This is a genomic window from Sporosarcina jiandibaonis (assembly GCF_013184495.1).
Classification (GTDB): Bacteria; Bacillota; Bacilli; order Bacillales_A; family Planococcaceae; genus Sporosarcina; species Sporosarcina jiandibaonis.
This window is the reverse complement of record NZ_JAAOIY010000003.1, coordinates 1-230,686: the sequence shown is the minus strand read 5'-3', so window position 1 is coordinate 230,686 and position 230,686 is coordinate 1. Positions and strand designations below refer to the sequence as shown.

Genomic DNA, 230,686 nt, shown 5'->3' with positions numbered 1-230,686 from the left:
TAAAGGAACAATCTCCCCTGTTACCGCATTAACACCTTCTGCGGCATCGAGTAAGCCGCAAAGAATATATTTTTCCGTAACGGTATCGTATACATAAGTCGGTGTGAGCGAAATATATGACACTAACTTTTCAAACGCATCTTCATGAGATACGACTGCTTTTTCAGCAGGTTCGAATGTGTCGAAGATCTCGAACACTTCCCCGTTATCTACGTAATTTAGTAAGGTCATCGTTTCTGGATTGATTAAAACGACGAGTTGCCGATTGAATACTGACGTAGCAGTTTCATCCATGCTGCAAGTTGCTTTTATAAAATGTTCAAGTCGTTGAAGCGTATCAATTTTCCACATGCCCGATTCCTCTGGAAACTCTGAACGAAAGACATCGCGAACGACATCTTTAGATTTTTCGATTTGATCCGTTGTCACCACTAGTTTTTCTTCAATGCCTTTACCTTCAAAAGCCTCGTCAGCAGTAGCTTCCGAAACTAAATCGACATGCCCGCGCACTAATTCTCCAGTGAACGGTTCTGTCCATTCGATCACTTCATCCACTTTCACTTCTTCTCGTTCATGATCTAAGAATGGAATAACACGAGATCCGTCTAAAGTTACATAGACCTCTTCCATTGCATAAACAGGGACGAATTTCTTTTCGGCTTCTACTGGAAAATTGACTAATTGCAGTTGTTTTCTTACAATCGGTTCAATTTCCTCGAGGGTTAATGTGAATTCCGCCAACTCAAGATCTTCAGTAGTTGGAATTGGATCAAATAAATTATAAGTTGTCAGTTTCCCATCGTTATCAAACTCAACATCAATCATTCCAACTGGCGTTATTTCAACGTCACGGATGTTCGGAATGAAATGAAAGCCGTTTTCAAGAACTTCTGTCATCACGAAATCGTTGCCATATGTTAATCCTGTTTCTGACTCAATCCAATTCCCGACTTCTTCCTCGGTTTTATTCGGAAAATGAGATTTTGTTGCGAAAGATTTATCTTCTACAAAAATAACACTTTCAACAAATTCTTTTTGGATATTATAGTCAACAATCGCTGTTCCTGCGGGATTTAGATCTTCCTCTATCTCCCCTGAAATCTCATTCGGGAAAAATTCCATATTAAATTTATAAAACGCTTCCCCTAAACTATTTCGTTCTTTATGAATTGAATACGTTTCTAGTTTGTAGGCATCGAGTCCGAACTTCCCTCTAATATCGTCAACAATCTTCATTAAACGCTTGTCCATGTAGTCACCTTTTTCATATATAGTAGAAAAAAGCTGAGTGCATAGAGCAATCAGCTTTTTATATTATTTATAATATACTTTATCTACATTGTATTTCGCAAATTGCGTGTTGATAATATACGTTTCTAAAATATCGCGTTCCATCGGCTCTTCCACAAACATAATCTCTATTTTATTTACTTCATCGCGGTGGTTCTTAAGCGGCGAGACATTATCATCAAAATGCTTACGTACTCGTTGACGAAGTTTACGTGCTTTGCCCACGAATAGTAATTCATCTTTATTATTATAAAATAAAATGAGACCGCCTTTATCACGCGGAATTTCGTGGAGATCAATAAATCCATATACAGGCTTTATCTTCGGTGCATCGCTATTCTCATCTTGTTTTCGTTGAACGATTGTAATATCAGGATTTGGTACTTTGATTGTAATCAATTCACTTTCACGTCCTCTTCTATACTAGAGCTAAATATTACCACAAAACACTATAAAAAGCGAAGGACAGCAATCATTTCGATTAGCTGTCAAAAAAAAGAAAGTTGAAGTAGAAACAGATTGAAAATGAAGATGCGTACTGTCTGACACGCTTTTTTAGACAGTATACCTTTTGACTTTTTTGTAACGATTAATATTTCTCAAGATTAAGTAACAAGGAAGAGACTTTCCTAGTACTATAGAGGTAAGCGTTAATATTATAAAAGGGGGGGAATTTATTTTGAAAAGATTTTATATATTTATTTTTTCTCTCTTGTTATTCCTTTCGATCCCGAGTGTTTCATCCGCTGAAGAGTTATCATTAGACGGTTTAGAAGAATATAAATTTGGTTACTTTAAAAGTAGCATCGAAGTAGAATCATCTGCATATGATCAGAATCATCTAGATCGTAGCGCTTCTGGCAATGTACCATTAGGAATTTCACCTAATAGTACTAGCTGGAAAAGAGTCACCTGGCACCAGGATGCATATAGTAGAGTCGATGTACATTTATTTAGATTTACGTATCAAGTTTACTGGGAATGGAATGGTAGTCGGATAACAAGTGTAACTAGAACTTCTACTCCTTCTGTATATGCTCCCGGATGGAAATATGAAAAACTAACTACTAATACTGGTTATTACTATAATAACAATCAAAATTATTATACTTTAAGACAAGGTCACTTCCGTTTTGGCGCGGGTCCTTGGGATATCCAACATATGTATCCTTGGATTGAATATGATCTCAAAAGAGGAGGAAGTTTTTCATATGCTAGAGGGTTTTAATTCGGATAATGTGAAAGATTATAATTCGAGTATTATATTTTCTTTGGCTTCTTTGGGGATAGCATTAGTAGCTTCAATTTTTGTTATTATTTTTGCACCTTCAGGGATACTTCTTGGCATTATTGGAGTTTTATCCTCAATAGGTTCCTTACAGTCTGCTAAAAACACTAAAAATGAACACTCAAAGAGAATTTCTATTACTGCTCTATGTATTTCCATAGTTATAATTGCATCAAGTACACTATATCTAATTCTTTTTACTGCTGTTATCCCTAGTGTTTGATTATTTCATTTCTTTTCTTGAAGTGAAAACTTGAAAAACAATTCTGCGAATTTATTTTCAAGGGTCTAGGCGTTACGGTTATCGGAGGTTTGACAAGTTCAACATTACTCAAAATGATATTCGTACCGATTGTTTTATAAGTTTTTACGTAAGTTCCGAAAAAAGAAAGTTGAAGCAGTAACAGATTAAAATGAAGATGCGTGTCACGATGATTACTTCGTGACACGCTTTTTTGTTCATTATTGTGAAATCGCTTGAGCTAAAGTACCGACTTGCAAGCAAATATCCCGAAACAATCAGGATATTATTATTATGTTATCACTCGCGACACTTCATACTCCACCCTCTACTTAAATGGACGAATCATAAAACACTTTCTATAATAAATCTTCAAAAACATTTGACAATCTAATTTATGTCGTGTAAATTAATAATCAATACTTAAAAGCGTTGAAGAGAAAAGTAAAATGTTCGATTTTTTAACAGAAAGCTTCGGTAGCTGAAAAGAAGCAAAAAATCTTTCATTTGAACAATGGCCTCTGAGCTCTGAGTTGAACATGCAGCGAACTGCATAAGTAGATGTCAGCGGGAGTTGGTTCCCGTTACCAAAACCACAGTCTAGAATTCATCAATATAGAATTCTGTACTTGTTGAGGTTGCTTACGTGAATAAGCAACGAATAAAGGTGGTAACACGAGAGATGATCTCGTCCTTTTCAATCGCAGGATTGATTTGGGCGGGATTTTTTAATTCCCTTTTTACTCCCCAAGAATGTTCAGCACTTATAAAAGTAAATAACAACAAGGAGTGGTTTAAAATGACAAAAGGTTTATTAGTTTTTCAATCAGACTTTGGTAAGAGCGATGGTGCTGTAAGCGCAATGCACGGGGTGGCAAACACAGTTCAACCTGGCATCCCAATCTTTGAAATTACGCATCAAATTCCCCAGTACAATTTATGGGAAGCATCTTACCGCCTGCTACAGACGATTAGCTATTGGCCGGAAGGAACTGTATTTGTATCGATTGTCGATCCGGGGGTTGGTTCAGATCGTCGTGCAGTTGTCGCTAAAACTGAGAATGGACAATATATTATAACGCCAGATAATGGCACGTTAACACATGTTAAACAATTCATCGGAATAACCGAAGTTAGAGAAATTGATGAGTCCGTAAACCGTCTTCCGAATTCCGGTGAATCTCATACATTCCATGGCCGAGATATTTTCGCTTACACGGGTGCTCGACTTGCATCAGGCGTAATCAGCTTCGAGAATGTCGGATATTCGTTCAATCCGACCGAGATTATTTCATTACCGCTTAAAAATTCATCGATTGAGGATGAAGTCATTACAGGAAACGTCGATATTATCGACAGACCGTTCGGTAATCTTTGGACGAATATTAGCCGTGAACAATTCAGAGAAATTGCTGAGCAATATGGAGATTCTTTTGAAGTGACCATATCGACCGACGGACGCACAATTTACAACAACATCATGACATACGGCCGTTCGTTTGCGGATTTGCATATCGGTGAACCGCTAGTCTATGTAAACTCACTCGACAATATCGGGATCGCCATCAACCAAGGTTCCTTTGCAGATGCTTACCGCATCGGAACGGGAACTAATTGGGAGGTAATCATTCGTAAAGCCCCGCGTATTGTTTATGAATAAAATGAAACTTCAATCGGTGGGGACGGTCTTCTCCCCCAAAAGCTTCCCCAAAGAAGAATACAGTTCAAATTCTTCCCCGCCGATTGTTAGTTCGATATTGCACTAATCCAATACTTCCACCCATAATGAATCCTGATTATTAGGTAATTTGAAGATATATTGTCCATTAATGAATTGAGGTGTAGAGGAAGTATTTGTAGTGCGGATAAACCCTGCTTCAAGAAAATTCCCACCAGAACTTAAACTCGAAGTAGTGGTTGGGTTTCCTACACCAAAGGCTTCTAAAACACCCCATTTCTTTCCTTTCTTTTCAATATACGCTGCATAATATTCGAGTTCGTTTTCATTCAAAGCAGTTGCTCTGAAAATAGAAATCTTTTGTTCGTTATTTATATCTACCAATTGAATGTCCTTCATATTTTGGACAAAAACTGTTTCTAATTTTTCTATCGCTTCATCTGGTGTATCACCTATAAAAGCTTTTTCATCATTGCAGGAAACTAAAAATAAACTACTTAAGATGATTAATAGATACTTCCTCATATCATTCCTCCTGTCCCGTACTATAGTTTATTCTACAAATTTTCATGAAGACCTTTTTACACTATCATTTTAATTAATGGACTCGTTGCGTTCCATTTTTAATAAGCTCAACTGACAGGTTTATTCAAAATAAAAAAGCTTTCGCAGGTTCAAACCCGGCGAAAGCTTTTTAAATTTCTATATTTGATGTATCCTTGAAAAATCCTTCTAATTTCTGTTTAGCTTTATTTTTAATATCATCATCAATATGCGAAACAACTTTATAAACGGCTGTTGCAATCACAGTCGCGTCGTCTGCTAGACCTACTGCAGGTATGAAGTCCGGAATGAGGTCTACTGGAAAGATGAGATAGCTTAGCGCCCCGACAATAATCATTTTCGATGATTTCGGAACTGCTGGATCTTTGGCCATGTAATACAGAAGCAAGCAATAATAAACTGTCTTTTCCCCCGCTTGTTTTCCAAATTTCTTTAATTTACTCCAGAATCGATTATCAGAATAATGGTTGTCCATATTTTGAATGACTTTCTCGGAATCCATTGTTTTCAATAGTTCCTCGTAATCTTTTTTCTTCGACATTTCGAAACCTCCTATCGATAAACCCTTTAGTCAATAGTACACCGAAATGTGTGGCATGTCATTCGACACCATTTATTCAACAATGGTGTGTTTTATTCATTAAGCAAGAAAAATCTCTTGACTGTATAAGCAACCACTTATATAGTTATCAATGTAATAAACATAAACTAATTATATATATAAGGAGTTGCTTATGAATCATTCCGAACTCGAAAATTATTTGAAAGCAATTGGCGAAGGAACTCGTTTGAAGATTTTAAAGTTTATCATCGACGGTCCACTCTGTATTTGCGATCTAATCGAAACACTCGACATGTCGCAACCCGCTATTAGTCAGCATATGCGCAGACTCAAAGAGGAAAATATCGTATTGGATGAAAAACGAGGCAGATGGACGTATTGGTCACTTAATGCGAAACACCCGCAATATCCGATATTATTGCATCTTCTCAGTCTTCTCCCGACGTTAGAATTACTCAAACACCCCTGCACCAATGAAACGGAGGAGCGCTAATGTCAGTTATGTTTGCTGCACTTATCTTTATTATTACACTAATCTTTGTGATTTGGCAGCCTCGAGGATTGTCGATTGGATGGTCTGCGATTGCCGGTGCTTGTATCGCACTCCTCGCAGGTGTCGTTAGCTTGAATGATGTATGGGACGTTACCGGAATTGTTTGGAACGCTACTTTGACTTTCGTTGCACTCATCATTATTTCGCTTATCCTTGATGAAATAGGATTTTTCGAATGGGCTGCACTCCATATGGCGCGTTTCGCAAAAGGTAGCGGGTTAAGGATGTTTTTCTTGGTTACGCTGTTAGGTGCAGTTGTATCTGCTTTATTCGCGAATGACGGTGCCGCGTTAATTCTGACACCCATCGTGCTTGCGATGGTCCGGGCACTTGATTTCAAAGATAAAATGGTACTGCCTTTCATAATGGCTTCGGGTTTTATCGCGGATACAACTTCGTTACCATTTGTCATCAGCAACCTTGTGAATATCGTATCTGCAGATTTCTTTGGAATCGGTTTTACTCAATATGCAGTTCGAATGATTGTACCGAACTTATTCAGCCTCGCTGCGAGTATGCTCGTCTTGTATTTATATTTCGGCAAATCAATACCAAAACATTTTGATGAAAAACTGTTAAAAAATCCAGCAGATGCATTGAAAGATGTGAAATTATTTAGGATTTCATGGTTCGTTCTCGGAATTTTACTTATTGGTTATTTCCTAAGTGAAACGATAGCCGTACCTGTATCATTCATCGCTGGAGCAGTTGCAATCATCTTTCTTTTCATTGCACGAAAAAGTCATGCTGTTCAAACTGTCACAATATTGAAAGGTGCACCTTGGGCGATTGTTTTCTTTTCCATCGGTATGTATGTTGTCGTCTACGGACTTCGAAACGCAGGGCTGACATCCATTCTTACGAGTTTAATCGAATGGACAGCGAGCCACGGCTTATACGCCGCAACAATCGGGATGGGCTTCATCGCCGCATTCTTGTCGTCATTTATGAACAATATGCCGACAGTTATGATCGATGCGCTTGCGATAAGTGACGCGAATGTACCTGAACAAGTTCGAGAACTGCTTATTTACGCTAATGTCATCGGTTCGGATCTTGGTCCAAAAATGACGCCGATCGGTTCCCTTGCCACACTTCTATGGCTCCATGTATTGAACACAAAAGGTGTCAAAATATCATGGGGGTACTATTTCAAAGTTGGGATTGTCTTAACGATTCCAACATTATTCATCACACTTACAGGCCTATATTTATGGCTGCAAATTTTAAACTAAGAGAGGAAGCAAAATCATGAACAAAAAAACACTTTATTTCTTATGCACTGGAAATTCATGTCGCAGTCAAATCGCGGAAGGGTTCGGCAAACAAATTTTAGGCGAATCATTCGATGTGTATTCAGCCGGAATCGAAGCACATGGGCTTAATCCGAAAGCTGTTAAAGCAATGAACGAGGTAGGCGTCGACATAAGTGGACAAACTTCGGATTTGATTGATCAAGAAATTCTTAATAAAGCGGATTATGTGATTACACTTTGCGGCGACGCAGACGACAACTGCCCTGTAACCCCAGCGCATATCACCCGCTGGCATTGGGGCTTCGACGATCCCGCTCGTGCAGTCGGCACTGAAGAGGAAAAATGGGCAGTGTTCCAAAGAGTGCGTGATGAGATAGAAAAGCGTATTCAAGAGTTTGCAACTACAGGAAAATAAGAAATGGAAGAATCCTACTACAATATAGGATTCTTCCATTTTTTTATTTCATTGATAAAAACTCATCCATCTGCCTCAAATCAACATTCCCGCCAGATAAAACAGCAACAATATGTTTCCCTTCAACATCCAATTTCTCCGAAAGAATCGCTGCGATTGTTACCGCGCTAGATGGTTCAATGACCTGTTTTGTTCGTTCTACAATAAAATGAAGAGCATCTCTTATCTCACCCTCTGAAACAAGTACGAGATCATCTAGATATTCTTTTAGTATTGGAAACGTCAAATCTCCCGGCTGCGATGTCCGAAGTCCGTCTGCAATGGTTGACGTCGCCGGAATCGCCGTAATCTCACCCGTTTGTAAAGATAAAAACGTATCGTTAGCAGTGTCCGGTTCCACTCCGATGACTTTTATCATCGGATTTAGTTGTTTCACCGCAGTTAAAATGCCGCTTATCAATCCCCCGCCGCCAACTGGCACGACGATAATTTCAGCATTTGGAACTTGTTCTAGTATTTCAATCCCCAACGTTCCCTGTCCCGCAATTATATACGGATCATCATACGGCGGAATAAAGACACCGTCATTTTGTTCCGCTATTTCCATCGCTTTTGGAATCCGTTCAGCTGAAGTTGTTCCGCATTTCACGATTTTCCCATTGTACGCTTCAATCGCTGCGATTTTCACAGGATTTGCATCTTCGGGAACGACGATGGTCGCTGGAACACCTAATTTATTTGCCATATATGCAACTGCCTGCCCGTGATTTCCAGACGACGCCGCGGTTATATATTTCGCCCCCTCTTTCACGGCTTGCTGAACCTTATTAGCGGCCCCCCGTATTTTAAATGAACCGGTTTTTTGCAAATGCTCCGCTTTCAAGAAGACGCGATTTCCACATAGATCATCTAATTGTGCCGAAGTCAGGATTGGCGTGTAATGCACAAAGTCTTTATTTCCAAGCTGGGCTTTCTTAACTTCTTCTAATGTAACCATCAAAAAGGTCCCCCGTTCCCTCTCAAGTTCTGATTTACCTGGTTCAACATATAATCCTTTATAACTCACGACCGAAAGGATGTTTTTATTGAAATTTCCTGTTCGAATTATCACTAAAAAAATTCCTCATAATTCACCTAAAGTGAACGTCTATTTTCCCGCAGTCACTAATTTAAAAAACACCGATGTCCAAGCAAAAATTAACCATTCAATCATGACTTTATTGAATGAAATCCTCATTGAGCAAAGCTACTATAAACCTGAACTCGTCGAAATGGCAGCCTATTATGAAATCAAAAACAATCAGCGCGGCATTCTCAGTTTAAATTTGATTGTTTATTCCTTTACTGGCGGCGCGCATGGCATGACAATTATTAAATCGCTGACATTCGACACAGCCACAGGAAAACAATATACGTTAAAAGAGTTGTTTAAAGATGGCAGCAATTATGTAGAACAGTTATCTGCGATTATTAAAGTAGATATCAAGAAATGGAAAATTCAATTGCTCGATGAATTCAAAACCATTCGTCCTGACCAAGATTTCTATATTGCCGATACATCCCTTGTCATCTATTTCCAACTCTATGAAATCACACCTTATTACTGGGGTTTTCCATATTTCCCGATTCCTATTTTAGATGTTGCGGATATTAGAAAACCCAATAGTCCGTTAGATACAATGATGGCATTCACCTGATTTTTAATGGAAATGCAAGAATTTCACTGTAAAATTAGTCCTCTTATGCGAATATATATTATGCTTTGTATGTCGGATATCACTAGGTATGTAAAGGATATCCGTTTTCATTTACACAAATAATTATTTTCCCACTAAATGGCTATCGATTTCAGCAAGAAATTCTCCGATTTTCCGATCATTAATAACAACATCCGCCAATTCGTCGAAATGGGTCGGTTCCATATTGACGATTAATAGTTTTGCGCCGTTCTCTTTTGCAATTAACGGAAATTGATTTGCTGGTGTAACTGTCAACGAAGATCCCAGTACAATAAAGAGGTCCGCTTTTTCACTTTCTTGGACCGCTCGCATAAATGTTTCTTCCGGAAGCCCTTCGCCAAATAACACAATAGAAGGTCGTAATTTACCTCCGCATTCACAATAGAAGCTTTCAGACTCATACATCTCATTTCCGTACTCTTTTTTACACGTCTCGCAATGCACTTTTTGCAGTGTCCCGTGAAGTTCCATGACGTTTTTAGATCCTGCTTCCGAATGAAAACCATCCACATTTTGCGTTATGATACTTTTGATTAACCCATCTTTTTCCCATTTCGCTAAAATGTCATGTCCATTATGCGGCTTGCAATCTTTCACGCCGAGTACGCGTTTACGATAGAATTGGAAGAATTTTTCCACGTCGCGATTCAAAGCTTCCGTACTTGCAATAAGTGCCGGATCTTCCTTTTCCCAAAGTCCTGTGTTGGCGGAACGAAAATCTGGCAGCCCGCTTTCGGTGGACATGCCTGCACCCGTATACACTACAATATATTTTGATTTCTCTAGTAAATCGACTAACAATCGAATCCCCCTATCCTTTATTTGACTTTAATTATAAGTGATTCATCATTATTTTTCGGCGAATTAACGGAAGATGAAACTGGATAAGCATCCATTTTCTCCTCATCGAACGGCACAAGTAAATTGCCCAGGAAATCTAAATCTTCTAAATTCGGAGATAACCACGTTGCTTCATCCTCAGGCCTGAGAATGACTGGCATCCTATTATGGACCGGCTTCACAAGCTCATTAGGCTGTGTCGTAATGACTGTGCATGTATGAATCGTTTTGCCTTCCGGTGATTTCCATGATTCCCATAAGCCTGCCAAAGCAAATATTCCATTTGACTTTAATTTAAAGCGCATCGGAACTTTTCCATTTTCTGTATTTTTCCATTCGTAAAAAGAGTCCGCTGGGATAATGCATCTTTTCTTTTTAAATGCGTTTTTATAACTCGGTCTCTCTGAAACAGTTTCTGCTCTAGCGTTGATCATTTTATAGCCAATCTTTTCGTCTTTCGCCCATGGCGGTATTAACCCCCAGCGTAAATGGCCCAGCCTGTTTTTCTCGCCGTCATTAACGATGGCGACCACTTGTTGCGAAGGCGCGATGTTATAACTTGGCACATAATCGCCTTCCTCGAACGCCGACTCGATATAAAACCGTTCGACAATATCATAATACGGGGCGAATAAAGTAAATCGACCGCACATAAAATTCACCTCTCACTTTCCGCATGTTTACATTAGTTTATCATTGTTGTACCGTAGAGTCACAAGAACTGCTACCCGAAAGGACGTTGCCATTAGATGAAACGCATACTTGCAATAAGCGATATCCACGGAGAAATAGAGTTATTTGAACGATTATTATCCGATGTAAACTATGATTCATCTCATGATCAACTAATTCTTTTAGGCGATTATGTAGACCGGGGACCAAATTCGAAAAAAGTCTTGGATAAAGTGATCGAATTGGAATCAGAAGGAGCATTTGTTCTTAAAGGGAATCATGAAGATATGATGATCAAAGCACTGACAACCGATGAAGAGCGTCCTTGGAAAAACTGGGTCAATCGAAATGGCGGACGCACAACATTAGAAAGCTACGGATTTACTCCTAGTGAGTTTCTAGTTCCAGATGAAAAAGAATTTATTAAACCAAAGCTTCGCTGTGTAACGCTTGCTAGGCATCTCGATTTCATTCAAAATCTTGAACATTACATTGAGCTGGAAGAATACATATTTGTTCATGCTGGAGTCCGTCCAAACCTAGCGCTCGAAGAAACAGATCCTTATACATTGATGTGGATTCGTGAAGAATTTTACAGCACATATTCTGGCCAAAAGACAATCGTTTTTGGGCATACACCGACAAAGCATTTACATGGCAAGCACTCAATCTTTTTTGGAAATAATCGAATCATCGGAATCGATGGCGGCGCGGTTTTCGGCGGTCAGTTAAATTGTCTGGAATTGCCAAACCTTGACGTCTACTGCGTGAAATCTCATAAATGAATGCTATACTGAAATTTAGAGGTGATTTTATGAAAAACAAAAAATATGAAGCTATCGTACCTGGTCGAATTTTCATCGGAGGTATTGATGCAATCGATGAACTTCTTGAGAACGAAAAGATTGACGTAATCTACGATTTGCGCGCAGAGGTGAAAGGTCCGCTTTCCAGCGAAGTCAGCGTCCACCAGCCTATAGTAGACGAGGCAGACAATCAAGATGAGTCGATTAAAGCTGCTGTAACAGAAGTAATGAATGCATATAATTCCGGTAAAAATGTATATTTCCATTGCAACACAGGCCGTGGAAGAGCTGGAACAATTGCCGCAGCAACCTTAATTGAACTTGGATTAGCTGATTCTGTCGATGAAGCTGAACAAAAAGCAAAAGAAATCCGGCCGCAAATAAATGTTCGTCCACAGTTCAAAGATGCTTTAAAAAGAATTTATAAGGATTGAAAAAATGCCGAGTCCAACAGGAGCTCGGCATTTCATTATTTTATTCTTTTATTCAAATCTCTTTCAATTGCTCTTTTCTTCGCTTCCCTTTCAATGCGAGTAAAACGTCTAATATCGGAGGAACGAACCGGAATGGGTTCTCGCTTTAAAAGTTTCGACATTGAGAAAACCAAGAGCACTAATAATAAAGTAAATGGCAGAGCAGACACGAGCGAAGCTGATTGCAACGCCTCCAAACCGCCAGCATACAAAAGGACAACAGCAATTGCAGACATTAGAATGCCCCAAACCATCTTGACCATTAACGGTGGAAATAAACTTCCCTTCGTCGTCATGCTTGCCAATATATAAGTAGCAGAATCTGCCGATGTTACAAGAAAAGTAAAAATTAATAAGATGGATAGTGCAGATATAAAACCGGTAAACGGGACATGTTCAAAGGTTGAAAATATAGCCGATGTGACGTCCGCATCAACTGCTTCAGCTATATTAGTTCCTTTATTTAAATCGCTGTTTAAAGCAGTTCCACCTAATGTCGCGATCCACATGCAAGCAAACACGGGCGGAATTACCATTACGCCTGCTATGAATTCCCGTATCGTCCTGCCTTTCGATACGCGAGCAACAAATGCGCCGACAAATGGAGACCAAGCAATCGTCCATGCCCAATAGAAAATTGTCCAATCCCGTACCCAAGTGCCGCCCTGATAAGGCTCTAATCTCAAGCTGTATTGAATGAAGTTCGTAATATAATCCCCAATCGCCAAAGTAAATGTATCTAAAATGAAAACTTTAGGTCCTACCGCGAAAATAAAAACTAATAAGGCGATCGCCATTCCTAAGTTGAAATTCCCTAAATAGCGAATCCCTTTATTTAACCCTGTAGTCGCGGAAGCCATATAAGCGATGAAAACCAATACCGCAATAATCAATTGGACACCGAATGTATTGCCAATATTAAATACAGATTGCAATCCGCCGCTCATCTGTAAAATTCCCAGACCGAGTGAAGTTGCAATCCCCATTACAGTCGCAATAACTGAAAATGAATCGATTGTTGTCTTCACTGCCTTGTTAGACCCCATTAGCGGCTCTAAAGCTGTAGAAATAAGTCCGTCTTTTTTCTTCCGAAATTGTAAAAAACCGATTACGAGTCCGACAATTGCAAAGATCGCCCACTGCGAGATTCCCCAGTGAAAAAACGAATATCCCATTGCGATTCGTGCAGCCTCTTCCGATTGAGGCGCTACGTCGTCCATTGGCGAAGTAAAATAATGGCTCATCGGTTCCGCGACACCCCAGAAAACAAGTCCCACGCCGAAGCCTGCTGAGAATAACATGCCGATCCATGTGAAAAATGGGTAATCTGGTCTTTCATTGTCTCCTCCGATTCGAATAGCTCCATATTTGCTGATTGCCAGCCCGATAAGAAATACAATCACGATGAAAACCGCTAGTAAATAAAACCAACCAAAATTAATCGTTGTAAATCCGTACAATCTTTCAGCTACGTTTCCGAACTTTCTTGGAATAGCTGCTCCTAGAATAACTAAAACTAAAATCACTACTGCTGATATAGAGAAAACTGGATTCTTCCAAAACCTCTTATCCAAAGCAAACCGACTCCTATTTTTATTCGTTCATATTTGACTACCCGAGAACTTTTGCACTTAAACCTTAAATCGGAAATCCTTTTCCTCTATCTTTACTAGTCTTCCTAAAATAGCCGCTCTTTTTCATAGATATTTATTCAGCAGAAACAAAAAACAGGCATCCATTTTTATCTGGATAGCCTGTCGATTATGAGGTTATATTTTTTGGAGCCTTCCATAGCATTGAACCGATTGTTGTTAATGCTAGGACGATTAACCCCAAAATAAATGGATAAATAATATTAAAATCAAACAATATCCCCGCAAGTATTGGCCCTAACACATTCCCGATACTCATATAGGCATTGTTCATGCCCATTGCAAAGCCTTGTTCGTTTCCAGCTAACTTGGATATAAGTGTCGTCAATACAGGACGCAACATTGATGTGGCTAGAAAGATTATCAACGTAACGGCAAAAAACATCACGTATGTCGTGGCAATAATCGATAATAAAAAGCCGACTGCAACTATGCCAAGAAAAATAGTCAAAACTGCCGGCTCGCCAAATCGGCGCACGACTCGGTCGACCGCAAACAATTGGATGATCGTACTGACAATACCGGTCGACGTCACGAGAATGGCAATGTCTTTTGGCGACGCGCCGAATTCATTGTCAACAAACAATCCGAGCACAGATTCATATGCCATCAATCCGAAACTCATAACGAGCGTTATCAAAAGAGGCACAATGAATGGTTTACTAAACGATTGGATAATCTCTTTCACCATCGGATCAGAATTCATGGCATTCAATTCAACTTCTTCATCTCTGCTTTCTTTTAACATGACCGCGGAGAAAACGACAGCGGCCAACCCTACAATTGCTGAGACCAATAAAGGCATTTTCAGACCGAAATCCGCTAAAAATCCGCCAATTCCAGGCCCGATTACAATTCCTAGAGACATCGCCGCTGAAATCATACTATTTCCTTTTGCACGCTGATCCATCGTCGTAATATCGGCTACATAGGCAAATATCGCGGGAATTAACAGTGCAGCCCCGATTCCGCCAATTACTCTTGATAAATACAATACTGTAATTGAATCTGAAAAATAAAATACGAACATCGAAATGGCTAATCCGCTAAGACCCGCAATTATCATCACTCTTCGACCGTACTGATCTGCCCATCTTCCGGCAATAGGCGACATGATTAACTGCGCACCTGCAAATATCGCTATCATTAGGCCAGCTGCTTTCCCCCCTTCACCAATCGAAAGGAGATAAGCAGGTAAAATTGGAATAATAATACCAAAACTTCCTACAGCGATAAACATATTTATCATTAATATTAATAACTTTTTCCGTTGATCTTGAGACAACTTATTCAACCTACTTTCACAAAAATGACAACACTTCATTATAATGAAAGATTATCAAATAAGCAATCATTATTTAGCTTCAATAATTTTCTGATCACGCGGCAATGCTAAACCGACAAGTCCGATAATCGGAAGGAAAGAAATAACAATCATCGTGTTATAGATTCCGATTTGGTCCATCAATATTCCAATCACAACCGACCCGATTGCCCCCATTCCGAAAGCGAGCCCTACAGTTAAACCAGCCATCGTTCCGATTTTACTCGGCACAAGTTCCTGCGCATAGACCACCGTAACCGAAAAGCTCAGCATAATGAAAAATCCAATGATGCTGAGTAATACGATGACGGCCCATAATGGAACGTAAGGCAACAAAATACAAAATGGGATTGGCAATGCCAAAGATAATACAATAACGTTTTTTCGGCCAATCTTATCTGCCATCGGACCGCCAAAAAATGTTCCCGCCGCTCCGAGCGCTAAAAATAGGAAGATGCATAACTGCCCTTGAGAAATGGATAGCCCGTAAGATTTTAGTAAATGGAATATGTAAAAGTTTGTAATGCTGATTACATAAAATGATCGCGCAAAAATAATCACTAATAATAAACTAAGTGCGATACATACCTGCTTTTTAGATAAGTTCGCCATCGTAGATAAAATAACGCGTTTTCGATTGTTCAACTTTTCCTGAACTAGTTGTTCTTTATACCAGGCAGAAATTTTCATCAATATAAAGATCGCAAGCCCAGCAACCAATATAAATATCGCCGCACCCTTTTGACCGAGCGGAACCAATATGAAAGCGCTGATTAGAGGCGCAAGGGCCTGTCCCGAATTACCGCCAACTTGATAGATGGATTGCGATAGTCCCCTTTTCGAGCCCGCCGCCATGAATGATACACGAGACCCTTCAGGATGAAAAACAGCAGATCCAAATCCGAGTAATATCACGAAAACAAGAATCATCCAATATTCCGGAGCAAAAGCAAGTCCGGCTATTCCAACAAGTGAAAAGGTCATCCCGATTGGAAGTGCATATGGTCTAGGTTTTCGATCACTTATGTAGCCAACCACTGGTTGCAAAACGGATGCAACCATATTCAACGCAAATGCGATTAGCCCAAGCTGTGTAAATGACAAGCCCATGCTTTCTTCAAGAATCGGGAACATTGCTGGAATAACCGCTTGCAATGAATCATTTAATAAATGAACACCGCCGATTGCGAACATAACTGCATAAACTGGATTACCGACAATCGATTTAGTTTTTGTGGACATGATTAATTTCACAAATGAACACCGCCGATTGCGAACATAACTGCATAAACTGGATTACCGACAATCGATTTAGTTTTTGTGGACATGATTAATTTCACTTCTTTCATTATTTTCCAATCATTTCATCATCTAAGTATAACCTATAATTCAGTACTCTTGGATTTTTTTCTATAAATCGCTATACTTAATAGAGATAGATAGCATTATTAATAGAAAGAGGTCAATTTATTGAACATATTTGAAGCAATCAAGACACGGAGAAGTGTCCCAAAAATGGAAGATAAAACTGTGCCAACAGAACTGGTTGAACAAATCATTGAGGCAGGTACCTATGCGCCTAACCATTTCCGCACAGAACCTTGGCGCTTTTTCGTATTATCTGGTGAAGGCCGTGCAAAATTAGGAGATGTCCTGGGGGAAATCACAAAATCAGAACTAGAAGAATTAGAGTCGGAAGCAAGTCAGAAAAAAATAGAACGCAGCCAAAATAATCCGTTCCGTTCACCCGTCATTATTGCAGTAGGCATTGAACCGAGCGACCGAAATAATGTCATTTTAAAAGAAGAATATGCAGCCGTGAATGCTTGCGTGCAAAATATGTTATTAACAGCTCATGCTCTCGGTCTTGGTGCAGTTTGGCGCACGGGCGCAATTTGCTACAATCCAAAAGTAGCTGAATTCTTTGGTCTATCCGAGCAAGGAGAAATTATTGCATTCATTTACTTAGGTTATCCCGATGTAGAACCGGCTCCGAGAAAGCGTACAGATGCAAAAGAACTTACAACTTGGATAAATTAACAAAAAGGGATGCTGCAGCATCCCTTTTCAAATTAAGTCTTATTCATTTCCAAACAGCGCTATATTTTTTACGATATTTCGGGTCTTCTTCCAATTCAATCAACTCGAGAGCCGTTCGTTTTATATTTTCGTCTTTTAATTCATCATACAAATCTTTCAAACCTTGGATCATATCGAAACGTCTTAATGTGTAATGCTTTTCACCTGCACCATTTTGAAAGCGGTCAATGAAATGATTCAAAACGAGATTCTTTTGCTCTTCACCTGCTAAGCCAACCCGCCAAATAGCCTGCAAACTATGTCGAGCTGTCACGAACCTCGGATCTTTCGTCACTTCCCAAAGTGTTGGAAAAACAGTAAGTATTCTTTTTTCAGGATCGCTTATTGCCAAACCAGCAAGAAACTGGGCAGCACGTGATCTACGATGATTATCGGCATCCGTTAGCCAATCCACTAATTCATCCCAAACTTCATAAGCCCATTCTACTTTTTTCTGAGTAGCGGCTAAGATAGCAGTAATAGCTTCATATTGTAGTTCTTTGTCTGACCCTTCTAGGTTTTCGAAATTTGATTTCATAATCTTGTCCAACAGATCAACCTCTTTCTCACAAATGAACCTCATTTTATACTTAACTATACAGGGAGCCTTTCCGTATATCTACTACAACTGATTTCAAAAAATAAACAGAACTATTGTAAGCCCTGTTTAAATCTCTTCCTCCATTAAAAACGGTTGAATCTTCCGTACCGATGATCCATATGTCTGAAATCGCCCATATGATGCCTTCCCTGAAAATGAACCGGACGGCCAAAATGATGTCCCATATGATACCCCGGATAGTGGCCCATATGGTGCCCCATATTATGGTAGTGATGATGATGGTGATGTTCATGTCGATACTCCCGCCGATGTTCACGACGAAACTCCCCTGGATTTCTCATTGTATATACCCCCTTTACAAATATAGTATGTGAGAGTAATAATTAACCTTAGACTTTGTCCTATTTCTTCGGAAGTATATCAATCGAAACTAAAGAAAAAAAGCTCCCATTATTATTTCGGGAACTTTCTTTTCAGTAGTCATTTCGGTCTTTCAATATCGAATATTTCCCCAATCTTCGCATAGCTGCTTCCAGCTAATCGACTTACCGCGCCAAGTCCTCTTGGATCAATTTTTCCGTCCTGGTAGATGTCTTTACTAATGTGAAATTGAACGATTTTACCAATGATAAGATCACATCCGTCAAATTCAACTACATGTTCCAATATGCATTCCATGCGGATTTTAGCTTCTTCAACACCGGGCACCGCAATGATTGTACTTTGTATCTGAGTCAGTCCAGCAGTACTGACTTCACTTTCATTCGACGGAAGATTCGCTGCAGTCTCATTGATTTTCTCAACATTATCCTGATTGACAATATGAACAACGAATTCTTTTTTGTTAAGGATATTGCGGGCCGTATCCTTTTTCTCGTTCCCTATATGTTGGACAGTGATTGATACCATAGGCGGATTGGAAGATACAATATTAAAATAACTGAATGGAGCGCCGTTCAACGTTCCATCTTCAGCCAGTGATGTCACAAATGCAATCGGCCTTGGAATAATACTGCCAATCATTAGTTTGTAATTATCTCTTTCCTTATTCTTCGATGGATCAATTGAAATCAATGAATTCACTCCTCAATTACTTTATCTCTCTAACTTCTACAGGGATTAAAATACTTTCGAGTTCTTCTCTTTCATCTTCAAATTGCGCTGGAAGCATTATTTTTTCACCCATTGTTTCCCATGATTCATCATGTGCAAATCCAGGTGGATCCGTAGCAATTTCAAATAAGGTGCCTCCGTGTTCTCTGAAGTAAATTGCTTTAAAGTAATTTCGATCTCTTACTGGTGTCACTTCAAAGCCATTTTCCTCGACAAAACTTCTCCACTCCAACTGTTCCGCATCATCCTTAGTACGCCAAGCGATATGGTGCACAACGCCAGGTCCTTGATGGCCTTTACCAAATGAAGTTGCCTTTATATCAATGATATTCCCTAATTCACTCGCTGATTTAAAACGAATATATTCGCCTTCTTTGCCAACTAACTCAAGTCCTAACACATTATCCAATACGTCGGCTGTTTCGGTTGATTTTGCGGAATATAGAGTTGCCCCTCCAAGGCCTTTAATAGCAAAGTCTTCAGTAACGCCTCCAAATTCCCATTTGTTAGAAGCACCTTCTTCGCGTTCCACAATTTCTAATAGAAGGCCATGTGGATCTTGGAATTGTAAGTATTGTTCACCAAAACGTTCAGTTTCAGTGTACGAAACTTTAAAGCTTTCAAGTCTATTTTTCCAAAATTGCATGGCACCTACCGGAACTACGTATGAAGATACACCAACTTCACCATCGCCCACTATACCGTTCTCAGCTCCAGGCAAAGCAAAAAATGTAATTAGTGTTCCCGGGTTCCCTTGCTCATTTCCAAAATATAAATGATACCTAACTTTATCTCCAAAGTTCACCGTTTTCTTTACCAAACGCAACCCTAATACACTTGCATAAAAATCGACGTTTTCCTGCGGGTGGCCTACAATTGCTGTGATATGGTGGATACCCATTGTTTTTTGTCATCTTCGTTCACTCCTTATATGTTATATTATCTCGAATTCAAGGTAAATTGTCAAAGTGAATGATTGATTTCACTACTGAATCTGCGCTATTTTTTTATACATCAGTTTATGCGGTCCTATCGGATTGATAGTAAACACATCACCGAATGCGCTCAAACCCATTTTTTCATAATAACTACTTGCGGAAATCCTAGCATTGCACCACCAAAGATCAGCATGTCGATCTCTGAGGATTGTTTCCGCAAATTGTATCAACGCGCTGCCTGCTCGTAGATTTCTAAACTCAGGTAATGTAGCCATTCCCCTTAGGCGATATTGGACTTTTCCATCAAAACTTTTGCTTTGTTCTTCATAATAAGAAGCGACGCTTATTAATTTCCCGTTTAGGAAAGCACCAAGATGAAATGCATTTTCATTATAGTCATCATCGTATTTGCATTCGTCTATTATTTGATTGGGACGTAAAACGATATGTCTAATTTGATAAGTGTCTTCGGGATTAATTTGTTTTATGACTAACAAATAGACCAGCTCCTTTCATAGATATTAATTTCAATAGTTTCCTGTAAAATTCCTGCTTTATATAATTAAACACGGAATCCATTTATTTTCATAATGGATTCCGTGTTAAAAATGCTTATTCGACTTCTTTCAAGATTTTTTCGATTGATTGAATTCGGTTATTTATTTCCTTTAATTCAACGGCTAATCGTTGCTGTTGTTGTAGAAATTCCTGTTGGAGTTGAATTGAATCTACTACCTTTTGAAATAGCACTTCATTCGTTGGTCCAGATTGTTTTTTCGAAAACTTCACGATCAGAACAATAACGAGAGTGAAAACTGCAAGCCAAAATAATATTGGCAACATGACAAGCAAACTAACAGTATTCATTGTCATTTCCCTTCTTTCTTTTGAATCGTTAATGTTTTGACAGCTCTCGTTATCATCTCTTGATTTATATGAAAATCAAATGAAACGAGCTGATAATACTTCATTGCTTTTCCATCCTCTGAAAGCTCCATTTCGCTTTTCACAATACCTGCCTGTTCAAGTTTTTTCAAGTGCATATACAACAATGGTCGACTCATTTCAGTATCCCTTGCTAACTGACTCACGTATTGCCTGCCCATACATAAGACTGAAATAATTTTAAGTCTATGTGGATTGGACAATGCTTCAAACAATACCTTGCAAGTGTTCCATGCAATTATAAAGTTCACAGTAATTCGTTTCATCTTGAAGCTTTACAACCGTGACGGATGTGTTCCCCAAACTATCGTTTAGCTCCTCATCCGCTACAAGCTCTCTCACTAATCTACGAATGAAACTGCCATGACTAACAACTAACACCCTTTCATTCGGATGTTTCGCTTTTACATCTTCAATGAATGCCATACCTCTTGCGATGAGATCCTCATGCGCTTCCATGCCCAAATCTAATTCATGCCATGACTCTCCCCATCTTTCAATCCGTTCTGCTTCTGTCGTACCTTCGATTTGACCGCCGCTAATTTCACGTAAACGATCATCCACGAAAAATTCGATACCCGGTTTTCTTTCCGCGATGATTTCAGCAGTCTTTTTTGCGCGTATTAGATGACTAGAATATATGACATCCCACTGTTCATCTTTTAATCTATTCGCAACGTGCTCTGCCATCTGAATACCTTCTTCGTCTAGCGGAATATCCGAACTTCCCTGCGCTCTCCCCTCTTTATTCCAAGCTGTCACACCATGTCGAACAAATCCAATTGTCGTCATAAAACACACATCCTTTTAATAATACGTTGCATTTATTATACAGAGTTAGAACCTGCGTTGCACACATGTGCTGTCTTCGGACTCCTTCAATATTGCAAAAAGAAACCTCCTACTCACGGGGAATTTCTTGGCGAGTGGGAGGTTTTATCTTTTCGTTCAATCTTTAATCTTAAAAGCGATTTCAATCGACCATTTATCGAGGTCTGGCTCTATAGCTGGGTCAGTTAAATAGTATTCAAACCGACCGCCCCATATTTCTTCATTATCCTCTACCTTTTTATCCCACGTAATTCCACGATTTTCCGACCACTCTTCAAGCAGGTTGACTGTCTCATGGATACGGTCTGGATGTCCTTTATGGTCAATAATAACGTATTTTCCTTCTGGAATAGTACCCGCAATGACTCTTTCGTTACCAAAAGTTGCATTTACAACCGGGATTCCAACTTCTAATTTGAATTTCTTATTCGTACCACCGACTGTCCAATAACGAAAAAACGGTGCACCATTGGGTTGTAGACCTTTTTTCTTTAACCATTCGAAGAGTTCTTTAATTAGAGCATTGACTTTACCCCACTCTTTTAAAGTGGCTTCAATTGGAATAGCGATATAAGAACGCTCAGCACATGCTTCTATTCTTGGTTCAATCATACCTTTAGATTCATCAGTTGGATTGTCCTGTAGAGGTATCTGTTGTGAAATTTTTTCGTCGATTTTATTCATGACAATTCTACCTCCTTAAGAAAGTTTATTTCCATCAGTTACTATTCCCATAAAAGTCGATATAATAACTAAAAAGGTTGTTTCTTTATTCCAATATATTTATTTGACAACAAAACTCCTAACTTCTTCTCTATAAAACTTTATGTAACACGGTTTTAAAATGAAGGAACTGGAGACGACTAGTTATTCCAGTTCCCGTTTTTCACGAAATTATTTTACAGGACTAATTTCCGTTTCAACTTTTTCAGTACCCGCAACAACAACAGCAGCTGATGCATCCCCGACAATGTTTACAGTTGTGCGCATCATATCCAAGACTCGATCAATACCTGCAATCAAGGCAATTCCCTCAAGCGGCATATTGACGGATGTCAAAACCATCGCCAACATGATCATCCCTGCTCCAGGAACTCCCGCAGTACCGATTGATGCTAATACAGTCGTCAAAATAACTGTGAGGAGCTGTAAAAATGTGAGATCCAAACTATAGAATTGCGCTATGAATATTACTGCCACTCCTTGGTAGATGGCTGTCCCGTCCATATTAATCGTTGCGCCGAGCGGCAAGACGAAACTCGATATTTTGCTTGGAACGCCAAGATTTTCGTTCGTGTTTTTAATGGTCACAGGTAATGTACCTGCACTACTCGCAGTACTAAATGCAACGAGCGCAGCTGGTGAAATTCCCTTGAAAAATTTGAGCGGACTCATTTTCCCCCATGTTTTAACAGCCGCAGAATAGACAATTACTGCGTGGAGTATACATGCGAGATAGACGGCAATAATCACCTTAAGTAAAGGCAATAATACAGAAACGCCGTACTGTCCGATAATCGGTGCAAGCAAACCAAGAATCCCGATCGGAGCAACTTTCATGACGATACCGGTTATTTTATACATAACCTCCGAAAACCCTTCAAAAAACCGATAGACGGGTTGCGCCTTTTCACCGACAAATGTAATGGCTAATCCGATAAACAATGCGAAGAAAATAATTTGTAAAATGTTACCTTCAGCTAAAGCGGCGAAAGGATTTGTAGGAATGATATTTAAAATTGTCGCAATGGCTCCTTCTGTCTCTTGCGCTGCTGCTTCCGGAACTACAAGCCCTTCTGTAGAAATATCCAAACCTTTCCCTGGTGAAATCATAAAAGCAACAGCCAACCCAATGATAATTGCGATTGCTGTCGTTACTAAATAATAAACAATAGTTTTTAGTCCAATCCGGCCTAATTGTTTGGGATTTGATGAACTCGCTACCCCTACAACGAGCGTCGATAAAATAAGCGGTGCAATGATAAATTTAATTAATCTTAAAAATAAATCCCCTAGCGGTTTCAAGAAGTCTATGGAACTGCCAAAAACGCTTCCCAAAATGATGGCTAGTACAAATGCAATGAAGATTTGCGTCACTAGATTAAATTTGATTTTCACTTTAATTCCCCTTTCATTGTTTTCTATTTCCCCCATTTCTACTATACTAACATATTCAGATAATTCTACATACATGAATAATATTTTGCTAATAAAAAAAACGCACGTTTTTTCCAATTAAAAAAACGCACCCGCTAATGATTCGCGGAATGCGTTAATTAAAATGAATATCATTGTACCCATTTTCCGACAAACGGGTAATCGTACCTCTCATTTTTAAGCGCTTTGACAATGCCGATAATTGGCACGACGATCCACATGATACTAAATCCGATTAAAAAAGGAAGACCGATTAGAAATACTGACATGATAACCGATATGGCAATTAATACTCCCATGACAAGCTGAAAAAGAATTGCCTGAATGGATAACTTTTTGATATCGTTTTCATCGCTAATTAAGAACATTAAAATCGGCACCAAAAAAGGCGCGAAAAAAGCACTTGCATGGATCAACACTTTCATTCCTGTATTTTCCATATGAAAACCTCCATTTTTTCCTGGTATTTACTATACGATTGAACAAATAGAAAGTTTCATTTAATATTATTTACCAATGCTCGGCAGCGGCTTTTATTGTCTGAAGTGATACTTGACCTTTTTGCAGCGGCGGCGGACATGCTTTGTTGTAATCGTTAATTTTCTCGTTTATTTTTATAATAAGTTCGTTCAGCTCGGAATCAGAACGTATAGCAATAACATCAATCATAGAAAGAATGGCATCCCGTATTTCATGACGAAGTTTTAGCCAATGAGGTTTATAACCAGCGTCTTGCGCGATGCGTTGAAAATGCTGGAATGTATCTCCGGAAAAGTATTCTTTCGAGAGCGGTTTTCCAGCGCCTTTAAGATTGTCCATTCCGCCGTCAGCTGTATGCTTTTTTAATATATCGCCGATTAAATCGTTGTATTGCGGAGGATTAAGCTTTTCATTTTTCATGGCAACAAACCTCGCTTAATTATCATATTTTCATTATGTCATTAGGGTTAGGCGTGAAATCTAACTTCATTTTTTCGAGTTCTAATTTCATTTTTTCTGTTTCGATTACAAAGTTTTGTTGTTTCAACTGTTCAAGTTCGATTTGTTCACGCGTTAATTCAAGCGTTATTTTCGCGATTTTTCTTTTGTGTTCCGTAACGATTGCTGTTATGGGAACGCACATGACGACTGCGACTATACCAAATACCAATAGCAACTCCATCACCCCTGTTTGATTTTTCCGTTAGTTTCATTGTACCTTATTTAGATTTGGTGTCACGACATTTTTTCTTTTAGTATGACTTTTATTTGGACATACTCACACAATACGTTAATTCATAAAGGAGTTTATATAATGACTATTTCACTACTTAAAGCCATCCAAGATTATTCAATTCCTTTCGAAAAAAATGATGATTTGTCCGCTATTCTTGAATCAGTCGGAGATGCGAACATCGTGCTATTAGGAGAAGCCAGTCACGGGACTTCTGAATTCTATTCGGTACGTGCGGAAATATCGAAGAGGCTCATCGAGGAAAAAGGATTTTCAATCATAGCGGTCGAGGGCGATTGTCCGCCGTCTCGCCATGTGAATAAGTTTATAAAAGGTTATGAGGATGGGAAAATGACAACTAAAGAAGCCTTAAAAGCATTTCATCGATGGCCCGCATGGATGTGGGCAAATGAAGAAGTTGCCCGTTTGGTGGACTGGCTAAAAACGCATAACGAACAATTAGAAACAAGTAAAAAAGTCGGTTTCTATGGTATCGATTTATACAGTCTTTTTGAATCCATCGAAGAAGTCGTTACATATTTAACCCACGCAGATCCAACTGGAGAGGATTTAAGACTCGCGAAAAACGTTGCCGATTGCTTTGAAGGCTTCAATCATTCTACAGAGCATTATGCAATGGCTACAGCGCATTTCCCGGAAAGTTGCACAGCTCAGGTTGAAGCGCTGTTTTCTTCAATTCAGGCAAATGAACAACTCTATCCGATTGAATTTGAACAACGTCTTAACTTGAAATTAAATGCTTTAGTTGCTAAAAATGCTGAAGAGTATTATCGCACCTCGTTTAAAAGCGATACAAGGTCTTGGAATGTTCGCGATGAACATATGGTCGAAGCGATAAATGAAATCCGAAAGTTTCACGGCAAGGATGCCAAAGTAATTGTCTGGGAACATAATACACATATTGGAGATGCTCGGGCAACGACAATGAAGGATCATGGAATGCTCAATGTCGGTCAATTAATTCGCGAGCAAAATCCTGAAGGAGATGTTTACGCAATTGGTTTCGGCACCCACCGCGGAACTGTGATTGCCGCGAAACAATGGGCAGATCCTTTTAAAGTTATGGCTGTTCCCCCTGCTCAAAAAGATTCATGGGAATATGCGCTACATGAGGCTGGTGCATTCAATAAACTCCTCATATTTAACGAAAAAAACCGCGATACGTTTGCTAGATGGTTTGGACACCGCGCAATTGGTGTTGTTTATCATCCAGAGTATGAAGCACAAGGAAATTATGTACCTTCGATAATTAGCGAGCGATATGATGCCTTTGTTTTTATTGACGAAACAAAGGCATTGACGCCGCTTCAATTTGAATAAATACACGGGCCACTAGTAATCGTCAATCGTGTCAACATTAAAAACAAATCTTTTATCTTTACAAGGAATCTGCTTCCCCATATTTCGAGGGATTCCACTTAAAACTTCCCGTGCGCCGGTATCGCCTTCTAAATCCAGCAAGGAAGGAAACATCGAAGCTGAAAAAAGGACGGGTGGCACAAGTAACTCGTCCTTGGTCGTTGCGACATAATTGCATGCAGGATTCGATTTCATGCAATCGATAATCTCATCCAACATTAATACTGTAATAAAAGGCTGATCTGCAAGGATGACCATTGCAGCATCCGCCTTTTCAGTTGCGGCTTTTTCGATACCGCATCGAAGTGATTCAGCCTGTCCCATATGAGCATTCGGACATTTTACGATGACCGCTTTCGGGTTTGTTAACATGTCGGGCGCAATCCAACTCGCGTCATCTTCGTGTCGAATAATAATGAATACTTTAGACAGGGTCGAATTCAAAGCAGTATCCAAAGCCAAACTGCCCAATGACATCTTGCCGACAGGAAGCGCTAATTTATTGGTACCCATGCGCTGACTTTTTCCCGCGGCCATATAAATTCCAACTACTTTCACTCTCTACTCCCCCGTTCTTCTAATGAAATCATATCAGCTATCCTCTATTTATAGTCTTGCTATATTGATCATATTTTATCCAAAAAAGAAAAAGCCGAAAGAAAAAACGGCTTTTTCGATTATTTATTTCCAAAGGAAGCAGGCATTACCACTCCAACGACTTCTCCCGTTGCACAAAGTGTATCATCCGCAAAAACTTCTACGGATACCTTCCATTTTTTCGGGTGGATTTCTTCTATTGTTCCAACCGCTTTCAATAAAGCGCCTTGCAGAGTAGGTTTTAGATAATTGACATTCAACGAAGCTGTCACAAATCTGGGTGGTTCTTCCCCGCTTCCCGGTTCATGTCCATTTTTCCGGTGTAACGCAAGCGCCGCCGATCCAGTACCATGGCAGTCCACAAATGAAGCGATTAAACCGCCATATACAAATCCCGGAATTGCGATGTGTTTTGAAGACGGTTCGTAATATGTAACCGTTTGTTCCCCATCCCAACCGGTTCTGAAACGATAACCGTCTTCATTTAATCGCCCGCAGCCAAAGCACCAAGCAAAATCATCCGGATAGTCATCTTGAATCGCATGACTTACTTTTCTTATTACTGTCATTAAAATCACCCTTTCAAAATTCTCCCACAATTATAATTATACCATTCTGTTAATTTTATTAAAGATTGACGAGTACAATTTTATTGTAGTCCCTATGCGTATACTATAGAAACGAGTTTGCAGGAGGAGTTAATGATGAAAATGAGAGCAATTCTACTAATCGCGCTGATGATTGGTGGAACGTATGCGATGTTGCAGTCTTACAAGGATTATGAGGAAAAAGAATTTATTGAAATTCTAACCCCGATGGATGCACATTTCAGCTCACTTATTTTTACTAAGCCAGCGATTGCGGGCTCTGATTCCCAATCATGGATCGTGGATGAACCTAGTGAAATTGAGAGTTTATTATACTTCCTTCAAAATTATCATGTAAGAAAGCTAACTCCCGAAGAAATCAATCCATTTGATGAAGTTGAACAATTTACTATCAGTTTACAAGATGAAAATGGAAATACATTAAGCATTATCGTAAACGAGGACTTAATTATCCAAAACTCATTACTCTATTATGAAATCGTTGATGGGCCGTTAAACGTTGAATGGCTTGTTCAGTTTTTTATTAGTAATCAAATTTGAATGTAGGATTTTGTGATCGGGCAGATATTCCGATGGATTGGGAGGACATATTTGAGTAATTTTGGCGATTGCGGGGACATAACAACGGATTGCGCGCACATCTTTGATTCCGAAGAAATCGAGCGAACAATTTGCTGGATTTAGCGGACATAATCAAGCTTTTTTGATGATTGCGAGGACATAATTAAGGATTCGGCGGACATCTTTTTCAAATAAAAAAAGAATACCAATGGGGCATTCTTCTAATTAATTCTATAGCATTATCCAATATCTTTTCACGATATTTCCATGCGATTCAAGAAAATCATTGTCCCTAACACCACCATTTTTAATAATCGCTTTTTCCGAACCTATATTATCTTCATTGCATGTAACTAGCGCTTTCTGGATGCCCAATCCTCGCATTTGATCTAACGCCAACTCAAGGATTTTTGTAGCGTAACCGTTTCTCCGCTCGGATGGTCGAATTCCTGCCCCGATATGCCCTTCCGTGTTGAACATTCTTTCCGTTAATGAATGCCTGATTGTGACCGCACCTAAAATGCGGTCCTTTTCTTTTAGAAGAAAGTAGACGGATTCCGGGACTTCTCTTGCTCCATTACCTAACTCTATTTCATGAAGAGCCTTCACCAGTTCTTCAAATCGATCAGGATTCATGTTTCTGAATATCCCGGGATTCATCTTCTCCCCCGCCTCTTTCCATTCCAAATCATAATCCATATATTGCTCTTTCATATCAACTGTCGGTTTAACCAGTTGTAGATTCATAGTGAATGCCTCCGTTTTTGCTGCTTTTCATATATACTTATATTATCGTGTTTCATAAGGGAGTTAATAATTATGGAGTTTAAAAGTATCGATGAACAAGTTATTCAAAAATATCAAGAAGATGAGCAGTTGATGATTCAATTATTTGTGCAATGGTGCGTTAATCACGAGCTCGATCCGAATGAGTTGTACGCGCGCGCTTATCCCGAACAGCAGGAAAATGATTCTTTACAGAAGGTTTTGAAGGAAATGGACGATTCTGACCAGCTTGAAATTGACAATGAAACCATGATGGATGTCTTGCAACTTTTCGGAAATTACGACTTGGCCTTCGTACTTTCGGAGGAAATTGAACGTCTCTCTAAAAAGTAAATATACCATTACTATCTGAAAGTTGCCAAAGTGTAGATTCGTTTTTACATTTCGGCTTTTGTGCTATATACTAGTAATTAGTTCGTTTACCGTAATAAATTACAAAGTTCACTGAGTTGGACTACCCGGGGAGAGATGAGAATGGTTAAAAGTTTACCACTGCGTTCGGAAGTTAAGGTAGAAGAAACGTGGAATTTAGAAGATCTTTTCAAAACTGAAGAAGATTACAATGCTGCAGTCGTTGAGCTTGAAAGCGAAGTCGATGCCTATGCTGAGAAGTTTAACGGGAAAATTACAGATGCCGCATCAGTCATTGAAGCGCTAAAAGGGTATTTGACTATATGCGAAAAAATCGTTCCTGTCGGCACATATACAAGCCTTGCTACTAGCACTGACCAGACGAATGACGAAGCACAAATGCGTTCAAGTAAATTCAGTTCAACATCTGCAAAAATTAATAGTAAACTTTCGTTTGTAAACAGTGAACTCTTGGATTTGACTGTAGAAACACTAGAAGAAGCGATGAAACTTTCACCTGATTTCAAAAACTACTTGGAGAAATTGATCAAGAAAAAAGAATATCAATTACATCCTGAAGTTGAAAAAACATTGGCTGCTTTTTCTTCAACATTCAACGCGCCATATGGTTTATACAACACGACGAAAATGGTTGATATGTCGTTTGATGATTTCGTTGTAGACGGAAAAAGTTTTCCTTTAAGCTATGTTTCATTTGAAGGCGACTGGGAGTCTGAACCAGATACCGCTAAACGCCGCGCTGCTTTTGATGCGTTTTCCAAAAAATTAAGAGACTATCAACATACAACTGCAAAAACATATGATATGCAATTACAAACTGAAAAAACGACTGCTGACGTTCGTGGCTATGAATCGGTTTTCGATTATTTATTATTCAACCAAGAAGTCGATAAGTCGCTATATGACCGCCAAATTGATTTGATCACGAAAGAACTTGCTCCGCATATGCGCAAGTATGCGAAACTGCTTCAAAAAGTTCACGGGTTGGATAAAATGACGTTCGCAGATTTAAAAATTTCGCTTGACCCGTCATATGAACCGAAAATCACTGTTGAAGAATCTAAAAAGTATATTGACGATGCGCTTGCGATTATGGGTGACGACTATATTAATATGGTCAATCGTTCATACGAAGAACGTTGGATTGACTTTGCTCAAAATAAAGGAAAATCAACCGGTGCCTTCTGTTCAAGTCCTCACGGATACCACCCGTACATCCTGATTTCTTGGACAGGCAGCATGGAAGATGTATTCGTTCTAGCTCATGAACTCGGGCATGCGGGTCACTTCTACAATGCAAACCGTGAACGGAATGTGTTTAATGCACGCCCGTCTATGTATTTCATCGAAGCCCCATCAACGATGAACGAGATGCTCATGGCGAATCATTTACTGAAAAACTCGGATGATCCGAAATTCAAACGTTGGGTGATTTCATCGATTGTGTCACGGACGTACTACCATAACTTTGTCACGCACTTATTGGAAGCTGCTTACCAACGCAAAGTATACGACCGCATTGATGCAGGCGGAAGCGTAAACGCGACTGTGCTCAATGAATTGAAACGCGGCGTTCTGGAAGATTTCTGGGGTGAAGACGTTGATATCAACGAAGGTGCAGAACTGACATGGATGCGCCAACCTCACTATTACATGGGCTTATATCCATACACTTACAGTGCGGGACTTACAATCTCCACTCAAGTATCTAAACGTATTTTAGATGAAGGTCAACCAGCAGTCGATGAGTGGTTAGAAGTGTTGAAAGCCGGCGGAACTAAATCCCCAGTTGAACTTTCTAAGATGGCCGGTGTCGACATCACAACAGAAAAACCGTTACACGACACAATTGCTTATATCGGCGAATTAATCAATCAACTTGTTGAATTAACGGAAGAGATTGAGTCTGTAAAGAATTAATCATACGAAAAAGCTGACGATAGTTTTATTTCGTCAGCTTTTTTCATTCGGGAATAAACCGCGTCAAGCTTCAATTCTCGATATGCACAAATGGCAATTACTATTTTGCTAACTTAATAATAAGCATTACTTCCCCATTCCCGCCAACATAACTAATTGAAAAATAGATATTGCCAATGGAACAACTGACAGGATCATTAACCACCTCTTTTTAGTTACAAATCCTATAGCCAATATTAGAAGGCCAATTATTAGCACCGCAGTGATACCTATCGTCGTCATATTTTCTCCCCCTCCGAATTCAGCTCAAACCCCAGCTGAACCGAATCCACTATTTTCACATAGCCAATTTCTTTATATATTTTATTCGATGTCGGATTCATCATATCTGTGTAGAGAACACAAAAATCGTAATCTTTTAGAAGTTCCTTAGAAATTGTAGCTACCAATGTCCGCGCATATCCTTTTCTTCGTTTATCTTTTGGCGTATAGACTAATGAAACAGTGACACCGTGGTTTGTCGGACGTGATTTTTTCATCATGGATACAATTTCACCATCATCTTCCCAGAGAAACACTTCTTGATTATCTACCATTCTTGCTACACTTTTATGAATATCATTACTTGATGGAATTGGAACACCGGCTTCTACTGCGAATAAATAATACCATTCTTCTATCAGTCGGCAGTCTTCCCTCTCCGCGAAACGCCAAGCTCCTGGGCTTTTCACCAAAGTTTCGTCAACTTGATCAAGTCGATATAATCCTTGGTCCATCAATAGTTTAGTAGTCATTCCCGTTTCAGCTTCCCATTTTTTTGCAAAGCGATACGCCCATGGCTTTAAACTAATTATTGAGGGGAGTTCAATCTTGAAATCCAACAAATTCTTTATTAATAATTCCATACTTTCATCCAAACGATTTTCATCAACGTAAATTTGATTTAACGGATGCGGCGGTGTCATTTGAAATATGGCGAGCACTCTTGCTTCCTCTTCAATTGTAGCCATTAATGGATTTTCATACAGTCGTGATTTTATGCCTTGCAGAACACCTAAAAACAGACTGTTCACATCTTCTTTCTGAACTAAAATCGGCTCAACTTTCAGTGAGAATTCATTAACATCCTTATAAATCTTGAAGTCCATCGCAATTATCCCCCCTTCTTGATTAACATTAAGATTACAGAAAGTTGCGTCATATGTCCATGGGGAATTTCTACTTTTGAAATGAAAAGGTAGTGCTTCACATGATGTGCAACACTACCATTTCCTTGTTTAATCCAACAAACGATTATTATCATCAACAGCCATTACTTTGGGCGGTTGACCTTTAAATCTTGGGTTCGTGTTTCCTGCTCCGGAACACATTTGGCAGTGGTATTGCCAGCCTTCGTCATCCGAAAGCAATCCGGTTCCGTCGCATGCAACACATAAGTTTTTACCGTCCATTATCATCATCCCTCCATCACTTTGTTGCTAATAGGATGCACAATCCTTGATTGAATAATGCCAAACAAGTTTAACTAGTCGGTTGCTTCTGGTCTTTTACCCAATTGATCATGCCGCCGACTAGAATTATTTCAACTTGTCGCTCTGTTAGTGCGTGTCTCACTTTTATGAAGTCATTTGAAGCTTGAACCTTAATTTCAAATTCATTTCCTTCTTTAATTTTACTTCGCAAGTTCGAAAATTCGAGAATGTCCCCTTCATGCAATTTATGATAATCTTCCGCGTTTACAAATGTAATTGGAAGAATTCCGAAGTTAACGAGGTTTTGCCAGTGGATTCGCGCGAAATCTTTTACGAGTGCAGCTCGAAGTCCCAGATATCTTGGTGCGAGCGCGGCGTGTTCACGGCTTGATCCTTGCCCGTAGTTAACGCCGGCGACAATTGCATGGCCACCGTGTGCTACACTTTCCATTCCTCTTTTATAGTAGGTTTTATCAATTATCTCAAACGTAAATTTACTTATTTCAGGTAAATTACTTCTAAATGGCAGGACGCGCGATCCACCTGCGAGAATTTCATCCGTTGAGATATTGTCTCCCATCTTCAATAAAATAGGAATTTGCAAGTTGTCAGGCATTGCATCCATTTCAGGAATCGATGCGATGTTGGGACCTTTATGAATGACAACTTTTCTGGCTTCTTCTTTAGATAAAGGCGCATCCAACAAATTCATATCAATTGTCGGATTTTTAATGGCTCGTATTTTCGGTGCTTTTGGTCCGAGCGTTCGAGGATCCGTAATCTCCCCCGCCAATGCCGAAGCTGCAGCTGTTTCTGTCCCGCATAGATATACACTATCCTCTATTGTCCCGGAACGCCCCGGAAAATTTCGTGGGGTCGTCCGTAAACTATTTCTTCCCGTAGCGGGTGCTTGCCCCATTCCGATGCATCCGTTACATCCCGCCTGATGGAGACGTCCTCCTGCTTGGATGAAGCTAGCGATATGCCCTTCATTCAATAAATCCGTTAGCATTTGCCTTGATGTTGGGTTAATATCCAATGAAACGCCAACCGCCACTTGTTTTCCTTTTACAATTTCAGCTGCTATGGCGAAATCTCGGTAACCAGGATTCGCGGATGATCCAATATACGATTGGTAAATAGGGGTTCCCGCTAGTTCCGAAACAGGAACGACATTCCCAGGACTTGATGGTTTCGCAACTAACGGAACAATCTCGGACAAGTTAATTTCTTCATCAATATCATAAGTGGCACCTTTATCCGCTTTCAATTCGACCCAATCGTCTTCACGGTTTTGTTCTTTCAAGAAGCGCTTGATTTCATCATCTGATGGAAATACTGTCGTTGTCGCACCTAATTCGGCGCCCATATTCGCAATCACATGACGGTCCATTGCACTTAACGTGTCAACTCCGGGTCCATAATATTCAATGACTTTTCCGACGCCGCCTTTCACGTCATGTCGGCGAAGGAGTTCTAAGATGACATCTTTTGCACTTACCCATTCTGCTAATTCACCCGTTAGTTTTATGCCCCAAACTTTAGGCATACGTAAATAAAATGGTTCTCCGGCTATTGCCAATGCAACGTCGAGACCGCCTGCACCCATTGCAAGCATTCCCATACAACCATTTGCACAAGTGTGACTATCAGAGCCGAGCAATGTTTTTCCCGGTTTCGCCAAACGCTGCATATGAACGGGATGACTCACTCCATTGCCCGGTTTACTAAAATATAAGCCGAATCTTCTTGAAGCGCTTTGCAAAAATAAATGATCATCTGCATTTTTACTATCTGTTTGAACAAGATTATGATCGACGTATTGTGCCGATGCTTCGGTTTTAGCTATATCCAAACCCATCGCCTCAAGTTCCAACATAACCATCGTTCCTGTGGCGTCTTGAGTTAATGTTTGGTCGATTTTTAATGCGATTTCAGCACCTGGCATCATTTCGCCTGTGACGAGATGATTTTTGATTAATTTTTGGGTAATATTTAATTTCAACTAAATTCCTCCTGAACAAATAATCGAATGACTGAAATATACATGTGTAGTGCTAATATCATATTCATAATCGTCATCAATTAGTCGTTCAAGTAAAATAACTAGGCGAATTAAAAAGAACAAAGAATCTTTTTCATGAGTAGAAAAAGTTCTTTGCCCTCATATCATGCAAGTTTCACATTTCCCTGCCGTCTTCATGGCTGATTTGCCATTCGATTCCAAACTTGTCCTTTAGACTGCCGTAGCTCTTGCTCCAGAATGTTTCCTGAAGTTCCATACGGACAGTACCCCCTTCTGACAGTTTGCTAAATGCAGATTTGATCTCATCCATGTCTTCACTTACTAACGCAAGGCTAATGTTATTTCCCGCGACAAACGGCTGTCCTGGAAAAACATCTGAAAACATGACATTGCTTCCACTAATGTTAAGTCGCGTGTGCATCACCAAGTCTTTCGCTTCTTCAGGGAGCTGGTAATCCGGGTGTTGCGGCGCTTCTCCAAAAGTCATAATTTCTGGTTTTTCTGTTCCAAATACTTCTGCATAAAATTCAGCAGCTTCACGACAATTTCCATTAAAATTCAAATAAACATCTACAGCCATGTCATCACTCCTTTGAAATAATGAATTACGTTCCTTATTATACCAGTTATCTGAAAATAATCATAATTTCACCGTGCTTGGAAACCCTAAATTTATATAAGGAGATGAAAGCCTGTGTCCGACTTTTGCCCGGTAGCTTGGCCGGAAGAACCCACCCCCGAAGACTTTGTGGATTGTTGTGAATGCGGTCTTTATAAACACGGAACACGCATGGTTTGGGGCGAAGGCAATCCAAACGGACAGATTATGATCATCCTCGATAATCCCGGAGCACGTGAGGACCGTGAAGGAAATTCTTTTGTATGCGGGACGAGGCAAACTTTACAGGAAGCGATAAACCAGGTCGGTCTGAGAAAACAGGATGTGTATGCAACTTACATCGTTAAGAGAAAACCAACGCGCGCGTACGATAAAGAGCAAACGCGAAAAATCTGCATGCAACATTTGAATGAACAGCTTAAGGAGAAAAATCCGAAATTAATTATTTGCTTAGGGAACGTAGCCGTTCAATCTTTCTTTGGAAACAATGAAATTGACGTGAAAAGTCTGCGCGGAGCATGGCACGATGTCAAGGGGTATGAAACCACAGTTGCCTATCATCCCCTTGCTGTCAGGCGGCGTCCCAATTTAAAACAGTTATTCCTTCAAGACTGGGAACTGGTTGCAGAACGATATCGACAAATAATTCGTTAAAAGTTTCAGGAATCGGGAATGGTATTGTAGATAACCCTCAAAAGGAGCTGGACCAAACATGGAAATGCCTAAAGATAAAGGTATAGACAATACGTTCAATCTATTGACGACTGGATATCCTTACATACTCGAAAGATGCAAGGCACTCAATACAGAAGTATTTGAAACAAGGTTGATGGGAAAGAAAATGATTTGCATGACCGGGAAAGAGGCAGTAAACCTATTTTACGACTCAGATTTATTCCAACGCGAAGGAGCAGTTCCAAAACGAATTCAAAAGACACTTTTTGGCCAAAACGGCGTACAAACTATGGACGGCGAGAAGCATATAGTACGAAAAATGATGTTCATTTCGCTTATGACGGAATCCGCATTGAAACGACTCGGCGAGATTACGACCGAACAATGGAGATTGAGAGCTGATCAGTGGAAGAGTCATGAAGAAATAATTCTTTTCGATGAAGCCGAAGAAATCTTATGTCGTGTTGCTTGTTTATGGGCTGGAGTTCCATTGAAAGAGACTGAAGTATCAAGTCGCGCCTATGATTTCGGAGCGATGATTGACGCAATTGGCGGGGTTGGACCGCGTTATCAAGAAGGAAAAAATGCAAGACAACGGACCGAGAGTTGGATAAAATCAATCATCGAGAGTTTCCGTAACGGGACATTGGCGGCGGATGAGAAGACCGCAATCCACACAATTGCAACACACCGCGATGAAGAAGGAAATCATCTTAATACGCAGATAGCGGCTGTTGAACTTATTAATATACTTCGACCGATTGTTGCTGTGGCGAGATTCGTCGCATTCGGAGCACTTGCATTCCATGATTTCCCTGTTTATAAAGACAAACTGAAAAATGGCGACAGAAAATACTTGGAAATGTTCGTCCAAGAAGTTCGCCGGTTTTACCCTTTCGCGCCTTTTCTTGGCGCAATGGTTCGTAAAGATTTTCAGTGGAAAGGTTTCCAGTTCAAAAAAGGAACCTCCGTTTTAATCGACTTGTACGGGGTTAATCACGACCCAGAACTTTGGGACGCTCCATATGAATTTCAACCAGAACGATTTACAGACCGAAAAAAAGATTTATATGATTTTGTTCCTCAAGGCGGCGGTGATCCAAATACGGGCCACCGTTGTCCTGGAGAAGAAGCGACTGTCGTCATTATGAAATCATCGCTTTCCTTTCTGGTGAATGAATTGCAATACGATGTACCTGATTGGCAAGACTTATCCGTAAATCACGTGCGACTCCCAACTTTACCAAAAAGCAGATTTGTGTTTCGTAAACTTTAGTATATAAGGCAAGAGCAGATACTAAGAGTTTATTGCCAAACGATGCAGAGAATTAGCTTGAGGAATTTATTTCAATGATGAAGAAGTAACCACCTCATCATTGAAATAAATCCCAACAGAAGTAAAACCACCTACAATTAAAGACCTACTCCCCATTAAACCAATAACTGTCTGGTAATCACCGAGTGAATAAATAGAACCTTTATAATATTTACAATATATAAGCGGATTGATAGAGTGACTCATAAGCGAATGATAACATATTTGGTTAGTTAACTTTACTAACATGTAAGAAATTATCATCATTGTACAATTTCATTTGCTAACAAAATAATGAAAGGGGTTACAATAATGAGAAAACTTTTCAAAATAATGGCGTCTCTCTTGTTGTTGCTGTCGATGACTCCCCTCCTTGGGAAGGCAGATAACCAGCCGGTTCCAGATGTGGATTTATGGAACGCAGTAAAGCCGCTCAGTACAACCGTCACATTTCTAAATACCGGTGCACATCCGGATGATGAGCGAAGTGACCTGCTCGCCTATTTATCAAGAGGGCTTGGCGTCAAGTCAGCGAGTGTCATTGCCAATCGCGGTGAAGGCGGCCAGAATGAAATCGGCACAGAGCTCGGCGACGGTCTTGGAATCATCAGAACCAATGAAATGATAGAGGCAGCCAAAATCACTGGCGTGAAGGCCTATCATTTAAGTGAAACAACATCGGACCCGATCTACGATTTCGGTTTTTCCAAGTCGCCTGAAGAGACCCTAGAAAAATGGGGAGAAGAAGTAACCTATGAACGGTTAATTAGATTTATTCGAACGTATCAACCGGATATTGTCATGCCTTCCTTCCGTGACGTCGATAGCCAGCATGGGCATCATCGCGCAATTACAATTTTAAGCGACCAGGCATTTGAAGATGCGGCGGATCCATCCGTTTTCCCAGAACAGCTGGATGAAGGATTATCCGTCTGGCAAATCAAAAAGCTCTATTTGCCCGCTGAATCGGGAGCCACTGCCACAATATCGCTTGAAATCGGCGACTATGATCCAATCTACCAAATGACATATCCACAGCTCGGCGAAGCATCAAGATACTTGCATAAGAGTCAAGGAATGGGTAGAGACCTCCCTGTTGAACCTAGACAAGCCCATTTAGAACTAATCCATGATTCGGTACAAGCCGAGAGCAACGATCTCTTTGCCGGAATTCCGTATAACTTGAATGATTGGGCACAAGTTGTACCGCATAATAACTTAAGCATTCATTTGCAAAATCTACAAAAGGAACTAGATGATATTATTGAGCTTTATCCTGAACGCGACTTGATTTTATCAAAATCGCAAAAGGCTTTAAAAGATATTCAGAAGCTTATCGCAGAAACTCAAAAGACTAAAATAGAAGCTTCTCTGAAAAATGATTTGCTCCATAAATTAGAATTAAAAGAAGAACAATTACAACAAGTAAGTTTTGTTTCCTCAAGCTTGAAAGTTGAAACTGCGATTGCTTCAGATGTATTGACGCAAGGAGAAAATACAACGGTCAGTATGACGATCACCAACGAAGGTGACGAGATGATCAAACATATCGAACCATCCCTCTTGGCACCGGAAAACTGGCAGATTAATACACAAGAAGAAATACAACACTTAAAACCGAACGAATCAAAAACAGTCAATTTTAACATTACAGTCCCAGAAGATGAATTATATTTTCATCCATATGACGAGTCGATTATTCAATCCAAAATCACGTTTAAAGAAAATGGCGCTAAAGCCGAAACTGTCCTGGAACTTGAAAACACAGTAGCCGTCCTTCCGGAAATCAGCATTTCATCGAATCCAGTCAACTTGATGATTAATACGGCTGATGTACAAGAAGAAGTTCCAGTAACGGTTAGCGTCAAAAATTACTTCCATGGTGAAAATAATGCATCCGTCTCTTTAGCTCTTCCTGAGGGATGGACAAGCGAACCAGAACAGATTGAAGTCGGCTTTTCAGAACGTTTTGAAGAAAAAACAGTCGATTTCACAATTTTCCCCGCCAATGAGATAGAAGAAGGTGATTTTTCAATCGACGTCCTTGCAACATCCAAGGGCAAAACATTCGATAACACCGTACAGGAAATCAAGTACAATCATATCAACGATTCCTATTTCCTTTATTCATCCGCTATTAATGGAGTCGCATTCGAACTATTGAAACCGGATAATCTGAAGGTTGGTTATATCGAAAGTGGATTTGACACAATAGCCGATGATTTCAAGAATGCAGGATTTGACATTACAAAGCTCACGGAGGTAGATCTTGCTTCAGGAGATTTATCTGTATACGATACGATTGTCACAGGAATCAGAGCGAATCTGTCACGCGCAGATCTCGTCCAGAACAATGACCGTTTGCATGAATACGTCGAGAACGGCGGACACTTGGTTGTTCAATACCATAAACCAGGAGACAATTGGGATACACAGACATCTGCTCCATATCACTTAGAAATTGGCAATCCGTCGATTCGTTGGCGCGTAACTGACGAAACTGCCGAAGTCACCATGACACAGCCGGAACATATGCTGTTTAATTATCCGAATAACATTACAAGCAATGATTGGGATAATTGGGTGCAAGAACGCGGTCTCTACTTCCCGATGAATTGGGACGACCGTTATGAAACATTTGTGAGCATGGCCGATCCAGATGAAGATCCATTCACAGGGGGGATATTAATGGCTGAGTATGGTGAAGGTACTTACTTGTACACAAACCTCGTCTTCTATCGCCAAATCGATAATCAAGTCCCTGGCGGCTACCGAATTTTCACGAATTTGATCAGTTATGGCATCGAAGATAATTAATCATCATTAAAAATAGCCTTCAAGGTGTGAAAACCTTAGAGGCTATTTTTATGTAAATATCATTTCATTCCCGTCAAAGTGATTCCTGATATGATATGACGCTGTAAAAGGATGAATACCAAGATTAACGGAATTACCGCTATGGTAGAACCTGTCATGATCAAATGCCACTGCGACTCTGCTTCCCCCGACGAGAAGAAGGATAGACCGACAGGCAGCGTTCGGAGTGCTTCAGATTCGATAACGATCAACGGCCAGAGGAATGCGTTCCAGTTTCCGAGGAATGTGAAAATACTTAAAGCAGCCAGTGCCGGCCAAACCTGTGGAATGGCGATCTTGAAAAATATCATGAATTCATTCATGCCGTCAACACGTGCCGCGTTCAATAAATCATCAGGAATCTGCTCCATGAATTGCCTCATCAGAAATACGCCGAATCCAGTCATGAGTCCCGGAAACAAGATTCCCCAGTACGTGTCCGTCCATCCAAAATCTGAACTCATCATATACCACGGAATAATAAGCATTTCCGTCGGAACCATCAGCGTACTTAATATGAGAATGAACAGTACACCGCGACCGACAAAGGAGAACTTGGCAATGATATAGCCGACGAGCGTATCAAAAAATGCAACACTTATCGTCGTTACGACCGCAATGATTAAACTGTTCAAAAACCACTTAGCGAATAAACTCTCTTCCATAACTTTAATGTAGTTACTGAAGGTTATGTTTTCCGGTATAATATCCAGGCTAAAGATGTCGATTGGTGATTTTAAAGAGGTTGAAACCATCCACACAAATGGAAATAGCATAATAATGGAACCCAGTATCAAGGCGAGATACGTTAAAACCTTTCCAATTTTCATTCTCTCCCATCCTCCTCTCTAGTAATCGAACTTCTTGGTCAGAACCTTCATTTGAAATAAGGTAAGGGCTAAAATGAATAGAAATAACATCACGGTCGCTGCCGAAGCAAGTCCCATATCAAACTTCCGGAATGCCAACTGATAGATATAAACCACGACCGTCATTGTCGAGTTCAACGGTCCGCCAGTGCCGTCCGAACTCATATTGATGACTTGTGTAAACGATACTTGAATGAAGTTGATGCTTCCGATTACTGCCGAGAATACAATAGTCGGATTCAACAGCGGCACCGTCACATGCCAGAACTTTTGCCAAGGACTTGCACCGTCAATCTCGGCAGCCTCATAAAGCATCTTGGGGATATTTTCTAGTCCAGCTAGAAACAGAACCATTTGGAAACCTAAAGCCTGCCAAATCATCGCGCCGATTATTATGTATATTGCCTGATCCGGCGAGTTCAAAAATGGCTGCGGCGACAGACCGATTTTTATTAATAAGTCATTGATTATCCCATTTTTCATCAAGATCCACTGAAACACCCAACTGATTGCGACAATACTAGTAACATAGGGGATGAAATAAATCACCCTGAAAAAACCGACAAAACGATTTATTTTATGGAGCAGGAGCGCAACGACAATTCCGAAAAACAATTGTCCAGAAACACCTAACACAATATAGATCAATGTGTTCAGGGCGGACTTGATAAAGACTTTGTCTTGTATAAGCACTTTGTAATTTTCTAGCCCAATAAATGGTTTTACACCTGTCGCCAGCAAATTCCAATCCCTAAAACCCACGTTAAATGTGAATAACGTAGGAAGTATGCGAATGCCAAGAAAAAATAATATCGGGAGCAATAGACAAGTATAGACAAAAAGGTATTTTTGATACTTTACATTTCCTCTGAACTTCCCTATCAAAGATGTCTTCTGTATTTTCTTGCTCGATGCAGAATGATTCTTCACTTCGCACCTCCTAATAGTTGATAGAACCAAAGGTTACGAATAACCTTTGGTTCCATTTTTCTATTTATTGCTCCAATAATTTTCATGAAGTTTCTTTGTCTCTTCTACTAATTCATTATATGCTTCTTCTACGTCCATCCCTTGCAGCAATACTTTGTCTGCTGCATCGATTACAAGCTGGCGTTCCTCAGTTTCATCTACAAAGAAATGTGCATTTGCAAATGGCAACGAGTTGATGAATGCTCCATAAACCTCATCGTTGACATATTTATCCTGCATCGCAACCTCTTCTTTTGCAGGTAGTTCACCAGTTGCATCAATCCATTTTTCCATAACTTCCTTGCTTGTCAGGAATTTAAGGAATTTAGTTGCCGCATCCAGTTTCTCTCCTTCAACTTTTGCAGTGATTCCATTTGTCCAGAATGATGCGTTTGTGGATTGCTTTTTATTTCCAGGAAGCGGAGCAACAGCATAATTCAAGTCTGGCGCATCACTTTTTATCGTGCCGATACGGAAAGAACCATCAACATTCATCGCTGCTTTTTCGGTCAGGAAAGCTGTTACATCGTCTGTATAGAATCCTACTTCAGAAGTACCTAAATCTGTCGGGAAGCTCAACCAGTATTTAAATGCTTCCAGACCCGCTGAATCATCTCCCCAAACAACTGATTTCTTATCTTCGCTCAATACTTCTCCACCAGCTTGGCGAGTCAAACCGTCACGCAACCACTGATGTCCTTGTTGTGAAGGTTCCCATGCCATACCTGATTGCTCAAGTCTTCCTTTGCCATCAGCTTTCGTCAATTTCTCTGCGTACTCCTGCAACTCATCCCAATCTTTAGGCGGAGAATCAGGATCTAGTCCGGCCTCTTCGAAAAGATCTTTGTTATAAAACAATGCGAGCGTTCTTACCGCAGTTGGAATTGTCCAATATTCGCCATCGAGTTTAGTCGCCTCAACTAATGGGAAAAATTCACTCTCAATTTCATCATGCGGGAATGCATCTTGAGGCAATGGCTGTAAATAGCCAGAATCAACATACTTCGGAACCCATCCGTAGAATAAGTTGATCACGTCCGGACCTTTCCCTGCCGGTACTTGTGCAGCTACCTTTTCATTGTATTGATCATAAGGAAAATTTGTCTGCTTTACCTTGATACCAGGGTTATTCGCTTCGAATTCCTCAATCAGCTCATCCATCAATTTAACCTTTGCATCAAAAGCGTACTGCCAATACTCCAATACGATTTCTTCGCCGGACCCTTTCTCATCATCAGTTGGAACTTTGTCAGTTGATTCTTTGTCGCTTGAACAGGCAACCAGCAATACGGATAATAATCCAAAAGCCACTAAACCGAGCCACCATTTTTTTAACATGTAAATCCCCCTCTTTTTAATTATTTTAAAGGACTAATGTCACTTTAATAACTAGTTCAAACCTTCAAGATTGAATCATGCTCATGTAAAACCAAATATCCCGCCCCTAAAACCGAAACATTATCCAGTTTAGTAATCGTGACCATTGTTTCAATCGGCAAATGCTTATCGATTGTAGATATGATTTCAGGTAGAAAATGATGCATGGACTTCGATATGCCACCGCCTAAAATTACGCATTCCGGGTTGACGATTGATATTATATTGATTAAAGCAAAAGCAAGATGAGATAATGCATCATCAATGATATTCTGAGCTTTTTTATCGCCGGCAATCGCCAGCTCGAAAATCCTTTTAGCTGGCCAATCATCCGATTCATTTTCACTCGCTCTCAAATGTTTCAACATTCTTTTTGTAATAGATGGACCGCCGACATGACTGTCCAGAAAACCGTATCCTGAAAAGGCGCTGTCATAGGCTTTTTCCGCTGCATGCTTGTCTGTCACCATATAACCGATTTCGCCGGCGGCAAACGAGGAACCGCGATACAACTGTCCATTAATGATCATTCCGCAACCTATCCCTGTACCAAGTGTAATCTGCAAGATATTGCTCTTATCACGTCCCGCGCCTTTCCATTGCTCACCTAGCGCTGCAACATTCACATCGTTGTCGACGTAAACTGGAAATGGCAAAAATTTATGCATCTTCTCCAGGAAAGGGTACTGTTTCCATCCCAGACTCGGGGCATCGACAACGATTCCCTCGCGAACGTCTGTTATACCCGGGATGCCGATTCCCGCCCCCATAATCTGATTGTTTTCCAAGCCGCTTTTTGTTATTAGCGATGTGATGTTGTCGGCAAGCACCTGAACGAGATTCTTTGATATTTGCTCCTGTGTAGAAAATACAGACTTCTCTAAGATGTCACCAGCTAGATTCATAACCGCTATCTCTACCGAAGTTCCACCGATATCTACACCGACTATATATTTTGCATTATTATTAAAATAAATCTGGAAAGATCTTCTCCCGCCTGATGAACTTGAACTCGAACTTTCTTTTTCACTGAACCATCCTTCACTGATCAATTCATCGACTAGCTTTGAGATAGTTGGCTTGCTAATCGATAATTCCTTTGCAATTTCAGTTCTTGAACGCCCTGGATTCTTTTGGATATAATGAAGAACCTTTTTCTTATTGATCAATTTCATGTACTGTGGATTTGCTTGGATACGACTGATAGCGATCGCAACTCCTCCCCCTTCTTTTGAGAATGGTAATTAGGAAGTTTTAATGATTATCGGCTTCCAGCCACAGGATTTGAAATTAGAACTGCCGGAATGTAAGCAATGCGAACAATATTCGGTTAGTAAGCTTACCTAACTAATTAAATTGTATACTACTATGAAAATTCTGACATGTCAATGCTTGCTTTTCAATCAAATAACTTAGGTCAAACTGATTGTAGAAGTTCATTATGTTCGAGGTTATAGAAAAGGGCTTGCCTCGAATATATTTCATATCGAGACAAGCCCTGTACTTAACGCGCGACTTTTTTATTCTTTCTGTTCCTCACTATTTTTAAGACAATCGGATAAATGATCGGTCCATATTTTATAATTCTTCGAATAAGCTTACTCATATTATTCTCCTCCATTTTTTATTGTATCTAACTTAGTACTTTCTTATAGTTCCTTTTTTCTCAAGATCTCAAACAATATTCGAGGCAAACCTATTATGGTCATTAGTTCAATAATTTTACATTAAATAAAAAAGCACACCTCATTGAGATGCACTTTTTCATATGTAAATTACCAAAGCACCGGTTTTTGCACCATGAGCCACAGCATGACTAGCATCAGGCCGATGTAAATCCATGATGTTTGATTTAATCGATTAAGGATAATGTTTTTATCTTCGCCCGGTTTGTGAAAACGTCGCAGGACGAATGTGAATCCTCTGGAGAGAAATAAACCTGACAGAAGCATGACTGCAACTGTCGTGACTACCCAAGACGTATACCATGGCCATGGCCCGAAAATTAATAACAGGACACCAGACACTACGAGCGCATGTCCTGCATGCATGACAATTCGGATCACGACATTGACGATGGATAGATACGCATTTTCTACATCCATGTCAACGCCGCGCAGACGCTTGATTGTCGGCATTAAAATAAACAACGGACCAATGGAAAGTACTGCACTAACAACATGTATGAAAATAATTAGAGCGTAAAAGTCTAGTTTCATACGTAATCATTTCTTAACGGGGCTAAATTCATGAACCCAGACGCTCATCTTTGGTAACCAAGGCATTTTCGGATGTAGCGCTAAGATGGATCCCTTATAATCTTCCATATTCGCATACCCTTCTGTTTTGGCATGTTCGTCTGTCATTTCACCTAGAGTCTGTGAATACAGTGCATCAACATTAAATTCTTTCCCCTTCAATACCATGATTTCACCAGGGTAAGCATAAACGCCGTTACGTCGCGTCGCTGTTTTTTCGCCGTTCAATACTTTCTCAACATCCGCTTCAATCGTCACGAGGCGTTCAATCGAGCACGATTTTTCTGGCAAGTTGTCATTCTTTTGATTTGTCATGTTTGGACCCCTTTTCAATAACTTATTCTCATTTACTAGTATAACTATCTTTCCAATATATCGCGAGAAATAGTATGTTTGACTTCGGCTCCTTTCGTCTATAGCAAAATAAGGACGGGATAATAAAAGGAGGCAGGTCATAAGTAATCTTAAAGCTCTCATTTTGATTTCATCATTAAAGAGTTCAGAAGAAAAATCAAATACAGAGGCACTTTCCGAAAAAGTTCAACTGATTTATAAGAGCGAAAACGTCGAATCCGAAATTATTAGACTGGCGGATTACAATATAGCTTACGGCATTGCTCCAGATATGGGCGATGGTGATGAATGGCCGTCCATTTTTGAAAAAGTGAAAGCCGCCGATATCCTGATTATCGGTACACCGCTTTGGCTCGGTGAAAAAAGCAGCATTGCAACACTTGCCATAGAACGCTTATATGGAAGTAGTTCAGAAACAAATGACAAAAGACAAACCATTTATTATAACAAAGTTGGCGGCGTAATCGTGACAGGAAATGAAGACGGAGCGAAACACGCATCCGCATCCATTTTATACGGCCTATCGCATATAGGATTTGTCGTCCCCCCGAACGTCGATACCTATTGGGTTGGAGAAGCTGGTCCTGGACCTTCCTATATAGACGCAGGTCAAAATAACGACTTCACTAAAAAGCATGTTGAAATGCTTGCTTATAACACGATTCATATGGCTCGAATCTTGAAAGAGAACCCTATTCCGGCTGAAGGAAATTTATTGGAAGAATAAAAAACAATCGGGTACTTGCTTACTTACTTGTATAGTAAAATCAACGGAGTCATTGAAATCTATCAGTTGTCCCTATTATTTTTTGGCAGACACTTTTATTGGAATGCTAACATTCAGACACTACCATTTACATTCCTCCATATAACTGATAAAGTTTTCTATTGAAGCAACTTTTGACATAGCTGAAATAGCAGGCTTTATACATAAGGAGGAAACTATATGAGCGTTTCTGTTGAGAAAGAAAAAGAGCAGTGGCGTTCAACAACCAGTTTAATAATTCTTGTCCTAGGAATTATTTTTCTTGCCACTAATCTGCGTGCACCAATCACTGCTGTCGGGCCTGTTGTTGCATCGATTCGAGACACTCTAGGGATTTCGAATGCAGCAATCGGGACATTAACCACAATCCCCTTACTAGCATTTGCGATATTATCACCTTTTGCGCCGCGACTAGCTAGAAGATTCGGTATGGAAATGGTTTTGTTTGTCGTACTGGTCGTCCTTTCAATTGGTCTCGTTTTAAGACCGTTTGGCGGTTTTCCAACACTTTATCTAGGCACTATTCTAATGGGTGCTGGAATCGCAATTGCTAATGTGCTTATGCCGGCTTTCATCAAAATGAAATTTGCAAATAATATCGGAATGATGACGGGCGTTTATTCAATCTCTATGAATTTAACAGGGGCTCTTGCAGCTGGTTTGAGTATCCCGATTGCCGCGGCAAGCAGTTTCGGATGGAAAGCATCAATTGGCGTATGGGCAATATTAGCGATGATCGCCCTTCTTGTCTGGATTCCTCAAATCAGACATCGTCAAATTGAAGAATTGCCGGGCAAAAATGGCGTTAAAGGCAAATCGCTTTGGCGTTCAACACTAGCCTGGAAAATCACTATATTTATGGGATTGCAGTCTTTATTGTTTTATGTCCTTGTCGCTTGGTTACCCGTTATCTTGCAAAGTCGAGGAATGGAATCGACCCAAGCGGGATGGATGTTGTCTGCAATTCAATTCTCGCAATTGCCTTTCACCTTCATCGTACCCATCATTGCGGGGCGAATGAAAAACCAAGTTCCGCTTGTCTGGATCACATTCGTATTAATGACAGCCGGACTTTCAGGAATCATGTTCGGAGGCACTTTACTAGTTTTACCTTCAGTAATCTTAATCGGCGTGGCAGCAGCATTCGCTTTTGGTCTGGCAATGATGTTTTTCTCACTCCGTACGCGAAACTCTTTTGAAGCAGCTGATTTATCAGCGATGGCACAATCATTCGGTTATTTACTTGCAGCGTCCGGTCCGCCGCTTTTCGGTCTTCTGTTTGACCTGACAAACGGTTGGACATTCCCGCTATTATTATTAATCGCGGCAACCTTCGTTATTTTATTAGTCGGTCTCGGTGCGGCAAAAGATGAATATGTTTCGGAAAAATGAATTTTAAAAAACTCAACTCGTTTAATCGAGTTGAGTTTTTTGTTCAATAATATTTGATTAAACCTCGAGCTGATTCAATAAATTAGCCATTTCAATCGCGGCAGTTCCCGCATCCCAACCTTTATTTCCAGCTTTCGTTCCTGCACGTTCAATGGCTTGTTCAATAGTGTCTGTTGTTAAAACACCGAAAATAACAGGGATGCCTTCTTGCATATTAATGGCCGAAACCCCTTTGGCTACTTCGTTGCAAACATAGTCAAAATGCGGCGTAGCTCCGCGAATAACTGTTCCTAGTGTAATAATTGCATCATATTTTCCTGAAGCAGCCATTTTCTTCGCGACGAGCGGAATTTCGTATGCGCCCGGCACCCATGCAGTGGCAATGTCACTTTCATTTACACCATGGCGACGTAGCGCATCTTCCGCTCCGCTTAAAAGTTTACCCGTTATAAAATCATTAAACCTTGCAACGACGATTCCAATCTTTAACCCAGTACCAACTAAATGTCCTTCATAAATAGTTCCCACTATTACTTCCCCCTTAATTATGCAATACATGCCCTAGTTTATTTTTCTTTGTTTCCATATAACGCTTGTTTTCTTCTTTTACAGGCATTTCGATTTGCAGACGCTCTGTAATTTCAAGTCCATGACCCTCGAGGCCAGAAATTTTCCTTGGATTATTCGTCAATAAATGAATAGACGTCAAGCCGAGTTCTCTCAAGATTTGTGCGCCGATTCCATAATCGCGCAGATCATCGAGAAATCCTAATTTCTCATTTGCCTCAACGGTGTCGTAGCCTTCTTCTTGTAACTTATAGGCTTTCATTTTATTGATCAGGCCGATCCCTCGCCCTTCTTGACGCATATATAGAAGGACACCTTTTCCGGTTTGCTCAATTTGCGCAAGTGCCGCTTGAAGCTGCGGACCGCAATCGCAACGGCATGAACCAAAAACGTCGCCTGTCAGACACTCAGAATGCACGCGAACAAGCACGTTTGAGGCGCCTTCAATATCCCCTTTTACAAGTGCGACATGCTCGCGTCCTGTTAATGTCTCGACAAAAGTAACAGCTGTAAAAACGCCATGTTCAGTCGGCATCTGAACATCTACGACACGTTCGACCAGCATTTCATTTTTACGACGGTAAGCGATCAAATCTTTAATCGTTAAAATGACTAAATCGAAGCGTTCTGCGATTTCTTTTAACTGCAAACCTCTAGCCATCGTGCCGTCTGCATTCATAATTTCGCAAATGACGCCAACCGGTTCAGAACCAGATAGCTTAGCTAAATCAACCGCAGCTTCCGTATGTCCGGCGCGTCTCAAGACACCGCCCGCTTTAGAAACCAACGGGAAAATATGTCCCGGTCTAATAAAATCAGTCGGTTTCGCATCACTGCCAAGCATTTTTAAAATTGTATCAGATCGTTCAAACGCGGAAATTCCCGTATGTACAGAAGAATGGTCAATGCTAACCGTGAATGCAGTTCCATAAGCATCACTATTGTTCTCGGTCATTGGATTCAAATCGAGCTGTGTCGCTTTTCCTTCTTCAATCGGCACGCAAATTAGTCCACGGCCTTCAGTTGCCATGAAGTTAATCATTTCAGGCGTCGCAAATTCGCCAAGTGCAACGAAATCCCCTTCATTTTCACGATCTTCATCATCTATAACGATTATCGCTTTTCCTAGCTTAAGTTCTTCAATCGCTTTTTCTACAGTTGCGTACAATTTGCTCCACTCCTTAATCTAAAAATCCAGTCGCAATTAGAGTATCCATCGTTACACTGCCACTCGGCTTCTCTTCTTTTTTCGTCAATAATCTTTCAATATACTTCGCCAACATATCACATTCGACATTCACTTTATCCCCAATGCGCTTTTGACCAATCACGGAATCTTCTTGCGTCACGGGAATCAAGGATATGATAAACCCTGAATCTGTGACGCCAAAAACAGTGAGAGAAGTTCCGTCGACTGTAACTGAACCTTTCGGGATAAAATAATTCAATAACTCAGGTTCAATCTCAATTTCAATATACATCGCATTCGCAACGTTTCGAACGGAAATAATTTCACCCGTGCCATCGACATGACCGCTGACAAAGTGACCCCCAAAGCGTCCATTTGCAGCCATTGCGCGTTCTAAATTGACCGCGCTTCCCGCACGAAGTTCTTGTAGTGTCGTAGCTTTTACCGTCTCCGGCATAACATCTGCGGTGAAATGATCACTCGAAAAGTTCGATACCGTCAAGCAAACGCCGTTCACGGAAATACTATCGCCTTTGTTCACGTCACTAAGCACTTTCTTGCAGGTAATTGCAAGTTGAAGTGAAGTCGCTCCTGGCGTAACTCGGGATACAGTTCCAATTTCTTCAACAATTCCAGTGAACATATTTGGTTATACCTCCTTCGTAAAGCAAGCGTGCAGCATCTTGACTAATTTGAGACGCTCTGGGCAATCTGCTTTCTGGTTTATTCATGAATAAAGAAGCACCGTTTCCGATGAGTTTTGGCGCCATATATAAAATAGAGTTCATCGGCCAGACCTTCTTGAATGAAACTAGAATGAACGCGGCAGCCGCCCTCGATAAATAAAGTCATGATGCCTTTATTCGCAAGACGCTTTAATACTTCTTCCCAAAAAAATCTTCTTCAGAAATCAACTCGATTAAGACGAGTGAATATGCTGAAAAATCCCGTTTCTGATTGAGCAGAATCGAGCGGAAAATAATTGTTTCCACAGCGCTGTCAGTAATAACATGTGCTGTTTTTGGTGTCCGGAGACATTGATCTAAAATAACTTGTATTGGATTCTTTCCACCATGGGGCAAACGGGTGGTGAGGAAAGGATTATCATGGAGCACGGTATGTACGCCGACTAAAATCGCATTATGGGTATGGCGAAGATGATGGACATCAGTTCTTGCTGATGTAGTCCATTTGCTGTCCCTAGTTTGCATTGAAAGTTTACCATCCAGGGTGGCGGCTACTTTCAAAGTGACGTATGGTTTCCCGTATTTGATAAATCAAATAATGCTTGGTTTAACTGCTCCGCCTCTTCTTGCAATATGCCAGTAATGCCACTTATATCGGCAACCTTAAGAAGCTTACACTCTGGCCGACTTACACAAACATGCCAAGAAAAATCGATTCAGCAAAGTTTGTACTGTTGTAGCTCGGGCAAATTCTAGAGCAATATTCACAAAATGGTCTAGAACCATGATTGAAAAGGACAAAGCCTCAAGCATAGCATGTAAAAAATCCAAACAACTTCTCCCATCCAGACTATAACTGTCGGTGCCGGACTTTCACCAGCTCCACCGCCTCCATTAACGAAGGACGGGTCACGGACTAATGAGCACTGCTCAATCACCGTCGGTAAGGAATTTCACCTTGCCCCGAAGAGTTTGTATTTATATGCTACATCAACGTTAACATAGGTGAATAATTAAATCAAAAAAACTCAGCCCGATTTCTCGGAACTGAGTCTAAATATTCACTGAATTACTCTTTTAAATCTTCAATAGAATCGATATTCATATATGCCGGGACAACTAAACCAATTTTCACGCCTGCCATGCTCGTACCAATGTCATCATACTTGCCTTCAAACTTTTCCGCGTATGTTTGGTGTGTGACTGGCAACCAACCCGCAAGAAATACATCTGCGCTTCCATCGGCAACTGCTGTCCACATTGGTCCTGCTTCAACTTGCGATGTTGTTACTTTGTATCCCATATCTTCCAATACTAGCGAAACCACATTTGTGCTAGCAATCGTACTATCCCATGCAACATACACAAACTTGATCTCAATACCGTCTACTTTTTCAACGCCATCTGTCCAAACTGCGACTTTATCTTCATTTTTATCAATCCAGTTTTGCGCCGCAACTTTCGGTTCTTCACCGTCAATAATTTCAACCATTACTTCAGCCATATCTTCTTCAGTCCACTTAAAATTAGACAGGATTTCATAAGCTTCTGGTGAGTCTTCTTTGAGTCCCAAACGTCCAATTGTGTGAATTTCTTCCGCTCCGCCGAATGAACCTTCTGGGTCTTCAAGATATTTTAGATCAAATTTCGCGAATTTCCAGTGCGGGGACCATCCCGTAACAATAATCGGTTCTTCTTTATCATAAGCTCTTTGTAATGCTGCGGTCATAGCTGCGCCAGAACCTGATACAACTTCCCATTTGTCTAAGTTATAATCAGCAATCGCGCGGTCTGTTGCTTCCATAATGCCGGCACCTGGGTCGATTCCAGTAATCTTATATTCAACCGATTCTCCTACTGAATCAGTAGCTCCACCATCTTTTTTATCGTCGCCACAAGCGACTAATCCAACCGCAAGCAATGCAACTGCTCCAAGTCCTAAAACTTTCCTCTTGATCGTCATGAATTTGTTCCCCCTTGTTTTTTAGAACCGGCATGTTGAGTGATTCTGTCTAAAATAATCGCAACAATTACGATGGCGACACCTACTTCAACACCTACTCCGGTCTTTAACTGCGTTACTGCTCGGTAGACTTTCTCACCAAGTCCTGGTGCCCCTACCATTGAGGCGATAACAACCATTGAAAGCGAAAGCATGATACTTTGGTTTATACCTGCCATAATAGTGGGTTTGGCGAGCGGTATTTGAATTTTGCTCAACCTTTGCCACGATGTTGAACCAAATGCCTCTGTCGCTTCAATCAAATCTTTAGGCACTTGTTCAATTCCCAACATTGTTAAACGAATTGTCGGCGGCATTGCAAAGATAACAGATGCCACCACACCGGGCACGACCCCTATATTGAAAAAGAAGATTGCTGGAATCAAGTAGACGAATGCCGGCATTGTCTGCATCAAGTCCAGAATTGGGATGATAATATTACGTACTGTTGCTTTTTGCGAACCCCATATTCCAATGGGAATTCCAATCACAATTGCAAATACTACAGATGTAAGAACGAGCGATAACATCTGAAGCATGTCGTACCAGAATCCTAAATAATCGATAAACAAAAATCCGATTAACGTGAAAATCCCTATTTTCCTCGTAGAAATCAGCCATGCAATAATTGCAAATATTATAGCTAGAAGAATGGAAGGCACGAATGCGAGCGCATCTACAAACCCTTCGACCATTGTTTTCAAAACAAGTGCTACGCCGTCAAAAACCGATCCAAAATTATCAATCAACCAATCTACGCCATTGTCAATCCACTTTGAGAACGGAATTCTTGGTAATAGTTTATCCATTTCCATTCACCTCTGTATTCTTCTCATCAACCATATCCACGACACGATTTTCATTAATAAACTGGCCATTCCCAGACAATGCACCGATAAAGGCGCCGCGGATAATAATGCCGAGAAGTCGTTCTTTCTCGTCAATGACAGCAACTGGAATCGTCGCCTTAGAAACAATATCAAACAACTCCGTTAAAACACGGTCTTCAGGAATCATTGGAAGGTCGGTGATGAGTACTTCATCGAGCGATTGATTATTTTCTGTCGCATTTAAAGCCTCTTGCGCTGTGACCGCGCCGAGTAATTTCCCTTTTTTATCGACAACATAGATGGAAGAAATGCGGAGACGTTTCATAAGTCGCAGTGCAACCCGGGGTCCTCGGTCTACTTGAACAGTATCTGCTTGTTTCATAATATGGCCTGCTGTCAATACTTTCGATAGATCGACATCTTCAACAAATCGTTCTACATATTCATCTGATGGATTCATCAAAATTTCTTCAGGTGTTCCGATTTGGACGATTTCTCCGTCTTTCATCAAGGCGATCCGATCGCCAATTCGAAGCGCTTCATCTAAATCATGCGTTATGAATACGATGGTCTTTCCCATATTGTTATGAAGTTGCAATAATTCATCTTGCATGTCTTTTCGAATGAGCGGATCCAAAGCGCTAAATGCCTCATCCATTAGTAAAATATCTGGATTATTCGCAAGTGCCCGTGCAAGACCAACCCGCTGCTGCATGCCGCCACTTAACTGGGACGGATATTGTTCTTCATATCCTACAAGTCCTACTAGCCTTAACGCTTCTTTCGCTTTACTTTGTCTCTCCTCTTTCGAAAACCCTTGAATTTCCAATCCGTACTCCGTATTCGAAAGAATTGTTTTATGCGGAAATAGAGCAAAGTTTTGAAAGACCATCCCTATTTTCTTTCGTCGAACACCCCGAAGTTGTTCTTTATTCATCGCTACAATATCGTCGCCATCAATTAATATATGACCGGTTGTCGGATCGATTAGTCTGTTAAGAAGCCTGACTAAAGTCGATTTTCCACTACCTGATAACCCCATAATGACAAAAATTTCTCCATCATAGACATCGAATGACGCGTTTTTAACACCGACTGTCGCGCCAGCAACTTTTAATATTTCTTCTTTCGTCATTCCTTCGTTTAATAACTGAACTGCTTTCCTACTATTTCTGCCGAAAATTTTCGTAGCATCTTTCACTTCGATTTTTTTCTTGGCAATTTGTTCTGCCATGATTACACTCCCCACAAGATATTTCAATTCTATAATTTTTACTAGTATATGTAACAAGCGAAGTTAGATGACCGCGTATGGGAACGCGGCGTTCGAAAAGATCCATATGAAGTGAAAGATGATTGGTATCAAGAACAGTAGATGGCGAAGTTCAGTGTCACTTCATTCAACTGCTATTAGAAGATCACATAATGAAGTTGAACAACTTATTCATGACGAGACCATTAGTCCCGAAGTGTTGCAAAAAGCTAAAATCGATAGATTATTATGATTGGCTCGACCGTCTTATCGATGCTTTTGAAGAACATGACATTTTTGATCTTGTACCTAAAAAATCGAATTGAAAAATGGCTAACTAAATATGTTTAAAAAACGGCATCTAATTTACAAGGATGCCGTTTTTCTATTGAAACTTTATTGCGGTATAATCGTAAATGAAGGTAATTAATTGATTCGTAGGGGTGATTCGATGTATTCGCAAATTCATGCACCTGAAGGTAGACTTTCAAAAGACTCGGTAAAAGTTTGGATTATAAGCAAAGCGATTAGTTATGCAATTTGGATAGCAATTTTTTCGGTTCTATTGTACTTGGATTATCGATTCTTTTGGTATGAATGGATTGGTTGGGTGTTAATTGGCATCACTTCTTTAATAGCGCTATCTGGGATTTGGTCTATTTTAATTGAACCTTTTTTACTGTATAAAAACTGGCGGTATGATGCCACGGAAGAATTTTTACAATTAAAGTCCGGAGCTTTCAATGAAGAACATCAACTCGTCCCCATGACAAAAATACAATCGGTCGCGACAAACCAAGGGCCAATCCTTAGAAAGTACGGGCTATACTCGCTGACTATTGAAACAATGGGATCTACACACAGGATCCCCTCGCTTCCAAAAGAAGTCGCCATCGAGTTAAGAAACCTCATTGCCCATTACGCTAAAATAAAGGAAGTTGACGAATGAACGACTTCAAACACTATCATCCATTCATCATTTTTATGAACTTATGGACATTGGTTAAGAACTCTTTTACCATCTTTATTTTTTTCATCGTTTCATTCGCATTGTCATCACCACTTTACTCATACGGAAGAATCGCTTTTCTCCTATTCTTCACGCTAGCCGTAATAAAAATTATTCTTGATTGGTTTGTAGATAAATATGAAATTGTTAATGAGTCATTTCAAATTCGCCATGGGCTTTTCATTAAAAATGAACGCATTGTTCCGTTTACAAAGGTTCAAAATGTACAACGTCAAACTTCGTTCATCCATAGGTTGTTCGGATTGACTTCGTTGACGCTCGAAACTGGCATAGCCGGTTCCGACGGCGCTGTTGTATTCGAGGTTATTGCGGTTAAAGAAGCGGATCGGATAGAGGAACTTGTAAAAAAGGGTGAGTCCGAAATCGAAACTTCCCCTGAAATCAGGGTTGAAGAATATCCTGAAGTGGAATCAAAAATGGACCGGATTATTCATTTTACTCCTACAAAAAAAGATGTATTAAAAGCTTCGTTTACATCCTTTAGTTTTCTATTATTGATACCAATTGTCGGTTCCATCTTTTCCAAAATCGAGAAATTTGAATGGGTGGAGAATAAGGCAAAAGGAATTTTCTCGAGAATTTTCGAGTCTAGTTTCACGATTGTTATTATCATTATTCTATTTATTATTGTTTCTATCATCATCGGAATTGCTAGAACGTATATAAAATACGGGAAGTATGAAATTGCATCTGATGATGAGCGAATTTACATTACGAAAGGTGTCCTTCATGAATCAGCTTTTACAATCACGAAGAATAATGTACAGGCAATTGAAATCAGGCAATCTGCCATCAAACGGCTGCTTGGCCTTGCGGAAATTAAAGTGATAAGTGCTGGTGGTGTGGGCGAAGGCGTGCTTGAAGCAAATTCACTCTATCCATTCCTGCCCATCAATCGGGCATATGAAATGATTCATGAAATTCTGCCGTCTTATGAAGTTATACAAACGATGGAGCGACTGCCGAGGAAATCATTTTGGGTTCGCATGCTAAAACCTAGTTGGTTCTGGATTATTTCTACGTTAGCGCTATTATATTTCAAACCGCCTATTTGGGATATTGAACAAGCATGGTGGATTATTTCAGTCGTCTTATTATTAATTATCATTGTTTCAAGGTTACTCAATTACTTTAATACTCGTTATACTTTGAATGAAGAGTTCATCCAATTCAAAACTGGAAGCTTCGAAACAACTGTATTCATTTCAAAACGTACTAAAATAATTGAAATAAGTGTCACACGAAGTAAAATTCAACAACTCCTGGGACTTGCCTCAATCTTAACTGTCAACCACGCCAAACCGTTTCATTATTCAAGTGTCGATGACGTGCCGCTGGAAATGGCAAGAAACTTTTACGCATGGTATGTGGGTCGAATTGATCAAATAAAAACAGAATAAAAGCATGCGTACACTTCACTTTAGAAGTGCATGCATGCTTTTTATTAATCGCCAATTTTAATAATAGCTTGTAATTCTACCTCAACATTACCTTGAATAGCTCGGCTAATCATGCAAGATTTCTCTGCTTTTTCCGCAAGTCTAAGCGCGAGTGATTCATCTTTTTCTGTTGCCTTCGCTTTTAGCACGATATGGGGTTTATGAATGATCTTTTTATATGTAATGACGCCATTCGTCACATCGACAACGCCAACAGATTCCATTGTCAATGCTTCTTTTTCAAGATTGCTTCGCTCCATCATCGCAGCCAATGTGATGATATAACAGGTTGCCGCCGCGCCTAAGAGCATTTCATCTGGATTCGTTCCGATTCCGGGTCCGTTCATTTCTGGTGGAATCGAGACTTCTGTTTTCAAATTCCCCGCGTCAATCGTTCCAACATCATTCCGCAAACCCGGCCAATCTGCTTTCAGGTGGAAATAGTGCTCTGCCATTTTATTATCTCCTTCGCAATATCTGTTGAGATAATTGTATCAAATTATTTTGTATATACGTTAAAAGACTACTTACAGTGAAAGTAAGTAGCCTGTCTCTTATGCTAAAGCCTGCTCCAAATCCTCAAGCAAATCCTCTACATCCTCAATTCCCACAGAAATACGGACCAGGCCGTCTGTAATTCCTAGTTCCAGCCTGCGGTCACGCGGAATGGATGCATGTGTCATTCTTGCAGGGATTGAAATTAAGCTTTCAACGGCACCTAAACTTTCAGCAAGTGTGAAGTAGCGTAATTTTGCTAGTAGCTCATCCGCTTTGTCTTCACTTCCAACATCAAATGATATCATTCCGCCGAAACCCGTCGCTTGTTTTTTCATTAATTCATAACCTGGATGATCTTCAAATCCCGGATAATATACTTTTCCAATTGCATCATGGGCGACTAAAAACTTTGCAATCTTTAATGCATTTTCATTATGTTCTTCCATGCGAAGCCCGAGCGTTTTTATTCCGCGAATTAGTAACCATGAATCCTGCGGACCAAGGACAGCTCCTACTGAGTTTTGAATAAAGTGCAATTCCTCAGCCAGTTCATCGGTTGCAACAACGACAAGTCCCGCGACGACATCGCTATGTCCGCCGATATATTTCGTTGCGCTATGCAGCACGATATCTGCCCCTTGCGCAATGGGTTGTTGGAAATAAGGCGTCATAAATGTATTGTCGACAATCGTCAACAATCCTTTTTCTTTACCAAGTTTAGCAATCCCTTCAATATCCGTCACTTTTAGCAATGGATTCGTTGGCGATTCTAAAAATATCGCTTTTGTATTAGGCTCAATCGCCGCTTCGACTTCAGTAATATCACTTGAATCAACAAATGTCGAGGAGATGCCGAACCGGTTTAACACTTTCGTCATGACACGGTAAGTCCCGCCGTATACATCGTCCGTTAAGACAATATGGTCACCTTTACTAAACAGCATCATGACGGAACTAATTGCCGCCATTCCAGATCCAAAAGCAAACCCGGCTTTACCGCCTTCTAAGTCACTTATTAAAACTTCCAGCGCATGACGCGTTGGATTGCCTGTACGCGAATACTCGTAACCGTTAAATACACCAACCGATTGTTGTTTATACGTGCTCACCTGATAAATCGGAGTTGAAACGGCACCTGTCGCTTCATCCCCTACAATTCCACCGTGAATTAATCTCGTTTTTGCTCTCAATTTTTTCGCTCCCTTTGAACAATTCATAGATATGTTGACTTAAATAACGTTCGCTTGAGTCTGGAAATATAGTGACGATGTGGCTGCCTTCTTTCGCGGATTCTGCTTCAAGTAATGCCCCGTGAAATGCAGCCCCGGAAGAACTACCAACGAGTAATCCTTCATACTTTGCCAGTTTCCGTAATTGAGTAAATGCTTCTTCATCGCTTACTGTATGAATCTCTTCAAAAAAGGTACTATCCATATACTCAGGGATAAATTCCATTCCAATTCCCTCGGTGACATGAGGACCTGCTTTCCCGCCATTTAAAATCGATCCCTCTGGTTCAACCACAACTGTTTTCACAAGCGGATTTTTTCCTTTGAGATACTGGGCGGTTCCCATGAATGTCCCGCCTGTTCCTGCCCCCGCAACAAAGATATCAATTTGTCCATCTAAATCATTCCATAATTCAGGTCCAAGTGTTTTCACATAAGTCGCAGGGTTTGCGGGATTGGAAAACTGGGATGGAGAAAAAGCGCCAGGTATTTTTAAAACAAGTTCACGGGCTTTTTCAATCGCGCCTGTCATCCCTAAATCCGTTTTTGTATTGATTATTTCGGCGCCAAGTGCTCGCATTAATGTTTGTTTTTCCACACTAAACTTCTCCGGCACTACAAATTTCACATGGTATCCTTTACCGATTGCGGCGAGAGCTAGACCAATTCCCGTATTCCCCGCAGTCGGTTCGATAATCGTTCCACCGGGTTGGAGGGCACCCGATTGCTCGGCATCTTCAATAAGAGAAATCCCTAACCGATCTTTTACACTGCCGCCTGGATTCAGATATTCGAGCTTCGCAAAAATACGGCAATTATTCGGGATAGGAAGCTTATTGATTTCAACAACTGGTGTATTTCCTATTAGTTCATGCACACTGCCATATACATTCATTACTTTTCCTCTTTGTACACTTGGTGCCATTCATCTTTCTTCGCAAGCATATTTTTCGCCAGTTCCTTAGCGCCTTCCAAGCTGTGATTTGCAGCCCAACCGCATTGAACTACGTTGCACGCAGGCACTTCCGTTGCCGACAGAACATCTTGTAATGTTTTCTCTAAAATCGATAATATTTCATCGTAATTGTCATGATTGATTACCGTTAAATAAAAACCCGTTTGGCACCCCATCGGACTAAGATCTACAACTTGATCTGTGTGATTTCGAATGTTCTCCGCCATGATATGTTCTATGGAATGGAGTGCATCCATTTTCATGAACTCAATATTCGGTTGTGTAAACCTGAAATCGTATTTATATATTTCATCGCCCAATGCCCCTGTTTTTGTTCCAGCCAAACGCACGTACGGCGCAGCTACTTTCGTATGATCCAAATTGAAACTTTCAACATTCAATTTTTCCATGTTGTTTCTCCCCTTAGTGTTTATTTTTTCATCTTCTTTGTCGCGTTTAAAATCCAAACATAATCATTCATTTGCTTGCAGGCAACATCAAACCCAGCCTTAATAAATAAATCCATCAACACGGGCACCGTTGTGTAATATTCACGCTCTAAATCATCTGCTACATTATGAAAACCGCGCGAACGTTCCTTGACAATTTGTGCTTGTTTCGCTTCTTCAGTTATAAACATCGTATCTGCAAAGATGACTTTTCCACTTTCATCCAACAACTCGGAATACTTCTTAAGCGCAACTCCTTTTTCCACATCCGTTAAATGATGGAAAACATAGGTGCTAACGATTGTATCGATTGATAAGCCATCCACTTCAAAATCCAATAAATCGCCATCTATGATTTTCAGCGTTGGAAATCTGTCGCTAGTAAGTTGGCGCATGGCATCGTTTGGTTCGATGCCGATAACAGTCAATCCTTTATCTACTAATTTAGCAGTCAAGTTTCCTGTCCCAGTTCCAAACTCAAGAACTGTTCCGAATGATTTATTTGCAACATCAGCCAGTATTTCGTCATAGCCTTCAAACACATCGCGGTACTCTGGGTCTTCCCCCGCTACTGAAGCATCGTACGAATCAATCCATTCATCAAAGATATCAATGAATTCACGTCCCATATCAAAACTCCTTTTATAAACATACTATTCATACTGATTTAGTAGGTATTGGGCTTGCACTACTATTTATATCATATTTAAAAATAAATGCAAATATGATTTCGTTATTTTTGGGTGAAAATAACAGATATAAGAACAAAAAAGAACTCTCCCGATAACAATATCGAAAGAGTTCCTACTATTCCTTAACAAGTATTTCGTGTTCAACATGTTCGTGCAAATCTTCATCATCTTCAACATGAATTTTAACGTGATAAGTGCTAGCATCATTAAATTTATAATCTGCTGCGTATTCGCCTGCTTTAATTTCTTTAGCATCTACCCAATCATGTTTTTCAGATAGATCGCTCCAAATTTCATATCGGACCTTTAAGTTTTCTAAGGGTTCATTTTCTAACTGGATCTGAACAATAAGCTCTTCATCGCTATTCGCAGCTGCTTCTACCGGCGTCATGAATTCCATTGAAAATCCTTCAGTATGGTAATGATGATCGTCTTCCGCTTGTTCATCATAATGGCCGCCGTCTCCTACAACAACTTCTTTTAACGGCATCGTATGAAGTCCGTTTGCAGTTACATGCACTTGCACGTGGAATAATCCATCATGATCAAATGACTTTTCAGCTGTATACATACCGCCTTTTTCATTAACAGAATCAATCATTTCACTATCCGCTTTCTTTCCTTCTTCCCAAACCTCGAATACAACTTCGTCAGCATCTTCAATTTGCTCATCACCTTGCGTAACAAAAGCTTTCATTTCAACTGGTTCGTCGACATCTGCGGTTTCGGAAACAGTAAGTTCTACCTCTAGCATTTCAGGCACTTTTACTTCTGTCGGAATTTCTTCTTCCTTCCCCTTGCCGCAAGCGGCCAACGCTCCAAGCACAACTATAAGTATTAATAATCCAATTTTTCTTTTCAATTTGAGTCCCCCCGTGCTGTATAATTACGCATTACAGTTAACTACAGTATAATAATAAACAGTGACTTAGAACTCTATGTGAAGTTCGTTTCCATTTCACAAGAACTTCATATTTTTATCTGAGAATAGAAGTAATGGTAATTATCGAAAATGAGGTGTTTAGTATGAACGATTATACAATAATGATTGTAGATGATGAAAGTCAAATGAGAGAACTTGTTCGCACATTTTTAGAAGCCGAACAATACCAAGTTGTTGAGGCTACAGACGGAGTTCATGCTTTGGACCAAATAGATAAAACTTCACCCGACTTATTAATCGTCGATGTGATGATGCCCTATATGGATGGTTTCCAATTTGCAGAAGAAGTAAAACGCAATTCATCTATTCCGATCATATTCTTATCAGCCAAAGGCGATGAATGGGACAGAGTAAAAGGTCTCAAGCTTGGCGGCGACGATTATATCGTCAAACCTTTCCTTCCGGCAGAGCTACTAGCCCGAGTTGAATCCGTTCTAAGACGGACGTACCAAAATTCCAATTCAAAACATTTACTGAAAGTCGGACCTTTTGTTATCGACTCTGCCGCGCATACTGCAACAGTCGACGGCAAAGCCCTTTCATTGACGTTGAAAGAATTTGGGTTATTACACCTATTTTTAACGAATAGAGGACGCGTATACACCAGAGAACAACTTCTGGAACTTATTTGGGATGAAAATCATAAGAGCACAGACCGTACCGTAGATACGCATATCAAAACTTTGCGCTTGAAACTGGGTGATTATGCAAATGTGATTGAAACTGTATGGGGTGTCGGATATAAACTAGAGGTGTGATTAGTGAAAAACTCCAGATGGACATTCAGTAAAAAAATACTCGTTCTTTTACTGGCCAGTGTCGGATTTACAATACTTTTTTCTTTTTTCTTCATTCATTATTTATATTCGAATTTGTACTTGGCTAGTATTGAAAAATCTATCCTATACCAGGGGCAAAGAACAGCATCCCATTACCATTATGGGGAGTTGAGCGATGAAATTATCGAAAAGATCCAATGGTATAATATCGTCTCTGAATACGAAATAATTGTCGTCGATAAAATAGATGATCTTTCTTCTTATTTTCCATATAAAATCAATTATGAAACGCTCATTGATCAACGAGATTTAGCGTCATTGGAAAATGGCAAATATGTTCTGAAAGAAGGATTCGTCGAAGAATTTGACCGTGAAATCATAGGCGCTATTTTCCCCATTAAAGGCGAGGACAGTCTCATCGGCTTTATTTATATTTATGTTCCGCTAGCGGCGATTCAAGACGTGTTTCACGATAGTATTCCAATTCTATTAGTAACCGGCACACTATTTTTCTTTATTCTTTTTTTAATTGTCAATCGGTTCTGGAACTCGATATTTAATCCATTAAAAAAACTTCAACAACAAGCCATTGAAGTATCAGAAGGACAATATTCGAAGTATCTCGAATTCACTTCGAATGATGAAGTCGGCCAATTAACTAAAGCATTTAATAAAATGAGCTATTCACTCGGACAACAAGAGAAGCGCAAAAAAGAATTCACCTCAAATATTGTTCACGAGTTGCGCACCCCGCTCACCTATATTACCGGCTACACACAAGCATTAAAACATAAAATTTATACATCGCCCGAAGAAGCCGAGAGCTATTTAATGACGATAGAAAGAGAAGCGGAACGATTGAATAAACTCATCAATGATTTGAATGAATTAAATCATTTACAAGAAGATTTCTATTCAATTGAATCGCAGCCAATCGCGATCGCTCAATTATTAACCGACACACTGGAACTATTTATGATTCATATTTCACGAAAAAAGATAAAGCTCGAGTTAACGATTCGAGAAGATTTAATCATCATGGGCGACCCACAGCGAATCCAACAAGTTTTCTATAATGTGTTGGACAATGCGGTCAAATATTCAACAGAAAACAATACGATCAAAATCAACTTGGCGGATGACGATAATTTTGTTCATTTTTCGGTGATAAATCAAGGAACACCCATTACAGAAGAAGATATTCATCGGATAGGAGAACGTTTTTTCCGAACCGATAAAGCGAGAAACCGCGCAACCGGCGGCACTGGATTAGGCCTATCCATCGTGAAAGAAATAATTCGATTGCATAACGGTACATTTAAAATAGAGAGCAGCTCTTCCGAGGGGACAAACGTTTTAATTCAATTGCCAAAGTGGAAAGAAGAGGATTTCAATGAGAAAACTTAAATTAATCATTCAAGTGCTTTGTTGTTCCCTTCTTCTTCTCGCATGTACACCTAAACATCATGAAGAACGCAAAATCGAACCATTTACATTTACCAATCAAGAAGGACAAGCTTTTGGAATGAATGATTTAACTGATACTGTCTGGATTGCTGATTTCATATTCACAAATTGCACGACAATTTGCGAACCGATGACCGCTGAAATGGCTTCATTGCAGAAGATTTTCAAAGAAAAAAACCTTAATGTCGAGTTCGTGTCATTTACGGTAGACCCGGCCAATGATACACCCGAAAAATTAAAATCATTTATTTCAGACTTTAATGCCGACTTATCGAACTGGAATTTGTTGACAGGGTATACTCAAGCCGAAATAGAAGTTTTCGCAAGAGATCAATTTCAAACCATCGTTCAAAAACCAGCTTCCTCAACTCAAGTCATTCACAGTTCAAATTTCTACTTGATTGATCAAGACGGCCATTTCGTGAAGGAATATAATTTCGTGGATGGCTCTTATGTGAATGAAATGGTAAAGGATATTAAAGAATTAATGAAATGATATCCTATGGCATCTCTCTATGAAGTAGTTCCTGCGATTTTATGAATAGTGCAGTGGCGAGTAATTTTGCTTGCACTTATAAGAGTTTTGCTTGCACTCTAGAGTGTCTTGCTTGCACATAAACGCCATTTGCTTGCAAGTCGGGACCTTCTACCTGTACGAATGACGGTAAATAGCGTGAAATGTGTCCGCTCAATCGTTGGCGCCAGTGAATAACTATCCCTATACAATGAAATTAGTTGATTGGAGTGGAGGGCGGCCGCCCTGAACGGAAATCAACGAACTATAAAAAAAACGAGTACATGAATGGATTGTTCATGTACTCGATAAAATTATTCGCGTATTTGTCCGTTCCCTTGTATAACAAACTTACTTGAAGTAAGCGCTTGAAGTCCCATCGGCCCTCTTGCATGTAGCTTTTGCGTACTAATCCCGATTTCTGCGCCGTAACCAAATTCAAATCCGTCCGTGAAACGTGTCGAGGCATTGTGATACACGGCAGCCGCATCCACCTTTGTTAAAAAGAGCGTAGCTTGATTCTTATTGGTTGTTATAATTGCTTCAGAGTGACCCGTTCCGTACTTATTAATATGATCAATCGCTTCATTAACAGTTCCAACTATTTTCACACCAACTGCAAGCCCAAGATATTCCGTATACCAATCCTCTTCCACAACTTTTTCCGCAAATGAGAATAGATCGGACACCGTTTTATCCCCAAAAATCTTCACATGATTTTCATTGAGCGCATCAAGTAGTTTTTCACCATGTTCAGCAAACCATTTTTCATGAATTAAAATCGTCTCAATTGCATTACACACGGAAGGACGCTGAACTTTCGCATTCAGCCCAATCTTGATTGCCATCTCTACATCGGCTGTTTCGTCTATATACAAATGACAATTCCCGGCACCCGTTTCCAAAACCGGAACAGTCGATTGTTTCACAACGGTCTCTATCAACTTTTTGCCGCCTCGTGGAATTAACACATCTAAATACTCATTCAATTGAAAGAGCTCTTTCGCCGTTTCATGACTTGTATCTTCGATTAACTGAACCGCCTCCACCGGAATGACACTTTTTTCAAGAGCTTTGTGTATCGAAAGAATCAGCGCTTGATTCGAAAATTTTGCTGAAGAACTCCCTCTCAAAATCACTGCATTTCCAGTCTTCAAAGCTAAAGTAGCTGCATCAACAGTCACATTTGGACGCGCCTCATAAATCATTCCAATAACGCCAATCGGGACACGTTTCTTATTAATGAGCAATCCATTGTCTTTTGTTATAGATTCTATGACTTCCCCGACAGGGTCTTGTAATTGCACCAATAACTTAATCCCATCGGCCATTGCTTTGACACGCTCATTTGAAAGCATTATACGATCTAGCACTTCATCTGTAAGACCTATTTCTTTCCCCAGGTCTAAATCCTTTTTATTTTCGGCTAACAAGTAATCCGTATCGAATATCAATTGATTAGCTATTAGATTGAGCGCTTCATTTTTTCTTTCTGTAGAAATTCCGATTAATTCCGAACTAACCTCTTTTGCTTTCTTACCTTTCAATTGAACTTCACTTAAGATTGCTACCTCACCCATCCTAAATTCCTCCCTTTTATATACTGACCCACTTTTCACGATGGATTACTTCGACTGGCATAGAACTTGCACGTTTTGTTTGTTCTTTACTTTTCTTTCCCATCATTTTGAGTAAATCATTCGATGAATAGGTTACCTCGCCTTTGCCAATTAACCCATTCACCCCAAAAACTTCAACGATATCTCCCGGGTGGAAATTTCCTTTCACTTGAAAAATGCCAGCCGGAAGTAAATTTTTACTTTTGTAAAGAATCGCCTCTTCAGCACCTTTATCGACAAAGAGTTTCCCCGTCGCCTCCGAGTGCATCGCAATCCATTGCTGACTTATATTGATTGAATTACGAATCTCGTTTGCAATATAAGTTCCGTCTCCTGCACCTTTAATTATTTCCAATAACTTATTTTTTCCATATCCTTTGCCGATAAAAACAGGAACCCCGACTGAAAGGGCAGTTTTCGCTGCCAATAATTTCGATTGCATGCCGCCTGTTCCAACTTTTGAACCTGAATCTTTTGCAAAGGATAGCATTTCATCGGTAATTTCATTGAGAGTTTCAATTTTTTCAGCATTTACATCTACATGAGGGTTTCCAGTATAGAGACCATTGACATCAGTTAAAATGATTAATTGGTCCGCTCGCATGAACCCGCTGACTAATGCCGATAACATATCATTATCGCCAAAAGTCAATTCCCTGACGGAAACTGTATCGTTTTCATTAATTATCGGCAAAATACGGCGCTCTAGTAATTCCGTAAGTGTTGCATATGCATTTTTAAAACGGTCGCGGCTTGTGAAATCATCGCGTGTCAGAAGTATCTGCGCGGGTACAATTGAAAACTTTGTAAATTTATCGATATACGACTGTATCAATAAACTTTGCCCGACAGCCGCCGCCGCCTGTCTTCCCTTCAACGTAACCGGTCTCGTGCTATACCCCAATCTTCCAAAACCAGCCGCTACTGCTCCCGATGATACCAAGAGCACTTCGTGTCCTGCTTTACGGAGTTCTGCGAGTGCATTTACATGATCGGTAAATTTTTCTTGATCAATCTCACCTCGATCATTCGTTAAAGAACTGCTTCCGATTTTTACAACAATGCGCTTTTTCCTCATTTGTCATTTCCCCTATTTAGTTTCTCAAGTCAATGTATGCATATTTATACGAATTGATGAATAAATAACATCTTACTACATTTCCACACAAAAAGAAAGGGAATTATCAAAATAATTTTCCCCCAGGAAATTATAAAAATAATTTTCTGCGAGGAAATCATAAAAATAATTTTCACCAACAAAAAAACTGCCTATCCCTCAAAATGAGTTATAGGCAGTTGGTTATTATTTAGTATCTACAAATTCGATTTTCGTTCCATCTTTAAACGTGATATCCACTTCGAATTTAGTGTAATCATTTTTCAAGTTGAAAACGTCTAGTACTTCTGTAATCGCATCTTCTTTGCTCGTCTGTTGGTCAATTGTCAGTTTCTTCACCAATGGATAGAGCTCATTAAAAGCATCGGTTCCTTCTTTCCTTACCCCGTTGATTGAATCCTCAATTTCTGCTTCAATCGTGCCATCCTTGTTTCTTTCAAGTTCTACGTCATATTCATCTTGTGTTCCATATTCAATATCAAGATTGAATTCCAAGTAATCAAGTTCATCCATTTTGGCAAGGCCTTCAGAATTTTCTGCATTTGTTTGTTTATTTGTGTTTGCTCCAGTATTTTTGTCTGTACCATTTGTTCCCGCATTTCCATCCGTTCCTGCATTCCCAGCAGTTCCATTTGTAACATCATTGTTGTTGTCTTCAACATTTTGTTTATCTTGTGTTTGATTATTGTTTTTATTAGCAGCTCCACAAGCGACAACAACTAATGAAAGTGCCAACACTGCGATTAAAAGAAATATTTTTTTCATTTTATCGACCTCCTCTTTGTCATTTCTTCCCCGATTGACCTCTTTTTACACATTGAATCAAAAAAATAGCAAATATCCATCGTCACAATGGAATTTGCTACTTTACTGTTTTTATTTTGACATCACTTCGGCAACTTTTTTTACGACATGCGAACTGCCACCCTGATCTTCTACTCCTTCAATCATCATAGCAAAAATGTATGACATGTCCTCTGTAGGATAAGCGACAAAGAAACCATTTTCTTTACCCGATTCGTTCTGTGAAGATTTTAGTTCCGCCGTACCTGTCTTACCTGAGATCTTAATTGAAGGAATATCCGCATCTTTGGCAGAACCTTTTACGACGATTTCTCGTAAATCCTTCCGTAGGATTGACGCATTTTCAGGAGAAATCAACCCTTCTTTCCACACTTCACTTTTTGGTTCATCTTCAAATAAAATCGGTTTAAACATCTTCCCGTCAGTGATAATCGGTGCGTAACTGGTAGCTAAATGAACGATATTCATTAACATTTGACCTTGTCCAAATGATGTATCTGCAAGTTGACCCTCTGATGCAATCTTTCCATCATTTGAGATTTGTGACTTCCGAAGTGGATAACTAAAAGGAATCACTTCACCAAAACCAAATTTTGTAAACCCTTCAACGAATTGATCCTTTCCCATGGACAATGCTTCCATCGCAAAATAGATATTATCTGAGTAGACAAGCGCCTTTTGCAAATCGACTGGATTTGGAGGACTGTATAATCTCGATACTTTGAAATTTCCCCATGAACTATCCTTTTGCCATTTGTTATCGTTTATTGTATGTCCCTTCTCTGGTTTAAGCGTACCGGCTGCCAAACCAATCGCTGCTGTGACAGGTTTTATTGCGGATCCGGGTGCATAAGTTGCCGCAAATCTATTTAAGAGCGGCTGATTGGGATCCTCGGTTAATTCGTTATAGCGTGATGCACTGACACCAATTGCAAATTCATTTGGATCGAATGCGGGCGAACTTGCTAAAACCAGGGTTTCTCCCGTTTCCGGATTGATGACCGCAGCTGTTCCCGGTTCATGGTTCATTGCTTCAAATGTTGTCTTCTGCAGTTCCGCATCAATTGTTAAAGTGATTTTTTTCCCGTCTACTGCAGTTTTTTCAGCAATGATAATTTTTTCAGCATTATGGTCTGTTTTTTCAATATAAATTCGAACGCCGTCTTCACCTCGAAGCTGTTCTTCGAGAAGTTGTTCTAACCCGCGCTTACCAACCACATCAGACTCCGCGTATCCTTCATCCTTAAGCTCTTCTAATTCATCTGCATTTATACGACCAATATAGCCTATCAAATGGGATAATGCGCCCGCGTATGGATATTCTCTTAGATCTGTTTTCTTAGATTCTACACCGGCGATTTGTTTTGCTTCATCGTAAATTGCTTCTTGGGTGAATGCTAATTTTTTTATTGGAACGAAATGATTCGGTAGAACCCAGCTTTGGTTCAGTTGTTTATCGATGAATTCTGAAGTTGTTCCGAGGATATTGGCCAGTTTTTCCGCGTTCTCATCTATGTCAAATTGTTCAGGAACGATACCTACTTCAATACCTGATCCATTAATTGCAATGGCATTATCATTTCGATCAAAGATTTCGCCACGATTTGATGGAATTATCGAAACACCGACCTTGTCCTGTTTCATTAAATCCGGGAGAGTGAATGATGGATCCCATTGGATATACCAGTTGTCTTTTTCATCACGCACTTCATTCACAAGCGCAACATCCTTCTCAAACTCTATAGGACCTGCGATTGTTTCCATTTTAATACGAACCGGATACGTATAACTTTCTTCCTTGTTATATACTTCTTCTTCGGCTTCAGGTTTGTCAAATTCAACGATGACGTCTTTGATGCCCAAATCTTTATAAAGTAATTCGGTTCGATCTACAAACTGTTCTTTACCAAAGGCTTCTTTCGAGCGTTCCTCAATAAATTCATCATACATTTTTGTGAATTCAGCCTTACTCCATAAATCGACATACTCCCCTAATCGATCAAGCGGCGTTATTTCTTTTTCTTCTTTTTTCGTGCAAGCGGAAATTAGCAAAATCAAAAATAGTAAAATAATAACATGTTTCTTCATCCAACATACCTCCTTTTACCCTTCTACTTATATGATAACAAAGTAATAGATTTAGGCATAACTAAATTGTTCGCAAAAGTTAGATTAATTATCATAAAAAAACGATACATCAAGTTTTTACATAATACTTGATGTACCGGTTGATGAATTAAATAGCTTTCGCTTTTTTAATTTGTTTACTTCTTAATTGCCCGCAAGCCGCATCAATATCGGTTCCTTGCTCGTGACGGACTCCGCAATTAATACCCGCATTCTTTAATGTTTCGTAGAATGCCTTAATCGCTTCCGGCGTGCTCCGACTATACTGGCCATGCTCGTCGACAGGATTATAGGGAATCAAGTTCACATAGGACAAATGACGTTTATTGGCAAGCAACCTTGCAAGTTGCTTCGCCTCTTCAACATGATCATTGACATCACTCAATAGAATATATTCAAATGTGATTCGACGATTTGTCGTTTCCAAGTAATAATCGATCGATGACATTAATTTATCGATCGGGAATGCTCGATTAATTTTCATGATGCTTGTACGAAGCTCATCATTCGGCGCATGCAATGAAACAGCCAAATTCACTTGTAAATTCTCATCTGCAAAGTCTCTAATTTTATGTGCTAGTCCGCTTGTGGAAACGGTAATATGACGAGCGCCGATTCCAAGACCTTTTTGCGCATTGACGACACGCAAGAAATCCATCAAGTTCGTATAATTGTCGAATGGTTCGCCAATCCCCATAACAACGATATGACTGACACGCTCATTTAAACCTTTATCGTCTAAATGTTGTTGGACTTTCATAATTTGCTCGACAATTTCACCGCCAACTAAATCGCGGCTCTTTTTAAGCAGCCCGCTCGCGCAAAAACTGCAACCAATGTTACAGCCAACTTGAGTCGTTACACAAACTGAATAACCATACGGAAATTTCATCAAAACCGTTTCGATCAAGTTGCCATCTTGCATTTTAAATAAAAACTTTATCGTTCCATCCGCAGACTCCTGTTTGACAGTCTGTTCCAATGTTTGAATGACAAACTCTTCTTCTAATTGCTCGATGCAATCTTTATTTATATTTTTCATATCAGTAAAATTCGTCACACGTTTTTTATAAAGCCAGTCCCATATTTGTTCAGCACGAAATCTTTTTTGACCGCGTTCAATTAACCATTCAGATAACTGCTCTGGTGTTAAACCATAAATTGATTTCTTCATTTCGCTTCCTCATTTCAAAAATTACAATCCATTCATTATACTACTTTATTCCTTGAAATGGAACAAGTTTATTTTGCTAAGTGGATTTTAGAGAGGAGGAATTTGAAGTAGAAGCGGAGATTCAAACAACCGGGAAATAAGTTTGAAAGCCAGATAGCACTTCACTTTGTTTCATGAAATTATCCTCCGATCTTTTATCTTTGACGAAGAAAAAGCTAACCCGATACGGATTAGCTTCCTATCTTATACTGTTATGGCGCTCGATTCCAATTCGTCTTTAGCTTCATCAGGTCTTCTTGATTGAATAAACCAAATTGCTGCAAGTAAAACGAATCCAATTGCACTAGTCATTAATTCAGGGACGATTAACATTAGTCCCCCTCCAAATAAAGCAACTCGTTCCCATATTCTTGAACTTCTAGCAAAGTAACCAATAACCGCACTACTCACACCTATCATGCCTAAAATTGCAGTTGTTACTGCCAGTAATAATTTAAGCGGAGTCGCATCGACAAGCACAAGTATTGGATTGTAGATAAATATATACGGAATAATGAACGCTGCTATGGCTAGTTTTACAGCAGTAACCCCAGTTTTAAATGGATTTCCTTTCGCTATTCCAGCTCCCGCATATGCCGCTAAACAAACAGGAGGCGTGATATCTGCAACGATACCAAAATAGAAAACAAACATATGCGCGGCTAGCGGCGTGACCGCAAAATCATTAATAAGCACAGGTGCAGCAATCGTTGCTGTCACTACATAATTTGCTGTCGTTGGCAGACCCATGCCAAGCACGATACAAGCAACCATCGTGAAGAACAGTGCAAATAGAAGATGTCCTTGTGATAATGCGATTACCCCTGCCGCGAATTTGGAGCCTAGCCCAGTAATGCTGACTACTCCCGCTATAACTCCGGCAGTTGCAACGGCAGCAATAACCGGAAGCGCAACTCTGGCTCCTTGCTCTAATACATTTACAATTTCGCGTATATTCATTCGAGATTCTTTACGTACATAAGCTACGAGAAATGCTGATAGTATCCCGTATAAAGCTGCACGCTGCGGCGTATACCCGATCATGATCGTCCCGATGATCACGAATAACGGAATAAGCATATAGCCGTTTTTAACCATCAAGTCCTTAAATATAGGCAATTTATCTTTTGGCATTCCGTAAATTTTTAATCTTTTCGCTTCAAAATGAGTCCCGATAAATATACCTGTGAAATAAAGGATAGCTGGGACGAGTGCAGCCAACATAATCGTTGCGTATGAAACACCCAAATACTCCATCATGATAAAAGCTGCAGCACCCATCATGGGCGGCATGATTTGTCCGCCAGTTGATGCAGAAGCTTCTGTAGCACCCGCAAATTCCGGCGTGAAACCAGCTTTTTTCATCATTGGAATTGTAAATGATCCAGATGCAACTGTATTACCTACTGAACTACCAGAGACAGTTCCTTGTAATGCACTTGCTACAACCGCCGCCTTCGCTGTTCCACCAGTATAACGGCCGGTCAACGCGAAAGCGATATCATTAAAGAACTTGCCAATCGGGGTGTGAACTAAAATAACCCCGAAAAATAAAAAGAGATAGATGAACTTTGCCGAAATTTGAATCGGTGTTCCAAAAACACCACTCTCTTGGAACCAAAGATTCGGTCCGAGTCGTTCAATTGCAAATCCAGGATGCGATAAAATTTGTGTCGGTATCCATTTACCGAAAACTGCGTACAACATGGCCACACTCGCCACAATAACAATCGGCAAACCGACAGTCCTTCTCGTCGCTTCAAGAACGAGAAGGATGCCGAGGATTGAAATAATGACATCGGGCATGCTGTAACCCGATATGCGACTTTGTAAAATCGAATCGAAAAAAATTATTTTATGGTATGCCACATACATTGCAGAAAAAGCAAGGACTACATCGTACCAAGGAACGGTTTTTTGCGTTTTCATCCAGGCTCTTTTGGCTGGGTATAGGAGAAATATAATTCCTAATGCCGTGCCAAGATGAATTGCCCCTTGTTTCTGCGTGGGAAGTGTTCCCGAATAACCCGTATACAAATGAAAGATTGTCAACGCGACGCCGAGAAATGTTACGACCCACGCCCATTTTCCAATTTGAGTACGAAATTGATTTTCCTTATCATACTTTTCAAGGATTGCTTGTGCATCGACTTGCTGAACATTTTTCATGTCGCGTATCCCCTCTCTATCGCTATAATTATTTTAGATCGTCAAGGCTTTCAATTTTAGTTTTTTCTCTTGTAATGATTTGAATGACCTCTGGATAAATATGCCCGATGAATGCTGCATTCTTTACTTCATTATCTTTGAAGTCCGCCTCGCCTTTTAATGCTTGGCCCGCTGGTACATGAACCGCCATTCCTAAATCCATATTACCATCACGAATGCTTGCCAAGTTTTCCACTGAAGCGCCTGTTTCTGTATTCGTCACGTTAATGCCGTCGATATGTTTATTCCAAATGGTAGCCATTTCTCCACCAAGCGGGTAATACGTCCCCCCCTGACTTCCTGTTCCGAGGATAAATTCAGTTTTTCGGTCGCTTTCATTTGCCGTTAGCTCTGCTACTTCGTTATCAACAGTCAGCCCTTGTTCTTCATAGTATTTTTTTGCTCCAGGATGGATTAATAACCCTTCAGCACCGCGAAGCGCATTTTCAAGTGTCATTTGTTTAGCTTGATCATGCGTGTTTTCACTTGCATTTTCAACCATGATTTTCGCCAATTGATATCCGAGCTCTTCGTCAATCGTATCTGTGTTGCCCATTAAAACTGCGTACGCGGTTACAGTTTCAACATCTTCTGTCAAGAAATCATACGTATCTTTCGGAATCGTCAAGCGTCTGTACCCTGAATTCTCCTCGATGTACTTAATTGCTTCATCAGAAAGACTTAGCATTTTTACATCTTTGGAAGAAGCTTGTAGACTTTCGATACTGCCTGCCGGCAATCCCAGAATCCCGATCGAAACATCGATATTTCCATCTTGAACGCCGTCCGCTGCGTCGCCAAAGCCTTCTTGGAACTTATTATAGTCCCCGTCTTCGATACCATAGGCTTTTAATATGAGTTTCGATACGTTATTCGTTTCACTCGCTGGCGGTCCGATCGCAATATTTTTCTTGCCTCCAGATCCACCATTACAGGCAGAAAGAACAACAAGTAAACCAATGACTAGAAATAATAAGGCACGCATTTTCGTCTTGTTCAACTGAATTCCCCCTCGTAGTATATTTCCTACAACCCCAGTAAGCTTGTACTCTTGGAGATAATGCTGATCGACTGTAAGTGCCTACCGAAAGATAGTAGCTTATTATAGATTATACTATTAAACTTTTTAAATACAACGATTTTTCCGTATAATCAGATTAGGTTTTATTATAAAAAGGGATATTCTTCTTAAATCTCGGGATTCTTCTACTTGATATGCTGTTGACTAATTCTTTATTCTATTAAAATATGAATTAGTAATTCATTTCATACTCGGTTATTCGTTTTATAGTTGTTTAAAGTCAGTGAAATGTTGGTATATAAAAAGTAAGAAATAAAATTGGAGGGAATATATACTATGAAATCTATCGTAGAAAATGCAGTTCAAGCAAAAGCAGAAGTTGAGAAATTGGAAATGCAAGGCTATTCACGTGATGACATTTATATCTTTGCACATTATAAGCAAAGAGAAGAAGATATTTCAGAGGCATTGGATACCGAAGAAGTTGGCATGAAGGAACAAGGTTTCCTCAATAGCATGAAAAACTTAGTATCCTCTCGCGGAGATGAATTACGCAGTCAAATGGAAGCCGCTGGATTGACCGCTGAAGAAGCAGACGATGCCGAAAAAGAATTGGATCACGGAAAACTGGTTATTATCGCAAAAAGAGACTAATTAAAAACTAGCATTCGCCCCACTCATAATCGAGTGGGGTTTTTGTTATTTCAACCATTTTTGTTCAAATGTACACGGTAATTCGGTATCATAGATTAGAAGGTAGGTGCGCTTGGTGGAAAATAACTTTGGTAAAGTAGGAATCGTTGCGGGTTTAACAACTTTTGTCCTATTAGTTGTCGGGGTTCGAAATGTTTTAGGTCATGACGTCGAAATTTTAAACTTTATTGCTTTTTCGGTTTTCAGCCTAATCATCGGAATTGCTTTCTCCGCTTTGTTATTTTATAAATTAAGGATTGCTTTTTATATATTTTGCGCTGTTTTTGTCATCGCTTTTTTCGAGTTGTTTCGAAGCTATATACAAGACATTAATGGTCAAGGTGATTTAATCGGCATTTTGTCCTTATTTATTATCACATCGTTTGGGCTCGGCTTAGCACTGATTGTCCAATTCGCTGTACGGTTATTAACTAAAAAGTAAACGAGAAATCGCCTACCCTATTCCGCTTTCGGAATTAGATAGGCGATGGTTATTATATATGGTCACCAGTTATTTTACTCTTTCCCCATATAGAAGAGCATTAACTCCAAAACAGAAAATCCCTATTACCCCCAATGCATTTGTTGTCATTAATACTATTCTATTTTTTACGATGTTTTATATTTTGGAACTATCCGTCCCGCTATTCGTATAGTATTTATCATTAGTAAATCGAGGTGTAGTCTGTGCCAACTAAATTATCGAACTCATTTTTTGCACTTGGGTGTCTTTCGCCAATTATCGGGGTTTCATTGTTTATTTATCTCCTATTTAATCAATCGGTTCTATCAGCCTTCATATATCTCGGTCTTTTTGCAATCATCACGGTTATTTTATGGGTAATTGTGGCGCTTATGGAGGTCAATAGAAAAGCGAAGCAAAAGCATCAACTTTCGACGTTGTTGCCCGAAGCCGGAAATTATCATGAAACCCAATCCTATGTTTCTTATGATTTATTATCAAAGATCGTGGTAGATGATATAAATAAACGCATCTATTTTTGGGTTCCCGAAAATAATGAAGTACAGACAATTAAAGACGTTTCAATCGGGATGTCTTATCAGATGTTTGACTATCCGTATTCCGCTCTTTTGGCGATTCAGATTATAGAAGACAGCTCATCAATTTCAACAGTGTCAAGGCAATCACAGTCAGCTAGAATATTATTGAATGAACTTGAACCAATAAACGACGATCCTCCCAAAAAAACTTCAAACAGTGAACGCATTCAGTCTATGGAACTTAAACTAATTATGAAAGACCTAGTAAGACCTATACAGATTGTTCGTTTTTATACCGATTCAAATTCAAGTTTGAATAAAAACACACCTGAATATCGAAGAGCCCAAAATGATATTGAACAATGGTTTACGATTTTGCATTTTATCATTAAAGAAACCGATAAAAAAGAAGGCTATAATCATGCTCTTGAAGACGAGTTCAAACAACCTCAAATCCTGAACGAAAGCAAACTTGATAGAGACGAGATACCAGTTCAAGTTCAATATTCAGTTCGAGACGAAAACAAAGCCTTTGTTAAAGCGCAACTTCTATCTGTATTAAATCAGGTCATCTACAAAAAAATAGTCGAAAACTCTACTCGTAAGAAAATTGACGATTCCCCGCAACCAAACGAAAAATCACCTTCCTATTTCGATAAACTACTCGAGAAGAATAGAAAACAACTTCACGGCGAGTATATTGACGAATGAACAAACACCTCTTCAAATTGTATAAATCAATTTGAAGAGGTGTTTTTATTTTGCGATAAAGAGTATTCAATCTTTATTAACGATAAACTCCTTAACCTTTTTAAATGAACGATTTGAAAGCGAGTAGATAGTATGAGTGTCTTCGGAGTTCATAATATATCCATCATCTTCTGTAATCCAAAGAAAGTAAGATTCTTCACCAAGATTGAATTTATATGGAGGATTTATGATATCGACAATACCTGGTTCTTCGATCGAATCTCTCACTGCTTCACCGAATATAGCTATTTCATTTGTTTCTTTTAGTTCTATCTGTTCCATTTTTGCTTCTGAGTTAACTTTTACTATAGGCTCTCCTCTGTTATCTTTAATAGTTGTAATGACTTCTTGGGCGATCGTACGATTCTCATCATAAAGTTCTACAATGATAGCTTGATTCTTTTTAATAGATTTTTTTAATTCATCTAGTGTAAATTCTTTTTTTATTTCCCAAGAACTACCCGTTAGAATAGCATTTTCTACATGCAATGTTTTATAAGTTTCAGGAATTTCGAGTTTTTCCGTTTCAATCAAATCACTAATATAAGGATTTTGAATGACAAATCTAACTTTGTATTCTTGATCTGGTTCCATTCCGGAATCGTGAATTTGTATGAGGAAATGCAATAAACCATCATTAGGATTTTGTGTTGTACCGATTTCAATTGAAGAATTTTCAATTACAGGATTCCCCATTTTCTTGTCACTACAGGCTGACAAACTGGACAAAACCAAAATGAATAATGCTATTAAAACATATTTATGTCTCAATTCCTTCTCCCCTTCCAACTGCTGTTTATTTTTCTTCCAATACATATTCAACAATGACCATCCCGCGTATACTGCTGCTATGTTCTTTTACATGGCCCGTTTCGGTTAACTTCATGCTATTGCCATCGTTGAAAATAAATTCATAGTTGGAGAAACCATCGCCAGGTAGACGATCGTAATAAACAGCTTTTTCTATTTCATCCCAATTATAGATGTGCTTTTCTGTAGCAAAAAGGGTTCTATATGAGATGGAATCATTTGATAAGGCCGTAAAGGTTGCTGACGCAAAATAGAAGGAAAAACCGCTGGCCAGTATTAAAATAATGCTAAAAATAATTGAAGTCTTGTTAATATCTAAAAAGAAAAGAATTGCCGGAGATAACACTAATAGTAGAAAAGCAATGACGTAGAGGACATATCCTTCTCCTGGTACGATGACATCCCAATTATCAGGCGAGTAATACAAGCTATCTGCAACAATCGACGGTGTGATTAAGAGGAGAATCGGAGAAATAAGCAGGACAACGATTGCAATTGCCATAAATACATGCCTTGTCTCATAAACCTTGCCCAATTTTATCACTCCATCCCTTATATTCTCTCTATACCATATATTCTAATAGTTCTACCGATATGTAAATAGACAAAAAATAACCACTTACAAGATATTAACCCAGTAAGTGGTTTCGTTAAGATTATGCGCGCCTTTTTAGTAGTTCGTCTTTTATATCAGACAAACTCACATCAGCAATCTCCATTAGTACGAGGGAATGATAAAGTAGGTCAGCGAGTTCACTCGTTAATTCAGCTTTATCTTCATTTTTTGCACCGATAATTACCTCGCTCGATTCTTCGCCGACTTTTTTGAGCACTTTATCGATTCCTTCTCGGAAAAGATAGGATGTGTATGATCCTTCGACCGGATTCACACGGCGATTTTTGATTTCAGAGATGATTTCGTGCACGATTTCGCGATTTGAGGTTTCACTTTCGAAACCCGTTTTATAAAAGCAAGACGTCTCGCCTGTGTGGCAAGCAGGTCCCATCGGTTCGACTTGGACGAGTACCGCATCGCTATCGCAATCAAATGAGAGTTGCTTCACAATTTGACGGTTTCCAGATGTTGCCCCTTTATGCCATAATTCTTGGCGGGATCGACTGAAGAACCAAGTTTCTTTTGTTTCAATTGTTTTTGTTAACGCATCTTCATTCATATACGCTAACATTAAGACCTTTCCAGATTGGCTATCTTGTACGATAGCTGGAACGAGTCCTTTTTCATCGAATGAAACAGATTCAATTTCTATTGTCATTGTCCATCAGTCCTTACTCGTTAGTTTTCAAATAATCTTTTAAAGTACGGATGTTGATTTCATTGTAGTGAAAAACGGAGGCTGCAAGTGCTGCATCGGCTTTCCCTTCTGTTAAGACTTTATCGAAGTCTTCCATCTTCCCTGCCCCGCCGCTCGCCACAATGGGAATACTGACTGCATCGGCTATCGTGCGATTCAGCTCAAGGTCATAACCTTCCTTCTCGCCGTCTCCATCGATACTGTTGACAACTAGTTCACCCGCGCCGAGCTGTTCTCCTTGAATCGCCCACTCTATGGCATCTAAGCCCGTATCTACTCTTCCGCCTTTACTAAATACATGCCATTTAGAAGGACCGACTCTTTTAACATCCATCGATAAAATAACTCTTTCAGAACCAAATTTGTTTGCAGCTTCTTTTATAAATTGAGGGTTTTCTAGTGCGGAACTATTGATTGATACTTTGTCCGTTCCTAAATCTAATAAGTTTTGTATGTCTTCGAGCGTTCGAATGCCCCCGCCGACGATGAAAGGAATCGGAACTTCTTTCGCGATTGTAGCAATCGTTTCTAAAAATAATGGGCGATTATCCGTGGACGCTGTAATATCATAAAACACAAGTTCATCTGCACCGTCTGCTACATATTTTCTAGCCAAATCAATTGGTTCAGCGACTTCTTTAATGTTTTCAAACTTCCGGCCTTTGACGACTTTGCCTTTATCAACATCTAAACATGGAATAATTCGTTTACTGGTCATTCTCGTTTCCTCCCAGAAGTTCGTCTATCGTAACAGTGCCTTCATAAAGTGCTTTGCCCATTATGGCTCCGTAAAGATCCATCTCTTTTAACAGTTCGAAATCATTTTTAGTGGTAACGCCGCCTGAAGCAATAATATCGATTGATGATGCAGCATTTATTTCTTTTAGTTCTCGAAAGTTCGGTCCTTGCATCATGCCGTCCTTTAATATATCTGTGTAAACGACTGTTTTCACGCCGATTTCAGCTAAATCTTTTATTAAGTCGGTGGCTAATGTATCACTTGTCTCGGTCCAACCATCTGTAGCGACTAATCCGTTACGGGCATCGATTGAAACAGCGATTTGATCACCGTATTTTTTAACTGCCTCTTCCAAAAATGGACGATTTGTGATGGCAGCCGTCCCAATAATAATTCGACTGACACCATTTTCAATGTGCTCATCAATAATATCCATTGATCGGATTCCGCCGCCGACTTGGATTGGAATTGAAACAGCTTTTGCAATAGCTTGGATTGCGAGTCGATTTGTAGAATCACCAGTTTTCGCACCATCAAGATCAACAATATGTATGTATTCCGCCCCTTGCTTCTCCCATAGCAGCGCCATTTCAGTCGGTGAATCACCGTATATAATTTCTTGATCATAATCACCTTGTATTAATCGAACACACTTAGCATTTCGAATATCAATTGCTGGAAAAAGAATCACGTACAATCGCCTTCTTTCGGATTAATAGTATAAAATTGTATAGCGCTGATTTCCGTTCCAGACGAACGCTTTCCGCGGGCGAGGCCGAGCCAATCGAACAACGAAGAGTTCGATTTGTATAATTTTGCGGTCTTTGCAAAATTTTACAGCCTTTATATCTATGCTCCCAAACGCTTCGCTTTTCGTTCGCAAAAGCCGTTCTTCGTCACGGCTTTCGCTACGCTTAGTCCAGGGTCTCGACTGTCTCGCTTTTCCCGCTGGAGTCGTCGCCTTCCACTCCAATCAATAAATAGCGTTTATCATAATTTAAGTGAATTTCTTACCTAGATATAATACAAATTTCTTTTGAGATTCATAGCAATCCTTTTGTCGATGGAATCCCTTTAACATCCGGGTTAATCTTACTAGCTGCACTTAACGCGCGGCCGAAAGCTTTGAAAATCGATTCAATTATATGGTGAGTGTTTTTTCCATACTGTAGGTTAATATGTAACGTCACTTTTGCATGGCTGACGAACGCTTGAAAAAACTCTTCCACTAATTCCGTATCAAACTGCCCTACCTTATCTTTCAACCCTTCAACATGGTAAACGAAAAATGGACGCCCGCTAATATCAATCGACACGGTTGACAAGGCTTCATCCATCGGAATCGTCACATTCGCATACCTGTCAATTCCTTCTTTTGTTCCAATGCTTTCATTAAATGCTTGCCCCAATACGATTCCGATATCTTCGACGGTATGATGTTGGTCAACCTCAATATCGCCATCACACGCAACCTTCAAGTCGAATAAACCGTGCTTCGTAAACAAAGTCAGCATATGATCAAAAAAACCGACACCTGTTTGTATATCCGTTACCCCACTCCCATCAATTGAAAAATCCATTGAAATCGATGTTTCAGCTGTTGCTCTTGAAATTGATGCACTACGCATTTTATTTTTCCGCCTTTCGAATCGCAATTGAATTTGCATGGGCCGATAACCCTTCTGCATTTGCCAAAGTTATAATATCATCTGTTACAGACTGTAAAGCTTGCTCGGAATAATGAATGATGCTTGATCGTTTAATGAAGTCATACACGCCGAGTGGCGATGAAAAAGTTGATGTTCCACTAGTCGGCAATGTATGATTTGGACCTGCTATGTAATCACCTAACGCTTCTGGTGAGTGGTTCCCTAAGAAAATTGCGCCTGCATTTTCAATGAATTGCATTTGTTCCATCGGATTTACAATCATTAGTTGTAAATGTTCTGGCGCAAGTTTATTGACCAATTCAAATGCTTTATTTAATGTATCAACGAGTACAATCCGTCCATTATCAGCAATCGACTTTTCAATAATCGATTTTCGTTCTAATAAAGCCGTTTGTTTTTCTACTTCTAACTTTAATTCCTCAGCAAATGATTGACTTGTCGTAATGCAAACGGCTGTCGCTTGTTCATCATGCTCCGCTTGCGACAATAAATCTGCAGCCACGTAGCGAGGAACTGCGGTTTCATCCGCAACGACACAAATTTCACTCGGACCGGCGATCATATCAATCGCGACATCTCCGAACACCCACTTTTTCGCACGTGCAACGTAAGCATTTCCAGGGCCAACAATCTTCGCAACTTTTTGCACCGTCTCCGTCCCATATGCCAATGCCGCGATAGCTTGTGCACCACCAACTTTATAAATCGTTTCAATCCCGACTTCAGCAGCAGCAACAAGAACATGCGGATTGATTTTCCCGTCTCTCCCTGCTGGCGTCGTGATAACAATCTTTTTTACCCCAGCTATTTTTGCAGGAATCGCATTCATCAAGACGGTTGAAGGATAGGAAGCTTTACCACCGGGCACATAGATTCCTGCACTCGCGAGAGGCGTAATTTTTTGACCAAGTAAAATACCGCTTTCTTTCGTTGTAAACCAAGACTTTTCTGTTTGTTCCTCATGAAAAGCTTTTATATTTTCATGGGCCTTCTTGATTGCAAGAATAAAATCCTCACTGACAAGCGTTCTGGCTTCAATCATTTCTTGTTCTGAAACGAGTAAAGTCTCCAGCTCCACTTTGTCAAATTGGGCCGTGTAATCCTTGAGTGCTTCGTCGCCTTTTTCTTGAACCTGTTCAATGATTTTCAAAACAACTCGATCTAATTCTTCATTATTCAGGCTTGTTGTACTGCTATTTTTCAATTCTGCTTTATATTGTTCGCCAGTAAGTATCTTCAAAGATCATCACTCCAATACTGCTTTCAACTTCGAAATAAACTGTTCAATTTGGTACGTTTTTGTAGCGAAACTTGCTTTATTGACAATTAGTCTTGCACTGATATCGACGATTTTATCCAATACGACAAGACCGTTCTCTTTCAATGTCGTTCCGGTTTCAACAATATCGACAATCACTTCGGATAAACCGATTAGCGGGGCCAATTCGATGGAACCATTGAGTTTTATCGTTTCAACTCGAATCCCTTTTCTATCGAAAAATGCTTTCGTAATTAGTGGATACTTTGTTGCGACAGTTATAGGAGCTCCGTTTCGGATTTTTCGGGTTGGAAATCCTGCAACAACAACTTGGCATTTTCCGAAGTTAAGATCCACAAGTTCATAGACATCAGGTTGTTCTTCCATGATGGTGTCTTTTCCAATAATCCCGACATCCGCCGCACCTTTTTCAACGTATGTTGTTAAATCTGCTGTTTTCACAAAGATTAACTTAACTGTTTTTGTTTCATCGTAAATGACGAGCTTCCGGCTCTTATTGTTATAATCAGGAAAGTTCAATCCTGCTTGTTCGAGTAGTTTCATTGCCTGTTTTGACGTACGTCCAGTCGCAATGGCTAATGTTAGATAATCCACTTACATTGCTCCTTTCGCGCCGTTCAATAACTTGAGTAATTCATTTAAAGATTGGAATGAGGTTTGTTCATCCCGATATTTGAATATATTTTCTTTAGATGTGATCAGTAATTGATAAATGCTATTTTGTACATTGGATGATGCTTTTTCTACCGGATAAGATAAAACTGTATAGTTTCGCTCACGCAATTCATTGGCAATTAGAATGGATTCTTTTAAGTTTTCTTCATCGTAAAGTAACTTAATATCAATCGGTGTTCGTGGTGACACTGTATCGGTTGTTAACGCATTGAGGAGCGACTCTACTTCACAAGCGAAACCGATTGCCGGTAAATCCGCTCCGAATTCATTGCCCAAATGATTGTAGCGGCCGCCCATTAAGACAGGCTTACCAAATTTCTCGACAAACCCTTGAAATATAACGTCCGAATAATACCCCATATGATTGATAAGCCCTAAATCCAATACGATATTATTCTCTAATCCGTATAATTTAAGAATTTCATATACTTCTAACAGATAGTCTAGCGTTTCGTCCATTTTTTCCGTTTGGACTATTTTCCGTGCGCGCTCACTTACTTCCACTGGATTCCCGTATAACATCGGAATCGTAACAATCGCTTCGATAATGTCTTCAGTTATGTTGAATTGACGAAGGAAAGGTCCCAGTTCAACAATATTTTTAGCTTGAATTAAACCCTTTAACTGCTCCACATCAGCAGCATCTAAATCTATCATTCGAATAAATTCATGGAAGAAACTAGCATGGCCTATTTCGAGTTTAATATCACTGAACCCTAAGTCTTTCAATGTATGGCAAGCGAGTGCAATTACTTCCGCATCAGCTTCTGCAGAGGTTTCACAAAAATACTCCACACCTGCTTGAGTACCTTCAATACTGCCCTCTTCTAGTAATGATTGTCTGAAAACATCTTGTACGTAATAATAGCGTAAATCATTCGGTAATTCGGGATAGTTATCTGCTAATTGTTTTGTAATCGGAACCGTTATATCCGGTCTTAATACCGATACATCACCTGTTCGATCAATTATTTTTATCATTTCTCTTTTATTGATGGAGCTTTTTACTTGTGAGTAAAGATCGTATTGTTCAAACATCGGTGTTTTAATTCGTTCATAACCATATGTTTTAAATCTTTTATTGATTGTTTTAATGGTACGTTCATACTTTTGATAGTCTTTGACATTTTGGTCATTCATTCTATAATCATTATACAATCGTAATTTTCACACCTTTCCACCAATCACTTTACCACTTTACTAGAGTGAAGTTGTTTATTACTATAATATATGAAATACTGATTGTCAACACAAGGAGGAATTTTAATGTTTGATTACCATATGCATAGCCATTTTTCTGCGGACTGCACTACTTCAATGGAAGATATGGTCGTTGGTTCCATTGAAAAAGGATTGAAGGAAATTTGTTTTACTGAACATATCGATTATGAATATCCGGATGAAACTATTATTTTCGATCTCGATTTACGCGAATACAGCGAGACGATTGCGAGTTTGCAAACGAAATATGATGGACAAATTCGTTTGAAAAAAGGAATTGAAATTGGTGTACAGCCCCACTTACTACATAAATATGAGGCTTTAATGGACAATGAGTTATTTGATTTTGTCATTTGTTCGATGCATACGACCGAAAAGAAGAGTTTGCATTATGGGGAAATTTTCGAAGGACGGACAATTGAAGAAGCCTACAAAGTCTATTATGATGAACTTTTTGACTGTGTGAAAAACTTTAAAGGATTTAATGTATTAGGACACGTCGATCTAGTCAAACGCTATTCTAAAGAACAGCCGTCAGCGCATTTCCATGATGAATTGTCGGCTATCTTCAATGAAATTATTCCTGCGGGGAAAGGAATCGAAATTAATACATCGGGGGTACGCTACGGATTGCCTCATACGATGCCGAGCGAAGACGTGTTAAAACTTTATAAACAAAGCGGCGGAGAAATCATCACACTAGGTTCGGATGCACACCGCATAGGGGAAATCGCTTTTGATTTCAAAGAATCATTGGAGTTGCTGCAGTCAGTTGGATTCGATTACATTGCAACATTTGATCAGCAACAACCTACGTTTCATGCGATTGATGGGTTACTATAAAAAAAGCCGAATTCCTCCTTACTTCTAGCGAGGAATTTGGCTTTTGTATTTTTACAAACGCGCCCGATTGCGGGGTAACTGCTGCAACTGTAATAACTCACCTCTTTTTATTTGTCTTTTCCGCAGTTTTATATCCTGCTATAAACATTAACACTGTCAAGATCGCTGTTATAAGTAAATAAATTGGATATCGCCCCTTTCGCTTTTCTTGACCGTGAACACGTACCAAAATTCATGCAACAAAACGGCCCATTTGCGGAAGACTGTTCTTATTATGTTCAGTTAAGTGAATCCATTATAGAAACAGTTTATATAAAACATACCCAACTATTAATACAACAATCAGTATCCCCATGCCTTTCCAACCCAGCCCGCCTGCTAAGTCAGTTAGATTCACGCTACTTCCCCTATTTAACCCATCGTTTAATGAACCTGTTGGATTATTTTTCAATTCACTTTGTCTCAATCGTTCTCTTTTTTCTTCGGGCGTTTCTTTGTTACTTGCCAAACTATGCACCCCCTCTGAATGCGCTTCCTTAATAAAGATCATTCCCGCCATTTAATCTTTTTACTTCTTTCTCCAAATAATCAAGATGTCTATGAATTCTATATATAATTGGCAGATACGCAATTATGACAAACATTACCCATCCCATTAAAATTCCCCCCTTAACGCATAATAGATTATCTAATTAAACCTGATACTCAACTTTTATACCACTTTAATTTTCCAGAGTTATGCACTACATTTTTCATTAATCTTACCATAATAATCTTTATTCCCCTACCTTTATTTTTAATTTTCAATAAATTGAAAATGTAGCATTGCTAATTTGTACTTTTATTAAATGAAATTTATAGTTGATTGTAGTGTAGGGCGGCGACCCCCACGAAAATAGCAAGACAGCCAAGACCCCGCAGGAGCGAAGCGACGAAGCGATAGGGAAAGATTGAACTATATCTTTCCGCCCTTGGCGCTCGCCCGCAGGAAAGCGTCCGCCCGAAACGAAAATCAGTGGTATATAGAGAAAAACCAAGTACTTGAACAATGAATCCATTCAAGTACCCGGTAATATGTTTTAATCATTCAACTTTTTCTATGACTACCAGCGTAGTGCTTAAACTTAAACCACTACATACGGAAAAACCTTAATTTAAAACAGCTTCTTGAATAACTTGTTTACGAACTTGTTTTGCTGGATGTTCTTCTGAGAGTTGGTCTCTTCCAAATAAATTATTCCGGAACGTTCCATCCTCATACTCGCGGCGGACTAACCCACGCTCTTGTAGAACTGGAACAACTAGCTCTACAAAATCTTCAAATGAACCAGGCGTAATTGAATAGACAATATTAAATCCATCGATATCCGCATAGTCCATCCATTCTTCGAGCGTATCAGCAATCTGCTCTGGATCACCGATGATTAATTCTCCGAGTCCGCCAAGGGCAACTTTTTCAGCTATCTCATGGACTGTCATGCCCGCAAAACCTTGTAAAATTGAACGCATTGCATCATTTTCAATGTACTCGACTTTTTGGTTTGGATCTAGTTCATCTAAATTGATACCCGTCCAGCCGCCTACCAAGGCTAGCGCCGCTTCATGACTAATATACTGCTTATAATCTTCAAGTTTTGCTATGGCTTCTTCAAATGTCGGCGCCACAATTGGCGTAACGGTTGTAATCACCTTTACATCATCGGCTCGTCTACCCGAATCCACTATGTCTTTACGGAACTTCAAAACAATGTCTTTCGTTTTCTCGAGTGAAGGTGAGGATACAAACACTAATTCCGCATGATCGGCCGCAAACTTTCGACCTCGCGAAGACGCTCCTGCTTGGAAAATAACAGGCGTTCGCTGCGGAGAAGGCTCGCATATATGATTGCCCGGCACTTGATAGTATTTGCCATCATGATTTATATCATGGACTTTAGAAGGGTCAGTATAAATCCCTTTTTCTTTATCTACGACGACCGCATCGTCTTCCCAGCTTGCTTCCCATAATTTATAAACAACTTCCATATATTCGTCCGCTTTCTCGTAACGTTCGTCATGAGATGTTTGTTGATCGAGCCCGATATTTTTTGCAGCACTATTTAAATAAGAAGTTACGATATTCCATCCGATTCTTCCTTTCGTTAAATGGTCTAGTGTAGACATTTTTCGTGCAAACGTGTATGGATGGTCATAGGTTGTAGAGGCAGTTAATCCAAAGCCAAGATGTTTTGTGACTGATGCCATAACTGGAATCACAAAAGCCGGGTCGTTTACTGGCACTTGCATGCCATTAATGATTGCTGGATCCCTGGAATCTTTGTAGACATCGTATACGCCTAATACATCCGCCAGAAACACGCCATCGAAGCGGCCTTTTTCTAATACTTTTGCAAGATGCGTCCAGTATTCAATATCTTTGTATCCCGGTGTATTATCTTCCGGATGCCTCCATAATGCGTGTGATTGGAATCCTGCCGTGCTCATTTCAAATGCATTTAAATACATTCTTTTTTTCGTCATCGTCGCTTCCTCCTCATATTTATCTAAAGTTTCCGACTAATTGAGTTGCGCGGTGCTTTTCTGCAATCGCATTTAGCAATTCCTCTAATTGGCTTTGTAATCTGAATTCGCAATCGGTTTCTTTTATCGGATTTCCGCTACTTTCTTTATCGATTGAAGAATCTTCGAAAAAAACACCTTGCGTTGAAACACCTTTCAAATTATGAATGATAGGTTTCAATGAAAATTCAACCGCCAGCAAATGTGCGATACTTCCACCGACCATGAATGGCAAAACAGGTTTATCCCGGAATGCATTTTCCGGCAACAAATCGAGGAGCGCTTTAAGTACGCCTGTGTATGATGCCTTATATACCGGAGAACCGATAATAATTCCGTCCGCATTTTCAACTCGTTCAATAACACCTCGGATCGCCGGGCTGTTGAAGCGCGCATAGACCAAATCTTCCGGCGGCAAATCAGGAACGGCAATATAATCAACTGTAATACCTTTCTCTTGTAATATCGATTCTACATAGCGAAGAACGAGATCTGTACGCGATGGCGCCAATGGACTTCCCGAAATAATAACAATTCTACTCATCATTCAGCCTACTCTCTTTTTTTTTGTGATTCTTCATAAAATGAATATAAAAAACCCCCTTTTCGATAGAAAAGAGGGTTGAATAAATAATATTCCATTGCTCTTATCTTCCAAGGAGTCACCCTTGCTGGAATTAGCACCTTCCTGCTATGCAGAGGTTGCTGAAGCTTCAACGGGCCAGTCCCTTAGCTTCTCTTGATAAGTTTATGAAGTTGTTAGAACAATCATAATACAGTCACATTGTCATTGTCAAGGTTTTTAACATATTAAACCAATCGGAATTAATTGTTTTATTGTTTTCAATGCTAATTTGCATGAATAAGCCGAAAGAGCGTGTCCTCTTCCGGCTACTAGTTTTTATCCAAGCTTGCTATATTGATCTTCAATGGACGTAAATAAAACTGACCCCGGTTTCAAGCCTGTATATTTTTCAATTGCAAAACTTAGTCCTTCTTCTCGAATCGTTTTTTGAATCTCGACAGCATCAGGATCCTCCGCGAAATCATAACGAAATGCAGCTGCAATCGCAGATACTAAATTCTCAGGAACTTCACTAAACAAATCATAATACTGCTGCGCGGGGCTGATGAATCGATCATTCGATTGCAATTTACGTACCGGTGAACGCCCAACTCTCGTCGTCACATCAGTAATAAATGGATTAGAAAAACGGCCAATGATTTTTTGAATATAGTCGTTATGATCTTCTTCATCGAATTTATTTTTCTCTACAAGAAGTCTGCCCGTTTCTTGCAATACCTTCTCTGTAGTTGCTTTTACAGTCTCATCAGCTAATGCTTCGTGAATGATGTCTATATTTGCTTGATAGCCCAAATACGCTGCAGTCGCATGACCAGTATTCACTGTGAAAAGCTTTCTCTCAATGAACGGCTCTAAATCTTGAACAAAAGTAATTCCTTTAACAGGTGGATTCTCGCCGATAATATCGGCATCTTCCACAACCCACTCATAAAAAGGTTCTACTTTAACAAGTAACTTGTCTTCGTTTACCTCGTTTGGGACGATACGATCTACCGCTGCATTGGGAAAGCTAAAACGCTTGTCAAAGAGCGTTTTTTCTTCTTCACTTAACTGTTCATAAACTTTTTCTTTAAGAAACGCACTACCGCCAATCATGTTCTCACAAGCGATGATTGTTAATGGCGTTTCAGTATGCGTCAGACGTTGTTGAAGACCCTTAGCCAGCAGACCTGCGATATGAGGCAAGATATTCGGTCCAACCGCCGCAGTCACCAGGTCAGCCTTCTTGATAGCTTCAATCACTAGATCAGGATCCACCGCGCTATTAATGGCCCGAACATTTTTCACAATCGATTCATCCTGCGTAACATTTGCAAGTTGAACAATGTATTCCTGCTTTTCGTTTATCAAGTCGACAATTTCACTGTTCACATCGATAAAGCAAGTCTCATATCCTGATTGATACAATAAGCTACCGATAAAACCTCTTCCGATATTTCCCGCGCCGAAATGCACTGCTTGCATATTAGTTAACTCCTTCAAAGAATGAAAGAACTTCCTCTGCAGTTGAAGCACTTACGATTTTCTCAACGTTTTCTTCTTCTGAAACAACGATTGCAATGTTAGATAAAATCTCTAAGTGCTCATCGCCTTTTCCAGCAATTCCAATGATTAATTTAACGATATTCCCATCGCCAAAGTCGACACCTTCTGGGACTTGGATAATCGCAAGCCCAGAGTTCTTCACTTCTGTTTTTGCATCGTCAGTACCATGCGGAATCGCAACAGAATTCCCCATAAATGTAGAAGCCATTTCTTCGCGCTCAAGCATTTTCTCGATATATGCTGGCTCAACGTATCCTCTATCAACAAGAATCTGACCCGTAAAACGAATCGCCTCTTCTTTGTTTGTTAGCACCTTATTTAAAACGATATTTTCTGCTGATAAAATTGATAATGACATGACAAACACTCCTAGTTTTTAATTTTTTCATCTACAAATTGTTCAAACTTCGACCCTAAATAAGCATGAATCAGGGTCTCATCCTCAGATTCGAACAATTTGATACTATATTCACTTTCAATAATCAAAGTACTAATTAAACTTAGCACTTCTAATCCGGGTTCGTGATACGGATCCGGCGACAACAACAGTAATATCTGACTCACTTCAATGTCGTTTCCGTCCATCGCCTTCATTACAATAGGTTCCCGAAGCGTATGCACTGTAAACGAAGGTTTTAGCACTTGTTCATGTTTCGTATGAAATAATGCCAACTTCGTTTCTGGAATCCCTACCCCGCCCAATGCTTCCCTTGCAAACAATGCATCCGTTATCACTTCCGCATTTTTAATGATTTTTTCATTTTCCAAGCGCTCACACAAATTTCGTATACAAGTTTCTATCGGAACGACTTCTTTTTCTATCGAATGTTTAAATCCCGATAACAAATCCGCTGCGGCTTCTGTATAGAAATGAATCCGTTCCAATCGTGCTAAGACAGTATCTACGCTGGAATCATTTTCTTTTGACTCAGGTGATGCTGTTTTAATGAGCATTTTCCTCTTTACATATAATTCGATTTGATTTACTTCTTCCACCGTTAAAAATGGACTGACCATAATATATTCATATGGGAAGTCCTGTAAGTGAATGGTCGAAATCACTAAATCTCGATCCGTAATTTGAAGTTCATTGAGTTCGAAAACAGAGACGTTCCTGATTTCTTCGATCTCGCGAATCTCACGCCGGAGCTGAGTTGCCAACATTTTTGAAGTGCCGATGCCGCTAGAACAAACAACATACGCCTTCAAATTGTCTTTCCCTGTCAAACCAAGAATGGCAGAACCAAAATGCATCACTAAGAAACCTATTTCTTCATCAGGAATCTTTAAATTCGTAAATACCTTTTCGCATGCTTCCGAAACAATTTGAAATAAATCCTTATAATCTTTACGTATGCTTTGTAGCAAAGGATTGGAAATCCCCATATTTTGTTCAATCCGATATAAAGCAGGTCTCAAATGAGTAACAAGCCCTTCCAAAAGCGGGGCATTGTTCGTCAACTGATAACCTGTAATTTCTTCCACGTTTTGTATTAAACGCTTCGCTTGCATCACGACTGGGAAACTTGGAACTTCGAGTAAATTCTCTTCATTTTGACGAAGCTTAGCCCCTTGTAGATGCATCGTAATATACCCAATTTCAGCATCCGGAATTTCAATGTTGAAACGTGAAGTTAACTGGCTAATTATTTTCCGTGCAGTCTCGTATTCCGGTTCCTGTTTCAGCTGTTTTAAAAAATCTGCATTCATTTCAATTTTTTCGCCTTGCTTAATGCGCTCAATTGCCAACGCTAAATGAACAATCAGCCCGACATATGCGTTATCCGTAATTGATATGAGGGTATCATTTTTTAATTCTCGCATGACATCCTCAATAACATGCAACTTTTCTCGATTAACGAGATGCAACAGACGCTCGGAAATGGCATTCTCTTGAACAGCAAATTTCTTTTGAAGGCTGTCTTCTATCAAAGATAAAAATTCATCCTCTTTTAATGACTTGGCAATCACATAACTAATTGCCCTTCTCTTCGCTTTTTCAGGACCGCTCAACTCAACGCCATATCCTCTTTTTCTCAGGATTGATAGTTGAAAGTGTTCTAATTGTTCCTCTAATTTTATTAAATCAGCGCTTATCGTCGCAGCTGTGACGCGTAATTCATTGGCTAAAGTAAATAATTTTACGGGACCTGCTGCTTCATATAATGTGCATAGAATCAATGTTTGCCTTTCGTCTGCCATATAATCCTGTAAAGTGAGCGTCATCAGCTTTCTTTTCAAATTTTCTTTACTTTCCTCAGATCCTGTAATTTGAATACCGACGCCAGCTTTTCTAATAAGTCCGAGATCATATTCATTCAAAAGCTTTTCAATGCCTTTTAAATCACGATGAATTGTTCGGGGACTGACATCAATTTCCTCCGCCAAATCTTTAATTGTTAATTCTTCGCGTTTGTCGAGCAATATTTCCACGATCAGTTTTTCCCTGGCAGAAATAAACATTAAAAACACTCCATTATCACGCTAGATTTTAATTAATAAAACTCAGCTTACATTTCATAAGCTGAGTTTTATGGACATAATTTATTCCTGCAGCTTTTCAAGAAGTTCATCATATTTCGGGCTGTTCAAAAAGTTTTCTACCGAAATATGGTATGCAGTTGGTACTTTTTCCTGCGCACGTTCTGTTAAGTCTTTATGGGTAATAACAACTTTTGCATCCGCGGGTAAATTGTTTATCGCCATGTTTGAAACCGCGATGTCGAGGTCAGCTTTCTTCACTTTGTTTCTCAAAATGCCTGCACCCATTGCACTGGAACCCATTCCTGCGTCACAGGCAAAGATAATGCTTTTGACGTCAGAAAATGAAATTTCCTTTGTTGGTTCTTCCACAACTGGTTGTTGCATCAGATCTGCTGCGCGACTTTCTTTTCCTTTTAATGCAGATGTCTTTTCTGTCGCTTTCGCTAACTCATCATCATCTTCATCTGACTGCTTGGCACTCTTTAAAATTAGTGCAGCTATGATGAATGACACGGCTGCTGCGACAAGAACTCCCGTAATGACACCGAAATAGCCGCCTCTCGGGGTAAGTGCAAGAATCGCAAATATACTACCTGGTGATGCCGCTGCCACTAATCCCGCTCCCAATAACTGGAACGTAAATACGCCAGCTGCTCCCCCGAAAATTACTGCGATCAAGAGTAGCGGTCTCATCAAAATGTACGGGAAATAAATTTCATGAATTCCCCCAAGGAAATGAATAACACCTGCACCGGATGCAGTTTGTTTAGCCATACCTCTACCAAAAACCATATAAGCGAGTAAAATCCCAAGCCCAGGACCTGGGTTCGCTTCTAATAGAAAGAGTATTGATTTTCCAACCTGTGCGGATTGTTCAATCCCGATCGGACTTAACACACCATGGTTGATAGCGTTATTTAAGAACAATACTTTTCCTGGCTCAATAAATACACTCGCAATCGGTAATAAGTTCGCATCAACGATTACTTGAACGCCTGCTGCAAGCGATTTATTTAACGCCTCGACTAATGGACCAATTCCTTTGTAAGCGACAAGCGTCAAGGCTCCCCCAATAATTCCCGCTGAGAAGTTATTGACGAGCATTTCGAAACCTGACTTCACTTTTCCTTCAATCAATTGATCGAATTTCTTAATGGCCCATCCACCTAAAGGTCCGACAATCATCGCACCGAGGAACATTGGAATGTCTGCACCAACAATGACACCCATCGTTAATGTCGCACCGACGACTCCCCCGCGAATATCATAAACAATACGTCCACCTGTAAAACCAATTAGAATCGGTAGTAAGTAGTGCAGTATTGGTTTTACCAGTTCTGCAAAACTTGCATTCGGAATCCAACCAGTAGGTATGAATAATGCCGTGATTAGTCCCCAAGCGATAAACGCGCCTATGTTCGGCATAATCATGCCGCTAAGGAAACTTCCGAAACGTTGAATTCTTACTTTAATATCTCCATTTTGTTGCGGTTCTTTTGTCATTTTTACGTATACTCCTTCCTTAAGTTTTATGAATTAGATACAACACGAATTGTTTTATTCGACCCTTTTCAATAGTAAAGCGTTTTCACCCAATTAGCTATTGAATGAAAACGCCATTTTGTCACATCTATTGTTGCCATCATTTATATAGTAGTCTTTACTGGCAGAACAATAAATGTGATAACTATTAAACTCCACTTATATCATGCTTTACTATTTAATAATTTTTCGATTCAACGTTCTTTCCACCAACGTCCACGCCTCTTCACAAGTCGGGCTTATCAAAAAAGGTTCAAATCCGTAATTCAAGTACATATTTATCGCCTGATAACTGGTAGTTTGCGATGTCAGATATGCTTTCGAATGATGACGAGCCAAAATATTCATCGCCTCGCTCAGTAATGGTTTTGAAAGTTTTCGTCCTTGATATTCCGGCACCACGCCTACCCAGTGAATTCTGCCTAAGCCTTCACCAAAGTCTTCTAAGTTACCATGCCAGGCGGTTGTTGTTGCGATGGCTTCACCGTGCTCATCTTCTATGAAAAGACAACGTCCCGTCATTTCATCTATATATGGACCGAATTCTTTTTCGAAGCGTGCAAGCGCAGTATTCTCATCTTCAAACTCATCTACGCTAGTTTCAATCCTCGCCCAATTCTCTTCATCCCCTTTTTCAAACAACCTGATTCGAAATCCAGCAGGAAGCGAATATTGAGGAATATCCTTCATATCTTTTCTAACCATAGCAAGTCTAATTCTTTTCATATAAAAGCAACTCCCCGTCGTCAGTAACTTTTCCACAAAATATATACACATCGTAACATATCCTCTTACGCCCAAAAAAGCAATCACGCGAGGATTCTAAAATCATGGTTATATTAAGGTTTTCCTTGATAAATATTTTTGCTTGCACTTATATGCAGTTTGCTTGCACTCCGATGAGATTTCATTGCACTTGTAAGTGTTTTACTTGCAAACTTACTACATTTGCTTGCACTCAAAAAAATTTGCATGCAGGTCGGGTCCTTCTACCTAGATGAAAGCCGAAGCACAGCCGGTGAAAGTAAAGTAAAATTAATCTATACAATGAAAAAAACTTGCCGAAATAACTATCGGCAAGCATAACTCAATCAATTATGATTTTTCAACCGCTACTTGTCTCTGAACCGTACTATGCACCTCAGTGCCTAGACCCCACAACTTAATGAAACCAACTGCCGCTGATTGATCGAACTCATCAGCTGATGTGTAAGTCGCAAGTTTTTCATCGTAAAGCGAATTGGGCGATTTTCTTCCTTCAACAACCGCCTGCCCTTTGAAAAGTTTCACACGTGCAGTACCATTCACATATTGCTGCGTGTCTTTTATAAACGCTTCAAGTGCATTTCGAAGTGGCGAAAACCATAAACCGTTATACACTAACTGAGTTAATTTCTGCGAAACAATCGGTTTAAAATGCGCAACATCTTTAACAAGTGTGATATCTTCGATTTCTTTATGCGCTTTTAATAGCGTAATCGCTCCTGGACACTCATAAATCTCACGTGATTTTATGCCGACAAGACGGTTTTCAACATGATCGATTCTGCCGATTCCATGCTTTCCAGCAAGATCATTTAAATGAAGAATCAAATCACTTAATGAGTACTCGACACCATCTACACTAACCGGTGTACCATTTTTGAATTCAATCTCAATAATATCCGGTGTATCAGGAGCATCTTCGACAGCAACCGTGAGTTCATACGCATCTTCCGGAGCAGTTGCCCATGGATCTTCTAAAATACCGCATTCGTTAGCGCGACCCCATAAATTTTTATCGACAGAATAAGGACTATCAAGATCGATTGGAATCGGGATGTTTTTTTCTTTTGCATACTCAATTTCTTCTTCACGCGACCAACCCCACTCACGAACTGGAGCAATTACCTCAAGCGACGGATTTAATGCTTTAATGGAAACCTCGAAACGAACTTGGTCATTCCCTTTACCGGTGCAGCCGTGCGCCACTGCCGTTGCATTTTCATGTTCCGCGATTTCAACAAGTTTTTTTGAAATGAGCGGACGAGACAATGCGGAAACAAGCGGGTATTTATCTTCATAATACGCTTGAGCTTGCAGCGCAAGAAGTGCATAATCTTGTGCAAACTCTTCTTTAGCGTCAACAATATAACTGCTCACAGCACCGACTCGAATCGCTTTTTCTTTAATTTCCGTCAAGTCTTTCCCTTCCCCGACATCCAAACAAACAGCGACGACATCATATCCTTCTTCCGTCAACCACGCAACAGCTACAGATGTATCTAAACCGCCAGAATAGGCAAGAACTACTTTTTTATTAGTCATAATGAATTTCCCCTTTCAATGACTGTTGTATATTTATTCATAAGTTAGTATCTTTATAATAACATAGTTTATTCGATTTTCAATGATTTTGTGCAATAAATTTTAAGTTTTTTATTGATAAAATAAAAAACACTAGACATTCGCGCCAACATTAAAAGTTGACACATTGTCTAGTGTTCAAAAAATATATTCAGTTATCGAATTCCATGGGCTATCATTGCATCTGCAACTTTTAAAAACCCTGCGATATTGGCACCGACGATTAAATTGCCCGGATGACCATATTCCTTAGATGCACTTAAGCAGCTTTGGAAGATTTCATGCATCACTTGTTTGAGTTTTTCATCGACTTCGTCAAATGTCCAATTGAGACGCATGCTGTTTTGTGACATTTCCATTGCCGATACGGCTACACCGCCGGCATTCGCGGCTTTTGCCGGTGCAAATAAGATGCCATTTTCCACGAATAAATCAATCGCTTCTTTTGTGCATGGCATATTAGCGCCTTCCGCAATCGCCTTAACATTATTATTGACAAGTTTATGAGCTGCGGCCTCGTCGATTTCATTTTGCGTTGCACAAGGCAAAGCAATATCACAATTAATAGACCAGATTCCCGTACATTCATCAAAGTATTTGGCACTGGAATGGAATTTTTTATATTCTTTAATCCGCTTATTTCCCTCTTCTTTTAACAGTTTCACCGTTTCGACGTTTATACCGTTCTCGTCATAGATATAGCCGCTGGAATCGCTGCATGCAACAACTTTCGCTCCAAGTTCAATCGCTTTTTCCATTGCGTAAATTGAGACATTTCCGGATCCGGATACGATGACTCGGCTTCCCTTAAAACTTAAATCATTCACTCTCAACATTTCTTCAGCAAAGTAAATCGTACCGTAGCCAGTCGCTTCTTTTCTACCCAAGCTACCGCCGTAATTCGGGTCTTTCCCCGTAAATACGCCAGCCTTATGGCCTCCATGCAAACGGTTATACTGTCCGGACATATACTCGACTTCTCGTCGACCGACGCCGATATCTCCAGCTGGCACATCTAGATCAGGACCAATATACTTGCTCAACTCGGTCATGAAACTTTGAACAAAACGCATAATTTCACGTTCAGATTTGTTCTTCGGATCAAAATCAGATCCCCCTTTACCAGCTCCGATCGGTTGGCCAGTAAGGGAGTTTTTAAATATTTGTTCGAATGCTAAGAATTTCATGATACTTGTATTGACGGATGGGTGAAATCTGATTCCACCTTTATAAGGCCCTAGGTCACTATTAAATTGAACACGATAACCGCGATTGACATGGACCTTGCCTTGGTCGTCTTCCCAAGCAACTCGAAATGTGATAATTCGATCTGGCTCTGTAATCCTTTCTAAAATTCCATCACGAATATAATGCGGATTTTTTGAAAAGACAGGACGTAATGAATCAAATATTTCTCGGGTTGCTTGTAAAAATTCTACTTCCCCCGGATTTCGCTTTTTTATCAAAGAATAAACTTCATGGACGTAATCATTTGCAAGTTTTTTTGGATCTTCATAAGTTTCATTTAAATTCGACAAAACATCATCAGTCCTTCCTTAAATTCAAACTACGCAATAAGACCGCTTTCGTAGGCTTTAATAAAATTCAGCGGTTGCTAGTTAATAAATGCATACAGCCCCCTGCTACTGCTGAAATGACGGGCTTTCGCTGAAAAATGTTAAATTACACGAATTTAGTATATTTCTTTATAATACAAGTAAAGTCAGATAGATTCAACATGAATAGTTGAAAAAATAAATCAATATTGTGTACATTCCCAAATAAAACTCTTTATTTTATATATAATAAGGAGTATCATTGCAGTATTCAGATAACGTGAGCTATCGGGATAAAGCTTTCAAATCTAGCAAAAGGAAGAAGGAGATTACAATGAAACCAATGAAAATGATACGAACAATCGTGAGTGCAAATTTCTTGTTGTTATTTGTCTTTGCTTTTCTTCCCGTTCTTATGATAAAACCGGATATTGAAGTTATGCAAACCGTCTTAGAATTTATTAATAAAGACTAAATTCATTTGAAAAAGGCCTCTCCGTGTGAAAGGCCTTTTCTTTATTTTTCCAGTATCGGAAAAAGTTCTTCCAAGTTCTTGATTTCATATGTCGGCTTGATTTCCTTGTGTGGTTCATTGTTATCTCGGTTAATCCAAACAGATGGAATTCCGACGTAGGATGCGCCTAAAATATCGGTCATCAAGTTATCGCCGATCATCAATGCTTCGCTTGGATTCAGATCGCAAAGTTTCAGTGCGTGATCAAAGATTGTTCGATTCGGCTTACCTACGCCAAATCCACCGGAAATAATGATATGTTCGAAATACGGCGCAATTTCTGGTGTTATTTCAAGTTTTGTATTTTGTAAACTTGGAGATCCATTTGTGATTAACACTAGCTGATACTCTTTTTTCAACTCATCAAGAACTCGAAATGTTTCCTCATAAACGAAAGGACTCTTCTTGCGTTCTTCAACAAACAGTTCAGCGAGCTCACTACCTAATTCAGCATCTTCAATCCCCAAACGACTTAGACCTCGCGTCCATGCATCACGTCGATATGCAGGAACGATTTCTTTCATCTTCTGAAAGTTATCCGTTTCATCATCAAACGTCCCCCACAGACCTTCAAATGGGTTTATTCCAATCATTTTTGTGAATTCATATGTTTCATACGTTTCGTAAAGCCCTCTCGCTTCTTCTCGAACGGCTTCTTCTAGTTTTCCTGGATCTACATCATAGCTTTCGGTTGCCGCCTCGCAAGTCTTTTGAAAAGCTGTCGCAACACTTTTCTTATCCCATAATAATGTATCGTCCAAATCAAAAAATAATGCTTTAATCATTGTTATCCCCAATCCATAAAGAATCGCTCCTAGTTAGACTAGGAGCGTTGTTTCAAGTTATTTTCTATTGAAAAAATCTGTAACTGCACCGATTGATGCACAAGAAACATTATGGGCGTATTTCCCTAAAATGCCACGTGTGTGCAATGGCGGTGCAACCCAATCTTTTCTGCGTTGTTCGAATTCTTTCTCTGAAACATCAACTTTGATTTCTTGCTTTACAGCGTCAATCGTAATTATATCATCATTTTGGATGAAAGCAATTGGCCCGCCGTCTTGTGCTTCCGGAGAGATATGTCCGACGACTAATCCATGCGTCCCGCCGGAAAATCTTCCGTCTGTTAAGAGCGCAACTTTTTCGCCCAATCCTTTACCGACTAGGATTCCAGAGATTGATAGCATCTCCGGCATTCCTGGTCCGCCTTTCGGACCGACATGTCGAATAACTAAGACGTCGCCTTCTTTAACTTCGTTTTCCATTACCGCGTTCGTTGCCTCTTCTTCCGTATCAAACACACGGGCAGGTCCCGTATGCTTTTTAACAGAAACGCCTGACATTTTTGCGACTGCTCCATTTGGCGATAGATTCCCTTTTAGTATAACTAACGGGCCTTCTTTGCTGAGCGCTTTATCGAAAGGCATGATAATCTTCTGGCCTTCGGCTAAATCAGGTGCCTCTTGAAGGTTTTCAGCTACAGTTTTACCCGTTACCGTCAGACAATCTCCATGCAGATAACCAGCTTCTAGAAGCATTTTCATAACGGCTTGTACCCCGCCAATTCGGTGTAAATCTTCCATTACATACTTCCCGCTCGGTCTTAAATCCGCGAGATGCGGCGTTTTCTTCTGGATGCGGTCAAAATCATCGATGGTAAGATCAACATCGATTGCATGTGCCATCGCAAGTAAGTGGAGGACAGCGTTTGTTGATCCGCCAAGCACCATAACAACCGTAATCGCATTTTCGAAAGCTTCTTTTGTCATGATATCTTTTGGATAAATTCCTTTTTCCATTAAATTATAGAGTGCATGACCAGCTTCTTCACAATCTGCTAGTTTATCCCCCGAAACGGCTGGGTTCGATGCACTTCCCGGTAAACTCATGCCGAGTGCTTCGATGGCCGATGACATCGTGTTCGCAGTATACATACCGCCGCAAGAACCTGCGCCAGGGCATGCATGACATTCGATTTTCCTTAGTTCGTCTTCATCGATTTGTCCGCTATTTAATTGACCGACACCTTCAAATACTGAAACCAGGTCGATACTTTCTCCGTGGAGTTTTCCTGCGGCAATCGTTCCTCCATAAACAAATATAGCCGGAACTTCTGAGTTTGCAATCGCAATCATACAACCAGGCATGTTTTTATCGCAGCCTCCGATTGCAACAAGTCCATCTAAGTTTTCCCCGCCAACAACAGTTTCAATAGAATCGGCAATTACATCCCGGCTTGGCAAAGAATAGCGCATTCCTTCTGTACCCATTGAAATTCCATCCGCGATTGTAATTGTATTAAAGATCATCGGGACTGCTCCGGCTTCTCTTGCGCCTTTTTTGGCAGCTATCGCCAACTTATCAATATGTATGTTACATGGGGTTACTTCACTCCAGGTACTTGCAATCCCGACCATCGGCTTTTCAAAGTCTTCATCCGTGACACCAACAGCACGTAACATCGCACGGTTTGGCGCTCTTTTTGTACCTTCACTAAAAACTTTACTATGAATTCTCATATCTTTTTTCACTCTATTTCCACCTCTTTCATTGTTTTATTATACGACATCTTTTTTATAGTTCAATGTTTTCCCACTAATTAATATAAAAATAATAATCCCCCGCTACTAGAATGCGAGGGATTACTCTATTGTTAATAATCATCTTTTTCGAATCGTGAAATTATCTTTTAACAGGAGCCAATTTTGCGGGAAAGCTAAACCAAGCTTCCAATACATAATGCCTCGAAGGTTATACTGCTTGATTAAATCAAACTTGGCTTGGATGCTTCGCGCGTCTTCAAACCACACTTCATGATAGACGCCAGCATCATCATAGTAATTGAAATTTGGTGCTTGTGCTACATAATCATATTGAATCGCCACATTTTCTCGTAGCGCAATTGCTATGGCCTGTTGAGGACTTACTGCTCTCGCCGGCGCGCCGCCTTGTGTCGGGAATGGTGCTGACCAGTCATATCCATATAGGTTTTGTCCTATCATAACTTTATTGCTCGGGATAATGCTCGTTGCATATTCTACAACCCTTCGAACCGGAATAATTGGGCTAACTGCTTGTGGTTCACTGTACGTATATCCCCATTCGTACGTCATAAGTGCAACAAAGTCCATTAAAGCGCCATGTGCCGCATAATCATGTGCACCGTATATGCCTGTTAGCACATTACTCGCTTTCGGAGCAACTGCTGATGATACTGTCAAACCAGCCATATGCAACCGATTTCTGGCCCGACTGAGAAAATTATTATAGAGTTGCCTGTCAGCTGGAAAGAGTAGTTCAAAATCAAAGTGAATATCTTTGTACCCGACATCATTTGCAATTTGAATGATATTTCCAAATAACTGATTCTGTGCAGCTAAATCCGTAAAAATAGCGCGTGCAAGTGTAGGTTCAAATCGATAATTTTCCAAGTTGCTAATAACCATTGCATTTGCCACGCCATTAGAACTTGCGATTTGTGGTATATTATCTATTGTTGGCGCTTGTAACGAACCATTTCGCAATACTTGATAACTAAACATCGCAAGATAAGTTAAATAGGTTCCACCCGTTTTATCACGCACTTCAGTAATCATCGCTTCCGTAACCGGCGTGCGTGGTTCTACATAAAGCATCGTATCGATTAACGGTTTCGTTTTTTGAGGAATTTGAAGCCTTTGTCCAATTTGCAATGTCGTGTTAGTTGCTAAACTGTTGGCATTCGCAAGCGCAGCAACTGTGGTGCCATATCGGTTTGCAATTCTAAATAGTGATTCGCCTGGTTGTACAATATGAAAACTCCCCTCAACGGGAATGACTAATGCCTGCCCTACTACAAGTCTAGATGGATCCGGTATTTCATTTGCTGTTGCAATTTCTTCAACCGAAATGCCATACGTCCTGCCAATCGCATATAAACTTTCCCCTCGTTGAACAACGTGAATTTGCATTCGCTCATCTACCTTTCTTTCAAAAAATACCCTCTCCCTAAAAGTTTATTGATGTGACAAGCTCAATATGCATACAATTAATAAGCCATTGAACTTTGCGGCATCTAACATAACGATAAGCAGAAAAAACGTAATTTTCTTCTGAAATCATATGCCGTTTAAAGTTCATTCGCATACACTAATGATGACAAGGCAATCGCCTATGGGATGAAGAAAAATATAGTCGAAGGAAGGGAAACGCTTGAAGGTCAAAAAAGTTTTCCGAACGCTTTTCTGCGCAAACTTACTCTTATTATTCGTCTTCACATTTCTACCAGTCCTAATTATAAACCCTAACTGGGACCAACTTGAATCTATTCTAAACTACATGAATAAAGACTAATGGAGTGCGTGACCGAACGACGCTGAAATGACTAATATCCTGGTGCAAACGACTAATCGCTTCATTCAATCGACTAAGAACGCCAATCAAACGACTGAATCTCAAAACAAACGACCAATGGCTCCATTATGAAATCAAAAACGCCGAAGCTCATTTGCATAGAGCTTCGGCATTTTACTATATATCCGATTTTTACGCATCCAGTTCATTCACTAACGTCTTTACTTCAAAATCGAGTTCACAATATGAATCGGCGAGTTTTCAAAAAAAGAAAAATAATTCATTGGATGACTTTTTGGAAATAATTCTTTTCGAATTTCACGATTTGATTTTCCGTGTTCATGCATTGATATTACTTCTTGTTGTATTTTCTCTAAGTAGGCTAATTTCTCCTCTATTACTTTTCTTCCGTTCGGGATAATTCCTGCATGAGAACAAATATAAACTTCAAAGTCATATGTTAATATCAGACGCAACGAACTTAGAATTTCTGGGATCGATTCGAATGCAAATAGGCTTCTTGGCCTCGATTGCACATACAAATCACCGCCAAATAGCCACTTTTTTTCTCGATTATATAAAGCGATATGATCATGAGAATGACCAGGAGAGTGGATAACATCCCAAGTATAATTTGGAGTCTTGAACGTTTTTCCTAATGGTCGAGCTTTAAAAGGTTCTCGCTCACCCCAAAATACTTTACGATAAAAAGGGAGCTTCATTCGGTTATTACAATAATCCACTCCGGTTGGATGAATATAGATCGGGACTCGTTTAGTATCTTGGATCCATCTTGCCGTTCCCGTGTGATCTTCATGGTGGTGCGTTAAAATGACTTCATTTATTTTCCATTCATTTAATAACGGTGTTAATTTTTCGTTCATTTTAGCGGGTCCTGTATCTATTAAAAGACCATCGATAAAATACACTGACACTAATAACTGTCGTCCTGCAAATTCATTTAAAAATTCTGCTTGCACTAGATTCTCGTATGAAATAACCTTCATAATAATTTCTCCCCCTTTTTATGTATATAACCATTTTTGTTTTTTCGAAATAATTTATGAATATCTTTTAATTCTACATCCATACTATAACTGATGCAAAACAACTTTTATTAATAGGAGGAATTTTAGTTGAATCAAAATCAAACCGGCGGCGAAACTCATCAAAACATGCACACAGGTAATGTACCTCAGCAAATGAATCATGGTGGCCATGAGGTATTAGATCTTCACGAAGTTCTTTCAGGCTCAGTTGCAGCTTTAAACCAGATGATATTACTTCGCCCACAAGTAAAGGATCCGGAATTACTCGATATTTTGGATCGTCAATACCGCTTCGCCTTAGATGAATACAACATTACTGTAGAAGCTTTTAAGACAGGTAAAGATCCATCACATCCAACCGGAAGTTATAAAATGACACAGGGCAATGATTTTGTATACGGCATGAAAGCATCTCAACCGAAAAAACCAATCCAATCGGAATCAGAATTATCCGATGAAATCATTTCTGGTTTCATGCTTGATGCCGCAAAAACGGCGGCTTCAGCTAAGACGATGGCTGCTCTTGAAGCCACTAATCCAGTTGTGCGTCGTGTGCTTGCGGATTCAGTTCCGAACTGTATCGAGATGGCTTACGAACTTTCCATTTATCAAAATAAGCACCACTATTATCAAGTGCCTCAACTTGCACAACAAGATATGCAGCAATTACTGAATTCATTTGCAACCGTCGGTCAACCGGCCATGCCGAATCAGCAGAATTTACAGTAAAGTTGAATAAAATACCAACTGCCACTTTTATTTCGTAAGTGGCAGTTTTTATGCGCGGATTTTGAGTTTTATGCGCGCAAGGATGCTTATATGCGCGGATTTAGAATTTAATGCGCGCGTGGACTGCTTATATGAGCGCTTATAGAGATTTATGCGCGGAAATAAGATTTTCTATGCTCAGCCGATTTTTTTGCGCGCCTAGCAGTTTTTATGCGCGGATTTTGAGTTTTATGTGCGCGTGGACGGTTATATGCGCGCCAACTGAGATTTACGCGCGAACAAATTTCTATTTACCGATAAAATTTTACGCTGACATCGCTGCATTAAATAATGTATGGGAGGAGATTGTTGAAATTTTTTCATATTTTTATTGTAGTACTTTATGATTTACACCCATCCTTCATTGCAGAAACACCGCAAACACTGTATCATTTCACTATAAGCAACTTAATTGGAAGGAACTGGTGATATTGATGCGGGTTGCAATAGTGGATTTTGATGGTACTTTGTATGCAAAAGAGACATTTCAAATTTTGATGGACCATTTGAAAGAACATCCGGTTTACCATACTAGATACAAGCGTTTTTTTCTTTCGATACTACCACCTTACATTGGCCATAAAATGAAAATTTATCCCAAACATAAAATGCGCGAGCGTTCAATGCAAATTTATTTGGATGCATTGAAAGACTTATCCGTCGAGGAACTGGATACATATTTCCGCGAAATAGCCGCGAAAATGCAAGAAGACTTTAATCCGGACGTTGTCTCCAAAGTTAAACAACATGCTTCAGATGATGTCTATGTCATGCTCGTTTCCGGAGCTTATACACCACTTTTACATATCGCATTGGATGGATTGCCATTCGATAAAATAATCGGCACGAATATCCCTGTTAAAAATTCAGTTATCGACTTAAAAACGCCAATTCTCCACGTCCAAGGAACTGAAAAAAATGCACAAATTGAAACAGCCTTGGCGAATAAAGAAATAGATTGGGCAAATAGTTTCGCTTATGGCGACAGCTATTCAGATTTATCGGTGCTCGATTTAGTCGGGAATCCGATAGCTGTTCAACCCGAAGAACAATTAAAAGCCGTTGCTAAAAAAAGAAAATGGAAAATAATTTAATAGAACCCGTTGCTATGAAAAGTAGCATGAACTGCCCCGTAAAGATCTGAGCCCGGTAGAGTACCGAGTTCAGATCTTAGAAGCAGCATAGAATATTTGTCTAACTTTATTGGGTCAGTTCAAGCAACGGGTTCTTTCGCTTATGCAAGCTGTGGATTATTCTTTTTTAACATCCCGGCAAGTAGCGCGGTTACAATTGTACCGATGATTATCGCTATCGCATATAGAAATATGCTTCCAATGCCGCCCTCGACAAGCCCCATGACAAATACGCCGCCATGCGGTGCACGTAAAGCGATATCAAAGAACATCGAAAGTCCGCCCGTAACCGCTGCTCCAACAACAGACGCTGGAATCACGCGCGCCGGATCCGCTGCTGCGAAAGGAATTACCCCTTCCGTTATGAAGCATGCACCGAGAACATACGCGGTCTTCCCAGCTTCTCTTTCCTGCTTCGTAAAACGCTTTTTAATCAATGTCGTGGCTAGAGCGATTCCAAGCGGCGGGACCATTCCAGCTGCCATGACTGCCGCAATGAACGTGAAGTTTTGAGCGTCCAGCATCGCAATTCCAAATGTATACGCTGCTTTATTTATCGGGCCGCCCAGATCAATCGCCATCATGGCACCCAATACAATCCCGACCAGCACAACATTCGAGCCGCCAAGTCCTTCCAAAAACGAAGTGAGTCCCGTATAGATCTTAGTTAACGGTGGATTAATCACCATCATGGCTAATCCCGTAAATGCAATACTGAATACCGGGAAAAACAATACGGGCTTTAACCCTTCAAGCCCATCAGGTAATTTTGAAAATATCTTCTTTACTAGCAATGTTAAATAACCCGCGAGAAATCCAGCAATTAATCCGCCTAGAAATCCGGATCCGCCAGCAGCTCCTTCTACTCCGGTAACTGTAATGGCAATCAATCCGCCAACCATACCCGGAGCAAAACCAGGACGATCCGCAATACTTGAGGCAATGAATCCAGCTAACACTGGAACCATCAAAAAGAACGCCTTGCCGCCTCCAATTTCGCTTAGCATTGCCGCGAATGCGTTGTATTCCGGACTGTCCGGATTACCCGACTCAATCCCCCAGAAAAATGATAATGCGATCAATATACCGCCACCAACAACGAATGGAAGCATATTAGAAACACCGTTCATCAAATGCTTGTAAAATCCGCCTCTAGATTCCGCTTTCTCATCGTCACCTTTGCCGTCATGCTTAAAAATCGGCGCATCGATACTTACAGCGCGATTTAAAATATCCTCAGTTTCATAGATTGCTTTTCCGACAGGAATTTGAATAACAGGCTTTCCATTGAAACGAGCCATCTCAACTTTCGTGTCAGCAGCTACAATAATCGAATCAGCCTCCGCTATTTCTGCATCCGTCAATCGATTTTTCACGCCACTCGAACCATTCGTTTCAACTTTAATCGAAATGCCCATTTTTTTCGCAGTTTCAGAGAGTTTCTCAGCAGCCATAAACGTGTGCGCAATTCCTGTTGGGCAAGCTGTAACCGCAAGTATTTTCCCTGCTGTTTTCGGGGCATCTTCAACTACTTCTTCAGGTCCGTCCACCTCTACCTCTTTTTTATTAACAATGGTTAGCAGTTCTTCTTTTGACGTGGCGGCAAGTATCTTTTCTCTGAATTTATCATCCATCAAAAATGTCGCCAATCTGGAAAGCGCCTCCAAGTGATCATTGTTTGCCCCATCACTCGCCGCGATCATGAAGAAAATATGCGCAGGTTGTCCATCTAATGATTCAAATTCAACCCCTTTGATTGATCGACCGAAGGCAATTGCCGGTTTCTTCACGGCAGCAGACTTCGCATGCGGAATTGCAATTCCATCGCCGATTCCCGTCGAGCTTTGTTCTTCACGCGCTATAATATCCTTCATAAAGGATTCCCTATCATTTAAAGTTCCTGCTTGGTCTAGTTGAGTAACCAATTCCTGTAATATATCCGGCTTCGACTTTGATTGTATATCTAGAATAATCGTTTCTTTTGTCAGTAAATCCGTGATTCTCATCATTTCTCATTCCCTTCTGTTAATGATTGAATCGTCAATTGTTCATGCAGTCGATCAACATCGTTTTTCACGCATAAGTCGGATGAAAATGCAGTCGCGCTTCCACTGGCCACGCCGTAGCGAAATGCCTCAGAAGCATCTTCATTTTTCGTGAATGAAGCTAAAAATCCAGCAACTAGCGAATCTCCAGCGCCGACCGTATTAACGACTTGACCTTTTGGCGCTTCCGCAAACAACGTTAAATCCTCGGTCACTAGCAAAGCACCTTCGCCGCCCATCGAAACAACAACATGCTGAATCCCTTTTCCAACAAGATTCTTTGCGAAGTGAAGAGCTTCTTCTTTAGTCGTTATTTCGGTATGAAACAACTCACCAAGTTCTTCAATATTCGGTTTGATAAGAAAAGGTTTCGTATGTATTAAATCTTTCAACGCAGAACCTGACGTATCCAAAACAAACTTGACATTATTTTTCTCGCAAATAGCCGCAAGTTCCTTGAAAAACGAAATCGGAATGGAACGAGTTAAACTTCCCGCCAATACGAACCAATCACCGGATGTCATCGCTTTAACTTTTTCGAGCAATTCATTTTGTTGAAGATAATTAATACGAGGTCCTGGACCGTTTAACTCGGATTCTTCCGCCGCTTTAACTTTCACGTTGATGCGTGTAATTTCATCAGTTTGAATAAAATCGGTCAGTATTCCTTCCTTGTTAAGAAAGTCAGTGATGTATTGTCCCGTGAAACCACCAATATAGCCAAGCGCAACACTACTTGTCCCTAATCTTCCAAGCACACGCGATACATTTATTCCTTTGCCGCCGGGATAATAAAACACCTCAGACGAGCGGTTCAATTCACCCAATCGCAGTTCAGGCAAGTAGGTTGTATAGTCCAGACTAGGCGTAATTGTGCATGTATAAATCATGTTAAATCACCTTCACTGTTGTCATTTTCTTCAATTTCTCAATCGTATGGTTTTCTAGGTTTCCTGTCAGTAAAGCTGCATTCTCTAGATCATCAATTTTTGCAAAGCTTACTTTTCCATATTTTGATTGATCTGCAAGGATATACGTTTTTTCAGCAAGCTTGCTCGCAAGTTGTTTAACCGCGGCTTCTTCAGGATCTGGTGTCGTATAGCCAAACTCTTCATGGAAACCATTCGCACCTAAAAAACACTTATCAAAACGATAATTTTCCAGCGATTGAATCGTTTGCGGTCCGACAAGCGCACTCGTCTTCCCTTTGACGAACCCACCAGTTAAATATGTAGTGATCCCATGCTTTACTAAAGCCTCAACGTGAGTAAAGCCATTCGTCACAACTACAACTTCCTTATGAACTAAAAATGGAATAATTTGAAGTGTCGTCGTCCCCGCATCGAGATAAATGCAATCTTCATCTTCAATCAATGATGAAGCATACTTTGCAATATCAATTTTCTCTTGAAGGTTTCTGGTTGATTTATCTAGAATGCTATGTTCATGTATTTTTCTTTCATTTACAGTAGCACCACCGTGAATCCTTGTTAGTTTATGTTGATTTTCAAGCTCCGTCAAATCACGCCTAATGGTAGACTCTGAAGCGTTTGTAACATCAATGACATCTTGTATTTTAATCGTTTTCTTTTCTGCCAATAAATTTAAAATCACTTCTTGTCGTTCAGTCGTCAACAAGTTATCTCCACCTCGATTTCACCTATTAATTTTATAGTAATTCAGAAACAATTCAAAGTCAATCAAATTCATTCAAAATCAGTCATATGATTGAATAATAAAAGGATCAGCGTTTACATGACACGCCAATCCTTTGGTTAATCGTTATATCAGATTGCCCCCGCAAAAAGAGATGTAGAAGGGAGAAAACAAAACCGATCAAATTAATGACTTTTTAGCCGAACAGTCATGTAAAACCTTATCAACAAACTCTTGATCAAACACCTTGCCAAGATGCTCTAAGACTGTCAAATAGATAACTCCGTTTCCCTCGAGTTTTGGAGAAAAGCCGAGCGGAACAGTTCGTTTGATTAGTTGAGCGTACAACTCCGGCTCAGAAAGATCCCTTCCGAAATAATTAGTCGCCCAAACCTTAATGAGGGCGAGTGCTCCGGATACATGAGGGGCAGCCATGGATGTTCCGCTTAATGTAGCATATTTTCCATTTAAATATGTCGATAAAATTTCTTCCCCTGGCGCCACTAAATCAATTTCATTATGAGAACTTGAAAAATCGCTAGAAAGTCGCTCAAAATTAATGGCTCCTACACAAATAACCTCATTATAGCAGCCTGGATATGCGAATTCATCTGTACTATCATTGCCATCCCCCTCATTCCCAGCAGCGCAAACGACCAAGATATTATGTGAAATTGCTAGTTTTACTGCTTCATAAAGTTCATGATTGTCATCAGGTCCTCCAAGCGACATTGAAATAATATCTGCTTTTTGTTCAATTGCATAATGAATACCAGCGATAATCCAATCATATTGGCCTGAACCTTGTTCGTTAAGAACTTTCACAATCAACAAATTCGCTTCAGGAGCGACCCCGACTACTCCAACATCTTTTTCACTTGCCGCAAGCGTTCCGCATATATGGGTGCCATGGCCATTATAGTCATTATATATTTCAGGATTACCTCCGTCATCATCTGTGAAATTTCTCCCGCCTATAATTCGGTCTTGTAGATTTGGGTGGTCTATATCGCACCCTGTATCCAGAACTGCAATAGTCACACCTTCCCCTTTCGTTTCCGGCCAAATTTTCGGAGCCTGAATCAATTCGATTCCTTTCGGCATTTCATTTACTTCATTTACCTCTTGATCAATCCGGAATGGAATAACACGAACAAATTTCTCCATCTTTCTCCTCCTCATAATTTAATAGGTAAATCTATAGTCCACCAAAAATGGTGCTAGTGGTTAATTGAGTAAAAATGAAATGATTTAAACCGTAATTTTACGAAAATCGAATTAAAAGAAGATATCTATTTTGGAGTGGCAAAGGATTAATAGGTGTTTGGCATTGATAGTAAGTTAGCAGAATATAGGCTTGACTGATCGTATAAACTGCGTGGCAATGAAGTCAACGATTAACAACCAGCTATGCAGGTTTCATTGGTGACATACTTGAGGTTATTTCTTTTTTTACCCATTTAGATAACATTCAAACCATATAATGCAGAAATGAATCTTTTTACTCAGTTTCGGATGCAGCATGAACTCCCCCTTCATAATTATTCATGATTTTTATTTAGAAAAAAAGATATTCTCTAGTTAATGAGAATATCTTTATAGTAAGTTAGGCAATATTATAAAATGTTTTCGCTTTTTCTAAGAAATGCAGGTCCTCATCAAGTAAATCTTCTTCGTGGTAAATCGCTTCAACCGGACAAGCCGCTACACAAGCCCCGCAATCTATACAAACATCTGGGTCGATGAAAAACTGATCTTCGCCCTCTTCGATACAATCAACCGGACATACCATAACGCAATCCGCTGCTTTTTCCGTAATACAAGCAGATGTTATCACATAGGCCATCATATACGCCCCCTTTATTATTTTTCAGCTTCTCTATAGCTTCTACCATTAAGTTTAATATACTTTGAGGAAAATAAAAACCCCAATGTGTGCGATATGAACGAACTAAAACAATGTTGTTGACATTTACAAAGTAATATGATATACTTAATCAGTTGAGAAGTTGGGTAACAAATGAGTTTTGATGTTCTGGCATTCTACGTAATGTTTTTGATATACTTATTCACACTGGCGCGACTATAGGGTCGCAAGGACGTAAAAGTAGGCAGGGTTTACGTTGCTTAGGTAGAAGACGCCTAGTGGAGCAAATTACCGCGGTTAAGAAAGTGCATACTTTCTATGGAAATTATTCTCTCAAACACTTGAGATGAAAAATCAATTCAAAAATTTAATGTTACCTATAAAAACAAAGGGATATTCTCGAAATGAGAATATCCCTTTTCCAATTTAATCTTTGTTTCTCTTCGTTTCTTCCCTTATATAAAGTAAAAGTATTATGGCACCTACTGCGTTCAATGTAATATTTATCGTAAAGAATATTTTCCACATTACTGGAGTTAATGTAAGGATTTTGGAGATAACATAGAAAATCATTCCGATAACGATTAAGAAAAAACCAGTATTTCTTTTTTTCACAGCAAATTACACCTCGATCTTCATTTCCACTCATAAGGCGTTTCTTGGTATACATAATAATTCAACCAATTCGAAAAGAGCAAATGCGTGTGAGATCGCCACGTATTTAACGGTTTCCTCGTCGGATCATCATTCGGAAAGTAATTTTCCGGAACATGGATTTTGATGCCTTTCGCTACATCTCTTTCATATTCTTCAGCAAGCGTACCCGCATCGTATTCCAAATGTCCGGTGATCATAATATGTTTTTCATCATTCGACATGATTATAAAAGCACCCGCATCATCAGACTCAGCAAGTAATGTCAAATTCGGGTTCTTCCTAATTTCTTCCGAAGAAACAGTCGTATAACGTGAATGCGGCGCATTGAATTCATCATTAAACCCTTGAACAAGTTTCACTGTCGCATCTGATAAACTATGAGTGAACACCCCTGAACATTTCTCGGGCAATTCATATTTATCAATTCCATAATGATGATAAAGCGCGGCCTGTGCCCCCCAACAAATATGTAAAACCGACGTCACATTGTCTTTCGACCAGTCCATAATGTCTGTTAATTCATTCCAATAATTAACATCCTCAAATTGTAAATGTTCAATCGGCGCACCTGTAATGATGAGTCCATCAAAACGGCGAGTCTTGACATCTTCAAATGTTTCATAAAAATTATCTAGATGCGATTTGCTAATGTTTTTAGAGTTATGGGTTGCCGTATATAAAAAAGTCACATTAACTTGAAGCGGCGTGTTTCCCAATAATCGCAGCAATTGCAACTCCGTGCGTTCTTTCTCAGGCATCAAATTCAAAATCGCAATACTAAGCGGACGAATATCCTGAGTCCTTGCACGATCCTCATCCATGACAAATATCTTTTCTTCCTTTAATAATTGTCGCGCTGGCAATCCTTTAGGTATATTTATTGGCAAAAACATTCTCCCCTTTTACCTTTTCATTATATGTATTTATCATTTCTCAATAGTATACACTATTTTCGATTAATTCGAGCATTTTGATTGCACGCACAAGTGGTTTGCTTGCACTCCGATGGTTTTCCCTTGCACTCGTAAGTGTTTTGCTTGCACTTAAATAAATTTGCTTGCAAGTCAGGACCTTCTACCCATACAAAATCCAGATGCTCATACAACTAAATCTCTCAGAACAGAGAAACTAGTTGATTGAAGTGTAGGTCGGCGACTCCCGCGGAATCAGTTCGGAATCCGCCCGCAATGGAAATCAACGGCCCCCAAAAAAGAGCACTTGAATAATAAAGCATTCAAGTACTCAGCAAAGTTATCCGTTTTCAATTCACCCTTCAATATCCCGTCTATTATATCCAACAAAACCGATCACAGCCGCAAACATCGCAATAACAACTAAAATCGATACTTTCATATAGTCCATATCCTCGACTGGTATGTTTGGAATTTGACCAAACGGCGATAGATTGCCAAGCCAATCTGGTAACTGAAGTAACCCGCCTAAATAGACAACAATGAACGAATAGATTAAGTATAACCACGTCAGGCCAATAAATTTCGGAACAGCTCCGATAAACAATGCTGCCAAACCAATTATCATCCACATTGCCGGAAGATGAACCATCGCCGCACCATAAAGTGTTCCAAACTCTAGACCCTCTTCCATGACAGCATTTCCCGCAGACCACAATCCGATTGCAGCTAGCGATAGCATTACAAAACTAGTCACAATCGACACGACAAGTGAACTTGCTATCAAACGCGTCCGAGAAACCGCACGCCCTAGCATATGTTCCGTTCGATTCTTTTTTTCCTCGCCTATAAGTTTATTCATTGCCATCAAAGCCGGAATAGTACTCAACATTGCCATAATCGACATTATCATCGGTATGAATTGATCCGTTAACGAAAATCCTTCGATAGGCGCAATGAGCTCTGCCAACATCTCATTATCCCCAAAAAAGGTCTCTAGTTCCCCGAATACAGAACCATAAGACGCGCCGAGAATGAACATGCCAATTCCCCAAGCGATTAAACTCGTACGCTGAAGCCTGACCATAAGGCCAAGTGGGCTTTGCAAAAACTTCGAAGCATGTCTTCTTCCAGATTTCGCCGGTAAAAATCCAGACCCCAAATCTCTTATCGCGTTTAAGTAGAATGCTAATAGAACCAAGAGCAATGCCGTAATAATCGTTAACACCAATGGCCACCAATAATTACTCACAAACACTTCGGTGTTTAAAACCCAGCCCAACGGCGATAACCAAGAAAGCATCTCATTTCCGACATCGCCTACAGCACGAACAAGGTAAGAAACGCCTAATACCGTAAAAGCGAATCCAATCGTGCCACGTACGTTTTCCGTGAGTTGTGCAAAAACAGCTGTTACTGCAGTAAAAAATATTCCCGTTGCCCCTAAAGCGGCTCCGTATAATAGCGATCCTTCTAAATCCATGCTTTCAATGCCCATCCCATACAATCCAAAACCAATTAGGAGAGCAATTAGGACATTCACGCCGTTCATAACTAAAACGGTTGAAGCCAAATTCGACAAACGCCCCGTCGGCAATGAACGAATCATTTCAATCTGACCATCTTCCTCATCCGCCCGAGTATGACGCGCTACCAATAATATACTCATAAGCCCAAATGCAATGGCGGTAAATAGAAACATTTCATGGGCAAACATAGCCCCGATCGTATAGTTATCAATTCCATAGGCTGGACCAACCATTGCTGTCATCGCTGGATTTAGCATCGTTTCAGCGATTGCTTGTCTTTCCTCTTCTGACCCGTACAAATCAACAAATGTCTGTGCGACTAATAAAGTAATAGCTACTAATCCAAACAACCAAATCCAAATACGCAAACGATCTCTTCGTAATATGAAACGCGAAAGAATGCCTGTTTTCGTAAAGAGTTGATTTGACATTAGACAGCACCTCCGACTCCTACCGAAACTCCTTCATAATGGCGCATAAATAAATCTTCTAACGTCGGTGGAGCACTTTCCAATCCAATAATCCCATATTGACTTACATATTTCATCACTTCATCCAACTCTTCACTATCAACATGGATGGAATACGATTGCCCATCCACTTCTACATCATGCACTCCTACCACTTCATGCAACGATGTCATTGGCAATTTCGTTTGAACATGTAAATGCGCTCTCGTTAAGTGCCTTAAATCAATTAATGAACCTGTTTCAATAATTTTCCCCTCACGAATAATTGCAACTTTATCGCACAGCTTTTCAACTTCAGATAAGATATGACTAGAAAGCAACACGCTTTTTCCTGCATTTTTCGCTTCCAGTATACATTCTTGAAAAACGCGTTCCATTAACGGATCAAGCCCTGATGTCGGTTCATCTAAAATATATAAATCCGCATCTGACGATAACGCCGCAATTAAAGCGACTTTTTGCCGGTTCCCTTTTGAATACGTTCTACATTTTTTCGTAGGATCCAAGTCAAATCGCTTTATTAACTCCTCACGTCTACTTTTATTATTTGTCCCTCGCAGTTTTATAAATAGATCAATAACTTCCCCGCCCGTTAAGTTCGGCCATAGGTTTACATCCCCCGGTACGTACGCAATTCTTTTATGAATTTCAACTGCATCTGCCCATGCATCTTTTCCGAAAATCTTCGCTCTACCTTCTGTAGCCTTTAAAATTCCCAGCAATATACGAATTGTTGTGGACTTTCCAGCACCATTCGGACCGATGAAACCACAAATTTCTCCTTTTTCGACTTTTAGATTAACGTTATCCAAGGCAGTAAAACTCCCAAACTTCTTCGTTAAGTTGTTAATTTCTAAAATCGTCATTTCTGATCCTCCAGTTGTCCAAGCAGTATTTTATTTGTAAAAAACGGTTTTCAACACATCAACATACTCGTAAAATTCTTCGAAATATATTTCATAATCAATTTCAGAAATTACTTGATCACAAAAACGTCGTTTTAAACTTTCTTCATATCCATGAATTGACCACTGAACTACTTCCAATGCCTTTACAGAATCAATATCGTCCCTAAATAGGGAGAAATCTATATCTTCATAAAGAACGGCAGTCCATTTTTCTTGTATAGCTTGAAATTTTTTATTCAATTCAGATTCAAGTTGGTCTGGATTCTTCAAAAAAAGCGCAGAGATGAAATTAATCGCTTCTGGATATTTTACAAGAAATCCCCATTTAACTTTAGATATGACTTTCAATCTTTCAAATAAATCCGTATGAGAATAATCAACTCGTTCAAGATATTCTTTTTCCAAAATATCGATGCAATAATCGACTAAATAAGAATATAGTTTTTTCTTGGATGTAAAATAATAGAACAGCATTCCTTTCCCAATACCCGCATCTTTTACAATTTGGTTGGTCGAAGCTTGTTCGTATCCTTTTTCCGCAAACTCCTTAAGTGCTGCATTAAGAATGTTTTTTTGTTTTTCAACTTCTACATTTTCAAATTTCGTTGTCACTTTAATACCCCCGCTACAACTCTAGTAGACCAATCCGGTCGACTTCATAATAACACGTGTCGACCAATTTGGTCAATTGTTTTTTGATAATTATGAAACTAAAATTATGTATCAAAAAAGAATGTCAGAATCACAAATATCATTTGTGACTGACACTCTTTCTAATCAACCTTTTTCTCGCTATCTTTCAATTTGTACCGAAGCGGCGGCAATGCTGTGCTCGAAACTAATTCGTGAACGTACGTAGATGTGGCGGTATATCCCTCTTCGATTTTATCAGCGAGAAAATGAGTGCGTTCATAAAGTATGGAACGAAAATTATCGACTTTCCTCATTAGTTTCTCCGTCAATGCTTCCTGATTTTCCAAACGATTGATCACTTCTTGTTGAAAACTTTCCTGATTAGCAATTTGCTGAACCATATCTCGCTGCAATTCCATTTGTTGCTCCATTTTTACAGCTAATTCGGCATTGCGTTTACTCTGCGTTTCCAATAAATTCGTGACATCATATCCAATATCGATTTGTTCAAACTGTCTATCGGCTAATTCCCGAACATCATAACTTATTCTCTTCACCCTAGTCGCTTGTAATCGATTTTGTTTCTTTAATGACTTCTCCAATGTCTGCAGTGAATTTTGTAATTCAGCATTTGCCCGATTTTGTTTTTCGATTAATTCGGACAGATAGTCTTGTTTAAAAACGGCCTGGTTAGGTTCCGTGAGTTTGTCATGATTTTTATAAATGGCAGGGTGCTTCTTGTTATTTATAAATAAGCCCATCGCTTTTTACCTCCAATCGCGTGTAGTCTTATCTTATGCAAGATTATAAAAAAAGGATAAACGATAATCAGAGAGGAAATATTAAACATTGATTGATGGTGTAAAATGGTGTATACTAACGTAACAAGCTGCATTGTTCGTATGACTATTAAGTTTTAACCTTTATACTGAAACAGGGAGTTTTACATCGAAATTGGAATGATATGCCTCGTTCATCATTAATGAGGACGAACAGGAAAATTTCTGCGAACACCCACTTTGAGGAGTGGTGGTTTAAAACTTTCTATATAAATACGGCAGAGGCGGCTTACCTACATAAGTTACATTCAGTCAGTTTCCAGTGGAAGCTGGCTTTTTTATTTAGTCGGATTGGAGTGGAATTTACTTTGAAACGGTTAGTGGTAACAGGTTATAAACAACATGAACTCGGGATATTCGATGATAAGCACCCGGGAATTGATTATATAAAAAAAGCGATTAAAAGCCGATTTCTTGATTTATTGGACGAAGGGCTAGAATGGGTGATCGTGAGCGGTCAACTTGGAGTCGAGGCTTGGGCGGTTGAGGTCGTCCTCGAATTAAAAGATTTTTACCCGGACTTGAAATATGCAGTCATTACGCCTTTTCTTGAACAAGAGAAGAACTGGAACGATGCAAATAAAATGAAATACAATGAAATCATTGCAAACGCGGATTACCACGTAAGCCTTACATCTACGCCATACGAAGCGCCTTGGCAGTTTGTCGAGAAAAACAAGTTTTTCCTTCGAAATTCTGATGGCATGCTTATTCTTTATGATTCTGAAAATGAGGGATCTCCGAAGTTCATAAAAGAAGCTGCCGATCGCTTCGCGGAATCAACAGATTACCAAGTGCTTACAATTACACCGGACGACTTAAATGCAATTGCCGAAGAAGAACAGATGAAAAATTGGTATTGAAAAGCTGCTATCCAAAATCCAGGATAGCAGCTTTTATATTTAATATATATCACGATTCCAAAAACGTTGTTTGGCAATTGCTTGAATAAAATTCTTTTCAAATTCCTCATTATCCGAAGCAAAAACAATTCCCGGTCCTCCTTTTGCATCGGATGCTTCAAAGTATTCGTTCCCTCCCGTCGCGATTCCAATAGGCTTGTAATGTTTAAATGCTTCATTGATATAGTACTCAATATCGCTTTGAAACTTCGCATCGTTTTCAGCTTTTCCACCAACGACGTAAAGCGCGTCGTATAAGACAGGATCCGTCGTCAGGAATGTTTGCGTTACTTTCCCTTTTACATTGTCCTTGCTTCGGACAATCCCCAACTTTTCTCCAATCAAATCGACATGCACGCCCGAGTTCAACAAAGCTGTAACGACCGTTCTCACTTCAGCCGCATCAAAGCCATTTCCGATTAACACACCGACCCTTAACGTATACGGATAAAATTTCGTGTTTGCTTGACTGAGCGCGGGTGATGTTTCACTAACTTTTGATTGTTCTCCTTTTGGAAGATTCACGCCAACATGATCTGCAATTGTGGCGGCCAGTTCCTTATCGACATGAACGAACATATCGACAACTTGTTGCTTGACGCTCTTACTTTTCACTTTCCCGACTTCAAATATAAACGCATTCATAATATGCTGTTTCTCTGGAGGAGACATGCTATTCCAAAATAATCGTGCTTGGGAAAAGTGATCCTTAAACGAATCGCTTCGCGCCTGAATGACTCTCCCTTCAACTTTTTCTTGATAATGGACGAAACCGCCTTCCTCCGCAGTTGAAGTTGCAGGTGTATTGTTTGCAAGCGAATTTTTATGATACGCTACCTTCCCCACATTAATCGTCATTCGATGATAGCCATCACGCTGATTATTGTGGACAGGCGAAACAGGACGGTTGATCGGGATTTCTGTAAAATTCGGGCCGCCTAGACGAATCAATTGGGTATCAATATAAGAAAATAATCTTCCTTGGAGAAGCGGATCGTTCGTAAAATCGATTCCCGGAACTATATTCCCCGGATGAAATGCGACTTGCTCCGTTTCCGCAAAGAAATTATCAACGTTTTTATTCAATTGTAACTTGCCGATTATTTTTACAGGCACAATCTCTTCCGGCCAAATTTTCGTGGCATCTAGAATGTCGAAATCAAACATGAACTCATCCGACTCTTCAATAATTTGAACACCTAACAAGAACTCCGGATAGTTCCCATTTTCGATGGATTCCCATAAATCGATCCGGTGAAAATCCGGGTTTTTGCCTGCTATTTTCTGCGCTTCATCCCATACAAGCGAATGGATGCCCAATACCGGTTTCCAATGGAACTTCACAAAATGCGCTTTTCCTTCGTCATTGACAAATCTGAATGTATGGACACCGAAGCCTTCCATCATCCGAAAGCTTCTTGGTATGGCACGATCAGACATTAACCACATAATCATGGCAGCGGATTCTTGGTTGTTGGCAACGAAATCCCAAAATGTATCATGTGCTGAAGAAGCTTGCGGTATTTCATTATCGGGTTCGGGTTTTATTGCGTGGACCACATCCGGAAATTTCATAGCATCTTGTATGAAAAATATCGGAATGTTATTTCCGACGAGGTCGTATATTCCTTCTTCCGTATAAAACTTAGTGGCAAATCCGCGTACATCTCTTACCGTATCTGCAGATCCACGACTGCCGACAACTGTCGAAAATCTAGTGAAGGTAGGGGTTTTGGTTCCAGGTACTTGAAGAAATTTCGCTTTCGTATATTCTTTCATCGATTCATACAGTTCAAATTCCCCGTGAGCGGCAAATCCTCTTGCATGTACAACTCTTTCTGGAATTCTCTCATGATCAAAATGGGTCATCTTTTCTCGGAAATGAAAATCCTCTATAAGTGTCGGACCACGAACGCCGGCCTTTAACGAGTTTTCATCTTCTGATACTTTCAGCCCCTGATTGGTCGTCATTCGTTTTCCTTTGTCCACCACCCGAAATTGCTCCAATTGCCTGTCTTTCTTATTTTCAATATCGGTTTTCTTGTGATCTGTCACAAAATCCCCTTTCATATTCACAATCTCTTCTACTATATGTATGCCTCGCAGAAACTTCTCATTATGTTCTTTCAAACACAAAACAATGTTTAATTTCACTAGAAAGAAATTATTACAAATATTACATTTACTAGTGACAAACACTTAAATGTATATATTCTAGTAGCCATGGTTACTACTATTCGTAGAGAAATAACATCTCTCCATCGCCAAGAGGTGCTTTTGGGAAATGAAAATGTGCACATGTGAACTATCGATTAGTTGATATGTCACTATTTTTAAAACGAGGAGGAAGTTTATTAGTATGAAAAAATACATTATAGTGTTTGCGATTATTTCAGCCTTGGCTATAAGCTTTGTCAGTGAACAAGTATCTGCACTGCCCCTGCCAATATCCGAGTTTGATTCTGATTTGGTGTTTCAACCCGACCCTGAACCTTCATCAATCATATATAAAGTGCAACCTGGAGATACATTATGGGCGATAGCAGAGAAAAAAGATGTGAGCGTGAAAGATTTAATTGTTTGGAACGAGCTAAATAGCAGTCTAATCCATCCGGATCAGAAGATTATGATTAAGACAGAAGAAGTTAAAGAGGTTAAGGCGAAAGAGAGTAAGGCGAAAAAAGAGGTTAAAAAGTATATTGTTAAAAAAGGAGATACACTCTCTAAGATTGCTAAAGATCATGATATTTCATTGAATGATTTAATTGCATGGAATCAGATTACGAGTTACTTAATCTATCCAAATGATCAATTAACAGTCAGCGGAGAAAAAAGTTCAATCGCAGTGGCGAATATTGAATTGCATCCGACCAGGATAAAATCCCAACCACCACCGCCAACCGCAAAGGCAGAGACAAAAGCACCGACAGCAACAGTTGCAAAAGCGCCACCAACGAGTACGAGTGGGCGAGAGATGACAATGACTGCAACGGCGTATACTGCATATTGCGAAGGATGCTCGGGAATCACCTATACCGGAATCGACTTGCGATCCAATCCGAACCAAAAAGTAATCGCAGTAGACCCGAGAGTGATTCCACTTGGATCACGCGTCTGGGTTGAAGGATACGGCGAAGCCATCGCAGGCGATATTGGCGGCGCCATCAAAGGAAACATCATCGACGTTTTCATACAACACAAGGCAGATGCGCTCAACTGGGGACGGCGAACAGTTAAGATCAAAATTTTAGACTAAACGACAAAAGCAACTATCTTCTATAGGGATAGTTGCTTTTTTTATGTTTATACAGTACCGCAAAACCGTTACGGGAATAACCGTATGCGTTACAGGAGCAAACCCATGCGATACGGGAATAAAATCGGGCGCGAAAACGTTACGGGAAAAAACTATCGCGTTACGATAATAACCGTGTGCGTTACGGGAGCAAACCCGTGCGATACGGGAATAAAATCGGGCGCGAAAACGTTACGGGAATAAACTATCGCGTTACGGGAATAACCGCATGCGTTACGGGAGCAAACCCATGCGATACGGGAATAAAATCGGGCGCGAAAACGTTACGGGATAAACTATCGCGTTACGGGAATAACCGCGTGCGTTACGGGAATAACCGCGTGCGTTACGGGAGCAAACCTATGTGATACGGGAATAAAATCGGGCGCGAAAACGTTACGAGCACAACCGGCTGCGTAACGAGAGCACCCCACGCGATACGAGAATAAATTGCGACGCAACAACATTCCCGTTAACAGCGTTACTCACATCTCAATTATAATCGGCAAAATCATTGGCCTTCTCTTGGTCCGGGCATATAAAAACTTGTCGACCTCTTTTTTGATACTTTGCCTGATAATATTTTGTCGATTTCCATTTGCTTTTTCTAATGTAGCCACTGTTTTAATGACTAAATCGTTTATTTCACTCATCAGTTCTTCGGCGTCACGGCTATAAACGAAACCACGGGAGATCGTGTCGGGATCAGCGATGAGTTGGCCATCCGATTTACCTACTTTCAAGACAATCACAAGCATGCCCTCTTCAGAAAGAAGTTTTCGGTCACGCAATACCATGTTACCCACATCGCCGATGCCCAGACCGTCGACAAAAATATGCCCCGCTTGTATACTTCGCGTTTGACGGGCCACTTTATCAGTGAGATCAACAACATCTCCATTATTAATAACGAAGATGTTTTCGCTTTCCACGCCAACTGATTCGGCTAATAATTTGTGATGGTGGAGCATTCTGTACTCCCCATGAACCGGGATGAAATATTTCGGTTTCATTAATGTCAACATCAGTTTTAACTCTTCTTGACAAGCATGACCTGAAACGTGCATACCCGTTTCACTGCCCGAACCATAAATCACATTTGCCCCGAGGAGATATAGATTATCAATAATGCGAGAAACACTTTTTTCGTTTCCTGGTATGGGGGAAGATGCAAAAATTACTGTATCATCATGCAAAACTTCTACTTGTCGGAAATTGGAACTCGATAGCCGTGACAATGCCGCCATTGGTTCCCCCTGACTTCCTGTACAAAGAATCGCGACGCGTTCGGGATCCATGCGATTTATTTCATGTTTCTCTATGAGCATGCCTTCTGGGACCGTTAAATAACCAAGCTCTGAAGCAACTTTCACCACGTTCACCATACTGCGGCCGAGCAATGCCAGCTTTCGGTTCGTCTTTTCCGCCGCGTCGACGATTTGTTGCACCCGACTCACATTCGACGCAAAAGTCGAAATGAATATTTTTCTTCGCGCCTTTTGAAAAGCATCTACAATATGCTCGCCAATCAACTGTTCAGAAGGATTAAAACCTGGACGCTCAGCATTCGTGCTTTCTGACAATAATAGCAAAACACCTTTACGACCGATTTCAGCCATTTTATGAATATCGGCATTATCATCATTTACAGGTGTAAAATCGAATTTGAAATCGCCTGTATGCACAATAGCTCCCTGAGGCGTTTGAAACACGATGCCCAAACAATCAGGTATGCTATGGTGTGTTTTAAAAAATTCTACCTGCATCGTTCCAAAATCCAATTTTGAATCGCCAGTTACCATCTGCAACTCAGTATTTCTTAACAACCCATGTTCTTTTAATCTAAGTTCGATTAACCCTAACGTTAAACGAGAAGCATAAATCGGCATATTGATTTGTTTCAAAAGATACGGAATTCCTCCGATATGATCCTCATGGCCGTGCGTAACAATGATTGCACGAATTTTTTCTTGGTTTTCTTTCAAATAGGAAATATCTTGGATGATCAAATCGATTCCCATCAAACTTTCATCAGGAAACTTAGAGCCGCAGTCAATCACAAGTATGTCGTCTTCATATTGGATGACATACATATTTTTCCCGATTTCATTAATACCGCCTAAAGCGAATATTGACAACGTATTTTCATTCGTCTTCAAGAATAAAATCCTCCTACCTTACATGAATACATAAAGTATGCCCTTGAAGAAGTGAATTATGATAATAAAAAAGCCTGCCAAAGATAAATGGCAAGCTTCGCTTTGAATGATTAGATTGTCACATAACGCCTGATTGGTTTTGGAACAGGAACATTCTTTTCTTTCAATTGAATTCGATTGTTAAAAAAGTCTATGGCAACTTGATTGAACTCTTCATGTTTTTCGATGTTGCAAACATGGCCGCACTTATCAATAACATGTACAGTAGCCGCTTTGTCTTTTACTGTGTCTTCTTTCACTGGCCCTATGAACATATAATCTTGGCTTCCCATGATATAAATCTTAGGAATTACATTCTTTTCAGTATCAACTAGCGGATAAATATCCGGAACAGTTGCCGCAAACTTGTACCATCGGATAAACTCTTTACGTCTAAGCTTTTTTGCTTCTCGAATGAACAAATTTCTCGAAAGTTGATGATGTTTTTTCGGCATGAGAATCCATGCAAATAGCTTATAGAGCCACATATACGGCACAAGACCTTTAATCATATCGCCCGTTTTCAAGAGCATTTTCGCAAACTTCGTAAATCGGATAATCGCGCCGCCCAAAACCATGCTTTTTATCCGTTCAGGAGCGTGGATGTGCAAACTGTGCAAAACGACTGAACCTAAACTTATTCCCGCAAAATGAGCCTTGTTAATCAATAAAAAATCCAAAACATCAACAACATCTTCAGCAAGTCCCTCAGATGTATACTTAAGCAACTCCGGTTTATAATCAACAGAACCGCCATGTCCTTTTAAGTCTATAAATAGTAGATTAAATTGCTTTTTAAAATCCTTCACTTGTTTGTACCAAATATTTGAATTGCCGCCGAGTCCGTGGAGAAATACAACCCACTCATGCGACGGGCTTAAAATATGAGTTTTATAATGTAGCAATTAAGCACTGCTCCGTTCTATAAAATACGTTTGTAGTAATCTTCTTGGATGATACATTAGAGAACGGAATCTTGCTTTCCGTTTGCCTATGAAAATCGTTAATTCTCCAACTAACACACAAATTATTATATATACAATAATATTATAGCATGGACCGAAAATAATTCCACACTAATAATGGTATACTATTAATTATAATGTCAAGTGAAAGAAGGGGTTTTATTGAAGAAAATCAAATTAGGTACTAGCGAGCTGAATGTCTCTGCTATTTCTCTCGGTTGCATGCGACTGGGAAAACTATCGAAAAACGAAGCGGCAAATGTCATACATAATGCATTGGAAGTTGGCATTGACTTCTTTGATCATGCTGATATATATGCTGGCGGTAAATCGGAAGAGATTTTTGCGGATGCTGTTGATATGAATCCTGCAATTCGTGAAAAAATGTTCATACAGACAAAGGCCGGGATTCGTAAAGGTTTTTATGATTTCTCCAAAGAACATATTTTGACGGCTGTAGATGGAAGTCTTAAGCGACTAAAAACCGATTACATCGACGTTCTTTTACTGCATCGTCCAGACGCTCTTTTTGAACCTGAAGAAGTCGCAGAAGCTTTTACCCAATTAAAAGAGAGTGGAAAAGTACGCCATTTTGGCGTTAGCAATCAAAACCCGTACCAAATCGAACTATTAAAAAAGTATGTCGAACAAGATTTAATTGCCAATCAATTACAATTAAGCATTATGCATACCTGCATGATTGACGCGGGTTTGCAAGTCAATACCTTGCATGAAACTGCGGTAAACCGTGATGGAAGCATACTAGATTACAGTCGCTTGAACGACATGACCATTCAAGCTTGGTCTCCATTCCAAAGCGGTCTATCTAAAGGAGTTTTTATAGATAATGAACAATTCCCAGAGCTGAATGCAAAACTTCAAGAAATTAGCGAGAAATATGAAGTTACCAAGTCAGCAATCGCTACCTCGTGGATTTTGCGTCATCCGGCTAAAATTCAACCTGTTGTGGGGACGATGAATCCAGAAAGGCTAACAAATATCGCGAAAGCGTCTGAAATTGTTTTGACGCGTGAAGAATGGTATGAAATTTACCGGTCGGCGGGAAATGAACTGCCTTAACTAAAATAGGAACTCAACTTGTCCCCCCTAGTTGAGTTCTATTTTTTTAAAACTTATCCATCCTGTGATATTCGGCGATTTGAGTCACGCGAACACCCTTCGTATTCAATTCGTGATAAATCCCTCTACTGTCAGTGAATGAAATGTATTGATCACGTTCACTTTGAATGAGTTTCTCCGCTGTTTCTCGGGATTCCGTGTGAATAAATCTTCTTATATAATGCTCCTCGTCAAAAAAATACGTCACTTTGAATTCCATCATAGCATTTTTCTCCTCTATAAAAGTATATTTCACTGTAGTATAGCCCTAAACGCAAACATCCACCAACCAGAAAAACAGGTTGGTGGACGTGTACTTATTTTCACTTATCTTTCGGTTCGTCACTGCCGCGGTATCGGTTATATGGTAATAGGTTCCAACTTCGATATTCGATATCTTCCGAGCGAAGAACTTTTGGCATATCGGCAAGAATCTTTTTCGCAACTTCTAACTCGCGTTCCGCTTCTTCCTTATCTTGGTACATAAATTCGTCAGAAGCGACAACAGGCGCTTGGACGATTTTTTCTTCCAAGTCTTGGATGACCATCTGCTGTTGAGACCGTACAGCGTCCCGAGCATCCGCCACCCATTCCGGTTGAAGATTCCGGTTTGTATCTCCTACATTAGTAAACTCTTCGAAAACTTCGCGGTAAATACGATCAGCGTTAGAGCGTACATCTAAATTCACATTTTCTAAATCGAGATTCGTCAGTTCCTCCACGGTTAACGGAGTAGCACGCTTTCGCCCACCGAGTCTGACTCTATCCAAATAGAATGGGAACATACTTTTAATCGTTTTTCCTACAGGTGAAATGGAGACATCGTTCTCGTCAAGCCCTTTCGGTTGTACCCCTTGTATCGCAATACGAGCTGATTCAGGACGGACAATTTCTTTCGGCGGCATGATTCCGTGACGAAGCATCTCGCGAATCCCCGTTCCAGAAATATTGATGCGGTATTGTTCGTCATGCGGACAAGACTGTCCCGTTGCCGGACTATCACAGCGCGTACAATAAAAAACCTCATGGAAAAGTCGAACGTCGATACCCAACTCTTTCGGATCAAACTCGTTAAAAATAGTATGACTCGCATACTTATCATAATATTCACCAATCCCCGCATGATCCCGACCAATTAATGCATGCGTACAACCATAATTCTTCATGATCAATGCATGTAAAACTGTCTCGCGCGGACCTGCGAAAATATAAGTCACTCTAAGTGGTGCTAGTATCGAGCGTCCTTTTGGATAATACGTATCTAACACACTTCGATACGACAACATTCGGAATTCATGCCGCGTATACTCACGTTTCGCCATCTCAACCAATGGTTGCAATAATAATCCATCGATTTCCTCAAGCGCATTTTTGTGAATATATTCGTGGCCCCTATGTAACGGATTGGCGCCGGTAATAAATCCAGCAGCGGAACGGAATTTCTTCTCTTCGTAAAACTCATGCCAAGTATCCTTTGGTTCCAAACGAAGTTTTTCGAATGGTCCCCAGTCCACACGGCGCAATAATTTAATCGGCCCCCCTAATGCCGTATCACCCATTCGCCTAAAAATCGCGTCGACTCCCGGATGATCTCGATCTGTCGTGCCAAAAAGATGAGAAGCGCGATATTCTTTATCATAATCAAAAATATCTTCTATCGTCATAATTGCAACTGGCTCATGGCTTTCATCACAAAGCGCTACTTCATCGCCAATCGATAGTGTCTTCACCACTTCTTTGTTCCGATTGCCGATTGGAGCAAAACTTAAAGGCACAGGCCATACCAATCCATTTGACAAGCGGCCCACAGTAAGAACAGATTTATAGTCCACTTCATTCATGAAACCTTCATTTGGCGATAGTACGCCTGTCGCAATCATTTCAAGCGTAATAACTGCCTCTAAATCAACCATAATCGTCGGTAAAGTTTTAGCACGGATAACTGCTTCTTCAAGCTCGCTTCCAGTCAGGACCCTGTCAACCAATTCCCCGCCATGCGGTTGCTGCGGATAGTCCTCAAACCTATTTTTTACTGTCAAAGTTGTCATGCTCTCACTCATTGTTTCCATTCCTCCCCATTCATATTGCCCAAGTCTATTAAATTAAGAAATGGCAATTTGTAAATTCCTTATAAACTTCCCTTATCGCATCAACTAAATTACCCCTTTCATTTAGAAATAAATGCGTAGAAGTTTATAATCTTATTCTGAATCTTACCACATGTTTGTTTATAAAAAAAGCAAAATCTTATGTTAATTATAATATTCGTGTAATTATATGCGGAAGTATATGGGTTAATATGTTATATTTTAATCAATGAAAGGTTGTCACATTTATATTATGATGTCGCTTTGCCGAAAAGATACGAAAGTGAACTATCAAAAAAGGAGTGGGTACATTGATCAGTAAAGTTGGTCAAATCATGTTATATGTCAATAACCAAGAGGAAGCTGTAAGGTTTTGGACAGAAGTTGTTGGTTTTAATGTGAAATCCGAAGAAGATAATGGACAAGGTATGAAATGGTATGAAATTGCCCCGTCAAAAGAGGCAGAAACAACATTAGTCCTTCACAATAAGGAGTTAATTGCGAAGATGCAACCTGAATTAAACCTTGGAACACCGTCTTTAATGTTCTTCACGGAAAATCTTGAGGAATTCCATGCCCACTTAACAAATCAAAACATCACAGTCGGAGAAATTGTGAGCTTGCCTTCGGGTCGAGTATTTAATTTCGCCGATTATGAGGAAAATTATTTTGCTGTTATGGAGAAAGACGAATAAATTAAAAATCCCCCTTCTAACCAAAATGTTGTTAGAAGGGGGTCTCTATATAATTATCGCCTAAATACGATTATTCTTCATATTCTTTTTTAAAATCAATCGTGCTTCTTACAGTATCAATAGGTCTCACCAAATTCTCGATTTGCTCTCTTTTCGGCTCCAAGAATGGCGGTAGTGAAAGGATTTCACCGAGGGTTTCGTATGGCTCGTCCCCCATAAAACCAGGACCATCTGTTGCAAATTCAAATAAGATTTGCGGCGCAACGCGTGCATAGAGCGACCCGAAAAAGAAACGATCTACAAAACCAGAAGTTTGGAAACCGAAGCTTTCAAGTCTGTTTGTCCATTCATCTAGCACAGCACGGTCTTCTACACGGAATGCCGCATGGTGAACAGTGCCGTAACCTTGTCGAGCAATCGGCAACACCGTATTATGTTCGACAATTATTCGAGCGCCATTTCCACCCTTTCCGCCTTCGAATAAATGATAAGAACCTTCTTGTGCAATTTCCTTAAAGACCATCACTTTTTCCAATACTTCTTTGAAATAATCAAATTCAGCAATGCGGACAAAAATAGGTCCTAAACCAGTAATCGCAAACTCGAGAGGGATCGGTCCTTTTTGCCAAGGCGTTCCTGATTCTACACCTTCGTTAAACTCATCCGAAATCAATTGATAATGCTGATCATCAAAATCAACAAAGGATAATGTCTTTTTGCCAAACTGTTCTTTAATACCCGTGTGCTTTACTTCCAAACGATTAAAACGTTTCTCCCAATAATCAAGCGCGGCATCTGTCGGAACTCGGAATGATGTTTTTGAAATTTCATTTGTTCCGTGAACACCTTTCGGGATATTCGGGAAATCAAAAAACGTCATATCTGTACCGGCACTGCCTTTATCATCCGCAAAAAACAAATGATATGTTTGAATGTCATCCTGGTTGACGGTTTTCTTCACTAAACGTATGCCTAGTACATACGTGAAAAATTCATAGTTTTTTTCTGCACTGCTTGTAATTGCGGTTACATGGTGAATTCCTTTTAAATGGTTCATTATGTTCGTCCTCCTAGTACTAAGTTAAATACTTTGTGCTCTATATCCAATCCTCTTTAACAATTCGATTGTCTTGTTAATTTCATCTGCCTCTAACTGCTCAAAAACTCTCTCCATCATGAGTTCATGCTTAGGAAAGATTCGATTCATTAATTCCTTCCCGCTATCGGTTAGTGCTGCATAAGTTACGCGTCGATCCTTTGGACAGGCTTTACGCATCACATAGTTCTTATTCACGAGCTTATCCACGACATAGGTGATACTGCCGCTTGTAAGAAGAACCTTTTTTCCAATCATTTGTGTTGGTTGATCACCTTTGTGATACAACAACTCTAAAACAGAGAATTCAGTTGGGTTTAATCCATAATTAGCAACATCTTTACGGATGACTTCTTGAATTGCTTGGGAGGTACGAAGTATGACAGTAACAGCTTTTAATTCATCTGTAGCAACCTTCAATGGTATCACTCCTAAACTAGTTTGAATTCAAGTATCTTTAATTCGAGGTAAATATAACACGAAATGGATTGCTTTGTCAACAGAAGCGTTTAGGGTTCTGAAAAATGCCGGAATAAAAAAAGACAAGAGTCCACCATACTCAACTTTGGTGGACTTCTTGTTCTGTGCTAATGATTATTTTTGAATTTCTAACCCTTGAAGCTTCAAATATTGATTTTCCTTAACTGTAATATAGGTGTCGGCCTGGACGTTGTCATTAGTAATGATGCTGCCTAACTGATGGCTACTATCTGCACTGACTTCTAGGTACCCCATGCCAAGATCGCTTGTCAATATAACCTTATATTCACCCGCTGAAATATCCTTTCCGACTTTATACATGCCGTCTTGATATAGGCCATCTTCTGGAATAACAGATTTCGCATCCTCAACCGGATACATTTCGCCACCTGTCATTTTAAAATATTCGCCTTCATTTAAAGTTACATATGCATGAGCATTGTTCATAAGATTATCATTAAAGATGATACTATCTAGATTTCCTGAGCTATCTTTTGCACTTTCAATATAGGTGTGCCCATTTGAAAACACCAAATACTCTCCCGCAGGTAGATCCGCTCCAACTTTATAAGTCCCTGCTTTTATTGCTGAAGTCGTAGCTACTTCTTCCTCTTCGACTCCATCATTTGCATCTGTTTCATTTTCTTTAGCTTCATCTACTTTCGTGTCATCTTTTTCTTTATCGGTTACTGGTGCAGAAGCCTCTGCCTTACTCTGACCATCTTCCTTTACCACTTCACTGTCATCCCCGCTTGATGCAACAGCAACCACAAAAATTACTGCAATTAACCATACCCACCATTTTTTATAAAACGGCTTTTTTACTTTTTCCATTTGAACTCCCCCTAATTAGATTTGCATTCACAACAAAGTGAATTGCTAAACGTTTATTTAATTCATATTGCTATTTAATAGTAGCCCAATAAAAACGATGACCTTTACGTATATACATAAAGGTCATCGTTTTTTAAAAATCCATTTAATTAATTAACTCATGGTATACTAGATTAAACATTCTGAAAGGGAGTTGATTGTAGATGAATACGCAAGTAACGACTAAACTAAAAATCCTAAAACCGGCAAATGAAGTATTTGAGGCGATTGTAGACCCTGAAAAAATGGCTAATTATTGGTTTTCATCGGGGACAGGAAGAGTAGAACAAGGAAAAACGATTACTTGGAGATATGAAGAATACAATGCAGAAGGTGTAATTCGTGTATTAGAAGTCGATGAAAATGAAAAGATCGTGTTCTCTTGGGGTGCAGAGGATCATGAAACAGTAGTTACAATTACATTGGAAGAGTTGGATAAATCGAGCACAATTATTAAAGTAATTGAAACTGGATTAAAAGAAAACGATCCAGAAATCGTGAACAAAATGCTTGGTCAAAAAGAAGGTTGGGTTTATATGTTGGTATGTTTGAAAGGGTACTTGGAAAATGGCGCAAAAAATTTAAGAGCATCATTAATTTGATAAATTGCAAAAAACACGTTTTATTCGACATTGAACGTGTTTTTAATGTCCTTATTTAACTCCTGTTGTACTTAGTACTTAACTACAACCACAATGACCAAATGGGCCAATCGGAATAGCACATGAATTGCATATTTGAATTTTTTTCTTTTCCGCCAGTCGCTGTTCATTTTCTCTCTTCTCTTGAAGTTTCTTAGAAGCTATAAATCTGTCCGCCTTATCTTTTGTAAAGAAAAAGCTTACATCATAAATCACTCGAATTGGTTCATCATGATTTTCCAATGTGACATTTAACTGTTTTTTATTTACATATTCAACAACCGTCCCCATACTCACTTTTTTATTCTTCACAACAAATACCTGATCTCCAACCCTGACATCGTGTACCCGCATGTACCTCCCCTTTCGAAAATTTTACCTTATGGTATTGATTCAAAAGCCATAACTATACTAATATAGCGTTATGTCCGTATAAGTTATCCTTGAATATATTATGAATTTCATGGAATTTTAATGCACCGACCACCTAAAATATTCAGGCTGATATTTTTTGTGTGTATCTACATCTTGGAAAGCTTTTGCAACCATAAAAACTTCCGTACTTTCCATTTTTCACGGACAAACTGCTGTTACACCTTAGACAAATAAGCTCTTGACTTATTTTCATTTCTTTTTGCAACCTGTTATCGCGATTATTTTTGATATATTGGATATGCCGTTTCTCAATTTCTCTTTTCGTCTTCTTGTCGCTAATTTGAAGACCAAAGACTGTCTTGTCAATCACTCGTAAATCTGTGTCGCTTATTTCACGAGTATTCCATTCCCTAATCACCTGTATCAATTGTGGGAATTGAATGACTCTTGCAGACTTGAATTCATCTTCAAACTTTAAGTTGATTCACTTGAAAAAGCGATTATTGAATGAATATAACCGCTCGACTCTTTACCGATGTGATTCGTTTACGCCTGTACATGCCCATAGTTCTGCCAATTAGGGTTGAACATTTTTTCTTTTCGTTTATAAATTACTTGTGTCCAGTATCTTTGATGTTCATTGCCAAAAATCCAACCTTTATAATGTTTAGGTTCGATTACAAAGACGCCAAAGGGCGAGGTAACTACATGGTCAATTTGGGTTGTTCCCCCTTTATCGTCGGGAACATAAAGGTCATGGTATATTGAATAATTTGGTCCTAACTTGCGCAGTAAATGATTTACATGGCGTTCTCTCACCGCGCCTTTTATTGTTGGGTAATTTACCCGTAGCATGATAGCGCCGATGAGTAGTAGCGGAATCTATAAATAAGAGAGCATAAAAATAAGTATGGGTGATAAAACAACACCAATGGCAATTATCCAGTTTTTCATTTCAGATTTTCACTTCTCCTCATTTCACCCCAACCGATATTGCTCCAGTGCAAGCCGTGCTGCTAAGGCAGACATATCACTATTGTTTATCCTGAAGTCAGTGCCAGCGTGAATAACTAGTTCCAGTCTTTTGCTTCTGGTATTTTTACGTACGTCACCTATCCCGGTGAATCGCACTATTAATTCCCGTTCTAATACTTGATTGATAGCCCAGAATTTATTTAAATAGCTACTATTATATGGATCCGCAGTAAATGATTCTTCAAAGACGACTGTAATCACTTTTCCGTTATTTTCCACAACTATTTCCGCGGCATTTCCATTTTCTATATTGGAAGCTATCTTTCCCATGACCAAGCGAATTTCGCCGATATCTGATTCTGTGATCCCATCTACTAATCGCTTTGATATGTTTCTTCTTCGAAAAATTAGTTCATCTTCATACAATTCACCATCAAATAAAACTAGTTGCTCTGCCTTTACCGCTTCTTTTCGCCTAGTAATCTCTCTTACCTTAGCTCTGGGTCTACTTCTTGAGTTTCTTAATTCTTCTCGTTCTTCTTCAGACAAGTTCATTTGTATATAAGCATCATTTAAAGCTTTTTGGCGTCTGTTAAAAGAGATTTCAACACTTACGATGTCCTTGACATTTCTACCCAAATTAACAGGAACTCTATCATAATAATAAGGACATTTTTCTGAGTGTTGATCATATCTCCACGTTCTAAAATGAGGGTACCTTCCACCGCTATAGCTAATTTTTGCCGGACAATTCTCTGACGGACAATATAATTTCCCTTTAAATTTATTTTGATAAACCTGAGGTGTTGTTATTTCACCAAGATGAATTTCCTTTTCAATTTCATTATTGTTCCTATAGAAAGCACTCTTTATCTTCATGGAAAACTGCCCCCTTTCTTTGATCAAAACAATGTTGATAAGAAAGCTAAATTGACTAGTTCACGGAATTATCTTTATTATCTTATTTTACCACAACATGGAAGTATTTTGGTATATAATAATTTTTCGAAAATATAAAAAGGAACTCCCGCAATTCATGGGAGTTCCTTTTATAATAACTATTAAAGTCGGTCACGGTCTGTCAATGGATCGTATTTCGTACGATGCGTATCAAGTGTGTCTTCTACATCTCTATCAATTTGATTCACAAAATCATCGCTGCGATCGATATCTGCTTCTTCACGACGAACGGTTTCATTTACTGTTTCAGTGTCTTGCACTTCGCGTTTACTAACAACGATTTCCTCGTTCACAACCGGGCGTTTTGTCACTTCCACCCTTTCTTCCATCACTGGAATGTGAATGTTTTCACCATCGTCGAAAACTTCGCCTGCAGCTGTCTCGTCGTACACCGCACGTCTTTCGATATCTACTTCCTCACGTGACACGGGCACTTCCACTGACTGCTCTTCCTCGACAACATGTTTGCCGACATTCACTTCACCCGCTTGCACACGTTCTTTATCAACATTCAATCGCTCTTCATGCAAACGAAGGCTTTCTTCATGTTCCGCATCAATATTCAGACCGGCATGGTTTAAAGGAGCAGTTGCGTCTAGAGGATCTGTTGTTAAGTTGGAACCTAGATTCGGGTCGGAATAGTTTTTCATAAATTCCGTTTGCCTGTCGTAGCTCGTTCTCCCATACTCGTTGTCGACATATAACAAGATGTTGCCATTTTTCACTTCATTATAATAACGGGATGACTCTTCTTCCGTGAATCCCAAATCGTGGAACGCGGCTCTCACCGGTTCATCACCGCTTAGAAAAGCTATGAATTTATCCAGCCAGTTCCCTTCTGGCGACCTCAGATCGACGTCCGTTTGTCCGCGAACAATCGAGAGCGAGTCTTCATCATTTGTGACAACGTAAATATCTTCTTCTGAAAATCCTTCTGCCTTCAACTCATCGATTTTATCCAAAACTTCGTGTTCTGATTGGAACGTACCTACAAATTTTTTATCTGCCATGATTATATTTCCTCCTAGAATTTTAGTAGTTTTGGAGCTTATTTAGTAAGTACCCGTGTCACAAAATATAAAACACAAAAAGACCTCCCAACATTCGGGAAGTCCCTTTATATTATTGATTCCTTCATTAAATACATCTAAAATCATGTCCCGCAAAAAGTTTGATAAGGAACGGGCGATCGAGGTGGTGTTGTATACTTTTCCTGTTCAGGTGTGTGATCATATGGATTGGAAAGAACATTTAACAGTTGTTGCATCACACTATAATCTCCTCGTTCTACTGCAGCTTCTAACGCTTCTTCGACCCGATGGTTACGAGGAATGACTGCTGGATTGCTATCCCGCATTAATTGACGGGAAGATTCTTTTGATTCCTGCTGCCTTTCTAATCTTGCCTTCCACAATTTATGCCATCCAGAAAATTCCGTAGTGCTAAACATCTCGTTATTCTCCAGTTTATCGATAGTTAACGCACGAAACGTATTGGTGTAATCCGCTTGATGTTTTTTCATCAGAGTGAGCAAGTCATCAATCAGAATTCCATCGTCTTTCTCTTCATTGAACAACCCCAGTTTTGCTCTCATGCCCGAAAGCCACTTCGACTGATATTGCTCAGGAAATTCTGAAATTGCCTCTTGCGCTATTTTGATTGCTTCCGCCTCATCTTCATGTAAAAGCGGAATTAGCGTTTCAGCCAAACGAGCGAGATTCCAGCCGGCTATAGATGGTTGGTTCCCGTAGGCGTAACGGCCTTGAATATCAATTGAACTGAAGACAGTCGCCAGGTCGTACGTATCCATGAATGCGCAAGGACCATAATCGATTGTCTCTCCGCTAATTGTCATATTGTCGGTATTCATCACTCCGTGGATAAAACCAACTAGTTGCCACTTGGCTATTAACGCCGCCTGCCGTTTGATTACTGCTTGAAGAAACGAAAGGTAACGATTATCGTCTGTTTCAACTTCAGGGTAATGGCGTTTTATCGCGTAGTCAGCCAACTGCTGAAGATCTTCAAATGAACCCCATTGTGCAGCGTATTGAAAAGTACCAACACGTAAATGGCTCTTCGCTATGCGCGTTAATATTGCGCCAGATAACATTGTTTCACGATATATTTTTTCACCCGTTGTCACCACGGCCAGACTACGGGTTGTCGGAATACCAAGTCCATGCATGGCTTCGCTGATAATATATTCACGGAGCATCGGACCGATTCCAGCCCGTCCATCGCCTCCGCGGGAATACTTTGTTCGCCCGGATCCTTTGAGCTGAATATCAAATCTCTCTCCGGAGGGAGTGATTTGTTCGCCAATGAGCATAGCCCGCCCGTCCCCCAACATCGTAAAATGACCAAATTGATGCCCCGCATAAGCTTGCGCAAGCGGCATAGCGCCTTCTGGAATCTTGTTACCTGCAAATACTGCAATTCCTTCTTCACTTTTCAGTGCATCGGCATTAAAACCAAGTGATTTCGCCAAGGAATCATTGAGAATAATCAATTCGGGTGCATCTACGGGATTCGGGTCCATTTTAGTAAAAAAGATTTCCGGCAAATGGGCATAACTGTTATCAAAGTTCCAACCTATTTCTTCTGATTTCGGTTTATTTATCATGTTTGTCTCCTAAGATTATATTTGTTTTGTATCTCAAGTTTGAATTTTGTTGAATTGCCATTTATTATACGCATTATTCATTTGGGTATCGAATCATCTGCGTTCGGAGTAAACGAATCACTTTAGGAAATACTACGAAAAAAGGAGGAGAGCAAATGGCGAAAAACAATAAAATATTAGTTCCTGAAGCGCGTAAAGAATTGGATAAACTGAAGGCAGATGTCATGAAGCAACATGGATATAATGTGAATACAAACAATCCCGACGATGTGAAATTCGAAATTGCAGATGAACTTGGTATTCCATTAACAAAAGGATATAACGGAAAAATCACCGCTGAAAATGCCGGTAAAATCGGAGGTCCGATTGGCGGGAACATGGTAAAAGAGATGGTTCGGATGGCGCAAGAACAAATGTTGAAGAAGTGAACAGTTGAGCGCCAGAAGAATACCAAGGAGAATGCCGGGTTACTACGCCTGGCACTCCCTTGATTATTCTTGAGTCATTTCTTTTTCATTTTTTGCGGGGAATAATCTTGGTGATCAAATTCTTCCGCGGCTTCAGCTAGTTGCGCTTGGAGTTCACGGAAGTTTTCATTCCCTTCTTTGTGATTTTGAGCTAAATTTTGTTCTGCAATTTGTTGCTGATTTAGCCGCGGATCACGTCTTTGAATAAAACTATTCGAATGTTCTTGCCGATTCAAATTTAACCGCACTCCTCTGTCATGATGCGATTTATTATCTTTTTTCGCCAAATCCCTCACTCCTTTTAGATGAATCGTTTTTAGTATTCGCTTATACAGGAACAGTATACGGGTACATAAAAGTTATTCATCTATATTTGATGTGTCATACCTCACGCATTTTGTACATACCTCGATATTTAAGTTTCCCTGAATTTTTTCATTCATTTTTTCGTATCATTAATAACACTTCACGTTTTTTTGTTATGTTTTTTGATATATACAAATAAATTCAAGAAAATTGGGGGGAATTTATGAAAGCTATTATTTGTAACAAATATGGTTCGCCAGATGTACTTGAATTACAAGAGATAGAAAAACCTTTACCTTTAGATAATCAAGTGTTGGTAAGAGTTCATTCAGCATCCTTGAATTTTGGTAACTTGGTTCTTTTAAAAGGAAAACCGTTCTTAGCTCGCCTTGCTTTCGGTCTACTAAAACCAAAATACAGGATACCTGGCGGTGACATTGCCGGTGTTGTTGAAGCTGTTGGAGGAGATGTGAAGCATTTTCAAGCAGGTGACGAAGTATTTGGCGACCTATCTGTATGTGGTTGGGGTGGTTTTGCTGAATATGTAACTGTCCCGGAACATGCTTTAGCTTTAAAGCCCTCCAATATTTCATTTGAAGAAGCTGCTGCCACGCCGATGGCTAGTGTGACAGCATTACAAGGACTGCGCGATAAAGGTAAGATTAAGTCAGGAGAAAAAGTATTAATCCATGGGGCATCTGGAGGTGTCGGTACATTCGCGGTTCAAATCGCCAAATCTTTCGGGGCTGAAGTAACGGCTGTATGTAGTACAAGAAATGTAGAAATATTGCAGTCAATAGGAGCAGACCGAATCATTGATTATACAAAAGAGGATTTCACACAAAGTGATGAGCGTTATGATCTGATTCTTGGTGTTAACGGGTCTAATTCCATTTCGGCTTATAAACGGGCTTTAAAACCAAATGGAAGTTTTGTCCACGTGGGTGGAGCTGAATCACAATTGTTTCAATCTTTGGTTCTTGGACCTTTTATTTTTATGACTGGAAGTAAGAAAATAAGTAATCTCTTACAAAGAGCAAACCAAAATGATTTAATTTATGTAAAAGAATTAATTGAGGATGGGAAAGTAAAACCGGTAATTGATAAACAGTATAAGTTAAGCGAAATAGCTGAAGCATTCAAATATTTTCAGGAAGGTCACGCTCAAGGTAAAGTTGTCCTAACTGTATAAATTCATTCAGTTTTTCATTCTCGCATCCTGTATACTATAGGTAAAAGCCGATAAATGGGGTGCGGATAAATGAACAATAAAATTGGATGGATGCGTTTGAAGCATGGTCAATGGGATTTATATTTAGCAGCGACAGAGAAAGGACTTTGTTATGTCGGAACGCAGAATGAGGATTTTGAAGATCTTGAAAAATGGGCTAAGAAGCGATTGCCGGGTTTTGAATTAATCGAAGATGAAAAAGCCCTGCAATTCTACGCAAAAGAATTGATAGAGTTTTTGGACGGGCAGCGAAGAGATTTTACAGCCGCCACAGCCTTGTACGGAACTCCATTTCAGCAATCCGTTTGGCAAGCATTGCTGCAAATTCCTTTTGGTGAAACGGTATCGTATTCAACTATCGCAGAACGTATCGGAAATCCAAAGGCTGTACGCGCCGTCGGAACAGCAATCGGCGCTAATCCAATGCTGATTATTGTTCCGTGCCATCGGGTAATTGGAAAAAATGGTTCTCTAACTGGTTTTCGTGGCGGACTGGAAATGAAATCACAATTACTTGAGTTGGAGAGTTGAACCAAGGCGACAAGCATGAAAGTAAGAAAAACAATAAAAAACCAGGTTTGGTGCAATTTTATATTACGTTAAACCTGGTTTGAATTTTAGCTATTACCTCTCTATCCAAAACCTTCGGATCACAGTTCCATCTTCTTCAATAAAGCTTTTGTCTTCAACGCCGCCGTTTTTTATTATCGTTTTTGCAGATCCAATATTGTTAGCATTACAAGTTACAAGTACCCGCCGGATTCCCAATTCATCACATTTTTTCAATGCCTCTGCAAGAATTCGTGTCGCATGACCCTTTCGTCTTTCAACAGGTCTCACGCCATACCCAACATGTCCCCCGACGTTACGTAAGTAATCCGTCAACTCATGCCGTATGTCGACCATAGCAATCACTCGATCATTTTCATCCACCAGGAAATAATTCGTGCATGGCACCCATTTTCCATCCCCGCTTTCCCGCGTTTTCAGTGCTTCTAAATAGGCTTCATAATTCTCATAACCATCTAAATTAAAACTGCTTGGAGTCATTCGGGATTCATCCCATTCTTTCATGTAATCCTCGTGCTCATTTTTCCATTCGATGGACGGTCTCACCAATCGCATATTTATTCCCCATTTCCCCACTGCTTAAGATGTATATGAAAACACAAAAACACCAAAAGCTTTTTATTTAGCTATCGTAGTAGCAATTGTTATTACGGATAAAAAGAAATAACCACCCTCCGCTAACGACCAAGTAAGCAGGGTGGTATTTCATCACACTCTAATACTGGCTTTCCGCTCTTCACGCGGAATGGAATGTGATTTGCCGGACGTTTCTCAGACCTTCAGCTTTTCCTATTATACCATAACAAATCCCTTTATCCCAATACACTGAAAATTATTACTTCAAATAAAATAATCCGCCATTAATAATTTCAATTTTAATTCTTGCTTCGTATTGTTGGTCCATCGCTTCTTTTTCGATGTCATAACTATCCGGTCTTTCTTCTACGCCTTCATAGAAATACTCCAATACTTTACGATCCTTTTCCCACCTCATTTTCGCTTCTTCCGCCCATGTGTGGTCATCTTGTTGTATTTTATTTTCGATTACCGCGTCCAAACGGTCGAGTGCGCGAGTAGGATTTATAATATACGGCAAGTTAAATGTGTTTTCCGACATGTTTACATCCAAATCCACGTCACTTATTGATTCCTGGAAACCTTCAATTAGATCCCCTGTCATTAAGTTAATCCCTAATGAATAAAGAGTTTCTTTCGTTTGATCGCTGAAATACGATACTTTATAATTCACGCCTAGCCATGGGGTTAAAATGGTTTGAGAATCAGATTTTCCTGATATCTTCTCATACACTAATACAAAAGAGCCGAGTTCTTTTATCGTTTGAAATAGTTGGTGGAGCCGTGGAGAACCCAAATGCACAACTTCCCCTTTGACGTCTTGGTCAAGCTTATTTTTATCTGTAATTAAAGTGATTTGCGCTGGACACGGCACACCATTCGTACTCTCTAAGTACTGCCAATAAAAGGGCCGATTCATTATTCTTTTGTCCATATCGATTGTTAATTGAACAGTAAGATACTGGTCGCTATCACTTAATATTTGGCATTTGTTTTCTTTAAAAAGTTCTCTTAAATAACCATGAATTTGCTGCGGATACATGTACTCCCTCCTTTACGGCACGTTAACACGGGATAAAGTGAAACTTCAATCAGCGGAATGTACTAACCGCTGATTGTTAGTTGAACCAATCGGGAGTTTACGTGTCGTTGATGGTCTTTTACGGCACGTTAACTCAGGATAGGATATCATCCAACTCACCGACTACTTGTTCAAAAACACCAATCTTCACATAAAGCAAATCCAATATATGATCTTCGATTGTATTCTGAATGGCTAAATTATAAATATTAACGTCGTGTTCCTGACCTAGCCTATGGACACGACCGATTCGTTGCTCTAATTTCATCGGGTTCCAAGGCAAATCGTAATTTATGACGTGGTGGCAAAACTGAAGGTTAATCCCCTCACTACCCGACTCCGTCGCGATCAACACCTGTGCTTGGTCTTTAAATAATTGCTTCATCCACTCTCGTTTATTTTTATTGAATTTGCCGTTAAACGGAACACTCGAGATTCCTTTAGATTGTAAATACCACTGCAAATAGGTTTGACTTCCTTTATATTCGGTAAAGATAATAACCTTATTGCCATTTACCCGAGAAATGATTTCATAAGCCTTTTCCGCTTTCGAATTAATTTCTAGCGCCATGAGTTTTCCAATGATCTCTTCTATATAAGAGATGTCTTCCTGTTTTGTGCATTTTTCAAGCATATCTGTTAACGTTAAAGCTGTTGCTTCCTTACTGCTGCACATTTCCCTTTGCAGCGTAATCAGAGAAAATGCATCTGAAAATACAGTTGAAACATTTTTAAGTTCCGATATTAGGTCGTATACTTCTTTTTCTTCTTTCGTAAACTCGATAGGGATTATTTCTACATTACGATTTGTCCATTCAATCCCAGTATCTTCTCGTCTATTTCTGACCATAACTTGATTAACCAATTCTTTTAAATACTCGTCATGTTCGACATTGTGTTTACTTGCGGAAAATGCGGATTGAAACGATTCGTAATTTCCGAGGTGACCCGGTTTCAATAAAGATATAAGATAAAACAATTCAAACACATCGTTTTGAATAGGCGTGGCTGTTAATAACAAACAAAATTTTTTCTTTAAATTTCGGACAAACTCGTAACTCTGCGTTTTATGGTTCTTTAATTTGTGGGCTTCATCAATAATGATTAAATCAAAATCTTGTTCGTAAATATTCTCTTTATGCGGACTTCTTTTTGCCGTATCCAAACTCATGACGACAACTGAACAATAATTCAAATCATAGTTTTTCTTATACTGCAATGCTGGAATGTGAAATTTTTGATTGAGTTCATCAAGCCATTGATTGACAAGTGAAGCTGGAACCAAAATCAGCGCTTTCTTCACAAGCCCGCGTATCAGATACTCTTTCAAAATCAATCCAGCTTCAATGGTTTTACCGAGCCCCACTTCATCTGCAAGAATCGCTTTACCATTCATCCTTTCAATGACCGTTTCCGCCACTTCCAACTGATGGGCTAGAGGCGTCAGATTAGGTAAATATCTTGGAGATTGAAGACCGCGAAAATCTGTAATCAGGTTCGCTTTCGCTATTTCATAACTCATATTATATAACTTCCAGCTATCCCATGCTTCACGATTCTCCAATCGCTTTGCAAAGCCTTCTTTCCATTCAGACGATCTTTCAATGATCAAAAATATCACCTCATTCTTCGTTTATTTCTTTGTTAGATTGTCCAAAAATGAAATTCCTATGTTAAGTTAATCAGATATAAAATTTCAAGAACAAAAAAAGCGAGCTACTTAAGTAAGTAGTCGCTTAGAAATATTATTTAACAATCGTGACTGGACAGTTCGCGTGCTTCACCACTTTATGGCTAACACTTCCTAGAACCATTTCTTGAAAAGCATTTAAACCCCGACTTCCGATTACTAGTTGATCAATGGAATGTTCGTTTACGTACTTTATAATTTCGTGACTCGGGGTTCCTTTCAACATCGTACTCTGTATTTGGACGCCGGCAGACTTTGCAAGTTTTTCGATTGGTGATACCTTTTGTTCGCGTTTTAAAGCTAAGCTTTCTGGACTTTGGGCTAATAAACGTTCGTCTTTCGCTTTGTTATAATCTGCGACATAAATTACTTCCAAATTCGACTCAGGTAGATATCGGGCGAGCATAATTGCATGTTTGGCGGCCCGTAACGCGTTGTCTGACCCATCAACAGCTACAGCAATCTTCATTTAGATTCCTCCCCTATGTGAATTGTTGATACAATTGTTCACTTGAAGAATTTAACCCTTGGATTTGTACAGTCACACTTTTTTGTTCGAGTTTCTGCTTCACTTTTATTATAGCAGCAACAGCGGACTCATCCCAAAGCTGGCTATTTTCAAAATTAATGATTACTGAGCTTCCTGTAACGTTATCAAATGATTGAATAAACTTCGTCGTAGATGCAAAAAATAAAGGACCTTTTACTTTATATATTCCACTATCATGCGTTACGCTCACACGCGAAATTTTTGCAACAAAGAAAAGCGCACTTAATATAACGCCAGCGACAACACCGATTGCCAAATTATGCGTATATAAAATAATCACTACGGTTATAAGCATAACAAGCGACTCTGACTTAGGCGCTTGTTTCAAAAACTTAAACGAACCCCAATTGAAGGTTGTCGCACTCACCATAATCATCACGCCGACAAGAACAGGCATCGGAATATCAGCGACGACATCGCCTAAAACGATGATTAAAAACATAAGAAATACGCCAGACGTCAATGTCGATAAACGCCCGCGTCCTCCTGATTTAATATTGATCACCGATTGTCCGATCAATGCACAACCCGCCATCCCGCCGAAAAATCCATTGACGAAATTGGCAATTCCTTGCCCGCGTGCCTCCGTATTTTTATTGCTAGGCGTGTCCGTCATATCATCCAACACTTGAGACGTAAGAAGCGATTCCAATAAACCGACAACCGAAAGCGCCAATGAATACGGTAAAATAATTTTCAACGTTTCAAAATTAAGCGGAATATCCGGCAAGAAGAAAATCGGTAGCGTATTCGGCATCGTACCGAGGTCGCCAATCGTCTGCAACTTGACACCGCTTATAAGCGCAATGCTTGTCATGACGACAATGGCAATCAACGGTGCAGGAATATACGTAAAAAATCGCGGAATCGCGTACACTAAAATTAGCGTGACGATTGCAAAAACATATGTAATGCTCCCCGCACCAATTAAATAAGGCATTTGCGTGATAAAAATCATAATTCCGAGCGCATTCACAAACCCAAGCATGACGGAGTTTGGAATAAATCGCATCAAATTCGCGACACCGAATAACCCAAGTATAAATTGAATAATTCCTGTCAAAATAGTTGCCGCAAGTACATATTGCAGGCCATGATTCGCCATCAAGCTGACGAGTACTAATGCCATCGCACCGGTTGCTGCCGAAATCAAACCAGGTCGGCCGCCTACAAACGAAATGATGACAGCGATTGTAAATGAAGCATATAACGCGACACGCGGATCTACACCCACAATGAACGCAAAAGCCAATGCTTCAGGGATGAGCGCGAGCCCGACAACGATACCTGCTAAAATATCGGCACGAACATTCCCGAACCATTGTTGTTTTAATGTATGCATTTTTTTCCCCTTTCATCATCACTAAGCTTCGACAAAGCTTGTACCAATGGTAGAATGTTTATAGCATAGCATTTTCATTCCCAAAAGTTAATAGTTTTGGGAAGTTAGGAGAAAATAATGAAATACGGATACATTCGCCCAATAGTTAAGGATCAACAATGTACTAATCAATTGAATAATATTTCCATCGAAAAATTATATAAAGAATCACATGGGCTTGCGAAGAAAAGAACGGAACTTGATGACTTATTAATGACCTTGCAAAAAGGAGACGAGCTATTCGTTCAAAATATCGAAGCGTTAGCCGATTCACTTCAGCAACTTTTAGATATCTTACGGCTAGCAGAACGCGATCAGATTATTATTCATTTCATCGATGAACAACTAACCAATCAAACAATTCATGAAGCTTCGCTACTTCAAGGTGCCACTTTTTTCGCAAGGTTGCAATCGACTTTCTTAAGCCATTCTTCTACATTTACTTTGCAAGTTGCGAAACAACAGGGCAAATCGATCGGCCGCCCGCGAAAGTCAGATGAAAATTTAGAGCGCGCTTTTGCCATGTATGAGAGTAAAAACTATACGCTATTCGACATAAAAGAAGCAACGGGAATTAGTAAATCGACCTTATACCGTTATTTAGATAGTCGTTCTATATCGGATGAGGATAAATAAAAGAACGCCAAGTTGTTCGTAAAAATTCATTATCCGTAATGAAAAAATCATCGGTTTCCACGCTGAAAAAATGATATGGCGATAACGTGCTTTGGAAATGTGTGACCGATTGAATTGTTTGGTGCAAACGGTGAAATGTCGCGTCTGCCGGTAAAATAACGCGTCTCCATATGGTCGGCGTAATGTATTCAAATGATAGTTTCAGAATATATGCATTCATAAGTCACCTCGTCTTTTCTCATTATCATACGGCATTTTCAAGTTTTCTTATACCGTAACGCATATAGCCTCAAAATATGAAAAGACCTACCGTTTATTAATCGACGAAAGGTCTTCCATATCAATATACTAAACCAAAATATCCATCCAAATTTTCACAGCTGTAATCAATATGAGTATGGCTAAAAAAGCTTGAAGGATTTTTGTATTCACTTTTCTTCCGGTCTTGGCACCTAGTGGGGCCGATATCAAACTGGCAATTATCAGTATTAACGCTGGATAGAAATCAACTTGCCCCGTCGAAACTTTCCCTGCAGTTGCGCCAATGGATGAAATAAAGATGATTGCTAACGAAGAGGCAATCGTCACCCTCGTCGGGATTTTTAATACGACCAACATTATAGGCACGATTAAAAAACCGCCTCCTGCACCAACAATCCCAGAACCTAATCCGACGATTAAAGCTAAAAATGCAGCAAGCCACTTGTTGAACGTTACCTGATCCAAAGGAATATCATCTATTCCCTTCTTTGGAATGAACATCATGACGGCTGCTATTAATGCCAAAATCCCGTAAACAATATTAATACTTTCTTCAGACATAGACCCTGACCCAAAACTTCCGATGATACTTCCTAGTAACACGCCGGCCCCCATGTAAATGATAAGTTTTTTATTCAAAAACCCGCCGTTACGATAAGCCAAGACGCCGCTGATGGAAGCAAATAACACCTGAACTGCACTGATTCCCGAGACATCATGCGCAGTGAATGCCGCCAAATCCAATAGCGGCGGTATAAATAAAAGCAGCGGGTAATTAATAATCGCCCCGCCGATTCCAACCATTCCAGACATAAAGGATCCAATAAATCCTATTAAAAAGATAATTATTATAAATGTGAAATCCATTTCAAAACCTCCCAAAAAAGAAGGGAACCCTATCCTATAAGGTTCCCTAAGCGTTGTTAACCTTTCTTAATCCAAAATTTTAGTACGCCATTTTCCTCAGTAGATTCCAAAAGCTCATGTCCGCCGGCTTTTGACCAAGCAGTTAAATCTGCTTTAGAACCTTGATCAGTCGCATGTATTTCTAATACCTCACCAGTTTTTAAGTTATCCATTGCTTTTTTTGTTCTAACAATCGGCATTGGACATGCTAAACCTTTTGCATCTAATAATTCATTTGCCTTCATTTTTTCAACGCTCCTATTCATCATAATTTTTATCGAATCGCGCAACGATTTGGCCCAATTTCCATCTCGCGTTGCTTTTCATCATCCGGCTTGATTTTCCCCATATTCGTTTCACGGATTTCTTGGTAGGCATTTGGCTGCGGCGGTAAGTTACCCGTTACCATATCTCTAAACTCAGCTTCATCCGCAATGTTCAATCCATGATTTTCTTCGAATAATGTTGCCAAAGGTTTGGCTACACTTCCATCTTCATTTAATTCTTCTATAATCATAAAATGAGCGGGTAGGACGATTAAATCATCTGATAGTTCACGGTATCGGTCATACAACGTTTCTCTTAAATCGCCAACCCAGTCCTCTGCCATACCTGCAAGATCCGGTCTCCCAATAGAATCGATGAATAAAATATCTCCTGTTAGTAAATATTTATCGTCGACTACAAACGAAGTAGATCCAATGGTGTGACCAGGCGAGTATAGCGCATGAATGTTTATCTTTGTATTACCGATCGTTATCGTCTTACCGCCCTCTAATGGCTGATAGTCAAATTGCACTTCCGTTGCATCTTTCGGAGGTAACCAATAGGTTGCTTTGGTTTTTTCCGCGATTTCTCTGCCTCCTGAAATATGGTCAGCATGTAAGTGGGTATCAAACACATGCGTGATTTTTGCTCCGATACTTTCCGCATAATCTAGGTAGATGTCCGTCATACGTGCCGGGTCAATTATAGCTGCTTCGCCGTTGGAAACTACCATGTAAGACAAACAGCCTTTTCCAAGGCGCACAAATTGGTGAATTTCTCCTCCATTCGTTAAATCTCCGACTTTTACATGCTCCAAATGTTCACTCCATGCTTTCATGCCGCCCTGCAAATAATAAACGGAAAGCCCTGCATCAGATAACATCTCGGCGACCATAATTGAAGAGCCTTCTTTCGCACATACAACTAATACTTCTTTATTTTCAGGGATTGCATCCATGATTTCCTCAACACCATCAAATAAATCAAAGTATGGGGTATTTAGGATTTCAATTTTATCCCCTTCTATTTTCCAATCATTAAAGGCACTTTCATTTCGTACATCTAAAATAAATAATTCTTCTTTATTGATGACTTTTTTAGCGACCTCTTTAGCAGTCATTGCTTTTACTGACATCACGTATACCTCCTATAGTTTGTTCCGAATTTAATTAATTTTAGTTTACTGATTTCTCTGTAGGCCCTTCCCATTCACTCATACCTGGAACCACATTAAAGACTTTTGTAAACCCCGCCGCGGTTAATTTTTGTGACGCTAAGTCACTCCGATTACCAGTGCGACAAACTACGTAAATTTCAGACTCCTTGTCTAATTCATCGATATATTCTTCTAATTCACCAAGCGGAATCGATTTGGCATTCGGAATATGGTTAAACGCATATTCAGCCGATTCACGCACATCCAAGACTACTGAGTTGTGGTTCGCCTCTAATTTTTGTTGCAATTCTTCGTTTCGAATGACATTTGGATGGCTCTTTTCTTCTTTTTCCTCATCACTTGCTTTACGAAGATAATGTTTTAATACAGTTCCTTCATTTATTGTTCCTAAGTATTGATGACCTGTACTCTCTGCCCACGCCTTTAAATCGGCGGTTGAACCTTTATCCGTTGCTTGAACTTCCAATACTTCTCCGGGCTCCAAATCGTTTAACGCCTTTTTGGTTTTAACAATCGGCATCGGACATGCCAATCCTTTTGCATCTAAAACTGAATTTGTTTGAATCATTGTTTACTCCTCCTCATTAATTACCCGCAGGGGTATATAAAAAGTTAAAAATTTTAGTCTACTGGGCCGTTCCACTCGAGCATGCCGCCAGTCATGTTGATCACCTTGAATCCATAATCTTCAAGAAACGTTGCTGCCCTTGCACTTCTTCCGCCCGAACGACAAACCATAATATATTCCTTTGATTTATCCAGGTCTTGCATCTTGAATTCCACTAACCCTAATGGGATATGGATTGCACCCGGTATTTTTCCAGCTCGTACTTCATCAACCTCACGCACGTCTATTAGATTTATCGGTGCTTTTTCATTCAATAAAACTTCTACTTCATTAGTTGATATCTGTTTCACAATCAATTTTCCTCCTTTAATTGCGCCAAGCGCTCATTCCGCCTTTTACGTTGATGATGTGCTTGAATCCCATTTTCTTCAATACCCTACTTGCATTCATACTTCTCATTCCACTTTGACATATCAGAAAAACTTCTTTATCTATAGATAAGTCACTTGCTTTATTATGAAGATCAGCTAATGGAATATTTTTAAATTCTTTAATGTGATTCGCTTTAAATTCATTTGGCGTACGAACGTCTATAAATTGCTTATCTTTGTTTTTTAATTCGGACTTTAATTCTGTTGTATTTATATTACGAATCCCTTTAACCGGGGCTAATCGTTGATAGAAAAACCATATAACAATTGCCAGTAATATAATATTTACTAAAGTACCCAACATTTCAGCTCAAAACCTTCCTCTTTGTAAAATCGTTTTTCTTTGATTAAATAAATAAGTTTACATGTCCGTCTTCTGCTTCAGCCAGATAAGCCGCCACACCGGCATATTCAATTTTGTCGAGTAATTCTTCTTGTTGAAGTCCAAGTAAATCCATTGTCATCGTACAAGCAATGAGTTTAACCTCTTGTTCTTGCGCCATCTCAATTAATTGAGGCAACGTCATCGCATTATGTTTCTTCATCACATGTTTAATCATTTTAGGACCCATTCCAGCAAAGTTCATTTTAGATAGTCCCATTTTATCTGCACCTCTCGGCATCATCTTACCGAACATTTTTTCAAGGAAGCCCTTTTTCAATGTCAATGGCTCCTCCTTCCGTAAAGCATTTAATCCCCAAAACGTGTGAAAAATGGTCACTTCATGATCATAAGCTGCGGCGCCATTTGCAATAATATAAGCCGCCATCGCCTTATCATAATCACCGCTAAACAATATAATCGTCGTTTTTTTCTTTTCAGTCATTCTTTGTTTCCTCCTTTTACCTTAGGTACCCGACGGGGTATACTTTGTTTCAAAAAAATATGTTATACCGCTGGGGGTATATACTATATTAAAAAGAACTGTTCGTCAACCCCCGGATATTCGAGTATTGATGAACATCTGTCTTTATCTGCTCTTCGTCAAAAGCTCAACTGCTTCTTTGACAAGATTATCGGTGTCTTCACCTTTCTCAACACTTTCCCGAACGCATTGTTCAAGATTGGTGCTGACAATAACCCCCATTGTCCGGTCAATTGCGGTACGCGCAGCAGATAATTGGGTGACAACCTCTCGACAATCTTTTCCTTGGTCTATCATACCTAGCACACCTTTAATCTGTCCTTCAATCCTTTTTAATCGGTTGATAACATTTTTATCGTATTCCATTTTCAACCCTCCGTTATCTTTACTTGATTTATTTTTGCGCGAAATATTTTCAAATAAACAATCAAGTTCATTCAACTTCCAAAACCTATGATATACCCCTTTGGGTATATAGTCAAGTTGTAAGTTTGAGAATCGATTCCAAGTCCTCAAAAACATTCCCTGTTTACCTTTATCTTCTTACGGCTATACTTTTTTAAAAGCACTGACTTCTATAGATGGAGGTATAGGAATATGAAAGCTATGCAGGACAAGCAGGGGGATTCAAAGAACAGAGCAACCTTTTGGCGCCGGAATCTTTGGTCTGGCATCTTATTCGGATTAGGTTTTGTCGCTTTTCTTGACGAAACGCTTTTTCACCAACTGCTTCATTGGCATAAGTTTTACGACAAGTCGACTGTCGCGGTCGGTCTTGTTTCGGATGGATTATTTCACGCATTTAGCTGGTTTGCGACTGTCGGCGGACTATACATGGTTGCCGACTTGCGGAGGCGTGGTGCACTGTGGCATAAGATGTGGTGGGGAGGAAAATTGCTTGGTGGCGGGGTTTTCCAACTATATGACGGAACAATTCAGCACAAGATCATGCGCATCCACCAAATCCGATACAATGTGGATATTTTACCGTACGACCTCGTCTGGAACATTTCAGCAGCTATCATGATTCTGGTTGGCATCGGTCTAATCATGAATGCTAAGCGCGATCAACGTCAAGGAAAAGGTGCATTTTCCCATGCATGATGCGGCGGACAATCACGCTTTCTTTCTCTTTACCGATATTTTTTTTGGAATTCCGGCGCTTCTTGCGATTGGATTTTACATCGGTGCTGTTTTGGCAACTAACCGACGAAAGCGCTATCGTAAATGGCCTTGGCAGCGCACGATATTCTTTGTTACGGGTGTATTTCTTGCAGCTTCCGCCTTGATAGGCCCGCTTTCACGTCAATCCCATGTCGATTTCACGGCTCACATGGCGGGGCATTTACTGCTGGGCATGCTCGCACCGCTTCTAATTGCACTTGCAGCACCGATGACATTGTTGCTCCGTACACTCAATGTCAATTTTGCAAGAAAAGTTAGCCGTCTGATGAAAAGCCGTTCCATCCGATTCTTTAGCCATCCTATTGTCGCCTCTATCTTGAACATTGGCGGTTTATCGCTCCTATATACGACCAATTTATATACAGCAATGCACGAAAACCTTTTGCTCCATGTCATCGTGCATATTCACGTCTTCATCGCCGGCTATTTATTCACAATTTCTTTAGTTTATATTGATCCCGTTTTTCACCGTTTCAGTTTCCCGTACAGAACTTCCATATTCATTCTAGCCCTTGCAGGACACGGCATTCTATCAAAATTCATCTATGCATATCCACCGGCAGGCGTCTTGGAAGAACAGGCAAGAATTGGCGGGATGTTGATGTATTACGGAGGCGATGCGGTCGATCTGATATTAATCATAATCCTATTCAGGCACTGGTATCAATCTGTTCGCCCACGCAGGGATATTGCCGTAAGGATGGGGTAAATAATCAAAGATAAAAAAACAATCAGCTATTCGTGCATAGGGCTGATTGTTTTTGATTGTAATATTATGTGTGATTTGAAGGGTTTGTACTAGCTATGGGATGTTTCAGGCTTTTCTTTAACTAGATTTCAGGTGCTGATTTTCATACAAGCAATCCAAAAGTTCTTGTACTGCGACTTCACCTGCATGAATCCATCTGTTTTTATTAATAATTTTTCCGTCGGTATCGATCGGCTGCTGGAATTGACTAAACCCGGTTGCATCTAGTAATGAACTACCTTCCCTATCAAGACCTACATGCACCACATGCTTGATCACGAAAGAGGCACCAAATTCAATTGAAGTATCATATTTATCAAGTTCCCCATCCCTTACGAAAAAAGGGATTCGGATATAAATAGTTTCCCCACCTTCTCGGCACAAAACATGGTCAAAGAATCCTCTGTCATAATCCCAGTTTCCGCCTAAGTGATAACCAAGCTCTCGAATACAATCCCTTACAACTCCAAAAGTTGCCCTTTGCCCTTCAAGCTCTGTTTCTAATTTCAACATAATTATCCCTCCTAGGCTAGAGCATTCACAAAAGAGGGAGTAAACATACTATAGAATAGGGAAAAGTTCCATAACAGCTGCTATTTTTTTTCGAATAAAAAATCCAAAAGGAAGGTCGATAATATAAGCCGACTTCCTTTTGGATTTATACATAATTTCATGATAGTTGGACTTCTTCCAGCCATTCTAACATCCTGTTTTCTGCATAATCATTTTCAAATTCATACCATTTATCACCGATTCCCTGCTCACCTAATTTATCCTTAAAAGATCTAAAAGGCTTTCTTCCATTCAATACATCCAGTAGCTGAACGGCAATACTAGAATCCTGCATTTCGGCGAATTTGACCATTAAATCATAAGCTTCGTCCGTTGTAATCTGTGGGATCCGAACTAAATACTGAACAGCCTCATCATCGTCCCAATCAATTTCCGGCATCCCGGTCTGCGATTCGGGAGCATCTAAACGAATTTCCTTTGTTTTCGTATCAAGAACATAGGATAATTCATAATCAGATTCTAAAAAAACCACTATAAGTTCATCGATAAGTTCCATAATTCTCACCTTCTTTTTGTATAGTATAACCCTTAATCCGCAAAAACAGTGTCATCTACGCGCATTAATAATAATATTGTTTACGCATTCCCATTAAAGGAAATGATTTGACTATACTTATGATACAAAGGAGCCTAGACAATGACAAATCAAAACCAAGATATCATCTCATATTTTGAAAAATTGGATCGCGGATTTTTCATGGATACACACAAGGAATTCGCCTATTTAGATGAAGCGATTCCGATCGGGCATGAACAAACCATTTCCCAGCCTTCCCTCGTGCTTGAAATGACATTGGCGATTGATTTACAACCTCATTCAAAAGTATTGGAAATCGGAACAGGATCGGGCTTTCAAACCGCCTTGCTTGCCGCCTTTTCGAACTCTGTATATACAATCGAACGAATAGAGGAACTGCACCAGCGAGCTAAGGAGAGATTAAAGGAAGCAGGTTTTGTGAACATCCATTTTAAGCTTGATGATGGAAGCACCGGGTGGAAAGAACACGCTCCTTATGACCGCATTATGGTGACAGCCGCGGCTGCCCAGATGCCTAAGGAACTAATCGACCAATTAGCCTTCGGCGGAAAAATGGTTATACCCGTAGGGACACCCTTCTTACAGGAACTTCTGCTAATCGAAAAGAATGAAGAGGGCGGAATTAACACAGAAGTGTTGACTGAAGTAAGGTTTGTTCCTTTGAAAGGCAAATATGAGTAGGTACATCTCTGTCGTTGTGTAAAACACTTGAAAGATACCTGTTTGTGTTCGATTTATGATAATTCATGAACCTGGATAATTAATCAAAAAATATCGAAAAAGCGATATAGATTCGGTGCCCAATTTTTATTTTATGCAATTGCAGTGAATTAACTGAATAGCATCTTGCACAGGCACCTAAAAAGTTCCGGGAAAAGCCATACCTATTTCTGGTTCAGATCCCCAACAAGATGTATAATAAATCCTTTGCGAAGGAGGGACTTTATGGAGCAACAAAAAAAATCCAAGTCGATTCGACTATTGAATTTTATTGAAGAAAAAGGAAATAAGTTGCCACACCCCGTTACGATTTTCATTATTTTCACGTTACTTGTCATTGGTTTATCTCACGTTCTGTATGTGATTGGGACAAGTGTTAGTTTTGAAGGGGTTAACAAAGATTCGGGTCAGATTGAAACGCTGACAGTAAAAGCAGTCAGTTTGCTTGTTCCGGAAGGCATTGCTTATATGTTTTCGAATGTAGTGTTGAACTTTACTTCTTTTGTGGCGCTAGGGCCGGTTCTTGTTGCGATGATCGGGGTCGGTGTTGCTGAAAAAAGTGGCTATATTAGTGCTGTAATGACCAATACTGTCACAAAGGCTCCTAAGAAATTCGTAACACCGATCGTTGTCCTCATGGGGGTCTTGTCCAACGTTGCCGCTTCGGTCGGTTATGTTGTGCTTGTCCCGCTCGGCGCCATCATTTTCTTAGGTTTTAAACGACATCCGCTAGCTGGTTTGTCAGCTGCGTTCGCCGGTGTTGCTGGAGGATATTCTGCTAACCTTTTCCTAGGGACGAACGATCCCTTGTTAAGCGGGATTACGACAGAAGCTGCACATATATTAGATGCTGGTTACATAGTTAATCCCACGGATAACTGGTTTTACATGTTTGTTTCAACTTTCCTTATCGTCATTATCGGAACGCTTGTCACTGATAAGTTAATTGAACCGAAATTAGGAAAATATATCCCTAGTAAGGGGATGGAACCTCAAAATGTAATTACCGATGTAGAGAAAAAAGGGCTCTTGTGGGCAAATATTTCGGTCGTCCTTACACTAATTACAATTGCACTACTCGTTCTTCCAGAAAACGGCATATTGCGTGGTGAAGGCGGCAGCATAATTCAATCGCCATTTATGAGCAGTATCATTTTCATGATGATGTTAATCTTTTTAGTGCCCGGTGTCGTTTATGGATTGGTTACGAAAACGATAAAAAATGATAAAGATATTGCGAACTTAATGACATCCTCTTTGGAAACAATGGCTGGATTTATTGTCTTAATTTTCTTTGCTGCACAGTTTGTTGCGCTATTCAATTATACAAATTTAGGCACGATTATTGCGGTGAAAGGTGCGGACTTTTTACAGACGATTCATTTGGATGGTGCCCCGTTACTTGTGGCATTGATCTTCATCACCGCAATCATCAATTTATTTATCGCTGCGGATTCGGCAAAATGGGCGATTATGGCCCCCGTGTTTGTTCCGATGTTCATGCAAATGGGCATCGCGCCTGAAGTTACACAGGTAGCTTATCGGGTTGGAGACTCCTCAACGAATATCATTTCTCCCTTGATGCCGTTCTTTCCATTAGTTGTCGCTTTTGCACAGCGTTACGGCAAGGAAAACGGCGTAGGGACAGTAATATCGCTTATGTTACCTTATTCAATTATCATTTTATTTGGCTGGACAATCTTTTTTGTTGTATGGTATGTACTCGGGATTCCGGTCGGACCGGGAACAAATTTAAATTACTAGAAAAGAGTGGATTGACATGAAAGTAGTTACAACATGGACAGGCGGACGCGCTTTTACCGCTGTTGGAGATTCAGGTTATGATATAAATATGGATGCAACAGAAGCATATGGCGGTTTAGGAAAAGGAGCAACCCCTACCGAAATGCTCCTCGGTGCCTTGGCAGGATGCATCGGGATTGATGTTACGATGATTTTGAGACCTCATTTGGAAAAAATAACTAAAATTGAGATTATCACCGACGGAACTCGAAAAGAAGAAGCGCCGAAAGGTTTTACGGCTATGGAAGTAACTTTTGTGATTGACGGCGACATCAACAATAAGAAGGTTTGGCGCGCGATTCGGTTGGGTAAAGAGAAGTATTGTTCGGTATCGGATTCATTAAAAGCTGATGTTAGCTTTAATTTGATATTGAACGGTGAAGAATCTCCTGAATTGGTTTAAATAATGTTGTTGTCAATGAAGAAGCCATCTAAGTGGCTTCTTTTTATTTCCAAAATTTAAATTTGCCGTCCTCCCAAAGCTGTTGATCCCCCCGCAATATAATGCGAATGGTAACGTCAATTAGTCTTCACAAATATTCGCCATCAATTTGGGAACAATATCCCTAGAAGATTGCTCAAAAACTAAGGAGGTAGAAAAATGACTAGAAACAATCCAAGACCGAATCCAACTGATTATGAAGAAAGAGTGAAAAAGACAATCAGCAATATGGAAGCTGCAGAAGAGGCAATGAAATTCGCGGAAGGAAAAGAACTTGAGTCAATTAAGGAAAAAAACGCAAGACGTGAAGAGAGCCTTACTCGGTCAGGCAATGAAGAAAATAGATCATAAATAAATTAATTGAATCAAATAAAGCTTGCTACAGTGAAATTGCTTTTAGCAAGCTGAATACTTCTTGTGATTAGAATATTTGAAAAGGAAAATACCCCTCATATCCTTTTGACTGGATAATGAGGGATTACTTTCTTTTAACGATTTCTATTCAAATTTTCAACTCAATTTCAGCATCTTCTTTTAACTCTTTAACATGTGCGACAAGCTGTTTTTGCTGTTGTTCTTGTTGAAGCATTTCTTTGATTTCATCACTAACTTCTTCTAGTGGAGGAAGTTCTTGACCGCTGTCTTTTGATCCGGCTGCGGCTTGATCGTAGTACGCTTTAATTTCTTTGTCCGTGACTTTTTCTACTGGAGCCACTTTATCTTGGTACTTTTCAATAATAATAAATTCTGCTATTTGCTCTTTTATCGTTTTTACATCCACGTTTTGACTTTTGAGTGCTTCTTTCATTGTCTTTTCATCGCCAAATTGCTCGACAAATGCTGAATAATCTTCATCTATCTCTGATTCAGACGCATTAATTTTCGCTTCTTTCGCTTTTTGAAGGATCAATGTTTGATTCACAACCGTGTCAAGTGCTTGCATTTTAACTTGTTCCGCTGATTCTTTGCTTGACGGATCTTGGCCCATTTGTTGCATTTGACCTTGAAGCGACGTCAATGCAGCATTATATTGCTCACCTTTAAGTTCTTCATCATTTACAATTGCCACGACTTTATTCTTCTCCACTTGCTGTTCGGCTAACTTCACTTGCATCTCTTCTGCCGACTCCATTTCTCCCTGGGCAGCTTCTTCAGGTTTTTCATCTTTCGCCGCTTTATCATCTTCGCCGCAAGCAGCTAAACTGAATGCAAGTGCCCCCGTTATGAACGGCAATAGAACTCTTTTAAATTTCATGTTGTAAACCCCTTTCAAATCTGGTGCTCTCTATTACATGAGCGTAAACTGCATCTTAACCAACATTCACCGCAATTCAAACTCATATCCCTCTATGACATCATATTGTTATCTCGCTGTCATGTAACAAATTTCACATTTCCCAATTTGATGCGCTTCTATTGGAATACGATAACAGAATTATTACAGGGGTTTGTCAGGTTCTGTGATCTAAACGATCTGCTGTTCTTTCAAATACATTTTTAATAATTGTGATTCTGCCCTCGATAAATGGTTGCCAAATGCCTTGCACAGGTTTAGTAGATAATATAAGCACAATAACCGCAGATAATAATGCGATTCCTAATAAATCGAAAATATTATTTACTTGAAAAACATCGCCCTTCCGGAATAGTTGGATCAGAAATCCATGCAGTAAATAGACATATAATGTCCTAGTTCCGAAGTGTGTTAACCTGCTGTTCCCTTGTGGAATCCATGCTAGAATGCTCATCGCCATGATTGCTGATGTGAAATAAACAAGTAATCGGGCAATTCCGCCGAATGCTGGCAAACCAAGATCATTATAAGGCTTCGATGCCAATAACCATCCAGAATTAAAATCAGGCGCAAAATAGATTGCTACCCCAACAACAGCTAACACTATTAATGAAGCAATCTTTACACTTTTACGTTTCAGCCACATGACATGGCCTTCCGTTACCCAATAACCGAGTAGGAAAAACGGGAAAAAGACGAATGTCCGCGACAAACTAAATGTGTGCCCGATTTCTCCGAAATAACCAACAAGTAATCCTATTAAAACTGCAAGTGACACACTAAACCATGCAGGTATCTTTTTAAAAATCGATAACAAGATATGCCAGCTAAACAAGCTACATAAAAACCAAAGCGACCATTGCGGATAAAATACGCCGGCCTGCCAACCATTTTTTCCGATATAGTAATAAAAAATCGTATACAGTAGTTGAAAAATCAAATATGGCACCAATAGTTTCTTTGCCAAGTTAATGATATATGCCATATTCCATGAACCTTTCGCATAAAAACCCGCAAGAAAAATAAATGCAGGCATATGAAATGTATATATCCACATATATAATGTGTTTATTCCGCTCGATTCTTCAATAAAAGGTTGAATCATGTGACCAAATACAACTAAAAATATTAAAACTAATTTAGCGTTATCAAAGTACGGGTTTCTCTCCAAACATCCTCATCCTTTTCTGTCTATATACTCATATACATGCAACTTACCCTTTTTCATATAGAATGAAAACCCATTTCCGGTCGATTTAATACAGCTGTAACGACTGTAAATAAATTGATAAGTTGTAGTAAGTTTGTAATACGATGAGTAAAAAAGTCATAAAAAAACTAAAACAAAGGAAGTAATGCTTATATCTATCAATCAGAACCATTTTTATCAACCAATTCAGTTATCCGTAACATATCAATGAAAGCTACTACTGCGCGGTTAAATAATAACAATTCCCGACTTAAGACTATTAAGGGATATCGCCAATGTTTTTATTGTAAGAGTCCCTTTTTAGAACATCGATGAAAAGGATATTTTTCAGGAAACAGTGCAAACTCTTCTGTATCGACCACTTCGAAAGTTGTGCCATTTTCATAATGAAATTTTCGAAAATAACAGAAATACGAGGAGTGTGCTTTGTGGAAAAAGCGTATAAAGGTACAAATAGACTGATTACAGGGATCGTATTCGGGGTTTTAACATTTTGGTTATTTGCCCAAGCAATGGTCAACGTCGTTCCAGCTGTTCGAGCGGACTTGGGCGTTGCACCAGCGACCGTAAATATCGCCATAAGTATAACAGCATTATTTTCCGGAATATTTATCGTCGCAGCTGGTGGAATTGCCGATAAAATAGGGCGTAAAAAAATTACGAATCTGGGCTTGATATTAAGTATTGCCGGTTCTCTTTTATTAGTCTTAGCAAACGGCGCAATATTACTTATCATTGGTCGAATACTTCAAGGGTTATCTGGTGCATGTATTATGCCTTCAACGATTGCATTGATGAAAGCTTATTTTGAAGGTGCTGAACGGCAACGGGCATTAAGTTATTGGTCGATCGGTTCTTGGGGCGGATCGGGTGTGTGTTCACTTTTAGGAGGAGCTATTGCGACTTATATGGGGTGGAAATGGATTTTTATCTTTTCAATCATATTTGCCGTACTAGCACTATGGTTAATTAAAGATACACCAGAAAGTAAAGTAGAGAACACGAAAAAAACTAAATTCGATGTTAGTGGCTTAATTGTCTTCATTATTACAATGGTTGCATTGAATATATTCATCACCCAAGGTTCAAAAATCGGGTGGACTAGCTGGATTACAATTGTATTAGCGGTGGTAACGATTATAGGGGCACTTGTTTTTATTAAAGTGGAAAAAGGAAAATCGAATGCATTAATCGATTTCGATTTGTTTAAAAATGCACCTTATTCAGGTGCGACCGTTTCAAACTTTTTGCTTAATGCTGTAGCCGGAACACTTATCGTAGCAAACACGTATGTGCAAGAAGGCAGAGGATTTACATCGTTCCAATCCGGCATGCTTTCAATCGGTTATTTAATTGCAGTTCTATCGATGATTCGCGTAGGTGAAAAGATTTTACAAAAAGTTGGAGCAAAAAAACCGATGATTTGGGGTACTCTTTTAACGATAATCGGTGTAGGAGTTATGGGATTAACATTCTTACCTGATCTCGTTTACACGGTGGTTGTATTTATCGGATATGCTCTTTTTGGTTTAGGATTGGGAATTTATGCAACACCTTCTACAGATACCGCCGTGTCGAATGCGCCTGATGATAAAATTGGTGCAGCTTCTGGAATTTATAAAATGGCTAGTTCCCTTGGGGGTGCATTTGGTGTGGCCATATCCGCGACTGTTTATGCAATGATTTCAAATACTAATGGAGTGCACGCTGCAGCAACAGGCGGTATTATCGCAAACGTAGCTTTTGCAGCAATCGCATTGTTATCCATTATCTTTATGATTCCAAATAACACCGGGAAAAAAGGATTGAAATAAAGCGGAAAGTCATATACACGATCCTGAGCTATCTTTCCTTTGAACAGGAACTATCTGTTATTAGGGATTTAGAGCGCTAGGGAAATTAATTTGATTATTCATTCCCTCTTATTGCAGTGTAGCATATACTGACACTGTAATAAGAGGAGGTATAAAATTGTATATATATAACAGGCAACCGCAAATGGGTGTGCGTCAACAGCCAGATGCACAAGAGATTATGCGGATACTTCGTACACAGCATGACAACTTATATTCACAGTTAGAGCAAGCCGGAATGAACCGAGGCATATCTGATTATTTATTTTTACTCGTTGTAAACTATACACTCAACCAAGCAAACACAAATCAATCTGCAAATCAAATATACAATCAATTTCAAAATCAAATCCCTTGGTTAAATCAGTTTCTCAGACAATTGAACATCCCGAAAAATTTACTTGATCGAGTATTAATCAGAGTTATTCAAATAACTTTGAATGAGCTTAGAACTGGCGGTGGGCAACCCGGTCGTGACTGGATTGGCTGGGAAGACTTAGGAGGTGTATTAACATCTGCCCCGACAGTAGCTTCTTGGCAGCCAAATAGACTCGATGTATTTGTAAGGGGAACAGACCAAAGTCTATACCATAAATGGTGGGATGGCCGCAATTGGAGCAATTGGGAACCTCTTGGTGGTATATTAACATCAGCACCAGCGGCAGTGTCCTGGGGACCTAATCGTATTGATGTTTTTGTAAGAGGAACAGATAATAGTTTATATCATAAATGGTGGGATGGAAGTCGTTGGAGCGATTGGGAAAACCTTGGCGGCGTCCTAACGAGCGGCCCTGCTGTATCTTCACGTCGCCCGAATCAACTTGACGTTTTTGTAAGAGGGACAAATCAAAGATTGTATAAAAAAACATGGAATGGTTCTCGCTGGGAGGAGTGGGAAGACCTGGGCGGCTCACTAACATCTGAACCAGCGGCTGTGTCTTGGGGACCAAACCGAATCGATGTTTTTGCCAGGGGGCAAAATCAGGATCTCATCCATAAATGGTGGGATGGATCTACTTGGAGTAATTGGGAAAGCCTTGGAGGCGTATTGACAAGTAGCCCCACTGTCTCCTCACGCCGCCCAAATCAACTAGATGTTTTTGTAAGGGGAACAAATCAAGGGCTATATCAAAGAACATGGAATGGTTCTCGTTGGGAAGAGTGGGTAACTCTTGGCGGAACATTAACTTCAGCACCAGCAGCCGTGTCTTGGGGACCAAACCGGATTGATGTATTTGCTAGAGGACAAAATCAAACCCTTATCCATTTATATCGCACGCGTTAATATAATCAAGGGGATATCGACAATATAGTCGATATTCCTTTTTATTTACTGAATGTTATTATGGGTACCTAAAAATTCGTTTCCTGCCAAAGTTTAACAATCTCTTTACACTAGTTTAATACTAGGTTAACAATCAAGAGATAGACTTAAATTGTACGATACTTTGGAGGAGGAATTTAATTGAAGAAAATGTTGAAGACGAAGAGTATGATTTTTGCGATTGCCGGAAGTTTAATCGTAGGAAGCTTTGCGGGAAACACATCACTTCAATCTGCTGAGGCAAAAGATCCACAATCGACGTCGAATGAAAAAGTGGAAAATGTCATTTTTATGATTCCAGACGGGTACTCTAGTGCGTATGCAACAAATTATCGATTGTATAAAGGCAAAGAATCAGTCATGGATCCACATCTTGTTGGCATGCACAGGACGTATTCCGCAAATTCGGAAGTGACGGATTCTGCCGCGGCTGGTACAGCGATGGCAACCGGAACGAAAACGAACAATGGAGTAATTAGTATGGATCCAGATGGCAATAAACTCGAAACAATTTTACAAGCTGCTGAAAAAAGCGGGAAATCTTCAGGATTAGTCGCTACTTCAACGATTACTCATGCCACTCCCGCAGTTTTCGCTTCACATGTTGAAACGCGCGCAAATGAGGAAGACATTGCACCACAGCTCCTTCAAAATGATGTTGACGTCATCCTAGGTGGCGGTAAAAAATATTTTAGTGATGATTTATTAAAGAAAGCTCTAAAAGATGGTTATGAAATTGTCTCAGATGCACAGTCGTTAAAAAACATAGATAAAACGGACAAATTGATTGGCCTTTTCGCAGAGGATAGTTTATCACCTGAATTGGATCGTGAAATAACTGATGAGCCAAGCTTGCAAGAGATGACGTCCGCTGCCATCGATGTTTTAAGTAACGACAAAGATGGATTCTTTTTAATGGTTGAAGGAAGCCAAATCGATTGGGCCGGCCATGCAAACGATGCGGCATGGGCAATGAAAGACGCTGAGGCATTTGAAGAAGCAGTAAAAGCGGCACTGGATTTTGCGAAAAAAGATAAGAAAACATTAGTCGTCATCGCAGGTGATCACGACACTGGAGGCATGTCTGTAGGCGGTTACGGAGGCTCAGGCGCTAATTTAGAAATCCTTAAATATGTCACAGCAACAGGCGATTACATGGCATCTCTGATAAATGAAGAACAGAGTAATATTCAAGAAGTCATATTGCACTATACAGGAATTTCATTATCAGAAGCTGAGATTAACCAAATCAAACAAGCAAGCAATCCAGCATTCCAGATTAACTCAATCATCTCGGAACATGCACTTGTCGGTTGGACGCATACTGGACATACTGGTACAGACATCCCTGTATACGCTTATGGCCCACAAGCGCACAAATTTTCGGGGCTTATCGAAAATACAGACTTCGCGCATTTAATGGCTGAAGCTATGAAAATACCATTCAAATAATAGTGAATAGACCGGTATGAATATTCACTACTTCGAATAAATAATCAAGGGGATATCGACAAAGCGTCGGTATCCCCTATTTATTTTATGCAATTGTAATGAATTTACCGAATAATGTCTTGCATGGGTACCTAAAAAAAATATGTCCGTACTATTTGTTCGACGCTTTTTTTCAATAAATGTGCTGTTTGGCACATAGATTCATGGAGAGTCATCGGTTTATCAATAATACTGTGGACACTGACAACGCCGTAATCGTAAAGGACTTCTACTCCTTCACCGACAGCACCTGCTAATATTATTGTCGGTACATTTTCCTTCATTGCAGCCTGCGCAACACCAAGTGGCGTTTTCCCTGAAGCAGTCTGATAATCTACTTGCCCTTCTCCTGTAATCACCAAATCTGCATTTTTTAAATAGCGGTGAAAATTGACATATTCAAGAACGACATCAATTCCTCGCTCCAGCTTTGCGGGGAAAAATGCTTGAAATGCGCCGCCTATACCACCAGCAGCCCCCGCACCCGGCAAATCATGAAGGGAAATGCCAGTCACGTCAGCAATTTGATTCGCCCAATGTGTCATGTTTTCATCTAGAATTTTCACGTCATCTGGAGTTGCTCCTTTTTGCGGTCCAAATACATGGGATGCACCATTTAAGCCAACTAACGGATTTTGCACATCCGATGCAATTAGAAATTTACTGTCCTTAATTCTCCGATCAATGAAACTCGTATCGATTTTTTCAATGTCAGCAAGTTTTCCTCCTCCGTAGCCAACCTCTGTTCCCGACTTATCGAGGAGCTTTACGCCCAACGCTTGAAGCATCCCTGCGCCGCCATCATTAGTCGCTGATCCGCCCAATGCGATGATGAAAGATGAAAAACCATCATTTAATGCTTGTTTGATCAATTGCCCCGAACCATATGTCGTTGCCTCAAGAGGCGCCAATTTCCCTTCAGGTACAAGCGCTAATCCAGAGGCACTGGCTATTTCAATAACACATGTTTCACCATTTCCTAGTATTCCGTAAGCTGCCTTTACCTCAACACCCAATGGTCCAATAACGTTTGCTTCGCGAATCTCACCGTTGGTTGCTGACACTAACGTTTCCATCGTCCCTTCCCCGCCGTCCGCTACAGGAAGTAAATGTGTTTCTGCATCAGCAAATGCATTTTTAACTCCTTTGTTAATGGCATTAGCAATTTCGACAGCACTCAGACTGCCTTTAAAGGAATCTGGCGCAATAATAATTTTCATATTTACCTCCAAGGAAAATACTTTTAATCTATTAATTTTATTATACGAATAGCTGTGTAATTCAATAATAGAATTAATATAGGAAATAGCATAGCAAAAGAGCTGGAAGAATGAATCTCTAGCCTATTCATTCTTCCAGCTTCATTTTTTATTAAGTTGATTTATCTGTGTTGGTCCACAAGGATAGGATTACCATCTGGATCTTCAATTGTAAAACTTGCTGGCCCTTCACTTGATTCATCTGCTTCAGTCAGCATTTTTACTCCTTTTGCTTTCAGCTCCGCCTGTAGATCTCGAATGTCAGTAAATGAGTCGAGATTTTCAGCATTTTGATCCCATCCTGGATTAAACGTAAGAATGTTCTTGTCAAACATCCCCTGGAATAATCCAATTACGGTACTTCCATTTTTCAATATTAGCCAACCTTGATTGATGTCGCCACCTAGATCTTGAAATCCTAGATTTTCGTAAAATGCCTTTGATTTATGAATATCTTTTACAGTTAAACTAACCGAAAATGCACCCAGTTTCATATTTTCTCCTCCATCTACCATTTTCTCCTCGTATGATTAATACAACAAAGCACCCCTAATCCCCTTCTTTTCTCAGGCGAAATAAACTTATCCAGGAATGTTGTCTTGCACAGGCACCGTCGTAATGCAAATTTACTGAATTCTCGCTTGACTGGTGCCTTAAAATGCCAATATGCCGAATGGGGTTTAAGTGAATTGTTTTTTGTGTTACCATACCTAAATACTTCTTGGCCAACATTTTTCAAGTTACTATTAAATAAATTTTTATCTGGAATATGATAAATACAATAAGGGAGACATTTAGATGCCCCAGGCAGTACCAAGTTTTCACTTTTTCAAAAAAATCTATTTACTTATAGCCATTTCATTAAAAGGATTTTCACAAGTTTTACTAGTGGGTAATGCCTTTTCAGGATTTCTTATTCTAATTGGAATTACATTGCACTCCCCTATTTTAGGTATAATGGCATTCCTAAGTTCTATCGTGGGAACAGTTACAGGAAAATATTGTGGTGGAGATCGATTATTAATTCGCAATGGGATTTATAGTTTTAATGCTATCCTGTGTGGAATTTCCGTAATTCTTTTCCTTCATGGGGATAAGCGATGGTTTATCGCTTTATTTGCCGCCAGTCTTGCTGCATTATCTATGAAATTGCTGACTAAAGTGTTGGATAAATGGAACATCCCCGTATTGACCATTCCATTTGTTTTTATCACATGGATAGGACTTCTAACGGCTTACCGTGTCGACACGCTTTATATGGATCCTGACTTTGTCATAAGTTCGCCCGCAATGTGGAATGTGCCCGTTGAAGGGACGCCAACTTTATTGATGGGGATGATTAAAGGAATTGGGGAAGTGTTCGTTATCGACTCGCTTTGGACTGGGTCGCTCATTCTTTTAGCATTGTTTTGGGTAGGATGGCGATTTGGGCTTTATGCGATCATCGGTACATTTGTATCGTGGTTAACCGCTTATTTCATCGGGGCCGATACGCATTCATTAAATTTAGGTTTGTATAATTATAACGCCGTTTTGACAATTATTGCCGTTAGTCTAGTTTTCAATAAAAACGCGAAAAAAACGCCATATAGCGGAATTATCGCAGCAATGTTAACAGTTCCTGTAACCGCAGGATTGGAGTTGCTTCTCGACCCCCTTGGACTACCTGCCTTAACATTCCCGTTCATAGTCTGTTCATGGTCATTTATCGCAATGGGGAAGTTTTTTCGGAGTTATAAATATAAACAAACGGTACAAGGGTTATCACCAATAAGAAGAAATAAGCAGCCGCTTTGAAGGGGTACTCCCCTTCAAAAGGCTGCTTACTTGTTGATGAAGGACAACTGTCGTTACATTAAAGGGCCTTGATGGTTATTAGGATCTGATTTATTTTCAGGATTCTTTTCTTTGGTAAAATCAGGCTCTTCTCCAAACTCGGTATTTAAATTAGGATTTGTAAACCTTCGACGATCGGTAGCCGTTTCCTCGTCCGGTTTTAGTAAAAGCCCTATACAAACAAGTCCACTAAGTCCAACAAGGGCGTAAATCAACCTAGACAGAGCCGCATCTTGCCCTCCAAAAATTGCTGCAACTAAATCAAAATTGAAAAATCCAATTAAGCCCCAGTTAATTGCGCCAATGATAACTAATGCCAAAGCAATCCTTCGAATTATTCCCATTGTATTTCACTCCTTTGATTAGACATTTGAATTGTTGTTGTTACAATTCGTTCTTATGTTTTACCAAAAAAGTTTTTTAATACATCAGGGAATTTTTTCGGACACTAATATCTTGATGTATCTGTTGAAAGGTGCCTGTGCATACTTGGATTATGGCAATTCACGACTTCGGATTAAGATAAGATCGCCAAAGTATTATACAATAGGCTTTCGATGGTACTCAATCGATTTTTAATAAATCCGCTGGTGTTACAATACCGAGAAGTTTTTCCGTTCTATTCCCAGTTTGCGTAACGAGAAGTGCTTCTATCCGCTTGCCTTGGCTCACTGCTTTTTTAAATATTCCTCTGCTTCATAAACTGAAAGATCTTGACTGACAAAACGATAAGTATTTTTCTTTTTTTCATGATAATAAATGTCGATCAAGAGTGGCATTTCCCCAGATATAACACCTTCATGATATTGATCTGCCAACCAATAAGTGATTCCGTTCGCCGTCACAAGCCCGATGAATTCGGAATTTCTATAGATCGGAATTTGATTGAATCGTTGTTTACGTATCAAATCTAGACCCATTGAAAGCGAATCCGACGACTTCAAGGTATGAACTTTCCTTCGAAACATTTGGCCAACAGTAACAGGTTTAGCAAGTTCACGATCGATATATTCAATCATTTTCACGATATCATCGTGAGGTTCAGCAATCGCATATTCGACATCATTCCTATTATGCACAATCGCATTCCGCAAATTCGCAAAAACACGTAACTCATCCTCAAATTTACGAATAACCGCGCTACCCTTCTTAGTTTTATCGATTGCGCGAAAAAGACATATACTCTGATAAGCCGCTCAATTTTTCCATTGCTTTCTCAATTCGATTATAAGCATAAATAAATCTATCTGAATTTCGAACACTCACGATACATCCTTCTTTCCGGTAATACCATATTGTTATGTTATCAAGTCCATAGAAGTAGTAATAAAATCCTTCCGATTGCAATCAAAAAAAGGCTATCCAGGAGTCATTGTTCAATGATGGCCTGAATAGCCCTTTTTGCATTAGTTTGTGAAAGATAATAAAGCATTTTGATCGAATTTTTGAAGTGCTAGTAAGGCTTCGTCTTTATCCTGGTATTCAAAGATTCTAATATTCATTTTCTCAAACACTGTAATTACCCACATTTTGCACTCTTCCTTTCCTATTATTTTTTTATTAAATCTATTTTATAAGCCATTAATTCCAAAAGATTTGTTCCTCTAACTTGACTCTAATTCTACTCCTATTTTTACGTATTTGACGTACTTTTAGAAAGAGTCACAAAGTCTTCATTTCATTTAGTCAAATTTATGAATACATTTAACTATGAGTTTAGTTGTCGAGAGAATTCTAGCTAAAGAACTGCACCCCCATTGTTATTCCAAGTCTAACAATTTGTTTCAATTTCTTTTCATTGCAAGTTTAACCGCAACATATACGACAACTCCAATTAATAGTAATTCTATCGCTATATATCCAAAAGACCATCCCCCGCCCATCATACCTTCGTAACCGTGAAAATGATGCATTGTTATTTACCCCTTTTCTACTTTATTTTTGAGTAACTACAATATGTTTTTCAAGGAAAGATAGTTCAATTGTCTTTAGCTTTATTTATAAAACTTCATAATGCTGATTACGTTCAATTACTTATCTAATTCTAATGCTACTCCATCTTCCTTAAGAAAACGCGATTTGTGGAAACATTCACAAAAAATCCAATTTATTTAGTCCAATTTGTGAATATTTTCGATTGCAGGTTTAGTTATTGTTCCTCTTTTCAGTACTTGTACTTTGCATCTTTTCTCATCTACGCGTTTAATTTTCTGAAAAGAAAGGAAGAAAAGACTAGATGAATATATAAGGAGGAGAATTTAAAATGGATCAATTACCAGAAAAAAATCAGTCTTTCTGGCGTACTACAGCTCAGGTTATAAGTTACCCGCAACTGGATGAAGACATTGATATTGACACTGCAGTTATTGGCGGAGGTGTTTCGGGCATTTTAACCGCGTATTTGCTTGCGAAGGAAGGACAATCCGTCGCATTGTTGGAGGCTCGCGAATTCCTTAGCGGAACAACCGGGGGAACAACGGCAAAACTGTCATCCCAACATCAACTTATCTATGATGATTTATTGCAACAAGATGGTATGGATATGGCGAAACTATATTACGAAGCCAATCAAGAAGGACAGCGACTCATTAAATCGATAATCGATGACATTGAGATTAATTGCGATTTCAAAGTCACTGACTCCTATGTCTTTTCAAGGTGCGTCGAAAATACATCAAAAATGGAAAAAGAAGCTAAAGCCTATGAAAAAATCGGAATCGAAGGCGGCATAGCCGACTCAATTCCCGTGGATTTAAAAGTGACTTCCGCGCTAGTTATGAAAAAACAATCGCAGTTCAATCCCGTCAAATTTTTGAATGCTGTTTTACAGGAAGTAAATTCATTGGGCGGGCGCATTTACCAGCACACCAGATATATGGGATATGAAAAAATAGACGACAAATTAATTCTTACTACAGATACTCCTTTTTCCGTGACATGTGATCAAGTGGTGTTTGCCACGTTATTCCCGGCTGAAGATCCAGACTCGTTTTTTGCGGACACGCTTAAACCGGTCACTTCTCATTTAACAGCATTTGATAGTACGGAAGCATTTGATGATGGTATATACATTAGCAACGATGAGCCAATACGAACATTCAGAGGCGCGCAGAATGAGGACAAACATGTTCTCATCATCGGGGGTGAGACTCATCCGAAGGGAGACGGCAAGTCGACAATCGAACATTATGAAGCAATCCGGCACTATGCGAAGGAGGAATTCGGCCTCACTGAATTTCTTGGATACTGGTCGGAACATGATCTTATCACACCAGATCGACGCCCATTCATCGGAAAAATTCAACCAGACAATGAAAAAATGTATGTGTTGACCGGCTATGGCAAATGGGGCCTTGCCGCAGCAGCAACAGGCGCAGAGCTCATCAAGAGCCTGATTGTCGGAGAGCAAAACCGATTTGAAAAGCTTTATAGCCCGGATCGCCAACTGCCTGAGGATGAAAGCAACGACAACGGAAGTGAACAGAGCGATGATAACCACATAGTGTCCCCTGTCAGCGAACAAATGGAACGGCTCGCTAAAGGCCAAGCACAATCAGTAGAAATAAACGGCAAAGCAGCGGGCATGTATAAAGACACCGATGGAAACATGTATTATCTCGACCTTTCTTGTACCCACCTTGGTTGTGAAGTGCAATGGAACGACGGCGATCGTACATGGGATTGTCCATGCCACGGCTCAACTTTCGACGGCACCGGAAAAGTATTAGCGGGACCTGCGAAAGAGCCTTTAAGAAAACTAGATTCCCTGCAATGAGAAATGCCAAGTATTTTGAAGGTACTGTGCGCGGTTAATCGAAACTACGTAATTTATGCATAAAAAAATATATTGCTATACTAAATTCAATGTTGTTTAATAGAAAAATAAGGAAAATATATTGAATGGAGATTAGTAAATGAAAAAGCAATTGAATGCAATCACTCTGTTACTTGTCACGGTATTATTTTTGTCTGCATGCTCGAAAAAAGAGACGCTTAATGAACCTAAAGGCGGACCTTTTGAAAATGCACAAAATGATTATCTATCAAAAGTGGATGTTGATTATGCTTATAACTTCGCAAAGAGTCTAGAAGAATTTAAAACCAATGAAAAATTAGGTTATCGTACTGCAGGCTCACAAGCAGAAATTCAAACAGGTAATCATATCTTTGATGAAATGAAAGAAATAGGACTCTCTGAAGTAACAAGGGATGAGATTACCGTAGATACGTGGGAGTTTGAAAAAGCGGACCTTACCTTTACGGATGAAAATGGACAAGAACATCTTGCTGTTTTAGGTGGCTATCAAACGAACTTTAACACGAAAGGCGTAGAAGAGTTTGAAGTTATTTATGCTGGAAAAGCCACAAAAAACGATCTTGCTGACCTTGATGTAAAAGATAAACTCGTGTTGATCGATATTAATCAACGTGAAGAATGGTGGATAAACTACCCTGCCCTGCAAGCTCACTTAAAAGGCGCTGCTGCGGTCATCGCTGTACAACAAGGTGGTTATGCTGAAGTCGATCCTACAGCATTGAATGCACAGGATATTATCGGTCCTGCGTATGCCCCTGCATTTTCCATGTCACAGGCTGATGCAGAAGTTTTGAAAAAGGCGATTACTGCAAGCGGAAACGCTTCAATGAAAGTTCGATTCGACGCCAAATCGGTAGTAGAGTTTGATGGCAAGACGTATAACTATTACGGAAAAATAATCGGTAAAGATCCCGAGTCTTACATTATTTTTTCAGCCCATTACGATTCATACTTTTCCGGATTCCAAGATGATAATGCTGCGATCGGGCTTATGATGAGCATTGCAAAGGGGCTTATCGATAGCGGCTATAAACCGGAGAAGACCATTATTTTCAACGCATTAGCTGCAGAAGAATGGGGAGTTTCAAACACTCGTTACGATTGGTCAGCGGGTGCCTACAACCAAATTTTCAACGTGCATCCCGAGTGGGTAGGAAAAGCTGTCGCAAATATCAACTTTGAACTTCCTGCTTACGAGCACACGTCTAGCGATGAAATACGTACAATATACGAGCTTAAAAACTATCTAGAAAAATTTGCTTCAACTGTCCCGAAAATCGAAGGTGTTTATAAAGACGGAATCTCAGTAGTTTCACCACTAAGAACGTGGTCCGATGACTTTTCCTTCTCGATTGCAGGCGTTCCAGCACTAAGAAATGATTTTCAAGATAGCGAATTCATGAGAACTCATTATCATTCACAGTTCGATAATGAAGATACTTATAATGAAAAGGCGCTAGCATTTCACCAAAATCTCTATGGGTTATTAACAATGTACTATGATCAAACCGCCGTTACTCCACTCGACTTTACGGTCCGGCTTGAAGCTCTAAAAGAAAGCATTGACCAAGAAATCTTTGAAGATGCAGATTTATCTTCAAATGAAATCATGACGGAAATAGACACAGCAATTGCTAACGCAGAAAAGATTAACAAGAAAGTTAGCGAAATAAATGATAACTACCTGAGGGCTTTGAATGAAGGCGACAATAAAACTGCCAGTAAACTATACAATGAAAGCAGAGAGCTAAATTCCAGCTTATTGGAAACATTCAAGTTTGCCCAAGATCATTTCGTCAAACTCACCTGGGAAGACGAGCCGATATTCCCTCATGAACATGCTCAAAATAACATCGAGAATTTAGCGCTTTCTATTGAAGCTTTGAAAGATGGGGATGTAAATACGCCTCTAGATGAATATTTATATGCCATTGATAATAATTGGTATACCTATGATTTCGACAAAGAGGTTAACCGCTATTTCACAGACTACGTGCTAGAGCAACCTGCTGACAGACTTCTCTGGGGTGCTGGAAGAATTGTCGGACATGAAGATTTATATGACACAATAAATTCCCTTTTAGAAAAACGCGAACAAAAGGATGCTAATGTCACCGAAGAAATTGAGGCATTGAAGAAAGCCTTGGAAAATCAAAAACAACTCCTGAAAACATCTGTCGATGAGGAACACGCAAACATGAAGAAACTTTCTAAAATGCTAGCTGAATTAGAGTGATAGTAAGTTTTAAGGTACCTTTAAAAAAGGATTTCTTAAATACTTCACAAATCGGACTAAACAATTTGGATACTTTGTGAACTAATTCACAAGTTGTGTTCAGTTTGTAAAATTTAGGGTATAGTTAGAACTAGATAGACGAACAAATCTTTTAGTCATAATGTTTCATAGAATATAGTTGTAAAAAGAAAGGTGATTGCAAAATGAGGATAATTACAGTTTCCGAGAAAATAAGCAAAGCTATACTTGCACTTCAACGACTTGGTCAAACTGCTTTAATATCCCATACAAAACTAGTACTTCACACTATTCGGGAATAATGCAATACTTAATATAGTTATGAGGTGATGACAATGGTTCAATTGAAGAAATCACAGTACGGGAATAATGTTATTATCGAAGAAAATCCGGTATCAAGATGGTTATTTTCTAACACGATATCCGCATGGATATGGTTGATTTTAAGAGTATACCTAGGTTACTCTTGGCTAATGGCAGGCATCGGAAAAGTAACTTCCGACGCTTGGACAGGTGCCAATGCTGGTGCTGCAATTAAAGGATTTATGGGCGGCGCCCTTGCTAAAGCAGAGGCGGGAGACGTCGCAGGATGGTATGCTTGGTTTATAGAAAGTGTCGTAATGCCAAACGCAGTCCCCTTTTCTTACATGGTCGCATGGGGTGAAGTGTTAGTTGGACTTGGTTTAATCGTAGGACTTTTAACAGGAATTGCAGCATTCTTCGGTGCACTTATGAATATGTCTTTCTTATTAGCAGGTACTGTAAGTTCGAATCCCGTTATGCTAACAATTGCAGTATTTATAATACTGGCATGGAAAGTTGCTGGTTGGTACGGACTAGATCGTTGGGTTTTGCCTCGCCTAGGAACACCGTGGTCGAGGAGAGGAAAAGAATAGGAATAAATGAGATGATATCCCAAGTTCAATACTTGGGATATTTTTTTATCCAATCTAACTGATTAGAAATATCTCTCGTGTCATTAGTGCTACACCACTAAGTCTGTCCATTAATTAAATAGGAGATATTATCGATTATATTCATAGGTATTATTGATTATTCAGCTCTATACTTTCACGATAAGTAAAGCCTTATTCAAATGTTTTCACAAATTCGACGAAAGAATTTGGACACTTTGTGAATCACTTCACATAATACGTTCCATCACTACAAATGCTAGTATAATAAGAATTAAGTTAGACGAACAAATCTCTTAGACTTAATGCTTCAAAGAATATAGCTATTAAAAAATAATAGGAAAGGAAGAATGCAAAATGTGGGTAATTACAGTTTTCGAGAAAATGAATGTCCGGATCTTTGAATACCAGGATAAAAGCGAAGCTTTACTAGCACTCCAACAACTCGGTCAAAACGCTTTATTGTCTTATACAAATTAGTTCATTTTAAAGCTTTGGGAATAATGCAATACTAAATATAATTATGAGGTGATGACAATGGTTCAATTGAAGAAATCACAGTTCGGGAATAATGTTATTATCGAAGAAAATCCAGTATCAAGATGGTTGTTTTCCAACACGATATCCGCTTGGATTTGGTTGATTTTAAGAGTCTACCTTGGTTATTCTTGGCTGACTGCAGGTATTGGAAAAGTTACTTCTGACGCTTGGACAGGTGCCAATGCTGGTGCTGCAGTTAAAGGATTCATGGGTGGTGCCCTTGCTAAAGCAGAGGCGGGAGACGTTGCAGGATGGTATGCTTGGTTTATAGAAAGTGTCGTAATGCCCAACGCAGTCCCATTTTCTTATATGGTCGCATGGGGTGAAGTATTAGTCGGACTCGGCTTAATCGTCGGACTCTTAACAGGAATTGCGGCATTCTTCGGTGCACTAATGAATATGTCTTTCTTATTGGCAGGTACTGTGAGTTCGAATCCAGTGATGCTCGCAATTGCAATCGTCTTAATCCTAGCATGGAAAGTTGCAGGTTGGTATGGACTAGATCGTTGGGTCTTGCCTCGCCTAGGAACGCCGTGGTCGTCAAGGATACGAAATGTTAAAACACAGGAACCTTTGGAAGTTTGATTTTGGGACAGATTTACTGAGTCGAAGGCGAACAGAATCCTACTAATAGTTATATAAAAAGGTGTGCCAATAAGACTAGGTACACCTTTTAGCATTTCAATTTTTATTTAAGACCGCCATGGGTCGTTATTGGATACATGACCCCACCTTTTGCAAATGAAACCCTCCCCGTCTCTTCCGAAACAACGAGTACAAGAGCATCACTTCGTTCACTCAATCCTAAAGCCGCTCGATGTCGCGTACCAAGTTTTTTATCACCCGTATATATCGGATAGCGGAAGGACATTTGCTGCGGAAACAATCTGATTAAGTTTAACCAATACAGCGCCATCATGAAGTGGATTTCCGGGATAAAAAATTGATTCTAATAAAGCATGGTTCAAGTCTGCTCCTATCGGTATCCCCGCTTTTATCAGAGAATCAAGAGGATTTTCCCGTTGGATCACAATTAAACCGCCATGTCTCAGTTTCGACATATTCTGCAAACAGATTGACAGCTCTGAGTACTTATCCGTGAATGGAGCTAAATAACAATTCAAATAATAAGTGGCAGCTTTAATTTCAATATCCAAAAACTCTGCTTTTATTTTCTGGAAACTACAAAGAAGACAATTTTTTTCATTATCGATTTCCTCTAAATTTGCCTCTAATTCTTTTATGACTCCGCGAATATCCTCTTTTAATGCATGTATCATCAATGGAAAATCACAATCCACATTATCCACGGAATCGCACCCCCACTCTATTAATTCCTTAAACAAATTTTTATAATGACCAAATTATATACTTAAAGTTTACCCACGCAAGATTATTTTAATCATTACATGATCCGTTAAAAGGTGACTGACTTTGTATAAAAAACTAAGGGGATATCGACATAGTGTTATATAGTCGATATCCCTAATTATTTTATGGAATTATGCAGTGCTTTCTCTGAATACTGCCTTGTACAGGTACTTAAAAATCTTTAAGAATTTGTCTAGATCCATAAAAAACTCGATCAAATACACCTTCTTCATTTAGAATAAATTGAATGGTATCTTGCTTATTCTTCTCGATCCCAACAAACGTATTATTTCCTAAATGTCGAAGCGGGTTGTGGATTCCACCCGTTAAATGTCTTAATTGGCCATCTTTCACATCGATTTTCACGCTCATGCCTTCTCCCGATGTATACGAACCGACAAAATTTTCCAACTCATTTTCTTCAATCGGCTCAGTTTCAAAATTGACATGCGCGGCATCCGCTTCCCTTCCGCCAAGTACGTTTAGCGCGCCCATTAGTAATCTGCCAGATGGAACACTTGCTAAACTGGATAACGCGACGCCAGTCAAACCTTTTTCCGGAAGAATAAACATCAACGAAGAAACTCCTTTCAAGCCGCCACCGTGTTCGATAAGCGTATTCCCGTAATAGTCTGGTGTAATAAATCCCATTATTGTACTCAAAATGAGGGTATAGCATTTGAGCGACACTCTCCCCAGACAAAATTCGTACACCGTCAACCAGTCCTTCATTCCGAAAGATTTCAAGATATCTCAATATGTCATTGATTGTCGATTTCAAATAGCCTGCAGCCCTCATTGCGGGTGCATCCCACCAGATTTCCGTCGGATAAACGGTAATCCCCTCTTCGGTCGTTTTAGATGCATAAAGCTTTGTATTTTCAAAGCTATCTAATTTATCTAAATCAAAAAAAGTCCTATCCAATTTTGCTGGTTTCAAAATATGCTCGGTTACATAATCCTCATAGGCTTGCCCGCTTACCTGGCTTATAATGACACCCAGTAACCCATAAGAGTCGTTAGAGTAACTAAATGAAGTTCCTGGACTACCAAGTGGTTGAAAATTTAGCTCCGCAATAAAATCGAACATATCTTCATATGTATCAATCGCACTTCCAGTATTATTGACTAAATCCAAATCGAGATAATCTTTCGCCGATGGATCTTGGTCAATGCTGCGTTTTCGCGCATACACATGCGTTGAAATCGGCGGGATTCCTGCAGTGTGCGTCATTAAATGATGAATCGTAATTTTTTTCGTCTGCTCCATATCCGCTGAACGAAATTCCGGCAAATGTTCCAGTATTTTATCATGAACAGAGAGCTCCCCCGCCTCCTGAAGCTGCATAATCGCAACACATGTAAATGATTTCGTCATGGATGCAATCCCGAAAATCGTCTCCGGCGTGACCTCCAGCCCGTTTTCCACATCGCGATATCCAAAACCTTTCTCGTACAGACGCTCACCATTCTCGTTAATACCAACCCCTACTCCGGGGATATGGTTTTCTTCAACAAGTTTTTTTGCATAGACTTCAAATTCAGACATATTCTTCATTGAGAAATCTCCCTTACTAGTAGTCTCTGTGTAACTAGTTTTTAAAGCTCTTGACAATAGCTCTTATTCTAGAATTTTTCAATAAATCCCTTCTTTTCAAATTGAACTCTTTTAAAAGGTACCTATTATCTTATATAGATAGATGAGAATACAAAAAAACAAAGGGGATATCGACAAAGTGTTATACGGTCGATATCCCCCTCTTGATATTATGCATTGTCTGAATTGCCTTTTGCACAGTTACTTAAAAAATAGATACATTCATTGTTGTCTCGACAGGTTTCGTTTCGACAATCACTTCACCATTACGGATTGAATAGAGTACCGGCGCTTGCGTACGAATCGCTTCATATTCGTCGTCAGCATCAATCACGATTAAATTCGCCTGGTTTCCTTCTTTCACACCGTACTCGCCCTTCAATCCTAGCGCTTTAGCGCCGTTTGTAGTGATTAAATCAAGCGCTTTTACGATATGATTAAAATCTGTCATATGGCAGGCGTGCAAACCAACGTCGACGACACTCATCAAATCACCGTTTCCAAGCGGATACCAAGGATCCATGATGGAATCGAGTCCGAAACTAACATTAATGCCTTCCGCTAACATCTCTTTCACCCTGGTCAGTCCTCGACGTACTGGATGACTATCGAATCTGCCTTGTAAATGTAAATTGGCTTTCGGCAAGGCGACAAAATGTATGCCAGCTTTTTTCAAAGTTTGGAATAGCTTGTACGTATAGGCATTACTGTATGAAGCCATTGCGGTCGTGTGACTCGCTGTCACCCGATCACCCATGCCCAATTTCAGTGCTTCTCCTGCGAGCACTTCCAAATATCTTGATTGGTCATCATCAATTTCATCGCAATGGATGTCCACCAATTTATCATATTTGTTTGCAAGTTCAAGCGCTCTTATCACAGAGCGAACCCCATCTTCACGGGTTAATTCATAATGAGGAATTCCGCCAACGACATCAGCTCCCATTTCAAGTGCTTTCACCAATAATTCTTCGGCATCAGGCTTGGTATAAAGTCCTTCTTGCGGAAATGCAACGATTTGCAAATCCAACCAAGGTTTGATTTCCTCTTTTACTTCGAGCAATGCTTTCAATCCTTTTAACTCTGGATCACCAACATCGACATGTGTTCGAACATGTTGAATACCGTGTTGCAACTGCATTTTTATCGCTTTTAAGGCGCGATCTTTAATATCTTGTTTACTCTCGTTGATCAATTGCTTTCTTTCGGACCAAATTTCAATTCCCTCGAATACAGATCCTGATTGGCTCCACCTTGGGGTTCCAGCAGTCAGTACATAATCCAAGTGAATATGTGGCTCAACGTAAGGCGGCAACACTATCTTTCCATTTAAATCGATAACATCGTTATTATTAGAAGACTGACCAGTATCGGCAGCCGGTTTAATGGTTTGGATAGTTCCAACTTCGATATGGATATCCCATCTACCATCTTGACCATAAAGTTTTGCGTTTTTTAAAATCATTGGGCACCTCTCCTTTATGAATATATATATAATGTTATCAATGGGTTTTGTAGAAGACAAGGATTCCGATGGCGTCAATAATTGAAGAACTTCCATGAGGAAACATTGATCTAGACCACAATCATTTATGGATTCAATCTACGACTACCAATCCAATGTTGAACCTGAGATACGTTTGATTCCCCGGATAGAAGCTATTTCTTCAATAAGTTTCAACATAGCAAGATTTTTTGTTTTGGCTTCAATCATAATATCAAAATCCTGACCGAGTTCCTTTGCCATTTTCAAGAAAGGAAGGATAAACTCAATAGATACAAAATCGGCATGTGAACGATAGGCTTGATTTGATTTAGGTGAGGAAAGATGGACTTTCGGCACTACAGAAGAGCTTTTCCAAGTATTAAATATACGCGGTAAATAACTTGAAAGATTATCCTCCCCTTTATTTGCCATATGGTGATGATAATCAAGAACCATAGGAATATTTTCTGTTTCACAAGTAATAAGTGTTTCTTCTACATTATAGGTCTTATCATCATTTTCAAGCGTCATATGTTTTTTAATATTTGAGGGTAATGTTTTTAGATTCTCATGGAAACGTCCTAATGCACTTTCTTTATCCCCATATGCTCCGCCAATATGGATATTGATCATACCCCTTTCAAGCGCATTCATCACTTCAAGCATTTTAAAATGGTATTCCATATCCACCACTGCATTTCTTGTCACTTCTTCCCGTGGACTCGTAAAAAGAGTAAATTGATTTGGGTGAAAACTTGGCCGCAACTCATATTGTTGAATTAGCTGGCCCAATTCTTCCCACTCGGTTTTGAATGGAGTTATGAAATCCCACATTACTTCTGGGTGGGTTGCCAAGGGAACTAGCGAACTTGAAAACCGGTATAGTTCTACTTCATGGGCGATGTTATAATACAAAATTCTTTTCGTATGTTGTAAATTTTGGGCTGTTACAGATTTGAGCTTGTCCATTCGTTCGCTTTTAGGAAGCGTTTTATAGCGTGTAAAAGTTAAAGTTTTAGAAGGGCTTGCATCCCATAATCCTAATGCATTGGCTACATATCCAAAACGAATCTTCATCGACTTTTCTCCTTCTTCTTAAATCGATTCGATGCCAATTAACGATTCCTCGATACAATCAAGTACTTAATATCGTGCCCTACATCAATCTTTAGATACTATCATGCACAGATACCTGAAATTCAAACGGTGTTATTCACCCACATTAACTAATGCCCGAGTTACTACATACAATGATTAAAAGTGGGAGTTGATTTAAATGGCAAGGTGGATTGACGTGTCAACATCACATCATCGCTTAAAACTTTTTGACGGGCATAGGCTCATAAAGTCTTACCCTATTGCAGTTGGGAAAATGTTGTCACCAACCCCTTCTGGGACATACACGATTATCAATAAACAACGTAATCCCGGCGGGCCATTTGGAGTTTTTTGGATGGGGTTGTCAAAGCCTCATTACGGAATACACGGAACAAATAATCCAGCTTCAATCGGCAAGAATGTCTCACATGGATGTATTAGAATGTTTAATCATGATGTTCTAGATTTATCATCCAAGGTTCCAATTGGTACTAAGGTTGTTATTCACAAATGACTCTAGCGATTGAATAAGTTCACTCGTGAACTACCCACTCCTACGCTAACACTTAGAGGTGGGAGCTTCTAAGGTACTTGCGCCTACCGGTGAAAGGTACCTGTGCATGGTTGAATTATGACATGACTTTGCATAATAACAAATTGTGATTACAATAGAGTGTTATATAGTCGGTTTACTCTTCTCACTTTATGCAATTGCAGTGTACTTTCATAATTGTTTTTGGCACAGGTACTTGAAACTTTGAAATTCAGTTTCAACCTCACTTCAATGGTACTATTACAATAAGGTCAATCGTGCCTAGTATTTTTGAAAGGTGAATAAAATGAAGAGAATTATTGATGCACATATCCATTTAGATCAATATGAAGACGGAGATATCGGTAGAATTATCGCTGACTTGGAACGTATCGAATGCACAAATCTAATCTCTGTTTCTTCTCACTTAGATTCATGCCTAAAAAATTTGGCCCTTGTCAAAAAGTATAAGCCAGTGAAACCAGCATTTGGTTTTCATCCGGAACAGGCGCTACCCTCCGACTCGGAGATGACTTCCCTTTTTACATGGATTGCAGAACATAAAGAAGATATGGTTGCGATTGGTGAAATTGGGTTACCGTATTATTTGCGAATGAAGGCGGGCAATGGCACACAATTTCCGCTAGATGGCTATATTGAATTACTCGAAAAGTTTTTAAAGTACGCAAGAAAGTGGGACAAACCAGTTATCCTTCATGCAGTTTATGATGATGCGCCAATCGTATGCGACCTTTTGGAAAAATATTCAATTGAAAAAGCACACTTTCATTGGTTCAAAGGAGAAGCTGCAACAACACAACGTATAATTGAAAACGGCTATTACATATCAGTCACGCCTGATGTTCTCTATGAACAAGAGATTCAGAACCTTGTAAAGCTTTATCCACTCGAAAAAATGATGGTCGAAACAGATGGACCATGGAAATTCAAAGGAAAATTCGAAAACCAAATAACTCATCCCAAGATGATTCACTCATCCGTTTCTAAGATTTCTCAGATAAAAGAAATTGACCTTTCTGAAACATATCATGCATTGTACATGAATTCTAATCGGTTTTTTAGTCTGAAAACATGAAAGGCATTCCAGGTGCATTAAAAACAATTCATACTTCGGATAAAAACTAAAGGGGATACCCACGACATTTTACATTATCGGTATCCCCTTCTTATATTATGCATCTTTCACAGGTACCCGAAATTAGGAATTCACGTAAACATCAATCTTCGCCAACCGTTCAATAGCTTCTTGCAAAGCTTCCACTTCTCGTACGAGCGCCAATCGGACATAGCCGGCACCTTCTGACCCGAATACGCTTCCAGGGACCATTACCACACCGCTTTGTTTAATCGCTTCGAACGTAAATTCCTTATCGTCCATCTCAAACGGATATTTCGCCCAAACGAACATTCCGCCATTTGAGGGCGTCACTGACCATCCACTCTCAGATAACCCATCTGTTAATACATGATGTCTCTCTTTGAACTCTTGTCGTAAGCGTGCTGTAATTTCTTCGGCATGATCCAAAGCGGTGGCAGCTGCTTCTTGAATAGGTTCAAACGTGCCGTAGTCCAAATTAGACTTGAACTGTTTCATAATGCTGATGATTTCAGGATTACCTACGATGTAAGCTATCCTTGCCCCTGCCAAACTAAAACTTTTGGACAACGAATTGACTTCAATTCCGACTTCCTTCGCGCCAGGAATTGAAAGGTAACTGAACGGTTTATCTCCTGTGAAATAAAATTCAGAGTAAGCTGCATCATGCAATACGATAATATTGTATCGCTTAGCAAATGCGATCACTTTTTCAAAAAACTGCGTTGTAGGCATTGCAGGAACAGGATTTCCAGGTAAATTCAATATGAGCATTTTTGATTTTTGTGCAATTTCTTCTGGAATCGCATCTAAATCAGGCAAGAAGTTATTTTCCGCACGTAAAGGCATTTCAAATGGAATTGCCCCTGCTAATTTAATCCCGACTTCATAAGCGACATAAGCAGGATTTGTTGTTAATACAATATCCCCTTCATTACAAAAAGCGAATGGCAGATGGACTAGACCTTCTTGAGATCCCATCGTTTTAAGGATTTCCGTATCCGGATCGATTGTAACGCCTGAACGTCTCTGATAATAATTTGCAACAGCTTCATGGAATCGTTTCGTCCCGCCGAGCGTGTAACCGTATGAGCTTTCCAAAGCACTCTGCTCCGATAGGACTTGTCTTACTTTTTCATCGGGCGGTAAATCGGGGCTTCCAAGACTTAAATCGATTATTTCAACGCCCGTTTCTTCTTTTAATTTTGCTGCTGCTTTTAATTTTCCGAAAATAGCTGGTTCAAAAATAGACATTTTTTGTGAAGGTTCAATTTTCATTGAGCTGCACCCCATTCTATGTAAATTTCATTTCTCAAAATAGTTTACCATGAACGATGTTTTTTATGTGATAACATAACGAGAAAGCTTTTAGTGAATGTAGTAAAGGTCTAAATCCTTCTTACTTCTAATGCGTTCGCTTGCCCCTATTTAGTGTCCATTTTCTCCAGCCGCCCAGTAAGCGACTCCCGCCAGTTTGTTGCCAATTCTTGGATATTGATTAATTTTTGTATACTCTCCTTGTCCTTTAAACGTTGAAAATAAATGTCGTTAGCCACTAACACAGACAGCCTTTCAGGATGTTGTTTGAGTAACTTAATTTGAGAATCTTTTCTTACAGCGCCTTCCTCGAGAACACGGCATAAATATCCTGTATATCCTGTTTCCACCATTCTTTTTAATAGTAAGGACAAATTCGTCCGCTTTGTAATTGTACTGCAAGGAATTCGACTTTGTGTAATTTGAATGACTGCCTCGCCAATTTGAAATATATCACCTATATGAACATCTTTTTCTAACATATTTGTAACTGTTAAATTTTCACCAAATGTAGATACTGGTAAAGTCGTCTTAAACTCGGATTCCCATAACGCATAATGTTCATATGGATAAATACAAACTGCTCGATCTGATCCACCGTGAAAACGTAAATCGGCAACACCATCCCCTTGAAATCCATCTTTCGTTAAAAATGCATCAATAACACTTTCTTTACAAATACCCGTATTCATTTCTTTACCATTTTCATAAATCAGTGTTTTCGGAGTTCCGATAGAAAGATTATGAATCTTTTTTACATGATTCATCCTTGAAAATGCCCCCTAGCATTACCATATTAGACTTCACTATAAATAATATTATACTATATAAATTTATTTATAATGCAAAGCTTTTAAATATGTAATACCAGTCAATATTTTGGAGGTATTATAAGTTATGCTAGGCGAATAAAATGCAATCTCCCTTCCACAAGAACGTTTCTTGTTATAATTAACTACTATCACATACGAGGAGGAACAAATATGCAAACATTGTATTTTGAGCATGCATGGGATAAAATAATTGCACCTGCGGATAGAGAAAAGATTATGGAACATTTTCAATCACGAAACCTCGAAAACAAGATTCAGCTTTCATTTTTATGGGAAGCAATCAACCATAAAGGTGAACGATTAGTCACAGTTCTCATTCACAATAGTGAAGACACTCCCCTTCCTTTTCAAGATACAGCCATTACTTTTTATAAAGAAGCGAACAAATTGCTACTGGCATTTTCACCTTACCAATAGAGATTCCAGGAAAAACATCCTTGCCATGGACATTCATTTTTGCGCCAGCGAATCAAACAGAAGAACCCCCAAGATATACAATCAAAAACATATCTTGACAAGGAAAATTAATTACAGACGAAAAAACCTTACATCCACTTAGTTATAGATGAAAGGTTTTCTCTATTTTTAAAAGTTTAATTATGCAATTCATCATAGTGATAAAATTCATTTCAATTTCTGACCAACCATTTACCCATTTGGACTATCATCGTTACTAACTTTCACCTTAAATATCTTGGGATTTAATTTATACTTTTTGGCGGTTTCTTCAAATATCTTCTCTACCTCTACTCGTTCTTGTTCGTTTGCTTCTTTATTTGTTAAAGTAATTTCAATTCGAAATTCATCTTCAGATTCCATAATTCCAAGTATACTATGTTCATATCCATTTTCCCTTAACTTTTCCCCTAGCCTTTTATAGAATCCGACTTCTTTATGATAGGATTCCAGATAGCCATTCGCCTCTTCTAGTGAAACTTCCCGTTTTTCTTGCGATAAAGTGGTGCTGACGTTATTTCCTGCATTTGAAAACCTAGCATAGGTAGATAGCATAATAATAACGAGTAAAAGTAGACATAAACCAAGTAAACCGCTGTTCCTCACATTCACAAAGATCACTCCTCGTGTTCTTTATTGATATTATGCCTAATGGTACCATTTTATAATTAGACGAGTAATGCAAAAAACGCACGGCCTAGGGCCGTGCGCTTTTAGCTGTCGCAATATGCAAGGTACCTATGGAAGGCACCTAAAATTTTTCTCCAATTTACGCCAGCTCTTCAGCTGTCTTCATATACTCTTTAGTTTTCTTAGTTTGGAAGCGACCTTCCCATTTTGAGATAACAATTGTTGCCGTTGCATTTCCAAGTACATTTACGACTGTTCGACCCATGTCAAGAAGTCTGTCGACACCGGCAATGAATGCAAGACCTTCAAGAGGGATTCCGACCGTTCCAAGAGTCGCTAGTAGAACGACAAAGGAAACCCCTGGTACACCTGCAATCCCATTAGATGTAACCATTAAGACTAAAACTAATGTAATTTGTTCCATAACACTCAAGTTGATGTTATACATTTGTGCAATGAAAATTGCCGCAAGTGCTTGATAGAGCGTAGAGCCGTCTAGGTTAAATGAATATCCCGTCGGTATGACGAAAGAGACAATATCTTTTGGACAACCTTTCTTCTCCATCTTCTCCATTAACTTTGGCAATACAGTTTCTGAACTTGCCGTAGAATAGGCTAGGATAAGTTCGTCTTTCAATAATTTGATCACTGAAAAAATACTAGACCCTACCATCTTCGATATGAAACCTAATACAACAACAACGAAGAAAATCATCGTTACATATACGAGAATCATTAATTTGCCGAGCGGGATCAACGAACTTAAACCAAATTTTGACACAGTCACACCGATTAATCCAAATACACCAATCGGTGCAAATTTCATGATTAGATTCGTTACCCAGAACATTGCATCTGCTGTTCCTTGGAAAAATGCCAAGACAGGTTTTCCTCTTTCTCCAACGGATGCAATCCCTAACCCGAATAATACAGAAAAGAAGATAATTGGAAGCATATCCGCATTTGCCATCGAATCCACAATATTACTTGGCACAATGCCTACAATAACATCCATGATTCCTTCATTTTGCACTTCTTCTGTCGTTTGAACATATTTATCGATATCGCCTTTAGTGAGTGACGACATATCGATGCCTTCACCAGGCTTAAAGATGTTTGCTGCCGATAATCCGACAACAATCGCAATTAAAGAAACAACTTGGAAGTAAAGCATTGTTTTTCCGCCAAGTTTACCTAATTGTTTGATATCTCCAGTTCCAGCTACACCAACAATTAATGTAGACACAATAATTGGTACAACGATCATTTTGATCATATTAATAAACATCGTGCCGAGCGGCTGCAAATAAGTTTCAATTGCAGGGTTTCCATAAAAAACTGCTCCAACAATAATCCCTAATATTAATCCGACCAGGATTTGATAGGCTAAAGGAAATTTAAATTTTCTTTTCATCAATAGTCACCTCTTCATCATTTGAAAACGCTTTCTCTAAAAAAGTAAGCTTAAAAAACAGTTTACGGGTGACTTATTGAATCCGACAAAATCCGACATTTGATAAAAGGATTTTTCACTATCGAAAAACGGGGTTGATTCTTTTCATTAAGGTTGATTGTATTTATCAACAACTTCACGATACAACATTTGAAGGAACTTTCTACTATTTACTTTCACTTTCATTGGTGTATCATCATTCTCCTCAATCTGTTTCATGCGGCTTCTTATTTCTTGGAAGTCAAAATAGCGGGGCGCGTAATATTCGAATTCTGGATTGGTGAAGTCAATTGAGCCTAATGAAGCTAAATTGTTCACGGCTGCAATAATTGTTCTTCGGATCCGTTGTTCAATGGCTTTACTTTCCTTTTCCACGTTATCTACAGCCATTTTTTGAGCGACTGCTTCATATAACTCCTTTAAGGAAGGAATTTGAGCGTTAGAATTACCATTCTCCATTAAAAATTCAATTATTGATACAATATCATTGCTTCCTGCTTCTCCGACAATCCCCATATCATTTAAAATGGATAGGACATTTTCTTTCACATTTCTTTGCATTTGCGGCTTCGTGTAGGGACCGATGTTCGCTAATGATTCTCGGATTTGTAATAATGAATTTTTCAGTTGGAATTGTTCAGCCGTCTTCTTTAAAATGCTAGACACTTCAATGCGATTAATTGGTTTATGTATAAAAAATTCTACACCTATTTCATAAGCCTCCCCTACCATTTCTTTATTTACAACTTGAGAAATCATAATAAACTGTCCTTGATACCCCTCATTTTGTAACTGTTCGATTGTTTCAATCCCATCTAATTCTGGCATTAAAAAGTCGATCAGGACAAAATCAGGCTGTGTTGACAGGATAAAAGGAAGTGATTTTTTCCCGCTTTCCGATTCGCCTATCACTTCACCAAGTCCGCTCTCAGTTATAATTTGCGCTAACATTCGACGGCTTGCTGTATCATCATCTACAATAAAATATCGCAGTTTTCTTCAACTCGCTTTTCTTATATTTTCAGTTGGAATTTCGATTCGGAAGATCGTTCCATTTCCTGACGTTTCGATTTGAACATGACCTTTTAACGTTTGAATAATTTCTTGTACATGCGACAAACCTATTCCTGTGGCCGCTACCCCATGAGCGCTAAATTTTGTCGTATAACCAGGTTCAAAAATAATGGCAACATCCTCTTTTGGAATTCCTTCGCCAGAATCTTTAATAATGAAATACGTATTTTCCTTTTCTTCAAATAACTCAAAAACGATTTCGCCTTTAGTCTTAATCGATTCAACCGCATTTGCTGTAATATTATTCAATAAAGCGAGTAGAGGGATTTGTTGATTCGTTTCAAAATCGCTAGCTATTGAAAAATGAAATGAAATATTTTTCTTTAATAACTCGCTATACTTCTTATTTGCAGTCACTACAAAATCTATTAGATCGGACAAAAAAAAGTTTTCATTTCTTTCTTCATTTGTCATTTTAGACAGGCCCGCAAAAATCCTCTGCGAGTCTTTTTTCACCTCGTGAATTTCTTGTGCGATGCGTAACGCTTGTACACTCAACTCGTGAAGCTCTTTCTTTTTTAATGTTCGATATAAGTCATGACTCGAAGCGGTAATTTGTTCGATGTGATCCATCGATTTCTGCAAATACAAGGTTTCCGCATACAATTCAGAACCAAGACTAAGCGTCTCTTGCATCCGTTTCTTATGTTCCGAAATAATAATCGAGCTATACAGACCAACGACAAAATAACTCCTCAGTACTGCGACTCCCAATAATAGTATCCATTCATGAAACGTTACATTCACACCATTTAATAACAACAATCTCGTAAGTTGCTCTGCACTATTTCCAATATACTCTAATCCTGCAGCCCCTGCTCCTAGGAGAAGTGGAGACGTTTTGTACTGCTCTATTTTGATAAAGTTTAATCCGAGTGCATATAAAAAATAAAATAGAAAAACAGGTGAATGGGTCTTTAAACTTACCAACAAATCTGTATGATGAAGCATGTCTCCAAATAGGCGAAAACAAACGACCGTTAGACCCGTAATAAGACCAGTACGAATAAGAGATGCTGGAGGTCGAATCAGGAGTAGCAGAAAGAAAGCAATACTTCCTAATCCGAAACGGAAAGCTTCACCATTAAAAGGAATCACTTTTATTTCACTTGCAATAGCAGTTAATAGAGCTATAAAAACTAAGTATAACCCATCGCTTCTATTGAAATTTTTACTGAAAAAGTTATTTAACAAAACCGGCCCTCCTTTTCACGCTCTCGATTGCATATTCATCTATTTATTTTATCAAAAGGTACATGCGCTAGGCTATTATTACATGCATTTATACTATATCATAGGCTGGATTGCGCTAAGTGGATAGTTCTTTTGGTTTTGCTTCTTTTAATACGAATGATGTTTATTATAAGATAGAATTAGGTAGTAACTACTTTTAATAGTATAGGAGCGTTATCAAATGAATGTTATTTTCTCCGACTTGGTCGCATTCACTACTCTTTTTTTATTCCTCATCGGCAGTATAATGATTACGAGTAAAGTCCTCAAAAGCAGGCCTTTAAAATTATTTTATGGAACAAAATACTTTGGGATAACTAAAGTTAGTTTATCCTTTGAAACATTTAATACGTACTTTGTGAGAAATTATTGGATTCGGCCAAACGTCACTTATGAAGTTGTTTACAAGTTGAAAACTGAAGAAGGTAAAATTACGATGTCCCTTGATAATCAACTTTTCGAAGAAACGACAACCTCTACAGAAGGCTCTGTTCTCATGACGTTCGACAAAATAAAACCTGTCGTAAAACTTGTTGGCGAGAATGCTAAGAATGGTCATGCAGAAGTTGAATTAATTAAACAATGACAGTTTCATTCAAAAAAAACCACGCTAACAAATATGTCAGCGTGGTTATATAAAATTTATCTCACTTCTTCTTATATGAAGCCATCTATTGTCAACACAAATTCTACTTTATATCCTCTCCATCAAGCTCTATTCGTTCCATTAACTTTTGGTACTTCGTTTCCTCTTCTTCCGTTTGGTTCAGGTCCTCAGCATACATATGTGTGATCCGGCCGAATGACACTTCCACAATTGCATGAAAATCCTCTTCTGCATTAACGAGTAGGAAATAACTAATCGATAAGCCCATATGTGGTTGGATCACTTTTTCTAGTATTGCATTTCCTAATTGCTTCGTAAATTGATCATTTTCCAAGATAAAAGATGCATAGTCTTCCGAAACAATCGTAGACACGGCTTGTTCTATAGTGCCTTCTCTCAAGTCCTGCATAAATTGCTCTACGACTTGCTTGTTTTCATCTGTAATCGCGCTTTCTTTCTCCTGCGCCAGATTCTCCTGGGTTGTTTGAATGGTTTCCTTCAGTTCTGGTGCCAAAGGAACTGGACGGTCGGCTCTCTCTAACATAATCGGACCAAATCGACCGATCATACCCAGCATTATCGCAGCAATCATAATAACCACCGGCCATCTGCTTTGTTCTTTGGGCCATTCTGTCGGTAGCCGAGCTGGTTGTGACGTCGGGCTTGTCTGTAACTCCTCCTGATATACGGAAGCATCGTTCACCTTAGTACTTTCCTTAATCTCCGAAATATTGGTGGAGTTCCATAGCTGTGATAATTGGGCTTCCAACTCATTTGACGTTAATGGGGCGTGCGCTTGTTCCCGTCTAGGCTGCACGCTATCTTTTTCAAGGACCTTTTCCAGTTCTTTAAGAGCCGACTTCTGATTCTCATCGACTTTTCGCTTCATTAATTTTTCTTCATCATCAATAAATCCTGCTTTTTTCAACATTGATTTTGACAGCTTAGAACTCGTTATTAAGAATAAAATATACACTCCGAATATAATAAACGTATTCTTTTTTCCAAAAAGAGCGAACAACCCGCCTAATTCTATAGCAAATACGGTGAAAAGTATAAGCTTATATGAAATCCTATCTTTAAACAATTCCGAAATAAACCTAGTTGGATAACCCACAGCTTTTAGCAGCAAAAGATTTATCTCGATCTTTATACGAATGAATCCGTTTTTAGTTGGATGAATCTTTTTATAATACTCACGAATTCGTTCGTCTTCTGGTTCAAGTCTCATTGCTTCATCTATTAGTGTTTGCGCCTTTTTATATTTTCTGCGCTGGTAGGCTACCCAGGCAAAATTAAGCAGGTTCATACTATGTTCTGGATTGGCTTCAAGTGCCAATCGCTCATATTTTTCAGCTTCCTCCAATTTTTTGTGGTCTTGATACAAAAGCATCGCATAATCGCCCAAATAGGCATCATTTCTGGGACTCAATCGAATCGCCTCTCGGTAGGAAGACAATGTTTGCTCCATATCAGTCATTCGATTAATTTGGGCAAACTTTGCATGAAAAAGATGATTATCTGGATAAAGCCTTAGACCTTCCTCTATCAGTTCCCTCACTTTATGTTCATCAGAATGAAAATCTTGATACGTCATAACGGCTAACTCAAGAGCACCCTCATCTTCCGGGGCTATTCGAAGTGTTTCGTCCATCCAATGCAGGGCATCCTCACCTTGACTTAGCATGTAATAATGCCAGGTCATTAACAAATAACCCGCAATGCTCTCTGGATCATTTCGGAGTACCTCTTCGGCCTGTTCCTTTGATTTTTCAATTTCGCCTTTTTGGATATAAAGTTTAATCAGACCTACTCGATTAACAAATGATCCCAACATTTATTTCATCCTTTACTTCAAGTTGTTTTTGAAAATGTAGTCGAGCACATCTTGATATTCATTATTGGCATCACTAAATGTTGCATAGCTTTTAGCCGTCGCAAACCATTCAAGTGTTGTCGGCTGTCGCTTCTTCATCGCTGTCAATAAATCCTGATTTGTTAAAGGTTGAATTTCTCCAGTTTCAAATGATCTTGTAATTGCAGCATCAATTGCATCTTTAACCAAATACTCTATATCAGCACCAGAAAAATGTTCCGTATATTTTGCCACGAGATCTAATTGCAGGTCTTTTTGCGGCTTCCCTGCAGTTTTCAATGCCAATATGGCTTTCCGTTCTTCCAATTCAGGCGGCGATAGAAAAATCAATGAATTAAAGCGACCAGGTCGTCGTATTGCAGGATCAAGATACCACGGCGTGTTTGTTGCGCCAATAACGTAGATGCCTTCATTATTTGCCATAGAACCATCCAACTCTATTAATAACTGATTCACTAACAAACGATCATGATGCGAGTGCATCTTTTGCCGATTACCACCTAGGGCATCCAATTCATCGATGAATAAAACACAAGGGGTTTTGCGCCTGGCATCTTCAAAAAACTCATGCATATTTTGCTCTGCTTCACCAGACCATTTGGAGAGAATAGATTGTAAATCCAAATGGAGGAAATTAGCATTAATTTCCCCTGCGACTGCTCGGGCTAAAAAGGTTTTTCCACAACCAGGCGGACCGTAAAAAAGTATGCCGCCTCCCACTTCCTTACCAAATGCTTTAAATATCTCTGGCGATTGGATAGGCATTATGAAGTCGACTTTAATCTTCTTCTTAACTTCCTCCAAACCACCTACATCCGCAAACGTTTCAATCTTCTGCTCAATTTCTACGATTTTATCCTGTTCTTTATCATACGAAATAACCTTTAAATTCGGACGTTGCTTATTACTTTCCACTGTATTCCTCCTATATATATATGTATATATGCTTAGATGAAGGTCACTAGAAGTTTTAATCCTTATTTTACCTGTTCGTTTAAGTATACCAGATTTCAAATTAGTAAACGTGAAATCTCCAGAAATTTCAGGTACTTGCGCTTATTTTAATTAACAAAAAAATCCCCCCACCTAATATGCAATCAAATACATACTAAGTGGGAGATGTATAGAAAAGCTAAATGAAAAATCAAAACGAGCAAGAATTTATTCGTTAATTAAGGATTGGCTTGATTTCATAATCTCTCGGTAATAGCTCGCCATTCTCGATTTCCTCTACGAAATGACATGCGGCTTGATGTGTCTCGTCCATAATTCGATGCGTTTTAAGCAATGGTTCTTCTTGTTTACACTTGTCTTGAGCAAACGGACAACGTGTATGGAAACGGCACCCAGCCGGTGGATCAATTGGCGATGGGACGTCTCCCTTTAATGCAATATGCGTTTTTTTATGTGTTGGATCGGGAACTGGTATCGCCGAAAGCAAGGCTTTTGTGTAAGGATGCTTAGGCTTTTCAAAAATCTCTTCTTTTTCACCTATTTCAACAATCTTACCTAGATACATGACGATAACACGGTCAGAAATATGTCGTACAACCCCTAAATCATGCGATATAAATAAATAAGTTAAATTATATTCTTCTTGTAATTCTTCAAGTAGATTCAACACTTGTGCCTGAATTGAAACGTCAAGTGCAGAAACAGCCTCATCACAAATAATCAATTTCGGGTTTACTGCAAGTGCTCTAGCAATGCCGATACGCTGACGTTGCCCACCCGAAAACTCATGAGGGTAACGGTCTGCCTGGTATTCATTTAATCCAACCGTTTCTAATAATTCAATAATGCGTTTACGTCTCTTTTTCGGCGGAACCGAATTTTGAATCGTCATCGCTTCATTTAAAATGTCTGAAACAGTTTGTCGTGGATTAATGGAAGCGTATGGATCTTGGAAAATAATCTGTAAGTCTTTTCTATGTTTGCGCATCTGACGTAAAGATAATGACGTTAAATCCACGTCATTAAAGGATACTTTTCCCTCCGTTGGTTCCTCCAAGCGAAGTATCGCTCTCCCGGTAGTAGATTTACCGCAACCAGATTCACCAACAATACTAACTGTCTCTCCTTCATGAATTGTAAATGTAATGTCATCTACAGCTTTTACATGATTTACAGTTCGACCAAGGAGCCCCCCTTTAATCGGAAAATACTGCTTTAACCCCTCTACCTTGAGCAATTCTTTTTTCGCCATAGACGTTCACCTCCATCTCGCCGTCCCAATTGTCGGAATATATCCAACAACGAACATCGTTTCCTTTATCATCTTTTGAAAGCTCTGGCAATTCAGCACGACATAAATCCGTTGCAGCCGGGCAGCGAGGAGAGAATCTGCATCCAATCGGCATATCACGAACATTCGGTACATTACCTCGGATTGGTTCTAATTTATCCTGCTCCATATCATGACGCGGCAAGGAATTGAGCAATCCAATTGTATATGGATGTTTTGGTTCTTTAAATATCGTAAATACATCCGAGTATTCAACCACTTGCCCAGCATACATGACTGCAACATAGTCACAAGTTTCAGCAACAACACCAAGATCATGCGTGATAAAAACAACCGACATTCCAAGTCGATGTTGCAACTCTTTAATGAGTTGAAGGATTTGAGCTTGAATCGTGACATCAAGTGCTGTTGTAGGCTCATCGGCGATTAATATCTCCGGGTCGCACGCAAGTGCCATCGCAATCATTACCCTCTGGCGCATTCCCCCCGAAAGTTCATAAGGATAGTTACGCACGCGCGCCTCTGGTGAAGGAATTCCGACCAGTTTCAATAAATCCACGGATTTCAAAAGCGCATCACGTTTGGACAACTTCTGGTGTTTAATAAGTGATTCGCTTATTTGTTGACCTATTGTAAATACTGGATTTAAAGAGGTCATGGGTTCTTGGAATATCATTGAAATCGCATTTCCTCGTATATCTCGCATCTTACGATCAGAATATCCAATTAAGTTTTCGCCTTTAAAGCGAATTTCACCATCTATAATTTTTCCATTAGAAGCAAGCAATTGAAGAATTGATAAAGCTGTAATACTCTTTCCTGAGCCGGATTCACCTACGATTCCTAGCGTTTTCCCTTTCGGAAGCGTAAAACTTACGCCATCAACCGCCTTTACTTCGCCATCGTCTGTATAAAAAGACGTACGAAGATTGTGAACTTCAAGTACATTAGTTTCCATATATTTGTAACCCCTCTCTTGATGACATTCGGCGTACTTATTGTCAACTCAAGTCTATTCGTTTGTTTAGCATTCTGTATGATATATCAACAAGCATATTAACAAATACAAACAACAAGGATATGACTAGAACGGTTCCTTGTACAACTGGGAAATCACGCTCCGTAATCGCTGCGATTGTTAGTCGACCCATTCCGTTAATCGCAAATATCGTCTCTGTAATAACAGCGCCGCCTAGGAATGCTCCAAACTCAAGTCCAACAACTGTTACTACTGGAATTAAAGCATTTTTCAATGCATGTCGGTAAATAACAATTTTCTCACTTAATCCTTTTGCCCTTGCTGTCCTTATATAATCTTGATCGATTACTTCTAGCATAGAAGCCCGCGTCATGCGTGCAATAATCGCTGCACCACTAGTTCCGAGTGTAATAACTGGCAAAAGAATCTGACGCCAACTATCTCCCCAACCAGATGGTCTCATCATCAAAAAGTCGGGTATCGGAAGGAAATCCACCCCAACTGCAAACCATTGAATGAGCAGTAAACCTAGCCAGAAGTTTGGCATAGAAAGTCCAAATAACGCAACAACCATTATAGATACATCAGACCATGTGTAGTGGCGAACCGCTGATATAATTCCTGCAATTAGCCCAAGGAATACAGCAAGAATCGTTGCATAGACTGCAAGCTCCGCGGTCACCCAAAATCGTCCTTTTATTTCATCAACAACAGGCCGACCACTTCGAATCGAGTTTCCAAGGTCCCCTTGGATTGCATTCGATACATAGTTAAAATATTGAACAGGCTTTGGTTTATTCAAGCCTAATTTTTCACGAATTTGTTCCACTGACTCTTCCGAAGCAGCTTCCCCCGCCATAATTTGTGCAGCGTCTCCCGGGATAAGGTGCATCAAAGAAAATACGAGTATTGATACGCCTATTAATACAGGTATCGTTTGTAATAGTCTTCTAACTATATATTTCGCCAATTTTATTCACTCCATCATTTTTTCATCTTAGGATCAAGTGCATCACGCAAGCCGTCTCCAAAAATATTGAACGCCAATACGACTATAGCAATCATCATCCCTGGGAAAAGCATTAAATGCGGGGCCGTCTTCATGTAAGTACGTCCATCATTTAGCATCGCTCCCCATTCAGGCTCAGGTGGCTGTGCCCCCAAACCTAAAAATGATAGTCCACTTGCAGTTAACACTGCCGTTGCAATACGCAATGTTGCTTGAACAATTATCGGTGAAACAACGTTCGGGAGAATATGTTTAAATATAATTCGGAAATCAGAAGCTCCAAGTGCTTTCACTGCATCTATGTATTCTAATTGCCGTACAGATAATGTTGAGCTACGTACGATCCTTGCAAATGCTGGTACTGAAAATACCGCAACTGCTATGATTACGTTTTGTAAACTACCGCCTAGTACACTGACAATTGCAAGCGCCAACAAAATTCCTGGAAACGCCAACAAAACATCCATAACTCTCATAATAATCGTATCAATCTTTCCTCCATAATAGCCTGATACAATTCCAAAGATGACACCAATGCTGCCTCCTATTGCAACTGAAAGGAAGCCAACCTTCAATGTAAGACTCATCCCATGAATAATTCTCGTAAAGATATCCCGACCAAAATTATCCGTTCCAAACCAAAACTCTGCAGATGGCGGCTGTAATTTATTTAACACCATGACTTCAGTTGGATCTTTCGTTGTAAGAAAAGGACCAACTATAGAAACGACGATAAACAGCAGAATGAAAAATCCTCCAACCACAGCTGCCTTATTTTTGCTTAATCTTTTCCAGAAAGCTTTATAAGCTTCGATTCTCGGGCTCGACCTTTTTGGCCCATTAATCACTTCTACGGTTTTTCCCGCCATAAAACTAGTACACACCTTTCATAATATAAAAATAAGGTTAAGTCTACCGACTTTTCTAGCTATTCGCCATTGGTAGCATATCATGAATTTATTATTTTCGGAATCTAATTCCTAATGACTCTATATTCCAATTTATCAATAAATCTAAAACTCTTGATATCATTGGCTTTTATTAATTTATACCTATTTAATTATCAAAACTATTTAACTGAAAAATTGTTAATATGACAAATATTCCTCTATATTCATGCAAATATAGTAATTTTTTAATAATTTGTATTGTCTTAATTATTTTCTTATGATACATTATGGGAGGATTATAGATCTATAGAGTAAGAAATAAGTATTAACTCTATTAGATAGAAAATGGAGGCATTTACATGAATAGCAAGAAAAAGTTTTCGCTGTTATTAGTTTTAACTTTAGTTTTATCAATGTTCCTTGTGGCTTGTGCCGGTGGAAGCGACGATAAAGGCGGCGAAAAAAGCGGAACTACCGAAGGAAAAGAAAATGAGGCAGTAATTGGCGGCGACTTAGTAATCGCAACACTTTCCGATGCAGCAATGCTTGACCCACATCTTTCAACAGATGTACCGTCAATTAATATTCAACAAAACATATTTGAAACGCTAATTGCAAAAGATAAGGACGAGAATCTTGTTCCAGGGTTGGCAACGAGCTGGGAACCAGTTGACGAAACAACATGGGTTTTCGAGCTTCGTGAAGATGTGACATTCCATGATGGAGAAAAATTCAATGCTGAAGCAGCTAAGAAAAACTTCGACCGTATTCTAGACCCTAATATCTCGGCACCACGAGCATTTCTTTTTGATATGGTAACGGAGTTTAAAGTAGTTGATGAATATAAACTACAAATTACAACAGAATATCCATTTGCACCAATTCTTGCACATTTAACTCACCCAGTTGGTGCAATAATTAGCCCTAAATCAATTGACGAGGACTATGCAGCAATTGAAGACGGAAAAGAAGCAGGATCTGTTATTAACTCACATCCAATCGGAACGAGTTATTTTAAATTTGAAAACTGGAACCAAGGTACCGAAATTAAATTAGCAAGAAACGATGACTACTGGGGAGACATTCCATTTTTAGACACAGTAACAGTCAAAGCAATTCCAGAAGGCGGTACTCGACTTGCAGAACTTGAGACAGGTCATGCTCAAATTATCGAGCCTGTACAACCAAGTGAGGTTCAACTAATTGATGGGTCCGAATTTGGAACAGTTGATAATACAACTTCATCTTCACTCTCATATGTCAGCTTTAACCTTGAAAAAGCACCGTTTGACAATTTAAAAGTACGTCAAGCAGTTTCTATGCTTATTAACCAAGATGATATTCTAAATGGAATCTATGAAGGTCACGGGGTTGCAGCTGTTGGTCCTTTAGCACCTGGCGTATTTGGATATGACGAATCAATGAAACCACTCTCTTACGATCCAGAAGCGGCTAAAGAACTTCTTAAAGAGGCTGGATTTGAAGATGGATTCAAAACGACAATTTGGACAAACGATAACCAACAACGAATGGATATGGCAGTACTTGTCCAGCAAGAATTGAAAAAGGCAAATATCGAAGTTGATATCGAAGTTGTTGAATGGGGTGCGTATCTAGATAAAACAGCTAAAGGTGAACACGATATGTTTATCCTCGGCTTATCAAACCCTGTTGGTGACGCAGATTATTTCTTATCTCAGCTATTCGATTCAGCAAATAAAGGTCTTGCTGGAAACCGTTCCTTCTACGATAACCCTAAAGTAGATGAACTACTTAAAGCAGGTAGTCAAGAAATAGATGAAACTGCTCGACAAGCTATTTACTCTGATATTCAAGAAATTCTAATTGAAGAAGCACCTATGGTTTATGTGCATCACCAAGCATACTTGACAGGTGTTAGTAATAATATTGAAGGATACTGGATTAATAGTTCTGGCTACTACAAGTTGCAACATGTAAAGTTTGTAGAATAATCCTTACCCTATACAGGTACAGATCGTTATGTATTTTTTATATCAATTCTAACTATATAATAGAAGAAAAAGCACACGTTTAAAGAATAACAGCCACAAACCTCTTTAAGGTTTATGGCTGTTATTCTTATTTTAATTGAACGATTAATATACTTTCAGTATAGAGAAAACTATATATCCTTATAAACTTTTTCGTATTTGAGTAAAATCATCAGAAGAATTACAATTATAACTATAAGGAATAATCAGAATCACGATATCTCATCCAAGGAAAAAAGAAGCCTAAAAACATTGGGGGAATTATACAAATGATTAAGCTGACTAGTGAAACATTATTTAGTAATGAACTATTAAAAGAAATCAGGGAAAGATTTGCTTATATCGATATCGATCCCCTAACACAGAAGAAGCGACTGTTTTTTGACAATGCGGGAGGCTCATTTAGGTTGAAAAGTGCAAATGAAAAGTTTGCACAGTTAGACTTGATTCCTAATTGTCCTATGCGTGATCATGAAGTATCGAAATACTTAACAAAGGTCGAACAAAAAGGATTAAATGATGCTCGAGTTATTTTCAATGCAAAAAACGGGAGTATTGCAACTTACTATACTGCTTCACAGGCGATTTTCGGAATTACGGGTGTTATCGCTGAAAATGTTGAGGGAACAAATATTGTTACTACTACATTGGAGCATCCGTCCGCTTTTGATGCAGCAAAGTTCTATGCAGATAAGTTAGGAAAGGAATTTCGCGTAGCTCAAACAAACCCTGTCACGGGGGGAGTTGATGTTGAAGAAATCACAAAGCTTATTGACGATAATACTTGTCTATTAAGTGTCATTTACGCATCAAATATATCAGGCGCTATTTTAGATATTGAGACGATTGTTAAGGAGGCAAGAAAGATAAAGCCCGATTTATATATTGTCGTCGATGCTGTTCAACATGCCCCGCACGGCATCATTGATATTGAGAAAACCCCGGTAGATGCAATGAACTTTGCACCTTACAAATTTTTCGGAGTTAGGGGTAGCGGAATTGCTTATCTTTCTGATAGAGCTGCAAAACTTCCTCACCATCGCTTATTTGGAACGGATGATGGTAATTTGCAACTTGGCAGTTCTGCACCAGGACATTTTGCTTCGGTAAGTGAGATTGTAGACTATGTGTGTTGGATCGGAAGCAATTTTTCAAATGAGGAAGATAGAAGGAGTTTATTTGAAGAAGGAATGAAGAGGATTTCTTTGCATGAAAGATCACTTCTTGAAATAATGCTTGATGGCACCGATAAAGTAAAAGGATTAAGAAATATTCCCGGGGTTACTGTTCATCTTGATTATGATGATTTGTCCAAAAGGGATTTGATCGTTGCTATCAGTATAGATCATCTGGATTTTCAAGAAGCTGTAAGTCAATATGAAGCTGAAAACGTTATCGTATATGATCGTGTAGCTTCAAGCATTTATTCAAAAAGAATGTTGGAGTCATTTAGAATGGAAGGCGCGATAAGGATATCCCCATTACACTGTAATCGTGTGGATGAAATCGAAGAGTTTTTGGAAATAACACAAAAAATTGTAGATAGAAATGCTAAATAATTAAATTGGAAATGAACGCTCGTTTTAGTGAGCGTTCATTTTTGATTGCCAAGATTTAAATGCCAACGAGTTTTTTCTTATTTAAATATTCTATGAAGTCCGTACCTACATTCGAAAGTGGATGCGACTTTTTATAATACACCATAATGTTTCGATACGAATTTTCATCATCAATTTTGTAAAAGAACAATTTATTCGTTGCTTCTAAGGACTGCGTAACGCCAGCGCGTACGAATGCAATTCCTTTTCCGTTACAAGCGACATGATACGATGTGAGTAATTGATCAAAGGTCATCGATACTTTTGGTGTAAAGCCTGCTTTTCTGCACATTTTTAAACTTCTTTGATACATATCATTCCCCTTTTTCAATAATAGAAAGTTTTCATTTTCAAATTCTTTCAAACTCACCTTTGGATAATTTTCATTCATATATTGCCCATTAGCCACCTCGTCGAAAGTGAGCCGATACTTTTCCAATCTATTGTTCACTTTATATGAACTAGGTACCGCAAGCAAAATATGTTCTTCTGCCCAAACAATTGAATCGAAAAGTTTAGGATCTCTTTTTTCAACATCCAAAATGATGTCAACTATGCCCGATCGCAGACACTTCACCAAATCATCTGCATTGGCTTCCAAAATATTTACCGTGTAATCAGGATATTCCCTCTTAAACTCTTGCGCCAATGTCGGCAAAATATAGGCACAAAAGAATGAAGCTCCCCCAACATTTATGGTCCCCCGGTTATTGTCCCTTAAACGATTAAAATGAGATCTCATTTCTTTTTCCAAGGTCATGATATTTTCAATAGATTCAATATAATATTCCCCTGCTGAGGTTAATTGTATCGGGTTACTGCTTCTATCGAAAATAGGCAGACCAATTTCCTCTTCTACCCTTTTAATTGTTGCACTGAGTGCTGGTTGCGATATGTATAGTTCTTCAGCGGCTTTAGAAAAACTTTTATTTAAATATACCTCATAAACATAATCCATATTTTTCAACATAAAATTTCCGTCCCCTTTTTAGTATAAAGAAAATCATATATCGTTATAAACTTTTTCGTATTGGATTTAGAAAGCTCATAGAACTACTATTATAAATATATAGAATAATCATGAGTTTTGCAAAGTCACGTAATGTGACGAAATATAAAATAGAAAAGAGTGATTAATAATGGATTCAATAGAAGAAAAGTTTTTGAAACTCGGAGCTGAATTTGCGCCTGGCCAAGAAGTACGACAGAAAACAAAAGAAGTTGAACTGCGCGGCGAGAAAATTTCTGGTACGCCTGTCGACTTTTCACACGGTGATGTTGATGCTTTTGAGCCAATTCCGGGTTCACTAGATGTGTTCATCGAAGGTGTTCATCTTGGCGGTAAGCAAGCCTACACGGAGTATCGCGGAAGTAAAATCATTCGAGAAAAAGTAGCTGAAAAACTTTCTGATTTTATGGGTACAACGATTAATCCAGACTTGAATTTCATCATTACACCAGGAACACAAGGAGCGCTGTTCCTAGCAATGGGATCTATAGTTTCTAGACGCGACAAAGTTGCGATTGTCGTACCAGATTATTTTGCCAACCGAAAACTAGTTGAGTTCTTTGAAGGTGAAGTCGTTCCGATTCAGATGGACTATTTCAAGTCAGATAGTGCCGCGGGTTTGGACTTAACTCAGTTGGAGGATTCCTTTAAAGCCGGTGTTAAACTATTTTTGTTCTCTAATCCTAATAATCCTACGGGCGTCATTTATTCGGAGGATGAAATTTGGAGGATTGCGGAACTAGCGCAACAGTACGGAGTGACAGTTATTGTTGATGAACTATATTCACGTCAGATTTTTGAGGGACGGGCTTTTACGCATCTATGTGCAGAGAATATAGTAGATCCTGAAAATGTCATTACCATCATGGGGCCATCGAAAACAGAGTCACTGAGTGGCTACAGGCTCGGTGTAGCATTCGGATCCGCCAAAATTATTGACCGCATGGAAAAACTGCAAGCGATTGTGTCTCTCCGTGCCGGCGGTTATAGCCAAGCCGTTATGAAATCTTGGTTTTCTGAGCCCGAAGGATGGATGGAGGAGCGAATTGCGCAGCACCAAGCGATCCGGGATGATTTAATTTCGAAATTGCGCGCCGCTGGAGGGTTCGAAGTTAGAGCTACAGAGGCAGGTAGCTATCTGTTCCCGAGAATTCCTGATTTAGGTGTTCCGATAAATGAATTCGTGAAGATACTTCGCCTCCAAGCCGGCGTTACAGTAACGCCTGGTACAGAATTCGGGCCACAGTATATTGATAGTTTCCGAATAAACTTTTCACAGAATCATAAAGAGGCAGTTGACGCAATTGATCGTGTCATCCAGGTAGTGGAGGCGTATCGTAATGAACACGTCAGATGAGATAATCAATCCTATTCCGCAGGGAAATTATATTCCGGCAACACGATTTGGAAACATGATTTATACGGCCGGGATGACGCCCAGATATAATGGCGTACTCATTCAAAGCGGAAAAGTCGGTATAACCGAGCCGATTTCAATCTATAAAGCAGCGGTAAGGCAAGCGGTCGCAAATGCCCTTGCCGCCGCCATGAATACACTTGCAGAACAAGAACGGCTAGAGCAAGTCCTTTCGCTAACCGTTTACGTGAATGCAGAAAATACTTTTCAAGCACATTCTAGTATAGCGGATTTTGCTTCTGAGTATTTATTTGAAAAAATGGGAAATGCAGGTATAGCCAGTCGTGCTGCGATAGGTGTTGCATCATTGCCAGACAATGCACCAGTTGAAATCCAACTGATTGCTGCTGTTTCTTCATAAAGATTAATATGGGCGCTTATCTTTTCGAATAAAAACAAACGGAAATCAACCAAGTATGAATAAGGTTGACTTCCGTTTGTTTTGTGAGCATATTTCAAATTTTATGAAATAAAAAGATTTATGAGTAATACGCCTGCTAATCCGACTAATGAAAGAATCGTCACCATGACCGACCAAGTTTTGATTGTTTTTCCTATAGAAAGATTAAAGTACTCTTTGTAAATCCAGAATCCAGCATCATTGACATGAGAGAATGTGATACTCCCGGCACCAGCAGCTAATACCATTAATTCTGGACTCACGCCAGTCATGCCAACGAGAGGCGCCGCAATACTGGCAGCTGTCATTCCTGCTACAGTTGCCGATCCAACTGCCACTCTAAGAATCGCAGCGATTAACCAAGTTAGAACTAGCGGAGAAAGTGTTGAGCCTGTCATAATGTCTGCAATATACAAATCAATTTTACTATCGATCAATACTTGTTTAAATGCGCCGCCCCCTGCAATGATTAATAAAATCATCGCAATGCCACTAACAGCCTCTGAGACAGATTGCATAATCTCCTTCATTTTTATACCGCGATTCAGCCCGAACGTAAAGAAAGCAACAATTACAGAAAGTAACAAAGCCATATTTGCATTCCCGATAAAATCAAAGAATGGCATTACTTTCGAATCCGGCATGGTCATTGAAACAATGACTTGAGAAGCAATTAAAATAACGGGCATTAATGATGTAAGCAAACTCGTCAAGAATCCTGGCATTTCTTCTTCTGTAAATTCTTTAGGATTATATAACCCTTTAGGGATTTCAACTTCCAAATCTTCTTTTTTAAAGAGTTTCGTAAATAGAGGGCCGCCAATAATAATAGCGGGAATCGCAATAATAATTCCGTATATTAAAGTTTTTCCTATATTCGCTTCAAATACACTAGCTACTGCTGTTGGCCCTGGATGCGGCGGAACAAATCCGTGCATCGTAATTAGTGCAGCAATGACGGGCATCCCAACATACAATACCGGTACCCCGGCTGCCGCAGTAATTGTAAATACTAAAGGAATTAATACAACAACTCCCGTTTCAAAAAACAGGGCAATCCCAACAACAGATGCTGTTAAAACGGCAGCTAATTGGACTCGTTCCTTCCCGAACGATTCGATTAACGTTGTCGCAATTCGTTGGGCACCACCTGAATCTGTCATCAATTTACCAAGAATAGCACCGAAAATAATAATCATTGTCAAGCTTCCAAGCGTTCCGCCTAAACCATTTTGGACAGATGCCACTGCATCAAGCGGTGACATTCCTTCTAAAATCCCCACCACTAGCGCAGATAAAATTAGAGCAATGAAAGCGTTTAACTTAAAAACAATCATCAATAGAAGTAAAAATGCAACTCCTATACAAATAGATACTATAGGCATCGTATCCCTCATTTCTTTAGTTATTATAAATTAATTTACAAAATTAAACTTATATCTATTTTATTTATTCGCGAGCAATCGCACGAATTTTGCCATGATAGGTTCCATCGTATGTTGCATTTCTGCCATCACTGTAGATAGATGCGGCATTTGTTTTTTCTCAAAACAATTTTGTAAATAAGAAACTGCTGCCATGGAAACTTCTGTGTTCACATTAACCTTGCAAATACCAAGCTCTATTGTTTGTTTGACTATCGCGTCAGGCGTTCCAGATCCTCCGTGCAGCACAAGCGGAACATCGACGGCTTGCTGAATTTCTTCTAAAAGTTGCAAATCGATATTCGGCTCTCCCTTGTACAACCCGTGAACTGTACCAATTGCTGCGGCTAAAAAGTCTATGCCCGTTGCGTCTACAAACTCTTTTGCTGACTGTGGATCTGTTAATGTGCCGTCTCCTTCTTCTTCATCCGAGAATTCACCTTTTGCCAACGAACCAATCTCAGCCTCAACAGAAACACCCGCCATATGCGCAATTTCTACAATTTCTTTAGTCCGGCGTATGTTTTCTGTTAAATCATAGGCAGAACCGTCGAACATCACTGATGTGAATCCACAACGAATCGCACGAATGATCGATTCTTTTTCATAAGCATGATCCAGGTGAAGCGCGACAGGTACGTGAGATTTTTCGGCTAATGCTTTGACAAGAGCTGAAAAACCTTCAACGTCAACTGTCGGGAAATAACGTTCACCAAGCGCAATAATAACTGGCTGATTTTCTTGTTCTGCAGCACGAATCGCCGCTTGAACCGTTTCTAAATTGTATACATTAAAGGCCGCTACAGCATATTTTTCTTGCTGGGCATGCTTTAAGATTTCATTTGTATTGACCAACATGTAGATAACCCCCGAATCTTATGCATTCATCCCGCCACTTATAAAAGAGGCGGACTCCTGCTGAATTAAGATAATATCTCAACTACTTCTCTAAGTGTTGTAACTGCACCTACGTTCCCTGGGAAAATAATATATGGAATTCCCGGAAACTTACTTTCCTCTCCAGTGACCCAAACTGGGATACCAGGTTTTATTTGCCCAGCTACTGTTGCTCTTTTTACGCCAAGCCCTTTCGTTCCGATATCACTGGATGTAATGCCGCCTTTAGCAACGATATAATTAGGTCGAATATTTAAGCGCTCTACGATACTTGTAACAGCATCTGAGATTTTCACAGAAAGTTTCAATTCTTCCTCTTGTTTACCTTCACCAAGATCCAATCGTTCACGTCTCGTATACACGGTAACTGGTTTGCCTGATTGAAGAGATTTCTCCGTTGTCGTGATGACACGTTCTATTTCCTCTTGGAACTTTTCAGGTTCGAGCACAAGATGGACGTCAAACTCAATAAATTCAATAGAATCGCTTTTTTTCATTTCTTCCAGTTGTTCTGTCGTTTTTTTAACATGAGAGCCTACAAGGATTAAACCACCATGACCCGTTTCTTCCTGAATTAATTCCTCTTTTGTTAAAAGCGCTTTATCACTTACGCCACCAATCACTTTCGTAAGCGCTGCTGCACTTCTGAACATGAATTGTTTCCCGGATTTCATGGCTTTGATCAGCGCGATAACGAAAATTTCGACATCCACATAATCGACTGCATTGACCACTACTTTATTAAAATCATTTACTTGTAGTAATTGCGCTGTAATTTTTTCAATATCCATCGCTCTTAAACTCTCAATTGAAATGTAGGTTGTATTTGCAGCTTTGAAAGCACCTTCTGTTTTTTCCTCAACCCAGTCACCTAAGTGAGACGATGAAAACCCAAAGGTTCTATCTTTTGCAAACTCTGTTTCACCAGCAGGAACTAAATGTTCTTCATATTGTACATAGTGGATATTGTCCACTGTGTAGCGACCGCCTTCTTTGAAAAATGGGATGATCACTTCTCCGTCATAACTGATATCCGAAGCGGCTTCAATCGTATCTTTTAATACCTCTGTTTCAAGCGGATAATGCCCTCTCAAAGTGGAGTCTCCACGGCTGATGACTATAAAATCCTTGTTTAGCTTTTTCGCAACTTCTACGATATTGGCCGCAATTTCTGTATGTGCTTTTGTTGTTTCGGCAGCAGTGAATCCTCTAGAATTTGTCAGGATGAAAAACATCGCGTTTTCTTCTTCAAATCCTTTTTCCAAACTTTCTATTGACCAATCCGTGTAAACAGATATACCATGAACCGTTTGTACTCCTGTTGGGTCATCGTCAAGCACAATAATTTTTTTATTCAAATCAACTAATTCATTCTGAAGCAACTCTTCTACTACTTGTGTATCGACTGTTTGGATATTGTCCAAGACTTCTTGAACCGCTCTCTTTTCATTACTTCTAATGTTAGCCATCGATTATGCCCTCCCGACTGTAACGTTTGCTAGTTTTTCATAATATTGAACGATTCCGCCATGATCATCTGCTTCTTTGCCATCGACCTTTAAGGCATGGAAAATTTCTAATAACTGGCTAGATAATGGTAGTGGAACGCCGACACTATGGGCTGTTTCCATCACGTTTGCCATATCTTTCAAGTTAATATCTATTCTTCCACCTGCTACGAAGTTACGATCTAGGATGAGTGGCACTTTTGCATCCAAAACAGCACTTCCTGCTAGTCCACCTCGAATTGCTTCGTACATTTTCTCCACATCGATTCCAGATTTCGCAGCCAATACCAGAGCTTCAGACATCGCCGCGATATTTAAGTTCACGATGACTTGGTTCGCTAATTTTGCAGTCGTACCGCTTCCACTTCCACCGACTAATGTGATTTCAGAACCCATAGCTGCAAGAATATCCTTCACTTGCTCGAACACTTCTTCTTTACCGCCAACCATAATCGCAAGCGTACCGTCTTTCGCTTTTGGTTCCCCGCCACTAACAGGAGCATCTAACATATCCACTCCTTGTTGCTCTGCGATAGAAGCGATTTCTTTAGAAACAACCGGTGAAATAGAGCTCATATCAATGATGACTGCACCCTTTTTCGCGCCGCTTAGCACACCATTTTCACCTAAAACAACTTGTTGAACGTGTTGAGAAGCAGGCAACATAGTAATAATGACATCACTATTTTCACCGATTTCCTTTGCAGATTCTGCTGAAGTTGCTCCAGCTTCCTTCAAAGCTTGTACCGCTTCTTTATTTAAATCAGTCACGATCACTTCGTATCCTTTAGAAACTAAATTCATGGCCATAGGTCTTCCCATAATCCCTAAACCGATAAAACCAATTTTTTTCAACATAAATAGTCCTCCTTGTTGTTCGAGTTCTGCTTTAAAACGATAAATACATTCACTTCAAGACGCCTGTAACCGTTTGCAGTATTCTTCACTTTTTTCATTGTATACGTTTTATTTTATTTTGTATACACTTTTTATGAGTTTGTATACAAAATCGAGTTTTAATTAGTTATTCTTCCTTTCTCGCACTATATTTGATACGTTTATATGGATTAGGTTAAACGAAAAAGGGGTGAACGAAATGACTCAAAGCAATAAGAAGCCTCGCTCCGCATATCATCAATCGTATGAAATCATTCGTGATAGAATCTTAAACGGGGATTTACCAGGTGGCACAAAAATTGTAGAAGATAAACTAGCGAGAGATTTAGGATTTAGCCGTACGCCGATTAGGGATTCCTTACGAAAACTAAGTTATGAAGGACTCATCGTCGATAAAAAAGTTGTGCAGCCTACTGAAAAAGATTTACGCAACTTATTTCAAGTAAGAATCCTCTTAGAAGGTGCCGCAGCGAAATCGGCAGCAACCTATTTGCCAGCGGAAGATTTAAAGTCGCTTGCGAATTGTGTCGAGATCGGAAGAGATGGAACAACTGAGGACATTATGGAAGCCAATGAACGTTTTCATGAAATTATTGTGCAAGCCAGCGGGAACTCACTGATGATAGAGACAATAGCGCGCATGAAGTCGATTATCTACCTTTTTCGGAAGACGGTTGTCCTTCACAATCGACCACGTTTAATTGATGAGCATGAAGAAATCTACGAAGCCATAAAAGCAAGAGATACTGAAAAAGCGAAACAACTAATGGAAGCCCATCTTGAAGAGGATTTAAATTTCTGCCTCCATATTTTAAGAAGTCAACTTTCGTAATAGGGCAGTTATGATTGGTGAATTAATAATTCCAATATATTATTTTAACGCAAAGAAACACTAAAACTTGATGATAAGTTTTAGTGTTTTGTTTATACCTCGTTAGCTAAAGTGTGTTGTTTGGGCGCCTATTTGATGCAAACCAAGTGCAATACTTTTGTAAAAATCAGCAATAAAATTTGCTACATCAATACCTAATTCTAAGCTTTTATTTTTCAGATCATAAACTTCATCAGGTTTCCTTCTTTTCTATCCATCATAGCACTTTCAATTTCATTAGCCATGTCCCCATGATTTCGGCGTGAATTCTCCCAAAGTTCTGTTTGATTCTGACTTGGCTTTAATGAAATCATGTCAAAATATTTATAAACTATAAGTGAAACATAAGAAGCTGGCGGAATCTATTTATTTGAAACAAAAGAGTCTGTCAACATTATACATACAATAGGATTAAATGGTTTCGTCGAAGAAAATAAACGAAAAAATCTTCTAAACAAACGCTGCGTTGACAACAATCAATCATGATCCCGTGAACGACTCACCTCTTAGCTAGCGCTTGGAGCACTAATAAAAAAGCACTGAATTAATTCTGTGCTTCTTTGTATCGAAAACTTTAATCTCCCTATGGGACAAAAAATCATGATGGTTTGAACTTTCCTGATAGTTTCTTGCATAAAAACACCAGGTTAGATTTATTAGGTGAAAGTCATTTGAACCCAAAAATATAATAATATCAACGTTACAATTGTTGTAATTGGTATTACAATCAACGATACACTTAAATAATCTTTCCATGTTACTTTTATCTTATTCCTTCTTAGTATACTCATCCAGATAAGAGATGCTAGTGTACCAATTGGCAACAACAATGACCCCATGTCACTGCCAATAATATTTGCAAGATAGATAGTCTTTAATGTGATTGGATCCAGCCCCATTTCAGTTAAGGTAATCGTTCCGATCATTAATGCTGGATGATTATTAAATAGGTTAGAAAGTATCGATACTAATCCTCCCATAATAAAACTGGCTTGAAATAATCCCTGATTTACAATTGGTTCACACCACTCTACTAACAACGCTGTTAGTCCTACATTATGTAAGCCATATATAATCACATACATAGAGAAGGCAAAAATCAGAATGTGCCAAGGAGTCTTCTTCAAAACATCAACAGGATTAGTCCTTAAATGGTACCATCTCCACGCGAGTAAGACGACCGATCCGAGAACTGCGACAATTTCAATGGGAATATTGACATACGATGCAACAAAAAGGAGACAACGCATTACAAAGACAAACAGCAATACCTTCAACATAAATTTAGTACGTTGTTTTTTTTTCTCTACAGAAATCTTTGTTTTTAATGGATGAAAACTTTTAGTGAAAAAGGATTCTTCCACATCCATTACGGAATCGGGTAATTTTTTCGGTAGTTTATTTCTTACCACGATATACATCAACCATGACATAAACAACAATCCTAAGGTTGCCGGGACAAACATCATTGCTGTATGCATCCATAGAGACATTTCAACGATATTCAATGCGATCAGGTTAACAATATTACTAACGCCAATAGGTGCACTGGACGCAGTTGCAGTAAGTGCACCACTCAATAGATACGGGATTTGTTGATGCGGTTTCAGTTGTAGGTTTCTAAGTAGTAGAATTAAAATCGGTGTCGTAATTAAGATACTTCCATCGTTATTAAATAATAGTGTCATCAAAAAACAGAGTAACTGGATATACCAATATAAACGGTGGCCTGAACCTTTCGACAAACTTGCAAGTCTTGCAGCTGCCCAGTGAAAAAAACCGAAACTCTCCAATATTACAGCCATGACAATCGTTGCTATAATTGTAATGGATGCACCACCAATTTTACTGATAATATCCGTAATGTCCGTTCTCGATACAATCCCTGTTATTATAATTATTCCTGCACCAATCGATGCGGGCCACGCCTCATTCATTCCTTTAGGTCTCCAAAATATGACTAACATAGTCGATATAAATACCAAACCGGCAATTACAATTTGAAAATCCATACATATACATACCCCTTCTTTTCATTAGATTAATAACCTTTAAATTGTTTGTCCGTTTTTTATGTATATTCACTCAATTCGGAAAGTGACGAGATGAATGTCCAAACCTATCTAAATCTATTTTTGTCCTAACTGAAAAAAAGCAAAATGTACCGTTGTATAACTACAAAAAACGCCTACCCAATGGATAGACGATCGCCTCAGAATAATTATGATTTCTTCATTTTACTTGTAATCGTAAAACTCAAATAAAGGAAGACTGTTCTGTTTTATTTCACAATTTTGGGTAATCCTCTCTACTAAAAATTTAGTAGAAATATCTTCTTTTTTTCCCCACAAATTAGGAAGCTGTCTGCCCTTCGACGATGCATGACTAAACTACTATGAAAAAGAGATTCAAGGACGAATGAACACTATTATGTAGAGACTCCCTATGTCAGACTGTTGCTATTCTCTTGTCAACCTAAAAAGGGCTCCCCTTCTCAAATTTTCAAAGCAAAAGCGGAACCCAGGTCAGTTCACTAAATAAGTGAATGCAAAAAAACGTTAGTAAATACAATTAATTCACACCGGGTGTATAGTTTTAATATGGCTAAGGTTGAGATAAATAGGATATGTTCTTGCTGTTTGAATCTCAACGATTTGATCTTCGACATTATTTATTTTCCCAATATGTTTTTTCTTTTCACCAATATTAAACACGACGAGTTTGTTTTTTAAATTTTCAACTTGGGCTTCAAAAGCACTTGCAAGCAATTCATTATTTGATTGTACCAAGAAGTTATTACCATCCAGGCCATAAGGTTTTTTGTTTTCAGAATAAGGAATTAGCCATTTCAGATGATTTAGTGCAATATACATCGTTTTATAAACGGGAGAATGAAATACAAAATAGTTATTCTTAATACTCGTAATAATACCATGCAAGGGTTGACTGCCTGTTACGTAAATTACAACAAACTCATCTTGCGCCTGGGTAAGAACCTTTATAATTGATAAATCCTCTTGATCATCATCTTCCATAAGAATGCTAGGGAACTCTGTAGGGACCTTTATTTCAAAGTCATCAGTAAGATTAGTTGTTAGACATTGGATATGATTTGTAGGGATGTACAAAAAGTCTGTTCCGTTAAAAAGTACAAGCACGTCGCTGCCTAGGTCAATAAGAGTACCGTTAATTAGTTTCTTCCCGGAAATTTCTATTTGAACAACTTCCTTTACAAGACTTTGAATAATTTTATTCAAGTTAACATCTCCTTCTAAATTTTATATTCAAATTAACCCCAGACACAGACTGAGTAAGGCGTTAATCAAACTCCATTATCACTTCCAACCAATAATGCTGCTCCCAATGCTTTAGATCTAAATCAATGTACATACGAATACAATCAACATAGTACAAGCACGGCAGTTAACAATGGATTGAAAATACATTAATTATTTTTTCGGTCATATTTCGTTTTTCAATCGTTCATCTTTCAATTGACAGTACATCTTTTCTGCATGTTTCATTAAAGAATAGTATTGCCCCTTTACCGTTGCTTCTTCATTGATGCTTATTTTCCTTACAGGTAGAAAGAAGATTTCTAGTGACATAAAACTTTCAGTACTATGTTGCATTTCAACGTATTTTCTAGATGCATGCTTCATTAAAGCATAGTATTGCTTCTCTAATATCGCTTTTTCTTCTTTGGGATTTATTTGTCTTAATGAAAGAGGGGAGGTACATGTTTCAGTAGGTTTAGGGTTTTCATCCAAAACATCAAAATTCTCATTACTTTTCAATTTATTATTTGAAGTATTATCGCCAGTTGGATGAATTAATGATTTAAAACGTTTAGAACGGTGCGCTACTTTATTAGAGTCTTCTTCATGGACTGGAAATTCACTTGCCTCTAATTTTTTTTGACAGATTACATGTTTATTATTTTTAATGGTACAACAGATGGATTTTAATTTCCTCTTTTTTTTACGCCTAAACCGAGGGTTGGCAATCATATATTGTTCTTCACTAATAATATTTTTTTCAGATTTTAATATATCCTGATGATCCACTTCGAGCGATAATTTTTCATCCATATTTAATAAATTTTGTTTATACAAATGTGATAAATTGAATTTTTCCTTAACCTCAGTCTTTGGATGATCCTCTAGGTTCTCATTACTAACATTTGCATCCTCCATTTCCCTTCTATAATGCTTCTTCATTATAGGAGTCTCAACATATTTTTTAGCTTCTTTTATGTTTTTTGATTGTATACGTTTGATCATAACTTGCTCTTCGTGCTGATTCACTTGTATTTCTTCTTCCGTTGAGTAGTCTAACTGTTCTTTTGATTCATCATTCATTCGAGGAGCGATGTCTCGAAGAATTCTTTCTTGACCGGGTTCTTCCCGTCGTTCGTTAGCTTCAGTCTTATCCACCGAATCCTGTGTATCCAATTGTAATAAATTAGTTTCCTTTATTATTTCATTCATTGGATGAGTCACTAGATGTTCATTAGTAACATTTACAGAGTCGGTTTCCACTTCAGTTAGTTTCGCATTTATGGGCTCTTCAACATATTTTTCAGATTCATTTTTATTAGTTGTTTGTATTAGTTTTGCGATAACTTCCTCATTGTGCTGATGATGTTCTATTTCCTCCTCCAGCGAGGAGTCTAACTGCTCTTTTGATTCATCATTCATACGAGGAGCGATGTCTCGAATAATTCCTTCTTGACTAGGCTCTTCATGTCGTTCGTTATCTTCAGTCTTATCTACCAAATCCTGTGTATCCAATTGTAATAAACTAGTTTCCTTTATTATTTCATTCATTGGATGAGTCACTAGATGTTCATTAATAACATTTACAGAATCGGTTTCCACTTCAGTTAGTTTCGCATTTATGGGCTCTTCAACATATTTTTCAGATTCACTTTTGTTAGTTATTTTTATTTGTTTTACTATAACTTCCTCATTGTGCTGACAATTTTCTATTTCTTCATCCAGCGAGGGGTCCAACTGCTCTTTTGGTTCTACATTAAGATGTGACGAGGATTCTTCAATAGCTGGTTCTTTGTGGATATGAGCATCTCGTTCATAAATTTCATATTTCCCTTTATAAATGTTTGATATATAAGATTTTTGAATATAAAGTTGTTCCATATTATCTATTAAGATGATGTGATCTTCAGATATTTTGCTTAGCATTCCGAAAATTGCCTGTTTACCTAAACTATTAATGCTAACCAAATTGTATTGCAAAGCCATCAAGACATCTGCTAATGTATCTAAATTTAGATAAGGAATTTTTTTTAGGGGGACGCGAAAGCCTTTAGAGTTTTTTGAAAGACCCTGAATATGTTCGAGAGCAATATAAAATACGTTTTGGTTCACATTAACAACAAGGTAGTCTTTTTTAACATCTAACAAAATTCCCTCTACAAATTGGTTGTCGCTTAAAAACAAAACAATTTTCATATCTTTAAGGACGCCTAACGCTTTCTTAAAGTTTTGCTCTTGCAATTTTGGGGCGCCTCCTTCATAGAATATTCGTCGCTTCCGATCAACAGAAGCGACGAATGCAATTTATAGCTACTTACTTTCCTTTTGCATCTTTTTGTTTCTTTTGTTCATTTCCCTTTTCTTGATTCTTCCTGCCAGATTCTTTTGTACTTTCATCGGCATTTGCTTTTTCAGCAGGCTTCGGTTTTTCAACTTTAACTCCATAACTTACGTTACGAATATGAAACATGGAAAGCCGAATTACTTCCTCGTTAGCGACAATTGTTACATAGTCTTCATTGATATCATCTAGTACTCCTTCAAGCGTTTCAGGGCCACCGCGGTTAACTTTTATCCAATGGTATTTTAATTCCTCTAAAACACTTTTAAAGTTAGCGCCTTTTTTGTACTCGAAATCTTCAGGAACTTCAATATTGTATTGCAATTCATTTTTCGCATTAGCCGTTAGACTCTTGATATGGTGTGTTTTATAATAAACAATTCCTTCGTCCTCGGTAAGCAATGTAATACAATCCTCATCAACAGCAAGCAGCTTGCCAATACGAGATTCAGGCCCCCCCCTATCTACTTTAACTACTTTGTCTACTAAAGTAAGCAACATTTCTTTTTTCAAAATTTCCTAACCTCCTTTTATAGTATCCTACTATCTATATGTTTCTTGTTTAGGCAAAGTAATGGTCATTAGCCTATTTTTAAATAATAGGCTGAACACTTTAATTACACATTTCTTCAACCCAAGTTTGGCAAGCGTTTTCTTAACCATAATTCATCTGGGTCTCCTCACATTGTCTAGTTGATTTCATGGAAAGAAGAAAGTAAGAAGTAGGACTTCCCGAGAAGAATAAAACAAGCGAAACTTCTTGATAACCAGTGAGTTCGCTGTTTATTAATGCTAAATCAATCTGCCGACACAAAAAATAAACTATCGAATACAATGGGATATATTCTGCTTTAAAGGAGGGGATAATTATGCCGCCAAAAAAAGGGAAAAAAGCTAGGATCAATGATTCAACAACTGGTACTACTACAACGGGCAAGACGACAACTGGTACTACGACAACTGGCAAGACGTCAACTGGCAAGACGACAACCGGTACTACGTCAACAGGCAAGAAAACTACAGGTACTACGTCAACAGGCAAGAAAACTACAGGTACTACGTCAACAGGCAAGAAAACTACAGGTACTACGTCAACAGGCAAGAAAACTACAGGTACTACGTCAACAGGCAAGAAAACTACAGGTACTACGTCAACAGGCAAGAAAACTACAGGTACTACGTCAACAGGCAAGAAAACTACAGGTACTACGTCAACAGGCAAGAAAACTACAGGTACTACGTCAACAGGCAAGACAACTACAGACAATAAGAAAAAACGCAATAAAAGAAAAGGTAAATGATTTAGATAATTCAACTACTGCGGCATGACTGATCACTTATCGGTCATGAAGCAGTAGTAAATAATATCAAACAATAGTTGGTCCATCCCTTAATCAGTGGATTGAATTATTGAAAGGAAAGAGATTGTATGTCCTATCTAATTCCATCTTATTTTCTGAAAATCAAAGAAAAGAATCTAAATGAGTTACGGGAAGATGTTTGGAGCAATGATCCTGTTCCAGCTTCTTTAAAGGTGGAGGATGTCACATATGATATAGGTATTGCCTATCGGGGATCTTATACACGAAAATTTCGAAAAAGATCCTATCGAATCGAGTTCAACAATCCGAAATTATTCTCCGGGGTCCGCGAAATTCATCTAAACGCCGAATACAGAGACCCATCTCTCATCAGAAATAAACTTTCTTTCGACTTCTTTCATGACCTAGGTGTCTTATCACCACAAAGTCAACATATTAATTTCACTCGCAATGGTTCTCATAAAGGTGTCTATTTACAATTGGAGTCCGTTGATGAGTTGTTCCTAAAAAAGAGAGGCCTACCTTCTGGACCCATTTATTATGCAGTTAACAATAATGCTAACTTCTCTATAATGAGAAACGAAAAAATGAAAGAGTCACTTCTTTCAGGGTATCAAAGAGTATTGGGAAGCAATTCAGACAATGACACCCTTCATGAATTGATAAATAAAATCAACACCATACCTCTATCAGGTTTCCCTGATGAAATTTCCCAACATATCAATATTGATAAATTTTTAACTTGGCTCGCCGGAGCTGTTTGCACAATGAACAATGACGGTTTCACCCATAACTATGCATTGTACCGAAATAGTGAGACGCGATTGTTTGAAATCATTCCTTGGGACTATGATGCAACTTGGGGACGAAAAGTCGACGGAGGAATCATGCAATACAATTATGTTCCTATGGAAGGTAAGAAGAACAATCACCTCTGCTATCTTCTCATGAGATTCATGGAATTCCGTAATCTTTACAGAAATATCTTGGAAGAAATCTTAGATACAAAGTTCACAGTTGCTAATATGGAAAATAAAGTGATGTCTCTACATGAGGCCCTGCGCCCCCACATACTTCTTGATCCATATAAGAAAAAGAAGATTGACGCATTCGACCGCGAACCCGAATTTATCTTTCAATTTATTCGTGACCGCAATAACTATTTGAAACAGAAACTGCTAAATTTTGACTAATAAATTATGCGCTGTTGTCATTTATTCAAAATGTAAATTGACCAAGAATCACGAAAAGGAGCTAGTGCATGTCACCAATATGTATAAAAGATACTGGAAAATACGGCAAAGGGATATATGCTACACGTGATATTAAAACAGGTGAGCTCATTGAGGTGTCACCTGTTTTAGTATCTTGTAAGGATGAGTGGAAGTATCTGAAGAAGACCGTACTTTTTAATTACTGCTTCACTTGGGGGGAAAATTACGAGCAAACAGCAATTGTTTTGGGATACGGATCCCTATTTAATCATTCATACACTCCAAATTCGACGTTTTTTAATAATATAGAAAATCTGTCTATCGATTTTTATGCAATTGATGATATTAAAGTCGGTGAGGAGATTACTATTAATTACAATGGAGATATCGAAGATAAATCTTCATTATGGTTTGATGTATTGGAATAAATAGGGCATCGTGTGGACGATGAGACAAATAAACCTTCAGCCACAGGCATGGATTCTTTCACCAGCATGGTAGAACAATAACCAATAAAGAGATTAGCCTTTATAATCTGATCCTCTGCTTACATAGCGATCCCTTTGTTCGGTTTTCATAACATATGCATAACTTTTCTTCTCTGGATTTATTTTTACTAACAATTCGATTTATCTCCCCCTTACACCTAAATTTGTAAAAACACCTAAAGCCCCTAATAATTGAGGAAGGGGCTTTAGATGTTTTGTTATTCCTTAAATCGCAGTGTGTTCCCCAAATACCTTAGCCGCTAAAACGCGTCTTCTCTCAGCGACAACTGCTGTTAAACGGTTAACCTCTTCTTGCAAAGTTTCAATTTCCGCCAACTCTTCCTGAATTTGCGCTCTAGAGATATTGTCACCAAGTTCATAGTAATCGATTTCTTTCTGTAGTTTCTCGATTTCTTGATGTCTTTTCATTGCACTCGCAACCCCGGTTGCTTTTTGTCTTTTTAATCGTTCGCGCTCCGCATAGAGCTGTTGTAAATTCGTCATCATAAACCCTCCTGAAATTTTTTCCAAATAAAAAACCCTTCCCCAAAGAGAGAAGAGTTTGCATGCAAAAATTTCTCCTCATCTATCAGGGGGTCCCCCCTGTTGGATGTAGCACCTTACCAGCTGGCAGGTTGCTGAGACTTCGTCGGGCCAATTCCCTCCATCTCTCTCAATAAGAAAAGAGTCTATTATTTAGTTATAAATAGTATACCACAAATTTATATTTCAGTCAATTCGAATTTGTTAATTATCGGACTGTGTTTCAGTAACATACAACCTCAATATTTCTTGCACCAGTACCTAAATTGGATTCGACAGCCACTTGGATTATAATATTAATCACTACGCATCAGAAGGGATCGATTGAATCTTGAATAATAAAATTGTCGTAATTACCGGCGCTGGAAGTGGATTAGGCGCATCACTTGCTAAAAAATATGCAAAAGATGGGTATCACGTTTGTTTACTCGGCAGAACGGAAGATAAATTGGAGCGTACTGCGAAAGATTTACCGAACGAAAATCATTCAATTTTCCCAGTAGACGTATCATCTAAACGTGAAGTGTCTCAAGTTTTCACAAAGATTAAAGAAAACTTAGGTACAGTAGATGTGCTTGTAAATAATGCGGGGGTTGGCGTGTTTGATTTAGCGGAAAACTTATCAGAAGACGAGGTCCACCAAATGATTGACATCAACATAAAAGGGACTATTTTTTGTACGCAAGAAGTGCTTTCAGACATGAAAGAAAGAAATAGCGGCAGCATTTTAAACATCGTCTCCACAGCTGGATTAGAAGGAAAAAAGACGGAATCCGTTTACTGTGCAAGTAAGTTTGGTATGCGTGGCTTCCACGAGAGTCTACTGGTTGAGCTAGAAAAAACAAACATTCACGTTTTCGGCGCCTATATGGGTGGCATGAAGACAGAATTCTGGGACGGAATTTACGATGAGTCTCAGACAGCAGGATTAATGGACCCAGAAGATATTGCCGACATCATCTATCATAACGCAAAAACAAGAAAAAATTTGAATGTGGAGCAAGTTGTGATTAAGAATCATTAAAGAATTTCATTCACTAAAAAACTGATTTCCTCCACAAAAGGAAATCAGTTTTTTATTTAACTATTAATTACTCGGTTCTGCTAATACATTTTTCACTGCAATCTCTCGATGGCGAACAATCTGTCGAATGTACATTAAAAATACAATAAATGTGATAATACCGCCGATAATAATTGAAAGTGTATAATCCAAGTTCAATCCTTCAGGTGCGTATAAGAAGTAAGTGGCTACGACACCCGTCATAAAGAGTGCTGGAATACCCGCGAGCATATGCGCATGCGCACGTCCTTCTTTCAATAAATAAGAAACGACAACCCACAACATAATTGTAGCCGTCAGCTGGTTTGTCCCGCCTACGTATCTCCACAAAAATGAGTAGTCAATCGTTGATAATAAAAACGCTGGAACACCAAGCACAACAGTTGCCATGACAACTGTGCGTTTTTTGTCTGGGTCAAACCATTTCGATACTGACTCCATGACAATCATTCTCGAAGAACGAAGCGCTGTGTCACCTGTCGTTATCGGTAAAATAATCACTGCAAGAATAGCTAAAATTCCCCCGAATGTACCAAGCATCGTTGAAGACATTTCATTAATGACACCTGCCGGACCACCCGCCGCAAGAGCTGCTTGAAGTCCGCCTGTTCCACCGAAAAACGTCATTCCTGCCGCTGCCCAAACGAGTGCGATCACACCTTCTCCAATCATTGCACCGTAAAAGATTTTGCGGCCTTCTGACTCTTTCTTCATCGTTCTTGAAACGATCGGACTTTGCGTTGAGTGAAAACCTGAAATGGCTCCGCAAGAAATTGTCACCATCAGCAATGGCCAAACCGGCAACTCCCCAGGATGTAAATTACTTAGTGTCAAGTTGGGAATTGAATAATTACCAAATAATAGAACCGCCCCTATCGCAACCGCCATAAAGATAATGATTGCACCAAAGACTGGATATATTTTACCGATGATTTTATTTATCGGCATGATTGCGGCGATAAAGAAGTAGGCAAAAACAATCACTAATGCACCTATAAAGGGAATCGGCGTAATTTGTGCGATTAACTGTGCAGGCCCTGCAGTAAAGGCTGCTGTTACTAAAATCATTAAAATAAGCGAAATGACAACAATCGACTTTCGAGCAAAAGTCCCCAAGTATTTCCCGACAATTTGCGGAAATTGTGCGCCTTTATGTTTCAAAGACAACATGCCGGAAAAATAGTCATGAACCCCTCCCGCAAAAATCGAACCGAAGACAATCCATATAAATGCTACAGGCCCGTACAACGCACCTGCAACAGCCCCGAAAATAGGTCCTAATCCAGCAATATTTAATAATTGGATTAGCCACCCTTTCCACCAACTCATCGGTACATAATCCATGCCATCATTTACGGTGTACGCCGGCGTTTTACGAGAATCATCAATCTTAAATGCTTTTTCGATTACTTTCGAATAAACCGCGTACCCGGCTATTAATAAAATAATCGATCCTAAAAAAGTAGCCATTCACGCGCCTCCTATAATTTCAATATACTAATAATTTAATATATCGATAATTATATACTATCATAATATAAAAACAAGTACAGATACCTTATCAAAAAGGCAACTGTATATTGTGCATTTATGACAATTCTTTGAATAAAAACAAAAAGGATTTCGACAAAGTGTTACGTAGTCGAAATCCTCTAATTTATTTTATGCAAATGTAGTGAACGTATTTCCTCCTTCACAGATACCCAAAATGCGTTATACCGGCTTCACTTTCCAAATCTCTGTCGCGTATTCCTTGATTGTCCGATCGCTCGAAAACTTGCCTGAATAAGCGATATTCGTCACGCTCATGGAGAGCCATTTAAATTTATCTCGGTATACTTGCTCCACATGCTCCTGTTTTTCCAAATACGGTTCGAAGTCCTTTAACACAAAATAAGGATCATTGTTATACAAGATATTGTAATAGAGATCTTTAAATTCAATTTCATCCGTGCCAAATCCATTATTTAATTGATCAAGAATCCTGCTAATACGGTCATCACTATGATATAGATCCATGGCACGATAGCCGCCGTGGTTATTATACTGTATGACCTCATCAGATTTCAGGCCGAAGATGAAAATATTTTGATTCCCGACTTCTTGTTTGATTTCAATATTCGCGCCATCCAATGTACCGACAGTTAAAGCGCCATTCATCATCAACTTCATATTCCCTGTGCCCGACGCCTCTTTGCCCGCCGTTGAAATTTGTTCACTAATATCGGCAGCAGGGATGATGCGTTCTGCTAGACTCACATTGTAATTCTCTATAAAAACTACTTTTAGCTTGTCACGGATATCCGGATCGTTATTTACAATTGTAGCGACCTTATGAATAAGTTTAATGACCTCTTTAGCTAAATGATAACTTGGCGCCGCTTTTGCACCGAAAATAAAAGTCCGGGGTGCGATATCCATATTCGGGCTCGCTTTTAACTGATCATATAAGTACATAATGTGAAAAACCTTCAGCAACTGACGCTTATATTCATGCAATCGTTTTACTTGCACATCAAAAATCGATTGATCATCCACTACAATACCTGTACGATCATTGATGAGCTTAGCCAAAATTTGCTTATTTTCAAGTTTTACTTGATTGACCTTTTCTAAAAAAGGCCGATCGCTCGAATACTTTAACAGGTTGATGAGCTGGTTCGGACGCTGAATCCATTGTGAACCTATAGATTCCGTGATAAGTGCTGATAGCTTTGGATTTGCCTGTAGCAGCCAGCGGCGGTGTGTAATTCCATTCGTCTTATTATTAAAACGTTCAGGGAAAAGTGAATAAAAGTGTTTCATTTCCTGTTTTTTTAATATTTCCGTATGTAATTTGGCCACACCATTTACACTAAAACTACCTACAATCGCCAGACGCGCCATGTGAATTTGCCCATCGGCTATAACTGCCAGCTCGGGAATATCCTCCCTTAGTTCCTTATGGTCAAACCAAATCCCTTTACAAAATCGTTCATTAATTTCATCAATAATCATATAAATTCTTGGTAATAGCTGTTTCATCATCTCTACCGGCCATTTTTCAAATGCTTCACTTAATGTCGTATGATTCGTGTATGCGATGACTTTTGTCGTTACCTTCCAAGCATTATCCCAGCTGAAATTAGCTTCGTCTAGCAATATTCGCATAAGTTCCGGGATTGCTAAAGTTGGATGTGTATCATTTATTTGTATGACAACCTTTTCAGCTAAGTGCTTAAGAGACTTTTGATTATTTTGCTGATATGTTTTTATGATTTGTTGCAAACTCGCGGAAACTAGAAAGTATTGTTGCTTTAAGCGCAGCTCTTTCCCTTCATATTGGGAATCATCCGGGTATAGGTAACCGGAAATTTGTTCAATCGAATGCTGATGATCCAGTTCATGGTAATAGTTTGAACTCTCATCTGCGAAACCTTCATGCGCTTTTACCGGTTCAGCACTCCAAAGCCTGAGTGTATTGGTCACGCCGTTTCGATAACCAATAATGGGAATATCATACGGAACAGCCATTACTTTGTCCGTGTTTTCATATTTAAATTCAAGATTTCCATCTTGTTTCTGGTACATGCTAACGTCCCCGCAAAAATCAATACTTACTGCTTCATCTGCTCGCCTTGTTTCCCATGGATATGGGTTCTTCAACCAATTATCAGGCAGTTCAATCTGATTTCCATGAATAATTCGCTGCTCGAATAAACCATAACGGTATCTGATGCCAAAACCATGACCAGCATATTTCAGGGAAGCTAACGAATCAAGGAAACATGCTGCTAAGCGGCCTAATCCACCGTTTCCTAAACCTGCATCATGCTCCTGTCCGTATACATCTTCTGGATTGAAACCGAGTTTTTGAAGGGCTTGATTTGAAATATCCAGCATCCCGCAATTAAGCAAATTGCTTTTGAGTAAACTGCCAATTAAAAACTCCATAGATAAATAGTAAACTTGCTTATTCATTTTTTCTTCATACTTCTTTTTTGTTGCTTCCCACTGCGGCATCATTTCTTCATTGACAATAGCAGCAATCACATAATAAATATCGCTATTTCGTGCATCCTGTAGATTTTTCCCCGTTTCTTGTTTTAATTTATGACCTATTTTATCAATGAACTCGTCTACTGTTAGTTCAGGCAAAAAACTTCTCTCCCTTATCGCGCATAATCGGTTAAATTTCTTGCACCTGAAGCTTCGAATCTATCTTCACTTTCAACGCGGGGCATTTTACTCTCCATTAATTCGCGGTAAAGCTTTGTGTATTCATGTGCTGATTCTTTCCAGCTAAATCGACTTTTATTCACATTTTGGCTTAGCTTCGACCACTGCACGGGCTGATGAAAGATTGTTAATGAATAGTTCAAAACAGTCAGCAGGTCATGCGCATTATAATTCGTAAAACTAAAACCATTTCCTTCACCCGTTATTTCATTAAACGCATGAACGGTATCTTTAAGCCCCCCGGTTTCACGAACAATAGGCACGGATTTATACTGTAGCGCTATAAGCTGTGCCAATCCGCAAGGTTCAAACAGTGATGGCATAATAAAAAAGTCTGACGCTGCATATAATTGACGGGCCAACGCCTCATCAAATGTCAGCATGGTCACTAATTTATACGGATGACGGTGAACAGCTTCCCTAAAGAAGTGTTCAAACTCTGAATCCCCAGTCCCTAAAATAATTAATTGAACATCATTTTCAAGAAACGCATCTAAAATATGTTCCACTAGATGCAATCCTTTCTGTTCAACAAGCCGGGTAATGATCGTATATAGCGGCTTATCCGCGTCAATCGGCAAGCCTACTTTCTCCTGCACGATTAACTTGTTTTCTTTCTTTTTATTTCTTGAAGAACGAAAAGGAACAGGAACGGCTGGATCTGTTAATGGATTATATTCTTTTGTATCAATCCCGTTCAATATGCCCACCAAGTCTGTTTCTCTTTCTAATAGAATTGATTCGAGCCCCTCACTAATGTAGGGGTCTTTGATTTCCTCGGCATAAGTCGGGCTGACTGTCGTGATTTTATCTGCATGAAACAATGCGCTTTTCAGGCAATTCAACATTCCGTTCCATTCCATTCCGCCGATGTGTTCATCTGGCAATTGGAAGAAGTCGGCAAAGGTATCCAGTTTCATGATGCCTTGGTACTTTATGTTATGGATTGTAAACACGGTTTTCATATGCGCGATCGGCTGTTTAATTTTAGCAAGTGCAACAGCGATTCCTGCTTGCCAGTCATGCGCGTGCAAGATATCGGGTTTAAAGTCGAGATGATGGAGTGCCTCTATCACCGCATGGCTAAAAAAGACAAACCGCTCCCCGTCATCATAATAGCCATATATCCCTTTTCGCGTGAAATAATACGCATTCGCAACAAAATAATACATAATGTTTTGATGGGTTAACGTATAAATGCGTACTTCCTGATTACGCCAGCCAAATTCCACGTTAAAAGAGGTATGGTATGTCATTTGTTCCTGCCATTCCCCTTCGATTTCATCGTAAAGGGGCAAAATCACGCGTACATCGACTTTTTCATTCGTTTGCAATGCTTGCGGGAGAGACCCGATTACATCTGCAAGTCCACCAGTTTTCACAAAGGGTGTACACTCTGATGCGACAAATAATATTTTTTCCATTGTTGATCTCTCCTTTATCGTAGCCTGAAGCGCCTATCGCAAAGTTTTACTTTTTGCGACGACATATGGCTTTTCTGTCGATCCGATTAATTTTTGATTTGCTGTAACATGCACGTCTTTATCCAAGATGACATTTTCCAAATAAACACCCGCTTCGATTTTACAACGTTGCATGATAATGGAATTTTTAATAGTGGCTCCCGCTTCTACAGATACCCCTCGAAATAATATACTGCCTTCTACATCCCCATCGATTTGACAACCATTTCCTAGAATCGATCGCTTCACATTCGCTCCAGTTCGGTATTTCGTTGGTGGCTGATTCCCTATTTTTGTCCGGATGAATGGTTTTTTATAAAACAATGCTCGGTAATTGTCTTCATTTAATAAATTCATATTGTGCCTGTAATAACTTTCGATCGAGTTGACAAACACGCCATACGCCTTATTTTCATAAGTTTGAACTTTTAAATCAGCAAGTCTTTCTTTTATGCCATGCACGAAAAAGTGATCTTTGTTGTGGGCGATACATTGGTTCACGAGAGACATTAATAATTCCTTATTGATAATATATACGCTTGTAAATAGTTCGGGATTTTCCAAATCATTCGTTATTTTCGTAACCCAGCCTGCTTCGTCCTTCTCAATACGAAACAAGGATTCGTGTTCCGAATTTAACGATGTTTGTTGTGTCGACACAAGCGTGACATCTGCTTTCCGTTCAAGATGGAACTTAAAAGCATCCATATACTCTGTATTAGAAACATACTGCCCCCCGCTCACTAGAACATAGGCAGATTTACCACGATTAAAATAATCGCGGTTATTATGGAAAAATCTCAAGTCTCCCTTTGAAATGTCAGCCGGATCATTCCAGTCTGGCGGCAAGATGAACAAACCGCCATTTTGTCTGCCCATCCCCCAATTTTCCCCTGTCTCTATATGATCCATTAAAGAACGGTATTTGCTAGAAGTGAAAATAGCTATTTCTTCAACACCCGAATCTCCCATATTGGAAAGAGGGAAATCAATTAAACGATACCTCCCCGCAAACGGAATAGAAGCACCAGAACGAAAATAAGTTAATTCATGAAAAAAGTGGTGTTCATGCTCTAAATTAATCAAACCCATCATGGTTTCCATCTGTCCGCCCCCTTAGACTTTTGCTGTTAATAATGATTCTTGATCGATAACGAGCGGTTCCTCATCCGCCTTAACTTGAATACGGGTTCCATCGGGTATATCCGTATCTCCCATCACAATCACTCTTTCCAAAACCACATTTCGGCCTACTTTTACACCCGGGTGTAAAATGGACCGGCATACAATGCTGTTTTTCTCGATTGCTACATTCTCGAATACAATCGTATTTTCTACTGTGCCGCTTATCCAGCATCCAGAGTTAATGAGTGAATTTTTCACAACTGCAGTTTCACTGATATATTGCGGTGGTATATTCGACTCATTCGAATATGTCCTCCAGTTCTTGTCATTTAAGAGAAACTGTAAATCCTCGTCAAGTAAATCCATATTCGCTTCCCAATAGCTTTCAATTGTTCCAACATCTTTCCAATACTCTTCAAAAAGATAGGCGTACAGCTTCAAACCATCATCCACCATGGCTGGAATGATATCATTTCCAAAGTCATGACTGGACTTTTCATTTGCTGCATCATCCAGTAAATATGATTTTAAAGATGACCAATTAAATATATATATCCCCATGGAGGCTAAATTACTCTTTGGTTTTTTAGGCTTTTCATCAAACTCATAGATTTGCAAGTCCTCTGTTGTATTCAGAATGCCGAACCGAGGGGCCTCTTCCCAGGATACTGGTTTAACAGAAATCGTCGCATCCGCCCCCGTTTCCTGATGATGCTTTAGAAGCTTTCTGTAATCCATTTGATAAATATGATCGCCTGAAATAACAAGTACATATTCAGGGTCATAACTATCGATGTAATGAATGTTTTGATAAATGGCATCAGCAGTACCGGAATACCAGTCTCCGCCATTTTGCGCGGTGTAAGGGGACAAAACCGTCATACCGCTATTCAGACCGCCCATTCCCCACGGGCCGCCATTTCCGATATGTTTATTTAATTCGAGTGGTGAATATTGCGTCATGACACCTACCCTTTGCAAACTGGAATTCGCGCAATTGCTTAATGCAAAATCAATGATACGATATTTACCGCCGAAAGGTACCGCTGGTTTTGCAAGTTCTTTCGTTAATAACCCCAATCGCTTACCTTCTCCGCCAGCTAACAACATGCCTACACAGTTCTTCATAGATTAGCCTCCTTATAATGACTGGTTTTCTCACGTTTAAAAATAGCAATTGCCAAAGGGGACACTTTTATTTTTATATGTTGGTCCGCCTTATGCCACTTCTCTGGAAACGTGAAATGCTCTGCTTCATTGAGTTGACCTGATCCTCCGAACATTGCTGCATCCGAATTGAAAATTTCTTTATATGTTCCAGGTTCCGGCACGCCAATTTTATAGTCATAACAGACATTTGGCGTGAAATTACAAACGATAATCAACGAATCTTCCTTACTTGCACCAAACCTTTGGAAAGCGATGATACTTTGTTCTGCATTATGCGGATCAATCCATTCAAATCCTTCCGGGTTATGATCCAACTCATAAAGCTCAGGGTATGCTCGATAAAATCGGTTTAGTACTTTTACATACTTTTTTATCCCTTGGTGGAGCGGGTACTCCAACAAATTCCAATCCAGTTGCTCCCGATCTTTCCATTCAGCATATTGTCCTAATTCTCCCCCCATAAATAATAACTTTTTACCGGGATGAGTAATCATGTAGCCATAGAGCAATCTTAAGTTGGCGAATTTCTGCCACTGGTCTCCGGGCATTTTACCTAGCAAGGATTTTTTACCGTGAACCACCTCATCATGTGATAGCGGCAGTAGAAATTTCTCTGAATAGGTATACATAAATGAGAATGTAAGTAATTCATGGTGCCATTTACGATGAATCGGATCGCACGCCATATATTTCAGCATGTCGTTCATCCAACCCATATTCCATTTAAAGTCAAAGCCAAGTCCCCCGCTATATATCGGTGCCGTAACTAGCGGTAAATCGGAACTATCCTCAGCCATCATGATTACACTCGGATTATAGGAACCCATTACTTCATTTAATTTACGAATAAACGCGATGGCTTCTAAGTTTTCTTCTTCCCCATAAGTGTTATAGATCTTCTCTTCTCCATCTGCTTTGTCAAAGTTAAGATAAATCATGCTAGCAACCGCATCAACCCGAATCCCGTCAATGTGGTATTCTTCTGCCCAGAACAGAGCGTTCGATATTAAAAAGCTTTGCACCTCGGGCCGCCCGAAATCAAAGGTTAATGTTCCCCATGATTTCTTTTCCGCTTTACGCGGATCGCTATATTCATATAATGCTTGTCCATCAAATTGACGAAGTCCAAATTCATCCTTACAGAAATGACCGGGCACCCAATCCATAATCACGCCTAAATCATGCTGATGACATTGATCAACAAAATATTTAAAGTCATCCCGTGATCCGTAGCGCGATGTGACCGAAAAGTATCCGGTGATTTGATAACCCCATGATGGATCGTATGGATGTTCGGCTAGTGGCATAAGTTCGATATGCGTGTAGCCTAGCGATTTGACATAAGGAATCAATGTTTCGGCTAGTTCCCGGTAGGTGTAAAAATCGCTTGCGTCTTTTGTCTCCCATTCTTCCAATTGCTTGCTTTGTTTGGTCTTCCATGATCCTAGATGAACTTCATAGATGGAAATCGGCGCTGCATATGGATCTACTGCGCGTTTTGTTTTCTGCCATGCCTGGTCCTTCCATTCATAGGTAGAAACAGTCGGCGTGAGGGATGCAGTAGCTGGTCGAATCTCGGATTCAAGTGCATATGGATCTGCTTTCAAAACTGTCGTGCCAATTTTTGAATGCACTTCGTATTTATAGGAGGTGTTTTCACTAATATCTGTAAAAAAACCAATCCAAAGTCCAGCCTCTGTTATCCGTTTTAATCGATGTCTGGTTCCTTTCCATAGGTTAAAGTCGCCCACAACATGAATATCACTAGCATTCGGTGCCCACACCGCAAAGCGGTAGCCACTTTTCCCTTCCCATTCGATGGGATGGCACCCCAACAACTTTTGACTATAGTAATTCGTGCCCTGATGAAATAAAAATACATCGTCTTCAGAAATATAATAATCCATAAGTCTGCCTCCCATGATGCAACCAGCAATTTTATTCCCCGAAAGAAATATGACGGAGAGTAACTCTATTAAGGAATCAATCATTAATAAACTATTTTTTATCCAATCGTTCAGTTTAAAAGACAGGCAAATTATCCATACTTTCAATCAACAATGCGTTGAAGTAGTGCCTTGTCATAGTGTAGAATTAGAAAAAAGTTACATTTTTATTCTATTGATAATATAGTATACAATACTTAACGTAAAAAATCTTTTGAATTGCCCGAATAAAAAAACTACACATTTCGACATTTTTGCTGTAGATTATAAAGCCTATAGGTAAAATGACTTGAAAAACCTGACAACTTCCAATAACAACGATAGAATCATATACTAATTTGAAGAAATTCATAGATAGATGAGGTGTTATATTATGACGAATCTTGCGGCATGGATAGATGATGTGTTTATTTTAACGGTAAAAGTTCCGAATATTGCCGCAATGATAGAAGAATCAAATTCGCCTGTTATTTACTGGGAGGCAATGAATAAGTATTTCCCTGTAAAACTGGGTCATGCAATCGACTCTACAACTGTACGCATGATTTTTGAAGACGAACTGCCAATGGGAGAAGACCTATTTTTGAATTGGGGGAAACTGCGTGTCCCGGTCTATCCACGCGCAATCGTTCGAACAGATTGGTTTGAACAGCGTTATTCCTCCATAGATTCTGAATTAGGAGCTATATATGAAGAAACAGCAACCACTTTTTCCGTATGGGCGCCAACCGCAAAGTGTGTACAGCTCTGCCTTGACCACCAAATATATGCGCTAAATCGTGAAGAGAATGGGATTTGGACCAGTAAGATTTCTGGAAATCGGCATGGCGTTCCTTACCAATACGAAGTGACCGTCAATGGACAAACTACTCGCGTGAACGATCCATACACGAAAGCATTGCTTGTCAACAGCGAGAAAAGTGTTATCGTCGATTTATCAAAGACCAATCCCGCCAGTTTCGGCAAAAATAGCAGACCCAAACAGCAACATTTACAAGATGCAATCATTTATGAACTGCATGTCAGAGACGCAACAATTCAAAAAGCCGGAGGAATTTATAATAGAGGGAGGTTTTTAGGGTTGAACGAAACAAATACAGCTACAGAAAACGGTTATTCAACAGGGATTTCTTATATTAAAGAACTAGGCTGCACCCACGTACAACTTTTGCCAATTAACGATTTCGCCAGGGTAAATGAGCAGCAATCGGAAAAGGATTATAATTGGGGCTATGATCCACTCTATTTTCAGGTGCCAGAAGGAAGTTATGCCACTGCTCCTGAAAATCCTCTCTCTAGAATAAAAGAATGCAAAGAAATGATTCATTCATTTCATCAAGCAGGCATATCCGTCATTCTCGACGTCGTTTATAATCATGTGTTCGTGATGGAGGAATCCCCTTTTGAAAAATTAGTTCCCGGCTATTATTTCCGTTATCAACCTGATGGAAAATTAAGCAATGGCACGGGGGTTGGCAATGATTTTGCGACAGAACGGAAAATGGCACGAAAATTCATATTGGATACGATAGACTTTTGGCTTTCAGAATACTGCGTGGATGGATTTCGTTTTGACCTGATGGGTGCGATGGACATTGAAACAATGAGGAAGATTCGCGCCCGTTGCGCGGAAGAAGCAACACCGATTATGCTGCTCGGGGAAGGATGGGACCTGCCAACTGCCTTGCCTCCTGAAATGAAAGCTACTTCCTCTAACTCAAACCAATTAAAGGACATACGCTTCTTTAATGACTATTTCCGAGATTCGATAAAGGGAAATCTATTTGACGCGGATGATAAGGGGTATATTAATGGGGATGGCCGATTTATCGAACGGTTGCCGCATCTGGTTTCAGGATCAGTTTCAGAAAAATTCGGGTCTCCTTTTGTCTCCGAAGTAAACCAGACAATTAATTATGTAGAATGTCATGATAACCATACACTTTGGGATCGGCTTCAACTTACCAATGCTCAGTCTAGTGTGGACCAGAGAAAGAAGATGCATCAGCTTGCGACCGGTATCACATTATTAAGTCAAGGCGTACCGTTTCTTCATGCGGGTCAGGAATGGTATAGAAGCAAGCAAGGTGATGAGAACAGCTATATTTCCGGCGACCACATCAATCAATTGGACTGGAATATGCGTGAAGCGGAAGATGAAAATATACAATTCATTAAAAAACTCATTGCAATAAGAAAAAGATATCGCATCTTCCGCCTCCGGTCTAAGCAGGATATTGAAGAACGATTCCAAGTTTTAGATGCGCCCGCGCCTGTTTTCGGCTATACCCTTTTTGGAGACAATGAAGATTTTGCGATTTATATGAATCCCACTAATAAACATTGGAAACTTCACTTACCTTCATCAGGTAAATGGCAAGTACTTGCAACCAATCATTTGGCTGGGCAGACAAAAACGGAGGAAATTGCTGGAGAGTTCACACGTATTCACCCTTATGAATTAATCGTTTTAAAAAGGCCGTTGAATCCACGCGATTCCTCCCTTCAATAAAAAAAGCTACCTGTTTCGAGGCGCATTTCAACACTTCACGACTTTGAATTAAAATAAAAAAGGATATCGACCAAGTGTTTGAACTGCTCCCTGTCAAGTAGACAGTGGAAATAATAAAATGGTTCTAAGCGGCTTTAGCTCTATATTCTATAGGGCTAAGGCCGTTTAATTTTTCTTGGTATCTCTCATAATTGTAAA

At 39.4% G+C, this 230,686-nt stretch carries 233 protein-coding genes, 1 other RNA gene, 1 pseudogene, 3 riboswitches and 1 other annotated feature (1 of these 239 cut by a window edge); of the genes and pseudogenes, 70 read left to right on the top strand and 165 right to left on the bottom strand.

Translation table 11 applies throughout. The annotated features are described in order from the left end of the window. Both G8782_RS10910 and G8782_RS10905 read right to left on the bottom strand, forming a co-directional pair. On the bottom strand, positions 1–1,251 hold the 5' portion of the coding sequence (locus G8782_RS10910) for a hypothetical protein (RefSeq protein ID WP_172371010.1). It extends 12 nt beyond the left edge of the window; only the first 1,251 of its 1,263 coding nucleotides appear in the window; it begins with the start codon at positions 1,249–1,251; its stop codon lies off the left edge, out of view. Positions 1,252–1,314: 63 nt separating this feature from the next. Further along, positions 1,315–1,689 carry a nucleotide excision repair endonuclease gene (locus G8782_RS10905; RefSeq protein ID WP_172371008.1) on the bottom strand — a complete coding sequence of 125 codons (375 nt, stop codon included), beginning with the start codon at positions 1,687–1,689 and terminating at the stop codon, positions 1,315–1,317. A gap of 280 nt (positions 1,690–1,969) precedes the next feature. Here G8782_RS10905 and G8782_RS10900 point away from each other — a divergent pair, with 280 nt between their 5' ends. Then, positions 1,970–2,518, top strand: coding sequence for a hypothetical protein (locus G8782_RS10900; RefSeq protein ID WP_172371006.1), 549 nt, complete (start codon positions 1,970–1,972; stop codon positions 2,516–2,518). Positions 2,519–2,536: 18 nt separating this feature from the next. On the opposite strand, the gene G8782_RS10895 is transcribed toward G8782_RS10900, so the two are convergent. Then, a complete protein-coding gene (locus G8782_RS10895) occupies positions 2,537–2,737 on the bottom strand; it encodes a hypothetical protein (protein WP_172371004.1) in 201 nt (66 codons plus the stop codon). A gap of 505 nt (positions 2,738–3,242) precedes the next feature. After that, positions 3,243–3,518, top strand: a binding site (T-box leader). Positions 3,519–3,618: 100 nt separating this feature from the next. Between G8782_RS10895 and G8782_RS10890 the strand changes: the two genes are divergently transcribed. Next, complete coding sequence (locus G8782_RS10890; RefSeq protein ID WP_172371002.1) at positions 3,619–4,479, top strand: SAM hydrolase/SAM-dependent halogenase family protein; 861 nt, start codon at positions 3,619–3,621, stop codon at positions 4,477–4,479. A gap of 102 nt (positions 4,480–4,581) precedes the next feature. Here the strand turns inward: G8782_RS10890 and G8782_RS10885 are convergent, their stop codons facing one another. After that, complete coding sequence (locus G8782_RS10885; RefSeq protein ID WP_172371001.1) at positions 4,582–5,022, bottom strand: hypothetical protein; 441 nt, start codon at positions 5,020–5,022, stop codon at positions 4,582–4,584. A 169-nt stretch (positions 5,023–5,191) separates the two neighbouring features. Continuing rightward, positions 5,192–5,602, bottom strand: coding sequence for a YkvA family protein (locus tag G8782_RS10880; protein ID WP_172370999.1), 411 nt, complete (start codon positions 5,600–5,602; stop codon positions 5,192–5,194). Between the two features lie 193 nt (positions 5,603–5,795). Here G8782_RS10880 and G8782_RS10875 point away from each other — a divergent pair, with 193 nt between their 5' ends. From G8782_RS10875 to arsC, 3 genes are read left to right on the top strand one after another with little or no spacing between them, the layout of a single operon-like run. Continuing rightward, entirely contained in the window at positions 5,796–6,116 is a 321-nt protein-coding gene (locus G8782_RS10875; RefSeq protein ID WP_172370997.1) for an ArsR/SmtB family transcription factor, read from the top strand. Continuing rightward, entirely contained in the window at positions 6,116–7,411 is a 1,296-nt protein-coding gene (locus G8782_RS10870; RefSeq protein ID WP_172370995.1) for an arsenic transporter, read from the top strand. Before G8782_RS10875 ends, G8782_RS10870 begins: the two co-directional genes overlap by 1 nt. A gap of 16 nt (positions 7,412–7,427) precedes the next feature. Then, on the top strand, positions 7,428–7,847 hold the full coding sequence (arsC, locus tag G8782_RS10865) for an arsenate reductase (thioredoxin) (protein ID WP_172370994.1): 420 nt from the start codon (positions 7,428–7,430) through the stop codon (positions 7,845–7,847). Positions 7,848–7,890: 43 nt separating this feature from the next. Here the strand turns inward: arsC and G8782_RS10860 are convergent, their stop codons facing one another. Further along, the gene (locus tag G8782_RS10860; RefSeq protein ID WP_172370992.1) at positions 7,891–8,844 is read right to left on the bottom strand and encodes a threonine ammonia-lyase; all 954 of its coding nucleotides are present in this window, start codon (positions 8,842–8,844) and stop codon (positions 7,891–7,893) included. A gap of 88 nt (positions 8,845–8,932) precedes the next feature. Between G8782_RS10860 and G8782_RS10855 the strand changes: the two genes are divergently transcribed. Then, on the top strand, positions 8,933–9,544 hold the full coding sequence (locus tag G8782_RS10855) for a DUF3298 and DUF4163 domain-containing protein (RefSeq protein ID WP_425505488.1): 612 nt from the start codon (positions 8,933–8,935) through the stop codon (positions 9,542–9,544). Between the two features lie 123 nt (positions 9,545–9,667). Here G8782_RS10855 and G8782_RS10850 read toward each other — a convergent pair whose 3' ends face one another. Both G8782_RS10850 and G8782_RS10845 read right to left on the bottom strand, forming a co-directional pair. Continuing rightward, the gene (locus G8782_RS10850) at positions 9,668–10,387 is read right to left on the bottom strand and encodes an NAD-dependent protein deacylase (protein ID WP_172370988.1); all 720 of its coding nucleotides are present in this window, start codon (positions 10,385–10,387) and stop codon (positions 9,668–9,670) included. A gap of 17 nt (positions 10,388–10,404) precedes the next feature. Then, complete coding sequence (locus G8782_RS10845; protein ID WP_172370986.1) at positions 10,405–11,079, bottom strand: SOS response-associated peptidase; 675 nt, start codon at positions 11,077–11,079, stop codon at positions 10,405–10,407. A gap of 96 nt (positions 11,080–11,175) precedes the next feature. On the opposite strand from G8782_RS10845, the gene G8782_RS10840 reads away from it, so the two are divergent. Together G8782_RS10840 and G8782_RS10835 are read left to right on the top strand one after the other, a co-directional pair. Beyond that, positions 11,176–11,883, top strand: a complete 708-nt coding sequence (locus G8782_RS10840) for a metallophosphoesterase family protein (protein ID WP_172370984.1) — start codon at positions 11,176–11,178, stop codon at positions 11,881–11,883. 29 nt (positions 11,884–11,912) lie between these two features. Beyond that, complete coding sequence (locus G8782_RS10835) at positions 11,913–12,338, top strand: protein-tyrosine phosphatase family protein (RefSeq protein WP_172370983.1); 426 nt, start codon at positions 11,913–11,915, stop codon at positions 12,336–12,338. A gap of 35 nt (positions 12,339–12,373) precedes the next feature. Here G8782_RS10835 and G8782_RS10830 read toward each other — a convergent pair whose 3' ends face one another. The 3 genes from G8782_RS10830 to G8782_RS10820 all read right to left on the bottom strand — a co-directional run bounded on the left by G8782_RS10830 (position 12,374) and on the right by G8782_RS10820 (position 16,595). Continuing rightward, entirely contained in the window at positions 12,374–13,951 is a 1,578-nt protein-coding gene (locus G8782_RS10830) for a BCCT family transporter (RefSeq protein ID WP_172370982.1), read from the bottom strand. Positions 13,952–14,138: 187 nt separating this feature from the next. Beyond that, complete coding sequence (locus G8782_RS10825; protein WP_172370981.1) at positions 14,139–15,314, bottom strand: MFS transporter; 1,176 nt, start codon at positions 15,312–15,314, stop codon at positions 14,139–14,141. Positions 15,315–15,383: 69 nt separating this feature from the next. Further along, positions 15,384–16,595, bottom strand: a complete 1,212-nt coding sequence (locus G8782_RS10820) for an MFS transporter (protein ID WP_172371214.1) — start codon at positions 16,593–16,595, stop codon at positions 15,384–15,386. A 228-nt stretch (positions 16,596–16,823) separates the two neighbouring features. On the opposite strand from G8782_RS10820, the gene G8782_RS10815 reads away from it, so the two are divergent. After that, positions 16,824–17,393 carry a nitroreductase family protein gene (locus G8782_RS10815; RefSeq protein ID WP_172370980.1) on the top strand — a complete coding sequence of 190 codons (570 nt, stop codon included), beginning with the start codon at positions 16,824–16,826 and terminating at the stop codon, positions 17,391–17,393. Between the two features lie 43 nt (positions 17,394–17,436). Here the strand turns inward: G8782_RS10815 and G8782_RS10810 are convergent, their stop codons facing one another. From G8782_RS10810 to G8782_RS10750, 13 genes are all read right to left on the bottom strand, one after another. Further along, entirely contained in the window at positions 17,437–17,982 is a 546-nt protein-coding gene (locus tag G8782_RS10810; protein ID WP_172370979.1) for a hypothetical protein, read from the bottom strand. A 134-nt stretch (positions 17,983–18,116) separates the two neighbouring features. Further along, positions 18,117–18,335, bottom strand: coding sequence for a hypothetical protein (locus G8782_RS10805; protein WP_172370978.1), 219 nt, complete (start codon positions 18,333–18,335; stop codon positions 18,117–18,119). Between the two features lie 139 nt (positions 18,336–18,474). Continuing rightward, positions 18,475–19,068, bottom strand: a complete 594-nt coding sequence (locus G8782_RS10800) for a flavin reductase family protein (RefSeq protein ID WP_172370977.1) — start codon at positions 19,066–19,068, stop codon at positions 18,475–18,477. 16 nt (positions 19,069–19,084) lie between these two features. Beyond that, positions 19,085–20,008, bottom strand: coding sequence for a ring-cleaving dioxygenase (locus G8782_RS10795; RefSeq protein ID WP_172370976.1), 924 nt, complete (start codon positions 20,006–20,008; stop codon positions 19,085–19,087). 84 nt (positions 20,009–20,092) lie between these two features. Next, the gene (locus G8782_RS10790) at positions 20,093–20,542 is read right to left on the bottom strand and encodes a GNAT family N-acetyltransferase (protein WP_172370975.1); all 450 of its coding nucleotides are present in this window, start codon (positions 20,540–20,542) and stop codon (positions 20,093–20,095) included. Positions 20,543–20,657: 115 nt separating this feature from the next. Beyond that, positions 20,658–20,912: a hypothetical protein gene (locus G8782_RS10785; RefSeq protein ID WP_172370973.1), complete on the bottom strand. Its 255-nt coding sequence runs from the start codon at positions 20,910–20,912 to the stop codon at positions 20,658–20,660. Between the two features lie 2 nt (positions 20,913–20,914). Next, entirely contained in the window at positions 20,915–21,256 is a 342-nt protein-coding gene (locus G8782_RS10780; RefSeq protein ID WP_172370971.1) for an ArsR/SmtB family transcription factor, read from the bottom strand. Then, positions 21,198–21,782: a histidine phosphatase family protein gene (locus G8782_RS10775; protein ID WP_172370969.1), complete on the bottom strand. Its 585-nt coding sequence runs from the start codon at positions 21,780–21,782 to the stop codon at positions 21,198–21,200. Before G8782_RS10775 ends, G8782_RS10780 begins: the two co-directional genes overlap by 59 nt. Positions 21,783–21,938: 156 nt before the next feature. Continuing rightward, positions 21,939–22,505 (bottom strand): GyrI-like domain-containing protein, encoded by a 567-nt coding sequence (locus G8782_RS10770; protein ID WP_172370968.1) that lies wholly within the window; start codon positions 22,503–22,505, stop codon positions 21,939–21,941. A gap of 210 nt (positions 22,506–22,715) precedes the next feature. Then, positions 22,716–23,933: a dicarboxylate/amino acid:cation symporter gene (locus tag G8782_RS10765; RefSeq protein WP_343035050.1), complete on the bottom strand. Its 1,218-nt coding sequence runs from the start codon at positions 23,931–23,933 to the stop codon at positions 22,716–22,718. A gap of 176 nt (positions 23,934–24,109) precedes the next feature. Beyond that, on the bottom strand, positions 24,110–24,418 hold the full coding sequence (locus G8782_RS10760; RefSeq protein WP_172370966.1) for a DUF4870 domain-containing protein: 309 nt from the start codon (positions 24,416–24,418) through the stop codon (positions 24,110–24,112). 70 nt (positions 24,419–24,488) lie between these two features. Further along, positions 24,489–24,878 carry a DnaJ family domain-containing protein gene (locus G8782_RS10755; protein ID WP_172370964.1) on the bottom strand — a complete coding sequence of 130 codons (390 nt, stop codon included), beginning with the start codon at positions 24,876–24,878 and terminating at the stop codon, positions 24,489–24,491. Between the two features lie 22 nt (positions 24,879–24,900). Continuing rightward, a complete protein-coding gene (locus G8782_RS10750; RefSeq protein ID WP_425505487.1) occupies positions 24,901–25,134 on the bottom strand; it encodes a hypothetical protein in 234 nt (77 codons plus the stop codon). 138 nt (positions 25,135–25,272) lie between these two features. Between G8782_RS10750 and G8782_RS10745 the strand changes: the two genes are divergently transcribed. Then, positions 25,273–26,532: an erythromycin esterase family protein gene (locus G8782_RS10745; protein ID WP_172370960.1), complete on the top strand. Its 1,260-nt coding sequence runs from the start codon at positions 25,273–25,275 to the stop codon at positions 26,530–26,532. A 12-nt stretch (positions 26,533–26,544) separates the two neighbouring features. Here G8782_RS10745 and G8782_RS10740 read toward each other — a convergent pair whose 3' ends face one another. Both G8782_RS10740 and G8782_RS10735 read right to left on the bottom strand, forming a co-directional pair. Continuing rightward, complete coding sequence (locus G8782_RS10740; RefSeq protein WP_172370958.1) at positions 26,545–27,129, bottom strand: NTP transferase domain-containing protein; 585 nt, start codon at positions 27,127–27,129, stop codon at positions 26,545–26,547. 119 nt (positions 27,130–27,248) lie between these two features. Beyond that, positions 27,249–27,737 carry a PaaI family thioesterase gene (locus G8782_RS10735; protein ID WP_172370956.1) on the bottom strand — a complete coding sequence of 163 codons (489 nt, stop codon included), beginning with the start codon at positions 27,735–27,737 and terminating at the stop codon, positions 27,249–27,251. Between the two features lie 135 nt (positions 27,738–27,872). On the opposite strand from G8782_RS10735, the gene G8782_RS10730 reads away from it, so the two are divergent. After that, positions 27,873–28,316: a hypothetical protein gene (locus G8782_RS10730; protein ID WP_172370955.1), complete on the top strand. Its 444-nt coding sequence runs from the start codon at positions 27,873–27,875 to the stop codon at positions 28,314–28,316. Between the two features lie 252 nt (positions 28,317–28,568). Here G8782_RS10730 and G8782_RS10725 read toward each other — a convergent pair whose 3' ends face one another. Then, positions 28,569–29,084, bottom strand: a complete 516-nt coding sequence (locus tag G8782_RS10725; RefSeq protein WP_172370953.1) for a GNAT family N-acetyltransferase — start codon at positions 29,082–29,084, stop codon at positions 28,569–28,571. Between the two features lie 72 nt (positions 29,085–29,156). Here G8782_RS10725 and G8782_RS10720 point away from each other — a divergent pair, with 72 nt between their 5' ends. Together G8782_RS10720 and pepF are read left to right on the top strand one after the other, a co-directional pair. Beyond that, positions 29,157–29,456 carry a hypothetical protein gene (locus tag G8782_RS10720; protein ID WP_172370951.1) on the top strand — a complete coding sequence of 100 codons (300 nt, stop codon included), beginning with the start codon at positions 29,157–29,159 and terminating at the stop codon, positions 29,454–29,456. A gap of 141 nt (positions 29,457–29,597) precedes the next feature. Continuing rightward, entirely contained in the window at positions 29,598–31,415 is a 1,818-nt protein-coding gene (gene pepF, locus G8782_RS10715) for an oligoendopeptidase F (RefSeq protein WP_172370949.1), read from the top strand. A 126-nt stretch (positions 31,416–31,541) separates the two neighbouring features. Here the strand turns inward: pepF and G8782_RS10710 are convergent, their stop codons facing one another. The 5 genes from G8782_RS10710 to G8782_RS10690 form a co-directional block, all read right to left on the bottom strand. Continuing rightward, complete coding sequence (locus G8782_RS10710) at positions 31,542–31,697, bottom strand: hypothetical protein (protein WP_172370948.1); 156 nt, start codon at positions 31,695–31,697, stop codon at positions 31,542–31,544. Then, a complete protein-coding gene (locus G8782_RS10705) occupies positions 31,694–32,563 on the bottom strand; it encodes a GNAT family N-acetyltransferase (protein ID WP_172370947.1) in 870 nt (289 codons plus the stop codon). The genes G8782_RS10710 and G8782_RS10705 overlap by 4 nt, the downstream gene beginning before the upstream one ends. Positions 32,564–32,692: 129 nt before the next feature. Beyond that, on the bottom strand, positions 32,693–32,866 hold the full coding sequence (locus G8782_RS10700; protein ID WP_172370946.1) for a hypothetical protein: 174 nt from the start codon (positions 32,864–32,866) through the stop codon (positions 32,693–32,695). Positions 32,867–32,936: 70 nt separating this feature from the next. Continuing rightward, on the bottom strand, positions 32,937–34,892 hold the full coding sequence (locus tag G8782_RS10695) for an aconitate hydratase (protein ID WP_172370945.1): 1,956 nt from the start codon (positions 34,890–34,892) through the stop codon (positions 32,937–32,939). Positions 34,893–35,067: 175 nt separating this feature from the next. After that, positions 35,068–35,493 carry a VOC family protein gene (locus G8782_RS10690; protein ID WP_172370944.1) on the bottom strand — a complete coding sequence of 142 codons (426 nt, stop codon included), beginning with the start codon at positions 35,491–35,493 and terminating at the stop codon, positions 35,068–35,070. A 114-nt stretch (positions 35,494–35,607) separates the two neighbouring features. Between G8782_RS10690 and G8782_RS10685 the strand changes: the two genes are divergently transcribed. From G8782_RS10685 to G8782_RS10675, 3 genes are all read left to right on the top strand, one after another. After that, a complete protein-coding gene (locus tag G8782_RS10685) occupies positions 35,608–36,186 on the top strand; it encodes a uracil-DNA glycosylase (RefSeq protein ID WP_172370943.1) in 579 nt (192 codons plus the stop codon). A gap of 58 nt (positions 36,187–36,244) precedes the next feature. Then, positions 36,245–37,483: a CYP152 family fatty-acid peroxygenase CypC gene (cypC, locus tag G8782_RS10680; RefSeq protein ID WP_172370942.1), complete on the top strand. Its 1,239-nt coding sequence runs from the start codon at positions 36,245–36,247 to the stop codon at positions 37,481–37,483. 351 nt (positions 37,484–37,834) lie between these two features. Then, positions 37,835–40,339, top strand: a complete 2,505-nt coding sequence (locus G8782_RS10675; protein WP_172370941.1) for a PIG-L family deacetylase — start codon at positions 37,835–37,837, stop codon at positions 40,337–40,339. Positions 40,340–40,398: 59 nt separating this feature from the next. Here the strand turns inward: G8782_RS10675 and G8782_RS10670 are convergent, their stop codons facing one another. The 6 genes from G8782_RS10670 to G8782_RS10645 all read right to left on the bottom strand — a co-directional run bounded on the left by G8782_RS10670 (position 40,399) and on the right by G8782_RS10645 (position 46,166). After that, complete coding sequence (locus tag G8782_RS10670) at positions 40,399–41,208, bottom strand: carbohydrate ABC transporter permease (RefSeq protein WP_172370940.1); 810 nt, start codon at positions 41,206–41,208, stop codon at positions 40,399–40,401. An 18-nt stretch (positions 41,209–41,226) separates the two neighbouring features. Further along, entirely contained in the window at positions 41,227–42,177 is a 951-nt protein-coding gene (locus G8782_RS10665) for a carbohydrate ABC transporter permease (RefSeq protein ID WP_343035042.1), read from the bottom strand. A gap of 60 nt (positions 42,178–42,237) precedes the next feature. Continuing rightward, positions 42,238–43,554, bottom strand: coding sequence for a sugar ABC transporter substrate-binding protein (locus G8782_RS10660; protein ID WP_172370939.1), 1,317 nt, complete (start codon positions 43,552–43,554; stop codon positions 42,238–42,240). Positions 43,555–43,610: 56 nt separating this feature from the next. Further along, positions 43,611–44,762, bottom strand: a complete 1,152-nt coding sequence (locus G8782_RS10655; RefSeq protein WP_172370938.1) for an ROK family transcriptional regulator — start codon at positions 44,760–44,762, stop codon at positions 43,611–43,613. Positions 44,763–45,368: 606 nt separating this feature from the next. After that, complete coding sequence (locus G8782_RS10650) at positions 45,369–45,812, bottom strand: hypothetical protein (RefSeq protein ID WP_172370937.1); 444 nt, start codon at positions 45,810–45,812, stop codon at positions 45,369–45,371. Positions 45,813–45,818: 6 nt separating this feature from the next. Beyond that, positions 45,819–46,166, bottom strand: a complete 348-nt coding sequence (locus G8782_RS10645; RefSeq protein ID WP_172370936.1) for an ASCH domain-containing protein — start codon at positions 46,164–46,166, stop codon at positions 45,819–45,821. Positions 46,167–46,305: 139 nt separating this feature from the next. Between G8782_RS10645 and G8782_RS10640 the strand changes: the two genes are divergently transcribed. Together G8782_RS10640 and G8782_RS10635 are read left to right on the top strand one after the other, a co-directional pair. Then, on the top strand, positions 46,306–46,932 hold the full coding sequence (locus tag G8782_RS10640) for an NAD(P)H-dependent oxidoreductase (RefSeq protein WP_172371208.1): 627 nt from the start codon (positions 46,306–46,308) through the stop codon (positions 46,930–46,932). A 219-nt stretch (positions 46,933–47,151) separates the two neighbouring features. Continuing rightward, complete coding sequence (locus tag G8782_RS10635) at positions 47,152–48,363, top strand: CynX/NimT family MFS transporter (protein WP_172370935.1); 1,212 nt, start codon at positions 47,152–47,154, stop codon at positions 48,361–48,363. 57 nt (positions 48,364–48,420) lie between these two features. Here the strand turns inward: G8782_RS10635 and ribH are convergent, their stop codons facing one another. The 8 genes from ribH to G8782_RS10595 all read right to left on the bottom strand — a co-directional run bounded on the left by ribH (position 48,421) and on the right by G8782_RS10595 (position 54,871). Beyond that, complete coding sequence (gene ribH / locus G8782_RS10630; RefSeq protein WP_343035041.1) at positions 48,421–48,891, bottom strand: 6,7-dimethyl-8-ribityllumazine synthase; 471 nt, start codon at positions 48,889–48,891, stop codon at positions 48,421–48,423. Positions 48,892–48,904: 13 nt separating this feature from the next. Then, the gene (locus G8782_RS10625; RefSeq protein ID WP_172370933.1) at positions 48,905–50,098 is read right to left on the bottom strand and encodes a bifunctional 3,4-dihydroxy-2-butanone-4-phosphate synthase/GTP cyclohydrolase II; all 1,194 of its coding nucleotides are present in this window, start codon (positions 50,096–50,098) and stop codon (positions 48,905–48,907) included. Between the two features lie 13 nt (positions 50,099–50,111). After that, positions 50,112–50,762, bottom strand: coding sequence for a riboflavin synthase (ribE, locus tag G8782_RS10620; RefSeq protein WP_172370932.1), 651 nt, complete (start codon positions 50,760–50,762; stop codon positions 50,112–50,114). An 80-nt stretch (positions 50,763–50,842) separates the two neighbouring features. Continuing rightward, positions 50,843–50,971 (bottom strand): hypothetical protein, encoded by a 129-nt coding sequence (locus tag G8782_RS18805; RefSeq protein ID WP_216667849.1) that lies wholly within the window; start codon positions 50,969–50,971, stop codon positions 50,843–50,845. A 23-nt stretch (positions 50,972–50,994) separates the two neighbouring features. Next, a complete protein-coding gene (locus tag G8782_RS10610) occupies positions 50,995–51,366 on the bottom strand; it encodes a RibD family protein (protein WP_172370931.1) in 372 nt (123 codons plus the stop codon). A 268-nt stretch (positions 51,367–51,634) separates the two neighbouring features. Further along, a riboswitch (FMN riboswitch) is annotated at positions 51,635–51,780 on the bottom strand. 94 nt (positions 51,781–51,874) lie between these two features. Next, a complete protein-coding gene (locus G8782_RS10605; protein ID WP_172371206.1) occupies positions 51,875–52,762 on the bottom strand; it encodes a glycine betaine ABC transporter substrate-binding protein in 888 nt (295 codons plus the stop codon). Positions 52,763–52,764: 2 nt separating this feature from the next. Beyond that, positions 52,765–53,616, bottom strand: coding sequence for an ABC transporter permease (locus G8782_RS10600; protein WP_172370930.1), 852 nt, complete (start codon positions 53,614–53,616; stop codon positions 52,765–52,767). Beyond that, the gene (locus tag G8782_RS10595; RefSeq protein WP_216667847.1) at positions 53,609–54,871 is read right to left on the bottom strand and encodes a quaternary amine ABC transporter ATP-binding protein; all 1,263 of its coding nucleotides are present in this window, start codon (positions 54,869–54,871) and stop codon (positions 53,609–53,611) included. Before G8782_RS10595 ends, G8782_RS10600 begins: the two co-directional genes overlap by 8 nt. A 191-nt stretch (positions 54,872–55,062) precedes the next feature. Here G8782_RS10595 and G8782_RS10590 point away from each other — a divergent pair, with 191 nt between their 5' ends. The 3 genes from G8782_RS10590 (at position 55,063) to G8782_RS10580 (ending at position 57,319) form a co-directional block, all read left to right on the top strand. Then, on the top strand, positions 55,063–55,215 hold the full coding sequence (locus G8782_RS10590; RefSeq protein WP_172370929.1) for a hypothetical protein: 153 nt from the start codon (positions 55,063–55,065) through the stop codon (positions 55,213–55,215). A 125-nt stretch (positions 55,216–55,340) separates the two neighbouring features. After that, positions 55,341–55,838 carry a PH domain-containing protein gene (locus G8782_RS10585; RefSeq protein ID WP_172370928.1) on the top strand — a complete coding sequence of 166 codons (498 nt, stop codon included), beginning with the start codon at positions 55,341–55,343 and terminating at the stop codon, positions 55,836–55,838. Next, positions 55,835–57,319, top strand: coding sequence for a PH domain-containing protein (locus G8782_RS10580; protein WP_172370927.1), 1,485 nt, complete (start codon positions 55,835–55,837; stop codon positions 57,317–57,319). Before G8782_RS10585 ends, G8782_RS10580 begins: the two co-directional genes overlap by 4 nt. A 44-nt stretch (positions 57,320–57,363) precedes the next feature. Here G8782_RS10580 and G8782_RS10575 read toward each other — a convergent pair whose 3' ends face one another. The 6 genes from G8782_RS10575 to G8782_RS10550 all read right to left on the bottom strand — a co-directional run bounded on the left by G8782_RS10575 (position 57,364) and on the right by G8782_RS10550 (position 62,043). Further along, a complete protein-coding gene (locus G8782_RS10575) occupies positions 57,364–57,813 on the bottom strand; it encodes an OsmC family protein (RefSeq protein WP_172370926.1) in 450 nt (149 codons plus the stop codon). A gap of 99 nt (positions 57,814–57,912) precedes the next feature. Further along, on the bottom strand, positions 57,913–59,046 hold the full coding sequence (locus G8782_RS10570) for a bifunctional cystathionine gamma-lyase/homocysteine desulfhydrase (protein ID WP_246231636.1): 1,134 nt from the start codon (positions 59,044–59,046) through the stop codon (positions 57,913–57,915). Next, complete coding sequence (locus G8782_RS10565) at positions 59,000–59,980, bottom strand: PLP-dependent cysteine synthase family protein (RefSeq protein ID WP_172371202.1); 981 nt, start codon at positions 59,978–59,980, stop codon at positions 59,000–59,002. The genes G8782_RS10570 and G8782_RS10565 overlap by 47 nt, the downstream gene beginning before the upstream one ends. After that, positions 59,980–60,450, bottom strand: a complete 471-nt coding sequence (locus tag G8782_RS10560) for an S-ribosylhomocysteine lyase (RefSeq protein ID WP_172370924.1) — start codon at positions 60,448–60,450, stop codon at positions 59,980–59,982. Before G8782_RS10560 ends, G8782_RS10565 begins: the two co-directional genes overlap by 1 nt. 20 nt (positions 60,451–60,470) lie before the next feature. Continuing rightward, positions 60,471–61,118 (bottom strand): class I SAM-dependent DNA methyltransferase, encoded by a 648-nt coding sequence (locus tag G8782_RS10555; RefSeq protein ID WP_172370923.1) that lies wholly within the window; start codon positions 61,116–61,118, stop codon positions 60,471–60,473. A gap of 178 nt (positions 61,119–61,296) precedes the next feature. Continuing rightward, positions 61,297–62,043 (bottom strand): FixH family protein, encoded by a 747-nt coding sequence (locus G8782_RS10550; RefSeq protein WP_172370922.1) that lies wholly within the window; start codon positions 62,041–62,043, stop codon positions 61,297–61,299. A 164-nt stretch (positions 62,044–62,207) separates the two neighbouring features. On the opposite strand from G8782_RS10550, the gene G8782_RS10545 reads away from it, so the two are divergent. The 3 genes from G8782_RS10545 to G8782_RS10535 are packed head-to-tail and all read left to right on the top strand — an operon-like array spanning position 62,208 to position 64,866. Further along, positions 62,208–62,882: a response regulator transcription factor gene (locus G8782_RS10545; RefSeq protein WP_172370921.1), complete on the top strand. Its 675-nt coding sequence runs from the start codon at positions 62,208–62,210 to the stop codon at positions 62,880–62,882. A gap of 3 nt (positions 62,883–62,885) precedes the next feature. Next, positions 62,886–64,310: an ATP-binding protein gene (locus tag G8782_RS10540; RefSeq protein ID WP_172370920.1), complete on the top strand. Its 1,425-nt coding sequence runs from the start codon at positions 62,886–62,888 to the stop codon at positions 64,308–64,310. Next, the gene (locus tag G8782_RS10535) at positions 64,297–64,866 is read left to right on the top strand and encodes an SCO family protein (RefSeq protein ID WP_172370919.1); all 570 of its coding nucleotides are present in this window, start codon (positions 64,297–64,299) and stop codon (positions 64,864–64,866) included. The genes G8782_RS10540 and G8782_RS10535 overlap by 14 nt, the downstream gene beginning before the upstream one ends. A gap of 332 nt (positions 64,867–65,198) precedes the next feature. On the opposite strand, the gene G8782_RS10530 is transcribed toward G8782_RS10535, so the two are convergent. From G8782_RS10530 to G8782_RS10500, 7 genes are all read right to left on the bottom strand, one after another. Beyond that, entirely contained in the window at positions 65,199–66,464 is a 1,266-nt protein-coding gene (locus G8782_RS10530) for a glutamate-5-semialdehyde dehydrogenase (protein WP_172370918.1), read from the bottom strand. A 16-nt stretch (positions 66,465–66,480) separates the two neighbouring features. Beyond that, a complete protein-coding gene (gene proB, locus G8782_RS10525; protein ID WP_172370917.1) occupies positions 66,481–67,581 on the bottom strand; it encodes a glutamate 5-kinase in 1,101 nt (366 codons plus the stop codon). Between the two features lie 225 nt (positions 67,582–67,806). After that, positions 67,807–68,385 (bottom strand): YusW family protein, encoded by a 579-nt coding sequence (locus tag G8782_RS10520; RefSeq protein WP_172370916.1) that lies wholly within the window; start codon positions 68,383–68,385, stop codon positions 67,807–67,809. Positions 68,386–68,496: 111 nt separating this feature from the next. After that, positions 68,497–70,512, bottom strand: coding sequence for a penicillin-binding transpeptidase domain-containing protein (locus G8782_RS10515; RefSeq protein ID WP_172370915.1), 2,016 nt, complete (start codon positions 70,510–70,512; stop codon positions 68,497–68,499). 148 nt (positions 70,513–70,660) lie between these two features. Next, complete coding sequence (rlmN, locus tag G8782_RS10510; RefSeq protein WP_172370914.1) at positions 70,661–71,725, bottom strand: dual-specificity RNA methyltransferase RlmN; 1,065 nt, start codon at positions 71,723–71,725, stop codon at positions 70,661–70,663. A gap of 243 nt (positions 71,726–71,968) precedes the next feature. Beyond that, complete coding sequence (locus G8782_RS10505) at positions 71,969–73,933, bottom strand: TRAP transporter permease (protein WP_172370913.1); 1,965 nt, start codon at positions 73,931–73,933, stop codon at positions 71,969–71,971. 28 nt (positions 73,934–73,961) lie between these two features. Next, the gene (locus G8782_RS10500; protein WP_246231635.1) at positions 73,962–74,972 is read right to left on the bottom strand and encodes a TAXI family TRAP transporter solute-binding subunit; all 1,011 of its coding nucleotides are present in this window, start codon (positions 74,970–74,972) and stop codon (positions 73,962–73,964) included. Between the two features lie 357 nt (positions 74,973–75,329). On the opposite strand from G8782_RS10500, the gene G8782_RS10495 reads away from it, so the two are divergent. The 3 genes from G8782_RS10495 to G8782_RS10485 all read left to right on the top strand — a co-directional run bounded on the left by G8782_RS10495 (position 75,330) and on the right by G8782_RS10485 (position 77,399). Beyond that, complete coding sequence (locus G8782_RS10495; RefSeq protein ID WP_172370912.1) at positions 75,330–75,647, top strand: YflT domain-containing protein; 318 nt, start codon at positions 75,330–75,332, stop codon at positions 75,645–75,647. Between the two features lie 115 nt (positions 75,648–75,762). Then, positions 75,763–76,128: a hypothetical protein gene (locus G8782_RS10490; protein WP_172370911.1), complete on the top strand. Its 366-nt coding sequence runs from the start codon at positions 75,763–75,765 to the stop codon at positions 76,126–76,128. 245 nt (positions 76,129–76,373) lie between these two features. Beyond that, positions 76,374–77,399 carry a hypothetical protein gene (locus G8782_RS10485; RefSeq protein WP_172370910.1) on the top strand — a complete coding sequence of 342 codons (1,026 nt, stop codon included), beginning with the start codon at positions 76,374–76,376 and terminating at the stop codon, positions 77,397–77,399. Positions 77,400–77,465: 66 nt separating this feature from the next. On the opposite strand, the gene G8782_RS10480 is transcribed toward G8782_RS10485, so the two are convergent. From G8782_RS10480 to hisZ, 9 genes are all read right to left on the bottom strand, one after another. Then, the gene (locus tag G8782_RS10480) at positions 77,466–78,254 is read right to left on the bottom strand and encodes a YhfM domain-containing protein (protein ID WP_484592860.1); all 789 of its coding nucleotides are present in this window, start codon (positions 78,252–78,254) and stop codon (positions 77,466–77,468) included. Next, complete coding sequence (locus G8782_RS10475) at positions 78,235–78,783, bottom strand: hypothetical protein (protein WP_172370908.1); 549 nt, start codon at positions 78,781–78,783, stop codon at positions 78,235–78,237. The genes G8782_RS10480 and G8782_RS10475 overlap by 20 nt, the downstream gene beginning before the upstream one ends. Positions 78,784–78,904: 121 nt before the next feature. Next, positions 78,905–79,522 (bottom strand): bifunctional phosphoribosyl-AMP cyclohydrolase/phosphoribosyl-ATP diphosphatase HisIE, encoded by a 618-nt coding sequence (gene hisIE / locus G8782_RS10470; protein ID WP_172370907.1) that lies wholly within the window; start codon positions 79,520–79,522, stop codon positions 78,905–78,907. Between the two features lie 13 nt (positions 79,523–79,535). Next, positions 79,536–80,279 carry an imidazole glycerol phosphate synthase subunit HisF gene (hisF, locus tag G8782_RS10465; protein WP_172370906.1) on the bottom strand — a complete coding sequence of 248 codons (744 nt, stop codon included), beginning with the start codon at positions 80,277–80,279 and terminating at the stop codon, positions 79,536–79,538. After that, positions 80,269–80,991, bottom strand: a complete 723-nt coding sequence (hisA, locus tag G8782_RS10460; RefSeq protein WP_172370905.1) for a 1-(5-phosphoribosyl)-5-[(5-phosphoribosylamino)methylideneamino]imidazole-4-carboxamide isomerase — start codon at positions 80,989–80,991, stop codon at positions 80,269–80,271. Before hisA ends, hisF begins: the two co-directional genes overlap by 11 nt. Positions 80,992–81,343: 352 nt before the next feature. Beyond that, a complete protein-coding gene (gene hisB / locus G8782_RS10455) occupies positions 81,344–81,928 on the bottom strand; it encodes an imidazoleglycerol-phosphate dehydratase HisB (RefSeq protein ID WP_172370904.1) in 585 nt (194 codons plus the stop codon). Between the two features lies 1 nt (position 81,929). After that, entirely contained in the window at positions 81,930–83,210 is a 1,281-nt protein-coding gene (gene hisD, locus G8782_RS10450) for a histidinol dehydrogenase (protein ID WP_172370903.1), read from the bottom strand. 6 nt (positions 83,211–83,216) lie between these two features. Further along, positions 83,217–83,843, bottom strand: coding sequence for an ATP phosphoribosyltransferase (gene hisG / locus G8782_RS10445; protein WP_172370902.1), 627 nt, complete (start codon positions 83,841–83,843; stop codon positions 83,217–83,219). Beyond that, the gene (gene hisZ / locus G8782_RS10440) at positions 83,844–85,082 is read right to left on the bottom strand and encodes an ATP phosphoribosyltransferase regulatory subunit (RefSeq protein ID WP_172370901.1); all 1,239 of its coding nucleotides are present in this window, start codon (positions 85,080–85,082) and stop codon (positions 83,844–83,846) included. A 108-nt stretch (positions 85,083–85,190) separates the two neighbouring features. Between hisZ and G8782_RS10435 the strand changes: the two genes are divergently transcribed. Next, positions 85,191–85,988: a histidinol-phosphatase HisJ family protein gene (locus G8782_RS10435; protein ID WP_172370900.1), complete on the top strand. Its 798-nt coding sequence runs from the start codon at positions 85,191–85,193 to the stop codon at positions 85,986–85,988. 295 nt (positions 85,989–86,283) lie between these two features. Here the strand turns inward: G8782_RS10435 and G8782_RS10430 are convergent, their stop codons facing one another. From G8782_RS10430 to gdhA, 10 genes are all read right to left on the bottom strand, one after another. Beyond that, complete coding sequence (locus G8782_RS10430) at positions 86,284–86,496, bottom strand: DUF6366 family protein (RefSeq protein ID WP_246231634.1); 213 nt, start codon at positions 86,494–86,496, stop codon at positions 86,284–86,286. 641 nt (positions 86,497–87,137) lie between these two features. Then, the gene (locus G8782_RS10425; RefSeq protein ID WP_172370898.1) at positions 87,138–88,508 is read right to left on the bottom strand and encodes an LLM class flavin-dependent oxidoreductase; all 1,371 of its coding nucleotides are present in this window, start codon (positions 88,506–88,508) and stop codon (positions 87,138–87,140) included. A 19-nt stretch (positions 88,509–88,527) separates the two neighbouring features. Further along, complete coding sequence (ssuE, locus tag G8782_RS10420; RefSeq protein WP_246231633.1) at positions 88,528–89,094, bottom strand: NADPH-dependent FMN reductase; 567 nt, start codon at positions 89,092–89,094, stop codon at positions 88,528–88,530. 97 nt (positions 89,095–89,191) lie between these two features. Beyond that, positions 89,192–89,296, bottom strand: a riboswitch (SAM riboswitch). Between the two features lie 152 nt (positions 89,297–89,448). Further along, complete coding sequence (locus G8782_RS10415) at positions 89,449–90,597, bottom strand: mannitol-1-phosphate 5-dehydrogenase (protein ID WP_172370897.1); 1,149 nt, start codon at positions 90,595–90,597, stop codon at positions 89,449–89,451. A 1-nt stretch (position 90,598) separates the two neighbouring features. Then, a complete protein-coding gene (locus G8782_RS10410) occupies positions 90,599–91,036 on the bottom strand; it encodes a PTS mannitol transporter subunit IIA (RefSeq protein WP_172370896.1) in 438 nt (145 codons plus the stop codon). Positions 91,037–91,047: 11 nt separating this feature from the next. Next, positions 91,048–93,141 carry a BglG family transcription antiterminator gene (locus G8782_RS10405; RefSeq protein WP_172370895.1) on the bottom strand — a complete coding sequence of 698 codons (2,094 nt, stop codon included), beginning with the start codon at positions 93,139–93,141 and terminating at the stop codon, positions 91,048–91,050. An 81-nt stretch (positions 93,142–93,222) separates the two neighbouring features. Further along, a complete protein-coding gene (locus tag G8782_RS10400) occupies positions 93,223–94,665 on the bottom strand; it encodes a PTS mannitol transporter subunit IIBC (protein WP_172370894.1) in 1,443 nt (480 codons plus the stop codon). Between the two features lie 213 nt (positions 94,666–94,878). Beyond that, positions 94,879–95,430 carry a GNAT family N-acetyltransferase gene (locus G8782_RS10395; protein ID WP_172370893.1) on the bottom strand — a complete coding sequence of 184 codons (552 nt, stop codon included), beginning with the start codon at positions 95,428–95,430 and terminating at the stop codon, positions 94,879–94,881. 369 nt (positions 95,431–95,799) lie between these two features. Beyond that, positions 95,800–97,011 (bottom strand): argininosuccinate synthase, encoded by a 1,212-nt coding sequence (locus G8782_RS10390; protein WP_172370892.1) that lies wholly within the window; start codon positions 97,009–97,011, stop codon positions 95,800–95,802. Positions 97,012–97,205: 194 nt separating this feature from the next. Next, positions 97,206–98,588: an NADP-specific glutamate dehydrogenase gene (gdhA, locus tag G8782_RS10385; RefSeq protein WP_172370891.1), complete on the bottom strand. Its 1,383-nt coding sequence runs from the start codon at positions 98,586–98,588 to the stop codon at positions 97,206–97,208. Positions 98,589–98,940: 352 nt separating this feature from the next. On the opposite strand from gdhA, the gene G8782_RS10380 reads away from it, so the two are divergent. Continuing rightward, complete coding sequence (locus tag G8782_RS10380) at positions 98,941–99,081, top strand: hypothetical protein (protein WP_172370890.1); 141 nt, start codon at positions 98,941–98,943, stop codon at positions 99,079–99,081. A gap of 41 nt (positions 99,082–99,122) precedes the next feature. On the opposite strand, the gene G8782_RS10375 is transcribed toward G8782_RS10380, so the two are convergent. From G8782_RS10375 to G8782_RS10360, 4 genes are all read right to left on the bottom strand, one after another. Continuing rightward, a complete protein-coding gene (locus G8782_RS10375; RefSeq protein ID WP_172370889.1) occupies positions 99,123–99,905 on the bottom strand; it encodes an HAD family hydrolase in 783 nt (260 codons plus the stop codon). Between the two features lie 57 nt (positions 99,906–99,962). Next, positions 99,963–101,651 carry a dihydroxy-acid dehydratase gene (gene ilvD / locus G8782_RS10370; RefSeq protein WP_172370888.1) on the bottom strand — a complete coding sequence of 563 codons (1,689 nt, stop codon included), beginning with the start codon at positions 101,649–101,651 and terminating at the stop codon, positions 99,963–99,965. A gap of 129 nt (positions 101,652–101,780) precedes the next feature. Next, positions 101,781–103,070: a LysM peptidoglycan-binding domain-containing protein gene (locus G8782_RS10365; protein WP_172370887.1), complete on the bottom strand. Its 1,290-nt coding sequence runs from the start codon at positions 103,068–103,070 to the stop codon at positions 101,781–101,783. 603 nt (positions 103,071–103,673) lie between these two features. Next, positions 103,674–104,459: an MBL fold metallo-hydrolase gene (locus tag G8782_RS10360; RefSeq protein ID WP_172370886.1), complete on the bottom strand. Its 786-nt coding sequence runs from the start codon at positions 104,457–104,459 to the stop codon at positions 103,674–103,676. Positions 104,460–104,588: 129 nt separating this feature from the next. Between G8782_RS10360 and G8782_RS10355 the strand changes: the two genes are divergently transcribed. Together G8782_RS10355 and G8782_RS10350 are read left to right on the top strand one after the other, a co-directional pair. Further along, positions 104,589–105,230, top strand: a complete 642-nt coding sequence (locus tag G8782_RS10355; protein ID WP_425505486.1) for a spore coat protein — start codon at positions 104,589–104,591, stop codon at positions 105,228–105,230. 488 nt (positions 105,231–105,718) lie between these two features. Then, positions 105,719–106,363: an HAD family hydrolase gene (locus tag G8782_RS10350; protein WP_343035040.1), complete on the top strand. Its 645-nt coding sequence runs from the start codon at positions 105,719–105,721 to the stop codon at positions 106,361–106,363. 140 nt (positions 106,364–106,503) lie between these two features. Here G8782_RS10350 and G8782_RS10345 read toward each other — a convergent pair whose 3' ends face one another. The 10 genes from G8782_RS10345 to G8782_RS10300 form a co-directional block, all read right to left on the bottom strand. Beyond that, entirely contained in the window at positions 106,504–108,408 is a 1,905-nt protein-coding gene (locus G8782_RS10345; RefSeq protein ID WP_172371194.1) for a PTS fructose transporter subunit IIABC, read from the bottom strand. Further along, positions 108,408–109,337: a 1-phosphofructokinase gene (gene pfkB, locus G8782_RS10340; RefSeq protein WP_172370884.1), complete on the bottom strand. Its 930-nt coding sequence runs from the start codon at positions 109,335–109,337 to the stop codon at positions 108,408–108,410. The genes G8782_RS10345 and pfkB overlap by 1 nt, the downstream gene beginning before the upstream one ends. A gap of 1 nt (position 109,338) precedes the next feature. Beyond that, a complete protein-coding gene (locus G8782_RS10335; RefSeq protein ID WP_172370883.1) occupies positions 109,339–110,085 on the bottom strand; it encodes a DeoR/GlpR family DNA-binding transcription regulator in 747 nt (248 codons plus the stop codon). A 198-nt stretch (positions 110,086–110,283) separates the two neighbouring features. Continuing rightward, on the bottom strand, positions 110,284–111,270 hold the full coding sequence (locus G8782_RS10330; protein ID WP_172370882.1) for a S8 family peptidase: 987 nt from the start codon (positions 111,268–111,270) through the stop codon (positions 110,284–110,286). Between the two features lie 439 nt (positions 111,271–111,709). After that, positions 111,710–111,949 carry a ferredoxin family protein gene (locus tag G8782_RS10325; protein WP_172370881.1) on the bottom strand — a complete coding sequence of 80 codons (240 nt, stop codon included), beginning with the start codon at positions 111,947–111,949 and terminating at the stop codon, positions 111,710–111,712. 656 nt (positions 111,950–112,605) lie between these two features. Beyond that, complete coding sequence (metA, locus tag G8782_RS10320; protein ID WP_172370880.1) at positions 112,606–113,514, bottom strand: homoserine O-acetyltransferase MetA; 909 nt, start codon at positions 113,512–113,514, stop codon at positions 112,606–112,608. Between the two features lie 379 nt (positions 113,515–113,893). Next, positions 113,894–115,498: an ABC transporter permease gene (locus tag G8782_RS10315; protein ID WP_172370879.1), complete on the bottom strand. Its 1,605-nt coding sequence runs from the start codon at positions 115,496–115,498 to the stop codon at positions 113,894–113,896. Beyond that, positions 115,498–116,403 carry an ABC transporter ATP-binding protein gene (locus G8782_RS10310; RefSeq protein WP_172370878.1) on the bottom strand — a complete coding sequence of 302 codons (906 nt, stop codon included), beginning with the start codon at positions 116,401–116,403 and terminating at the stop codon, positions 115,498–115,500. Before G8782_RS10310 ends, G8782_RS10315 begins: the two co-directional genes overlap by 1 nt. A gap of 30 nt (positions 116,404–116,433) precedes the next feature. After that, positions 116,434–117,057 carry a TetR family transcriptional regulator gene (locus tag G8782_RS10305; protein ID WP_172370877.1) on the bottom strand — a complete coding sequence of 208 codons (624 nt, stop codon included), beginning with the start codon at positions 117,055–117,057 and terminating at the stop codon, positions 116,434–116,436. Between the two features lie 161 nt (positions 117,058–117,218). Continuing rightward, the gene (locus tag G8782_RS10300; RefSeq protein ID WP_172370876.1) at positions 117,219–117,839 is read right to left on the bottom strand and encodes a hypothetical protein; all 621 of its coding nucleotides are present in this window, start codon (positions 117,837–117,839) and stop codon (positions 117,219–117,221) included. 122 nt (positions 117,840–117,961) lie between these two features. Here G8782_RS10300 and ssrS point away from each other — a divergent pair. Both ssrS and G8782_RS10290 read left to right on the top strand, forming a co-directional pair. Beyond that, positions 117,962–118,152: non-coding RNA, 6S RNA (gene ssrS, locus G8782_RS10295), on the top strand. A gap of 73 nt (positions 118,153–118,225) precedes the next feature. After that, on the top strand, positions 118,226–118,780 hold the full coding sequence (locus G8782_RS10290) for an SLOG family protein (protein ID WP_216667845.1): 555 nt from the start codon (positions 118,226–118,228) through the stop codon (positions 118,778–118,780). Positions 118,781–118,819: 39 nt separating this feature from the next. Here the strand turns inward: G8782_RS10290 and G8782_RS10285 are convergent, their stop codons facing one another. Further along, positions 118,820–120,889: a catalase gene (locus tag G8782_RS10285; protein WP_172370875.1), complete on the bottom strand. Its 2,070-nt coding sequence runs from the start codon at positions 120,887–120,889 to the stop codon at positions 118,820–118,822. Between the two features lie 289 nt (positions 120,890–121,178). Here G8782_RS10285 and G8782_RS10280 point away from each other — a divergent pair, with 289 nt between their 5' ends. Both G8782_RS10280 and G8782_RS10275 read left to right on the top strand, forming a co-directional pair. Next, entirely contained in the window at positions 121,179–122,075 is an 897-nt protein-coding gene (locus tag G8782_RS10280) for a LysM peptidoglycan-binding and 3D domain-containing protein (RefSeq protein WP_172370874.1), read from the top strand. A gap of 197 nt (positions 122,076–122,272) precedes the next feature. Beyond that, positions 122,273–122,482, top strand: a complete 210-nt coding sequence (locus tag G8782_RS10275) for a hypothetical protein (protein WP_172370873.1) — start codon at positions 122,273–122,275, stop codon at positions 122,480–122,482. 117 nt (positions 122,483–122,599) lie between these two features. Here G8782_RS10275 and G8782_RS10270 read toward each other — a convergent pair whose 3' ends face one another. Together G8782_RS10270 and G8782_RS10265 are read right to left on the bottom strand one after the other, a co-directional pair. Further along, on the bottom strand, positions 122,600–124,273 hold the full coding sequence (locus tag G8782_RS10270; protein WP_172370872.1) for a ribonuclease J: 1,674 nt from the start codon (positions 124,271–124,273) through the stop codon (positions 122,600–122,602). Positions 124,274–124,383: 110 nt separating this feature from the next. After that, the gene (locus G8782_RS10265) at positions 124,384–125,217 is read right to left on the bottom strand and encodes an alpha/beta fold hydrolase (protein WP_172370871.1); all 834 of its coding nucleotides are present in this window, start codon (positions 125,215–125,217) and stop codon (positions 124,384–124,386) included. Between the two features lie 222 nt (positions 125,218–125,439). Here G8782_RS10265 and G8782_RS10260 point away from each other — a divergent pair, with 222 nt between their 5' ends. Then, positions 125,440–126,357, top strand: coding sequence for an aldo/keto reductase (locus G8782_RS10260; RefSeq protein ID WP_172370870.1), 918 nt, complete (start codon positions 125,440–125,442; stop codon positions 126,355–126,357). Between the two features lie 46 nt (positions 126,358–126,403). On the opposite strand, the gene G8782_RS10255 is transcribed toward G8782_RS10260, so the two are convergent. Next, positions 126,404–126,619 (bottom strand): hypothetical protein, encoded by a 216-nt coding sequence (locus tag G8782_RS10255; protein WP_172370869.1) that lies wholly within the window; start codon positions 126,617–126,619, stop codon positions 126,404–126,406. 100 nt (positions 126,620–126,719) lie between these two features. Continuing rightward, a complete protein-coding gene (locus G8782_RS10250) occupies positions 126,720–128,456 on the bottom strand; it encodes a sulfate adenylyltransferase (RefSeq protein ID WP_246231632.1) in 1,737 nt (578 codons plus the stop codon). Positions 128,457–128,794: 338 nt separating this feature from the next. On the opposite strand from G8782_RS10250, the gene G8782_RS10245 reads away from it, so the two are divergent. After that, complete coding sequence (locus tag G8782_RS10245; RefSeq protein WP_172370868.1) at positions 128,795–129,178, top strand: VOC family protein; 384 nt, start codon at positions 128,795–128,797, stop codon at positions 129,176–129,178. 70 nt (positions 129,179–129,248) lie between these two features. On the opposite strand, the gene G8782_RS10240 is transcribed toward G8782_RS10245, so the two are convergent. The 3 genes from G8782_RS10240 to G8782_RS10230 form a co-directional block, all read right to left on the bottom strand. Further along, a complete protein-coding gene (locus G8782_RS10240) occupies positions 129,249–130,235 on the bottom strand; it encodes a ring-cleaving dioxygenase (RefSeq protein ID WP_172370867.1) in 987 nt (328 codons plus the stop codon). 24 nt (positions 130,236–130,259) lie between these two features. Then, the gene (locus G8782_RS10235; RefSeq protein WP_172370866.1) at positions 130,260–130,694 is read right to left on the bottom strand and encodes a MarR family winged helix-turn-helix transcriptional regulator; all 435 of its coding nucleotides are present in this window, start codon (positions 130,692–130,694) and stop codon (positions 130,260–130,262) included. A gap of 174 nt (positions 130,695–130,868) precedes the next feature. After that, the gene (locus G8782_RS10230) at positions 130,869–131,588 is read right to left on the bottom strand and encodes an Rv1352/Rv1906c domain-containing protein (RefSeq protein WP_172370865.1); all 720 of its coding nucleotides are present in this window, start codon (positions 131,586–131,588) and stop codon (positions 130,869–130,871) included. Between the two features lie 203 nt (positions 131,589–131,791). Here G8782_RS10230 and G8782_RS10225 point away from each other — a divergent pair, with 203 nt between their 5' ends. After that, positions 131,792–132,229, top strand: a complete 438-nt coding sequence (locus G8782_RS10225) for an SRPBCC family protein (protein WP_172370864.1) — start codon at positions 131,792–131,794, stop codon at positions 132,227–132,229. A 78-nt stretch (positions 132,230–132,307) separates the two neighbouring features. Here G8782_RS10225 and G8782_RS10220 read toward each other — a convergent pair whose 3' ends face one another. The 6 genes from G8782_RS10220 to G8782_RS10195 form a co-directional block, all read right to left on the bottom strand. Continuing rightward, positions 132,308–132,622 (bottom strand): hypothetical protein, encoded by a 315-nt coding sequence (locus G8782_RS10220; protein ID WP_172370863.1) that lies wholly within the window; start codon positions 132,620–132,622, stop codon positions 132,308–132,310. Between the two features lie 142 nt (positions 132,623–132,764). Further along, complete coding sequence (locus G8782_RS18800) at positions 132,765–132,896, bottom strand: topoisomerase DNA-binding C4 zinc finger domain-containing protein (protein WP_425505489.1); 132 nt, start codon at positions 132,894–132,896, stop codon at positions 132,765–132,767. A gap of 293 nt (positions 132,897–133,189) precedes the next feature. Then, a complete protein-coding gene (locus G8782_RS18795) occupies positions 133,190–133,498 on the bottom strand; it encodes a nuclease-related domain-containing protein (protein ID WP_172370861.1) in 309 nt (102 codons plus the stop codon). 123 nt (positions 133,499–133,621) lie between these two features. Next, entirely contained in the window at positions 133,622–134,497 is an 876-nt protein-coding gene (locus G8782_RS10205) for a hypothetical protein (RefSeq protein ID WP_172370860.1), read from the bottom strand. A gap of 182 nt (positions 134,498–134,679) precedes the next feature. Then, entirely contained in the window at positions 134,680–135,588 is a 909-nt protein-coding gene (locus tag G8782_RS10200) for a YsnF/AvaK domain-containing protein (protein WP_172370859.1), read from the bottom strand. Positions 135,589–135,731: 143 nt separating this feature from the next. Continuing rightward, positions 135,732–137,204 carry a protein adenylyltransferase SelO gene (locus G8782_RS10195; protein WP_172370858.1) on the bottom strand — a complete coding sequence of 491 codons (1,473 nt, stop codon included), beginning with the start codon at positions 137,202–137,204 and terminating at the stop codon, positions 135,732–135,734. Positions 137,205–137,359: 155 nt separating this feature from the next. On the opposite strand from G8782_RS10195, the gene G8782_RS10190 reads away from it, so the two are divergent. Beyond that, positions 137,360–137,632 (top strand): alpha/beta-type small acid-soluble spore protein, encoded by a 273-nt coding sequence (locus tag G8782_RS10190; protein WP_172370857.1) that lies wholly within the window; start codon positions 137,360–137,362, stop codon positions 137,630–137,632. 74 nt (positions 137,633–137,706) lie between these two features. Here the strand turns inward: G8782_RS10190 and G8782_RS10185 are convergent, their stop codons facing one another. Further along, the gene (locus G8782_RS10185) at positions 137,707–137,958 is read right to left on the bottom strand and encodes a hypothetical protein (protein WP_172370856.1); all 252 of its coding nucleotides are present in this window, start codon (positions 137,956–137,958) and stop codon (positions 137,707–137,709) included. A 242-nt stretch (positions 137,959–138,200) separates the two neighbouring features. On the opposite strand from G8782_RS10185, the gene G8782_RS10180 reads away from it, so the two are divergent. Then, complete coding sequence (locus G8782_RS10180) at positions 138,201–139,169, top strand: NAD(P)-dependent alcohol dehydrogenase (protein WP_172370855.1); 969 nt, start codon at positions 138,201–138,203, stop codon at positions 139,167–139,169. Positions 139,170–139,238: 69 nt separating this feature from the next. Next, a complete protein-coding gene (locus tag G8782_RS10175; protein WP_172370854.1) occupies positions 139,239–139,739 on the top strand; it encodes a methylated-DNA--[protein]-cysteine S-methyltransferase in 501 nt (166 codons plus the stop codon). A 93-nt stretch (positions 139,740–139,832) separates the two neighbouring features. On the opposite strand, the gene G8782_RS10170 is transcribed toward G8782_RS10175, so the two are convergent. From G8782_RS10170 to G8782_RS10150, 5 genes are all read right to left on the bottom strand, one after another. Next, positions 139,833–140,333: a GNAT family N-acetyltransferase gene (locus tag G8782_RS10170; RefSeq protein ID WP_172370853.1), complete on the bottom strand. Its 501-nt coding sequence runs from the start codon at positions 140,331–140,333 to the stop codon at positions 139,833–139,835. A 280-nt stretch (positions 140,334–140,613) separates the two neighbouring features. Continuing rightward, positions 140,614–141,396, bottom strand: coding sequence for a YqhG family protein (locus tag G8782_RS10165; protein ID WP_172370852.1), 783 nt, complete (start codon positions 141,394–141,396; stop codon positions 140,614–140,616). A gap of 133 nt (positions 141,397–141,529) precedes the next feature. Next, positions 141,530–143,047 (bottom strand): DEAD/DEAH box helicase, encoded by a 1,518-nt coding sequence (locus G8782_RS10160; protein WP_172370851.1) that lies wholly within the window; start codon positions 143,045–143,047, stop codon positions 141,530–141,532. A gap of 133 nt (positions 143,048–143,180) precedes the next feature. Then, on the bottom strand, positions 143,181–143,594 hold the full coding sequence (locus tag G8782_RS10155) for a universal stress protein (RefSeq protein ID WP_172370850.1): 414 nt from the start codon (positions 143,592–143,594) through the stop codon (positions 143,181–143,183). A 13-nt stretch (positions 143,595–143,607) separates the two neighbouring features. Further along, positions 143,608–145,017, bottom strand: coding sequence for a SulP family inorganic anion transporter (locus G8782_RS10150; protein ID WP_172370849.1), 1,410 nt, complete (start codon positions 145,015–145,017; stop codon positions 143,608–143,610). 117 nt (positions 145,018–145,134) lie between these two features. On the opposite strand from G8782_RS10150, the gene G8782_RS10145 reads away from it, so the two are divergent. After that, a complete protein-coding gene (locus G8782_RS10145; RefSeq protein WP_172370848.1) occupies positions 145,135–145,692 on the top strand; it encodes a recombinase family protein in 558 nt (185 codons plus the stop codon). On the opposite strand, the gene G8782_RS10140 is transcribed toward G8782_RS10145, so the two are convergent. The 9 genes from G8782_RS10140 to G8782_RS10100 all read right to left on the bottom strand — a co-directional run bounded on the left by G8782_RS10140 (position 145,670) and on the right by G8782_RS10100 (position 150,534). Next, complete coding sequence (locus tag G8782_RS10140; RefSeq protein ID WP_172370847.1) at positions 145,670–145,912, bottom strand: IS1096 element passenger TnpR family protein; 243 nt, start codon at positions 145,910–145,912, stop codon at positions 145,670–145,672. The two genes, G8782_RS10145 and G8782_RS10140, sit on opposite strands and share 23 nt — an antisense overlap. Positions 145,913–146,040: 128 nt before the next feature. Further along, on the bottom strand, positions 146,041–146,820 hold the full coding sequence (locus tag G8782_RS10135) for a sulfite exporter TauE/SafE family protein (RefSeq protein WP_172370846.1): 780 nt from the start codon (positions 146,818–146,820) through the stop codon (positions 146,041–146,043). Positions 146,821–146,876: 56 nt separating this feature from the next. Then, a complete protein-coding gene (locus G8782_RS10130) occupies positions 146,877–147,104 on the bottom strand; it encodes a sulfurtransferase TusA family protein (protein WP_172370845.1) in 228 nt (75 codons plus the stop codon). 29 nt (positions 147,105–147,133) lie between these two features. Next, entirely contained in the window at positions 147,134–148,261 is a 1,128-nt protein-coding gene (locus G8782_RS10125; RefSeq protein ID WP_172370844.1) for an MBL fold metallo-hydrolase, read from the bottom strand. Positions 148,262–148,301: 40 nt separating this feature from the next. Next, complete coding sequence (locus tag G8782_RS10120) at positions 148,302–148,871, bottom strand: sulfurtransferase TusA family protein (protein ID WP_172370843.1); 570 nt, start codon at positions 148,869–148,871, stop codon at positions 148,302–148,304. Between the two features lie 53 nt (positions 148,872–148,924). Next, positions 148,925–149,221, bottom strand: coding sequence for a rhodanese-like domain-containing protein (locus G8782_RS10115; RefSeq protein WP_172370842.1), 297 nt, complete (start codon positions 149,219–149,221; stop codon positions 148,925–148,927). 16 nt (positions 149,222–149,237) lie between these two features. Then, a complete protein-coding gene (locus G8782_RS10110) occupies positions 149,238–149,606 on the bottom strand; it encodes a rhodanese-like domain-containing protein (RefSeq protein WP_172370841.1) in 369 nt (122 codons plus the stop codon). 43 nt (positions 149,607–149,649) lie between these two features. Next, positions 149,650–150,129: a DsrE/DsrF/DrsH-like family protein gene (locus G8782_RS10105; protein ID WP_172370840.1), complete on the bottom strand. Its 480-nt coding sequence runs from the start codon at positions 150,127–150,129 to the stop codon at positions 149,650–149,652. 144 nt (positions 150,130–150,273) lie between these two features. Further along, positions 150,274–150,534: a metal-sensitive transcriptional regulator gene (locus tag G8782_RS10100; RefSeq protein WP_172370839.1), complete on the bottom strand. Its 261-nt coding sequence runs from the start codon at positions 150,532–150,534 to the stop codon at positions 150,274–150,276. A 240-nt stretch (positions 150,535–150,774) separates the two neighbouring features. Between G8782_RS10100 and G8782_RS10095 the strand changes: the two genes are divergently transcribed. Together G8782_RS10095 and G8782_RS10090 are read left to right on the top strand one after the other, a co-directional pair. After that, a complete protein-coding gene (locus G8782_RS10095) occupies positions 150,775–151,272 on the top strand; it encodes a DUF2243 domain-containing protein (RefSeq protein WP_172371188.1) in 498 nt (165 codons plus the stop codon). Further along, complete coding sequence (locus G8782_RS10090) at positions 151,265–152,062, top strand: cytochrome c oxidase assembly protein (protein ID WP_172370838.1); 798 nt, start codon at positions 151,265–151,267, stop codon at positions 152,060–152,062. Before G8782_RS10095 ends, G8782_RS10090 begins: the two co-directional genes overlap by 8 nt. Positions 152,063–152,179: 117 nt before the next feature. Here G8782_RS10090 and G8782_RS10085 read toward each other — a convergent pair whose 3' ends face one another. Then, on the bottom strand, positions 152,180–152,614 hold the full coding sequence (locus G8782_RS10085; RefSeq protein ID WP_172370837.1) for a YugN family protein: 435 nt from the start codon (positions 152,612–152,614) through the stop codon (positions 152,180–152,182). Between the two features lie 157 nt (positions 152,615–152,771). Then, the gene (locus G8782_RS10080) at positions 152,772–153,170 is read right to left on the bottom strand and encodes a UPF0158 family protein (protein ID WP_172370836.1); all 399 of its coding nucleotides are present in this window, start codon (positions 153,168–153,170) and stop codon (positions 152,772–152,774) included. A gap of 141 nt (positions 153,171–153,311) precedes the next feature. Here G8782_RS10080 and G8782_RS10075 point away from each other — a divergent pair, with 141 nt between their 5' ends. The 4 genes from G8782_RS10075 (at position 153,312) to G8782_RS10060 (ending at position 156,528) form a co-directional block, all read left to right on the top strand. Beyond that, positions 153,312–153,893, top strand: coding sequence for a protein-L-isoaspartate(D-aspartate) O-methyltransferase (locus G8782_RS10075; RefSeq protein WP_172370835.1), 582 nt, complete (start codon positions 153,312–153,314; stop codon positions 153,891–153,893). Positions 153,894–154,157: 264 nt separating this feature from the next. Further along, a complete protein-coding gene (locus tag G8782_RS10070; RefSeq protein WP_172370834.1) occupies positions 154,158–155,696 on the top strand; it encodes an AbgT family transporter in 1,539 nt (512 codons plus the stop codon). Between the two features lie 16 nt (positions 155,697–155,712). Then, positions 155,713–156,138, top strand: a complete 426-nt coding sequence (locus tag G8782_RS10065) for an OsmC family protein (protein ID WP_172370833.1) — start codon at positions 155,713–155,715, stop codon at positions 156,136–156,138. Between the two features lie 198 nt (positions 156,139–156,336). Continuing rightward, the gene (locus G8782_RS10060) at positions 156,337–156,528 is read left to right on the top strand and encodes a small, acid-soluble spore protein tlp (protein WP_172370832.1); all 192 of its coding nucleotides are present in this window, start codon (positions 156,337–156,339) and stop codon (positions 156,526–156,528) included. Between the two features lie 151 nt (positions 156,529–156,679). On the opposite strand, the gene G8782_RS10055 is transcribed toward G8782_RS10060, so the two are convergent. Both G8782_RS10055 and G8782_RS10050 read right to left on the bottom strand, forming a co-directional pair. Beyond that, positions 156,680–157,432: a SurA N-terminal domain-containing protein gene (locus G8782_RS10055; RefSeq protein WP_172370831.1), complete on the bottom strand. Its 753-nt coding sequence runs from the start codon at positions 157,430–157,432 to the stop codon at positions 156,680–156,682. 196 nt (positions 157,433–157,628) lie between these two features. Beyond that, the gene (locus G8782_RS10050; protein ID WP_172370830.1) at positions 157,629–158,642 is read right to left on the bottom strand and encodes an acyltransferase family protein; all 1,014 of its coding nucleotides are present in this window, start codon (positions 158,640–158,642) and stop codon (positions 157,629–157,631) included. A 425-nt stretch (positions 158,643–159,067) separates the two neighbouring features. On the opposite strand from G8782_RS10050, the gene G8782_RS10045 reads away from it, so the two are divergent. From G8782_RS10045 to G8782_RS10035, 3 genes are all read left to right on the top strand, one after another. Then, entirely contained in the window at positions 159,068–160,495 is a 1,428-nt protein-coding gene (locus G8782_RS10045) for an MFS transporter (RefSeq protein WP_172370829.1), read from the top strand. Positions 160,496–160,652: 157 nt separating this feature from the next. Next, entirely contained in the window at positions 160,653–161,819 is a 1,167-nt protein-coding gene (locus tag G8782_RS10040) for a PLL family lectin (protein WP_246231631.1), read from the top strand. 189 nt (positions 161,820–162,008) lie between these two features. Next, positions 162,009–163,310: an alkaline phosphatase gene (locus G8782_RS10035; RefSeq protein WP_172371184.1), complete on the top strand. Its 1,302-nt coding sequence runs from the start codon at positions 162,009–162,011 to the stop codon at positions 163,308–163,310. A gap of 131 nt (positions 163,311–163,441) precedes the next feature. Here the strand turns inward: G8782_RS10035 and G8782_RS10030 are convergent, their stop codons facing one another. Next, positions 163,442–164,569, bottom strand: a complete 1,128-nt coding sequence (locus tag G8782_RS10030) for a glycerate kinase (RefSeq protein WP_172370828.1) — start codon at positions 164,567–164,569, stop codon at positions 163,442–163,444. A gap of 161 nt (positions 164,570–164,730) precedes the next feature. Continuing rightward, the gene (locus G8782_RS10025; protein ID WP_172370827.1) at positions 164,731–165,102 is read right to left on the bottom strand and encodes a VOC family protein; all 372 of its coding nucleotides are present in this window, start codon (positions 165,100–165,102) and stop codon (positions 164,731–164,733) included. 304 nt (positions 165,103–165,406) lie between these two features. Between G8782_RS10025 and G8782_RS10020 the strand changes: the two genes are divergently transcribed. Further along, positions 165,407–166,405, top strand: a complete 999-nt coding sequence (locus tag G8782_RS10020) for an urea transporter (RefSeq protein WP_172370826.1) — start codon at positions 165,407–165,409, stop codon at positions 166,403–166,405. A 53-nt stretch (positions 166,406–166,458) separates the two neighbouring features. On the opposite strand, the gene G8782_RS10015 is transcribed toward G8782_RS10020, so the two are convergent. The 4 genes from G8782_RS10015 to G8782_RS18615 all read right to left on the bottom strand — a co-directional run bounded on the left by G8782_RS10015 (position 166,459) and on the right by G8782_RS18615 (position 168,357). Beyond that, entirely contained in the window at positions 166,459–166,788 is a 330-nt protein-coding gene (locus G8782_RS10015; RefSeq protein WP_172370825.1) for a DUF378 domain-containing protein, read from the bottom strand. Between the two features lie 324 nt (positions 166,789–167,112). Further along, complete coding sequence (locus tag G8782_RS18690) at positions 167,113–167,523, bottom strand: CBS domain-containing protein (protein ID WP_172370824.1); 411 nt, start codon at positions 167,521–167,523, stop codon at positions 167,113–167,115. A gap of 327 nt (positions 167,524–167,850) precedes the next feature. Beyond that, a complete protein-coding gene (locus tag G8782_RS18620; protein ID WP_281357916.1) occupies positions 167,851–167,973 on the bottom strand; it encodes a hypothetical protein in 123 nt (40 codons plus the stop codon). Between the two features lie 255 nt (positions 167,974–168,228). Beyond that, on the bottom strand, positions 168,229–168,357 hold the full coding sequence (locus G8782_RS18615; protein ID WP_281357915.1) for a hypothetical protein: 129 nt from the start codon (positions 168,355–168,357) through the stop codon (positions 168,229–168,231). Between the two features lie 350 nt (positions 168,358–168,707). On the opposite strand from G8782_RS18615, the gene G8782_RS10005 reads away from it, so the two are divergent. The 5 genes from G8782_RS10005 (at position 168,708) to G8782_RS09990 (ending at position 174,554) form a co-directional block, all read left to right on the top strand. Beyond that, complete coding sequence (locus G8782_RS10005; RefSeq protein WP_172370823.1) at positions 168,708–170,219, top strand: FAD-dependent oxidoreductase; 1,512 nt, start codon at positions 168,708–168,710, stop codon at positions 170,217–170,219. 139 nt (positions 170,220–170,358) lie between these two features. Further along, complete coding sequence (locus tag G8782_RS10000; RefSeq protein ID WP_172370822.1) at positions 170,359–172,497, top strand: M28 family peptidase; 2,139 nt, start codon at positions 170,359–170,361, stop codon at positions 172,495–172,497. A 353-nt stretch (positions 172,498–172,850) separates the two neighbouring features. Further along, complete coding sequence (locus tag G8782_RS09995; protein ID WP_172370821.1) at positions 172,851–173,411, top strand: DoxX family protein; 561 nt, start codon at positions 172,851–172,853, stop codon at positions 173,409–173,411. Positions 173,412–173,786: 375 nt separating this feature from the next. Next, complete coding sequence (locus G8782_RS18610; protein ID WP_281357914.1) at positions 173,787–173,909, top strand: hypothetical protein; 123 nt, start codon at positions 173,787–173,789, stop codon at positions 173,907–173,909. Positions 173,910–173,966: 57 nt separating this feature from the next. Next, the gene (locus tag G8782_RS09990) at positions 173,967–174,554 is read left to right on the top strand and encodes a DoxX family protein (RefSeq protein WP_172370820.1); all 588 of its coding nucleotides are present in this window, start codon (positions 173,967–173,969) and stop codon (positions 174,552–174,554) included. 103 nt (positions 174,555–174,657) lie between these two features. On the opposite strand, the pseudogene cdaS reads toward G8782_RS09990, so the two are convergent. The 5 genes and pseudogenes from cdaS to uvsE all read right to left on the bottom strand — a co-directional run bounded on the left by cdaS (position 174,658) and on the right by uvsE (position 179,500). Further along, positions 174,658–175,279: pseudogene (gene cdaS, locus G8782_RS09985) on the bottom strand (sporulation-specific diadenylate cyclase CdaS). A gap of 232 nt (positions 175,280–175,511) precedes the next feature. Beyond that, entirely contained in the window at positions 175,512–175,835 is a 324-nt protein-coding gene (locus tag G8782_RS09980) for a DUF3471 domain-containing protein (RefSeq protein ID WP_172370819.1), read from the bottom strand. Next, entirely contained in the window at positions 175,777–176,898 is a 1,122-nt protein-coding gene (locus G8782_RS09975; RefSeq protein WP_172370818.1) for a serine hydrolase domain-containing protein, read from the bottom strand. Before G8782_RS09975 ends, G8782_RS09980 begins: the two co-directional genes overlap by 59 nt. 244 nt (positions 176,899–177,142) lie before the next feature. Further along, positions 177,143–178,402, bottom strand: coding sequence for a cytosine deaminase (codA, locus tag G8782_RS09970; protein WP_172370817.1), 1,260 nt, complete (start codon positions 178,400–178,402; stop codon positions 177,143–177,145). A gap of 144 nt (positions 178,403–178,546) precedes the next feature. Continuing rightward, entirely contained in the window at positions 178,547–179,500 is a 954-nt protein-coding gene (gene uvsE, locus G8782_RS09965) for a UV DNA damage repair endonuclease UvsE (RefSeq protein ID WP_172370816.1), read from the bottom strand. Between the two features lie 199 nt (positions 179,501–179,699). On the opposite strand from uvsE, the gene G8782_RS09960 reads away from it, so the two are divergent. After that, complete coding sequence (locus G8782_RS09960) at positions 179,700–180,035, top strand: L,D-transpeptidase (RefSeq protein WP_172370815.1); 336 nt, start codon at positions 179,700–179,702, stop codon at positions 180,033–180,035. A 325-nt stretch (positions 180,036–180,360) separates the two neighbouring features. Continuing rightward, positions 180,361–181,149 (top strand): TatD family hydrolase, encoded by a 789-nt coding sequence (locus G8782_RS09955; protein ID WP_172370814.1) that lies wholly within the window; start codon positions 180,361–180,363, stop codon positions 181,147–181,149. 123 nt (positions 181,150–181,272) lie between these two features. Here G8782_RS09955 and G8782_RS09950 read toward each other — a convergent pair whose 3' ends face one another. Both G8782_RS09950 and G8782_RS09945 read right to left on the bottom strand, forming a co-directional pair. Further along, positions 181,273–182,448, bottom strand: a complete 1,176-nt coding sequence (locus G8782_RS09950) for an aminotransferase class I/II-fold pyridoxal phosphate-dependent enzyme (RefSeq protein WP_172370813.1) — start codon at positions 182,446–182,448, stop codon at positions 181,273–181,275. 146 nt (positions 182,449–182,594) lie between these two features. Further along, positions 182,595–183,254 (bottom strand): MOSC domain-containing protein, encoded by a 660-nt coding sequence (locus G8782_RS09945; protein ID WP_172370812.1) that lies wholly within the window; start codon positions 183,252–183,254, stop codon positions 182,595–182,597. 216 nt (positions 183,255–183,470) lie between these two features. Here G8782_RS09945 and G8782_RS09940 point away from each other — a divergent pair, with 216 nt between their 5' ends. After that, positions 183,471–183,737: a hypothetical protein gene (locus G8782_RS09940; protein WP_172370811.1), complete on the top strand. Its 267-nt coding sequence runs from the start codon at positions 183,471–183,473 to the stop codon at positions 183,735–183,737. Between the two features lie 231 nt (positions 183,738–183,968). Here G8782_RS09940 and G8782_RS09935 read toward each other — a convergent pair whose 3' ends face one another. From G8782_RS09935 to G8782_RS09920, 4 genes are all read right to left on the bottom strand, one after another. Next, complete coding sequence (locus tag G8782_RS09935) at positions 183,969–184,388, bottom strand: hypothetical protein (protein ID WP_172370810.1); 420 nt, start codon at positions 184,386–184,388, stop codon at positions 183,969–183,971. A gap of 157 nt (positions 184,389–184,545) precedes the next feature. Beyond that, the gene (locus G8782_RS09930; protein ID WP_172370809.1) at positions 184,546–185,820 is read right to left on the bottom strand and encodes a cation:dicarboxylate symporter family transporter; all 1,275 of its coding nucleotides are present in this window, start codon (positions 185,818–185,820) and stop codon (positions 184,546–184,548) included. Between the two features lie 147 nt (positions 185,821–185,967). Then, positions 185,968–186,852 (bottom strand): response regulator, encoded by an 885-nt coding sequence (locus G8782_RS09925; protein WP_172371182.1) that lies wholly within the window; start codon positions 186,850–186,852, stop codon positions 185,968–185,970. Positions 186,853–186,858: 6 nt separating this feature from the next. After that, positions 186,859–188,127 carry a sensor histidine kinase gene (locus G8782_RS09920; protein ID WP_172370808.1) on the bottom strand — a complete coding sequence of 423 codons (1,269 nt, stop codon included), beginning with the start codon at positions 188,125–188,127 and terminating at the stop codon, positions 186,859–186,861. A 220-nt stretch (positions 188,128–188,347) separates the two neighbouring features. On the opposite strand from G8782_RS09920, the gene G8782_RS09915 reads away from it, so the two are divergent. Further along, a complete protein-coding gene (locus tag G8782_RS09915; RefSeq protein ID WP_172370807.1) occupies positions 188,348–188,752 on the top strand; it encodes a hypothetical protein in 405 nt (134 codons plus the stop codon). A 103-nt stretch (positions 188,753–188,855) separates the two neighbouring features. Here the strand turns inward: G8782_RS09915 and G8782_RS09910 are convergent, their stop codons facing one another. The 6 genes from G8782_RS09910 to nikC all read right to left on the bottom strand — a co-directional run bounded on the left by G8782_RS09910 (position 188,856) and on the right by nikC (position 195,751). Further along, a complete protein-coding gene (locus G8782_RS09910; protein ID WP_172370806.1) occupies positions 188,856–190,610 on the bottom strand; it encodes a tetratricopeptide repeat protein in 1,755 nt (584 codons plus the stop codon). Between the two features lie 12 nt (positions 190,611–190,622). After that, entirely contained in the window at positions 190,623–191,564 is a 942-nt protein-coding gene (locus G8782_RS09905) for an AAA family ATPase (RefSeq protein ID WP_172370805.1), read from the bottom strand. 253 nt (positions 191,565–191,817) lie between these two features. Then, positions 191,818–192,855, bottom strand: a complete 1,038-nt coding sequence (locus tag G8782_RS09900) for an ABC transporter ATP-binding protein (protein WP_172370804.1) — start codon at positions 192,853–192,855, stop codon at positions 191,818–191,820. Next, positions 192,800–193,852: an ABC transporter ATP-binding protein gene (locus G8782_RS09895; protein ID WP_172370803.1), complete on the bottom strand. Its 1,053-nt coding sequence runs from the start codon at positions 193,850–193,852 to the stop codon at positions 192,800–192,802. Before G8782_RS09895 ends, G8782_RS09900 begins: the two co-directional genes overlap by 56 nt. Before the next feature lie 43 nt (positions 193,853–193,895). Next, positions 193,896–194,843, bottom strand: coding sequence for an ABC transporter permease (locus G8782_RS09890; RefSeq protein WP_172370802.1), 948 nt, complete (start codon positions 194,841–194,843; stop codon positions 193,896–193,898). 14 nt (positions 194,844–194,857) lie between these two features. Then, the gene (gene nikC / locus G8782_RS09885) at positions 194,858–195,751 is read right to left on the bottom strand and encodes a nickel transporter permease (protein ID WP_172370801.1); all 894 of its coding nucleotides are present in this window, start codon (positions 195,749–195,751) and stop codon (positions 194,858–194,860) included. A gap of 380 nt (positions 195,752–196,131) precedes the next feature. Here nikC and G8782_RS09880 point away from each other — a divergent pair, with 380 nt between their 5' ends. Beyond that, the gene (locus G8782_RS09880) at positions 196,132–197,745 is read left to right on the top strand and encodes a glutathione ABC transporter substrate-binding protein (protein ID WP_172370800.1); all 1,614 of its coding nucleotides are present in this window, start codon (positions 196,132–196,134) and stop codon (positions 197,743–197,745) included. A 308-nt stretch (positions 197,746–198,053) separates the two neighbouring features. Continuing rightward, on the top strand, positions 198,054–199,343 hold the full coding sequence (locus tag G8782_RS09875; RefSeq protein WP_172370799.1) for an aminotransferase class V-fold PLP-dependent enzyme: 1,290 nt from the start codon (positions 198,054–198,056) through the stop codon (positions 199,341–199,343). 55 nt (positions 199,344–199,398) lie between these two features. On the opposite strand, the gene G8782_RS09870 is transcribed toward G8782_RS09875, so the two are convergent. After that, a complete protein-coding gene (locus tag G8782_RS09870) occupies positions 199,399–200,352 on the bottom strand; it encodes a LysR family transcriptional regulator (RefSeq protein ID WP_172370798.1) in 954 nt (317 codons plus the stop codon). 169 nt (positions 200,353–200,521) lie between these two features. On the opposite strand from G8782_RS09870, the gene G8782_RS09865 reads away from it, so the two are divergent. Beyond that, the gene (locus tag G8782_RS09865) at positions 200,522–201,748 is read left to right on the top strand and encodes a pyridoxal phosphate-dependent aminotransferase (protein WP_172370797.1); all 1,227 of its coding nucleotides are present in this window, start codon (positions 200,522–200,524) and stop codon (positions 201,746–201,748) included. Then, positions 201,732–202,169, top strand: a complete 438-nt coding sequence (locus G8782_RS09860) for a RidA family protein (RefSeq protein WP_172370796.1) — start codon at positions 201,732–201,734, stop codon at positions 202,167–202,169. Before G8782_RS09865 ends, G8782_RS09860 begins: the two co-directional genes overlap by 17 nt. Positions 202,170–202,270: 101 nt before the next feature. On the opposite strand, the gene G8782_RS09855 is transcribed toward G8782_RS09860, so the two are convergent. From G8782_RS09855 to garR, 4 genes are all read right to left on the bottom strand, one after another. Beyond that, positions 202,271–203,593, bottom strand: coding sequence for a gluconate:H+ symporter (locus G8782_RS09855; protein ID WP_172370795.1), 1,323 nt, complete (start codon positions 203,591–203,593; stop codon positions 202,271–202,273). Positions 203,594–203,653: 60 nt separating this feature from the next. After that, positions 203,654–204,490, bottom strand: a complete 837-nt coding sequence (locus G8782_RS09850; RefSeq protein ID WP_172370794.1) for a class II fructose-bisphosphate aldolase — start codon at positions 204,488–204,490, stop codon at positions 203,654–203,656. Between the two features lie 65 nt (positions 204,491–204,555). Then, positions 204,556–205,998: a four-carbon acid sugar kinase family protein gene (locus tag G8782_RS09845; RefSeq protein ID WP_172370793.1), complete on the bottom strand. Its 1,443-nt coding sequence runs from the start codon at positions 205,996–205,998 to the stop codon at positions 204,556–204,558. Positions 205,999–206,001: 3 nt separating this feature from the next. Continuing rightward, a complete protein-coding gene (gene garR / locus G8782_RS09840; RefSeq protein ID WP_172370792.1) occupies positions 206,002–206,895 on the bottom strand; it encodes a 2-hydroxy-3-oxopropionate reductase in 894 nt (297 codons plus the stop codon). Between the two features lie 238 nt (positions 206,896–207,133). Between garR and G8782_RS09835 the strand changes: the two genes are divergently transcribed. Then, positions 207,134–207,766, top strand: a complete 633-nt coding sequence (locus G8782_RS09835; RefSeq protein WP_172370791.1) for a GntR family transcriptional regulator — start codon at positions 207,134–207,136, stop codon at positions 207,764–207,766. A gap of 695 nt (positions 207,767–208,461) precedes the next feature. On the opposite strand, the gene G8782_RS09830 is transcribed toward G8782_RS09835, so the two are convergent. The 5 genes from G8782_RS09830 to G8782_RS09810 all read right to left on the bottom strand — a co-directional run bounded on the left by G8782_RS09830 (position 208,462) and on the right by G8782_RS09810 (position 214,691). Beyond that, entirely contained in the window at positions 208,462–209,817 is a 1,356-nt protein-coding gene (locus G8782_RS09830) for an arsenic transporter (protein WP_172370790.1), read from the bottom strand. 564 nt (positions 209,818–210,381) lie between these two features. After that, the gene (locus tag G8782_RS09825) at positions 210,382–211,062 is read right to left on the bottom strand and encodes a DUF2642 domain-containing protein (protein ID WP_172370789.1); all 681 of its coding nucleotides are present in this window, start codon (positions 211,060–211,062) and stop codon (positions 210,382–210,384) included. A gap of 204 nt (positions 211,063–211,266) precedes the next feature. After that, positions 211,267–213,324 carry a DUF2642 domain-containing protein gene (locus tag G8782_RS09820; RefSeq protein ID WP_172370788.1) on the bottom strand — a complete coding sequence of 686 codons (2,058 nt, stop codon included), beginning with the start codon at positions 213,322–213,324 and terminating at the stop codon, positions 211,267–211,269. 73 nt (positions 213,325–213,397) lie between these two features. Then, complete coding sequence (locus G8782_RS09815; RefSeq protein WP_172370787.1) at positions 213,398–213,937, bottom strand: hypothetical protein; 540 nt, start codon at positions 213,935–213,937, stop codon at positions 213,398–213,400. A gap of 142 nt (positions 213,938–214,079) precedes the next feature. Continuing rightward, positions 214,080–214,691, bottom strand: a complete 612-nt coding sequence (locus G8782_RS09810) for a hypothetical protein (protein ID WP_172370786.1) — start codon at positions 214,689–214,691, stop codon at positions 214,080–214,082. Positions 214,692–214,853: 162 nt separating this feature from the next. Between G8782_RS09810 and G8782_RS09805 the strand changes: the two genes are divergently transcribed. Both G8782_RS09805 and G8782_RS09800 read left to right on the top strand, forming a co-directional pair. After that, positions 214,854–215,939, top strand: a complete 1,086-nt coding sequence (locus G8782_RS09805) for a CotH kinase family protein (protein WP_172370785.1) — start codon at positions 214,854–214,856, stop codon at positions 215,937–215,939. 68 nt (positions 215,940–216,007) lie between these two features. Further along, on the top strand, positions 216,008–216,388 hold the full coding sequence (locus G8782_RS09800; RefSeq protein WP_172370784.1) for an SET domain-containing protein: 381 nt from the start codon (positions 216,008–216,010) through the stop codon (positions 216,386–216,388). 285 nt (positions 216,389–216,673) lie between these two features. Here the strand turns inward: G8782_RS09800 and G8782_RS09795 are convergent, their stop codons facing one another. After that, positions 216,674–216,952, bottom strand: coding sequence for a hypothetical protein (locus tag G8782_RS09795; protein WP_172370783.1), 279 nt, complete (start codon positions 216,950–216,952; stop codon positions 216,674–216,676). A 75-nt stretch (positions 216,953–217,027) separates the two neighbouring features. Beyond that, positions 217,028–217,131: riboswitch (SAM riboswitch) on the bottom strand. A gap of 191 nt (positions 217,132–217,322) precedes the next feature. On the opposite strand from G8782_RS09795, the gene G8782_RS09790 reads away from it, so the two are divergent. Continuing rightward, positions 217,323–218,015: an SDR family oxidoreductase gene (locus G8782_RS09790; RefSeq protein WP_172370782.1), complete on the top strand. Its 693-nt coding sequence runs from the start codon at positions 217,323–217,325 to the stop codon at positions 218,013–218,015. 63 nt (positions 218,016–218,078) lie between these two features. Here G8782_RS09790 and G8782_RS09785 read toward each other — a convergent pair whose 3' ends face one another. The 6 genes from G8782_RS09785 to glgB all read right to left on the bottom strand — a co-directional run bounded on the left by G8782_RS09785 (position 218,079) and on the right by glgB (position 227,937). Further along, positions 218,079–219,524 (bottom strand): carbon starvation CstA family protein, encoded by a 1,446-nt coding sequence (locus G8782_RS09785; protein WP_172370781.1) that lies wholly within the window; start codon positions 219,522–219,524, stop codon positions 218,079–218,081. 243 nt (positions 219,525–219,767) lie between these two features. Further along, complete coding sequence (locus G8782_RS09780) at positions 219,768–222,191, bottom strand: glycogen/starch/alpha-glucan phosphorylase (protein ID WP_172370780.1); 2,424 nt, start codon at positions 222,189–222,191, stop codon at positions 219,768–219,770. 14 nt (positions 222,192–222,205) lie between these two features. Continuing rightward, entirely contained in the window at positions 222,206–223,696 is a 1,491-nt protein-coding gene (gene glgA / locus G8782_RS09775) for a glycogen synthase GlgA (RefSeq protein WP_172370779.1), read from the bottom strand. A gap of 33 nt (positions 223,697–223,729) precedes the next feature. Continuing rightward, on the bottom strand, positions 223,730–224,839 hold the full coding sequence (gene glgD / locus G8782_RS09770; protein WP_172370778.1) for a glucose-1-phosphate adenylyltransferase subunit GlgD: 1,110 nt from the start codon (positions 224,837–224,839) through the stop codon (positions 223,730–223,732). Positions 224,840–224,851: 12 nt separating this feature from the next. Next, positions 224,852–225,988, bottom strand: a complete 1,137-nt coding sequence (locus tag G8782_RS09765) for a glucose-1-phosphate adenylyltransferase (protein ID WP_246231630.1) — start codon at positions 225,986–225,988, stop codon at positions 224,852–224,854. Next, positions 225,985–227,937 carry a 1,4-alpha-glucan branching protein GlgB gene (gene glgB / locus G8782_RS09760; RefSeq protein WP_172370777.1) on the bottom strand — a complete coding sequence of 651 codons (1,953 nt, stop codon included), beginning with the start codon at positions 227,935–227,937 and terminating at the stop codon, positions 225,985–225,987. Before glgB ends, G8782_RS09765 begins: the two co-directional genes overlap by 4 nt. Positions 227,938–228,349: 412 nt before the next feature. On the opposite strand from glgB, the gene pulA reads away from it, so the two are divergent. Further along, positions 228,350–230,488, top strand: coding sequence for a type I pullulanase (gene pulA, locus G8782_RS09755; protein WP_172370776.1), 2,139 nt, complete (start codon positions 228,350–228,352; stop codon positions 230,486–230,488). The last annotated feature ends 198 nt before the right edge of the window (positions 230,489–230,686 follow it).

Bases quoted from the DNA above. Each gene is read 5' to 3' on its own strand.
- G8782_RS10670 (WP_172370940.1), bottom strand. From the start codon at position 41,208: ATGAAAATTGGAAAGGTTTTAACGTATCTCGCCTTGATACTGGGTTCC.
- G8782_RS09945 (WP_172370812.1), bottom strand. From the start codon at position 183,254: ATGAATCATGTAAAAAAGATTCATAATCTTTCTATCGGAACTCCGAAA.
- G8782_RS09940 (WP_172370811.1), top strand. From the start codon at position 183,471: ATGCAAACATTGTATTTTGAGCATGCATGGGATAAAATAATTGCACCT.
- G8782_RS10735 (WP_172370956.1), bottom strand. From the start codon at position 27,737: ATGACAGTAATAAGAAAAGTAAGTCATGCGATTCAAGATGACTATCCG.
- G8782_RS18805 (WP_216667849.1), bottom strand. From the start codon at position 50,971: ATGACTTTATTTATCGAGGGCGGCTGCCGCGTTCATTCTAGTTTCATT.
- pulA (WP_172370776.1), top strand. From the start codon at position 228,350: ATGACGAATCTTGCGGCATGGATAGATGATGTGTTTATTTTAACGGTA.
- G8782_RS10565 (WP_172371202.1), bottom strand. From the start codon at position 59,980: ATGAATGTATATGGCAGTGTGCATGAACTAATAGGAAATACACCAGTT.
- hisB (WP_172370904.1), bottom strand. From the start codon at position 81,928: ATGCGTAGTGCATCAATTTCAAGAGCAACAGCTGAAACATCGATTTCA.
- G8782_RS10560 (WP_172370924.1), bottom strand. From the start codon at position 60,450: ATGGAAAAATTGAATGTTGAAAGTTTCAATTTGGATCATACGAAAGTA.
- G8782_RS10150 (WP_172370849.1), bottom strand. From the start codon at position 145,017: ATGCATACATTAAAACAACAATGGTTCGGGAATGTTCGTGCCGATATT.
- G8782_RS10725 (WP_172370953.1), bottom strand. From the start codon at position 29,084: ATGAATCTACAACTGGTTAAACCGACAGTTGATATGAAAGAGCAATAT.
- G8782_RS10870 (WP_172370995.1), top strand. From the start codon at position 6,116: ATGTCAGTTATGTTTGCTGCACTTATCTTTATTATTACACTAATCTTT.
- G8782_RS10360 (WP_172370886.1), bottom strand. From the start codon at position 104,459: ATGAAGGTTATTTCATACGAGAATCTAGTGCAAGCAGAATTTTTAAAT.
- G8782_RS10390 (WP_172370892.1), bottom strand. From the start codon at position 97,011: ATGACTAATAAAAAAGTAGTTCTTGCCTATTCTGGCGGTTTAGATACA.
- G8782_RS10495 (WP_172370912.1), top strand. From the start codon at position 75,330: ATGAAATCTATCGTAGAAAATGCAGTTCAAGCAAAAGCAGAAGTTGAG.
- G8782_RS09955 (WP_172370814.1), top strand. From the start codon at position 180,361: ATGAAGAGAATTATTGATGCACATATCCATTTAGATCAATATGAAGAC.
- nikC (WP_172370801.1), bottom strand. From the start codon at position 195,751: ATGGCGGGAAAAACCGTAGAAGTGATTAATGGGCCAAAAAGGTCGAGC.
- G8782_RS10285 (WP_172370875.1), bottom strand. From the start codon at position 120,889: ATGAAAGGGGATTTTGTGACAGATCACAAGAAAACCGATATTGAAAAT.
- G8782_RS10070 (WP_172370834.1), top strand. From the start codon at position 154,158: ATGGAGCAACAAAAAAAATCCAAGTCGATTCGACTATTGAATTTTATT.
- G8782_RS10435 (WP_172370900.1), top strand. From the start codon at position 85,191: ATGTTTGATTACCATATGCATAGCCATTTTTCTGCGGACTGCACTACT.
- G8782_RS10195 (WP_172370858.1), bottom strand. From the start codon at position 137,204: ATGATAAATAAACCGAAATCAGAAGAAATAGGTTGGAACTTTGATAAC.
- G8782_RS10220 (WP_172370863.1), bottom strand. From the start codon at position 132,622: ATGCGGGTACACGATGTCAGGGTTGGAGATCAGGTATTTGTTGTGAAG.
- G8782_RS10885 (WP_172371001.1), bottom strand. From the start codon at position 5,022: ATGAGGAAGTATCTATTAATCATCTTAAGTAGTTTATTTTTAGTTTCC.
- G8782_RS09765 (WP_246231630.1), bottom strand. From the start codon at position 225,988: ATGAAGAACTGTGTAGGCATGTTGTTAGCTGGCGGAGAAGGTAAGCGA.
- G8782_RS09880 (WP_172370800.1), top strand. From the start codon at position 196,132: ATGAATAGCAAGAAAAAGTTTTCGCTGTTATTAGTTTTAACTTTAGTT.
- ribE (WP_172370932.1), bottom strand. From the start codon at position 50,762: ATGTTCACTGGAATTGTTGAAGAAATTGGAACTGTATCCCGAGTTACG.
- G8782_RS10045 (WP_172370829.1), top strand. From the start codon at position 159,068: ATGAAATTTTCGAAAATAACAGAAATACGAGGAGTGTGCTTTGTGGAA.
- G8782_RS10555 (WP_172370923.1), bottom strand. From the start codon at position 61,118: ATGGGACGTGAATTCATTGATATCTTTGATGAATGGATTGATTCGTAC.
- G8782_RS18800 (WP_425505489.1), bottom strand. From the start codon at position 132,896: ATGAAAATAAGTCAAGAGCTTATTTGTCTAAGGTGTAACAGCAGTTTG.
- ssuE (WP_246231633.1), bottom strand. From the start codon at position 89,094: ATGATGAGTAGAATTGTTATTATTTCGGGAAGTCCATTGGCGCCATCG.
- G8782_RS18615 (WP_281357915.1), bottom strand. From the start codon at position 168,357: ATGCATCATTTTCACGGTTACGAAGGTATGATGGGCGGGGGATGGTCT.
- G8782_RS09835 (WP_172370791.1), top strand. From the start codon at position 207,134: ATGACTCAAAGCAATAAGAAGCCTCGCTCCGCATATCATCAATCGTAT.
- G8782_RS09860 (WP_172370796.1), top strand. From the start codon at position 201,732: ATGAACACGTCAGATGAGATAATCAATCCTATTCCGCAGGGAAATTAT.
- G8782_RS09975 (WP_172370818.1), bottom strand. From the start codon at position 176,898: ATGAAGAATATGTCTGAATTTGAAGTCTATGCAAAAAAACTTGTTGAA.
- G8782_RS10055 (WP_172370831.1), bottom strand. From the start codon at position 157,432: ATGAAATTTAAAAGAGTTCTATTGCCGTTCATAACGGGGGCACTTGCA.
- G8782_RS10890 (WP_172371002.1), top strand. From the start codon at position 3,619: ATGACAAAAGGTTTATTAGTTTTTCAATCAGACTTTGGTAAGAGCGAT.
- G8782_RS10515 (WP_172370915.1), bottom strand. From the start codon at position 70,512: ATGAAGAAACATGTTATTATTTTACTATTTTTGATTTTGCTAATTTCC.
- G8782_RS10130 (WP_172370845.1), bottom strand. From the start codon at position 147,104: ATGAAGGCAAATGAATTATTAGATGCAAAAGGTTTAGCATGTCCAATG.
- G8782_RS09875 (WP_172370799.1), top strand. From the start codon at position 198,054: ATGATTAAGCTGACTAGTGAAACATTATTTAGTAATGAACTATTAAAA.
- G8782_RS10875 (WP_172370997.1), top strand. From the start codon at position 5,796: ATGAATCATTCCGAACTCGAAAATTATTTGAAAGCAATTGGCGAAGGA.
- G8782_RS10660 (WP_172370939.1), bottom strand. From the start codon at position 43,554: ATGTTAAAAAAATGGTGGCTCGGTTTAGTGGCTTTTGGATTATTATCC.
- G8782_RS10585 (WP_172370928.1), top strand. From the start codon at position 55,341: ATGTATTCGCAAATTCATGCACCTGAAGGTAGACTTTCAAAAGACTCG.
- G8782_RS10600 (WP_172370930.1), bottom strand. From the start codon at position 53,616: ATGGATAAACTATTACCAAGAATTCCGTTCTCAAAGTGGATTGACAAT.
- G8782_RS10120 (WP_172370843.1), bottom strand. From the start codon at position 148,871: ATGATTCAAACAAATTCAGTTTTAGATGCAAAAGGATTGGCATGTCCG.
- G8782_RS10165 (WP_172370852.1), bottom strand. From the start codon at position 141,396: ATGTATCCGCAGCAAATTCATGGTTATTTAAGAGAACTTTTTAAAGAA.
- G8782_RS10060 (WP_172370832.1), top strand. From the start codon at position 156,337: ATGACTAGAAACAATCCAAGACCGAATCCAACTGATTATGAAGAAAGA.
- rlmN (WP_172370914.1), bottom strand. From the start codon at position 71,725: ATGAAGAAATCAATTTATGGTTTAACACCAGAGCAGTTATCTGAATGG.
- G8782_RS10280 (WP_172370874.1), top strand. From the start codon at position 121,179: ATGAAAAAATACATTATAGTGTTTGCGATTATTTCAGCCTTGGCTATA.
- G8782_RS10065 (WP_172370833.1), top strand. From the start codon at position 155,713: ATGAAAGTAGTTACAACATGGACAGGCGGACGCGCTTTTACCGCTGTT.
- G8782_RS10155 (WP_172370850.1), bottom strand. From the start codon at position 143,594: ATGAAGATTGCTGTAGCTGTTGATGGGTCAGACAACGCGTTACGGGCC.
- G8782_RS10250 (WP_246231632.1), bottom strand. From the start codon at position 128,456: ATGAGTGAGAGCATGACAACTTTGACAGTAAAAAATAGGTTTGAGGAC.
- G8782_RS10145 (WP_172370848.1), top strand. From the start codon at position 145,135: ATGAAATACGGATACATTCGCCCAATAGTTAAGGATCAACAATGTACT.
- G8782_RS09800 (WP_172370784.1), top strand. From the start codon at position 216,008: ATGTCACCAATATGTATAAAAGATACTGGAAAATACGGCAAAGGGATA.
- G8782_RS10330 (WP_172370882.1), bottom strand. From the start codon at position 111,270: ATGGAGAAATTTGTTCGTGTTATTCCATTCCGGATTGATCAAGAGGTA.
- uvsE (WP_172370816.1), bottom strand. From the start codon at position 179,500: ATGAAGATTCGTTTTGGATATGTAGCCAATGCATTAGGATTATGGGAT.
- G8782_RS10530 (WP_172370918.1), bottom strand. From the start codon at position 66,464: ATGGGTGAGGTAGCAATCTTAAGTGAAGTTCAATTGAAAGGTAAGAAA.
- G8782_RS10095 (WP_172371188.1), top strand. From the start codon at position 150,775: ATGCAGGACAAGCAGGGGGATTCAAAGAACAGAGCAACCTTTTGGCGC.
- G8782_RS10425 (WP_172370898.1), bottom strand. From the start codon at position 88,508: ATGACGAAAAAAAGAATGTATTTAAATGCATTTGAAATGAGCACGGCA.
- G8782_RS09795 (WP_172370783.1), bottom strand. From the start codon at position 216,952: ATGACGAATTTACAACAGCTCTATGCGGAGCGCGAACGATTAAAAAGA.
- G8782_RS10100 (WP_172370839.1), bottom strand. From the start codon at position 150,534: ATGGAATACGATAAAAATGTTATCAACCGATTAAAAAGGATTGAAGGA.
- G8782_RS10545 (WP_172370921.1), top strand. From the start codon at position 62,208: ATGAACGATTATACAATAATGATTGTAGATGATGAAAGTCAAATGAGA.
- cypC (WP_172370942.1), top strand. From the start codon at position 36,245: ATGGAAATGCCTAAAGATAAAGGTATAGACAATACGTTCAATCTATTG.
- G8782_RS10840 (WP_172370984.1), top strand. From the start codon at position 11,176: ATGAAACGCATACTTGCAATAAGCGATATCCACGGAGAAATAGAGTTA.
- G8782_RS10845 (WP_172370986.1), bottom strand. From the start codon at position 11,079: ATGTGCGGTCGATTTACTTTATTCGCCCCGTATTATGATATTGTCGAA.
- G8782_RS10365 (WP_172370887.1), bottom strand. From the start codon at position 103,070: ATGCAAATTCACGTTGTTCAACGAGGGGAAAGTTTATATGCGATTGGC.
- G8782_RS10580 (WP_172370927.1), top strand. From the start codon at position 55,835: ATGAACGACTTCAAACACTATCATCCATTCATCATTTTTATGAACTTA.
- G8782_RS10230 (WP_172370865.1), bottom strand. From the start codon at position 131,588: ATGGAAAAAGTAAAAAAGCCGTTTTATAAAAAATGGTGGGTATGGTTA.
- G8782_RS09845 (WP_172370793.1), bottom strand. From the start codon at position 205,998: ATGGCTAACATTAGAAGTAATGAAAAGAGAGCGGTTCAAGAAGTCTTG.
- G8782_RS10105 (WP_172370840.1), bottom strand. From the start codon at position 150,129: ATGACTGAAAAGAAAAAAACGACGATTATATTGTTTAGCGGTGATTAT.
- G8782_RS10700 (WP_172370946.1), bottom strand. From the start codon at position 32,866: ATGGACGGTAAAAACTTATGTGTTGCATGCGACGGAACCGGATTGCTT.
- G8782_RS10760 (WP_172370966.1), bottom strand. From the start codon at position 24,418: ATGGAAAATACAGGAATGAAAGTGTTGATCCATGCAAGTGCTTTTTTC.
- G8782_RS09850 (WP_172370794.1), bottom strand. From the start codon at position 204,490: ATGTTGGTCAATACAAATGAAATCTTAAAGCATGCCCAGCAAGAAAAA.
- G8782_RS10205 (WP_172370860.1), bottom strand. From the start codon at position 134,497: ATGAAGATAAAGAGTGCTTTCTATAGGAACAATAATGAAATTGAAAAG.
- G8782_RS18620 (WP_281357916.1), bottom strand. From the start codon at position 167,973: ATGTGGGTAATTACAGTGTTTGAGAAAATGAATATTAGAATCTTTGAA.
- G8782_RS10310 (WP_172370878.1), bottom strand. From the start codon at position 116,403: ATGACGATTTTAGAAATTAACAACTTAACGAAGAAGTTTGGGAGTTTT.
- G8782_RS10135 (WP_172370846.1), bottom strand. From the start codon at position 146,820: ATGGATTTCACATTTATAATAATTATCTTTTTAATAGGATTTATTGGA.
- garR (WP_172370792.1), bottom strand. From the start codon at position 206,895: ATGTTGAAAAAAATTGGTTTTATCGGTTTAGGGATTATGGGAAGACCT.
- G8782_RS10635 (WP_172370935.1), top strand. From the start codon at position 47,152: ATGAGCGTTTCTGTTGAGAAAGAAAAAGAGCAGTGGCGTTCAACAACC.
- G8782_RS10110 (WP_172370841.1), bottom strand. From the start codon at position 149,606: ATGTTGGGTACTTTAGTAAATATTATATTACTGGCAATTGTTATATGG.
- G8782_RS10400 (WP_172370894.1), bottom strand. From the start codon at position 94,665: ATGACAAAAGAACCGCAACAAAATGGAGATATTAAAGTAAGAATTCAA.
- G8782_RS10225 (WP_172370864.1), top strand. From the start codon at position 131,792: ATGAATACGCAAGTAACGACTAAACTAAAAATCCTAAAACCGGCAAAT.
- G8782_RS09960 (WP_172370815.1), top strand. From the start codon at position 179,700: ATGGCAAGGTGGATTGACGTGTCAACATCACATCATCGCTTAAAACTT.
- proB (WP_172370917.1), bottom strand. From the start codon at position 67,581: ATGAGGAAAAAGCGCATTGTTGTAAAAATCGGAAGCAGTTCTTTAACG.
- G8782_RS09950 (WP_172370813.1), bottom strand. From the start codon at position 182,448: ATGAAAATTGAACCTTCACAAAAAATGTCTATTTTTGAACCAGCTATT.
- G8782_RS10710 (WP_172370948.1), bottom strand. From the start codon at position 31,697: ATGACGACGATAGGTATCACTGCGGTGCTAATAATTGGCCTTCTAATA.
- hisIE (WP_172370907.1), bottom strand. From the start codon at position 79,522: ATGACAATAGAAATTGAATCTGTTTCATTCGATGAAAAAGGACTCGTT.
- G8782_RS10300 (WP_172370876.1), bottom strand. From the start codon at position 117,839: ATGGGCTTATTTATAAATAACAAGAAGCACCCTGCCATTTATAAAAAT.
- G8782_RS10575 (WP_172370926.1), bottom strand. From the start codon at position 57,813: ATGGCAGAGCACTATTTCCACCTGAAAGCAGATTGGCCGGGTTTGCGG.
- G8782_RS10315 (WP_172370879.1), bottom strand. From the start codon at position 115,498: ATGTCAAATCAACTCTTTACGAAAACAGGCATTCTTTCGCGTTTCATA.
- G8782_RS10015 (WP_172370825.1), bottom strand. From the start codon at position 166,788: ATGGGAATAATTCGAAGGATTGCTTTGGCATTAGTTATCATTGGCGCA.
- G8782_RS09865 (WP_172370797.1), top strand. From the start codon at position 200,522: ATGGATTCAATAGAAGAAAAGTTTTTGAAACTCGGAGCTGAATTTGCG.
- G8782_RS10705 (WP_172370947.1), bottom strand. From the start codon at position 32,563: ATGGACTTCAAGATTTATAAGGATGTTAATGAATTCTCACTGAAAGTT.
- G8782_RS10030 (WP_172370828.1), bottom strand. From the start codon at position 164,569: ATGAAAATTATTATTGCGCCAGATTCCTTTAAAGGCAGTCTGAGTGCT.
- G8782_RS10255 (WP_172370869.1), bottom strand. From the start codon at position 126,619: ATGATGGAATTCAAAGTGACGTATTTTTTTGACGAGGAGCATTATATA.
- G8782_RS10645 (WP_172370936.1), bottom strand. From the start codon at position 46,166: ATGACAAATCAAAAGAATGACAACTTGCCAGAAAAATCGTGCTCGATT.
- glgB (WP_172370777.1), bottom strand. From the start codon at position 227,937: ATGGATTATTATATTTCTGAAGACGATGTATTTTTATTTCATCAGGGC.
- G8782_RS10410 (WP_172370896.1), bottom strand. From the start codon at position 91,036: ATGTCATTATCAATTTTATCAGCAGAAAATATCGTTTTAAATAAGGTG.
- G8782_RS10755 (WP_172370964.1), bottom strand. From the start codon at position 24,878: ATGAAAAATGAAAAGCTTAATCCTCCGCAATACAACGATTTAATCGGC.
- G8782_RS10035 (WP_172371184.1), top strand. From the start codon at position 162,009: ATGTTGAAGACGAAGAGTATGATTTTTGCGATTGCCGGAAGTTTAATC.
- G8782_RS10170 (WP_172370853.1), bottom strand. From the start codon at position 140,333: ATGCGATTGGTGAGACCGTCCATCGAATGGAAAAATGAGCACGAGGAT.
- G8782_RS09915 (WP_172370807.1), top strand. From the start codon at position 188,348: ATGAATGTTATTTTCTCCGACTTGGTCGCATTCACTACTCTTTTTTTA.
- G8782_RS09900 (WP_172370804.1), bottom strand. From the start codon at position 192,855: ATGGCGAAAAAAGAATTGCTCAAGGTAGAGGGGTTAAAGCAGTATTTT.
- G8782_RS10175 (WP_172370854.1), top strand. From the start codon at position 139,239: ATGAACAATAAAATTGGATGGATGCGTTTGAAGCATGGTCAATGGGAT.
- G8782_RS10125 (WP_172370844.1), bottom strand. From the start codon at position 148,261: ATGTCAGTAAAAGCAATGACTGCTAAAGAGGTCGCTAAAAAAGTCATC.
- G8782_RS10675 (WP_172370941.1), top strand. From the start codon at position 37,835: ATGAGAAAACTTTTCAAAATAATGGCGTCTCTCTTGTTGTTGCTGTCG.
- G8782_RS09930 (WP_172370809.1), bottom strand. From the start codon at position 185,820: ATGAAAAGAAAATTTAAATTTCCTTTAGCCTATCAAATCCTGGTCGGA.
- G8782_RS09785 (WP_172370781.1), bottom strand. From the start codon at position 219,524: ATGGCTACTTTTTTAGGATCGATTATTTTATTAATAGCCGGGTACGCG.
- G8782_RS09980 (WP_172370819.1), bottom strand. From the start codon at position 175,835: ATGGGCGCGCTAAACGTACTTGGCGGAAGGGAAGCGGATGCCGCGCAT.
- G8782_RS10535 (WP_172370919.1), top strand. From the start codon at position 64,297: ATGAGAAAACTTAAATTAATCATTCAAGTGCTTTGTTGTTCCCTTCTT.
- G8782_RS10780 (WP_172370971.1), bottom strand. From the start codon at position 21,256: ATGAAACGAATTACTGTGAACTTTATAATTGCATGGAACACTTGCAAG.
- G8782_RS10720 (WP_172370951.1), top strand. From the start codon at position 29,157: ATGGAGTTTAAAAGTATCGATGAACAAGTTATTCAAAAATATCAAGAA.
- G8782_RS10005 (WP_172370823.1), top strand. From the start codon at position 168,708: ATGGATCAATTACCAGAAAAAAATCAGTCTTTCTGGCGTACTACAGCT.
- G8782_RS18795 (WP_172370861.1), bottom strand. From the start codon at position 133,498: ATGCTACGGGTAAATTACCCAACAATAAAAGGCGCGGTGAGAGAACGC.
- G8782_RS10880 (WP_172370999.1), bottom strand. From the start codon at position 5,602: ATGTCGAAGAAAAAAGATTACGAGGAACTATTGAAAACAATGGATTCC.
- G8782_RS10860 (WP_172370992.1), bottom strand. From the start codon at position 8,844: ATGGTTACATTAGAAGAAGTTAAGAAAGCCCAGCTTGGAAATAAAGAC.
- G8782_RS10690 (WP_172370944.1), bottom strand. From the start codon at position 35,493: ATGGCTGTAGATGTTTATTTGAATTTTAATGGAAATTGTCGTGAAGCT.
- G8782_RS09910 (WP_172370806.1), bottom strand. From the start codon at position 190,610: ATGTTGGGATCATTTGTTAATCGAGTAGGTCTGATTAAACTTTATATC.
- G8782_RS10650 (WP_172370937.1), bottom strand. From the start codon at position 45,812: ATGAAACTAGACTTTTACGCTCTAATTATTTTCATACATGTTGTTAGT.
- G8782_RS09830 (WP_172370790.1), bottom strand. From the start codon at position 209,817: ATGGATTTTCAAATTGTAATTGCCGGTTTGGTATTTATATCGACTATG.
- G8782_RS09895 (WP_172370803.1), bottom strand. From the start codon at position 193,852: ATGGAAACTAATGTACTTGAAGTTCACAATCTTCGTACGTCTTTTTAT.
- G8782_RS10520 (WP_172370916.1), bottom strand. From the start codon at position 68,385: ATGAAAAAAATATTTCTTTTAATCGCAGTGTTGGCACTTTCATTAGTT.
- G8782_RS10745 (WP_172370960.1), top strand. From the start codon at position 25,273: ATGACTATTTCACTACTTAAAGCCATCCAAGATTATTCAATTCCTTTC.
- G8782_RS10805 (WP_172370978.1), bottom strand. From the start codon at position 18,335: ATGAGAAATCCAGGGGAGTTTCGTCGTGAACATCGGCGGGAGTATCGA.
- arsC (WP_172370994.1), top strand. From the start codon at position 7,428: ATGAACAAAAAAACACTTTATTTCTTATGCACTGGAAATTCATGTCGC.
- G8782_RS10895 (WP_172371004.1), bottom strand. From the start codon at position 2,737: ATGGAAATACATAGAGCAGTAATAGAAATTCTCTTTGAGTGTTCATTT.
- G8782_RS10505 (WP_172370913.1), bottom strand. From the start codon at position 73,933: ATGAAAAATGTTCAGCAAGTCGATGCACAAGCAATCCTTGAAAAGTAT.
- hisF (WP_172370906.1), bottom strand. From the start codon at position 80,279: ATGACCAGTAAACGAATTATTCCATGTTTAGATGTTGATAAAGGCAAA.
- G8782_RS10180 (WP_172370855.1), top strand. From the start codon at position 138,201: ATGAAAGCTATTATTTGTAACAAATATGGTTCGCCAGATGTACTTGAA.
- pepF (WP_172370949.1), top strand. From the start codon at position 29,598: ATGGTTAAAAGTTTACCACTGCGTTCGGAAGTTAAGGTAGAAGAAACG.
- G8782_RS09990 (WP_172370820.1), top strand. From the start codon at position 173,967: ATGGTTCAATTGAAGAAATCACAGTTCGGGAATAATGTTATTATCGAA.
- glgA (WP_172370779.1), bottom strand. From the start codon at position 223,696: ATGGAAAAAATATTATTTGTCGCATCAGAGTGTACACCCTTTGTGAAA.
- pfkB (WP_172370884.1), bottom strand. From the start codon at position 109,337: ATGATTTATACATGCACAATTACGCCTAGTCTGGACTATACAACCTAC.
- G8782_RS10000 (WP_172370822.1), top strand. From the start codon at position 170,359: ATGAAAAAGCAATTGAATGCAATCACTCTGTTACTTGTCACGGTATTA.
- G8782_RS10595 (WP_216667847.1), bottom strand. From the start codon at position 54,871: ATGGCAGAACAAATTGCCAAGAAAAAAATCGAAGTGAAAGATGCTACG.
- G8782_RS10590 (WP_172370929.1), top strand. From the start codon at position 55,063: ATGAAGTTGAACAACTTATTCATGACGAGACCATTAGTCCCGAAGTGT.
- G8782_RS10820 (WP_172371214.1), bottom strand. From the start codon at position 16,595: ATGTCCACAAAAACTAAATCGATTGTCGGTAATCCAGTTTATGCAGTT.
- G8782_RS10025 (WP_172370827.1), bottom strand. From the start codon at position 165,102: ATGAAACTGGGTGCATTTTCGGTTAGTTTAACTGTAAAAGATATTCAT.
- G8782_RS10075 (WP_172370835.1), top strand. From the start codon at position 153,312: ATGACAAATCAAAACCAAGATATCATCTCATATTTTGAAAAATTGGAT.
- G8782_RS09855 (WP_172370795.1), bottom strand. From the start codon at position 203,593: ATGCCTATAGTATCTATTTGTATAGGAGTTGCATTTTTACTTCTATTG.
- G8782_RS09805 (WP_172370785.1), top strand. From the start codon at position 214,854: ATGTCCTATCTAATTCCATCTTATTTTCTGAAAATCAAAGAAAAGAAT.
- G8782_RS09870 (WP_172370798.1), bottom strand. From the start codon at position 200,352: ATGTTGAAAAATATGGATTATGTTTATGAGGTATATTTAAATAAAAGT.
- G8782_RS10345 (WP_172371194.1), bottom strand. From the start codon at position 108,408: ATGAGAATCACGGATTTACTGACAAAAGAAACGATTATTCTAGATATA.
- G8782_RS10190 (WP_172370857.1), top strand. From the start codon at position 137,360: ATGGCGAAAAACAATAAAATATTAGTTCCTGAAGCGCGTAAAGAATTG.
- G8782_RS10480 (WP_484592860.1), bottom strand. From the start codon at position 78,254: ATGTATTGGAAGAAAAATAAACAGCAGTTGGAAGGGGAGAAGGAATTG.
- G8782_RS10405 (WP_172370895.1), bottom strand. From the start codon at position 93,141: ATGTTTATTTCTGCCAGGGAAAAACTGATCGTGGAAATATTGCTCGAC.
- G8782_RS10240 (WP_172370867.1), bottom strand. From the start codon at position 130,235: ATGAACCATTTAAAAGGAATTCACCATGTAACCGCAATTACAAGCAGT.
- G8782_RS09995 (WP_172370821.1), top strand. From the start codon at position 172,851: ATGGTTCAATTGAAGAAATCACAGTACGGGAATAATGTTATTATCGAA.
- G8782_RS10020 (WP_172370826.1), top strand. From the start codon at position 165,407: ATGCCCCAGGCAGTACCAAGTTTTCACTTTTTCAAAAAAATCTATTTA.
- G8782_RS10140 (WP_172370847.1), bottom strand. From the start codon at position 145,912: ATGAATGCATATATTCTGAAACTATCATTTGAATACATTACGCCGACC.
- codA (WP_172370817.1), bottom strand. From the start codon at position 178,402: ATGATTTTAAAAAACGCAAAACTTTATGGTCAAGATGGTAGATGGGAT.
- G8782_RS10085 (WP_172370837.1), bottom strand. From the start codon at position 152,614: ATGTTGAAATTAGAAACAGAGCTTGAAGGGCAAAGGGCAACTTTTGGA.
- G8782_RS10795 (WP_172370976.1), bottom strand. From the start codon at position 20,008: ATGGGTATCCACCATATCACAGCAATTGTAGGCCACCCGCAGGAAAAC.
- G8782_RS10090 (WP_172370838.1), top strand. From the start codon at position 151,265: ATGCATGATGCGGCGGACAATCACGCTTTCTTTCTCTTTACCGATATT.
- G8782_RS10415 (WP_172370897.1), bottom strand. From the start codon at position 90,597: ATGCAAGCAGTGCATTTCGGCGCGGGAAATATCGGAAGAGGTTTTATC.
- G8782_RS18610 (WP_281357914.1), top strand. From the start codon at position 173,787: ATGTGGGTAATTACAGTTTTCGAGAAAATGAATGTCCGGATCTTTGAA.
- G8782_RS10080 (WP_172370836.1), bottom strand. From the start codon at position 153,170: ATGGAACTTATCGATGAACTTATAGTGGTTTTTTTAGAATCTGATTAT.
- G8782_RS10835 (WP_172370983.1), top strand. From the start codon at position 11,913: ATGAAAAACAAAAAATATGAAGCTATCGTACCTGGTCGAATTTTCATC.
- G8782_RS10375 (WP_172370889.1), bottom strand. From the start codon at position 99,905: ATGATTAAAGCATTATTTTTTGATTTGGACGATACATTATTATGGGAT.
- G8782_RS10200 (WP_172370859.1), bottom strand. From the start codon at position 135,588: ATGGCAGATAAAAAATTTGTAGGTACGTTCCAATCAGAACACGAAGTT.
- G8782_RS10730 (WP_172370955.1), top strand. From the start codon at position 27,873: ATGAAAATGAGAGCAATTCTACTAATCGCGCTGATGATTGGTGGAACG.
- G8782_RS10380 (WP_172370890.1), top strand. From the start codon at position 98,941: ATGAAACCAATGAAAATGATACGAACAATCGTGAGTGCAAATTTCTTG.
- G8782_RS10775 (WP_172370969.1), bottom strand. From the start codon at position 21,782: ATGACGACAATTGGATTTGTTCGACATGGTGTGACAGCTTGGAATAAA.
- G8782_RS10785 (WP_172370973.1), bottom strand. From the start codon at position 20,912: ATGAATACTGTTAGTTTGCTTGTCATGTTGCCAATATTATTTTGGCTT.
- G8782_RS10325 (WP_172370881.1), bottom strand. From the start codon at position 111,949: ATGGCCTATGTGATAACATCTGCTTGTATTACGGAAAAAGCAGCGGAT.
- G8782_RS10395 (WP_172370893.1), bottom strand. From the start codon at position 95,430: ATGAAAAGAATTAGACTTGCTATGGTTAGAAAAGATATGAAGGATATT.
- glgD (WP_172370778.1), bottom strand. From the start codon at position 224,839: ATGGAAACCATGATGGGTTTGATTAATTTAGAGCATGAACACCACTTT.
- G8782_RS10770 (WP_172370968.1), bottom strand. From the start codon at position 22,505: ATGAATAAAATCGACGAAAAAATTTCACAACAGATACCTCTACAGGAC.